Raw genomic sequence first — 230,686 nt, 5'->3', positions numbered from 1 at the left:
TTAAGATTTACTGACCCTAGAGGAAAACTTCAACATTTAACTATGGACCATACAATTGTTGACGAAGAAATGCTTAATGAAGGTGTATTTTTTGACGGTTCATCCATAGCTGGGTGGAAGGCTATCAACGAGTCAGATATGATTTTAAAACCAGATACTTCAAGACTTGTTATGGACCCCTTTACTTCACACAACACATTAATTCTTTTTTGTGATATTCTAGATGCAGTTAAAAGATCTCCTTATGAAAGAGACCCCAGAGGAACGGCTAAAAAAGCTGAAGAATACTTAAAGAAATCTGGTGTTGGTGATAAAGCTTTTTTTGGTCCTGAGCCAGAATTTTTTGTATTTGATGACGTTAGAATTAATAACGATCCTAACAACACAGGTTTTAAGATAGATAGTAAAGAAGGTCCTTATAATTCTGGAACCATATATGCTAATGGAAATATGGGTCATAGACCTCCAGTTAAAGGTGGATATTTTCCAGTACCTCCAGTTGATAGTGAACAAGATATGAGAGGTGAATATTTAAAAAGTTTAAAAGAAGTGGGTGTTAAAGTTGAAAAACATCACCATGAAGTTGCTCCAAGTCAACATGAGCTAGGTATGGTTTTTGGAACTTTAGTTGAAACAGCAGATAATGTTCAACTTTATAAATATGTAGTTCAAATGGTTTCTCATTCATTTGGGAAAACAGCAACATTTATGCCGAAGCCCGTTGCTGGTGATAATGGTTCTGGAATGCATATTCATCAATCAATTTGGAAAAATGATAAACCTGTTTTCTCTGGTGAAGCTTATGCTGGATTATCAGAAACAGCATTACATTATATTGGTGGTATTTTAAAACATGCAAAAGCTATTAATGCTTTTTCAAACTCTACAACAAATAGCTACAAAAGATTAATTCCAGGATTTGAAGCACCTGTACTGTTAGCTTACTCTGCAAGAAATAGATCTGCATCTTGTAGAATACCGATTAGTTTAAATAAAAATGGTGCTAGATGTGAGATAAGATTTCCTGATGCATCAGGAAACCCTTACTTAACTTTTGCTGCTATGCTTATGGCTGGCTTAGATGGTATTAAAAATAAAATTCATCCAGGTGAATCTTTTGATAAAGATCTTTATGACTTACCTCCTGAAGAGGTTAGAAATATCCCAACTGTTTGTGGCTCCCTAAGAGAAGCTATGGAAAGTTTAGATAAGGATAGAGATTTTTTAACTGAAGGTGGTGTATTTACAGATGATCAAATTGATGCTTACATTGCATTAAAATTTGAAGAGATACATAGATTTGAACATGCACCTCATCCTGTTGAGTTTGAGATGTATTACAGTAGCTAAGATAATTACTGTCTAGTGGTTGCTATTTTATCTTTGTTAATTCCTTTTTTAACAACATAGTCCTGTGTACCGTTAGCACCGGTGTTTACTTCTGTTCGAAGAGTCTTAAAAAATGTTCTCTCTTTTAATGACTTTTCTAATGATTTAACAAGATTTTTAAATTCAAATTTGTTCATATCAGTTTATTACCTTAGATATGCGTAAATTGCAATACTGATATGCGTATTTGTTATATTAGACTTTAAAGGATTCACCACAGCCACAACGCTCGGATTCATTGGGGTTATTGAATACAAATGAGGATGAAAATTCTTCTTTTTTATAGTCCATTTCAGTGCCCAGTAAATACATAACAGCTGCAGCATCCACAAATACTTTTACACCCTTATCTTCGATAATCTCATCTGTAGGATTAACTTCTTTAGCATATTCCATTACATAAGACATGCCAGCACAACCACCAGACTTAACAGCAACTCTAACACCAATTGAATTTGATTCAACACCAGACATAATTTCTTTAATACGACTTGCAGCATTGTCACTTAATTTAATTATAGAGTTCATTATAAATTTAACTCCAATTTAGCAGATTCTGACATCATTGATTTTTCCCAAGGTGGTTCAAAAACTAAATCTAGATCAACTTCTTCAATGCCTTCTACTTGCATTGCGCTATCTTTAACCTCCTGAGGTAAACTTTCTGCGACAGGACAATTGGGTGAAGTTAAAGTCATTATAATTTTAGCTTTATCCTCTTTTACCTTAACATCATAAATTAAACCTAATTCATAAATATTAACCGGTATCTCAGGATCATAAATTTTTCTAATTTCAGCTATAACTTGTTCTCTTAAATCCATAATTTTATCTAGTTTTCAGTATTGATTTCTTCTTGAGTTTTGTCAATTGCAGAAATTAAAGTGTGCCATGATAATGTTGCACATTTTACTCTCATTGGATATTGTTTTACTCCAGATAAGCACATTAACTTAGTTTTTTCATCTTCCTGTAAATTTTTTGATTTTAATTCAGGGTTTTCTTTAATCATACCCAAAAAATCATTTACAATTTCTTTGACTTGAGCTTCTTCTTTTCCCTTCATTAAATCAGTCATGATTGATGCTGATGCCATTGAAATTGCACAGCCACTTCCCTCAAATGAAACATCTTGTACTTTTTTGTCTTCATCCAATTTTAGAAATATATGAACATTATCACCACATAAAGGGTTATTACCTTTTGCATCTTTGTTAAAATTTTCTGTCTTTCTTAGATTGCGTGGATTTTTTCCATGTTCTAAAATAATTTCTTGATAAAGTTCTTTAATATTCATTATAAATTAAAAATTTTTTTACAGTTATTTATTGAGCTATTAAGTTGGTCTAGATCTTCTTTTGTATTATAAACACCTAAAGAAGCACGTGCACTTGCTGAAATTCCTAATTTATCATGTAAAATTTGACAGCAATGGTGTCCAGCTCTTATAGCAACACCATCTTCATCTAATATGGTGGCTATGTCGTGTGGATGTACGCCTTCAATTGTAAAAGATAAAACTGCAGCTCTATTTTTAGGATTACCTATTAATTTAACAGAATTGTTTCTTTTTAAGATTTCTTGTCCATATTCAATTAATTCTTGTTCATGTTTGATCATACTTTCTATTCCAACTTTTTCTAGAAACTTTATAGATTGATCAAAGGCAATAACTTGTGCTGTTGCCATTGTTCCTGCTTCATACTTGTTTGGTAAATCACCATAAGTAATACTGTCTTTTTTAACGTCATTAATCATACCACCACCACCTTGATAAGGAGGTAATTGTTCTAACCATTTTTTTTTTGCATAAAGTACTCCAAGACCAGTTGGTCCATACATTTTATGACATGAAATAGCATAAAAATCACAGTCAATATCTTGCATATCTAACTTTAAATGTGGTGCACCCTGACAACCATCAACTAAAACTGCGATACCTTTTGAGTGAGCTAATTCTGTTATTTCTTTAACTGGCAAAACAGCTCCTGTCACATTAGATAAATGAGTAATAGCAATTAATTTTGTTTTTGAATTTATTTTTTTCTCAATACTTTCGAGGGTAATTTCACCATCATCATTAATTTCTGCAAATTCAATCTTAATCCCTTTTGATTGTCTTAAAAAGTGCCATGGCACATAATTGGAATGATGTTCAAGTTCAGTTATAAGAATTTCGTCTCCATGTTCTAAATACTTTTGGCCAAAAGTATTAGCCACAAGGTTAATTGCTTCAGTGGCACCTTTAGTAAATACAATTTCATTTTTATCTTTAGCATTAATATATTTTTGAACAGAAGATCGTGTATTTTCATAAAGATTAGTTGCTGCCACAGCTAAGTAATGAACACTTCTGCCTATATTTGAAAATTCATTAGTATAAAATTCGTTTACTCTATCAATTACTGATTGTGGTTTTTGAGATGAGTTAGCACTATCAAGATAAACAAGATCATTATTATGAATCTTGTTGCTAAATATTGGAAATTCTTTTTTTATGTCTGATATACTCATTCTGTGATTCCTATCATATTTTTAATTAGATCTTTAATTTCTATATCTGTAATTTTTTCTACTGCATCAAGTAAAAATCCTTTAATTAATAATTCTTTTGATTGCTGGTTACTCAAACCACGAGACATCAAGTAAAATATTGCATCTTCATCTAAATTTCCAGATGTTGCTCCATGAGAACATTTTACATCATCAGCATAGATCTCAAGTTCTGGTTTTCCATCAAATTCAGTATTCTCACTTAATAATAGAGCTTTACTAAGTTGATACCCATTTGTTTTTTGGGCTTTTGAGTCTACATAAATTTTACCTTGATAAATACCTTTTGCATTTTCATTTAAAACACTTTTAATTAATTGATAGCTTTTTGTATTTTCAGCTAGATGATTAATATTAGTTTTGATTTCATGATGTTGTGAGTTTGTTAAATTTATTATTCCATTAATAAATGCTGAGCTGTACTCATCATTTAAATTACAATTAATTTCATTTTTTATAAATTTAGACCCAGTCGAAAAAATAAAGTTTTCTGAAATACTATTTTTTTCTAAATTAATATTATTATAAGAGTATTTAATATTAGAATTTTTTTTATGATCAATCTTATAATTTTTAAGAATAGCATCTTGTGCAATATCAAAATTTTGAGCTATATTTATAAAATTATTTTCAGAACTATCATCAAACAAATCTATTATTTTCAAACTACTATTTTTTTCGAGAACAATGTCTGTTTTCAAATTGAGCGCTGTTGATTTAAGTTCTTTGGTTGTAATATTGTATATAATTAATGGCTCATTCATTGAATAGTTCTCTTTAACCGTTACTCTGATATAACTTGCAATGAAAGCATTGTTCAATGAAACCAATGAATTAACTTCTTTAGAATTTTCATTTTGGTTTAAATCTCTTGTTATCAAAACTTTAGTGTCATCTTCAGAGCTAAAATCAACTTTTGAAATTACTCCATTAAGAAAAATTATCTTATTGTGTGCAAATTTATCAATAAAGATAGCTTCATCAATCTCACTTGTTTCAAAGTCAGTATGGAAGCGTAAATTTTCAATATTAGAAGAAATTATCTGATTCAAATCTGAAAATTTCCAATCTTCCACTCTTTTATTTGGAAAACCATTCTCTACAAATTGATTAAGGTTTTCTTTTCTAGAATTTATACTTTTCTCTGAAAGTTTTAAACTTTCTATGACTTTATTAAAATCTACTTTTAGTTGTTCCATAATCTAACTTAAACTTTCGTATCCTTTGTTTTCAAGTTCTAATGCAAGTTCTGACCCACCCGATTTAACTATTTGTCCATTAATTAAAACATGTACAAAATCTGGTTTTATATATTCTAATAATCTTTGATAATGAGTAATAATTAAAAAAGAACTTTCTTTACTTCTTAATGCATTAACACCTTCAGATACTATTTTTAAAGCATCGATATCAAGTCCAGAATCTGTTTCGTCTAGAATAGAGAGCTTAGGATTTAATATAGACATTTGAAGTATTTCATTTTTTTTCTTTTCTCCACCAGAAAAACCTACATTTAATTGTCTACTTAATATTTTTTCATCAAATTTTAATTCGCCTGCTTTTTGCTTAACTAATTTTAAGAATTCAATAGCATCTAATTCTTTTTCACCTTTAGCTTTTTTGATTGCATTTAGAGATGTTTTTAAGAATATATTGGTATTAACTCCTGGTATTTCCAATGGATATTGGAATGCTAAAAATATTCCTTTATGAGCTCTTTCTTCAACCTCTAAACCTAAAAGATTTTCATTAAAATATTTTACTTCGCCAGTTACAGTGTAGCCTTTTTTTCCTGAAAGAACATTTGATAGAGTGCTTTTTCCAGATCCATTAGGACCCATAATTGCGTGTACTTCTCCTGGTTTAATTTCTAAATTTAACCCTTTTAAAATTTCTTTATTATCAATATTTGCTTTAAGATCTTTAATTGTTAACATTAACCAACACTCCCTTCTAAACTAATTCCTACTAATTTTTGAGCTTCAACAGCAAATTCCATTGGTAATTGTTGTAGAACCTCTTTGCAAAAACCATTAACAATTAAACTAACAGCCTCTTCTTGATTTAAACCTCTTTGGTTACAATAAAACAATTGTTCATCACTAATCTTTGATGTAGTTGCTTCATGTTCAATATTTGAGCTAGAATTTTTATTCTTTATGTATGGAACTGTATGTGCTCCACACTTGTTACCCATCAAAAGAGAATCGCATTGAGTAAAATTCCTGGCATTGTCAGCATTTTTTGCAATATCTACTAACCCTCTATAGGTATTATCTGCAAAACCAGCTGAAATACCTTTTGATATTATTTTGCTTTTTGTATTTTTACCCAAATGAATCATTTTAGTACCTGTATCTGCTTTTTGATGATTATTTGTTATTGCTATTGAATAAAACTCTCCAACAGAATTATCGCCCATCAATATGCAGCTTGGATACTTCCATGTAATTGCTGACCCTGTTTCAACTTGTGTCCAAGATATTTTTGAATTTTTTCCCTTACACAAACCTCTTTTAGTTACAAAATTATAAATCCCACCTTTCCCATCTTTGTCACCAGGATACCAATTTTGTACAGTTGAGTATTTTATTTCAGCATCATCAAGCGCAACTAACTCTACATTCGCTGCATGTAATTGATTTTCATCTCTCATTGGTGCAGTACATCCTTCTAAATAACTCACATAACTTCCTTTATCAGCAATGATCAAAGTTCTTTCAAATTGACCTGTTTCTGTAGCATTAATTCTAAAATAAGTAGAGAGTTCCATCGGACATCTTACACCTTCTGGAATATAAACAAATGATCCATCAGTAAAGACTGCTGAGTTAAGTGTTGCAAAATAATGATCTGATATTGGAATTACAGAACCTAAGTATTTTTTTATTAATTCAGGATGTTCTCGTATTGCTTCTGACATAGAACAAAAAATAATTCCTTTTTTATTTAACTCACCCTTGAATGTTGTTGCAACAGAAACAGAATCAAATACAGCATCAACTGCAATTCCATTAAGTCTTGCTTGTTCTTGCAGGGGTATTCCAAGTTTGCTGTAAGTCTCTAGTAATTTTGGATCTAATTCGTCTAAACTTTTTGGCTTATCGTCCATACTTTTTGGTGCTGAATAATAATAAAGATCTTGATAATCTATTTTAGGATATTTAGGTTTTTGCCAATTTGGTTCTTTTAATTGTTTTAGTCTTTCAAATGCTTTTAGTCTCCAATCAAGCATCCATTGTGGTTCTTTTTTAATATTCGAGATAAACTTAATTACCTCTTCATTTAAACCTTTAGGAGCTCGAGTGTTTTCAATATCTGTTGAAAAACCATATTTATAGTCTTTTAATTTTTCTATTTCCTTTTCTCTTGCGTCCATTTTAATTTCTACTTTCTGAAGAATTGTTAATAAGATCTTTTAAGTTTTTTTGTTCAAAAAAATTATTGATATGTATCTCAAGTTCATCCCACAAATTATGAGTAATGCACTTTGTTGTCTTGCTGTTACATCCTTTTTTAGATTCTTTTTTACATTGAACAGTTTTAACTTCTTCATCTACAGCACTAAGTATATTTGCTAATTTAATTTCTTCTGGTTCTTTGTTTAAGATATAACCACCATTAGTTCCTCTAATGCTTTTCACAATATTGTATTTTTTTAATTTAGAAAAAATTTGTTCTAAAAAATCTAAGGAAATTCCTTGTCTTAACGATATATCTCTTAAAGATACTGGATTAACGCTATTAAACTTAGCGAGATCAGCTAATGCCATTACTGCATATCTACCTTTTGATGTTAATTTCATTTTACCCTTATTTAAGAAGGCTTTTTATACAATCTTGACTAAATTAGTCAAGTATACAATATGTAAAAAAGATAACATATTGTCGCTTAGTTATGATATGTGTATTTTTTTTTGAGAATAATAATCAATATCATTTATGGATAATAAAATAGTAGAAGTTTTTATACCTGGACCTGCCGGAAGAATGGAAGCCAAGTATTATAAAAGTGAAAAAATTACATCACCAATAGCACTAGTATTGCAACCTCATCCTCAATATGGAGGAACAATGAATAATAAAGTTGTAGTTGATACATTTCATACTTTTATGGAAAATGGATTTTCTGTATGCAGGGTAAACTTTAGAGGTGTCGGAAAAAGTGATGGTGAATTTGATAATGGTCAAGGAGAACTTGCTGATGCAGCTGCAGCCCTAGATTGGTTAGAACGTGAAAATTTTGATAACTCACAATGTTGGGTTTCAGGATTTTCTTTTGGATCACTAATAGCAATGCAATTATTAATGAGAAGACCAGAAATAAATAGATTTATCGCAATATCACCACAGCCAAACGTATATGACTTTTCATTTTTATCTCCATGCCCTACTTCAGGTTTAATGATTTATGGTAAAAAAGATGAGTTGGTTCCCTTGGAACATATTACAGATTTAGATAAAAGATTAAGCGCACAAAAAGGTATTAAAGTTGACTTTGAAGCTATAAATGATGCTAATCATTTTTTTACTAAAACAGAAGATGTATTGGTAAAAAGCTTAGATAAATATATCAAAAAAGAATCTGCTTTATTTTAGTCTTAATAGTTTTTAACTAAAACTCCACCTATTGAAGGTTTTTGTACGTCAGTAGTTCTGGGGAATGATATTTCTTTTTTAAGTGCAGATCTAATAGCAAGATAGGCAAAAGCCTGAGACTCGATAAAATCTCCATCAATTTTATAATCATCAATTATTTTTAAAGAGATATTTTTTGGCAGTCTTTTTTTTATATTTTTCATTAAAGAAAGGTTTTTTCTTCCACCACCACAAACTATTATTAATAATTTTTCATTTTCTTTAATTTTTATTAATTTTAAAATTGATTGATAAATTATTATTGCAGTAAAATCTACTAATGTAGATAAGCCATCCTCATATGAGAGACCTTTCACAAAACTTAAATCAAAATCCTTTATATCAAATGAAAGTTTTTTTTGATTACTTATATTATCAAAATTATCAATTGCTTGATTTAGAATAACTTCACTTGTTTTTCCAGTTTTTGAAGCTTTTCCATTTTCATCATATTTCATTTGTGTGTGTCTTCTAACCCACTCGTCTAAGAGACAATTACCTGGACCAACATCAAAGCTTATTAAGTCTTCATTATTTTTTGAGACAACAAGAGTAATATTTGCAATACCTCCTACGTTTAAAACACAAGCAGGTTTCTCAATTTGATTCTGGTTTACAAGTAAGTTATGAAAGATTGGGGCTAATGGTGCGCCTTGACCCCCATTAAGAATGTCATTTTCTCTAAAGTTGTAAACTACGTCTTTTTTTAAAAGACTTGATAGTAAATTACCGTCTCCAATTTGTTTTGATATTTTTTCCTGAGCATTATGAAAAATTGTTTGACCATGGAAACCAACTAAATCTACATCTATTCCAGAGCTCTTTATAGTTTCTTTACTAATTTTGCCGTGAAATAATGTAATTTTTCTCTCAAGCTCTTTAATTTGATAAGAATTAGCTGTCAGATCTTTTATTGAATTTATTTTATCCCTTAGATTTAGTAAGTCTGAATAAATTACCTCATCATATTCAAAATATTTATCAAATATAGGTTCATAGTTATTTTCACCATCAGACTTAATAACTGATGCATCAACACCGTCCATAGATGTGCCACTCATTAACCCTAAAGAAGTATAAAATTTTTCCATTCTTATTTTTTAAGTAAATATTGTATATTCTAGATAGCATATTTATGAATAAATTTTTAAAAGAATTTAAAGATCGAGGTTTCTTTTACCAGTGTACTGGAGAAGAAAACTTGTCTCAATTATTAGATAAAGAAAAAATCAGAGCTTATATAGGTTTTGATTGTACAGCTGAAAGTCTTCATGTTGGTAGTTTGCTTCAAATTATGTGTCTTAGACTATTACAAAAACATGGTCACCAACCAATAGTTTTATTGGGAGGTGGTACCACTAGAATAGGTGACCCATCTGGTAAAGATAAAACTAGAACAATTTTATCTGAAGAAGAAATTGAAAAGAATATAAATAATATTGAAAAAATTCTAAAAAACTTTTTAGATGATAAAGACCCAAAAACAAAACCTATATTTGTTAATAATTATACTTGGCTTAAAAATTTAAATTATATTTCTTTTCTAAGAGATGTGGGAAAACATTTTACAATTAATAAAATGTTAAGTTTTGATAGTGTTAAAATTAGATTAGAAAGAGAACAGTCATTAAGCTATATGGAATTTAACTATATGATTTTGCAAGCATATGATTTTTTAGAATTAAATAAAAAAGAAAACTGTATGCTTCAAATTGGTGGCTCAGATCAATGGGGTAATATCGTTAATGGAGTTGATCTTATAAAAAGATATTCAAACAATCATGTTTATGGTTTAACGACACCTCTTATCACATTGGCATCAGGTGCAAAAATGGGCAAAACTGAATCTGGAGCTGTCTGGCTAGATAAAAAATTTCTTTCAGCATATGATTACTGGCAATTTTGGAGAAATATTGATGATCGAGATGTATTGAAGTTTTTAAAAATTTTTACAGATATTAATGTTGATGAAATTGAAAATATTAAAAATGATAATATTAATGAACTAAAAATTTTACTTGCAAATAAAACTACATCTATGCTGCATGGTGAAGATAAAGCAAGTAAATGCCAAGAAACAGCAAAACAAACATTTTCTGAAAATTCATTGGGTGATAACCTGCCAACTATTCAAATTAACAAACAAATGTTAGACGATAAAATGAGTATTCTGGATTTAGTAATTTTATCTAAGTTAGAAAGCTCGAAAAGCGAAATTCGGAGATTAATTAAAGGAAATGGAATTAAAATAAATAGTCAGGCTATTTCTGATGAAAAGCTTTTAATTACTGAAGATTTATTTAAAGACAGTTTAATTAAACTTTCTCTTGGTAAAAAAAAACATATTAAAGTTGAATTAGTTTAGTTCTTTTTAATTTTTTCTAGTGTTCTTGTTATAAATCTAGGTGTTAAAGTTTTAATTGGATTAACCGTTGTAGATAAGTTCTTTGGAGGTCCTTTTATTTTAAAACTTACCCCAAAAACACCTTCACCTGTTTTATCACCTATCAATAATTTACCTAGTAATGGAATTGAAGCTATAGATCTATTTATAGTTGTTGCAGGAACCAATGTTCCTCTCAAGCTAACCAATTTCTTTGATTCAATATATCCATCCATTAATATAGAGATAGCAGGTCCGATTGCATACATTTCCTCAATTGTAGTAAGACCTTTTTGACTAGAATATATCATTTCAAAATCAGTGAACCTTATTCCCTCACCAGTTAAAAGATCTGCGATTCCTTGAAGTGATGCTAGGCTTAAAAGCTTAGCAAAAACAGGTACTTCTTTAACTTTAAAATTATCAATAATTAATACAGAATTAGAAACACCATCTTTTTTTATAGAATTAAAATTTAAATAACCTTCCTCGAATCCTTTTATGAAATCATATCTTTTAATCAAAGGTTTTGGGTAGTTTGAAAAGAATTTTGTAATAGTTTCTTTTTGCTTATTAGTTTCAATGGATAAATTCATTTTTTTATTATTAGAAAAAGTGGACTCTAGGTTCAATTTATCTAATTTATTTTCTTTAAAAGAAATATTTCCAAATAAATTTTTTGTATAATCATTTTTATTTATAAAGGTTGTATCTATTTTAATATCAAATTTAGAATTAAAATTTTCAAAAATTGTAGAACTTTCATCGTCGTTCATACTGTTGTTAATGAGCTGAGTTGCGTCAAAACTTTTGCCCTTTATGGAAAAATTAGATTTATTTCTCTTTAATTCTATTTTATTAATAAGGTTATTTTTATTTCTATAATCAAGCTTGACGTAATCAAAATCTTTAATTTTAAGGTTTTTGCTAAATAATAAATCTTTAATTAAAATTTGATTATTTTTTTCTGTTATAGAAATAGTTTGAAGTATTAATTCTTCATTTTTTTTGTAAATACCTTTTAATAAAATATCTGAACTATCTCCTTTTTTCTTTTTATAATCTAAAAAATTTATTATTAATGGGTTGTTTTTAATATTAAGCTTTGTATCAAATGCTATTTTTCCATCATTATTAATAATATTGTAGGATAATTTTTCTAACTCATCTCCAATATAAATATCCCCCTCTCCTTTAATATCCAATATATCTTTTGTTAATTTAATTTTAATCTTATGATCTTCAAGTTTAACTTGCTTGGTATAATTGGGTAAAAAAGGTTTTAAATTAAGAGGATTTTTAACTATTTCTAAATTTTCTAAGTTTAAGTTTGTTTCAATTTTTAAATCATTTAATTTAAAATTTTTATTTAAGTTAAAAGAAAGGGTATTTATAGATTTGAAATCAATTTTTTCTATCTCAATAGTATTCAGTAGATTACCAAGTATAGGCTTTAATTTATTAATATCAAAATTCTGCTGATCACTTATTACTTTTCCATCAACAAAAAATATATTTTTCTTTTCCTCAATTTGAATTAAGGGTGATCTTAATTTTATATTATTAAGGTCTGTTTCTACTTTTCTTAATGTTAGTTGATTTTTGCTTATATCAAATAAAAGATTTAAGTTTTCAATTTCCACTTGGTTAAAAATATTAAATTTTGCTTCTTTAACAGCCCCATTTATTTGATAATCATTTTTAATTTCTCCATCTAATTCAAATGTAAGATCTATATTTGCAGAAATTAATCCTTCTTTAGTTATGCTCTCTAAAACAAAAAGTTGTGGCGATCCTTTAATTGTTCTTATTAATGAGATTAGATCTTTAATTTGAATTTCTTTTGTGGAAATTTTTAAATCATCAATAGAAAATCGATTATTTATAAAGGATCTTAATGATATATTGGTAGTAATATCACTTAAATTCAAACTTTTATCCCCCAAAATTATTTTAGGATTTTTTGATGATATATTGATACTGAAATCTAGTGGATCTAATAAATAATTAACCTCATTTAATGAAAGGTCTATTCTTTTATTAATCTTTGAAACATTTTTTTTGATTTCATTATTAAACTTTTCAGTTTTTATTCCATATATACTTAAGTAAATAACAATAATAGCTAAGGTTATTATTAATATTGTAAGAATTTTAATTATTCTTTTCATTATTTTACTTTATATAATGAACTTTCTAAAAAATCATCAATCTCACCATCTAAGATTTTATCAGGGTTTGAGCTTTCAAAGTTAGTTCGATTATCTTTTACCATTCTGTATGGGTGAAGTACATAGGATCTAATTTGATGACCCCAACCAATTTCTGACTTAGAAGACTCTATCGTTTGACTTTCTTTTTCTTTCTTTTTTAACTCAAAATCATAAAGTCTTGCTTTAAGCATATTCATACAGGTGTCTTTATTTTTATGTTGTGATCTTTCATTTTGACATTGGACAACAATTTTAGAAGGTAAGTGAGTAATTCTTACCGCACTGTCAGTGGTATTTACATGCTGTCCTCCTGCACCACTTGATCTATATGTGTCAATACGTAAATCTTTCTCATTTATCTCAATTTCAATATTTTCGTCTACTACTGGGTAAATCCAAATACTAGCAAAACTAGTATGGCGTCTAGCACCAGAATCAAAGGGTGATATTCTAACCAACCTATGAATTCCAGACTCAGCTTTTAACCATCCATAAACATAATCACCCTCAATTTTAATTGTTGATGATTTTATTCCAGCTTCATCTCCCTTGTGTTCGCTAATTAATTTTGATTTAAAACTCTTAATATCTGACCATTTTAGATACATTCTTCGTAGCATTTCTGCCCAATCCTGACTCTCTGTTCCACCAGCACCAGCATGAATTTCTATATAGCAATCTAAACTGTCAGTTTCATTTGATAAAAAACATTTAGTTTCATTTTTTTTAGCTAATTTTTTGAGATTTTTGATGCTCTCTAGAACTTCATTTACTACAGATTGATTTTTTTCTTCTAAAGCAAGTTCATTTAATTCATCTAGGTCAATTATTGATTTAGATGAATTTTCATATGAATTTATTAATTCTTCATATAATTTTTTTTCTTTAATAACTTTTTGTGAATTTGATTTGTCTTGCCAGAAATTAGATTCTAGTATTTTTTGATTATTCTTTTTTAATTTTTTACGAATACTATGTGTTTCAAAGGTACTCCTTAACTCTTTGATTGATTTTCTCTATTTCAGATTTGTAATTTAAATATTCATTATCCATTAATAGAACCTTAATATATTATTATTTTTTAATCTATTATTAATATCTTGATTCAATAAACTTTCTACTTTTACATCTTTATAGGCTTCAATAATTGTTCTTCTTGTTCCAATTTCAGCTTTTTTTCCTGTAACAGGATCAATAACTTTCATTAAAATATTTTTTGCAACTTTAAATGGTCTTGCATCTTCTTTCTTCACAGCTTTTTTAACAAAGCTTTTAAAAATTGGTAATGCTGTTTTTGCACCTGTTTCATATCTTCCAAGTGATTTTGGATTATCTGAACCCACATAAACTCCTATTATCAATTTTGAGGTAAAGCCAACAAACCAAGTATCTGTATTTCCATTCGTTGTTCCAGTTTTACCAGCTAAGTCTAAATTTAAATCTTTTAAATTTTTTCCTGTTCCATTTTGAACAGTTCCCTCTAATATCGAGGTCATTTGATATGCCGTTTCTGGAGAAAATATTTGCTCAAACTTGTCTTCTATATTTGGATAATTGTCACTTAAGTGAGATATTTGATCACAATTTATACACTCTCTCATTTCATTATTAAATATTGTATTACCTTCACTATCTTGAATTCTATCGATCATTATTGGTTTAACTAGTTTTCCTCCATTAACAAATGAAGAGTATGCTGATGTTAATTTTAACAACGTTGTCTCAGCAGAACCCAATGAAATTGATAAAAGCTCACTAGGATTTTCATATATTCCAAGTTTTTTTGAAAAATTAACAATTTTTTTAACTCCAAGATCTTGTGCAATTCTAACTGTCATCAAGTTTCTAGATTTTTCTAATCCCATTCTCAGTGTTGATGGTCCATAAAATTTTTTTCCATAGTTTTCTGGTTTCCACATTTTTAAATCAGTTCCTTGTTCTAAAACTAATGGTGCATCTAAAATTAAAGTTGATGGTGTGTATCCATTCTCAAGAGCTAAAGCATAAATAAAAGGTTTGAAAGCAGAACCTGGCTGTCTTTGTGCCTGCGTTGCTCTGTTAAATTCACTTTTTTTAAAACTAAATCCACCACTTAAAGCTAACACCCTTCCAGTAAACGGATCCATAACAACAATTCCTCCATTAACCACTGGCAACTGTCTTAAGGCAAATATGTTTTTGTTAATATTTTCAACATAAATAACATCTCCAATTTTTAATATTTTTTTAAAATCTTTTTTGATCCAGGAGATATTTTCATATTTAATAGTTCCTTTTTTTTCATATTCTGTTTCAATTTCTATTGAAAATTTATCTATCTTGTTAACTATTGCTAAGTCCCAGTTAATTGATTTTTCTAACTTAAATTTATCTACTTTTTTATTCCATTTTTCTAATTTTTTAATATTAGTCAATGCTCCACGCCAACCTTTTCTTTTATCATATTCAATGAGACCCTGCCTCAATGACTCTGTTGCAATTTTTTGTAAATGAAGATTAATAGGTGTGCTTATATTTAATCCTTGTTTATAAACTTTATCAAATCCTAACTTTTCAACAACATCTTTTCTAATATCTTCAACATAATAACTTGTATCTTTTGTAAAAACTTTTTTTCTTTTTTTTAGTATAATTTTTTTTGACAAAAGTTCTTCTTGATTTTTTTTATTTATATAATTATTTTCAAATAAATTATTTATAACTAAATCTCTTCTAAATTTTGCAAGTTCAATATTTTTATAAGGATTATATCTACTTGGGGCCTTTGGTAGAGCCGCTAATAAAGCTGCTTCTTCATAATTTAATTCACTAATTGATTTGTCAAAATATTCTAAGCTGGCTGATGCAACACCATAAGTACCTTCACCAAGATAAATTTGATTTAAGTATAGTTCTAATATTCTTTCTTTTGAAAGAGCCCTTTCTATTCTAAAAGCAAGAATTGCCTCTTTAATTTTTCTATTTAAACTTACTTCATTTGTTAATAAAAAATTTTTTGCCACTTGTTGGGTTATAGTTGATGCACCCTCTAGTCTTCTTGATGCAATTACATTAGAAATATTATTAATTATTGCTCTTAATACTCCTTTGGCATCTACACCAGGGTGTGAATAGAAATTTTTATCTTCTGCAGATAAGAAAGAGTTAATCACTTTTTCTGATATTGATTTATAGGGTACAAATATTCGTTTTTCTGATGAAAAATCATTCACTAACTCGCCTTCACCTGAATAAACTTTACTAGAAACTGATGGTTTATAATTTTTAAGAAATTTATAATCTGGTAAATTGTTAGAAAAAGCCCACAAAACAGCTAATATTGAAAATGCAGACAATAGACCAATACTTAAAACTAATATAAATATATTTTTAATTATTCGGTGCATTTTAGTTTAATATATATAAGAATTTGGTAATGTTAAGGCACCAGAATTCAAACAAAATTTAAAATTATTTAAATATAAAATGAAACAATTAATCAAAAATATATGGAAAAAAATTTATACATTGATGCTTCGCATCCAAATGAAACAAGAGTTGTACTTAAGTCAGGTGAAAGTATTGAAGACTACGAGTACGAAGGCTTAAAAAATAATTTAATCAAAAATAACATATACCTTGGTAAGGTAAGCCGTGTAGAGCCATCTTTGCAAGCTGCATTTATTGATTTTGGTAGAGATAGACATGGCTTCTTATCTTTTAATGATATTCAATCAGACTATTATCAAATACCTCAGAGTGATTTAGCAAAAATAAAGGAAGAAGAAGAAAGAGCCAGAGAAGAACTTCTAAGAGAAGGTGAACTGGAAGAGCAAAAGAATATTAATGAGGGTAATCTTGATGTTAATGACCCAGTTGAAGTAAAGCCTGAATCAGAATTAGAGAGTGATGACCAGATAACAGAAGAGAGTGACGCTCCAGTTACAGATGGTGCTCAAGTTGATGAAAATAAAGAACAGTCTTCACCTGTATCATTTGGTAAAAGACCTGAGGTAAGATTTAGATCTAAAAGATACAAGATCCAAGAGGTTATAAAACCTAACCAGGTAATTTTAATACAAGTATTAAAAGATGAAAGAGGGCAAAAAGGTGCTGCACTAAGTACTTTTATTTCTATAGCAGGTAAATACATTGTCCTAATGCCCAATACTCCAAAAGGTGGTGGCATATCTCGTAAAATTTTCAACCCAGGAGAAAGAAAGAAAATTAGAACCATCTTAAACGATATAGTTATTCCAAAAGAAATGGGTCTTATTGTAAGAACTGCAGGTTCAAATAAAACAAAAAATGATATAGATCATGATCTTAAAACTTTGATTAAAACTTGGAATGAAATTAAAGAAAATGCATTAAATTCTATAGCTCCATCATTAATCCATCAAGAAAGTGATATTATAAAAAGAACCTTAAGAGATATGTATGATGAAGATACAAACAATATCATCATTGAGGGTAATGAAGGTTATAAAAAAGCACAAAACTTTATGAAGTTAATGATGCCATCTCATGTAAAAAAAATAAAAAAATATAGAGAAAAAGTTCCTTTATTTTTCAAAGAGAACATTGAAGAAAAATTAAATCAAATTTATGATTCAGAAATAAAACTAAAATCAGGTGGTTACCTAGTTATAAACCCAACTGAAGCTCTAGTTTCAATTGATATAAACTCAGGAAGCTCTATTAAACAAAAAAATGTTGAAAGTACCGCTTTAGACACTAATCTTGAGGCAGCAGAGGAAATATCTCGACAAATAAAAATAAGAGACTTATCTGGATTAATTATTATTGATTTTATTGATATGTTAAGTTTTGGAAACAGAAGATTGGTTGAGAGAAAGCTTAAAGAGCAATGCAGAACTGATAGGGCAAGAATTCAAATAGGAAGGATTAGCACATTCGGACTATTAGAGATGTCCAGACAAAGATTAAGAGAAAGTGCTGTAAAATGGAAAGTTACTCTTACCGATGAGTCTTTTGCCATGAAAATTCTTAAATTAGTTGAAGTTAAAGCTGTTTTAACAAAAGCAAAATTTGTGGAACTTAAGATTTGTGAAAAAATATCTGACTTTATGAAAGAAAATTTTATTGAAGATTTAAAGTATTTTGAAGAAAAAAACTTAATTAAGATAGATATAATTGCAGATAATACTCTTATTATTCCCGAATATATAATTGATCTTCAAAACAAAACTAAAAAAACAATAGAAACAGTTCAACATATAGAAAAGTTAAAAAATCTAGAAGAGCAAAAAAAAGAGTTTAAATCTCTTGAAAGTCTAATTAAAAAGAAGCCTTATAAAAAAAAACCTTTTTTTAAAAAGAAATTTTTTAAAAAGCCAGCAGCTTAAATAATTCCAGTTTTTGGAGAAGATGCACTTCCGTATATAGATTTTTCTATACGACCAGCTAAATAAGATTGTCTTCCCGCAATTACTCCATTTTTAAATGCTAAAGCCATTTGAAATGGTTTTTTAGCTTTAGCAATCGCAGTATTAGCCAATACTCCATCACAGCCTAACTCCATAGCAATAGCTGCATCAGAGGCTTGTCCTAACCCAGCATCGATTATCAAAGGGAGCTTTGTTTGGCTTCTTATAATTTTTATATTTGTTGTATTTTGAATTCCAAGTCCAGAACCTATAGGTGCTGCTAGAGGCATAATTGCACAAGCTCCTACATTCTCTAATCTTTTAGCCATCAAAGGATCATCATTGCAATAAACCATTACCCTAAACCCTTCTTTGGTTAAAACTTCTGTAGATTTTAATGTTTCAATCATATCTGGAAATAGATTTTTTTTATCTCCTAGCACCTCAAGCTTTACCAGTTTCCATCCACCAATTTCTCTTGCTAAACGTAAAGTTCTTAGAGCTTCTTCAGAATTAAAACAACCAGCAGTATTTGGTAAATAAGTAATTTTTTTTGGATCTATATAGTCCATCAACAAAGGTTTTTTTTTATCAGAGATATTTACTCTTCTCACTGCAACAGTGACTATTTCTGCACCAGATAATTTAATAGCTTTTGCACATTCTACCATGCTTTTATATTTTCCGGTCCCAACTATTAATCTGGAATTAAATTTTTTTTTATCAACTATTAATTTATCGTTAACCAATTTTATCCACCTCCAATAAAATGAACAATTTCTATTTTGTCATTATTTTTTAGTTTTATCGTTTTTAAATTATTTTTATCTATTATTTCTTGATTTAATTCAATTGCTACTTTTTTAAGAGGAATCTTTAGTTCTTTTAAAAAAATTGAGAGGCTTAAATTTTCATTTATTGTTGAAAATTTACCATTTAACTTAATTTTTATTTTTTTTACTTTTTTCATAATGTATAAGAATCTGATGAATAATAATATTATAATTATTAATGGCCCTAATCTTAATCTATTAGGTGAAAGAGAACAATCACAATATGGATCAATAACTTTCGATAAATTAAAAGAAAATTGTTTAAGTAAAGCTAAAGATTTAAATATTAATTTAGAGTTTTCTCAGTCAAACATTGAAGGTGAAATAGTTACAACCATACAAGAGGCTAAAAGTAAGTTTGATGGTATAATTATTAATGCTGCAGGATTTACACATACATCTGTAGCTATCAGGGATGCTTTGGATATTTATAAAGAACCAATTATTGAACTTCACATATCAAATATATACAAAAGAGAAGAATTTAGACACAAATCTTTAATCAGCGATATTGCTACTGGTGGAATTTTTGGTTTAGGTGATAATGGTTATATTTTAGCCATAATTGCAATGCAAAACATGTTACAGAAATGAAAATAGATAAAAATATTATTAAAGAATTAACTAATTACTTAAATGAGTTTAATTTAACTGAAATTGAATACACAGATAAAGATACTAAAATCAAAGTATCAAAATCAAACCCAATTAGTTCAAATCAAGCTGTAAATGTTGCTGCCTTAACACCAGTCCTTGGTGCAGCCAATTCTACAGTTATATCTGGGACTGAAGTCAAATCCCCTATTATTGGTACGGCTTATCTTGCAGCAGAACCTGGAGCTAAAAAATTTGCAGAAGTTGGTAAAAAAATTAAAAAAGGTGAAACAGTTATGATAGTTGAAGCTATGAAAACTATGAATCATGTTCCATCAACAGCAGATGGAATTATAAAAGAAATCTGTGTAGAAGATGGCCAACCTGTTGAATATGGCCAAACTATTATCATCGTAGAGTAATGTTTAAAAAAATTCTAATTGCAAACCGTGGGGAAATTGCAGTTCGAGTTATAAGAGCGTGCAAAGAATGGGGTATAGCAACTGTTGCTGTTCATTCAGATGTAGATAGAGATAGTATGCACGTTAGGCTAGCTGATGAAAGTGTTTGCATTGGCTCACACCAACCAGCAAACAGTTACTTAAATATTCCAGCCTTGATGTCTGCAATAGAACTGACAAAAGCAGAGGCTGTTCATCCTGGTTATGGTTTTTTATCTGAGAATGCAACTTTTGCTAAAGTCTTAGAAGAAAACAATATTAAATTCATTGGCGCTTCTTCAAAACTCATAGAAATGATGGGAGATAAAATTCAAGCAAAAAAAATTGCAAAACAACATGGGCTTCCTGTAATTGAAGGTTCTGAGGGTGGTGTAACTGATATAAAGCAAGCAAAAGAGTTATGTAAAAAGATTGGTTTTCCTGTTTTAATTAAAGCTTCTGGAGGTGGAGGTGGAAAAGGAATGAAGATTGTTAACAAAGAAGAAGAATTTGAAACATTATTTTCAACAGCAAAATCTGAAGCACAAAAATACTTTGGAAATGATGAGGTTTATATTGAAAAATTTTTTCAAAACCCAAGACATATAGAAGTTCAAGTTTTGTCTGGCAAAAATAGAACCATTCACCTTCATGAAAGAGATTGCTCTGTACAGAGAAGACATCAAAAATTAATAGAAGAAACTCCTAGTCCAGTCTTAACTGACGAAATCCGAAAAGATCTTTTTGAAAGAACAGTAAACATGGTTAGTAAAATTGGTTATGAAGGTGCTGGAACAGTAGAATTTATATATGAGGATGGTAAATTTTATTTTCTTGAAATGAATACTCGTGTTCAAGTAGAGCACCCAGTAACTGAAATGGTAACAGGGATTGATATAATTAAAGAACAAATTTGGATAGCTTATACTGGCGAAACAGCTTTAAAACAAAGCGATATTAATCCTAGAGGACATGCAATAGAATGTAGAATTAATGCCGAAGATGCTAGTAAAAATTTTCAACCATCGCCTGGAACCATAGGTATGTGTCACCAGCCATCAGGTTTTAGAACTAGAGTAGATGGTGCAATTTTCCAAGGTTATAAAGTTACCCCATATTACGATAGCATGATCTGTAAAGTAATAACTCAGGGAAGAAATAGAACTGAAGCAATACAAAGAATGAATCGATCTTTAGATGAATTTGTCATTGAAGGGATAACAACAACAATACCTCTTCATAAAATTCTACTAAACCATAAAAAATTCATTGAGTCAGACTTTAATGTTGGCTGGCTAGATAACGAAAAAGTAATCTAATAACATCTTGTTAGCCAAATGTCATATACTGCGTGATCAAAAGGGTTTACAGCAGGACTGGATGAAAAAGTCCATCCATTAAAAATAAAAACTTCATTGTTATCTTTATTCGTCGTATCTTTAACTTGAATATAAGCAGTTATTTCTGGGTTGTCGTCAAATTCTGAGTTTTTACATTTGAGACTTTTTATTAATAAACCTTTAAATTTAAGTTCTTTACCTATCTCTAATTTTAAAAGGTCGGTCTTTGAACTTACTTTATCTAAAATCTTAATTTCAACAAATCTTCCCTCATTAGCTATTAAGGGTAGTGGCTGGCTTATTAAAAAAAAATAAACTAAAAAAAATAAAAAATTAACTTTTCCAGATTGTATATTTTTTTTTGATTGGATCATTGTTTTTATTTGGATGATAGGCATTCTCAGTACCTGTTTGATTGGATTGATGTGGTTTTTGCCAATCATACTTATTCAATTTGTGATTTTTTTCAATTCTATTATTAGTGAAGTGCATCCAAGAATACCATTCGGTGGGTATTTTTGAGGCATCAATTTCATCATTATAAATTACCCATCGTTTGCCAGATTTACTTTCGTAATATTTATTACCACTAGAATCTTTTCCAGCAAGTTTTCCATAAAAAATAGTTTTTAATTTTGTGCCTAATGTTTCTTGGTTCCACCAAATAAAAATTTTTTTAAAAAATGTCAACATATTATTTAATTAATTCTTCAATCCTAAATTGTATTATTTAAATTAGACTAAAGTAAGGATTTGTATATAAATTAATTATCTTACGATTCAAAATAAAAAATTAATTAAAGGAAAAATGGCAAAATATTTAGTAGAAACTTATTATACTTGTAGCTTTAAAGTTAATCATTATTTAGATGATATTAATGAAACAGAATTAGCAAACCTTGAAAAGCGCGATGATGGAAAATTTGAAGTTTTAGACGTGAAACTTGATACAAGAAAAACAAAAAGTTTAGATCCAAATAATAGAGTAATTGAGCCTAAAAAATTAGATATTATATCTGAACAAAGCCAACCAAAAATTGTTTCGAAAGAAAATAATACCGCTTTTGTTAAACAAATTAATGAAGGTGTGGGTAAAAGATTTAGTATGCCTGATAGAAGAAAAGGTTATATCCAAAAAGCGACAATTGGTGATCATAAAGTTTATCTCCACACCGGAGAATATGAAGATGGTAAAATTGGTGAAATTTTCATAGACACAAGTAAAGAAGGTGAACTGGTAAAAGCTTTGATGAATAATTTTGCAATAGCAATATCACTTGGGCTTCAATATGGTGTTCCTTTAGATGAGTTTATTAGCGCTTATGTTGATACTAAATTTGAACCATCTGGAAAAGTTCATGGCAATGACAGAATAATGAGTGCCTCTTCAATACTTGATTATATATTTAGAGAACTTGCTATTTCATATCAAAATAGAGAAGATCTAGCACACACTCCATCTATTGGTGGATCAGATAGATCCTTACCTGAAGAAGAAAATACTGAGGATCAAAATCAATTACTTAAAATTATAAAAGATGTTACTAGCAAAGGCTTTGTTAGAAATAATTACAAAAAAAACCTTGTTGATTTATCTGACGTTAAGATAAGCTTAAAAGGTAAAAAGTAATATTATTTTTTAAGTTTTAAAGCTAAACCGAGCTCTTTAAGCTGCTCTTCATTAACGTCTGACGGAGCGTTCATCATTAAGTCTTGAGCATTTTGATTCATTGGGAACATTGTAACTTCCCTAATATTTTTTTCATTTGCTAATAGCATTACAATTCTATCGATACCAGGTGCTATACCACCATGAGGTGGAGCTCCATAACTTAAAGCATTGATCATTCCACTAAATTTTTCATCAACTTGTTCTTTTTGATATCCAGCTATCGAGAATAACTTATACATCAATTCAGGTACATGATTTCTAATTGCGCCAGAAGATAGTTCTATCCCATTACAAACAATATCGTATTGGTAGGCTTTAATATTAAGTGGATTATCAAGATCAATATCTTTTAAGTCACCTTGAGGCATTGAAAATGGATTGTGACTAAATTCAATTTTATTAGTTACTTCATTTTTTTCAAACATTGGATAATCAACAATCCAACAAAACGCAAAAATATTATCATCAATTAATTCTAAATCCTTAGCAATTTTATCTCTTGCTAAAGAGGTTATTTTTTCAACTTCATTTATTTTTCCACAAGCAAAGAATATACTGTCCCCTATTTCGGCTCCAGTGATTTTCATAATTTCTTCTAAGGCTTCTTTAGAGAAAAATTTTCCTACTGGTCCTTTTGCAGAAAGATTTTCTTCTTTTTCAATTGTAAAATAAGCAAGACCTGATGCACCTTGTTCTTTGGCCCACCTGTCAATATTATCAAAAAAACTTCTAGGTTTATCTTTTGTATTTTTTGTAACTATACATCTTACTTTAGAGCCAGATTTTACAAGCTTTTTAAATATCTCAAACGCAACATCATCACGGGTAAAAATATTTGATAAATCAAAAATTATTAATGGGTTTCTTAAATCTGGTTTATCCGATCCATACTTAAGCATAGATTCTTCATACGGTATTCTTGGAAATTTTTCATACATTAATTTTTTTGAAGAAAAATTCTTAAAAACATTGACTATTAATTTTTCAACAACTTGAAAAACGTCTTCTTGTTCAACAAAAGACATTTCTAAGTCGAGCTGATAAAATTCACCTGGACTTCTATCTGCCCTTGCATCCTCATCTCTAAAGCATGGAGCTATTTGAAAATATTTATCAAAACCAGAAACCATTATAAGCTGTTTAAATTGTTGCGGTGCTTGTGGCAGTGCATAAAACTTTCCAGGATTTAGTCTGCTTGGTACTAAAAAATCTCTTGCACCCTCAGGGCTAGAAGATGTTAATATTGGTGTTTGAAACTCCAAGAAACCAAGTTTAGACATCTCACTTCTAATAAAAGAAATAACTTTTGACCTTAAGATAATGTTATCATGAATCTTTTTTCTTCTTAAATCTAAGAATCTATATTTGAGTCTAATTTCTTCAGCATATTCTTGATCACTAAAAACTGGCATTGGTAACTCTTTACAAGTACCCAGCACTTCAAATGAATTTATATTGACCTCTATCTCTCCAGTTTGGAGATCACTGTTAATGGTCTCTTTTGTTCTCTCAACAACCTTACCATTTATTTTAATTACGCTTTCTAATTGAATTTTTTCTAATGATTTAAAATTTTTGTTACTCTTTTCTATGATGCACTGAGTCATCCCATAATTGTCTCTTAAATCTATGAACAGTAAATTTCCATGATCTCTTTTTTTATTGATCCAACCTGACAAAACAACATCTTTACCACTGCTATCTATTGTTAACTCACTACATGTATGTGTTCTGTATTTATTCATTTATTTCTCAAGAGCTTCATTAATAATTTTAAAGTCGATTGATTTCTTTTTTTTTAAACTAATCTTGTCAATTTTATATATGAATTCAAATATTTTGCCATACGATCTCTCAATTCTTTTAATAATAAAATCAATCAGCTTTTTATCTAAAGTAATTTGTCTATCTGATAAATTTTTTAATATCAGTGCAAACATTAGCTCATCATCAGGGTTTTGAATGTTTGCAAAAAGACAGTTCTTAGTTCTAGATCGAAGATCATCCAGTTGAAAATTGATCTCAGATATTGGTTTCATTGATGTGACTATCAAAAACTTATTATCTTGATCTATTATATTGAAGAGTGAATAAATCAGCTTCTCATTTATATTTAAATTTAAATCCTCTAAAACTACGTTTTGATAAGGTTTAATAGATTTAAGGTTTTCATCATTTAATGAATTAACATCAATTCTAATGCCATTAAACTTTTTCAAAAAAATATTTACTAAATGGGTTTTTCCTGAAAATTTTTGACCATTAATGTTTAAAAAGTTTTTTTCCCATTTTGGCCATTTGTTAATCATTTCAAAAGCATAAAAATTACTCTTTCCAACATAAAAATCATCATCTTTAAAGTTTTGCTCATAATCAAAATCTAACAATAATTGATTTAAACTTTTCATTTTAATGTCCACATATTATTTTTCATTTCTAATTCAAGGTTCTTTTCTCTCATGTCATTTAAAAATATATTAGGTGTACCATTATAGGTAATTTTATACTGAATACTCTCACTATTAAAATTCAAGACACTAAAGTCAGAAACTAGATCTATACTATAAAGCACCTGTTCCAACTCTATAATTTTTTTTGTTTTTTTGGAATTAATAGATATTGTTATTGGAAGTTTTATTGAAGTATTAATTTCATTATTTTTTTTCCATTGATCTTCATAAAGTTGTTTTAAACTTTTAACAATATTAGAAAAGTCATCCACATTTACAATATCTATTTTGGGGTAGTTCTTATTTTGAACTTTCAAAGTATTGTTTAAATTAATTTTTGAGAGTGTTCTTACACTGTTACTTTCTTTGTATATTATTAAAATTATACTATCTTTAATATCATATTTATTAATTAGATTTGAAAAATCATAGGTTTCGATATCTTTGGATGTTTTTTGTAATTCTACCAAGTCTTCAATATCTTCACTTGGTAATAAATAATCTAACAAATCATAAGAGTTTTTTTGTTCATTCCATTTATCGTAAAAAATATTATTATTAAAAAGATAAATATTGTTATTTTTAGTTTCTATAAGAATAGGAAATAATAAGACTTTATTTCTTTGAGGTATTGATGGAAAAATATTCTTATTTTCTAAAAATTTAAGAATTTTTTTTTTATTAAAAGTTGTTTCTAAATTTGCAAAATACTCATTATTTATAAATTTTTCATCGCTAATAGTAAAAGAATCAATCATGCCCTTAAGTTCTCTTATTGGAACATTTTTTATCTTTTTTCTATCACCAGAGGTTGTAATCATTGAAATCAAATCATAAAAGGAAGTTTGAAATCCTTTATCAATTACATTATTTTTTTCAAAATTTAGTTCAAATGGAGAAGATATTTCAATGTTAGATACCTTAAATGCATTTGCATTCGAATAAGTTGTGGAAAAAAATACTATTAATAGAGAGAATAAAATAAAATAAATATATACATTCAGTAATTTATAAAATTTATTAATTATTTGCATATATTATACTAATGAAAAAAAAAAAATTTACCTATGAAAAAAGTGGTGTAAACATAAATGCTGCTGATAATTTTGTTAAATTTATATCATCAATATCATCAAACAATAAAGGCAAAAAAAAGTTTAATAATATTGGTGGCTTTGGCTCAATAACAAATATCCCAAGAAATCTTAAAAATCCTAAAATTGTAGCTTGTACAGATGGCGTTGGTACAAAAGTAGAGATAGCAAATTTACTTAATAAATATGACACAATTGGCATTGATTTAGTTGCTATGAGCGTAAACGATCTCATTGTTCAAGGAGCAAAACCGCTTTTATTCTTAGATTATATTTCTATTAATAAAATTGATTTAAATAAATTAAAATCAATCCTAAAAGGAATAGTAAAAGGCTGTAAAATTTCAAATTGTGAATTAGTTGGTGGTGAAACAGCAGAAATGCCAGGTACCTATGAAAAAGGTAAATTTGACATAGCAGGTTTTGCAGTAGGTTTAGTTGATGAAAAAAAAATATTAGCAAAGAAAAATATAAAAAAAAATGACTTAGTGTTGGCTATACCATCTAGTGGTGTTCACTCAAATGGTTACTCTTTGGTCAGGCATGTTCTTAAAAACAAAAAGATTAATTTAAAAAATAATTCATTTTTAAAAAAAGAATTACTAAGACCTACAAAAATTTATGTGCAAGAAGTTTTAAATTTAATTGATAAAAATCTTTTAAATGGGTGCGCAAATATTACAGGTGGTGGATTAGCAGATAATATTAAGAGAGTTATCCCAGATAGATTAGTTGCAGATATAGATTTAAATAAAGTTAAAACAAAAAAAATTTTTAAATGGTTGAAACAAAATAACATTGATGACAAAGAAATGTTAAAAACATTCAATTGTGGAGTTGGTTTTTGTTTAATAATTAACCCTAAAAACTTAAATAAAATTACTAAATTTTTTACAAAAAAATTTACACCCTATGTTATTGGAAAAATAACTACTGGAAAAAATAAAGTTAAACTTAATGGTAAAATTGACTGGTCTTAAAAAGATTAAAACAGCAGTTTTTATATCTGGAACTGGAAGTAATTTAAAAAATTTAATAAAATTTTCTAAAATAAAAAATTCACCTATATCCATAGATTTAATTTTTTCGAATACTTCGAAAGCCAAAGGCTTAAAATTTTCAAATCAATTTAATATCAAAAAATACGTATCAAGCTTTAAAAACTATAAAACAGCTGAAGCAAAAATATTAGATTTATTAAACAAAGAAAATATAAAATTTATTTGCCTTGCTGGTTTTATGAAGATTTTATCTAAAAATTTTATTAAAAAGTTTAGCGGAAAAATAGTTAATATACATCCCTCTTTACTACCAAAGTACAAGGGGCTTAACACTCACATTAAAGCTATACAAAATAAAGATAAGGTAGCAGGTTGTACCATTCATTTTGTAACAGCAAAACTCGATTCTGGAAAAATAATTATACAAAAGAAAGTTAAAATTTCAAAAAAAGATACTCCTACTTCTTTAGCTAAAAAAGTTCTAAGACAAGAGCATAAGCTCTATCCAGCAGCTATAAAAAAAATATTTAATTAATCTTTAAAGAAAAAATCAATCTCAATTTCAGCGTTTTCAACACTATCAGAACCATGTACAGAATTTTTATCAATAGAAATTCCATATTTTTTTCTTATAGTTCCTTCTGCAGCATCTTCTGGTTTGGTCGCACCCATTAATTCTCTGTTTCCTAAAACTGCATTTTCTTTCTCAAGCACCATCACGACTATTGGTCCTGATGACAAATAAGCACATAAATCATTATAAAAAGGTTTAGTTTCATGAACTTTATAAAATTGTTCCGCTTCTGCTTTTGCTATCTGAATTTTTTTATCTTTAATAATTTTGAAACCTTTATTTGTAAACATTTCTTTGATTTCATTATCTAAATTTCTTTCAACTGCATCAGGTTTAATAATTGATAGTGTTTGTTCAGTATTACTCATAATTATCCTCTATTAGTTGGTTTAATAATCTTACTCCATAACTAGTTGCCCCACCTGAGTTTAAAGCACCACCATATTTTGAAAATGCCATACCAGCTATGTCTAAGTGGGCCCAAGGTGTTTTATTTAAAATAAATCTTTGTAAAAACTGTGCTGCGGTTGTAGATCCTGCACCACCAACATAATTTATGTTTTGCATGTCAGCATTTTTTGAATCTATAAGTTTGTCAAAGTTTTTGTGCAAAGGCATTCTCCATAATTTTTCTTCAACTTTGTCACCTGCTTCTAATAATTGTTTTGACAATTTATCATCGTTTGAAAATAGGCCTGCATATTCAGAGCCTAATGAAACTATAATAGCACCTGTTAAAGTTGCTAAATCAACCATAAACTTAGGTTTAAATTTTTTTTCAGTAAAGGTTAAAGCATCAGCCAAAACCAATCTACCTTCAGCATCAGTATTTAATATTTCTATTGTCTTGCCACTATAAGATTTAACAATATCACCAGGTCTTTGTGCATTTCCACTAACCATATTTTCAACAAGTCCCACAACACCAACAGCATTTATTTTTGCTTTTCTTAATGCTAAATTTTTCATTAAGCCTACTACAGTAGCTGAGCCTGCCATATCATAAGTCATATCTTCCATAAACTTTGCAGGTTTTAATGAATAACCACCAGTGTCAAAACAAACTCCTTTTCCAACAAAAGCTAACGGGTTAGAATTATTCTTTGCCCCATTCCACTCCATTGTTACAAGGTATGACCCTCGAATACTTCCTTGTCCCACACCAAGTAAAGCATTCATACCAAGCTTTTTTAATTTTTTTTCATCATATATATTTATTTTTAATCCAAATTTTTTAAGTGTATTTATTCTTTTTGCATATTCATCAGGGTGTAAGATATTTCCTGGTTCCGACACAAGGTCTCTTGCAAAAAAACTTCCCTCTTCTAGGGCTTTAAATCTTAAATGATCTTGAGTAGATATTTTATTCTTATTTCCTATAACATTAATAGAAACAATATTTTTATTTTTTTTTGATTTATAAATATTAAATTCATATGATTTTAATTTCAGTCCATGCAGAAAATAACCAACAAAATTTTTAATTTTATTATTAATTGTATCTGAATTTACAAAGTATTCTTTTTTCTTATCATAATTAATATAACTATGAAATTTAGCACCCAAATTTTCTATATCTGATATTTTTACATCTTTCTTAATAGACACTAAAAATACTGTTTTTTTTGAATTAACATCAAAAAAAAGTAAATCTTTTTTTAAATCACTATTTTTTAATAAGTCAGATATGTAAGAAAATTCAGAATTTGAAATGATTTTTTTCAAACCATTTATATCAAATTTTTCATCAACGAATAAAATAAGATTAGCTGAAGATTTACTTGTAAATTTATTTGAATAATTAATTTTAATAGACATAAATTTTAAATACACACTCAACGAGTTGAATGCTATATAAGAGCTAAATGATCATATTTCAATGAAAAAAATCGTTTACAGGAAATTAGCTAAAGACTGCACAAAGTTTTTTTTCTTAACTATATTTACTATAAGTGTAATTATTTGGGTTTTACAAGCAGTTAATTATTTAGATTTTGTTATTGAAGATGGGCATGGTTTTTTTGTTTATTTCAAATACACCTTACTTAGTTTTCCTAAAATATTTTCTAGAATTTATCCATTTGCAATTTTTTTAGCTTTTTCATACATATTAATAAAATATGAAGAAAAAAATGAATTAGTTATATTTTGGAATTTTGGAATAAAAAAGATTGATTTCATTAATTTTTTTATAAAATTCTCTTTTTGGTTTGTACTTTTAAGTCTACTATTGAATGCTGTAATTACTCCAGTAGCACAAGATAAAGCAAGATCATTTATTCGATCTTCTGATCTAGATTTTTTTGAAAGCATGCTTAAACCAAAAAAATTTATAGACATTATTAAAGATTTAACAATTTATTATGATGAAAAAAGTAAGAATGGAGAGTTAAAAAATATATTTTTAAACGATAGATCTAATAAAAATGATTCACAAACAACCTTTGCAAGCAAAGGTATATTTGAAATGCGAGGAAATAAAAAAATACTTGTCTTATATGATGGCAAAACAATTAACAACATTAATGGAAAATTTTCAGAATTTAAATTTTCTAAAACAGACTTTAATATTTCCAAGTTTAGCTCTACAAGCATTACACATCAAAAAACACAGGAAAACTCTACTAAAGAATTATTACAATGTTTGATAATTTCAAAAAATTTAAAAAAAAATCTGAATAGCATAAAAATTAAAAAAATTAATAATTGTGAATTTAAAAACTTAAAAAATATTCATCAAGAACTGTATTCAAGATTAATAAAACCTCTGTATATACCCTTTCTCATCGCTATTTCTCTTTTACTTATATTAAAATCAAAAAGTGATCCTGCTTTTAATTCTAATAAATTTAGAATTTATTTTTTAGGATTTTTATTTATTGTTTTTTTAGAGTCATCTTCAAAATTTATTTCTATAAATTTGTTACAAAACTTATTTATCTCAACCTTGCCTTTTTTCTTGCTGTTTATGATTTATTTTTATTTTTTAAGAATTTTAAGGGTTAAATTAAAATGAAAACTTATATAAAATTCTTAATTAATTTATTTAATTTTTCTTTTTTAAAAGTTTTTTTTACATTTTTTATTATAATTTTGATAATTAATGTTTTGGAACAAATAGAATTTTTTAAAAATATTAACCTTAATTTTTTTTATCTTATTTTTTTATCTTTTTTAAACACACCATCTATTATGCTGGAAATACTCCCTTTTATTTTTTTACTGTCAACACAAGTTTTTTTTATTTCACTAATAGATAAAAAGGAGCTGGAAATCTTTAAATATGCTGGCCTAAATAATTTAAAGATAACAAAAATTATTAGTATGTATGCTTTTTTTATTGGTATGCTTTTAATCATATTTTTTTATAACTTTTCTGCTGTTTTAAAAAATTCATATTTACTAATTAAAAATAAATATTCAGATGATAATAAATATTTAGCTGTAATTACTGAAAATGGACTTTGGATTAAGGATGAAATAGCAAACAATATTAATATAATAAATGCTAATAGAGTTGATGATGAATTCTTGTTAAATGTTATGATAACGCAGTTTAATAAAAATTTTGAAATTATAAATATTATTAAGAGTGAAAAAGTTGATATATCTTCTAATGAGTGGAAGATATTTAAACCTTTAATCATAAAAGATAATCAAAAAAAGATTTTGGATGAGATGATATTTCAATCAAATTTTGATCTTAAAAAGATTAATAGCTTATTCTCAAACCTTTCATCCCTTACAATGACTGAGTTGTTTAGATTGAGAAAAAGCTACAAAACTCTAAATTATTCCGTGATTGATATCGATCATCATCTATATAAAATTTTCTCCTATCCTATTTATCTCACGTTAATAACTATTTTTGCAGCAATAATTATGTTTAATATTGGTTACCAAAAAAATTCATTTTTTCGAATAATATTGGGAATCTTCTTTTCTGTGATTATTTATTATGTTAATTATTTTTTAAATGTTTTGGGGCTTAATGAAAAAATTCCACTTATTCTATCTATTTTTATACCTTTAATTATATTATCAATAATTAATTTCATCTCTATAATAAAACTTAATGAAAAATAAATTCTTAATTATATTTTTAATATTTATACTCAGCTTAAACTCACATTATTCTGCTATAGCAGAGGAGTTTAACTTTAACATAACTGAATTACAAATTTCTGAAAATGGAAATATTATAAAAGGTATTAACGGTGGTGAGGTTACTACCAAAGATAATAATATAATAATTACAGCTAATAATTTTAATTATAATAAGCAAACAACACTTTTGGAAGCTAAAGGTAATGTAAAAATAATTGATAAGATTGCAGACGTCACAATTGAATCAAACGAAGTTTTTTATTTAAAAGATCGAGAAGAAATTTACACAAAGGGAGTGAGTAAAGCCTTTAATGGTAAACACATTCAAATAGATGCTGATCAATATTTTAAATATAATAAATTAACTTCGCTTATAGAAGCTAAAGGAAACGTTATACTCGATGATAAAAATAAAAATATCACAATTAATACAAATGAAATTATTTATCTAATCAATATAGAAAAAATTTCCACACTAGGCAAAACAAATATAAATATTGAGAACAAATATAATATTGATGGTAATGATTTTACTCTGCTTAGAAATGAGATGCTTTTATCTTCTAACAAAAAAGCTACATTATACGATAATCATTCAAATATTTATGAAGCTGATAAATTTCAATACTCTATAAATGAAGAAATTATTAAAGCAGAAAAAATTGAGATTAAAAAATATGAAAAAAATAATAAATCTGATACTTTTTTTTTTCAAAAAGGGTTTTTTGATCTAAAAGCAAATAAATTCTTAGGAAAAGATGTTAATGTTATTTTTCATAAAACATTATTTGACAATGTAGAAAATGATCCTAGGATAAAGGGTGTTTCTGGATATGGAAATGAATTTAATACTTATTTGGATAAAGCAGTTTTTACATCTTGTAAAAAAACTGACAAATGCCCACCTTGGAAACTTCGTGCCACTAATGTTAAGCATGATAAAGTAAAAAAACAAATTATCTATAAAAACGCCTGGTTAGATTTATATGATTTTCCAATCGTATATTTTCCTAAATTTTTTCATCCAGATCCAAGTGTTAAAAGACAATCGGGCCTTCTAAGGCCAGAAATTGGAGATCATGGAACTCTGGGGGACTCGATTTACTTACCTTATTTTTTTGTGCTCTCAGAAAATAAAGATATTACAATAAAACCAAGGTTATTTAATGATAATAAATTGGTATTACAAAATGAATATAGGCAAATAACTAAAAACTCTTTAACTTTAATAGATTCTAGTATTACAACTGGGCATGACTCTAATGTTCTTGATAAAGGAGATACAAGGTCACATTTTTTTGCCAACTCTAAAATTGATCTAGGCTTAAAAAAATTCATAAGTAGTCATTTGGAAATTAATTATGAAAAAGTTTCAAATGATAATTACCTAAAATTATTTAATTTTATTAAATCGCCTCTTTTGCTTAAAAATAACGACGCATTGGAATCAACGATTAAATTAGACCTCTCACATGAGAACTATGATTTTACATCCTCATTTGAAATGTATGAAACTTTAAGCGGCAATAATTCAGACAGGTATCAATATGTTTTACCTTCATATAATTTTTCAAAAAGTTTTAACTTGAAGGATATGAATGGAAGTTTTAGTTTTAGCTCTTATGGTGATAATACGTTAAGAGAAACTAATATTAGCACATCAACCCTTGCAAATGATTTGAACTATACATCGTATAATTATTTCTTTGAAAATGGAATTAAAACAAATTTTGAAGTTTTCTTAAAAAATATTAACTCAATTGGAAAAAATAACATTAAATATAAAAATAGCCCTCAATCAGAACTGATCAGTGCTTATAATTATAACGCTTCCTTGCCACTTAAAAGGGTTAATAAAAATAGTATCAATACATTAATACCAAGATTATCTTTTAGGTTAAGCCCACATGAAATGAAAAATAATAGCAGTGTAGATAGAAGGATTAACGTTGATAACGTTTTTTCCTCCAATAGATTAAGTTTTGGAGATTCGTTTGAAACTGGAGAGTCTTTAACTCTAGGCTTAAATTTTGTAAAAGAAAAAATTAATATTAAGGAACAAGTTGCTGAAATAGAGCAGTTTCTAGATTTCAAGCTTGCTACAGTTTTTAGACTAAAAGAAGAAAAAGATATTCCAACTAATAGTACTTTAAATAAAAAAACCTCAAATATATTTGGGCAAGTAAACTTAAAACCTAATAAAATTGTTTTACTTAATTATAATTTTTCTTTAAAAAATGATTTAAATTCGCTTGAATATAACTCTATAAATACAAAGTTAGATTTTGGCAATTTAACCACTCAATTTAACTTTTTGGAGGAAAGAGGTGTTGTTGGAAAATCTAATGTAATTGATAATATTACAGAGTATAAGTTTGATGAATATAGTTCGTTGTCATTTGGTACAAGAAAAAATCGAGAACTTGATTTAACAGAATATTATGATTTAGTATATGAGTATAATAATGATTGTTTAATTGCAGAAATAAAATATAGAAAAGACTACTACAACGATGAAGACATCAAACCTAAAGAAGAATTATTTTTTTCTATAACAATTGTACCATTCTACACTTACTCTCCAGATAAAATAACCTTGAACAAAGATAGAATAGACTGATGAAAAATTATTTACTTATATTATCTTTTTTTTTAATTTTCAGTGAAGCTAGGACAATTGAAACAAAAATAATTCATAAGATAGAAAATGAAATTATAACTAATATTGATATAAAAAATCAATTCAAATACTTAGTTGCCCTAAATAACAGCTTAAAGGAATTAGAAAAAGAAAAAATATTAAACATTTCTAATGAATCAATAATTAGAGAAAAAATTAAAAAAATTGAAATCTCAAAAAATTTCAAAAAAATTGAGATTGAAGAAAAATATTTAAATCTTTTATTAGGTAATATATATTCAAGTTTAAATTTAAAATCATTAGATGAATTTGAAATATATTTAAAGAGCTATAATCTAACATTAGATGATGTTAAAAAAAAAATAACTATTGATGCTTTGTGGAACGAATTGATTATTCAAAAGTATACACCTCAGCTAAAAATTAATGAAAAAAAGATAAGAGAAAAAATTTTAAGAAATGACAAAATTAAAACCAAGGAATATAAATTATCAGAAATTATTTTTGAAATTAAGAATAAAGAAGAAATTGAAGATAAATATAGTGAAATAATTAAAAGTATATCTCAAATAGGTTTTAAAAACAGTGCATCCATATATAGTTTTTCTGAATCGGCTAAAATTGGTGGAGATATCGGATGGATCAATGAAAATTCACTTAGCAATAAAATTAAAAAAAATATTGATTATTTAGAAATTGGTGAAATTTCAAAACCTATAATTCTATCAAGTGGCGTATTACTGTTAAAAATAATTAATACTAGAGGCTCACTAATTGCAGTAAATATAGAGACCGAGTTTAACAAAGCTATAAACTACGAAAGAAATAGACAACTTAGCCAATATTCTAAAATTTATTACAACAAAATTAAAAAAAATTTGGATTTTGATGGATAAAAAACCAATAATAATCGTTGGTGGAGAGCCGAATAGTATTTTTTTAGAAATTTTTTTTAAGAGTATAAAGTTTCACAACTATAAAAGTCCGTTGATACTTATCGCCTCCAAGAAATTATTACAAGATCAAATGAAAGAATTAGGATTTAATTTTGAAGTTAATACTATTAATAAAAATTTTTCCCAATTTAAAAAATTAGATAATAAAAAGATTAATTTAATTAATATGGAATATAAATTTACTAATTGTTTTGATGAAATTTCCGGTAAATCTAACGACTATATAAAAAAATCTTTTGATGTTGCTTTAAAGATCATGAATCGAAACAAACTTTATAAGTTTATTAATGGTCCAATTTCTAAAAAATATTTTTTAAAGGGAAAAACTTTAGGTATTACTGAATATTTAGCAAAAAAAAATAAGAAAACCAATGAAGTGGTAATGCTAATATTTAACAATAAACTATCTGTTAGCCCTCTTACGACACATATTGCTCTAAAGGATGTCCATAAATATATATCGAAAAAAAAAATATACACACATGTAAAGCTTATTACTGAATTTTATAAAAATAATTTTAATAAAGAACCTAAAATTGCTATTACTGGTTTAAATCCTCATTGTGAAAGCAATTTCAAAAATTCTGAAGAAGAAAAAATACTAATACCTGCTATTAAAAATTTAAAATTAAAAAATATTAGTGTAAATGGTCCATTTCCTGCGGACACAGTTTTTACAAAATCAATGTTAAAAAAATATGATGTAATTATTGGTATGTATCATGATCAAGTACTTACTCCTATGAAGGCTTTATATAATTTTGATGCAATTAATATAACTTTAGGTTTGCCATTTACTAGGGTGTCCCCTGATCATGGTCCAAACCATTCTATGTTAGGTAGAAATTTATCTGATCCAAAAAGCTTAATTCAAGCCTTAAATTTTTTGGATAAGTAGGTGTATATAAAACCAAAAAAAAGTCTTGGACAAAACTTCTTGATAGATAGGGAGGTACTTGAAAAAATTGTATCCATAACTGACATTACTAACAAAGATGTTTTAGAAATTGGACCAGGGAGTGGGAATCTAACCACATATATTTTAAAACAAAAACCAAAGAAACTCTATGTTGTGGAAAAAGATGATGATTTAGCCATACTACTAAAAGAAAAGTTTGATACTGAAATAGAAATTATCAATGATGATATTTTAAAGGTTTCTGAAGATAAGATCTCAAACCAAAAATTATCTGTCTTTGGTAATTTACCATATAACATATCGACTGAAATCTTATCAAAGTGGATTCTTAATATTGGTTCATATTTTTGGTTTGAAAGTCTGGTTTTGATGTTTCAAAAAGAAGTTGCTGATAGAATTATATCTGAATTTAATAACTCAAAATATGGCCGACTGTCAATTTTATCTAGTTGGAAACTTAATGTAAAAAAAATAATAGATATTAAGCCACAAAGCTTTTCTCCAAGACCTAAAATAGACAGTTCTTTGCTTTTATTTACTCCAAGAGAAAATTTTTTTGAATTAAAGAATCCTAAAAACCTTGAAAAGATTACTAGAATATTCTTCAGTCAAAGAAGGAAGATGTTAAAAAAACCCTTCAATCAAGTTTTTGCTAACGGAAAACAGGTTGCAGAAAAATTTGGTATTGATCTTAATCTTAGACCTCAAAACCTTGAGCCTGAAACATATTTCAAACTTGTAAAAGAATATGAAGATTTAAGAGGTTAGCTTTTCGACATGCTTTCTGATAAAATCTTTATCATAGTCTTTTGAACCATTGTTAATTTCTGCATCAATTAAACTATTAATTTTCGAATAACATTCTTCTAGATTATCGTTGATAATTACATAATCGTAATTAATCCAATGCAAAACATCTCTACTAAATTCTTTCATGCGCTCTTCTACTATAAGTTTATCTTTCATATCTCTATTTGACAGTCTTTCAAATAGTATTTCTTTGCTAGGAGGTAAAATAAAAAAAGTAATTAATTTATAATTTAATTTTTTATTCTTAATTTGATCAGCTCCCTGCCAGTCAATATCAAATATTACATTTTCACTTTTTTCTAATTTTTCAATAACAGGTGTTCTAGTTGTCCCATAAAGATGGTTAAATACTTTTGCGTATTCTAAGAACTCTTCATTTTTTATTAAATTTTCAAATTTATCATGATCAACAAAGTAGTAATCTTTGTCTGCAATTTCGTTAAGTCTAGGTTTTCTTGTGGTGTGTGAAATTGATATATGAAAATTTTTGTTTTTAGAAAGAAGTTTTACTAATGTTGTTTTACCTGCCCCGGATGGGGATGATAAAATTACCATTATCCCATCTTTTTTTATGGACATTTAATTTCTAGTTTGCTTTGCCTGCTATAAAGTTAACAGCGTCACCTACTGTAAGAATTTTTTCAGCTTCACTATCTGAAATTTCTGAACCAAATTCTTCTTCAAAAGCCATTACTAATTCAACTGTATCTAAACTATCTGCTCCAAGATCATCTATAAAGCTTGAATCGTCTAATACTTTAGCCTCATCAATACCTAAGTGATCTGCTACAATTTTTTTAACCTTGTTTGAAATATCTTCTGACATAATGTTCCTTTTTGTTATATTTCGTTAATAGTTTAAAAAGCAGTTTTGTCAACCCAAATACATGCCACCATTAACATGTAGTGTTTCTCCATTAATATAGTCTGACTGATCTGAGCTTAAGAAATTAACTGCATTGGCTATATCTTGGGGTTTACCTAGTCTATTAGATGGAATTTTAGCAATTATTGTTTCTTTAAATTTTTCATCTATTTGGTCTGTCATAGCAGTACTTATAAAGCCTGGAGATATGCAATTAACATTGATATTTTTTTTTGCATATTCAATTGCTAAACTTTTTGACATTGCAACTATACCTGCTTTAGATGCTGTATAATTTGCTTGTCCAACATTACCTGTATGCCCAACAACAGAGGTTATATTGATAATTTTTCCAGATTTATTTTTTAACATTTTTTTTATTGAATATTTACACATTAAGAATGTGGAAGTTAAATTAATATTTATCACTTTTGACCACTCTTCTAAGCTCATTCTAATAGTTAGGTTGTCTTTGGTAATGCCTGCATTATTAACAATGCAATCTAATGACCCGCCCAGTTCTTTTGTAGCGTTTTCTATAAATTCTTCAATTTTATCATGTTGAGAAATATCAAATTTAAGAATTTTTATATTATTAAATTTTTTTTTTAACCCCTCTAATTTTTCAATTCTTGTGCCAGTTGCTAAAATATTTGCTCCACTTTGGTTTAACCTCTCGACTATAGAATTACCAATTCCACCTGAGGCCCCTGTAACTATAATATTTTTATCTTTTAAACTACTCATTGATATTAATTAACTTTATATCCTCTTCTGAATTTATTGCACTAACTTTAACATTTCTATCAATTCTTTTTATTAATCCTGATAAAACTTTACCAGGTCCTATTTCTATAAACTCTGTAACACCCTTCTCAATCATTAATAGAACGCTCTCACGCCAACGAACAGTGCTTTCAATTTGTTTAACTAGCAATTCTTTTAGTTCATTTGAATTAGATATTTCTTTTCCTGTTACATTTGAAATAAGAATATTTTTAGGTTCATTAAAATTTAATTTTGCTATTTCTTCATTCATTACAAGTGTTGCATTATTCATTAATTTACAATGAAACGGAGCGCTCACAGGTAATTTAATATTTTTAATATTAGAAGCCTTTAAATCAACCATGATTTTCTCTAGGTCTTCTATTTTTCCACTTAATACAATCTGACCTACAGAATTATCATTTGCAATAAAGCATTCATATTTATCTTTATTCTCATCAATAATTTTTTTTATCACTTCGATTTCAGAGCCCAAAACTGCAACCATTCCACCCACTCCTTTTGGAACAGAGTTTTGCATCGCATTACCTCTAATTTTTAATATTTTTAAAGTATCTGAAAATGATAATGAGCCAGCTGCAGTTAAAGCGGAGTATTCTCCTAAAGAATGCCCTGCATAAAATTTTGCTTTATCTAAATCAATTATGAACTCTTCTTTGATTAACTTGAATATTGAATAACTGAGTAAAAATATTGCTGGCTGTGTATTTTCAGTTAAGTCTAATTCTTCTTTAGGGCCATTTAAGATAAGTTTTGATAGTGAGAAACCAAGTGTATCATCTGCTTCCATGAATAAATCTTGAACTAAGCTATATTTGGTATGAAGGTCTTTACCCATTCCTACTAATTGTGAGCCTTGGCCTGGAAAAATAACAGAAAACATTTAAATATCTAAAGTTTATTATGGTTTTAAGTGTTGTAATTCAATAATTATAATAGTATATCCTCACTTTTTATTAAAGAACAATTATGAATTTATACGAACATACAATAGTTGCTAGACAAGATACTAGCCCAGCTCAAGTTAAGCAGTTAACTGAGAAATATTCTAAAATAGTAGAAAAAAATGAAGGAGAAATAGTACAAACTGAAGATTGGGGTTTGTTAAACTTAGCCTACATTATTAAAAAGAATAAAAAAGGTATCTACATGCACTTTAAAATTAAAGGATCTGGAAAAATTATTGACGAACTAGAAAAAAATGAAGCAATTGATAAAAATCTTCTAAGATACATGACAGTTAAGGTTAAGAAGTTTAATTTAGAAGCTAAATATTTTTCAAAAAAAGATGAGTACGAAAAAAAAGAATATAAAAAAGAATATAATAGAGACTAATTATGCCATCAAAAAAAAGAGCAGGAAATAAAAAAAAAAGTAGTCAAAGTAACTTTGCAAAATTAAGTATTTTTCAACCTAATAAATACAAATTTAAAAAAACTTGTCCTTTATCTGCTAAAGGTGCTCCAGAGGTTGATTATAAAAATATCAGATTGTTAAAAAAATATATGTCTGAAAATGGTAAAATTTTACCATCAAGAATTACAAATGTTTCGCAAAAAAAACAAAGAGAGCTATCCCTATCTATTAAGAGAGCTAGAAATTTAGCGCTAATTTAAATGAAAGTTATACTTTTAGAAAACCTAAGAAGAATTGGATCTATTGGAGAAATCATAGATGTAAAAAGAGGTTTTGCTAGAAACTTCTTAATATCAAATAAAAAAGCTCTTTATGCTTCAAAAGAAAATATTGCAGAAGTTGAAAAGATTAAATCAGAGCTAAGTAAAAAAGATACTGAAAAGAAAAAAGAAGCTCAAAAAATTTCTGAACAAATTAATAATAAAGAATACGAAATTAAAAAATTAAGTACTGAAAATAAAGAACTTTATGGATCAGTTAAACCAACTGAAATTTCAAAACTAATATTAGAAAATGACAAGCTAGATATTAAACCTTCAATGATACAGCCAATAACTGAAATTAAATCAATTGGTAAATTTAAGGTAAAAATTATTCTACACTCTGAAGTAGATTCTGAAATTACTATTAATGTAGTTACAGCTGATACTATTCAATAATTATACAATTTTTTCCCCAGCATATATTTGTTATTTTTTTAAATCCTAATTGAGATAAGGTATATTAATGGAAAATAACCTCAGCATAGTTAAAGATACATTTAAGGAGCTTCCAAACAATATTGAAGCTGAGCAAGCAGTAATTGGATCAATCTTAGTTCAAAACGAAACATTTGATGAGATAAATACCATCGTTTCTAGCATTAACTTTTATGACCCCATGCATCAAAGTATTTTTTCGGCAATTGAAAGTCTAATTTACAAGGGGATGCTTGCAAACCCAATAACCTTAAAAAATTATTTTGAAAATGAAAAAGACGAATTAAATGTTCCTGAGTATTTAGTAAAAGTTACAAAATTTTCTACCCCTCCAAGACAAGCAATAGAATATTCGAGAATTATTTATGATATGTTTGTTAGAAGAGAGTTGATTAAGATATCTGAAAATACCATTGATGCTGCAAAATTAAATGCACTTGATGTTAATGGTCAGAATATAATTGAAAATTCAGAAAGATTATTATTTGATCTTGCTGAAAAAGGATCTTTCAATTCATCTCTTGTTAAATTTGATGAAGCGATGAAACAAACTATTGAGATGGCTTCAGCTGCTTATCAAAATGATGAGGGCATTGTGGGTGTTCCTACTGGTCTAAGAGATTTAGATGATAGATTAGGCGGACTTCATAATTCAGATTTAATTATTATTGCAGGACGTCCTTCAATGGGTAAAACTGCTTTAGCAACAAATATAGCTTTTAATGCTGCTCAAAAATTGCAGGAAAAAGGAAAAAAATCTGCAGTTGCTTTCTTTTCACTTGAAATGTCTTCTGAACAATTATCGACTAGAATTTTAGCAGAACAATCTAGAATTAAATCAAATGACATTAGGAGAGGAAGAATTTCTGATGAACAGTTTGATAAATTTATAGAAACATCTAAAAATATTTCTGAACTTCCTTTATATATAGATGAAACTCCAGCTATTAGTATTGCTGCTATGAGTAACAGGGCAAGACGTATTAAAAGGTTATTTGGTTTAGACTTAATTGTTGTAGATTACATTCAATTGATGAGAGGATCAGGAAATAATAGAGACGGTAGAGTTCAAGAAATTTCTGAAATCACACAAGGCCTTAAAGCAATGGCAAAAGAACTTAAGCTTCCAGTTATTGCTCTGTCACAGCTATCAAGAGCAGTAGAGCAAAGAGATGACCACAAACCTCAGTTATCTGATTTAAGAGAATCTGGATCGATTGAGCAAGATGCAGACGTTGTAATGTTTGTATACAGAGAGGCGTATTACTTAGAGAGAAAAGAACCTAGACCTGCAACCGTCGAGCACGCCGAATGGCAAGCAAAAATGAATGAAGTTTCAAATCTAGCAGAACTTATTATTGGAAAACAAAGACACGGCCCAACTGGTAATGTTATGGTGGAATTTGAAGCAATGTTTACTAAATTTAAAGATACTCAAATTAACTAATATCAAATATATTAGCTGTGAATGCTATCTCAATTGTATCAAAATATTGTATTAAAAAATCCTAAATCAATTTTTGTACTACTATTAATTACCCTTTTAAGTTTTGGATATTTTTCTAAAGATTTTAGGCTAGATGCCTCATCTGATACTCTACTAATTGAAGGTGATCCTGATCTTGAATATTTAAAAGAAGTCACAAAAAGATATGGATCTAAAGAGTTTTTGATCTTAACCTATTCTCCTAATGAAGGGATGGTGACTGATTCTTCTATTAATAATCTTTTAAGTTTAAAATATAAAATCCAAAGTCTAGATTGGGTTCATAGCGTTGTCACATTGCTTGATATCCCTTTATTAAATAATTCAGAAGCACCTCTTCAAGAAAGATTAGAAAGCTTTAAAACTTTAAAAGATGAGGGTGTCGATACTGAAAGAGGATTTAAAGAAATATTAAATAGTCCAGTTTTTAGAAATTTTGTAATAAGTGAAGATGGTAAAACAAGTGGCATAATTATTTATATAAAAAAAGACGAACTAAAAGATATTCAAAATAAATCAGTTCAAGAGATTGAAGATTATAAAGACACTTTAAAAAAGAAAAATCATGAAAATATCACTCAGATAAGAGAGATCATTAAAAGCTACGGAGATGTTGGAAAAATATACCTTGGAGGTATTCCAATGATCACAGATGATATGATGTCATTTATTAAAAGTGATATTGTTGTTTTTGGTCTAGGAGTTCTTTTATTTATTATCGCCACTCTATGGTTTATATTTAGAAAACTAATTTGGATTATTGTTCCAATTAGTAGTTGCTTTTTTTCAGTTTTAATTATGACAGGTATACTTGGTCTTTTAGGTTGGAAGGTTACCGTTATATCCTCAAACTTTATTGCTCTAATGTTAATTCTAACTATGGCAATGAATATTCATATGAGTACCCGGTTTCTACAATTAAGAGAAGATTTTCCAAATTTAGATAATTTGAAAATTATTACAATGACAACTAGTAAGATGTTTTGGCCGATCATTTACACAGTTCTTACAACTATATGTGCTTTTCTATCTTTAGTATTTAGTGGCATTAAACCTATTATTGATTTTGGATGGATGATGACTTTAGGATTAATAACTTCTTTTATAATTACATTTACTTTACTCCCTACTTTACTGAGCTTTATGTCCAACAACAAAGTTGAAGTTAAAGAAGATAAAGATTCAAAAATTACTTATTTTTTTGGTAAAATTTCCATTAACAACAAAAATATAATTTTTTTAGTAACAGGTTTAGTTATTGGCTTAAGTGTTCTTGGTATAAGCAAGCTTGAGGTTGAAAATAGTTTTATAAATTATTTTAATAAAAATACTGAAATCTATAAAGGCATGAAGCTTATTGATGAAAAACTAGGAGGCACTACACCCTTGGAGGTTATATTAAAATTTCCAGAGAAAGTTGCCGCAGGGTCTAACGAGGACGATGAGTTTGAAAGCTGGGATGATGAAGACAGTAAAGATGATGAAAAATACTGGTTTACAAAAGATAAAGTTAAAAAAATTCAAATTGTTCATAATTATCTAGATAACCTTCCTGCTGTTGGAAAAGTTTTATCATTTAGTTCAATTATTGAGGTTGCTACGCAATTAAACAATAATAAGCCTCTTGGAACTTTAGAGATGGGTGTTCTTTATTCAAAAATTCCAGAAAGTATAAAAAAAGATATTATAGATCCTTATATATCTATAGAGGATAATGAAGCTAGAATAAGTCTTAGAATTATTGACTCACAGGATGGTTTAAAAAGAAATGATTTAATAAACCAAATAAATTATGACCTTGAAAATAAATTAAAACTTAACAAAGAAGAATTTAAATTAGCTGGTGTTTTAATCTTATTTAATAATTTACTCCAAAGTCTTTTTAAATCTCAAATACTCACATTAGGTTTAGTTATGATAGGAATCTTTGCCATGTTTATGATTTTATTTAGAAATTTTAAACTATCTCTTATCGGTATTGTTCCTAATTTTATTGCAGCTTTCTTTATATTGGGAATTATCGGTCTACTTGGAATACCCCTTGATATGATGACTATTACTATTGCTGCAATTACTATCGGGATAGCAGTAGATAATAGTATTCACTACATTTATAGATTTAAAGAAGAGTTTTTAAAAAATAAAGACTATAACAAAACACTAAAAGTTTGCCACTCAACAGTGGGTGTTGCAATACTAAATACTTCAATAACTATTGTCTTTGGTTTTTCAATTCTTGTTTTTTCTAAATTTATACCAACAATTTACTTTGGTATGTTTACTGGTTTAGCCATGCTGCTAGCAATGATTTCTGTATTAACTTTACTGCCCTCTCTTATTTTAATAAGTAAACCATTCGGAAAATAAAGCCATTATGCTTGAAGCTTTAAAAGATTTTTATGAAGCGGTGTCTTTAATAGATCTAATATATCTAATCATTACAATTTTTTCAGTTATCAAGTGTTACAGTAAAGGTTTTATTTTAAGTTTATTGTCAGCTTCAAAATGGTTGTTGGCTTATGTTGTAACTTTAATTCTGTTTCCAAAAGCTAAGCCTTATTTTAAAAACATAATTGATAGTGAGTATGTCTTAGATATTACACTCGGCATAACTATTTTTGTTTTAGTGGTCTTTATTATTCTAATTGCAAACAAAGCTATTAGCAAAACTGTAAAATTTGTTGGACTAGGAAGACTCGATTCCTTATTTGGGTTATTTTTTGGATTTATTCGAAGTTATGTAATCTGTATTTGTTTATTTTTAGCTATAGATATTGTGTATAATTATAGTAAATGGCCAATTAATACTGATAAATCATACACCTTTCCATACATAGAAAAAGGTAGTAATTATTTGTTGAAAGAGTTCCCAAATGAAAAAAACTATCAACATTCTAAAGAAAAAATTGAAGAACTATAATCCAAAACTTAAGGAAGAATGTGGTGTATTTGGTATAAGCAATAGTGATGATGCTGCTGCTCTAACTGCTTTGGGTCTTCATGCGCTTCAACACAGAGGTCAAGAAGGTTGTGGGATTGTATCATTTGATGGAGAAAAATATCATTCAGAAAAAAGATTTGGTTTGGTTGGAGATAACTTTAACAAAGAAAAAGTATTAAAAAATTTACTTGGGAAATATGCTATTGGTCATAACAGGTATAGTACTACTGGTGAAAATACCTTAAGAAATATCCAGCCTTTCTTTGCAGATACTAATGCGGGTGGTATTGGTGTTGCACATAATGGAAATTTAACTAATTCTGTTACACTTAGAAATAAGTTAGTTGAAGATGGTGCAATTTTTTATACAACATCAGATACTGAAACAATTGTTCAATTAATTGCAAAATCAAAAAGAAACAACACAGTTGATAAGGTTATTGATGCAGTATTTCAAATTCAAGGTGGCTACGCACTGGTTATGCTTACACAAAGTACTTTAATAGGTGTTAGGGATCCATATGGAATACGGCCTTTAATTATTGGTAAAATAAAAGACAGTTATGTATTGGCATCTGAAACATGCGCACTAGATATTATAGGAGCTAAGTACGTAAGAGATGTAGAGAATGGTGAAATTGTTTTGATTGAAAATAATGAATTAAAAAGTTTTAAACCCTTCCCTCCAAGAAAAGTTAGGCCTTGTGTTTTTGAATATATTTACTTTGCAAGACCAGATAGTTTATTAGATGGAAAATCAGCTTACGAGCATAGAAAAAACTTAGGAATAGAACTTGCTAAAGAAAATAAAATTGATGCAGATATAGTAGTTCCTGTACCGGACTCAGGAAATGCTGCAGCGCTTGGATTTGCTCAACACTTAAAAATTAATTTTGAATTAGGTTTAATTAGAAATCATTATGTTGGAAGAACTTTTATAGAACCCAGTCAAAAGATTAGAAGTTTGGGGGTTAAGTTAAAATTAAATGCTAATCAAACTACAATTAAAGATAAAAGAATTATTTTGATAGATGACTCACTTGTAAGAGGAACAACTTCACATAAAATTGTTAAAATGCTTTATGACGCTGGTGCAAAAGAGGTTCATGTTAAAATTGCCTGTCCAGAAATTAGATATCCAGACTTTTATGGAGTGGATACACCAACTAAAAAAGAGCTTCTTGCGGCAAACAAAACTAACGATGAAATTTGTGAATATATTGGTGCTAAATCTTTGGATTTTTTATCACTTGAGGGTTTGTATAGAGCAATAGGATTTGAAAAACGCAATGACACGTACCCTCAATTAACTGATCATTATTTTACGGGTGAATACCCTGTTAAACCTATAGACGAACTGGGTGATGATAAAATTACTCAATTATCATTGCTAAGTACTGCTTCGAATAACTAAAGTAACTATTAAATAATTTTCATAAAGTAGAGTTGGATATAAAGACTTTAAAATGAACATTAAACCCTTATATATAAAACAATGATCACTCGCAAAGAGCACATAATCAAATATTTTGAATCCGGAATTAAAGATACTAAAAATTTTAAGATTGGTATTGAGCACGAAAAGTTTTTATTTGATGAAAAAACAAACAAAAGAGTAGATTACCCTACTGTTCTTAAAATGTTTTCACTACTTAGTGAATTTGGATGGAAGCCAATAATGGAAAAAGAAAATATTATTGGATTACAGAAAAATGGGAAAAGTATTACCCTTGAGCCAGGAAATCAGATTGAATTATCAGGCGATAAGTTAAATAATATTCATGAAGCTTGTACTGAATCTCATGATTATTTATTTGAGTTGCAACAAGTAACAAAAAAATTAAATTTAAAAATTGTTAGTGCAGGTTTTGATCCTATCTCAAGTCTTAAAGAAGTTCCAAATAATCCAAAGCAAAGATATCAAGTAATGACCAAAGATATGCCTAATGGTGGCTCCTTGAGCTTAGACATGATGTATAGAACTTGCGGTACACAACTTAATTTAGATTATGACTCAGAAAAAGATTTTATTAAAAAATTTAAAATAATAAATTCTATTGTACCTATATCTGTTGCACTATTTGCAAATTCTTCGATAGTTGAAAAACAAAACAGTGGCTACAGTTCTTATCGATCTAAAGTTTGGCAAGAGACATCTAGAGGTGGCTTACCAGAGGTATTTTTTGATAACATGGATTTTGAAAAATATGCAGATTTTTCAATAAACTTTCCTTTATTATTTATTCAAAACGAAAAAGAATATTTATCAGGAAGTGATTATTCATTTTCAGATTTCATGAATGGAAAAATTAACGAAGTTAACAACAGACTTCCAACCGAAGACGACTTAACCACTCACCTAAGTACAATTTTTACAGAAAATAGACTTAAGAAATATATAGAATTAAGATCAATGGACACTTGTGGTTGGGACTGTTTGTGCTCTGGACCTGCTTTTAATACTGGAATTTTATATGGCAACTTAGATGAGGCTTACGAATTAATTTCTAAGTGGGATAAAAATAAAATAATTAATGCCTACTTAGATGCACCAAAAAAAGGTTTTAATACTGAATTGATGGGAAAAGATCTATTACATTGGTCATCATTGTTACTGGGTATTTCAAGAAAAGGATTAATAAATAGAGATATTTTGAATAAATCTAATGATAATGAAGCTAAATTTTTAAATCATCTAGATAAACTAATTGATAAGAAGACAACAAACGCAGATCATATGATAGATAAATTTTCTAAGAATGAAAATTTAAACGATTTATATGACAAGTAAGATAGTTGCAATTCAAGGTGATCACCCTTCAAAACTAAAACCTCTAACTGATACTAGTATATTTCTAGCTGTTGAAGCTCAAAGGTTAAAATATAAGATTTTTTATTATGAGCCTAAAAACCTTTCAATAATCAACGATAAGGTCATAGCTAACGGATATTACATAGAGTTTAATTATTCAGATAAACGTTTTTTTAAAATATTACATCACCAGAAACTAGAACTTACTAAATGTAAGTATATTTTGATACGCCAAGATCCTCCTTTTAATTTAGAATACATTTCAACAACTTACATATTGGATAAGATAAAAAATAAAGTTAAAATTATTAACAATCCAACATCTATTAGAAATATTTCTGAAAAACTATACTCAACATCTTTTCAAAAATATATGCCAGATACAATTTTTACAAAAGATATGAATGAAATTAATAAATTTTTTTCAAAAAACAAACAAATGATTATAAAACCTATTCACAGCTTTAGCGGAAATGATATTCACTTATTTCAAAATGAAATAAATACCAAATTAATTACAAGCTTTATAAAAAAACATGGACATATTATGTGCCAAAAGTTTTTACCTAAGATTAAGTTTGGAGATAAAAGAGTTTTTATAATTAATGGTAAAGTATGTGGTGCTATCTCTAGAGTTCCAAAGAAAGGATCTTTTTTAAGTAACATGAGTAAAGGAGCCATACCTATTTCTGTAAAATTAACAAAGACAGAAAATAAAATTTCAAATTTAATTGGCAAAAATCTTAAAAAAAACGATATCTACTTTTCTGGGATTGATTTTATTGATCAAAAATTAAATGGAGATATTAATGTAACTTCTCCTACTGGATTAAAATCTTTGTACGATCTTACAAATATTAATCTTGCAAAAGTATTTTGGAAAGGATTAAGGGCTTGAACAATTTATCTGAACAACAAAAAGGATCTTTACTCGCATTTGTTGCAGTAATGTTTATTACCCCTGATAGTTTATTTATAAGACTTTCTAATGTTGATACCTGGGGGCTTGTTTTTTATCGAGGTCTTATTCCTTTCGTCACTGTATTTTTAGGAATGTTATTAATTTATAAATTAAATTTCTTTAAAATGCTTTTTTCAAGCGGCTATCATGGACTACTTTATATTGGCACTTTTTCTGTAACTAATATTACTTTTGTTGTTTCAATACAAAATACTAATGTTGCAAATACATTAGTTATGATTGCAATGGCTCCTATGCTGTCTGCAATACTTGGTGCAATATTTTTAAAAGAATTACCTGATAGAAAAACATGGATTACAATATTTGTAACTTTTACAGCTGCTATTTATATATTCTACGATTCAATACAGTTAGGTAACTTTTTTGGTGATATATTAGGCTTAATAACTGCTTTAGGTTTAGCTGTTGGTGCAGTTACCATTAGATCTGCAAAGGATAAAAACTTAATCCCAGCAGCTGTTGTTGGAAAGTTAATTGTGGCTTTATTTGCACTTCTATTTATTGAAAGTTTTGCACTAGTGGATAGTGACCTAATTATTGTTCCCTTAATGTGTGTTATGTGTGTTGCTATACCTTTTGTGCTAGTCACCATAGCTCCAAGGTTTATACCTGCAGCTGAAGTGAACTTATTTTTCTTACTAGAGACTATAATTGGCCCTATTTGGGTATGGTTGATTATTAAAGAGCAACCTAGCCTTGAAACTATACAAGGTGGTGCTGTTATTATTACAGCCATTGCAATCCACTCATTTATCAAATTAAAGAATTCTTAATTTAATCACAATTAAGACTTGATTTACATTTAGATCGCAAATAAGTACGGTCAATTTTATGAATAAAGTTTTAAAGAATTCTTGGGCATTGTTTTTGGGTATGGGCTTTTTAATGATGGCTTATGGATTTCAAAGTTCACTCCTAGGTGTAAGAGCTGTTCAAGAAGAATTCAGTCTTGCGGCAACTGGCTTTATGATGTCTGGGTATTTTGTTGGATACTTTATTGGCGCCTCAACAATTCCCAATCTTATATCAAGAGTTGGTCATATCAGAGTGTTTGCAGCTTTTGCATCTTTAGCATCTTTGATTATTTTGATTCATTCTATTTTTATTAATCCTTATGTTTGGTTTTTTTTAAGAGTTTTAACCGGAATAAGTATGGTTTGTATTTATACTGTTGCTGAAAGTTGGTTAAATGACAGATCAAGCAATAAAAATAGAGGAAGTGTTTTATCAATTTATATGGTTATTTTATATGGATCAATGGGTGTAGGAATGTTTTTATTGAACTTTAGTAGACCTGAAAATTATCAACCATTTATATTAGTTTCAATTATTACGTCTGTTGCCCTTATACCTATTCTCTTAACTAAAAAAAAACCACCTACATTTAAAAAGATAAAAAGTATGCCTTTAAAAGAACTTTATGAAACTTCACCATTTGGAATGGTAAGTGCTCTTTTTTATGGAACAATCCAGTCAGCACTATTTACATTGTTAGCAGTATATGCGGCATCAATGAATTTTACTATTTTTCAAATATCACTTGTAACTTTTCTTTTAGCAATTTCTGGCGCTATCTCTCAATATCCTATTGGAAAACTTTCTGATAAATATGATAGGAGAAAAGTAATAGTCATCTCAACTTTTGGTGCTTCTTTTTTTGCTTTACTATCTATTATATCATCTGATCAAATGTACTTACCTGGTGAACTTGCCACAACCAAAGTATGGTTTTTTATTTTTTTAATTTTATTTTCAATTTGTAGCTTACCGATGTTCTCTTTGATTTGTGCACACACTAATGATTATATACCAAAAGAAAAATTTGTAGCAGCTGGAGCTGGTATACAGTTTACATTTGGCTTGGGTGCTATGAGTGGTCCATTCCTTTGTTCAATATTTATGAATATTGTTGGATCTAATGGTTTTTTTGTATTTTTACTTTTCTTTCATGCTTTAATAGGTGTGTTTGGTATCTATAGAATGAGAGTTAGAGAATCAGTTGAAAACCCAGACTCTCAGTTCGTTGCAATGCCTTCATCTATTACACCTGCTGGAATTGAATTAAACCCAACAACAGAACCGATTGAAGAACCAAAAAAACCTGAAGAGGTTCAGCCAGCTACAAATCTTTAAGCATATTGGCCTGCCACATACCCAGAAGACCAAGCCCATTGAAAATTATAACCACCTAAATGGCCAGTAACATCTACAACTTCTCCAATAAAAAATAATCCAGGGTGTTTATTGGACATCATTGTTTTAGAAGAAATTTCTTCAGTATCAATGCCGCCCAAAGTAACTTCTGCAGTTCTATAACCTTCAGTTCCAGTTGGATTTATCGCCCAAGCATTTATAGAATTACTCAAACTGTTTAATACTTTGTTAGATAATTCACATATATTTCCATCAACATTGTTTGAGTTGCAGATTATATGAGCTAATCGTTTAGGAAGGATTTCAGAAATTATAATGCCTATATCTTGTTTAGGATTAGAAATTTTTCTATCATTTAGAAATTTATCTACATCTAGTTTTGGTGATAAGTTAACTTTGATATTATCTCCCAATTTCCAATAAGAAGAGATTTGTAATATAGAGGGTCCACTCAAACCTCTATGAGTAAACAACATTCCCTCCTCAAAAAAAGTCTTTTTAAATGAAACAACTGCTTCAACGGATAACCCTGTAAGTTCTTTGCATACTGCTAATATTTTTTCACTAAAAGTTAATGGAACTAATGCGGGTAAAGTTTCAATAATTTTTAAATTAAATTTTTGAGCAATATCATAACCAAATTTACTTGCTCCAATTTTAGGAATAGACAAACCACCTGTTGCAATAATTAAAGATTCACAGAAATATTTATCATCACCAACAACTATAAAATATTTATCATCTTGTTTATCAATATCATCAATTATTGTATCTTTTTTTAAAACTACATTTGCCATCTTGCACTCTAAAAGTAACATATCTATAATTTGTTGAGCGCTTTCATCACAAAAAAGTTGTCCTAATTTTTTTTCATGAAATTTTATATTATGTTTCTTTATTAAATCTATGAAGTTATTTTGGGTGTATTGTTTTAAGGCTGATATTGCAAATTTTGGATTATTTGAAATAAACTTACTAGGATGAGTGTGTATATTTGTAAAATTACATCTTCCACCACCAGATATACGAATTTTTTCACCTATTTTTTTTGCATGATCTATTAAGAGTACTTTTCGACCACGTTTACCAGCTTGTATAGCACTCATCATACCTGCTGCACCCGCACCTACTACAATAACATCATATTTTTCTGTCATGAATTAATTATAAAATTTAATAATGTGGTGGTTTCGTATCTTCTTTATTAATACTAGATTCAATTCCGCTATCTAATTCTTCAATTCTTTTATTAAGGTTTGAAATTTCTTTTTTAAAGCTCATAATTTCTTTTTGCTGGGAATAAAGCTCACTACTCATTTGAGACATTTCTTGCTGTAGAAAAGTAATCTGTTCTTCTAACTTTTTAACTAAGTTTTCCATAAATCATAACTTATTGCTTCTTTAAAAGTAAATCAATTAGTCAATCCTAGTATTTTTTGTTAATGTAATAATGTAGCTAATAAGATTGTTCTAATTAAAAAATACATTATTATATAAATATTAAAAATTATGCCTTCATTCGATGTAATAAGTAAAATTAATTATCCAGAATTTGATAATGCTCTTGCTAATTGTTTAAGAGAAATTGGTAATCGATATGATTTTAAGGGACTTAAAATTTCAATTGAAAGAAAAGATAAGATAATCACCACACTAGCACCAGACGAATTAAAATTAAAACAAGTAAATGAATTACTACAAATTCATCTTATAAGAAGAAAAGTAGATCCGAGGGTAATAGTTATTAAAAATTCAGAAAGTGCTGCAGGTACAACTGTCAGGCAAGTCAGTGAATTAGAAGAAGGTATTAGCCAAGAAAATGCTAAAAAAATTATTGCTGATATAAAAAAACTTAAACTTAAAATCCAGATTAAAATTCAAGGTGAAGAATTAAGAGCTGAAGGAAAAAAAAGAGATGATCTTCAAGAAGCAATGGCTGCAATAGAAGCTATTGATATTGGTCTGCCAATTGAATTTGTAAATTTTAGAGATTAATTTCATTTTTTTATGAATAAAGAAAACGCAAGTAAACTGTGGAAAATGATACAGGATGCTGGCGATTATTTACTAAGTCAACTTCCCAGCCACCCTAATCACCCCAAAGGAAGAAACCCTTATGCTCATGTTGCTCTATGTGTCAAAGAGAAGTTTGGCAACTCATATAAAGATATTCCTGATGAAAAGTTTCAAGAAGTTGTTGATTACATTAACTTTTTGAAAGAGAACCCAAGTTAAGCAAGAGAACATTTTGTTCTCACTCGAAAAGTTGATGGTCTGTGGGATTTAATATTTATTATTCAACTCTAGACTCTATATATTTTAAAATTTCCAGATTGTAATACTGAAAACAGGTGACTTGACTCACTAATGACTATTTTAAAGTTGTATAAAAATAGATAACCAATCAACAGGTTAATTAATAGCTAATTAAAGGATATAAGTGCTACAGAAGCTATAATGGCTAGAATATTGATTAAAATTTTGAAAAATTTATCATTTAGATATTTAACAAAAAAATTACCTATTAAAGAAGCAACTATAATTATAAATAAGATTTTAATATTATAATAATCTTTGTTGATAGAATTATTAAAAATAATTAGAAAAATTATATACTGAAATAAAGCTAAAAAAAGATAAAAAAAAGTAATATTATATCTTGAATAATTTTTTTTATTTTGTGACGAAAGTAAAAGAGATAAAAGTGATCCTCCTGAATTAGTTAAACCATGAACAAACCCAACAGATATTAAAAATATTACCTTAGAATAATTAGTAATCGTTTTTTTTTTAAAAACTATTGAAAGAATTACAGATCCAATAATAACACCCGCCACAATAAATTTAAAATTCATCATTTCCCCAAAATTTTTCAAAACTAACAAACCCAAAAAAATAGATGGTACACATATAAATACAAATAATTTTTTCAAATTAATATCTATTTTAATTTTATTTTTTTTTATTTTAAAAAATAGGTAATTCAATAAACTGGTAGTTATAGATATTGGCAATAAAATAGACAAAACTTCAATAATGTTGAATTGCAGTGTTAATAAAATTGGGGTTCCAATCACTAAAATACCCACGCCAGCAATAGACTGAACCATAACAAGAAAAAAAATAATTAAGTAAAAAAAATAATTTTCAAACATGAATATATATATATATATATATTGCTGCTTACTTAAATAAAAAAATTATTTTATGAAAAAAAACAATGTAGTATGGTTGACTGGTTTATCTGGTTCTGGAAAAACTACTTTATCCAATCTAATTGCAAAAAAGTTAAAAAATAAAAAATTTAAAGTTATTATTATAGATGGAGATAGTTTCAGGGTAAAAAAAGATTATAAAAAAAACTTCTCTAAAGTAAAAATTTATGAAAATAACATTTTAATAATAAGATATATTTATAAATTATATAAAAATTATGACTATGTAATAGTTTCAGTGATATCGCCATTAAAAAAAACTAGATTAATTGCAAAGAAAAAATTTAAAGAAAAATATTATGAAGTGTTTGTTAATTGTTCAATTAAAGAACTTGTTAAAAGAGACACAAAAGATTTATACGCAAGAGCAAAAAGTGGAAAGCTCAAAAATTTAATTGGGTTTAATTCTAAAATAGTTTATGAAAAATCAGATTATAAAAAAATAATTGTAAACACGCATAAAGAGAAATTAAATGAATCTTTAAAAAAAATTTTAAAAAAAATTATATAATTACTAACAAATATGAAATCAATTTAGATTAAATTTTTGCTATCGAAGCTAAAGAAAAATCTGCCTTAGTTTTACTGAAATGATTGAGCCACTTATAATGTTCTCTTGCTGCAGATACCTGTTCACTATTAGAAAAATGAAATTTATAATTAAATTTCTCAAATACATCTTTAAAATGAAATTCTATCAGTGCCGCCTCTTCTGCATCTATCCTGTTTTTCCATGATCCAGCCTGACTACTGCTAATATTTGAAAATTTTTTATTATTGAAACTATTTCCAGACCACGGTAATCCACAAAAAGTTGGTGTTAAATCAAATTTAGCAAATTTTATATCTAAAAAATTAGATATTTTTAAAAGCTCTTTTTTGGGATCAATTACCATCTCGTCGTATTTTGTAATAAAATAATTATCTTTTCCAATAATTTTTTCATTCAAAATTGCCATATCAATTCCTAATCTTCCTCGCATAATACAAGTTTGTCTTAAAGCTTCTACACTTCCAGAATCAGATAAATTTTTTAACTTTTTAGACCACCTTGATTTAATTGAAGCATAGTTGTCTCTTGGATCTCTTATATTATGTATAAACTTAGTTTCTGGCAGCTTATCTCTTATCTCTAATGCATATATTTCTGAACTAGAAGTTCTTTCAACATAATATTTTATCTCATCTAATTTTTGTGGTGTAGCTGATGCAAATGCCTTAAACATAGACTTGAAATAATGCTCCCAACTATCATTTATTTTAGCTTCTAATTTAAAAGTTTCTATAAATTTTTTAAAATTGAAATAATTTTCATCAGCATTACAAACGTCAAAGAAACCCCCTTTTAAAAATTCAAAGTTATTATCTATTAAATAATTTATTTTTTTTTCTTGGTCAAATTTCATAAGCTCCACAAATGGATGAAATATTTGAAAAAATTTTGATTCATTTGGAAAAACAAGTAATTCTGGATGAAAATCTAATATGCTAGAATACATACCTCCACCACTAGCGCTATGACCACAGAATATAACAGGATTAATTTTATTGATATCAAGCATTAAAAAAATATAATACAGATAATTATGCTTTTAAATTAAAATTTACAAGTATTAAAAAAAACTATTCATAAAATTTTAATAAACAATGAATTTTAAATCATAAAAATGAAAATTTTACCCACTATAGGACCTGTTTCAGAAAAAATTATAGATATAGAAAAAATATTAAAAACGACTGACATAGTCAGAATTAATGGATCACATAATGTACTAAGTTGGCATGAAAATATTTCTACTAGAATCAAAAAAATTAATAAAAATTCTAGAATACTTTTGGACATACCAGGAGTGAAACCAAGAACTCAAAATTTAAAAAATATAGAAATTAAAAAAAATCAAAATATAACATTTATTTTTAGAAATAATAATAATACAAATTCTGAAAATTTGATTATTACCTGTTCTAACAAAATTCCTAAAATTACAAAAAATCCTAATTTGATTAGTTTAGATGATGGAAAATACTCATTAAAAGTAATTACAATTGGTAAAGATTATATTTTAGCAAAATCATTGGAAAGTTTTATACTTAAGCCAAAAAAAGGAATTAATATTCCACTTGCTATATATGATGATGATTTTCAAAACAAACAATATAGTAAATTTTTAAAAAAATCAAAAAAAATTAAGTACGATGCGATTGGCTTAAGTTATGTTCAGAGTGGAAAAATTATTCAAAAAATTAAAAAAAAATTTCCTGAAAAATTAATAATTTCTAAAATAGAAAATTTAGAAGGATTAAAAAATTACAAAAAAATAATTGAGTATTCTGATGGTATAATGATTGATAGAGGGGATTTATCAGCAGAAATTGGAGATGAAAATTTATATCTTTCAATTATAAAAATTGCAGATGAAACTAAAAGAAGTGGCAAACCATTAATAATGGCCACAGAAAATTTAATATCGATGAATTCAAGGTTAAAACCAACCAAAAGTGAGATTATGTCGTTAGGACTAGCTCAACAAATAGATGTGGACATTATTATGCTAAGTGACGAAACTGCAATTTTAAAGAATTGGCCTGCTATTCTAGTATGGCTAAAAAATTATTTAAAAAAAACAATAATACTGTCCAAGATTGACAAAAAATCTCAACATAAAAATGATATTTTCTGGAACATGGTTGAAAAATTACCCGATATACCAATAATTATTTTTTCAAAAAAAGGTTTTGCACTTAATAAAATTAAACAATTCAAGCAAAATTCAAAATTAATTATTTTTTCAGATAGCAATAAAACGATAGCTCTTGGAGCATTTAGAAAAAATACTGTTTGCTATAAAGTCAAAAAATTTAATAAAAATAATTTTTCTATATTTATTAAAAGAACAATTAAAGATTATAATAGAATTATATTTAAAAACTCAAATCTTGCATCGTTAATATATATTGCATATCCTGAAAAAAATTCTCGAGCGAACACTATTAGTATATTAACTAAAAAAGAATTTATTTAATTCGATTCATGAAATGGAAAAAATTAATCTTCATAGATGAATTATTTAATAAAAAAGATAATTCTGAAGACAGGAAAATATATAAAATTAAACTTTTAGAACAAATTCAACGTCTAAATATTAAAACAGAAGTTATTTCACCAGAAAAACTTTCAATACAAAAAAATAATCATAGCAATCATTATTGTAAAAAAATTTACAAAAAATACCATGCTTTAGGCATTAAACTTAACTTATCGCAAATCTACCAAGCAGATAAATTTTTAAGAACATTAAAACGTAAAAAAAACACCCTCCTACTTTCAGGTTATATTTATGGAACATTACAAGATTTAGAAATAATTTTTTATGAACTTGCTAGAAAATTTAAAATTATCTATTTAAGACCAGAGCAATCTGCATTTAAGAATAGATACGTTTTATCAAAAAATATTTATAAACACCCAGTAACAATTAATGAAAATAAACTATCGTTTCAAAAGATTAAGATATTTATAGAGAAATATAAACAAATTCTTAAACCTCATAGAAAGAATTTATTAATAGCTAATATTCAAAAAAAAAATACCCTAAATAAAAAATTTTTATATTATAAAAAAGTCTTTAAGGAATATTTTTTTTATCTTTATGCTATCCAAAAGTTTAAAATTCGTATCAATGAAAATTTGGATAAGGAATATTTAACATTAATTCTTCCTAACAGTATGAAGTTATTTCAGATTTCTGAAATCGATCTTACCTCATTTATTTTGAAAACTTTAAAAGGCACAGATTTAGATATAGCTATATTGTTGCATCCTAATTCAGATTTAAATAATTTAATTTATGAAGCAGGAAAATATAATTTACTAAAGAAATTAAAAAATTTTTCTAAGAGAATAATACTAATTAATAAGAATAACATAACTAACAAAGTGATGGAAAATACAAAATTCTATGTACACACAACATCAAGCTTGAGTGCGCAATGTGCAATATATGAAAAAAAAATAATTAACCTTTCTAATAAAAAATTTTATATTGGATCAAAAAAATTTAATGTAATTACATTTAATAAAAAAAATAAAAGTTTAAACTTAAACAAAATTTCTCAAAGTATCGAACCAGATTATAGATATATTAATTACATATTGTCAAATAGCCTAAATAACGTAGGAAAATTTGATTTAGAGTTTAATAAAATGAATAAAAATTTTAAAAGAGGAAAAAAATATAAGACGAAAATTATATCTGAACTTCTAAGAAAATTTTTAAAACAAAATCCTAATTAGATTTTTTTAAAATTTCTAATAATTCATTTACATCATTATCTTGAGTGTTCCATGCAGCAACTAATCTTACAGCTTTACCATCTAGCTCATCTTCGTTCATCTTGTATCCTTTAGAATTTAAGTGCTCAATCATATTTCTTGGAAATTTTGCAAATACTTCGTTGGCTTCTGTTGGATATGCTAATTCGATATCAGTGTGGAGATTTAATCCTTCGCTTAATTTTTTACCCATTTTATTTGCATGTCTTGCATTTCGTAGCCAGACATCGTTAGATATGTAAGCATCTAATTGAGCTGAAACAAAACGCATTTTAGATAATAAATGTCCTGCTCTTTTCATTAAAAAAGCAATATTACCAACTAGATCTTTATTAAAAAAAATAATTGCTTCAGCAGCAAGACAACCATTTTTAGTTGCCCCAAATGATAAAACATCGATACCTGATTTCCAGGTCATTTCAGCTGGACTCACATCTAGTGAAACTAAAGCGTTTGCAAATCTTGCTCCATCCATATGCATATTTAAATTATGTTTATGTGTAATTTTAGAAATCCTTTTAATCTCGTCTAATTGGTATATCTCTCCTGTTTCACTAACTTGAGTGATACTTACAGATGCAGGTTGAGTATGATGAACAATACCTTTGCCACTAATAGCCCGATCTAATTCATCAGCAGTTATTTTTCCATTAATACCATTTAATGTAACTAATTTTCCACCTCCTGTATAAAACTCTGGTGCCCCACATTCATCTGTATTAATATGAGAAAGTTTATGACAATAAATATTGCCAAATGATGGTGTCATTGTTGCTAATGCTAAAGCATTAGCGGCTGTACCTGATGCAGTTGGAAAAACAATTACATCTTTTTCAAATAGTTCTGAAAACTTTTTCTGTAAATCAGCTGATATTTGGTCGTTACCGTATGGAGTGCTATCACCATCATTAGCTTTCAATACTGCGTCTAATACCTCGGAGCATGCACCTGCTACATTATCAGAAGCAAATTTTATTCGCTCTCTTTTTGTTTTAACCGTTGCCATATTTATCGTTTTGGAAAATAATCTTTTAGCTCACCTTCACGGTAAACATCTGCAGTACAGCAATGAAGGCCTCCACCAAATGCATAGGCATCTCTCATGTCTACAGGTATTACTTCCATTCCTAATTTATCTAATTGTTCTGCTTGGTATACTTCACTTTTTTCAACACAAACTGTTTTTGGATCCAATACTAGAACATTCATTGAAAGCCAAGTTGAAGAATAACATAATGGTGGGGGTGTATTATGTGCTGGTTGTGCGCTATCAATAATTTCCCATCCATTGTTTTCAAATAATTTTCTTTGTTCTTTTGGCAGTCTTCGTTGCGGATTATTAATAATTAAACCTTCTTTAATCGGTGTAAATGTTGCATCAATATGAATTGGATAAGGGTCACCTGGAAAATTAACAGCATGAACTCTATGATCTTTATAGTGTCTTTTGAGCCAATCTATTCCTTTTAAGTTTGTTGTAAAACCATGTTGAACTACTAAATCTTTACCAAATCTTAAAACATCTGCTGCATCAAAAAGTGGTTCTTCTTCAGTTGTTACAAAGAACTTATCTTCGGTCCATTTTAATCTTTTTTGAATTCCGATTTTATCAGATAAATAATCTTTTCTATAATTCTCATCTGTCAATCTTGGTTTAGGAGCTGCTTCATGTCTCATATTAGGATCTTCATCATAATATTTTTTTAATAAGGGCCTGTAACACAAATACTCAAACCATCTACATCTATAGCTCATAGTAGCTTCTAATATTTCACTACCAACAGTTAACAAAACATCTCTTGGTGGCATGCAGCCAAACATTGTCTCACTTTCCCAATCTGGTGTAGATGTTTTTTGACTAAAATCTATTGGGTCTGGTCTATCTACTTTAATACCTCTTTTTTCAAGCATATTTGAAAAATTGTCTAACAGTTCATTTGCTTTATCAACTGTGTCTTTTGTTCTTGGTCCAAACTGACCACGCATATCAGAATCTTCTGGAACCTTAGCATCTAAAGCAGGTTCTGGTGCCGGTATACAAGTGCCATCTGCCTTACCAACAATTACATGTTTTAAAGGATCCCATTCATTCCAACTACTAACTACAGTTTTTTCACTCATAATTTATGATTTGATAATATTATGTTCTGGGCCAAAAGGAAACTTAGTAATGTTTTCAGCATTATCTTTTCCTATAATCAAGATATCATGCTCTCTATATCCTCCAGCTCCTGGTTTTCCATCAGGTATCATGATCATTGGTTCCATAGAAACAACCATGTTTTCCTCTAATACAGTATCTATATCTTCTCGTAATTCTAATCCTACTTCTCTTCCATAAAAATGTGACAACACTCCAAAAGAATGGCCATAACCAAATGTTCTGTATTGAAGGTAGCCAAGTTCTGCAAAGAGCTCATTCAGCTCATGACAAATATCAGAACATTTTACACCTGGTTTAATTAACTCTAGTCCTCTTTTATGAACTTTAACATTTGCTTCCCACGCTTTTAAAGAAGCATCATCAATTTTATCTACAAAAAGAGTTCTTTCTAAAGCTGTGTAGTATCCTGAAATCATAGGAAAAGTATTTAAAGAAAGAATATCTCCTGATTTTAATTTTCTATTAGTTTTTGGGTTATGCGCACCATCTGTATTTAGTCCTGATTGAAACCAAACCCAAGTATCCATATATTCTGCATCAGGATAGGTTTTTGCAATTTCGCGTTCCATTTTATCCCTACCTGCTATTGCAATTTCAAGCTCACTTTCTCCAACTTTAATGTTCTTTACGATCTCTTCACCACCAAGATCAGCAATTCTTGCACCATTTTTAATAATGTCTATTTCTTCAACAGATTTAATCATTCTAAGTTGCATTAAATCTTTTGATACATCACTAAAAACTGAAAAAGTAAAAATGGATGTAAGTTTTTCTTTAACATCCAAGGTTACATGATCATTTTCAATGCCAATATTCTTAGGAGGTTCATCTCTTCCAATAATTGCAACAATTGCTTTTAAAAAATTATCTCTTTTCCAATCAGTATAAATTACATTATCACTATGAGATCTCCGCCAAGGTTGGCTTGCATCTATATTTGCTGAAATTGTTGAAACTTTATTAGCTGTTACAACACAGCCATAAGGTCTACCAAAAGAACAGTAAATAAACCCTGTATAGTAAGCAATGTTGTGCATTGAAGTTAGAATAATCATATCAAGATTATTTTTACTCATTGTGGTTCTTAAATTAGTTAATCGTCTCTGATATTCTTGATCTGTGAAAGGTAGTTTAGCCTTCTCACCGTTTTTTAAATTAAAAAAATCTGGTCTTTCCATTTTGGTTAATTTAGAGCAATAAATCTTCTATTAGTTTTAATCGTAAGACTATAATAAATGATAGACATAAAAAGAAAGAAGCCACCTATTATTGTATTTGTTGAGGGTATCTCATTAATTCCTAAAATTGGAATCCATACCCAAAATATTCCACCTATAACTTCAGTTAGTGACAATAAAGTAAGTTCTGCTGCAGGTATAGCTTTTGATCCAATAGAATATAAAATTAAACCCATACAAACTAAAGTACCATGTAAAGAGAATAGTGCTCCATTATAACTTGTGGATAAAAAAACCATGTCATTAGTTAAAATAACTATTGATGCAACCACAAAGCAAAAAAGACCAGCAAAGGCTACAGTTGTAAATTTTGGAGTTTCTTTTTTCCATCTTAAGGTAACTGAAAAGACAGAAAACCCTATAGAGGAAGTCATACCAAAAATAAGCCCTAATAAAGAATTTTTTTCAATGTTACCAATAGCTATTATTATTATTCCAATTGTAGCAATTATAATTGCTACCCAAACATTGAGTGAAATTTTTTCTTTTAAAAATAAAAAACCTAATAAAGCAGTAAAAAATGGCATTGCAGCTAGACAAAGTAAAGTAACAGCTGCACTAGTATTTGTTATTGAGTAAATAAACGTAATCATTGCAATACCTAGTCCAGTTCCGCCAATAACACCTGACATTCCAATCTTTAAATAATTTTTATAAAAATCCTTTCCTTCTTCAAAAAAAAGATAAAGGTTTAAAACTAAAAAGATTGTTAGGCCTCTTGCAAAAATATATTGCCAAGGAACTAAATTGGGTTGATCCATGTATCTTACAACTAAAGGTCCAAAGGACCATATAAGACCGGCTAATAAAACTACTGGAATTGCAATTTTTTCATTTTTTTGCTCGATCATAATTTGATATTTAATGGTAATTATTTAGCACTACAATAAAAATGAAGTCTATTTAAAAATATTAATATTTGAGCCAATGGGAGAATAACAATCAATTAACTCCCCTTTTTTGAATATAGATTGTCCATCTTTGAATAGACCCCATACATTTGACACTACAAATGATTTAATTCTGAAAGATTCTTGACCTTTTAAAACCTGTAATTCTATTTTTCCATCATTAGTTGAAGTTAATTTTGCTTTTAAAAATCTAATAATCTTTTTACTCTTAGAATAACCATTTTTTAATTTAGCTTTAAATGGTTTTTCAGCCTTAACCCCTAGAATATTAAGCAGATAAGGGTAAACAAAAAATCTAAAACAAGCAGATGAAGAAATAGGATTACCGGGTAGCCCAAAAATGGCTTTTTCAGTTTTCTTAAATTTTGCAAACAAAACTGGTTTACCAGGCCTAATCAAAACACCTTTAAAAAAATTAGATAAATTAAATTGTTTAATTATATATGGAACAAAATCATGTTTACCAGCAGATACAGCGCCAGATGTAATTATAATATCTACTTTAGATTTAAAACTTTTTTCTATTTTTTTTTGAAAAAGTTTAGCATCCTTATCTCTTAAAATTCCACCATCTATAAAGTTAAATAAAAAATTATTAGATAAGGATTTTATATAATGACTATTAGAGTTTCTAACTTTCCAATTAGCAACATCCCTATTATTAGAAATTTCATTTCCTGTTGAAAAAAATAAAATATTAGGCTTCTTTTTAACTTTAATATTTACTATGCCTAATGTTTTAAAGGCTAATATATGAGAAGGTTGAATTATGGTTCCTTTTTTAATTATCAAATCTTTTTTTTTATAATCTGATCCAGCATATCTGATGTGCTGGTTATTTTTTATTTTTTCATTAATTAAAATAAATTTTCTATTTTTATCAAAAACAATTTTTTCTATTGGAATTATAGTATCAAAATCTTTTGGTATAAGTGCACCTGTCATTACCTCGACAGCTTCAAACTTATTTATTTTTTTTAATGACGGATTATCTCCCGCAGATATAATTTTTAAAATTTTAAAATTTTGTGAATTATCTTTATTTAACTTGTTTGTATCTTTTGAATTAATAGCAAAACCATCAAATGCAGCATTAGTTCCTGCTGGATAATTTACAGTTGAGTAGATATCTAATACATTAATCCTATTTAATGACTTCAATGAATTAATAATTTCATTTTTAATTTTTATCTTAGATTTGATTAAGATTTTCTTAGCTTCTTTATAAGTAATCATTTTAATTCTTTTTTAGTATTTTTTTTGCTTCTTCTAAATCTTCTTTGGTATTTATATTAAAAAAAGGATCAAATTTTTTAGTCTCAATATCAATCGTTTTTACCCCTATTTTATTTGCCCAATCCTCTACTTTTCTAAAATTATTATTAATCAAGTCATTTTCAAGTAGTTTTAATAATTCAACTGACCATAAACCAAAAATGTTATGTCTTTTGTTGTTTGATTTAACAAAATACAACAAGCTATCTTTTAGTTTAATTCTTTTTTGATATTCATCAATAATTGATGTTTCAAAAAAAGGTGTGTCAGATGGAAAAGTTGCAATCCACTGATATGATTTTTGATTTTCTTTAACCCATTTCATTGCACTCAGAACTCCTGCTAATGGTCCAAAGTCATCAAAACAATCCGAAATTATTGTTACATTTTTTATTTTTTTTGTATCTAAGCTGTGACTTGAGACAATAAGTATCTCTTCATATCTATTATTAATTTTTAATAAAACGTGTTCTAACAATGTTTTATCACCAAGTTTTGTCTGGTTTTTATCCTCACCAAATCTCTTTGATTTTCCTCCTGCTAGCACAACAGCTAAAATATTGTTATCTTGCATAAATCAAAATATAAAACATTAATCTCTTAATTAAAGAATTATAATGGACTTAGAAATTTTAGAAATCGCATCTAACACAGAAAACCACAAAGTGGTTAAGAATCATACACATCAATCAACGAACAAAAACCCGTTATGTGGTGATGAAATGGAAATTAGCTTGATAGTCAAAGACAATATAGTTCAAGACATAGGGTATCAATGTAGATCATGTGTGTACTGTCAAGCCTCAGTAAGTTTACTTTCGAGGTGGGTTATGCAAGTTCCGATAGAAAAAATTTCAGATTTTGTCTTAAATGCAGAACTTTTCTTTGATAAAAATTTTGATCAATTAAAAAGAATTAATATAAAAGATTTAAAAGATTTTAAAAAAATAATGAATCCAGAAAATATTTCTAGAAAAGAATGTTTATTGCTTCCTTTTAAAACTCTTTCAAAAGCCCTAAAGCTATAAAATAACACTAACAATATGAATAAAAGAATATGATACATGCAATAAAAAAAAACTTTAACAGAGCTCTATATGCTTTAATATTTTCAATAATCACAATTGGTACCCTTTCATTCTTAAGTTTTGAAACTCCCTATGGGTTATTTTTAGCTGGATCATTTGGATCTTCTATGGTTTTACTTTTTGGATATCCAGAAAGTCCTTTTGCTCAACCCAAAAATGTTTTTTTTGGACACTTGGTAACATCTATAGTTGGTGTATTAATTTTAAAATTTTTACCGATTGATCAATTTTTACAAGTAGCTATTGCTGTAGGTCTTGGTATTTTTGTAATGATACTACTTGGTGTAACTCACCCACCAGCAGGAGGAAATCCTATTGTTATAATACTTGGTGTAGTTTCATATGATTTTTTACTAAATCCTATTATTTTTGGTTCTATAGTAATAATTGTTTATGCAGTTATTCTAAATCGTTTCATATTAAAGAAAAACTACCCAAGTAGTTGGAAAAGCTAATCTTTTCCTTGTTTCAAATTTAGCTAGTTTAAATATACTAGTTAAATGAATTCTAATTATAAAGTCACAAAATTTAGATCTAATAACTCGAAAGAGGTTAATGATCAAATATCCATTGAAGAACCGCTTCAAATAATACTCAAATATAAAGATAAAGAAAATTGGATAGAAAATACTATATCCATTACGATGAGAACACCTGGAGATGATGAGAATTTAGTTACTGGCTTTCTTTTTAATGAAAGAGTAATTGAAAAAATCAGCCATATAGAAAATATTGAAGCTAGTGGTGAAGCTGTTGGGCAATATAAATTACAAAATAAAGTTATTATTTCAATAAATAATTCCGAGAATATAGATATTGATAAAATTAAAAGAAATTTTTTGACTAATTCCTCATGTGGGGTGTGCGGGAAAACATCTCTTGAATCTTTAGAAATTATTAAGAAAGATAAAATATTAAAATCTATCCCTAAAATATCTCATGAAATTATAATGAAATCTCCAGATATATTAAAACAAAACCAATCTGAGTTTTCAAAGACGGGTGGCATTCATGCTAGTGGGTTATTTAATACGAATGGACAAATTATTGCCTTAAAAGAAGATGTAGGACGACATAATGCTTTAGACAAACTAATTGGATTTGTCTTAAAAGAAAATTTACTTGATAATAGCTCTCAATTTCTAACCTGCTCTGGAAGACTAAACTTTGATCTTGTGCAAAAGGCTCTCATGGCGAATATAGGTGTCTTAATTGGTGTAGGTGCGCCAACCAGTCTCGCTATAGATTTAGCTAATAAGTTTGACATGACATTAGTTGGTTTTGTAAAAGGGGATAGTTTTAATATTTATAGTAATAATGAGAGAATTATAATAAAAAATTAAAAATTTTAACAGGGTAAATAGTGTCAAAAAATATAAGTAACTTATCAGGCAGAATTGGTTTAAAGAAAAATCTATTCGAAAAAATATCTGAAAGATCCCTAAACTCTAAAGACGCAAGTGGAATTAAAGAAATAGCTAATGAATATAATATGGGTGTATCCACTATTCATGGTGCTGAGAGTTTTTATGAATTTTTAAGACCAGCTCACAGAGCCAAAAAAGCCTTTGTTTGTAACGGAAGTGCTTGCATGTGTTCTGGAACACAAGAACCCTTAAAGAAAAAGTTAAAAGAAAAATTAGGTGATGACAAAGTTGGTGAAATGTTTTGTCTTGGTCACTGTTATGAAAATAAAGCCTTTCATTATAATGGTGAAAACTATGCTGGCAATGATATCAATAAAATTGATGAGATAATCAAAGGAGAAAAAATTATACAGGAAAAATTTTTCTCAAAAAGTTTTGCTTCAACAAGTTTTTTAATGGATGATAAACTTTCAAATTTAGATCAATTTAAAGATACTTTAAGTAAGTTTATTAATACTGATAAGCAAAAAATTATAAAATCATTACTAGATTCAAATTTAACAGGTAGAGGTGGTGCCGGTTTTCCAGCAGGAATGAAATGGGATTTTTGTAGAAAAGCTCCCTCTGAAAAAAAATATGTTATATGCAATGCGGATGAAGGTGACTCGGGTGCCTTCTCTGATAGATATTTATTAGAAGATCAGCCATTAAAAGTTTTATTTGGAATGATTATTTGTGGATATGTTATTGGAAGTGATGAAGGTGTTTTATATATAAGAGGTGAATATCCAAAATCTATTGAAGCAATAAATGGTGCTATCAATTCTTTAAAAAAAGCAGGGTTGCTTGGTGAAAATATTTTAGGAACTAAATTTTCTTTTGATTTAAATATTTGTATTGGGCAAGGTGCTTATATTTGTGGAGAAGAAACAGCATTGATTGCATCAATTGAAGGTAGAAGAGCTGAAGTAGATGTTAGACCTCCCTTCCCTGTTACTGAAGGTCTTTACAAGAAACCAACTGTTGTAAATAACGTTGAAACATTAGCCGCTGCTACAGGAATATTGATTAATGGAGCTGATAAGTTTTCTGCAATTGGAAATAAAAAATCTGCTGGAACCAAATTAGTCTGCTTTGATAGTTTTTTCAACAATCCAGGTGTTTATGAAGTTGAAATGGGAACGCCAATGAAAAAAGTTTTAAATGATATTGGTGGTGGTTTTAAAGAACCTATTAAAGCATTACAAATTGGGGGTCCATTAGGAGGTGTAATTCCTATTACCGAGGTTGAAAAATTAAATTTAGATTTTCAAGAATTTACTGCTGCTGGTTTTATGTTGGGACACGCAAGTATAGTAAGTATTCCAAAAGATTTTCCTATGGTTGAATATATTCATCATTTATTTGAGTTTTCTGCTGAAGAATCGTGTGGAAAATGCTTTCCCGGTAGACTTGGTTCTTACAGAGGCAAAGAAATGTTTGATCAAGCAAAGAATAAAACTGCTAAAATTCCATTAAAATTACTGAATGAGCTACTTGTGACTATGCAAAAAGGCTGTTTATGTGCTTTGTGTGGAGCAATTCCTACTCCTATCATGAATATATTAAAATATTTTGGTGATGAAATGAAGGATGATATGGTGAAAGATAATTAATGAGCTCAGAAAAAAGAAAAATTGCATACATAGATGGTAAGCCATATGAAATTGGTCCAAACCATACCTCTGTTTTAAATTTCGTAAAAAGTTATTTAGGTGAAAAAAAAGTTCCTACACTTTGTGACGATCCAAACTTAGCCCCTTATGGTGCTTGTAGAGTTTGTTCTGTAGAAGTGGCGCTAGTAAAAGATGGTCCAACTAAAGTTGTAGCATCATGCCATACACCAGTTGCTGAAAACCAATATATTTTTACTAACAACGAAAGTTTAACGGAGTTAAGAAAAAATATTGTCGAACTAGTTTTAACAGACCACCCAATGGAATGTGATACTTGTGAAGTAAATAATAATTGTGAACTTCAAGATGTTGCAAATGATTTGGGTATATCAGATCATAGATATAACAGTCCAAAACAACATAAGGGTATTAAGAAAGATACTTCTCATGATTATATGAGAATGAATTTGGATAACTGTATTAACTGTGGAAGATGTGTTCGTGCTTGTGACGAAATTCAAGGATCTTTTGTTTTAACAATGAGTGGTAGAGGATTTGAATCTAAAATCACAACAGATAATGATGCATTATTTGGAGACTCGTCTTGTGTATCTTGTGGTGCTTGTGCACACACATGTCCAACAGATGCTATCTCTGATGTTTTTCAATCAAAATCTGTTGCTGTAGATGAAAAAGTTAGAACTACTTGTTCTTATTGTGGAGTGGGATGTAATTTGGAAGCATCAATCAAAGATAATAAAGTTGTTGCAATTTCTACCCCTAAAGAATCTGAGGTTAATGCAGGTCACACTTGTATTAAAGGAAGATATGCTTTTGGATTTTATGATCACCCTGACAGATTAAAAACTCCTTTAATTAAAAGAAATGGTAAATTTGAAGAAGCATCATGGGACGAAGCATATGACTTTATTAAAAAAGAATTAAATAGAATTACAAAAGAAAGTGGACCAGACGCAGTTGCAGGTATTTCTTCTGCAAGATGTACTAATGAAGAAAATTATGTTTTCCAAAAAATGATTAGAGCAGTAATAGGAACTAACAATATTGATTGCTGTGCAAGAATTTGTCACTCACCAACTGCTTGGGGAATGCAACAAACTTTTGGAACTGGTGCCGCAACGAATTCTACAGAAGATATTTATTATGCTGATTTATTTATGGTTATTGGAGCAAATCCAACAAATGCTCACCCAGTTACTGGAGCAAAAATAAAACAACAAGTAATGAAGGGTAAAAAATTAATAGTACTAGATCCCATTACTACGGAGCTAGCTAAACTAGCTGATTATCACATTAAACTTAGACCAGGAACTAATGTGGCTGTTTTGAACATGATTTTGCATTTTATAATGAAAGCAAATCTTTATGATAAAGACTTTGTTAGAGATAGAACCGAAGGTTTTGCAAATTTCATTAAAGAAATTGAGAGACAAGATATGGATCAACTAGCCAAAGTTGCAGGTGTTGATAAACAATTAGTTAAAGAAGCTGCAATTGCTTATGCAACAGCTAAAAACTCTATGGAATTCCATGGTTTAGGTGTTACAGAACAAGAACAAGGCTCTAAAACAGTAATGTTAATTGCTGACCTTGCAATGATTACAGGAAATATTGGTAGAAGAGGTGTTGGTGTTAACCCATTAAGAGGACAAAATAACGTTCAAGGAGCTGCTGATATGGGCTGTCAACCTCACCAAGGAGCTGGATACTTTGAGGTTGCGGACAAAAAAAATCAAGATTTTTATACTGAAAAGTATGGAGTAATTCACCCAACAAAAGCAGGATTAAAAATTCCTGAGATGTTTGATGGGGCAATTAATAAAGATGTTAAAGCTGTCTGGATTATTGGAGAAGATATTGTTCAAACAGATCCAAATAGTGCACATGTTGTTGATGCAATGAACTCATTAGAGTTATTAGTAGTTCAAGAAATTTTTATGAGTGAAACAGCAAAACTTGCAACGGTAGTATTGCCTGGAACAACTTTCTTAGAAAAAAATGGAACTTTTACTAATACAGAAAGAAGAATTCAAAGAGTCAATCGAGCTGTACCTCCTTTGCCTGGTACTAAAACTGATGGAACAATTGTGACAGACATGATGCAAAAATTAGGCTTTGATCAACCTGAATATGACGCTGATCAAGTTCTAGCAGAAATAGCTGATGTTGTTCCTTTCTTTAAAGGGGTAACAAGAGAGAGACTTGGTAAAATGGGATTACAATGGCCAGTTCAAGAAGATGGAACAGATACACAAATTTTGCATAAAGAAACTTTTAAACTTGGAAAAGGACGTCTTAAAAATTTTGACTGGAAAGAATCTACAGAAATAGAAAAAAATAAAAAAGAATACCCATTAATTTTAACAACTAGTAGAGTTCTACAACACTACAATGCTGCTACGATGACAAGACGTACAAGTAATATCAATATAGTTTCTGAAGATTTATTATTAGTTCACCCGAATGATGCCAACAAAAGAGAGTTAAATACAGGTGACATAGGAAGACTTTATTCTGGACGAGGGGAAGTTGCCCTAAAAGTAGAGGTTACAGATAAAGTTAAAGAAGGCATAGTATTCACAACATTCCATTTTCCGGAACATATGGTCAATATGGTAACGGGTCATGGTAAAGATGAAGAAACAATGTGTGCTGAATACAAAGTTTCAGCAGTAGAAGTTCAAAAAATCTCAAATCAATTTAAAACTGAAATTAAACCAAAAGAAAATCAAGCAGAAGTTAACTAATCGATAAAATGACAATTGGTTGGCATTTCGACAATAGTTATTCAAGATTACCAAAAACATTCAAAGAAGATATCAACCCTGTTGCTGTAAACTCACCAGAAATATTAATATTAAATAAAGATCTAGCAAATAAATTAAATCTAGATTTTTCAAATATTAATGATGACGATTTATCAAAAATTTTTTCAGGAAATATGTTACCTGAAGGATCTAACTCTATAGCGCAAGCCTATGCTGGTCATCAATTTGGTCATTTTACAATGCTTGGTGATGGAAGAGCTGTTTTAATCGGTGAACACTTGACCAAAAGTAATGAGCGATTTGATATACAATTTAAAGGTTCAGGTAGAACTCCATTCTCACGAGGTGGTGATGGTAGGGCTGTTTTAGGCCCAATGTTGAGAGAATATATAATAAGTGAAGCAATGCATTTTTTAAAAATACCTACCACTAGAAGTTTAGCAGTGGTTAAAACTGGTGAAGATGTGATTAGAGAGCAAATTTCGAAAGGTGCAATTCTTACAAGGGTAGCCTTAGGGCATATAAGAGTTGGAACATTTCAATACATTGCTGCAAAACAAAATATTAGTGATTTAGAAATCTTAATTAATTACACAATTGAAAAATACTACCCCAATATAAAATCATCAAAGAATAAAGCATTAGACTTACTGAATGTTTTAATCGAAAAACAAACCCAACTTGTAATTGACTGGATGCGTGTCGGTTTTATTCATGGAGTTATGAATACTGATAATATGTCTATATCCGCTGAAACAATAGATTATGGTCCGTGTGCGTTTATGGATGCTTATGATCCTAAAACAGTTTTTAGTTCAATAGATCAATTAGGTAGATACGCCTATGATAATCAACCAAAAATTACCAAATGGAATTTAACAAGGTTTGCTGAATGTCTCATTCCTCTTATTAGTAAAAATGAAGATGAAGCGATTAAATTAGCCACAGAAGCTTTAGATAAATTCGAACAAAATTATGAAACAAAATGGTTAAATATGATGAGAGATAAACTTGGATTATATGGTGAAGATAAAGAAGATAAAAATTTAATTATGGAATTATTAAATTGGATGCAGAAAAATAAAGTAGACTATACAAATACCTTTATTTTTTTGATGAATAAGACAATTAAAAATTCTGAAGTTTATGATAATGCAAACTTTGATTTATGGAAAATTAAATGGGTAAAAAGATTAGCAATGTTTGCTAATACCCATGATAAATCTATGGAGTTAATGAATTCTTCTAACCCAATGGTAATACCTCGTAACCATAAAGTTGAAGAAGCTTTAACATTAGCAAGTAATGGTGATTTAACATTGTTTAATAGGTTAATAAAAATATTAAAAAATCCTTATTTAGTTAATAGCGATGATTTAGAATTTATGTCACCTGCTCCACACAGCGATAAGAAATATCAAACTTTTTGTGGAACATAATACGTTATAATACGTAAGGTTCTGGTCTAGCTTCTTTACTAAATATTCTTTCAACATTAAAAGCGCTTACATCTATAGTTTGATAAGAACCTGTTGTTATAAGTTCTGTCAAAGCTCTGCCAATGCCAGGTGCTTGTTGTAATCCTCTTCCTGTGAAACCCGAAGCCATATATACATTTTCGTATTTAGGATGCTTACCAACAATAGCATTACTGTCTAGTTGGTTATGATCATAAAATCCTGCCCAAGCACCAGTTAATTTAAGCTCTTCAAACATTGGAATTCTTTTTGCTAAAGCTGGCCATACCAACTCTTCAAAGTCATCCCAAGCAGGTTCAAGATTTGTTGCATCAAAAGTAGATTTTGGAGAACCAGCTAAATATTCTTTGCCCTCTGGCCTCCAATAAACACCAGTTGTTAAATCAGCAGATAAAGGCATTTCAGATATATATGTTGGGCACTTAACTCTGAAAACAGTGTGTTTTTGTGGAATAACAGGAATATCGTTTAATATTTTTTTAGTCCAACAACCTGCAGCAGAAATAATTATCTTAGCATTAATTTCTGATATTTCTTTTACTTCTCCCTTAATAAATTCAGCCCCAAGTTCTGTGGCCTTGCTTTTTAAAGCACCGTGAAACATAAAAGGATCAATCCAACCCTCACTTTTATCATCTGTATAAGTGGCAGTTTCTATACCTTCATCGTTAATGTAAGAAAAAACCTTGGATAATTCTGAACCTTTTATATTTTTTGTTCCAGCTCCACACTCTTTATGGTTTTCTAACGCTCTATACTGTTCCTCTGCATGCTCAGGTCCAAACATTAATAAGTAACCATTTGGTACCATACTAGCTGTAGGGTTAGGATTTTTTTTAGTTTTGAGTAATTCTGGTATTTGAAAAATAAAATCTCTTGCAAATTTACCTAACAAAATATTTTCTTTTTGAAAAAATTGTCTTCTAAAGCCACCCAAGGATAAAGGGAATGAGGCTTCTTTGTACGATGGATCTTTTTCTATAACTTTAACTTTTCGACCTTCTTTAGATAAAAAATAAGCTGTTGCAACTCCAATGATACCACCACCAATTATTACAACATCATCCATAATTAATTTAAAATAAATAAACTTAAGTTAAGAATTAATGCGTAAAAACACCAAAGTAAATAAGGAATCATTAAATAATAACTTACTAAAGTTATTTTCTTAAATCTTTGCATTAATAAAACTATTAAAGCTATTAAAATAATTAAAACTAGTAATGCTAATAAAATTTTATGAAAAACAAAAAATACTATACTCCAAGTTGTATTAAAAATTAAATGAACGATATAAATATAAATCGTATCTATGTCTCTTTTTTTACTATGCCAAAAAGACCATATGGCAATAGTCATCATTAAATATAGTGTTGTCCAAACAGGTGCAAAGATCCAGCTTGGTGGATTGTATGATGGCTTTATCAATAATGAATACCAAGGCTCTTTAAATCCAATAGTTGCAATACCTCCAATAACAGATGCCGAGTAAGTTATTATTGCAAATAATAAAAAAGATAAAAATTTGTTTTTTAACATAATCATATTATACATTACTTAATGAATGATAAAAAAGTAATTTGGATCACCGGCGCTAGTAGTGGAATTGGTAGGTCTTTAGCTCTAAAATTTGCTAAAGAAGGATGGACAGTTGCTGCCTCAGCTAGACGAGAAAACTTATTACAAGAGTTGCATACTGAGAATGAAAATATCCATTCATTTCCTTTAGATGTTACAAATACAGAGCAATGTAAAGCTATCTTCAATGATATTGTAAAAAAATTTGAAAATATTGAAATTTGTGTGTTTGGTACCGGGATACATGATCCAAAATCTGAAAAAAAATTTAACTTAGATAAAATAAGAAAAATTATGGAAGTAAATTACTTTGGTACAATGAATTCTATCAACGCAATTTATGAATATTATAATAATAAAAAAGGTGGTCAAATATCTATAATTTCTTCAGTTGCTGGTTATAGAGGGTTACCTGCAGCTGGAGGTTATTGTGCATCAAAGTCTGCACTTACAAGTTTTGCAGAAAGTTTATATTTTGAAATGAAAAGAGTAAACGTGCGTGTTTCCCTGATAAGCCCTGGGTTCATTAAAACACCAATGACTGACCAGAATGATTTTCCTATGCCCATGATAAAGTCACCAGAATTTGCTGCAGAACAAATCTATATTGGTTTAATCAAAAATAAGGGATTTGAAATCCATTTTCCAAAAGCTTTTACCTTTATAATGAAAACTCTAAGAATACTTCCAAGTAGCTGGTATTTTAAGATAGTTGAAAAAGGTATGAAAAAAATTGACTACTAATTTTTCTTAAAGAATACCGTCAACTCACCCACTTTAAATCCAAATTTTGTTAATGTGGCTCTATTGATAGCAACCTCTTCGTCTTGTTTAAAAATCCAATCATCAAATGAAACTTTAATATTCTTTCCTTTAAAAGGGACCATTAAATCATATTCAAATTTAAAGGCAGATCCATATTGAAACCCTTTAGCAGTTCCTACAACATCAGGTGCAGATCCTTCATAGTAATTTTGATCAATTTTTTTGATTTTCCATATTCGGTTTTGTTTTTCACCGTCTGTCCAATAGAAATCTTCTTTAAGAGTTAAGATATCACCCTCAAAACTACCAAACATATCAGCTTTAAATTGTCTAGTAACTTTGCCACTTCGATCTTGTAATAGACCCCATGCTTTAACAGGACCATCAAAGTATTTCTCTATAGTCATTGACGGTTCTGTATTTTTAAAATCTGTTGGTTTCATAGAGTTATTGTTTATACAACTTGCCGTAAAGAATAAAGCAATTATTAATACCGTTAATTTAAATTTCTTAAAGTTTATCATGTCTCTCCTATTGTTATTTATTTTGTAATGAAAATTGAATTAGATCTATATTTTTTGATTTAAAGCCAGCCTCACAATAAGACAGGTAAAATTCCCACATTCTTTTAAATGTTAAATCAAAACCTTGCTCTTTAATCAAATCCCACTTTTTATTAAATATCTCTCTCCAAATAATCAAAGTATCAGAGTAATGATTGGCATATGAATTGTATTCATCAAACTTTAAACCATTAGTATCAACATAATTTTGTAATTCATTTCTAGAAGGTAAAAAACCTCCAGGAAAAATATATTTTTGGATAAAGTCCTGTTTATTTTTATATCTATCAAACAAGCTATCATCGATAGTTATAGCTTGAATACCCACTGTGCCTGATGAAGTTAGATTATTCTTGATTGTGTTAAAATAGCTATCTAAATAGTTTTGTCCTACTGCCTCTATCATTTCTATAGATGCTATATGATCATATTTACTCTTTAAATCTCTATAATCTTTTATTTCAATATTTACTTTTTCATTAAGTCCACATTTATGGATTCTTTCTTTTGCAAATTCAAATTGCTTTTTTGAAATGGTGATACAATCTAATTTAACATCATAATTAGTGCCCAGGTATTCTGCAAATCCACCCCAACCACAACCAATTTCTAGAATTTTACTTCCATTTGTTGGTTTTAAAAGATCAATCAATTTTTGGTATTTATTATTCTGAGCATTGAAAAGATCTTGCTTAGGGCTCTCAAATATAGCGCTGGAATAAGTTAAGGTTTTATCAAGCCATAAAGAAAAGAAATCATTTCCCAAATCATAGTGTTTTGCAATGTTTTCTTTGCTTCGGTTTTTGGTATTTTTTATAATTTTATTTTTTAAAAAATTAATGAATGGTAAATCAAAAATACCTGAAAATTTATAAATAACATTTATATTTTTTGCAGTTAACTCAATTAAATCAGATAGGTTATTTGTTATAAAAAAATCTTTCATATAAGATTCACCTAATCCAACACTGCCACTTTTAATCAGATTATAATTAAGGCTTTCATCTTTAATTTCTAAGAAAACTTTTAAATTATCATCTGGATTACCAAATTTTAAAACTTCTCCATTAACCTTTTTAATTTCAAGAAAACCATGCTTAATATTTTTTAATGCACTAAATACGATTGAATCTGAAATTTTATAAATTAACATTAATTCTTAATATATTTTTTAATTTTTACTTAAATGGAAACTTAATTCTTTTTATTTAAAAGTTAAATGACGCAAAATTGCAGACAAAGTAAGAGGTTTAAGATAATTTATTAGTAAAGTTTAGTCATCAACTTCAGCTAATAAGGATGCATTACCACCCATAGCTGCTGTGTTATTTGATATACTTTGTTCATAACATAGTCTTTTCAGGTATTCAGGGCCCCCTGCCTTAGGTCCTGTTCCAGATTTTTCAAAGCCCCCAAATGGCTGTACACCAACAACGGCTCCAATCATATTTCGATTAATATAAATGTTTCCAACTTCTGCTTTGGAAATGATTTTATCAATAGTTTTATCTAATCTACTGTGGATACCTAATGTTAAACCAAAACCTAAATCATTAATGTCATCAATTAATTCATTTAATTCTGAAGCTTTATATTTAAAAATATGTACTACAGGACCAAAAACTTCATTTTTTAAATCACTTAATTTTTTTATTTCTATTAAAGTTGGTGGAATGAAATATCCTAAATCATTTTGAAAATTTGTTTGATAAACATTATCAAAATTATCAATATGTTTTTTTATACTGTTGTAAGCCTCCTCATCAATTACTGGTCCAATATCTGTTGAAAGTTTTTCTGGGTTTCCGATATTTTGAGTATTCATTGCACCAATTAATGTATCTTTAATTTTTTTGTACACATTTTCTTCTACGCATAAAATTCTACAAGCTGAACATCTTTGTCCGGCACTATCAAATCCTGAATTCACAACATCTTTAACAACATGTTCTGGTAAAGCTGAGCTATCAACAATCATACAATTTAAACCACCTGTTTCTGCAATAAAATTAGTAATACTCTCTTGTTTTTGTAAGTTTGATTGGATAATTTTTGCTGTATTTAGAGAGCCAGTAAATAAAACATTTCTAAGTTTTTTATCATTAATAACTTTGTTGGAAATTAATGCACCGTCACCCAAGATCAAGGCAATTGAATTGTTAGGTAGTCCTGCTTTTAATAAAAGTTTAATTATAAAATATGCTGCATAAGAGGATTGTTCTGCAGGTTTAGTTAAAACAACATTACCAGTAATTAGTGCAGCTATTGTTTGACCTACAAAAATTGCTATAGGAAAATTCCATGGGCTAATTACTAAAGTTAATCCCTTTCCTATTAATCTATATCTATTAAGTTCACCTGTTGGCCCTTTAAGAATTTGTTCTTTAAATATTAAGTTTGCTTCCTTAGAATAGTACCTGCAAAAATCAACAGCCTCTCTAATTTCAGCTATAGAATTTTTAATACTTTTGCCAGATTCTTGTGCACAAATTTCAATTATTTCCTTAAAATTTTCTTCAATTAAATTAGCAAAATTTAAAATAATTTCTGATTTTTTTTTAATTGGAAAATTTTTCCACGATATAGAGTAATCTTTGAGGTTATTAATTGCTTCATCTACAATTTGATCTGTAGCAAAATATTTTGAACCTAATAAGGTAAAATCACTTGGTGAGATAATATCTAATTTTTTATCAGATTTTATGTCTTCACCATTTATAATCGAAAATGCATTTATATTATTTAGTTTTTTTATAACTTTATAATTATTAATCACAGATTCTTCACTTATATCCAGACCTTTTGAATTATCTCTATTGCCCAAAATATTCATTGGTAAAGGAATTTTGTCAGTTTTTAACTTATCTAGCTTCAAAAATGGTGATTGAATCAATTTATCAATATCAAAATTTTTGGATTTTAGTTGATGAATAAAAGACGTATTTGCACCATTTTCTAATAATCTTCTAACTAAATATGGCAACAAATCCTTATAGCCTCCTACTGGAGCATATACTCTACATTTAAAATCAGGTTTATTTTCTAAAAATGAATATATCTCATCACCCATCCCATGCAATTTTTGGAATTCAAAATTAGTGTTTTTAAATAGAGTATGAATATAAGAAATACTATGTGCATTATGAGTGGCAAATTGTGAAAAGATATTTTTATTTACTAATAGTTTATGTGCACAAGCTAGATAAGATATGTCTGTAGCAAATTTCTTAGTAAAAACAGGGTAGTTTTCAAAACCTTCTTCTTGAGCGATTTTGATTTCTGTATCCCAATAAGCACCTTTGACTAATCTAATATTAATTTTTTTATCAACACTTTGTAAATAATCATTGAGCCAATCTAATAAGAAAAATGTTCTTTTTTGATATGCTTGAATAGCAAATCCAAAACCGTGATAAACATTGTCAATTAATTTGCTTTCAATAATATCTTTAAACATGAAAAGTGATAAATTTAATCTATCAGCTTCCTCAGCATCAATACAAATATCTACTTTATTTTCTCTACCTAATTCCACAAGTTTAAAAATTTTTGGTAATAGTTCTTTTTTTAGTAAATCAAATTTGTTTCTTTCGTATCTTGGATGTAATGAAGATAGCTTAATTGAAATACTTTTTTTATGTGGATTTAAACTTTTTCCTGTTTGTAAAATAGCTTCTTCATATTGACTGTAATATCTTTCTGAATCTTCATAAGTTACTGCTGCTTCACCAAGCATATCAAATGAAAAAGTGTATTTATTATTTTTTTTATTATCACTTTGTTTAATTGCTTTTTTTATATCTCGCTCAAATACAAATTGTTTAGCTAAAATATTTATTGCTTGTTTAATGGCATTTCTTAATAATGGTCCAGATAGATTTTTAACCATCTTGACTAAAATATTTTTATTTTCTTGAGGTTTTTCTTCTACTATTTTTCCTGTTAACAAAAACGCTATAGAAGAAATGTTTACGAAAACATCATTTTCATTCTTTATGTGTTTATTCCAATCTCCAATAGGAATTTTATCTTCAATTAAATCATTTATAGTTGCGGCATCTGGTATTCTAAGTAATGCTTCTGCTAAACACATTAAAACAACACCTTCGTTACTAGTCAATGAAAACTCATGTATTAATTTAGCAAATGAGCTTATTTCTTTATAATTTATTGCGCTGTCTATGATTTCACGTGAAAGGTTATCAATTTTACTGTGATTAATTTCTGAAAAGTTTCCAATGGTTTTTATTAAATGGTTATTAACCAATGAAGCTTGGTCAGTATATTTGTGTTTGAATATATTATTCATAATAAATAACTTTGTTGATAAATTACTAGAAAATTAGACTAAAATGACTAAAAATAATTACTGTATTAATGTAAATAAAAGAATTAATTACTAATTGCTATATTTTCAATAGCAAATATTATGGTATATTAACGATTATAGGTAAATTTTACTATGTTAGATAAAATAGATAAACAGTTAATCTCACTACTAGCGAAGAATGCACAAACTACACTTAGTGAGCTAGCAAAAGCTGTTAACTTATCGATTTCACCATGCCAAAGTAGAATCAAAAAACTAGAACAACAAGAATATATTCTTGGCTATCATGCTCATATAAATTTTAAAAAGTTAGAAAAAGCACACATAGCCTTTGTTCAAATTTCTTTATCGGATACACGAGCTAAAGCACTAGATCAATTTAATTCTGAGGTAAAAAAATTAGAAGCTGTTGAACAATGCCATATGATTGCAGGAAACTTTGACTATTTATTAAAAGTTAGAACTAACAATATAAACACTTATCGTTTGCTGTTATCTGAAAAAATATCCTCATTACCAAATGTTGCATCTACTTCTACATTTGTTTCCATGGAGAGTGTAAAAGAATAGTCCATGAGATAACCTTAATTTAATAATTAATATTAATTTTCTATAGAAATATTGTTTTTAACTATAATTTTTTTTTTATAAATTTAATTCCTTTCGTCCATAGTTTAAATGCCTCAAAATGTATTGCGATAATAATTTTAAATGTCATCAATGGATGTTTTAAATAAGATTTCATAAGATTGTAATTATTTAATTCACTTTTAATACCATCTTGTGAGGCGTATAATATTTTGCCAACTGGATCATTTAGGTCAATTATTACAGATATTTTATTACCAGGTTTCAACAGTCTAAAAAAATAAATACAATTCATTTCAATAAATGGAGATACATGAAATTTTTTCTTACACACATGTTGAATAAGATTTTGGTCTTTTTCAGTTTTAAAAACATAAACATGTTGCTCGCCAAATGTGTTCTTAACTTCATATAATATTGATATTAAATCAGAATTTTTGTCAAATACATAAAAAACACTTAAAGGGTTAAATACATACCCAAATATTCTTGGGTAGCATAAAAGTTTTATTTGAATATTGTTAGTGTCAATATTATTTTTTTTAAGATTTTCTAAAACCCAGTCCTTAAGAGAGCTTCCATCTCTTGCTCCATGGTCTTTATCAAAAAAACTAATAATATTAAATTTATTATATGAAAATATCTTTAGGGTTTTGTGTAATAGGCTTATTTCTGATAAATCTATAAGTAACGAAAATACACTATAATTGAAGCTATGAATTTTGGGCTTAAATCTTTTATGAATTACGTTTCCTGTATAAATATAAGAATTTTTAATCATTCAGCGTTTTTAACATATCAATAGACGACTTTATTCCATCCTCATGAAAACCATAACCAAAATAACTGCCACAAAATAAAATATTTTTTTTATTTTGAATTTTGTGTAGATTACTTTGATTAGTTAATGCTTCTGTATCGTAATAAGGGTGAGTAAATGCTACTTTTTTAAATATTTTATCATTTGGAATTTCTTTAAATGGATTTATTGTTAAAAAAATATCTCTATCTATCTTCAAATTTTGTAACTGGTTTATCCAATATGTTACAGCTGTCTTTTCATTATTAGCTGAATCCATTGAAGAATTCCAAGCACACCATGCTTTTTTATTTTTAGGCATAATACTTTCATCAAAATGTATTACTGCAGTGTTAGCTCTATATTTAAACTTTTTTAATATTGACTCCTCATCTAGAGTTGGATTGTCAATTATCTTTAATGCTTCATCTGCATGGGTTGCTATTACAACTTTATCATAATCAAAGAACTCATTTTCCTCTCCATAAAAAATTTTAACACCTAAATCATTTCTGGTAATTTTATTTATATTGTAATTCTTAAAATGTTCACCACTAACTTGGCCTATTATTTTATCAACATAAGTTTTGCTCCGATTTGCAACCGTAAACCATTGAGGTCTATCTTTGATTTTAAACAGCCCGTGATTCTTAAAAAAACTTAAAAAAAAAGATAATGGCATTTGTTTTGCTTCATATGGTGGCATCGACCATATTGCAGATACCATTGGTATAATATGATAATTAATAAAATAACCTGAAATTTTTATTTCTTTTAAATATTCTCCTAATGTTATTGAACTAATTTTTTTAATTTCTATTTTTTCACAGTTTTTATAAAAGCTTAAAATTTCAAAAAACATTTTTAAGAATTTTGGATTAAATAAATTTTTTTTATTGGAAAAAATTCCACCTAATCCTTTTCCACAATATTCTAAGTCACTATTTTCTACAGTAACAGAAAATGACATATCGCTTTTTTCAATCTCTATTTTATTTTCTGAAAAAAAATTAATTAAATTTGGATATGTTTGCTTATTAAAAACCATAAATCCAATATCTATTAGAATTTCTTTATTAGGTTTGTAAGCGACCTTTATTGTATTTGCATGACCACCGAAATGATTTTCTTTTTCAAATAAATCTACTTTATGTTTTTTGGATAGGTAATAAGCAGCACTCAGTCCTGATATACCCGCACCTACTACAGCAATTTTCATCTTGGTAAATATCTAAGCTGCCGTATCTTCGTACTCTTCCATAGATGGACATGTGCAAAACAAGTTTTTATCTCCATAAACATTATCTACTCTACCAACTGGAGGCCAATATTTATTTGTTCTTAAAAAATCTGAAGGATAAGCGGCCTCTTCTCTTTCATACTTATGATCCCACTTATTGGATGTTAATTCAACGTGAGTATGTGGCGCATTCTTCAATGGGTTGTCAGTCTTATCATATTTGCCAGACTGAATTTTATTTATCTCTTGTTTTATCTTTATAAGAGTAGAGCAAAACTTATCAATTTCACTCAAACTTTCACTTTCAGTAGGCTCAATCATCATTGTACCAGCAACAGGCCAGGACATTGTTGGAGCATGATAGCCAAAATCAATCAATCGCTTTGCAATATCTTCTTCTGTAATCCCTGTTTCACTTTTTATTGTTCTAATATCAATGATACATTCATGAGCTACATTGCCACTTTTACCCTTATACAAAATTGGAAAAGAGTCTTTTAATTTATGTGCAATGTAATTTGCATTTAGTATTGCAACTTGTGATGCTTTTCTTAAACCTTCAGAGCCCATCATCTTTATATACATCCATGAAATTGATAAAATACTTGAGCTGCCCCAAGGTGCTGCAGATACTGCTCCCATTCCTGTGACCGGGCCACAATCTTTAATTACAGAATGCTTTGGTAAAAATATTTCTAAATGCTTTTTACATGCTATTGGTCCCATGCCAGGTCCTCCACCGCCGTGTGGTATACAAAACGTTTTATGTAAATTTATATGACAAACATCTGGTCCAAAATTACCTGGTTTTGCAATTCCAACTAACGCATTTAAGTTTGCTCCATCCATATAAACTTGTCCACCATGATTATGAATTAATTCACAAATATCAGTTATTTTTTCCTCAAAAACACCATGTGTTGATGGGTAAGTAACCATAAGAGCAGCTAAATTTTCCGAATGTTCTTCAGCTTTATTTTTTAAATCTTCATAGTCCACGTTTCCATATTGATCACATTTCACAACAACTACTTTCATACCAACCATTTGAGCACTTGCTGGATTAGTTCCATGTGCAGAGCTTGGTATTAAACAAACATTACGATTTGTTTCACCATTTTTTTCATGAAATTTACGTATTACCATTAAGCCAGCAAACTCACCTTGAGCTCCAGCATTTGGTTGTAATGAAACTCCAGAAAATCCAGTAATTGACCTTAGCCAGTTTTTTAAATCTGTAAATAATTCCCTATAACCATCCATTTGTTCAACTGGAGAAAAAGGATGTGGCTGTGAAAATTCTTTCCAGGTAACTGGTATCATTTCTGAAACTGCATTAAGTTTCATAGTGCACGATCCTAAAGCAATCATGGATTTATTTAGGGCAATGTCAGAGTCTTCTAATTTTTTTAGATAACGTAGCATTTCTGTTTCTGAATGGTATCTATTAAAAACTGGATGATCTAAATAAGTTGAAGTTCTTAATAAATTTTTAGGAATATTAGACAAACTTTCATTCATAGATTCTTTAATTGTTTCTGAACAATTAAAAATTTTTAATAATTGATTTGCTCTATAAAGATTTTTTCTTTCATCAAAAGACACGGCTAACATTTCAGAATTTACTTTTCTGATATTTACTCCTTGATCTAAAGCATTTTTGTATATCTTTTCTGTTTTATCTAGAGTTTTTATTGTTACCGTATCAAAAAAATCATCTGAATAAAGTTCATAACCAGATTGTTTTAGTTTATCTGCAAAATTTTTAGTCAGTTGAGAGACACTTTCTGCGATTTTTTTAATACCTTGTGGACCGTGATACACAGCATAAGCTGCAGAGACTATTGCTAATAATGCTTGTGCAGTACAAATATTACTCGTGGCTTTATCTCTTCTTATATGCTGCTCTCTTGTTTGAAGTGCGAGTCTGTATGCTTTTTTTCCATGCTTATCTACCGAGACACCTACTATTCTACCTGGCATTGATCTTTTATACTCATCTTTTGTAGCAAAAAATGCTGCGTGTGGACCACCATAACCCATTGGAATTCCAAAACGTTGTGAACTACCGACTGCAATATCAGCACCTAACTCAGCAGGTGTTTTTAGTTTAGCAAGTGCTAACAAATCACATGCAAGAACTGCTTTTCCATTATGTTTATGTATTTTACTAATAGCCTCACTTGGGTCTTTTATATCTCCAAGGGTGCCAGGGTATTGAATAATACCGCATATAATATCTTCTTTAATATCTTTATCTTCGTCACCAACTATTATTTCTAAACCTAAAGGTTCAGCTCTTGTTTTAATAACATCGATAGTTTGAGGGTGACAATTTTTTGAAACAAAAACTTTTTTAGATTCAGACTTAGATATTCTATAACTCAATCCCATAGCTTCTGCTGCTGCTGTTCCTTCATCTAAAAGAGAGGCATTAGCAATATCCATTCCAGTAAAGTCAATTATCATTTGTTGAAAATTTAATAACATTTCCAATCTACCTTGTGCTACTTCTGGCTGGTAAGGAGTATAAGAAGTGTACCATCCTGGATTTTCTAAAATATTTCTAAGTATTACATATGGTGTATAAGTTCCGTAATAACCCATTCCTATAAAGCTAGAGTAAACTTTATTTTTTTTAGCTATATCTTTTAGTTTTCTAAGGGCTTTATATTCAGAGTTTGGATCTCCAATATCTAAGTCATCTTTAAGAAGGATTTTTTCTGGTACAGTGTCTTTTATTAAATCATCAAGACTTTTATAGCCTAATTCTTTAAGCATAACATTTTGTTCATCAACTGATGGACCTATATGTCTTTGTATAAAATCTTTTTGAGCATTTTTTAACATTTAACTACCACTTTCTTTTGAAAATTTTTCGTATTCTTCTTTATTCATTAATGAATCCATTTCAGACTTATCAGTAATTTTTAATTTAAAAAACCATGCATCATTTTCTGGATCGTTATTAACCTTTGCAGGATCATCAACAATTGCCTGATTGTTTTCGATAATTTCTCCAGATACAGGAGTATAAATATCACTTGCAGCTTTTGTTGATTCTACAACTCCTGCATTACCATCTTTAACAACAGAGGACCCTATCTCTGGTAGCTCTACAAAAACAATATCACCTAGCATTTCGGTTGCATGTTGTGTGATTCCTATAACAGCAGTATCTCCATCTAATTTTATCCACTCATGTTCTTTTGAATATTTTACTTCGCTCATTTGCTAACTCCTTTCACATAACTTTTTTTATAAAATGGCAAATTACTTATAAATGCCGGATATTTTTTTCCTCTCACTTCTAAAAAAACCTTAGTATCAATTTTAGAAAATGAATTTTCTACATAACCCATGGCGACTGGGGCTTGGACACTCGGTCCGAAAGTTCCACTTGTAATTTCCCCAATATTTTTATTATCTTCACTAAATATTGATGTTTTTTCTCTAGCTATAATTCTTCCTTCTGGCTTAATACCTACACGGATCTTACTTACCCCTTTCTCAATTTGAGATTTAATCTTTTCACATCCAATAAATCCACCCTCAAGAATTCTATTCTTTGATATTGCCCATTTTAAATTAGCTTCTACTGGGCTTTTATTAATATCCATGTCATGACCATACAAACAAAATCCCGCCTCTAATCTCAAGGTATCTCTGGCACCTAGTCCAATTAAACTGGCCCCTTCATCTAAGAGGTTTTGCACAAACATTTCTGCATCTTCATTTTTTATAGATATTTCAAATCCATCTTCACCTGTATAGCCTGATCTTGTGATATAAATATTTTCTTTAAGATAGTTAAATGTATCACCATTCATAAATTTTAAATCTGATACTCCATTGATTATTTTTTCTAATATTTGGACTGCTTTTGGCCCCTGTATTGCTATAAGAGATAATTCTTCACTTAAAATCATTTCATACTTATTTTCTAATAATTTAGATAAAAGTTTAAAATCTGTATTCTTACAAGCAGCATTCAATACAATGTTAAAACCGCCTTCAACTTTAGTGATAATCAAATCATCGTAAATTCCTGCTTCTTCATTCATTAAAAAACTATATTTTGACTGATTTAATTTAGCGTTACTCAATTCAGCTGGAAAAATTCTTTCAAGACTTTTTGCTAATGTGTCATCTCCTTTAATGAATAATTGACCCATATGTGATACATCAAAAATACCCGCATTTTCTCTTGTACTTTTATGTTCCTCAATAATTCCTTTAGAATATTGAATTGGCATTTGATAACCAGCAAATGGAACAAACTTAGCCCCATGCTTTTGGTGTAAATTGTAAAGTGCTGTTTTTATATTTTCCATATTAACTCACTGTACCCATCTGTATGTGTGCCTGAGAGTTTTATTCCGTCGGCGAGAACTTAATCTCTTTCCAGAGTTAATATGTTACGGTCCTTTTGCCTGAGAGATTCCTGGGTGGTTGCTCCTTCGGCGCTACGATAGTCTGTAGTCTCTCCCGTATACAACAATAATCTACCAGATGTATGTCAGAGTCAATTAATAATTTTTTCTTTTTTATTAGATAAAAGCAACGATGAAAACTGAAGTAAAACAGCAAATAGAATAATTGCACCTCCAATTAATGTAAATAATGATGCCCGTTCACCTGCAAATAAAAAAGCCCAAAAGGGCCCTAAAACAGATTCGGATAACATAATTACTCCAACCATTGCTGAAGGTGTGCTACGTGCACCAATGGTAATGAATATAAAACCAAAACCAACTTGGAAAAAGCCTGCTAAGAAACCTAAAAATATATCATTAGGTGAAACCATTAAACTATGTGAATAGTAAATACATACACTTAACCCTATTAAACATGAGCTTACACCAGCAACAAATTGAGCAGGTATCATGTCTACTGTAGGAAATTTTCTTACTATCATGATTAAGACTGCAAATGTGATAGGCATTGTAAATGCAGCTAAGTTTCCTGAAAGATTACCTGGTCTAAGATCATTGCCAACCATTAAAGTAACTCCTGTTATTGCTAATATTATTGAAACTAGAGTTATTGTTGAAATTTTTTCTTTTAAAAATAAGTAACCAAAAATTGCAAGAAATAAAATCTGTAATGAGATTATAAAATTAGTATTAGCAACTGATGTATTTGACATTGCATATACATAACCACAAAATCCGAATGATAATACAATGCCCCCAAAAAAACCTGGTAATCCAGATTTATAGAAAGAGCTTAAGGTTTTCTTTTTATAGGTAATTATTAGAAACGCTAAAACTGTAAGTGTAAAAAATAAAGATCTCCAAAAAAGAATTTGCCACTCTGTAGAGCCTTCAAATTTTTTTACAATAAGCCCACCAAAACTTAAACTTAAAGCTCCCATAAAAATCAGTAATGGACCTGGAATTTTATTAATTACATTCATTTAAATATCTTTTTGTATCTTCTGTGTATGCTTTAAATATATTCTGAGCTTCTTCAAGACTTACTTCCTTAAAGTTTATTTTTGTTCCAGGGGTTAATTGCCCAACTAAATCAAGATCGGCAGTAATAACTACACCAATCTTTGGATATCCTCCAACTGTTCCATGATCAGACAACATTATTATTGGATTACCATCAGCAGGTACCTGAATAACTCCTCTAACTAGACCTTCTGATTTGATGTTGGTGTTTTTTATGTTTTCTAATTTAGGACCTTTTAATCTTATTCCCATCCTATCAACAAGGTTCGTGATTAAAAAATCTTCATTAAAAAATTTGTCTATTGCGTCCTTAGAAAAATAGTCAAAATTTGTACCTTTAATAATTCTAATGATGTTATCAGTAGAATAATCAAAATTTATTTTTTTGTTTATTGAGTTTTTGATATCGATTTTTTTAATAAAAATTTTATCATTTAACGAATATTTTTTTCCATCATTTGGTCCAATATTTGCTTTGGTATTTATAGAATAGCTACCCCAGGTTTTTTCTAGATCAAAGCCACCATTAACAGCTAAATATCCATACGTAGAATTTTTAGTTGATATTATATCTACTTGATCCTCTTCATCTAAAAAATAACTTTTGTAACACTCGCCTTCTTCAACCTCTAAATTCTTTCTAATAATCTTAAAAAAAATATCTCCAGATATTGCAAAATTAATTTTTCCATTCTTTAACTTTAAAAGAGGGCCTTGGTATGCAAACTCTACTACAGGCTCATTTAATTGATTATCAACCAATCTATTTGATAATGTGTAATTTCTCTGGTCAATTGCACCACTTACTGCAATTCCAACGTGATATAAGTGATTTCTACCTTTATCTTGAATGGTAGTGTTAACCCCCGCTCTTAAAATTTCAAAATATGTTTTATTCATTCCAATTTAAATATTCTTCTTTTGTTATTTGATAAAAACTTACTTTATCGCCAGGATTAACTAGAGCTGGTTGAGCTAAATTTTTATCATCAAAAATTTTCTTTGGTGTGTTACCAATAATATTCCAACCACCAGGACTTTCAAAAGTATAAATATTTGCAAATTGTTCTGTTATTCCTACCGATCCTTTAGGCATCTTTAATCTTGGTGTTTCCAATCTATCGCATCTAATATTTTCATTAAGATCTCCTAAAAAAGGCATTCCAGCGATAAAACCTGTCATATAACAAAAATATTCTTTGCCAAAATACAGTTCTAATATTTTATCTTTATCTATATTCAATTTTTCAATTAGCCTTAAAAAATCTAATCCATACTCATCATCACAACAAACTGGGATCTTAATTTTTTGATTATTATTTTTAATATCTCTATTAATAGTTAAACCTTCTATAAAATTTTTGATTTTTTTATAGTTGGTTATAGTTAAATCAAAACTAATGATTAATTTATTATAAGAAGGTGTTAAATTAGTTATTCCTTCAATCTTTTTATCTTTTATTAATTTTGATATATGGTGAAAATAATCTATGACACTTGCATTTATTGCTTCATTAACTTCTGAGCCAAAATCACAATATACAGCTGCATCACCAAGATTTGATATATTTTTAACCATGCCATGTTATACTCCAGACTAAAGAGTATGGAAATTAATATCAATTGTGATTTAGGAGAAAAATCTAAGTTTCATTCTATTAAGAATGATCCAGAATTACTTAATATTGTAAATTCTGCCAACATTGCGTGTGGCTACCATGCGGGAGATGAACAAACAATGGATATGGTTATTCAAATTTCAAAAAAAAATGGTGTTAGTATGGGTGCCCACCCTTCTTTTAATGATCCTGAAAACTTTGGAAGAAAAAGAATGAATTTAAATTCTTTAGAAATAAAAAAACTAATTTTTGGGCAATATGAAATATTACAAAAAATTGCTCAAAAATATAATGAAAACATAACCCATATTAAACCACATGGAGCACTTAATAATATGGCTTGTGAAGACTTAGAATTAGCCACTACGTTAGCAGTAGCTATTAAAGAAATTGATAAAGATATTATTTACCTTGTCCCAACTGGTTCACAAATGGAAGTTGCCGCGAAGAAAAATAGTATGAGAATAGCTTGTGAAATATTTGCAGATAGAAATTATGAAGATGACGGTAATTTAATCTCTAGAAAAAAGCCAAATGCTTTAATCACTGATCCAGATATTGCAAAGAAACATGTATTAAATATGGTTAAAAATCAGGCAATAAATTGTCTCAGTGGTAAACAAATACCTTGTGAAATTGACTCAGTTTGCATACATGGTGATAATGAAAGTTCATTAGCAACTGCAAAATCTATTAAAGATAATTTAGTTAATAATGGGTTAATATTAAAACCTTTAAATAAAATGAATAAATTTAATTAAAAAATGAAAAAATATATATATACTTTACTAATAATTATAGCACTTACTAATAATTCATTTTCTGCAGGGAGTAGTGATAGCAGTTCTTCTGGAAATAGCGGTGGCGATGAAAGAGATTCTGCTCCTAAATTATCAGACTACACAAAAGCAAAAAATTTGATTAAAGCTGCAAAAAAATATGAAAAAAAAGGCAAAACTGAAAAGGCTCAAAAAAGATATGCGAAAGCACAAAAACTTCTTTTAAAATCTAATGAGCAAAAACCGCTACAGGCAGATACTTTAAATTATTTAGGTTTTACTACCAGAAAACTTGGAGATTATGAAGGGGGTGAAGAATTTTACTTACAAGGCCTACAAATTGAGCCCGATCATAATGGAATAAATGAGTACCTTGGTGAGCTTTACGTGGCTACTAATAGAATGGATATGGCTAAAGAAAGATTAGAAGTTTTAAAAACCTGCAACTGTGAAGAATTTGATGAACTAAAAGAAATAATTGAAGGAACTAAAAAATCTAAATATTAAATTTATGCTCAATATTTAAAATCCAATTGAAGCTAGCTGCATGTAAATTGCAATACCCGTTGCCAACTTGGTCTCAAAAATAATTTAGACTAATACTATCGAAGGCGATCATTAATGTGGTCGCTTTTTTTTATTCATTAAATACTTTTTCTTGAATTATAATATTTATTTAATATTATAAAAAAATCTTGATTGAAGAATTCATAATTTTAACCCAAATCATCTTTATAGATATCATCTTAGCTGCTGATAACGCTATTATTATCGGTTTAATTGCCGCTAACTTTGTACCAAAAAATAGAAAGCAAATAATTCTCTGGGGTGTTGCTGGAGCTTTAATTTTTAAAATTATTTTTGCTCTTTTTGCTACTTATCTATTTGAATTTTATTATATTAAAATTTTAGGTGGGCTACTTCTAATTTGGATTGTTAATGATTTAAGGAAAGATTTAGTTGAAATGAAGAATAAGATTAAATCACCAGTAAAAAAATCAACAGAACCTTCATTTGTAAAAAGTATTTATAAAGTTTTATTTGCAGATATTACGATAAGCTTTGATAATGTTATTGGAGTGGTTGGTGCTGCAAAAGGTTATTTTGGCTTCATGATATTTGGTCTTATTTTGTCTGTAGTATTAACTGGGGCATTAGCTACTTATTTAGCAAATTATATTCAAAAACACTTATGGATAGCCTACATAGGCTTAGGATTTATTTTAATTGTGGCATTACAATTAATAATTGGTGGATTAAATGATTATGGTGTTTTATCAATTAACGAAACATTTAAACAATACTTTTAATTTAGTATGAATGTTTCTTGGTAGGAAACTTACTTGTAACTACATCTTTCTTAAACTTTAGTGCAGCATCATTTATTTGTTTTTCAATATTTGAATATCGTTTAACAAATCTAGCTTTCATTTTATTTAGTCCTATAAGATCATCTGTAACTAAAACTTGTCCATCACAGTGTACTGATGCTCCAATACCAATTGTAGGAACTTTAATAGTTTTTGTAATTTCTTTTGCCAATGAGCTTTCAACACATTCTAAAACAATTGAAAATACACCAGCTTCTTCTAAAAGCTTAGAGTCTCTTAAAATAATTTTTCTTTCTGCTATTTCTTTTCCTTTAAATTTAAAATTTGTTGCAGATTGTGGAAGAACACCAAGATGTCCCATTACTGGAATTTTATTCTTAATTAAAGATTTAATTATTTGAACGACTTTTTTACCACCTTCAAGCTTGATAGCATCACACTTTGTTTTAGAAATTATTTTTTTTGCATTACTTAAGGCTTCTTTTGGGTTTCGGTAAGTATTATGAGGCATATCTACTACCATTAAGCTTTTTTTAACACCCATTCTAACACTTTTAGAATGTTCAATCATCATATCTAATGTCACTTTTTTTGTAGAAGAAAAATTATAAAGTACAGAACCAAGGGAGTCGCCTACCAAGACAAGATCACAGTGCTTATCTATAATCGCTGCAATATTTTTAGAGTAAGCAGTAAGACTTATAATTTTAGATTTATTTTTTTTTTTAATAAAATCAATAATTTTATTATTCATTTTTACCAAATACCGTCATTTTTCATTGATGCCCACGGTTCTTTAATTTCTAAATTTCCTTCTTGTAAGATTTCTATAGAAATATTGTCAGGAGATCTTACAAACGCCATATGGCCATCTCTAGGAGGCCTATTAATTGTATAACCCATATCTTTAAGCCTCTCACACGTTTCATAAATATTTTCAACACGGTATGCCAAATGACCAAAATTACGAGATCCATCACCTAACTTGTCACCATCCCAATTATAGGTAAGTTCTAATTCAGCTTTTTCATCACCAGGTGCTGCTAAAAAAATTAAAGTAAACCTACCTTGCTCACTCTCCATTCTTCTAGTTTCAATTAAACCTAGTCCATTACAGTAAAAATTTAATGATTTCTCTACGTCAGAAATTCTAATCATGGTGTGTAAATATTTCATAATATCTTGTACTCTATAGTAAAGTATTACTCTAATTCAATGGTACTAGGTGGTTTAGAAGTAACGTCGTAGACTACTCTATTAATTCCACTAATATTGTTAATAATTTGATTAGAGATTGATTGCATGAAACCTTTAGGAAAATCAAAAAAATCAGCAGTCATTCCATCTTCAGATGTAATTGCTCTTAATAAACAAATATGTTCATAAGTACGATTATCTCCCATAACACCCACAGTTTTTACTGGTAGCAAAGCAGCGTAAGCTTGCCAAATTTTATCATATAATCCATGATCTCTTAGAGCTTTAATAAAATAATAATCTGCTTCTTTCAAAATTTTAATTTTTTCATTTGTTATAATGCCAGGCAATCTTATTGCTAAGCCTGGACCAGGAAACGGATGTCTGGAAATTATATCATTTGATAAATTAAGTTCTAACCCTAATTTTCTAACTTCATCTTTAAATAAAAATTTAAGAGGTTCTACTAATTTTAATTTCATTTTTTTGGGAAGGCCACCCACATTATGATGTGATTTTATTTTTGAGGTTTGACTACCTGTAACAGATTTACTTTCAATTAAGTCCGGATAAAGAGTGCCTTGAGCAAGAAATTGAACATTTTTAATTTTATTAGCATATCTTTCAAATATTTTAATAAATAGATTTCCTATAATTTTTCGTTTTTTTTCTGGATCAGAAACATTTGTTAATTTTGTAATAAATTCTTTTTCTGCATTAACATAAATTAAATTCATCTTTAATTTTTTCTTAAATGTATTAACTACTTGCGTTTCTTCATTTTTTCTTAAAAGACCATTGTTAACAAAAATACAAGTTAAATTTTTTCCAATTGCTTTACTTAACAATTGTGCAACGACACTACTATCGACACCACCTGACAATCCACAAATTACCTTGTTGTTACCTACCTGTTCTTTAATTTCATTAATTAATTTTAATTTTTGATCTTTCGAGGACCAATTTTTTTTAATTTTGCATACAAGAAAAACAAAATTGCGTAATAAAATTTTACCTTTATCTGTGTGTGTTACTTCTGGATGAAATTGCACACCATAAAAATTATCTTTAGTATTTTCAATTATTGTTAATTTAGAATTTTTTGTGGATGCTATAACTTTAAAATTTCTTGGCATTTTGGATACTTGATCAGCATGGCTCATCCAAACATTACTTGTCTTATCTTTATTAAAAAAATTTTTGGTTAAAATACTATTTGACACTTTATTTATAGTAGCAAGACCAAACTCTCCGTGTTTTGATTTTTTAACTTTACCTCCTAATAGTTTTGACAAAATCTGGTGTCCAAAACATATACCTAAGATTGGAACTCCTAATTTCAAAATTTTTTTATCAAATTTAAATTTATCATTTTCATAAACGTTAAGCGGGCCACCAGATAGAATTATCCCAGCAATATTTTCTTTTGTAATTTGGGTTATCTTTATTTTTTTGTGACTAACAATTTCTGAAAAAACCCCTAATTCCCTTACTCTTCTTGCAATTAATTGTGTAAATTGAGAACCAAAATCAATGATTAAAATTTTACTTAAATTATTATTAAGACTCATTTTTAGGTTCCGAATTCTTTAAGGATTCTAAAATAGAATTTTTTTTATTACATAATTTATTACAAATTTTAGAAAAATTATCTGCTAATTCTTTTACTTTGGAATAATTGGATCTTTTTAACTCTATTTCCATAAGCATATAATTTGCTTCTTCATTTTTAGGATTTAGTAAGAGCACTGTATCTATATTTTTTTGTTCTTCTTTTTTATTCTCTTCAAAATTATAAATTTTTGCTAAATATAAATATGAGTTTTGATCCTTCGGGTTAAAAACAATGCTTCTTTGAAATAAAAATTTAGATTCTTCATATTTCTGTTCGTCATATTTATTTTTTCCTTTTTCAAAAAAATTGTTTTCTGCTAAAGAATAGCTGCCAAAATTTAAAAACATAAATAGCACAATTGTTAATTTATTTATTTTTTTCATTAATACTTGCTCTCATTTTTTACTTCATCAATATTATGAACCATACTTTCATAAAAACCTGCTTTTGTTATTTTTACAAAATTAGGTTTATTTTTAAGATTTGGAACTTTTTTTGCACCTAGATAGCCCATAGATGATTTTAAGCCTCCAATTAATTTATAAATTATACTTTTAACATCACCTTTGTATTTTACAAAACCTTCTACTCCTTCAGGAACATATTTAGATATATCTTTTTGTTTGGTTTGAAAATATCTATCAGCTGAACCTTTATTCATTGCTCCAACAGACCCCATTCCTCTAAAACTTTTAAATAACTTACCATTTTTCTTAATTAGTTTTCCAGGCGTTTCTAGGCTTCCTGCAAACAAAGAACCTATCATTATTGCATCAGCACCTGCTGACAGTGCCTTAGCTAAATCACCAGAATATTTAATTCCACCATCTGAAATGATTTTTATTTTATTATTTTTAACACCTTTTTTAACAGCAAGTATTGCACTTAACTGAGGCACACCAATACCAGCAACTAGTCTAGTTGTACAGATTGATCCTGGTCCAATTCCAACCTTAACAATATCTACTCCTAATTTTATTAAAAATTTTGCAGCTTCTGCAGTTGCAATATTTCCAGCACATAGAGTTGTTTTATTTGTTTTTAATTTTTTTATAGCTTTAATAATTTCTGCAACTTTTTTGCTATGTCCATGGGCTGTATCAACAACAATTAGATCCACTTTTTCTTTTAAAATAGCTTCTGCCCTTTTAAGCTCTAATGGACCAGCTCCAACAGCCGCACCAACTAATAAGTTTAATTTTTTTACCTTTTTAATTTCGTCAATTTGTTTTTTAATATCAAGGTTTCTATGAATTACACCAATACCTCCAGCTTTAGCTATTGCTATAGCCATTTTACTCTCTGTAACCGTATCCATTGCAGAGGATAATAAAGGTACTTTTAATGTTAAATTAGATGATAATTTTGTGCTGGTATCAACTTCGGAAGGTAGAACTTCTGAGTATTTTGGTGCCAGTGTGACGTCATCAAAGGTGAGAGCTTCTTTTATAGGATCCATAATCATTTATATATGATTCCCTTCAAAAAAAAAGTCCCTATCTTAAGATTTTACAAATAATAAAACTTTCCTTAGATTCTTTTCTGCTAGACTTAGGTTTAAATACCTTTACTTCTTTGAATAATTTTTTGCCTAAGGCAACTATTTCGTTAAATGATGAGCCTAAAAAAACCTTAGAGACAAATCGTCCTTCTTTAACCAGCATTTCTTTAGAAAAATTCATGGCTTCCATCGCAAGTTCACCTGTATAAATTGCATCTATATCTTTTATACCCGTTGTATTAACGGCCATATCAGACACAACAACATCGACTTTTGATTTGAATAAGCCTTTTATTTTTTCTTGAGAATCTATATCAGTAAAATCACCTTTGATTTGAATTGTATTCTCAATTTCTTCCATACCTTTTATGTCGATTGAAACTAATCTTCCACTTTTTACTGTTCTTGAAATATATTGAGACCAGCTACCAGGCGATGCACCTAAATCTATTACTGATATTCCATTTTTTAATATCTTAAATTTTTCATCTATTTCTATTAATTTATATGCTGATCTTGCTCGATAACCATCTACCTGAGATTGTCTAACATAAATATCTCTTTTTTGTTTATTAATCCAATTTTTTGAAATTCTATTCTTTTTCAATTAATGACCAAACCTTAAACTTTTTGATAAAATTTTATTTTCTAAAGTTTTTATGTTTATCTTTACCTCTTTATGTAATCTCATATCTTTGTCACCATCCCAAATTCCAGAAGCAAGGTGTATTATACCTAATTTATGATTAGGCAGATAAGGCTCAACAAAGCTTTTTTCTTGTTCGTTAAATTTTGGTAAAAGATTACTAACTAACCAGTTGCAATTATGAGGCAAGAACTCAGTTTCTAAATCATCGATGTAAACAGACATATTAATAGCTAATTGTTCTGATCCAAAAATATTTCCAGCTTTTAATGTTTGTTCTAAATTTTTTTGCCATGTAACCCATCCAACTGAATTTTTTTCTAAAGAAAAAACACCAATATTAATGTGTGGAGCAAAGGCAAGTTTTCGCGCTTTATCTATTCCAATTTTTGATTTTATTGCATGTTTAAAGTTTTGAGATTTAATTATTGCGAGTTGTCCAAATATCCAATTAACTTTAGACATTATTTTATATCCAGGTGTAAAAGTTTGAGTAATTCCCAATTTTCCATTTTCACAAGCTTTAAAATAAAGTTCTATTGAATTCCAATCCCCTACCCAAGCGTCACAATCAATCCATAAGAATTTTTCATAACTAGGAAAATATTTTGGTAAAAAAGCTCTAGATACTTGACTCTTTAGCCACTCTCTTCCTTTTACTTTAAATTCCGGAACATCAATGTCCCATTCAGCTGATTTAATTTCGTCAACTTTTTTAGATAATATGTTTCTTTGTTGCTCGGACAAACCAGCATCTAAAATGCAGATTGCTGTATCTTTGCTTTTTTCAAAACTCTTAACAGAATCGACTAATTCATTAAGTAATTCAAAGTAATTTGAGTCAGCCAGAGATACAATTACATTTTTTTTCATCTACAATATGTCTTCAAGATCCTCATTATCATGATTTTCACCACTTAAAATTTTTTGTTTATAAATTTTTTGATAACTAAAGTATCCAAATGGAATTAAGCAAATATAGATTAATCCACAAATGACCAAAACTTTAAATGTATATATTAACAAAAGTCCAAAAAATAACACAACACCAAACAATGCAAAAATTGTCATACTACGTGGTATAGAAATCTTTTTAAAAGCAAATGTTGGAACTTTACTGATCAATAAAAATGAAATCAAAATAAAGAATGTTGGTACTACTATATCGTAGTTAATCTTTATTAAATTTATCTCACTTAGACTCAATATTAACGGCATCAATACCAAAATTCCACCTGCTGGTGACGGTACACCTTCAAAGTAATTATCTCTCCATGATGGCTCTAAATTTGAGCTCACGTTAAATCTTGCAAGTCGAAGAGCAACACAAACCACAAAAATCATTGTAAGTAACCAGCCAAATTTACCTAAATTATTTAAAGACCAGAAATACATTATAAAAGCTGGTGCTACACCAAAACTAATTAAATCTGCTAATGAGTCTAATTCTTTTCCAACCAAGGAAGTTCCTTTTAACATCCTTGCAACCCTGCCATCTAATGTATCAAAAATTGCTGCAAAAATAATAGCTATAATAGATAGTTCAAATTTTTCATCTAATGCAAATTTAATAGAACTTAACCCAATACATACATTTATTAATGTCAGCGCATTAGGCAAAAGCATTCTAGCTTTTTTATCTGATACAATTTTAAAATTATTTTTAGGTTGTTCCATAAGCTATCTTTTAGCTAATAGCGTTTCACCAGCAATTGTCTTTTGTCCTACTTTAACTAACGTTTCATAATTTTCAAAATAAACATCAGCCCTACTTCCAAATCTTATCATTCCAATTCTTTCACCTTGTTGCAAATTTTGATCCTTTGAAGATTCACATACAATTCTTCTGGCAATTAAACCTGCAATCTGAACAACAATAACGTCTTCTCCATGGCTATTCGTTATCTTGTAATAATTTCTTTCATTATCTTCACTTGCTTTATCAAGTGATGCATTTAAAAATTTTCCAGGCTTATAAAGTATTTCTGAAATTTTACCTTCACAAGGCGTTCTATTAACGTGACAATCAAATACGTTCATAAAAATACTAATCTTAGTGAATTTTCTATCTTCTAAACCTAGTTCTTTTGGTCCATCAGCCTCATGAACCATTAAAACCTCACCATCTGCTGGACTTGTTAGATAATTTTCATCATTTATTGAAATCCGTTCAGGATCTCTAAAAAAATAATAAACCCATATAGATAATACCAAACCAATTAACCCTAGCAAGGTACTGAGAAAGTATAAAAAAATTGTTGCGATAATAGCTATAGCTAAAAATTTGTATCCTTCAGAATGAATTTTTGGGAAAATTTTCTCTAACATAAGCTTCTATTTGATAATTTTTTATTAATATGTATATAAAGCACTAAATTACAATTACTATTATATATTATTCATTTATGGCTAAAATAAAGGTTAAAAATCCAGTTGTTGAACTAGATGGTGATGAAATGACTAGAGTCATTTGGGAATTCATTAAAAGCAAACTGATTTTACCATATTTAGATTTAGATATTAAATACTATGATCTTGGCATGAAAAGTCGGGATTATACAGATGATGTAATAACTATAGATTCTGCTAAGGCAATTAAAGAGCATAACGTTGGCATAAAATGTGCAACAATTACTCCAGATGAAGCACGTGTTGAAGAGTTTAAGTTAAAAAAAATGTGGAGATCTCCAAACGGAACTATCCGAAATATTCTTGGAGGTACGGTTTTCAGAGAGCCCATAATTTGTAAAAATATTCCAAAACTTGTTCCAACATGGACAGATCCCTTAATTATTGGAAGACATGCTTTTGGTGATCAATATAGGGCAACAGATTTTAAAGTACCCGGTAAAGGTAAAATGGAAGTCAAATGGACTGCAGAAGATGGTAGTGATGAAATTAAATATGAGGTCTTTAATTTTCCTGGACCAGGAATTGCTTTATCTATGTACAATTTGGATAAATCCATAGAAGACTTTGCAAGATCTTGCTTTAACTATGGAATAATAAAAAAATGGCCCGTATATCTTTCTACAAAGAACACCATTCTAAAAATTTATGATGGTAGGTTCAAAGATATCTTTCAAGATATTTTTGATAAAGAATTTAAATCTGATTTTGATAAGCTTAACATTGCTTATGAGCATAGACTAATTGATGACATGGTTGCTTGCGCAATGAAATGGAGTGGTAAATATATTTGGGCTTGTAAGAATTATGATGGCGATGTTCAATCAGATACTGTGGCTCAAGGTTATGGATCATTAGGGTTAATGACAAGTGTTCTTCTTGCACCTGATGGAAAGACTATGGAAGCTGAAGCCGCTCACGGAACTGTAACTAGACACTATAGAATGCATCAAGAAGGTAAGGAGACTTCTACAAATCCAATTGCATCAATTTTTGCTTGGACCAGAGGTTTGGCTCATAGAGGGAAATTAGATGGCAATGAAGATTTGATTAAATTTTCAACTATATTGGAAAAAGTTTGTATTGATTGTGTTGAAAATGGATCGATGACAAAAGACTTAGCAATTTTAATTGGGCCCTCAAGCAATTACTTAACTACTAATCAATTTTTAGATGAATTAGATGGTCAGCTCAAGAAAAAGCTTAATTAATTAATTTTTTAATATTTTCAAAAGACTCTTCAATTTTATCAGGCAACGTTCCACCAGCTTGCGCAAAGTCAGCTCTTCCACCACCACCTTTACCACCAATAACTTCTGAACCAACTCTGACAATTTTTACGGCATCAAACTTGCCCTCTAATGTTTTGGTAACACCTACAGCTAATCCAACTTTATTGTCATTGATTGCATAAATTATTACTAATCCTTCACCAATTTCTTTTTTTCCTTCATCAATTAGCTTACGTAGATCTTTAAATGGTAAATCTACAATATTTTGAAATCTAACTTTAAATCCATTAATAATTTGATCATTGATTTTATTTTTTTCTTTATCTTTTAATATTGAGCTAACTGAGAGTTGCTCAAATTGTTTATTAAGGTCTTTTATCAGGGCTACTTGATCACTATTTAGAAGATTAGGTTTTCCTCCTAATTTAGTAATCTTTGTCTCTAATTCTTTTATAACTGTCTCATTTTTTTGATCTGACAGATTAGACAAATTTTCTTTCTCTTTTAAAAAATCAACTAATTGCGTGTCTCTTAAGGCTTCAATTCTCCTTACGCCTGCTGCAATAGATGATTGGCTTATAATCTTAAATTTTCCAATGTCAGCTGTGTTTACAACGTGAGTTCCTCCACATAATTCTGTTGAGAAAAATTTACCTTCCTCATCCCCCATTGACAAAACCCTCACTTCATCACCATATTTTTCGCCAAATAAAGCTAAAGCACCATTATCGACAGCTTCTTTAGGTGTCATTATTCTTGTTTTCACTTCTGACTTTTTGTGAATTATTGAGTTAACATAATGTTCAATTTTTCCCATCTCTTCTTCTGAGATAGGCTTCATATGACTAAAATCAAATCTTAATCGATCAGATTGAACTAAAGATCCTTTTTGAGTTACATGCTCACCTAAAACTCTTCTTAACGCTTCGTGCAATAAATGAGTAGCAGAATGATAGGCTCTAATATTATTTCTTCTCTGTGTATCTATTTGTAATTCAACACTGTCTTTTAATTTAACCGAACCTTTTATAACTTTTCCGTAATGAACAAATAAATCCCCTAGTTTTTTTTGAACATCAGACACTTCAAATTCAAAAACCTCATTTGAAATTATTCCCGTATCAGCAACTTGCCCCCCTGACTCGCCATAAAAAGGTGTTTGATTTGTAATTATAATTCCTTCATCATTTTCTTGTAGGTCTTGAACCTCTTTATTATTTTTAAGAATTAAAGTAATTACACCTTCTGCTTTGTCTGTGGAATATCCTAAAAAATCAGTTGCTCCTAAACGATTTTTTATATCAAACCATATTTGATCTATGGAACTATCCCCTGATCCTTTCCAATTTTTTTTTGCTAATTCTTTGCTTTCTTTCATTAATAAATCAAACTTCTTCCCATCTACAGTCAATGATTTATTTTTCAAAATATCTTCAGTTAAATCTAATGGAAAACCAAATGTATCATAAAGTTTAAATGCCACTTCACCAGGTAATATTTTTTCTACTTTCTCTAACTCTTCATTTAATATTTTTATTCCTCTATCCAATAAAACTAAAAACTTTTCTTCTTCTGTTTTTAAAGTTTCCTTTATTAAGGATTGTGCTCTTTCTAACTCAGGATAATTGTTAGACATTTCTTCTAGGAGTGTTTTAAAGATATTATAGAAGACTGGTTTTTTGGAACCTAGCAAATGTGAATGTCTCATTCCACGTCTCATAATTCTTCTAAGCACATATCCTCTACCTTCATTAGATGGTAAAACTCCTTCTGCTAATAAAAATGAACTTGCTCGTAAATGATCTGCTATTACTCTAAAGCTAGATTGGTTAACTTCATCTACTTTAACGTTTAATGTGTCAGATGCAGATAGTATTAGTTTTTTAAAATGATCTGTTTCATAGTTATCGTGTGTTCCCTGCAATAGTGCCGCTATTCTCTCAAGACCCATACCAGTATCCACAGATGGTTTAGGCAAATCTATTCTTTTATCTTTTGAAATTTGCTCATATTGCATAAATACTAAATTCCATATTTCTATAAAACGGTTACCATCTTCATTTTTAGTACCAGGCAAGCCACCTTCTAAATGGTCACCATGATCATAAAATATTTCTGAGCATGGTCCACAAGGTCCTGTGTCGCCCATTGACCAAAAGTTATCTGTTGTTGCTATCTTGATTATTCTATCATCACTGAAACCAGCTATTTTCTTCCAAAAGTTGAATGCCTCTTCATCATCGTGGTAAACTGTTACATAAAGACGATTTTTATCAATCCCAAACTCTTTAGTTATTAAATTCCATGCGTAACTAATTGCCTCTTCTTTAAAATAATCTCCAAATGAGAAATTTCCAAGCATTTCAAAAAATGTATGGTGCCTTGGTGTATAACCTACATTTTCAAGATCGTTATGCTTACCCCCTGCCCTTACGCATTTTTGTGAGGTTGTAGCTCTAACATAATCTCTTTTTTCTAATCCAGTGAATACATTTTTAAATTGTACCATTCCTGAATTTGCAAACATTAATGTCGGATCATTATTTGGAACTAAATTGCTAGACTCAACTATCCTGTGATCATTCTTTTCAAAATAATCTAAAAAAGTTGTTCTAATTTGATTTAGTGTTTTGTCAGCCATACATTTAAAATACAGCTTTTTTATTTGATGTCTAGATAACTGTAGGGAAAAAGGCGCTTAAATTATGCACTTGAGGAACACACTACCTCACACTAGCTGACACTAGCTCACACTAGTTATGCGGACGATTTAAGATTTATAAAAAATTAGTCACATAAAGATTCACTAAAAACATCTCTTAAACTCGATACCAAACTCGAACCAAAAGAGATAAATCAAATAGCCAATTCTATCACCTTGATGCTTAGATTTTGTTTTGTTAAGCTTAATCCATGAAACGAAATGGTTTTACCCTAATAGAACTTTTAGTCGTTGTAGCTATCATAGGAATATTAGCTGCTGTAGGCGTGGTTGCTTATAATGGATACACAAGTGCAGCAAAAAAATCGGTTGCTAAAACAAATCAAAAAAATGTTGTTAGATGGTTGGCTGCAGAAGCACAAAAATGCCAACTCGGTGTTGAAAAAGTTTTAAACGATCAAGTTACATGCAGTTCAATTTCATCTTCAATAAATTCAGGAGGAAATCCTGCTGGGAGCACTGTCCTTGCAATAGAAAGAGCTTTAAAGGGAAAATATAAAAATCCATATGGGGCAAATTATGCAGGCTTTGGTGACGAAGGAGTTAAAGAAGGTGGCTGGGGAAATGAAAGAGACTTAGGATATGTTTTATTAAATGCTGGTGGAGATACAGGTTTTTTTAGAGTGAGTGTCAGCGTGTGTTATCAACTACCCTGCAGTGGAGATAAATGGAGCAACCCAGGAACAAATGTAGTGGTTGATATTTACAAATGGTATCCATAAAAAAAACTAAAGCCTTCACTCTAATCGAACTCCTAGTCGTTGTAGCTATCATCGGTATCCTAGCTGCTGTAGGGGTGGTTGCTTATAATGGGTATACGAGTGCTGCAAAAAAAAATGCTGCACTAGCTCAACATTCGACAATAGCAAAATATGCTGCTGCTGAATTTATGAAGTGTCAATTAGGAGAAGAGTATATTTTTGGTGTAAAAAAAAGCCAATCAAATTCAAGCACAGCAAAGTGTACTGTATTATCTGTTGGTTACGGAGCAGATCCTGGTCTTCACATTGGAACAGCTCTACAAAATAAACTTAATAATATTTTTGATCCAAAGGGTAGTGCGGGTAATCGAAGACTTGCATTTTCTAGGGCAACTGGAAATGTACCAAATTGTTATGCAAATGATCGGGTTGGTGATAATGGATGTCATTTTATTGGATGGGATAGCGCTTTAAAGAAACTAACCATTTATACTTATTATACTGGGACAAGTAATCCTAAAAAAACTGATATATATTTTGACTAAGTAAAAAATTACGATCAGGGTACGATCAAATTAATCTAAGCATTAATCAGCATTATAAATAAAGATTAAAGTATTAAGATTCTATCACCTAGACACTTAAATAGCGTTTTGTTAAGCTTAATCTATGAAAAGAGATGGTTTCACCTTAATAGAACTTTTAGTCGTAGTAGCTATCATTGGTATTCTTGCTGCTGTAGGAGTAGTTGCTTATAATGGGTATACATACTCTGCTAAAGTTAATTCTTCAAAAGCACGACACGCAATTATTATTAAATACATATCTTCAGAAATAGTGAAATGTAATTTCCAAGAAAAAATATTTGATAACACATTTAATTGTAGTGATAGATTTAATGCAAGTACTGGTTATCCGTCTGTCGCAATTTCCTTAAGTACATTATGGGGTTCAGGAACATCAAATCCAAAATTTCCACATCCTAAAGGAACTTGGTCAGCTGTTACTGGAACTATTCCTAATTATTTTAATAGATATGCACGTGCTTCTTGTGGTGGTTCAACGGGGGATCAATTTGAATTTTCAACTCGAATGGAAAATACTACTACTGAAATTGAAGTATGGACTTGTATAAACAAAGAAACATCCGACAGATTAGTAACTAAAATTCCAATAGAATGATTATACGACTACTTGATTGGTCTACAAAAGTGGTAGCACTATGGTAACAGTGGTAGAGTTTTAAATGCCTATAACACCTTTCCATATTATTGCTGGATTTGCAGTTAAGTCTATTTTTCACAAACACTTTAGTTGGTCAATATTTGCATTAACAAATATTATTATAGATGTAGAGGTAATATATTATATTTTTACAGTAGGCGAAGCTTCTCATAAATTCTTTCATACATTAATTGGATCATCTATTATCGCCTTGTCCTGTGCAATTATTGGTATACCTATTTGTGAGAGAGCACTTAAATTTTGGAACAATAATTTGCAAAATGAAAAAAGTTTAGCAAAATTAAAATGGCTTAGTACCGATTCTGATATAAGTGTTGTTTCATCTTTTACAGGTGCATTTGTTGGAGCATATAGCCATATTTTGTTAGATAGCTTTATGCACTTTGATGTGAAACCATTTGAACCTTTTTTCAGCAAAACTTTTGTTGGAATAATTTCAATAGACTCACTCCACCTATCTTTAGTAGGATTATTTATATTTGGTTTAATTGTTTATTTGTTTAGAAAATTTAGATGAACCGTAAAGCATTTACCTTAATAGAACTCTTAGTCGTAGTAGCCATCATTGGTATTCTAGCTGCAGTAGGAGTAGTTGCTTATAATGGGTATACCAAAAGTGCAAAAATAAACGCAACAAAAGCAAATCATAAAACTGTGGCAAATTTTATTAAAGTTAATTTTGCTAAATGTGAAATTGGAGAGGAATTAATTTTAAAACAAAACCCTACAACTAATACAAGTGATCTTTGCCCTTATGTTTTAGCCGGCAATGCAAATAAGATGGCTACTCAATTATCATATCACTTTAATAGTTTAAAATGGTGTAATCCAATGGGATGGAAACATAATTCTGGTACATGCATAGAAGCAGTAGAAACAGGTGGAACTGTTGGAGAAGGATCAACTGGTGCAACAAAATTGATTACTAAATCTGGCTCACCATCAGTATTATTTATTGATACAAAATATACATGCGAACCTGATTCCTTAAGTGAATTATGCAATGGCAAAGGTAAATCACTAACCGACAGTGTTTCATTAAATTAATTTATGAAAACTAAAGCCTTCACTCTAATAGAACTTTTAGTCGTAGTAGCTATCATCGGTATCCTCGCTGCTGTAGGGGTGGTTGCTTATAATGGGTATACGGCTAGTGCACGAAAAGCAGTTGCTCAAACTAATTTTGATATGATTGTAAAAACAATAACTTATGAATTAAATTTTTGCTTATGGGGAACTGAAACTCATATCTTGAATAGAGCAGCAGCAACCAAAATTAATCCAAGAGGCACACCTATTATCGAATGTGTGGAAGCTCTAAGTGATTTAGAAGATGGTGTAAGATCATTTCATCCAATTTTTAGATCAATGAATATAAGAAATCCTCATAATAATCCTGTCTCAGGAAAAGTTGGAGAATTTGATGTAAATGTTGGAGCTTATACTGAAAGTATGATTAAGAGTAATCACAGTCAATTCAAAGGTTCTTCTTGGCCAGGGTTAATACATATAACTTCTATATCACCAAACAAGTCTCAAAAATCAATTGCAGTTTATACTAAGACTGGTCCAGATGAACCTTTAATTCATAAGGTAATAATTTTAGAATGAACCGTAAAGCCTTCACCCTATAGGATTATGTGGCTAAACTCGGATCAAACTCGAACCAAAAGAGATAAAGCAAGATTTGAGGACGATTGTTATTGAATAAGCGTTGGTATTCCTAAAGATGGTAAGGGAAAAAAGGCGCTTAAATTAAGCGCCTTTTAATAATTAAAGATGACTTTAACTAATTCTTTTTAGATGGAGGTGTTACTTCTTCTTTTATTTCCACTTTAGGATCCTCTATTTGATCTTTTGCTGCTTTTTCTGGATCAAGAGGGTTACCTTCAATTTTTTTTGCTATCACTCCAGCTTTTTCCCTGATTGCCATTTCAATTTCTGCTGCAATTTTAGGATTTTGCTCTAAATAAGTTTTAGCATTTTCTCTTCCTTGTCCAATTTTTTCACCTTTATAAGCATACCAAGCTCCAGCTTTTTCAACAATGTCAGCTTTTGCACCAAGGTCAACTAATTCACCTACTTTACTAATACCTTTGCCGTACATTAGGTCAAATTCAACAACTTTAAATGGTGGTGCTACTTTATTTTTAACCACTTTAACTCTTGTTGAGTTACCAATAATTTCATCTCCATTTTTAATGGCACCAATTCTTCTGATATCTAATCTAACAGATGAATAGAATTTAAGTGCATTTCCACCAGATGTAGTTTCTGGACTTCCAAACATAACTCCAATTTTCATTCTAATTTGGTTAATAAAAATCATCATTGTATTTGTACTTGAGATTGAGCCTGTTAACTTTCTTAAAGCTTGACTCATTAATCTTGATTGAAGTCCTACGTGGTGATCTCCCATTTCTCCTTCAATTTCAGCTCTAGGTGTTAATGCTGCAACAGAGTCAATTACGATAACAGAAATTGATCCTGATTTAACTAGAGTATCAGCTATTTCTAGAGCTTGCTCACCAGTATCAGGTTGTGAAATTAACAATTCTTCAGTATCTACACCAAGCTTTTTTGCATAAATTGGATCTAAAGCATGTTCTGCATCTATAAACGCACAAGTTCCTCCAGCTTTTTGAGCCTCTGCTAGCACCTGTAATGCTAAGGTTGTTTTACCAGATGATTCTGGTCCATAGACTTCAATAACTCTTCCTTTTGGTAAGCCACCTATTCCAAGCGCTACATCTAAGCTTAATGATCCAGTCGAAACTGACTCGATGTCCATTGCTCTTCTTTGGCCAAGTTTCATTACTGATCCTTTTCCAAAATTATCGATAATTTGGGCCATTGCCGCTTCTAAAGCTTTACTTTTTTCGTTGCCTTCTGCTTGTTGTGCTTTTGTAGATTTAACTACTTTCAGGTTGTTTTTAGTCATTTTATGCCTTTTTATTAAATAATTAGTGTTCGAATCGTGGGTTAAATGTACACATTTTGTTCTTTTTTTCAATAGTTATTTTTTTTATAATAAAATGGCTTAATTACTGTATTTTTAAGTAATTACTATTCAACAAACCAATAGCTTGAAGAAGTTTAAATTTTGAAAGTAGGTAGTTTCTTTCAGTCTCTGCTAGGCTTATTTTTGAGCTTAATAAAATTGAGTTTGATTGAATAACATCAAGTGTAGATCTTCCAAGACCAGTTTCATATTCAACTGTTATTCCTTCATTTGCAATCTCAGCTGCTTTAACTTGAGAGTTAACTGAATTTAATAAACTTTTTGAAGACTGAAGTGTGGACCATGACATTGCTACATTGCTGTTATTAGCTTTTGTAGCACTGTTTAATAATAATTTTTTTCTGTTTTGTAGATTTCGACTTTTGTTCAATGAAGCTCTATTTTTCCCACCTGAATATATTGGCCAAGTAACAGTTGCTTTTAAAATATTTTTATCACGCTCATCATATGATGAGCTCAAATCTTGTGACTTAGAATTCTCATAAGAAAGTTTTGCAGAAGGTGACAAATCAGATCGTGAAATAAGCACATCTTTTTCTGATTGTTCATATTCTAATTTTGCAATAATTAATTCTGGGTTGTATTTTTTTGATTTATCTATTGCATCACTCAAATTATTTGGAAGCATAAGTTTAATATCAAAATTATTATTTAAGCTATTTATATCTGCAATTGGTCCAATGACATTTTCATAGTTTAGTTTACTAGATATGATTTCATTTTTAGATTGAATAAAATTTGCTTGGGCTCCAGCTAGTGAAGACTCAGATTGAGCTAAATCAGATATAGTAATTTGACCTCTTTCAAGTCTTGCTTTATTAGTTTCAACTTGTCGCTCTAACAAACTAAGATTACTTTGATTAATCTTTAATTTTTTATTAGCTAATATCAATCCTGAATACGCTTCAATCGCCTTTAATAAAACTTCTTGTTCTTTTTTTAATAATTTTGCTACTGCAAGCCTAATTCCAATTTGATTTTTTTGAACATCAGCATTTCTACCAAAGTCTACCAATGTTTGTTCAATTTTTATAGATTGAGTAGAAGGATCAACATCATTAATTGACTGCTCAACACCTGATCTATTGGTCAATTTACTTGTATCTTCTTGACTTTTGCTTCCAGAAATTGTGACAGTAGGTAAGTAGTTACCTTTTGAAATTCTTAAATCTTCTTCAGAAATATTGATATTTTCTCTCTCAGCATTTAAGTCAGTATTATTTTTATAAGCTTCTGTAAGTGCTTCAAATAAAGTTACCGCTAATACCTGTTGATTTAATAACAAAACTGAGAATAGTATTAAAATTATTTTTTTCATTATTTTTTAAATTTTATCTTTTCGATCTGATGATTGCTATTTAAATTCATTATAACTGATGAGCTTTTTATCGCATCTTTAAACATTTGTTGAGTAATTCTTTGATAAGTCTGCATAAAGTTTATCACATCTCCACTACTCATAATCTTTAGGTTTTTCTTGTTTTTCGTTTGAACCCAAAGCTTTCTCTCTTGTTTTAATCTCCATTCTCTTAATAAGCTAAAGTTTTTAGCCTTTAAGTATAATAATCCATCTAATTGCTTGAATAAGGTTTTATATTTAGTTTTTAATTGATTATTAACATGAGCTCTCCACTTGCCTCCCTGATCATAAACTTTTTCAAGAGAATTAATTGGTTTTTTAAGCTGACTGTTTAACTGGGGTCTTGCTCCAACACACCAACCTTCAAAAATTACTACATCAGGCTTTGTTTTAATTTTATACCATAAGTTCTTTTGGCATCTATCATCTATTGCTTTATTGAATGTTGGAATTTGTAAACTTTTAAAGTTTTTATCTTTAATTTTTTTAAAAAAATTTAACATTAAATCTACATCGTGGGTTCCGGGCACTCCTCTTGTCATTAATAAAGGGTGTTTATTTTTAGATAATGATTTTCTATCTTTTCTTGTCTTATAAAAATCATCAATAGAAACTTTAAAAACATTTAACTTGAAATATTTTTTTAAAATCAAAGTTAAAATTGATGAGATAGTTGTTTTGCCTGAACCTTGTCCTCCAGCTAAACCAATTATTAATAGTTTTTTCTTATTAACTCTTTTTGATATCCAAAAACTAACAGGAATTAGAAAAGATTTAATCATCTTATCTTTGTTTTTAAATTTATCCTTCTTGGTTTCTTGAGATGAAATAAATTTAAAACAATCTTTTTTTATCTTGTTAAAACAATCATTAACTTCTTGCATAAAAAATTATTTATTATCAAGAGGATGATTTTGACCATCGTTGACTGCAACATTTTCTAATTCAAAAGTATTTATTTCATCTATACATCCAAGATTAAATCCTATCATAGCTGGATTGGCTCTTGGATTGTGATGTGTATAAATTCCACAATTAGAACAAAAGTAATGTTTTGCGATTTTTGAATGAAATTGATAAAGCGTTAGCTTGTCTTCACCTTTAATAATCTTAAAATCTTCATTCTTAACCATAGACATAATTGCTCCTTTTCTCTTACAAATAGAACAATTACATTTTAAAACTTTTTCCAAATTACCAGGCACGTTTATTTCTGCTTCTACTTCTCCACAATGACATTTTAGTTTTTTCATTTATATTTCTCCTTTATCCTTTATATTAATTTCAAACATTACTTCATTTCTTCTGCGCATAGGTAGTGTGAAAGGTCCATCATAGGTTGCTTTAATAGGTTGACTCAAAGTTAATATATCATCCTTTTTTAATTCATTTTCTAAAATACTTTTATGTTTAATGAAATTTTTATCAGATGTTCTTCCTGAATATATAATAACTGCGTAATAACCACTTTTAATATTTAATATTTTAACATCTGGATTGGATGGGCTCGGTATGTTTTCTTTGTTAAATCTTGAAGGTAAATAAAATTGCATGGTCATATTTCCTTTTTTTTCCATTTGGGTAACTGGTGTTGTCATCTTAATCTCTTCATTATCCTCGTTATTACCAGAGATATAATTAAATAATTTTCTAAAACTACTACCTTGATTTGATATATCTGTTTCAATAGCTAAACGATCAGAATATTTTCTGATTTCGTAAATTTCATTTTTTTTCACTACTTCGTAATTTGCTTCTTCATAAGCCATACCTTTAGAGGTTATAATTAAACCAAGAATTATAATCGATAGAATTTTTTTCATTTTGATATGCTGATTAAGCTATCTCTGGTTGAAGTTATCTACAATAGCACAAAATATAGTTTCAATGTTCACGTTTTGATTCACCTTTGATTCAGTTACAGACTCAAAATACAACTTCTTGCGTGTATTGTATAACTGTTCTATAAAATAGAACAAAACAAGAACATGAAATTAACTATCCCTTTTTATCTAAATAAAGCAGGCGCAGGTTTTCCCTCTCCTGCAACAGATTATATCGAAGAAGATGTAGATCTCAACATTCATCTGATCAAAAATGTTCCAGCAACTTTCATTATCAGGGTTCAAGGAAAATCGATGACCGATGTTGGTATTTATGATGGTGACCTATTAGTTGTTGATAGAAGTTTAAAACCTAAAAACTTCTCAACAGTTGTTGCAAATGTTCATGATGAATTAGTTGTTAAAAGTTTTGTTAAATCGAAGGATGGTCAATTTTTGACATCAGGTTCAAAAAATATTGAAGATAAAATAATTATTGGTGATGAAATGGAAGTATTTATTTGGGGGGTTGTGACTTATGTCATTCATTCAACGTACTAAAAAAATAGCACTTGTTGATTGCAATTCTTTTTATGTTTCTTGTGAAAGATTATTTAATCCTAAAATTAGAAATAAACCTGTCGTTGTTTTGTCTAATAATGATGGCTGTATTATTGCAAGATCAAATGAAGCAAAGTTTCTTGGTATCAAAATGGGAGAACCTTACTTCAAAGCTAAAGATATAATACTTAGAAATAATGTTTATGTTTTTTCTTCAAATTACTCTTTGTATGGAGATTTATCTAGAAGAGTGATGAGAACTTTAAAAAGATTTAATCCTGAGCTAGAAATATATTCGGTAGATGAGGCTTTTTTAGATTTAAGTGATCATCCAGATGATGAAGTAGAAGATATAGGAAAAGAAATTAGAAGTATTGTTTTACAGTGGACAGGAATTCCAACTAGCATTGGCATTGCTAAAACAAAAACCTTAAGCAAGATTGCAAATCATATAGCAAAGAAAAAACAATCTGGTGTAACAAACTTAATAGGAATTGAAAATATTGATCCATTACTAGAAAAAATAGATATAAATGATGTTTGGGGAGTTGGTAAACAACTTACAAAATTTTATCATCAAAATGGAATTTACAATGCCAAACAATTAAAAAATATGTCAAACACTTGGATTAAAAAAAGTTCTAATGTTTTAAGTTCTAGGACAGCGTTAGAACTTAGAGGGGTTTCTTGTATTCCACTAGAAACTAAAACTTCAAAAAGAAAAAGTTGTGTAGTGTCAAAATCATTTGGTACAAGAGTTGAAAAATTTCAAGAACTCCAAGAAGCAGTAGCAAGTTATTGTTTAAATGCTTCGGAAAAAATTAGATCAGAATCTTTAATAGCAAAATCGATAACCGTTTCTGTTAGAACAAGCCCCTTTCAAAATAGAGGCGTATATTATTCAAATGCTAAAACTATAGATTTTCCAATAGCTACCAACAATAGTATTGAAATAGTTAAAACTGCTTTAGTTGCATTAAATAAGATCTTTATAAATGGATATAGGTATCAAAAAGCAGGCATAACATTGACTGGTTTGGTTAGTTCAAGTGGCAGTAAAAATCTATTTTCTACTGAAAAAGATGAAAAAATTAAAGGTTTAATGAGAGCTATTGATAGTACAAATTATAGATATGGCCGATCAACACTAAGCTTGGCTAGTGCAGGAGTTAACAAAAAGTGGAATATGAGGAGAGACCACTCTTCAAAGATAGATACGGCTAACTTTCATTCGCTACCAATAATAAAAGCTATTTAAGTAGACCTACGCTGTCAATATCTTCTAAAGAGTTTTCAAATTCTATTATACTTTCTCTCTGAGAAAGTATAATTACTGAAATCATCATAATAATAACTCCTATAACGGGCAATAATGTAATCAATGATAGATTGCCAGCAACTAGAAATAAATAAGCAGTTAAAAAAAATATAGATCTAATCAATAGTGTCATTTTAAAAACAGCTATGATTGATAGTGAATGTTTTAATAAGTTAAAAAAACTCATTTTTGATGGCCCAAAAAATCTCTTACCTCTTATTGATGGGACAGATTTTCTATCTTTAAATAATTTAGCAACAGCACCTGAAAAACTACTCCATGTTGCTTTTTCTTTTATCATTTTATTAACTGCAAATTTAGGCAAGCAAATAAAATTACCAAACTTAATAGATTGTCCAGTGAAAACAAAAGTTAAATATTTGTGTAAAAGGTAACAAAGTTTAAATAAAAACCCTTCAGATCTTTTTACCCTATTGGCTGTAATAACTTTATCAGGATAATCATTTGCCCTATCAATAAGCAGAGCTATTTCTTCCACTCTATCCTCACCATCTCCATCCATTGGAATTATATAATCATAATCCTCATGTTCAGTAATATATCTTAAGCCAGATGCATTACATCTAGCATGTCCCTTATTTTTTTTCATGTTGATTATTTTGATAGACTTAAGATTGTTGAAATTAAAATCATTAACGGGTCTTTCTTCAGTAGAACAATCGTTTACAATTATAACTGAAAATTCATGGTTTAAATCATTAACATGCAAGTCTATATCTTCTAAAAGTTTAAAAGCGGACTTCCAATCGTTATATATGGGAATTAAAATCTTTATTTTATTCATCTATTTCCTACACAAATATTATCAATGCAAATAAATTTTGATAATGAATTAAGTTTATTCTTTGTAATCAACCCTTCCCAAACTGGCCTAGAATTGAGGTGATATGATAAATTTCCAGCGTACCATTCGTCGCCAAGGACAACGTTTATTGGTAATGTGTGATTTTGCTTCCATAAGTATTCAGTTTTAATTGCTATTTCTTTTCCCAAATAATCTGTTCTTTTATCTGTTTCTGTAATTGAAATATAAGCATAAGCAAAAGGTGAAAAAATAAACAAAATTAAAAACGCTGATATGAACCCATTTAATTTTTTAAGATTTATTTGTGCTTGAAAAATATAGACAATTAATACACCAAAAAATAAATAAAATGGGGTCATCCACATTGTTCTTATTTTAGACCCTGTTAACATTGAGGTTAAGAACATTAGTCCAATTGGAATTAGATTAATAAATATCAAGAACAATAATTTTTTATCTTTTAAAGACACTTTAAACTTAACTTTTTTTATTAAAAAAAATGACATTATAAAAAACGGAATTAATATTCCTATTTGTTTTCCTAAAAATATTAAAGGGTAAGTTATATGATCTAATAAACTTGAATTCTCTAGACCTGTTCTAGCTAATCCATATGTAATTGTTATATAATCGTTATTAGTCAACCAAATTAAATGAGGGACTAACAAAACAATAAAGACCTCTAAAGATATTAGATATTTGAAATCAAATTTTTTATATTTCTTTATAAAAATTATATAAAAAAATAATAAGTCTATTGATATTAAAAGATAAATAAAAAGATATTTTGATAAAAAACCTAACGCTGCAAAAACTCCAAGCCAAAAACAATCCTTAAAAGTTATTGTCTGTTTGTCAAATAATTTCCAAGAATAATAAACACACAATGACCAAAAAGGTAATTGGCAAACATTCACATTAAACTCAGGTGTTGTAAAATTATAGAAATAAATACCCTCTAAAAGAAGTACCGATATTAAACTTAAAGTTTTATTTTTAAATACTTCTTCAGCAAATTTAAAAACAATAATAAATGCAGTTACTACAAACAATTGACTTAATAAATAATAAGCCCAATCCTGTGATCCAAAAAGTTGGTAAATAACTTCAGGAAAAAATGCACTTGCTGGTGGATGTTTATTAAATCCCCAATCTAAATTACTTCCCCAAGCCAAGGCTTCAATTGTATCAAGTGGTAAATTGTTATTTGTTAATGTGGGAACCAATGTCCATAAAATTAAATGAATTATAAGAAAACTATAAAACAATTTATTTATATTGTTTTTATTGATCAACATTTCATTGATTTTATATGAATTAAGCTTGCTTGACACGTATTAATTGCTGAATATACTCCGGCCACTAAATTTATACATATGCCTAAAATCTCAAAATCATCTACTAAAAAACCAACAGCTAAAGCAAAAAAAGTTGCTGTTGTAATCAAAAAACCTACTAAAGTAATAAAAAAGATTAGTGCCACTGAAAACAAAGTTAAGGCACCAATTAAAATTTCAAAAACATATATCCCAAAGGATACTGAAAAATATATGTGTGATAAGCACTTATCTTTTTTTAAGATAAAACTTACTGAGTGGAAAAAAGAATTGGTAAAAGCAAATAATGAAGCTCTTTACCATGGATCAATGGATGACAATAGTGTTTCAGCAGATATTGTAGATCAAGCAAGCTCTTACACAGATAAAACTGTAGAAATGAAAGCAATCAATAGACAAATTAAATTGATTTCTAAAATTGACCAAGCTTTAATAAGAATAAAAGATAAAACTTTTGGATTTTGTGCTGAAACTGCCGAACCAATTGGAATAAAAAGATTAATGGCAAGACCAGTTGCACATCTTTGTATTGCAGCTCAAGAAAAGCATGAAAAAGATGAAAAAGTTTACGCTGACGATTAAAGTCTAAATTTATTTTCTAACTAGCATCAAGAACAGTCAAATAAATTCCCATTTCTTCAAGAACTGTTAAAGCTAATTTCAGATAAATATTTTTTTAGATATTTTATTTTTTAAAGCATGCAGTTATTGCGCGGCCAATTCCCAGCCTTGCTTGCGCCTCACCTAGCTTAATATAATTTTCCATATCCTTTTTCAATATTCTTTCTACTTCAATACTAACTGAAGCAGCTTCACTGCCAAATTTTTTATTAATATAATAATTTGTTTTATCATTTAATAGAAATGCATCTATCGGATAATTTGTGAACATTGTTAAACATTTATAAGATTTAAACAAGTTTTTCAAAGACTTTGGATTAAAGTAATTAGCATGTTCTTGACTTATAAAATTTGCTTTTTCAAATTGAATATTGTGAGACTTTAAATAGTGAATTTGAAATGGATTAAAATCATTAGGAACGTTTATTAATAATAGACCATTTTTTTTTAATTTATTTTCAACAAACTTTAATAAAGAACTAAGTTCACTTAAATGCTCTACAACTCCATTGAATAACAAAACATTATATTTTTTATTTTTATTAGTTTTCAACTTTAAAAAGTCTCCTTTTATAAAATTAATATGCTTTAAAATTTTAGCATTGTGGTACTTAAAAGCCTCATCTGTTAAATCTGTTCCGGTATAATCATATTTTTTATAAAAAAACTTGGCACCAAAACCTTCCCCCACACCAACCTCAAGCATCTTTACTGGACGTTTTAAGAATTTTTTAATTAAATAATCATAAGGTTTATATAAATCTAATTTATCATTAATCATCTCTTTCGTATATTTACTCAGATAAAAAGAATGATTTTTGAAATATGCATTTAAATAATGTGCCCTACTATAACTTTTTCTTGTAATTAATTTTTTTGTATTTATTAATTTTTTCAATTATATATCTATGTATGGATTTAATCTGTTATTTTAAAATTCGATTTTAGTAGTAAATTTTACTACTGCATTTCAATTTTTTTTAATACTTTATCATAAAAAATGAAAAAGCTCCAGCAACTTTGGCTGAGGCTTTATAAAACAAAATATTAACAATATTTAAAATCACTTAAAAATTTTTTCAGTGCATAAATCAAGCCAATTGAGCTATTAGTACTGGTCAGCTATCATATTAACAAATCCTAAAGCTTGACCGTTATCTCCCGCATAAGCCCATGGCACTGCAGTTCCAAACCCAAGTCTTAACTTGTCACCACCTTTTAATTTACTAGTCAACGTTTCAGCGCTAACTGCAGTAATACTAAAAAGAATTACAAGAAAGACTCCAATTGATTTTAAAAATCTATTTATTTTTTTTCTTCTATTTAAGTTTATTTTAATAATTAAAACAAAATTGAAGTTGTTTGTACATCAAAAAAAATAGATACAACTTAAAGTTGCTTAATAAAATATTTATATTAATTAATTATCTGAACTTTATCACTTAATTTAATTTCACCATCATCAAGTGCAGTCAAATAAATTCCCATTTCAAAATGATTATAAGTTTTTTTTAATGACTGAAGTAAATTTAAAGAATTGTCATCTGTGTTTGGTTTTAGATTAATTGCAGTACAACGTGGAATATTTTTCTCTACCTTAAAAGAGATATTGTTAATTTTTATAATCTTTCCGATCCATTTACGCTCTTCCCAAGCTTCGAGCCCTTCAATGTAAAAATTTCCCCTAAATCGCTGTAATTCAATTTTTTGATTAATTTTTTTTTCGAAATCATTAATGCTATTTAGATTTATAAGGGATATGGAATTAAAGACCTTATTTGAATGGGAAGTATCAAAGAAAGGAGCCGTATCACTTTGCAATAAGAAAATTGGTTTCGTTAATGAATTTTCTAGTTCTAGTATTTTATTTACAAGTATAGATTTTTGTTCTGGATCATCAGCTATTATTGACAATAGCTCCTTATCACCAAGTTTTAAAATTAATCTAAGATTTTTGTATTCAAAATTATATCTATTTAAAACTGGAGAATTTTTTAATGTTAAAAAATTATTAAGCTTTCTTTCACTTGGGTTTTTTTGAGATATAAGAGCTTTTTTTAAGTCAATAATTCTAGAAAACGCAAAACTTCTATCATTTACAATTCCCAAATCTTTTTTAATGATACATGATTTGATATTTGTAAAAGATAAAGATTTTACAGGACTAAAGTATATTGATGAAATCAAAACACTCATAAAACCTATTAGGGTTGAGGAATCTCAGATTTGTTTTTTAATAAATCATACCCTCTAATAACAGCTTCTCTTTTTGCAATATCTAAATACCATCTAGTTAAGTTACTGTAATTCTTAAGACCAATGTCATGCCATTCATGTCTTGCAATCCAGGGCCAAGTTGCAATATCTGCAATCGTATATTCATTTCCAGCTAAGTATTTTGATGAAGATAATCTCTCATCTAGTTCGCTATAAATTCTTTTTGTAATTTTAAAATATCTTTCTTCTCCAAATTCACTTTTTCCAGGATTGTAATGATGAAACTGATGATGCTGTCCAATCATTGGTCCTATAATTCCCATCTGCGCCATCAACCATTGGTTTATGGTATGCCTATCTTTTGCTTCATAAAATTTGTTATGTTTTTCAGCTAAATATATAAGTATTGCACCAGACTCGAATAATGACTGTCCATTTTCATGATCTGTAATTACTGGTATCTTTCCGAATGGGCTTATTTTTTTAAAATCTTTTTTAAATTGCTCATCTTTTGAAAAATCAATTTTGGTAACTTTAAAATCACAACCTATTTCTTCTAACATTATTGTAATTTTTTTTCCATTTGGAGTATCTGCTGTAAATAGCTCTATCACTCTTTAACACCCAGTCTGCTTTTTACTGTCTTAGAGGAAGTGGTAAACTCAAATCTGTATTTTTCATCTGGTTTAGCGTATTTAAAACAACCTCTAGCAGCTAATGCTCCCTCATGAAAACCTGAAAGAATTAATTTAAGTTTTCCAGGATAGGTGCAAATATCACCAATTGCAAAAATACCTTCTTTATTGGTTTCAAAATTTTCTGTATTAACCGGTATTGTTTTCTTATCTAAATTTAATCCCCATTCAGCAATTGGTCCTAGTTGCATTATTAATCCAAAAAAGCCCAAAACATAATCAGTTTTAATTTCTTTTATACTCTCATCATCATGCTTGATGTTAATACTTTCAACTTTTTCATTACCGCTAACTGAACCTAATTGGTATTTATTATGAACTTCTATCTTACCTTCATCTTTTAATTGGTTAACTTTATCAATACTTGCTTGCATTCCTCTAAATTCATCTCTTCTGTGTACTAATATAACTTTAGATGTATTTGAGAGTTCTATTGCCCAATCTAATGCTGAGTCTCCTCCACCAAAAATGGTAACTGTTTTATCTTTAAAAATTTTTTTGTCTTTAATTGAATAAAGTATTTGTTTTCCTTCATACTTTTCAATTTCTTTTGTTGGGAATTTTCTTGGCTCAAAAGATCCTACACCAGCTGCAATAATTATACTTGATGCTTCAAATTCAGTTCCTTTATTGGTCTTTATTAACCATTTTTTTTCAACTTTTTTAATTTCTTGTACTCGCTCATTTAAATGAAAATTTGTTTTGAATGCTTTAATCTGTTCAATTAAATTATTGGTTAACTCTTCTCCAGTGCATTCTGGAACAGCAGGAATATCATAAATAGGTTTATCAGGATATAGTTCAATGCACTGTCCACCTATTTTATCTAAGTTATCAACTACTTCACATTTTAATCCGATTATTCCTAATTGATGAACACAAAATAATCCAACTGGCCCTGCACCTATTATTAAAGTATCTGTTTTAATCATTTAACCTTGTTTTGATGGAATGCTAACCGTTAGTCCATCTAGTTCATCAGAAACTAATAGCTGACAACTTAATCTACTAAATTTATTAGGTTCAAATGCCATATCTAGCATGTCTTCTTCTCCATCTTCTTTTTTTGGTAGCTTATCAAACCATTCTTCTTTGACATAAACATGGCAAGTAGCGCAAGCCATTCCACCACCACAATCGGCATCAATTCCAGGAATATCATTTTGAACTGCACCCTCCATTACGCTTAACCCATTAGAAACTTCTATAGTATGAGACTTTCCATTATTTTCAATGTAGGTAATTTTAGGCATTGAACTATATATAATTATATAAAAAAAAAGGGCAAGTACACAAAATGTACTCGCCCTTTTTAAATTATTTAGGTTTACTAATTACTTAGCTTTTCTACCACCTGATTGCATTGCTGCAGCCCAAATGATCAGACCAAATGCAGTTTTATTTAGCAAGTCAGCTATGTTGTAAATCACGTTTAGTGAGTCAGCATCTACACCACCTGTTAGGTAACCAAATACGTAACCTAATGGGTAAATTGCCCAACCAACTGTAACGATCATTCTCATTGCACCAAATGCAGTAACAAGAGCTTTGTTTCCACTTTTTGCTGCAGCTTTTCCTGCTTCACCAGAGAATACTTCATAAAGAATGTAGAACCATCCAGCCATACCGATTACAAAACCAAGTGTAGCATTAATGTATCCTGCTTCTCCTAAGTATCCACCTACAAGCATCACAACTGTTCCAATTAACAATCTCCAGAATATTCCAGAATTTGCTTTTCCTACAGCTGCTAGAATTAGGTAAAATTCTATCATCAGTAATGGTACAGTGATTAACCAGTCAATATATCTGTAAACAGTTGGTGATTCACCAGTTGTTACCCACACATCTCTCATATACATGTAATGGATGAATGCGATACCAGTTACTAGACCAGCTACAATTATTGATGTTCTCCAACCTGCTGCAACATTTCCTGCTTCTAAGAAAAAGAAAGCAGTAGACGCTAACATCACCATTGTTACTAGCCAGAATGAAATCCCAACGAAGTCGTCAGAAGCCAACATGGCTGTTTCTGCGTTTGCTACACCTGAAGCACCCATTAGGGCTACAGCTGTAAGGGCAAACAATTTTAGTTTTTTCATAAAAAACTCCCTCATTTGTTAGTTTTTAACTTTTAGTTTATATAAACTAGACTTAAACAAACGCTTAAGTCATGTTGAAGTTTAACTATCAAAGTTATCTAGTTTTTAGAAGGCTTAATTACATCTAATTTGTATTGATTTTACTTACTTTTTAAATTTTAATACAATTTTTAATTTAATAAGCTTAAAAAACTAACAAAATAGAATCAAATCATATGTCAAAAAAATTTAACGATATTTACCAAAATTCTTTAAAAAACCCTGAAGATTTTTGGCAAGAAGTCTCTAATGATATTTTTTGGTTTAAAAAACCTACTAAAATTTTAAATAAATCCAATCCACCTTTTTATAAATGGTTTGAGGATGGTGTTACCAACACTTGTTATAATGCTTTAGACATTCATATCGATCAAGGCAGAGGTGACAAGCTAGCTTTAATCTATGATAGCCCAATAACTGGCAACAAAAAGCAGTTTACCTATAAAGAATTAAGGGAAAAAGTTTCAAAATTTGCAGGAGCGCTAAAAAATCAAGGAGTCGACAAAGGTGATAGAGTTATAATCTACATGCCTATGATTCCAGAGGCAGTTATAGCAATGTTAGCATGTGGAAGAATTGGAGCAATCCACTCTGTGGTGTTTGGAGGTTTTGCCTCTAATGAACTTGCTAGCAGAATTGATGACAGTAAAGCAAAAGTAATAGTTACAGCTTCATGTGGCTTTGAGCCTGGAAAAACTGTTGAGTACAAACCATTGGTTGATGCAGCAATTAAGATGGCTTCTCATAAAATAGATAAAATGATCTTATTTCAAAGAATAGATCATACAGTTGAACTTAATGCTCCAAATGAAATCAGTTGGGGTGAAGCACTTTCAAATGCAAAAGAAGTAGATTGTGTCGAAATGAATTCAAATGATTTAGCTTATATTTTATACACCTCAGGAACTACAGGTGTTCCTAAAGGAATCGTTAGGGATATTGGAGGTCATATAGTTGCCCTTAAATGGACTATGAAAAATATCTATAATATTGATGCTGATGATGTCTGGTGGTCAGCAAGTGATATTGGGTGGATTGTTGGGCACTCTTATATTGTTTATGCCCCTTTATTTAAAGGTTGCACTACAGTATTATTTGAAGGTAAGCCCGTTGGCACTCCTGATGCTGGTGCTTTTTGGAAAATAATTTCAGACTATAAAGTAAAATCACTTTTTACAGCTCCAACTGCTTTTAGAGCTATTAAAAAAGAAGACCCTGAGGGTAAGTTTTTTTCTAAATATGATTTAAGTAAATTTGAATCATTATTTCTAGCCGGTGAGAGAGCTGACCCAGATACGATTAAATGGGCAGAAAATTTATTAAAAGTTCCAGTAATTGACCATTGGTGGCAAACTGAAACAAGTTGGGCAATTAGTTCTAATTGTACAGGAATTGAAATGATGAAAACAAAATATGGTTCAGCCTGTAAGGCAGTGCCTGGATATGATGTTCAAATCATGAAGCCAGATCAAACTTTGGCAAAACCTAATGAAATGGGAGATATAGTCGTAAAATTACCTTTACCTCCTGGAACTTTTCCAACGTTATGGAATGCGGATAAAAGATACAAAGATAATTATATGACGAACTATGAAGGTTACTATGAAACTTATGATGCAGGACATATTGATGAAGATGGATATATTTGGATTATGTCTAGAACAGATGATATTATTAATGTTGCAGGTCACAGATTGTCAACAGGTGCTATAGAGGAAGTTTTATCAGAACATCAATCGGTTGCTGAGTGTGCGGTATTAGGAATTGCTGATAAATTAAAAGGGCAATTACCAATTGGTCTAGTCGTTCTTAAGACAGGTGTTAAAAAAGATAACGAAACTATTTCAAAAGAATGCATAAAAATGGTTAGAGATACTATTGGACCAGTAGCAGCATTTAAAACTGTAATTGTTATTAAAAGATTACCAAAAACAAGATCTGGCAAAATATTAAGAGGAACTATTAGAAAAATTGCTGATAATGAAGAGTATAAGGTACCAGCAACTATTGATGATCCAGCCATCTTAACTGAGATAAAAGAAGACTTAATTAAAAATAATATTCTTAAGTAGTGATTAAAACATATCTAATTTTAATAGTTGCAATTTTTTTTGAAGTAGGTGGAACGATGTTGTTACCTGTTTCACAAAATTTTACAAAAATTATCCCAACTACTACTCTCGCAGTTTTTTATTTGCTGTCTTTTTATCTTATAACTTTTGTTGTTGATAAAATTCCAATTGCAATTGTTTATGCAACATGGAGTGGTCTTGGAGTATTTACTGTTGCAATATTAGGATATATCTTCTTTAAACAATCATTGTCTTGGCAGGCTGTATTAGGATTATTCTTTATTGTTTTTGGGGTTGTGCTTGTAAATAGCTTTTCTGTAAAAACTATTTAAAATTTTAAAGGCTTACCCTCAGGATCACCTAAAATTTTGCCCTCCCTCATTTTAATTTGACCATTAATGATTGTTGATACTGGTGTGCCTTTAAATTCATATCCATCAAAAGGTGACCAACCACATTTACTTTCAATATTTTCATTTTTAATTGTAATTTTTTTATTCATATCTACGATTGTGAAATCAGCATCAAATCCTTCTTTAATAAAACCTTTATCTTGTATCCCAAAAATTTTTACTGGATTTTCACATATAGAATTCATTAATTGCTCTAAACTTAATTTTCCATCATTAACATGATTTAACATAACTGGTAAAAGTGTTTGAACACCTGGCATGCCAGATGGTGAGTTTGGATATCTTTTTTCTTTATTCTCTTTTAAGTGTGGAGCGTGATCAGAACCAATTGTATCATTAAGATTATTTTTTACTCCATACCACAATCTATCATAATGAGACTTATCTCTTAACGGTGGATTCATTTGAGCATAAGTTCCAAGTTTATCATAACAATCTGGAGCGTAGATTGTTAAATGTTGTGGCGTAATCTCAAATGTTATGTTGCCTTTGTGTTGTGATAAAAAATCAATCTCTTCTTTTGTGGTAATATGAAGAATATGGGCTTTTTTCTTATATCTCTCGGCAATTCTAACTATTCTTCTAGTAGATGAGATTGCACATTCGGCACTTCTCCAAATTGGGTGTGAATGAACGTCTCCTTCTTTAATCAATTTTTTATTAATATTTAAAATTGCTTCATCCTCCGAATGTACTGCAACAACTTTTGAGCTGCTTTTAAATACTTTTTCAATATCCTCCTCCTCAGCAACTAAAAGGTTTCCAGTTGACGATCCAGCAAACAGTTTAATTCCACAACAACCCTCTAAATTTACCAAATCTGCTAACTCACTTGCGTTATCAGCTGTTGCTCCAAAATAAAATGCATAATTGCAATACATTCTATTTTTAGCTAAATCTAATTTTTTTTGAAATTCTACCTTGGTGGATGTTGGTGGATTAGTGTTTGGCATCTCAAACACACTTGTTATGCCACCTACTATTGCAGCCCTACTTCCTGAGTGTAAATCTTCTGTATCTGTTGACCCAGGCTCTCTAAAATGAGTTTGTGTATCAATGCACCCTGGTAAAACTGTTAACCCTTTAGCATCAAAAGTCTCTTTCGCTTCACTTTCAATTTTGCCAATTTTTATAATTTTACCGTCTTTAATTCCTATATCTTGACCTTTAAGATCTTTATCTATGTAGCATGAGCCATTTTTAATTATTAGATCTAACATTTATGAAAAAAGTAATTATATCATATTCAAGTATCAATCAATTATGAATATGCAAAAAGTATATATTTTAGAAGATAGAGGAATTCTCTACATAAATGGAGCAGATGCTAATGAATTTTTACAAAATATGATTAGCAATGACATTAATAAGGTCAATGAAGACAATAGTTGTTTTGCATCACTACTAACTCCACAAGGAAAATTTCTATTTGCTTTTATTGTTGTAAAACATAAATCTGGTTATTTCATAGATTGTGAAAAATCTCAAACAGAGGCTCTCTTTAAGCAACTGAGCATCTACAAGCTTAGAGCTAAAGTTGAAATTATGAATTTAAGCAATGAATTTGTAATTGCAGCATTTAGTCATGAAAAGTTTTTAAAATTTGAAGGTGTCAAGGATCAACCTGGAAACACAATAAAATATAGAGAGGACCCTATTTTATTAGACCCAAGAAATAAAGATCTGGGTGCAAGGCTTATTATTAATTTAGAAAAGCTTTACCTATCTTTAAAAAAATTAGAGCTAAAAGACTCCCCAATTACTGAATATTACGAATTAAGTCATGAACTAGGAATTGCTCAAAAAGAAATGAATAAATTACAAAATAAATTATTTGGAATTGAATGTAATTTTGAGGAGCTAAATGGAATAGATTTTAAAAAGGGTTGCTATGTTGGTCAAGAAAATACAGCAAGAATAAAACTAAAGAATAAACTTTCTAAAAGATTGTTAGCCATTCAATTAATTAGTGGAAAATTAACTGAGGGTGCTTCAATTTATGCTAATGATATTGAAATAGGTAAAGTATTGATTAATGATGAATATCCTTTTGCATTAATAAAATATCTAGATGAAAACTTTAAAAAAGACAGTGAATTAAAAAGTGAAAATTCAATTTTGAGAATAAAAATGCCAAATTGGATACGGTAGTGTGGCATAATAAGGAATGACAAGTATTAACCTAATTGATAAGTTTTGACATGGAATTTACACCAGAAGTAAGAAAAGCAACTGATCCTATTTATCAAAAAATCTCAAAGGTTATGCCTGAGATTGAGTGGTCAGTTCATGCTCCTTATATTCATAGAATTAATCAATTAAAAAAAGAAAAAAATGCAATTATACTTGCTCACAATTATCAAACTCCAGAAATTTATCACGGTATTGCAGATGTTGCAGCTGACTCGTTAGCTCTTGCAATTGAGGCTTCAAAAACTGAAGCTGATATTATTGTAATGGCAGGAGTTCACTTCATGGCCGAAACATCTAAGTTAATGAGTCCTGAAAAAAAAGTTTTACTTCCTGATATGACCGCTGGTTGTTCTTTATCATCTTCAATCACAGGTAAAGATGTAAGATTATTAAAGGAAAAATATCCAGGTGTGCCTGTTGTCTCTTATGTAAATACTTCTGCAGATGTAAAAGCTGAAACAGATATTTGCTGCACATCTGCAAATGCAGTTAAAATTGTAGAATCTCTTGGTGTTAAAAAGGTTATTTTTTTACCTGATGAATACTTAGCAAAATATGTTGCTTCTCAAACTGAAGTTGAAATTATCGCTTGGAAAGGTATTTGTATGGTTCATGACCAGTTCACTGAAAAAGAAATACATGATATTAGAGCAAAAAATCCTGGTATTAAAATAATAGCTCATCCAGAATGTCCACCTGACGTAATTAAGGCAAGTGACTTTGCTGGATCAACTGGTGGGATGATTAAATATGTTAAGGACAATCAACCAAAAAAAGTTATGATGGTTACTGAATGTTCAATGAGTGATAACATTCAAGTAGAAAACCCAAATGTAGAATTTATTAGACCGTGTAATCTTTGTCCTCATATGAAAAAAATTACATTACCAAAAATTTTAGATTGCCTAGAAAATGAAACTGGTGAAATCATAATGGATAAAGAGACAATAGAAAAAGCAAGAATTCCTGTTGAAAGAATGGTTGCGATCGGCAGATAATAAAGGTGTCTCAAATTAAATTAAGTAATTATTATATCAAGAATATTGTAAAGCTTGCTTTAAATGAAGATCTATATCCCTCTGGTGATATTACCTCAAACTTAGTTAAAAATAGCAAAATAATAAAAGTTAAATTAATTTCTAATCAACAAGCAGTAGTTGCTGGATTAGAATTTGCAAAACAAACATTTAAATTAATAGATAGTAAGATTAGATTTATTATTAAAAAAAAAGAAGGCTCCTTAATTAATAAGAATGATATAATAGCTACAATTGAGGGTAAAGTTGAAAATATTCTAATTGGTGAAAGAGTTGCTTTGAATTTTATGAGTCATATCTCTGGAATTGCCACTAAAACTAATCAATTTGTTAAATTGATTAATAAAAAATGTAAAATTTGCTGTACTAGAAAAACAATTCCAACCTTAAGGGTAATACAAAAATATGCCGTTAAGTTAGGTGGTGGTACAAACCATAGATTTAACTTAAGTGATGAATTTCTTATTAAAGACAATCATATTGCAAGCTCTGATATTAAAACCTTAGTGTCTCTTGCAATCAAAAATAAAAAAGGAAGAAAAATCACAGTAGAAGTTGATAATTTAAATCAACTCAAACAAATAATGGGTTTAAAATTTAATACTGTTTTGTTTGATAATATGAACAATAAAACACTTAAGGCAGGTGTTAAAATAGCCAAAAATTATTACGAAACTGAAGCTTCTGGAAATGTAACCCTAAAATCAGTTAAAAAAATTGCAGCAACTGGTGTTGATAGAATTTCTATTGGTAGCATCACTCATAGTGTGCCTGCTATAGATTTTAAATTAGAAATTTAATTTTTTTTAGACAACTCTGCTTGTGCAGCAGCTAATCTTGCTATTGGAACTCTATATGGTGAGCAAGAAACGTAATCTAAACCTGCATTTGCACAAAAGTGAATACTTTTAGGGTCTCCACCGTGTTCTCCACAAATTCCAAGTTTAATTTTTTTATTTGTTTTTCTTCCTTTTTCAACTGCAATTTCTATTAAATCGCCTACCCCATCATCTATAGAGATAAATGGGTCTATAGAAAAAATCTTATTATCAAGATAATCATTTAAAAATTTACCACTATCGTCTCTACTTAAACCAAATGTTGTTTGAGTTAAATCATTAGTTCCAAAACTAAAGAACTCCGCATGTTTAGCTATATCATCAGCTTTAATTGCTGCTCTTGGTAGTTCAATCATTGTACCAACTAAATAATCTACTTTAATTTTTTTATCTTTTTGAACTTCTTTTGCAACTCTCACTACTAAATCTTTCATTATTCTAATCTCAGCTTCAGTTGATACAAGAGGAATCATGATCTCTGGAAATGCCGACTTAATTTTTTTTATCTTAAGTTCAGATAAAGCTTCAAAGATTGCTCTACATTGCATTTCATAAATTTCTGGAAATGAAATTCCCAATCTACAACCTCTATGACCTAACATCGGGTTTTGCTCATGCAACTCATTAATTCGAGACTCAATTTCTTTTAATGGTAAACCCACAACTTTTGCCACATCATTAATTTCTTTTTCTGTTTTTGGAAGAAACTCATGTAATGGTGGATCTAACAATCTCACTGTTACAGGAAGGCCATTCATAATTTTAAATATTTGAATAAAATCTTTTTTTTGATGTGGTAAAAGCTTTTCTAGTGCTTTGTTTCTGTCTTCTACTGTTTTTGATAAAATCATTTCTCTGACAGATAAAATTCTTTCTTCATCAAAAAACATATGCTCTGTTCTACAAAGCCCTATACCTTCAGCACCAAAGTCTCTTGCAGTTTTTGTGTCTAATGGTGTTTCCGCGTTAGTTCTTACTTTTAATTTTCTAAAATTGTCCGCCCAGCTCATCAATTTAGAAAAGTCTCCTGAAATTTCTGGTTTAACTGTTGGCACTTCTCCTAGAATAATTCTTCCCGTTGATCCATCAATTGTAATAATATCTCCTTCTTTAATTTCAACAGAAGATGTTTTAAAAGTTTTTGCATCATAGTTAATATCAATCTCACTAGAGCCAGAAACACATGGTCTTCCCATGCCTCTTGCAACCACTGCAGCATGACTAGTCATCCCACCTCTTGCTGTCAAAATTCCTTTTGCAGCGTGCATTCCATGAATATCTTCAGGTGACGTTTCAACACGTACTAAAATAGTATCCTGCATAACATTATTTAATCTTTCTGCTTCCTCTGATGTGAAAACAACCTTACCACTTGCAGCACCTGGAGAAGCTGGCAAGCCTTTTGCAATAACATTTGGTGTACTTTTTTCATCCAGTGTAGGATGTAACAATGTATCTAAAGAAGAAGGATCTATTCTCATTACTGCTTCTTTTTGAGAAATCAGTTTTTCCTTAACCATATCAACTGCAATTCTAACAGCTGACTTTGAGGTTCTTTTTCCAGACCTTGTTTGTAGCATCCACAATTTATTATTTTCAACTGTAAATTCTACGTCTTGCATGTCTTTGTAGTGTTTTTCTAAAATCTTTAAAATCTTATCCAATTGTTTAAATACTTTAGGCATAGCCTCTTCCATCGAAGCTTCTTTTACTTTTGCATCTTTTCTTGCTTTTTTTGTAATGTACTGAGGAGTTCTTGTTCCTGCGACCACATCTTCTCCTTGAGCATTAATTAAATATTCACCATATACTTCATTAACACCATCTGATGGATTTCTTGTAAAGACAACCCCAGTTGCACAATCATTACCCATATTACCAAATACCATTGATTGAACATTAACTGCCGTTCCCCATTCAGCAGGAATTTGATTTAATTTTCTATAAACTTTTGCTCTGTTACTTTCCCAGGATAAAAATACAGCACTAATAGCACCTAATAATTGATCGTACACATTCTGAGGAAATTCTTTTTTTGTTTGATCTTTAATAACTTTCTTAAAATCATTAATTAATCCCTCCCAATCATTCGCATCAAGATCTGTGTCTAAAAGAACACCTTTAGTTAGTTTGTAATTTTCAATTAACTCTTCAAAGTGATAGCCTTCAATATTCATTACAACATTACCATACATCTGAATAAATCTTCGGTAACTATCATTTGCAAATCTGCTATTAGAAGTTTTTTTTGAAAGTGCAATAACAGTTTTATCGTTTAAACCTAAATTTAAAATTGTATCCATCATTCCTGGCATTGAAACTCTTGCACCAGATCTCACAGATAATAATAAAGGATTTTTTAAATCACCAAATTTTTTTCCAACTTCTTTTTCGATAATTTTTAGTTCTTTTTTTATAGTACTAACTAATTTTGAATTTAGTTTTTTCTTATCTTTATAAAATAATTCACAAACTTTTGTTGAAATTGTAAAACCAGGAGGAACTGGGAGTCCCATTCTGCCCATTTCAGAAAGATTTGCACCTTTTCCGCCTAAAAAATTTTTTGGATTTTTAATTTTTTTAGAATCTTTTGATTTAAAATTTAAAATTAAGTTATTCACTATTTGATTTCTATATTTGAAAAATTTATGTAATTGTCAAATGTTCTACATAACATTTGTAAAAGTTCCAATCTGTTTTTTTTAATATTTTTATCATCATCGTTGACCTTAACATTATCAAAAAACTCTGAGGTTACTTTTTTAGCACTAGCTAGAATTTCAAGCGTTTCCTTATAGTTTTCATCTTTACCAATATTAGCAAAATATTTTCTTATTTCATTGATCTTTTTAAATAGATTTTTTTCATAGTCATTTTTAAAAATACCAGAGTCAGTTGTATTTGATAGTTCAAGATTTGTATTTTTCAACTCACTATCTAGTATACTAGAGGCTCTCTTGTAGCTTGTAATAATATCCCCTCCTATTTCTTTGTTAATTAGTCCATTAAGTGTTGAAGCTTTTTTATATATTTTATTCAAGTGGTCTATTCCATGCGCTTTTATACTGGCATCTATTACCTCTGCTCTAATTTTTTTCTCTTTCATGTAATATTTTAATCTGTCCATTAAAAAATCAGACAGTTCTTTTTGAGATGAATCGTTTGAAAAATTAAAACCTTGGTTTTTATGAAGTGAAGTAGAATAACTAATAAGATCTTTAATTTTAAATTCTTTATTATTATCGATTAATAGCCTTATTACACCAAGTGCAGCTCTTCTAAGTGCATAAGGATCTTTTGAGCTTGTTGGTTTTTGATTGATCCCAAAAAACCCAACTAAAGTGTCAATTTTATCAGTTAAAGCTAGAGCAATACTAAATGGTTTTTTTGGTGTCTTACTATTAAGTCCAGTTGGTAGATAATGTTCACTTACAGCTAAAGCTATTTCTTTATCAAAACCTTGTACTTCAGCAAAATGTCCACCCATAATTCCTTGGAGCTCAGGAAATTCACCAACTATATCAGAAACTAAATCAACTTTACAAATTGATGCTGATAGTTCAACTTGATCTTTACTAATCAATAGTTCATCAGAGATCATTCCTCCAAGTTTTCTCATTCTTTGAATCTTGTCAAAATAAGATCCAAGACCTTTAAAATAATTCATACTTTTTAATCTTGAAACTTGTTTAACTAAATTTTGAGATTTATTTTTCTCCCAAAAAAATTGTGCATCACTCAATCTTGCTTCTACAACTCTTTCGTTACCCAGTTTGATATAACCTTTTTCATCATTGTTATTTGCCACAACTAAAAATTCGTTGGTAATTTTTCCTTTTTTGTTAAATGTTGGAAAATATTTTTGGTGATATTGCATTGTAATTATCAAAATTTCTTTTGGAATATTCAAAAATTTCTGATCAAATTTACATATAATAATATTCGGTTGCTCAACTATATCTGTGACTTCATCTAAAAGTTTATTATTTGACTCAACAATAAAATTGTTTTTATTAGATATTTTTTCAATTTCTTTAATAATAAATTCTTTTCTTAGTACGTGATCTATAATTATTCCTGATTGATTGAAGAAATCTTTATAACTTTTAAAATTTTTAAATATTTTCTTTTTATCTTCAAACTCTTTATCGGTAAATGTTGTGTTAGAAGATATTAAATGATGAAATTTAAAATCTAGACTTTTATCATCAAAAACTGCTAAAATAGATTTTAGCGGTCTTGCCCAGCTAAGATTATAGTTTCCCCAAACCATGGATTTTTTCCATTGTAATTTATCAAGGATTAGAGGTGTATATTTTTGAAGTAAATCTATGGTATTAATTTTATTTGATGATTTATTGAAAAAATAGAATTCTCCTTTTTCTATCTTTTTTTTAAGGAGATCTTTTTTATCTATTTGATTTGATCTTAAAAAACCCTCTATAGCTTTTTCTGGTGCATTAACATTTGGTCCTTTTATTTCTTCAGCTTTTTGTGTTATTTCCTTAGATAGACCCTCAAATAAAATTATAAGACGATTTGGCGTTGAAAATGAAGAGCTTTTTTTAAATAAAATTTTTTTTTCTTCAAATAAATTTTGAAAATTTTCTAATAAAGTATTACGTGAGTTACGCTGTAAACCAGCTGGTATTTCCTCACTGAACAGCTCTAAAAAAAATTCTGACATTAATCTGTTTGACTGCTCAACCAACTTTCGGCAGCAGCTTTTGTAATGTCTCTAATACGGCCTATATAACCTGCTCTTTGAGCAACACTTATAACTCCTCTTGCATCCAAAATATTAAATACATGGCTTGCTTTTAAACATTGATCATATGCAGGTAGTGAAATTTTTTTTTCTACTAATGCTTTTGCTTCAAGCTCAAACATATCAAACATTTTGAATAGATTATCTGTATTAGCGTGTTCAAAATTATATGCAGAGAACTCTTTTTCTGCTTGAAGAAACACATCCCCATATTTTACACCTTCATCATTCCATAATAGATCATAAACATTTTTCATTTGTTGAGTAAACATACAAATTCTTTCAAGACCATATGTAATTTCAACTGAAACAGGCTTGCATTCAAATCCAGCCATTTGTTGAAAATATGTGAATTGAGTAATTTCCATTCCATCACACCAAACTTCCCATCCTAAACCTGCCGCACCTAAAGTTGGACTTTCCCAATCATCTTCAACAAACCTAATGTCATGTTCTTTGTGATTAATACCAATAACAGCCAAACTATTTAAATAAAGTTTTTTGATATTATCTGGTGATGGCTTTATTAAAACTTGAAATTGATAATAATGCTGCAATCTATTTGGATTCTCTCCATACCTTCCATCAGTAGGTCTTCTAGATGGCTGAACATAGGCTGCCTTCCACGGCTTAGGTCCTAGAGATCTTAAAGTTGTAGCAGGATGAAAGGTTCCAGCCCCTACCTCAATATCGTATGGTTGAAGAATAACACAACCATGTTTACCCCAATATTTTTGAAGATTCAAAATAGTATCTTGAAATGATTGAAATTTAGGTTTTATAATTTTTTCTTTAGAAGCCATATCTTTGCCAGATAGATCTTTCCTCTAAAATATTTGCTAGTTGATCCATTTGATTGCTTGATGAGGAAAGTTTTTTGCTTAACCAGCCTTTAGATTTTTCAAATTTTTTAATAACAACATCTTCACCAAATTTTTCTTTTAAGATTTCATTAGCATTACCTAATCCATCAATCAAACCTAGCTCTTTTGATTTACTACCTGCCCAAAACTCTCCTGAGAATAATTCAATACCATCTTTTTTAAGTTTAGATCCTCTGCTTTCTTCTACAACTTTAATAAAGTCTTTATGTAGATCTAATTGAATATTCTTAAGTCTCTCAATATCCTCTGACTTCTCTTCTTGAAATGGATCTAGTGAACTTTTATTTTTTCCTGCCGTATGAACTCTTCTTTCTACACCAATTTTTTTAATCAATTCTGTAAACCCAAAAGATGAATAAATTACTCCTATAGATCCAATAATTGAGCTTGAATTTGCATATATCTCATCACCTGCACAAGCTATTAAGTATCCACCAGAAGCTGCAACATCTTCTGCAAATACTATTACTTTTATTTTGTTTTTCTTGGCTTGAGCTCGAATAAATTTATAGATTAAATGTGATTGTACGGGTGATCCACCTGGTGAATTGATTGTAATTGCCACTGCTTTAGCTTTTTTTAGTGAAAAAGCTTTTTCTATAATCTCTTCTTGTCCTGCAAAATCTATGCCTTGTTTAAACTTTCCAGCATTACCAATCACACCATTTAGCTTGATATGAGCTATTATTTTTTTCTTTTTAAAAAAAGAGAACATTGTTAATCCTTATAGAATTTTTGATTTAATATAAAGCCTACTTATAGTTGAAGATTAAGGTGCGTCAATTGATAAGTAATAAATATAACTTAATTATACTAACTTATTTTTTATGGGAACTGTAGTTCAGCTAAGAAACCAAATAAATAATTCATATTATCAACTAAAAGATTCAGTAGATGAAAAATTAGTTTTAGTTGAAGAAAAAATTAAATCAAAACTCCTGAGTGAAGTTGATCTGGTTCAAAAAATGACTGAATACCATATTGACTCTGGTGGAAAAAGATTAAGAGCTTTATTAACTCTTGGTTCTGCTAAGTTGTGTGGCTATACTAAAGGAGGCCGAGACATTAATTTAGCCGCATGTGTAGAGATGATACATGGGGCAACTTTAATGCATGATGATGTCATTGATCTTGGAAATATTAGAAGAGGTAAAAAAACATTAAATTCAATTTGGGGAAATCACTCTTCTGTATTAATTGGAGACTATCTTTTAAGTAGATGTTTTGAGATGATGGTTGATGATGGGAATATAGAAGTTTTAAAACTTTTATCCTCAACTTCTTCAAAGATTGCTCAGGGAGAAGTATTACAACTACAACACAAGAGTGAAGTTGATATGTTAGAGGAAACCTATTTTAAGATTATTACAGCAAAAACAGCTGAACTTTTTTCTGCAGCAACTAAAGTTGGTGCAATTCTATCTAACAAAGAAACAAAAGAAAAAGAAGCACTAGAGTTTTATGGAAAAAACTTAGGCTTAACATTTCAAATTGCTGATGACACACTAGATTACAATTCTGATCTAAAATTTTTTGGCAAAAAAATTGGTAAAGATTTTCTTGAAGGTAAAATTACACTACCTGTGATTTTATTATTTCAAAATGTATCACCAGTAGAAAAAGATAAATTGAAAAATATTTTTAAACAAGAAACAAGATCAAATGAAGATTTAAATTTTACTTTAAAGCTTATTAAAAAATACAACATAATCAATGAGTGTCACAAAAAAGCTGAACATTTTATTAATCTTGCATCAAATTCTTTAACTGTATTTAAAGATAGTGATGAAAAAAAGATTTTAGAAAGTCTCACTTCGTTTAGTCTACAAAGAACCTTTTAAGGACTTAATAAAGATTTAACCCAGTTACCCTCATTATCTTTGGTATATTTAAGTCTTTCATGAATTCTGCTATCTCCATCTAACCAAAATTCTATACTCGTAGGTATTAAGTTCCAACCCGACCAATGCTCTGGTCTTGGAACGTCATTTTTATTGCTATATTTTTTTTTATATTCTTCTATTGAGCTTAAAAGCTCATCTCTATTATTTAATATAGTGCTTTGTTTTGAGGCCCATGCTCCAATTCTGCTCTCATAACCTCTGCTGTTATAATATTTATCTGCTACTTCATTAGAAACTTTTTGTACTATTCCATTAATTCTTACTTGTCTTAGAAGGCTTTTCCAATGAAAGCACATTGATGCTTTTGGGTTATTTTTTAATTCATTTCCTTTTTGACTATTTAGATTGGTATAAAAAACAAATCCATTTTTGTTAAAGTCTTTTAATAAGACCATTCTAATTGATGGAGAATTATTTTCATCTGATGTGGCTAAAGCTAGTGCATTTGGATCATTTAATTCTGTTTTTTTTGCCTCATTCATCCAAACTTCAAATAAATCTATTGGATCTATTTTATCTAAAAAGCATTTATTAAGGCCTAATGAGTTTTTTTGATTCATAATTTTAACAAAATAATCTATATACTATAGATAATGTCATTTAATACTTTTGGAAAGCAATTTCGTTTCACTACATGGGGAGAATCTCATGGCCCAGCATTAGGCTGTGTCGTTGATGGTTGCCCACCTAATATAAACTTAAAAGAGCAAGATATTCAAGTTGAGCTAGATAAAAGAAAACCAGGACAATCAAAATTTACAACACAGAGAAAAGAAGATGATAAAGTTCAAATTTTATCGGGTGTATTTGAAGGCAAAACGACTGGGACGCCTATTTCTTTAATTATTTACAATCAAGATATGAGATCAAAAGATTATGGAAATATCAAAGATAAATTTAGACCTGGGCATGCTGATTTTACGTACTTTAAGAAATATGGAATAAGAGATTACCGTGGTGGTGGAAGATCCTCTGCAAGAGAAACGGCTGCAAGAGTTGCTGCAGGTGCAATTGCTAAAAAAGTTTTAGAGAATAAATTAGGTAAAAAATTTAAAGTTGTAGGTGCTGTTACTCAACTGGGAATATTGGGATGTGATACTAGCAAATGGAACGATCTAACAATTAATAAAAATCCCTTTTTTTGCCCTGATAAAAATATGCTAAAACTTTGGGAAAAATATTTGCTAGATATAAGAAAATCTGGATCATCTTGTGGTGCAATTATTGAGGTAAGAGCTAGAGGAATTCCTGTTGGCTTAGGTGCTCCAATTTATTCTAAATTAGATATGGATATTGCTTCTGCAATGATGAGTATTAATGCTGTTAAAGGTGTTGACATTGGTTCGGGAATGAACTCTGCGCAATTAAGTGGAGAACAAAATTCAGATGAAATTTCACAAAAAGGTAAAAAATTAAAATTTGATTCCAATAATGCAGGTGGAATTCTTGGTGGTATTTCAACGGGACAAGAGATTGTTGTTTCATTTGCTGTCAAACCAACTTCGTCTATTTTAACAACTAGAAAAACTATAGATAAGTTTGGAAAAAATACTACAATTTCCGTTAAAGGTCGGCATGACCCTTGTGTTGGCATTCGTGCAGTACCAGTTGGAGAAGCAATGATGAATTGCGTTTTATTAGACCATTATCTAATGAATAAAGCTCAGTGTAGCTAATTTCTTTAAATTTAATTTTTAACTACTTTTATCGACTCTTTTGTAAATAAAATATCTAGTATTTTTTTTGATATTTGAGATGCATTAAGACCAGCAACGTCATACATTTTTTTTGGACTGTCTTGTTCGATAAAAATATCAGGCAATATCATGGCTCTAAATTTTAAACCTTTATCGAATATACCTTTTTCTGATAATAAATTTTCTACATGAGAGCCAAAACCTCCAATAGAGCCTTCTTCTACAGTAATCATTACCTCATGTTCTCTTGCACACTTTAAAATAAGCTCTTGATCTAAAGGTTTAGCAAAACGTGCATCAACTATCGTTGATTCAATTCCTTTATTTTTTAATTCTGCAGCTGCGATTTTGCATTCTTCCAATCTAGTTCCTATACTTAAAATACAAACCTGTTTTCCTTCTTGAATAATCCTTCCTTTTCCTATTTCTATTTTTTCATCTATAGATGGTAATTCCGTTCCAATGCCATTTCCTCTTGGGTATCTAATAGCGCAAGGTTTGTCGTTAATAATCATAGATGTATTTATCATTTTAACTAATTCTGACTCATCGCTTGGTGCCATTACTATAAAATTAGGAAGAGTAGAGAGATAAGTAATATCAAATGAACCAGCGTGAGTTGATCCATCAGCACCTACCAAGCCTGCTCTATCTATTATAAATCTCACAGGTAAACTTTGGATAGCGACATCATGAACTACTTGATCATAAGCTCTTTGTAAAAAGGTCGAATAAATTGCAACATATGGTTTATAACCTTCCGTTGCTAGTCCTGCAGCAAAAGTCACTCCATGCTGTTCAGCAATTCCAACATCAAACATTCTTTTTGGAAAATCTTTAGCAAAAATATCCATACCTGTTCCTCCTGGCATAGCAGCAGTAACGCCTACGACTTTACTGTCTCTTTCTGCATGTTTAACTAAGGTATTTGCAAAAACTTTTGTATAAGCTGGAAGGTTTGTTCCACTTTTCACCTGTTCACCAGTTACAACATTAAATTTTGAAACACCATGATAATGATCACTAGCTTTTTCAGCATAAGAATAGCCTTTACCTTTTTGAGTTTTTACATGAATCATTATTGGGCCTTGATGTTTTGAGTCTCTTGCATTTTTTAAAATTGGTATAAGTGTAGATAAATCATGTCCATCTATTGGACCAACATAATAAAAACCTAAAGAATTAAAAAAAGTACCACCAGTTACAGCTGATCTTAAAAAATCCTCAGCTTTTCCAGCTTTTGCACTAAATCTTTTAGAAAAAGCAGAAGCTATTAATTTAAAAGTTTCTCTTAAACTAAAATAAATTTTTCCTGTTAAAAGTTTAGCTAAATAGGTTCTCATAGCACCTACTGGTTTTGCAATCGACATATCGTTATCATTTAAGATAACAATCATCTTAGTTTTTGAAGCACCTGCGTTATTCATCGCCTCATATGCCATACCTGCACTAATTGCACCATCTCCTATGACTGCAATTATATTGTTTAATTTATTAGATAATTTGCTTGCTTCTGCCATACCTAGAGCAGATGATATTGATGTTGAGCTATGTGCTGCACCAAATGGATCATACTCACTCTCAGATCTTTTTGTAAAACCAGACAATCCATTACCTTGTCTCAAAGTTTTAATTTTTGACTTTCTTCCAGTCAAAATTTTATGTGGATAAGTTTGATGACCCACATCCCAAATCAGCCTGTCATTTGGAGTGTCAAATACATAATGCAAGGCAACAGTTAGCTCAACAACCCCAAGACCTGCACCTAAATGTCCTCCCGTTTCAGATACTGCTTCAATCATCTCTTTTCTAACCTCATTAGAAACTTCTTGAAGATCACTCTCTGATAATTTTCTTAAATCAGAAGGAAAATTAATATCTTTTAAAAATTTGTAGTCTTGCATTATTTATTTCTTTCTAAAATATAATCTAAGGTTTCTTTTAAACTATTAGTGTTTGAACTATATTTATTTAAATCTTTAATTATTTTAGACTTAATTTTGTCAGCATATTTAATAGCATTTTGATATCCTAGTAAACTGATTAAAGTAGCTTTACCTTTTTTCTTGTCTTTGCCTGTTATTTTACCAGCAATGACTGTAGAGCCTTTAAAGTCTATTAAATCGTCAGCAATTTGAAATAAAAGTCCAATATTTGACCCTATATTTTCAAAAAACTTTATTTGCTTATTATTTTTTCTTTTAATTATAATTGGAACAGCACAACAAAAGCTAAAAAGTTTACCAGTTTTTTTTATTTCCATCTCTATAATTTTATTTTTAAAAACTTTTTTTTTTTCAAAACTAAGATCTAAATACTGACCACCAGCTATTCCTAAATGTCCAGAAGACTCAGATAGTTTTTTTACTAAATCAACTTTTATTTTTTCATTTATCTTTAAGTTCGAACTAACCAAGATTTCAAAAGCCATTGTTAAAAGTGAGTTTCCCGCAAGTACCGCTGTTGATTCTCCAAATTTAATATGTGTAGAAATTTTTCCTCTTCGTATTTTATCATCATCCATACAGGGTAAATCATCATGTATTAATGAATAAGCATGAATGCATTCAACTGCAGCACCAATAGAAATTAATGTTTTATAATTAATTTTAAATATAGCTCCTATATCAATTAAAATTTTTGACCGAATTTTTTTCCCACCTGGAAATAAGCCATATTCCATAGCTGAAACTAATTCAGTTCTTTTTTGTTCTTTAATAAATCGCTTTAAAAATAAATTTGTATCTTTTGCTATTCTAGCAAGTTTATTTTGCATTTTTTTTTGAACTTATATTGTTAATTTTTTTTTTTGTTTCTTCATTGATCATTTTTGAAGTTTTATGGAATTTTTTTTCAATAGTATTATTTAATTTTAATAACCGCTGATATGAGTCAATTGAATTCTGTAAGTCTTTTTCTGACTCTAAAGACTCAATAATATTATTTGCTTCTTTTGTTAGCTCCTCAAGAGACTGTGTGTTATTATCAAGTGGTAAATTTTTATCTTTCATATAATAATAATTATTAATACATGAAATCCAATCAATCAAATATCAAAAAAGCAAAAAAATACCTTAATAAAAATTACTGTATTGGCGTACCTACTGAAACTGTTTATGGTCTAGCAGCCAATGCATACAAGAATTCAGCAGTAAAAAAGATTTTTAATTTAAAAAAAAGACCAAAAAACAACCCTCTAATTGTACATTATCACGATATCGATTCTCTTAAAAAAGATTGTTTGATAAATGATAATTTTACTAAACTTTATAAAAAATTTTCACCTGGCCCAATAACATACGTATTACAATTAAGGAAAGATTCTAAGATTTCTAAATATGTTACTAATAATAAGAAAAGTTTAGCAGTAAGATTTCCAAAACACGTATTATTTAAAAATTTACTAAAACAGTTAGATTATCCATTAGCTGCACCTAGTGCTAATATCACAACAAAATTAAGTGCCGTTAAAGCAAAAGATGTTAAGGAAGAATTTGGAAATAAAATTAAATATATTTTAGATGGAGGTTTATGTGCTATTGGAATAGAATCTACAATAATTGACCTTACAGGCAAACCATCCATACTAAGATTGGGTGGTCTTGATATCCTAAAAATTAAAAAAACTTTAGGTTTTAAGATAAATATATCTATTAATCCTAAGAAAAAAATAGCACCTGGTCAATCTTGTTTACATTATTCTCCTGGTATTCCTTTACGTATGAATGTGACAAAACCAAATAATGATGAAGCCTTTATAATGATTAAAAAAAAAAAAACTAAATCAAAAAACTATTTTTATCTAACTTCTAAAAATAATTTAGATGAGGCTGCAAAAAATCTTTATTCTTGTTTAAGGAAAATAAAAAATAAAGGTTATAAATCAATTGCTGTAGAAAAAATTATAAATAAAGGATTAGGAAAAGCTATAAACGATCGTCTATACAGGGCATCAAAATTTTAATAACTATTTCTTTCTTTTGCAAATTATCATAAAATACATATTAAAAAATTACTAGATGAAAAATTTAATAAAAAAAATTGTATTAGTTAAAAAACGTATTGAATTTTGTAGATTTGGTAGAGCATATTCTACTGGATCATATAATTTTAATAATTTTTTTTTTAAATTTATGAAAACTATTCATAATAAAGAATTTGTTGAACGGCAGGCTTATTTATCAAATATCAATGTAGATAATTTTAATCAAAATGGGTTCTTTAAATTTGGTATTAATAAATTATTAAGCGATAAATCTAAAAAATCATTAGAAAATTTGAGAAATAATTTTCATACATTGAATTTTGATAGTAAGTATCAACAAAAAAGTATTTTACAAACTTTAGATATTAAAACTGATGAAGATATAATTAATATTATTGACGATTTATCTGACATTATTACAAAATATATGGGTTGTTTGCCTGTAGTAATCAAAATGGAATACTGGTTTTCGCCCAATGAAGAGAACCAGCCAAATAGAAGTCAAGAATTTCATACAGACGGTGAAGATATCAAGCAAGTAAGGGTTTATATACCTGTTGAAGAGATTACCGTAGACCATGGGCCACTATCTTTTATAGATGCTAAAAAAAGCTATGAGATATACAAAAAATTAAAAAAAGAAAAATTTATAAAAAATAAAACTGAAAAAGTCCCTGATGAAGTGATCTATAAATTTTTATCAACAAGCGAAAAAGAAGAAGCTACGCTTAAACTTAATGAGGCTTATATGTTAGATACATGTAGATGTTATCATTATGGGAGCAGAAAGTCTAAATATAAAAGAAAGTTGATAGTTTTAACTTTTCAGACACCCTTCTCAATTGATGTTCCCATATTTTCAAGGAAAATTAATTCAAAGAAATTCATAAGTAGAAAGCATCAATTAATATATTCATTTTTAGAAGACAACTATTACATTAAAAGAGATAATTACAAATCCACAAGATTTAAAATTAAAATACAATGAATTCAATTTATTGTGATAATAATCATTTGTAATTAAATTTTATATAAAGTGAATAGCCTCAAAATATTATAATGATAAATTCAACAAACAATAGATTACAAAGAATTTTTAATTTTTAAAATAAATATAACCAACTTAATTCCACCATTTTAGTTCATTTTTGAGGTAACTAAAGGAGATATCTATAATTTATATTGGATAAAATGGTGCGCCTGCTAGGAGTTGAACCCAGAACCTCCTGATCCGAAGTCAGACGCTCTATCCAGTTGAGCTACAAGCGCATATAGTATTAGTATTAGTATTACATTTTATGGAAAAAAACATTAATTTAATAGTTGGAGAAGATGAAAGTAATCTTAGGCTTGATGTATTCATTAATAAAAGAGAGAGTTTAATTAGCAGAACTAGAATTAAGAATTTAATTCTTAAAAAAAAATTAAAAATAAATAATCATATTGTTAATAACCCATCAAAAAAAGTGCTGATTGGAGATGAAATAAATCTTCAAATTCCAGAACCTAAAGAAGCATCCTTAAAACCATATAACTTTAAATTACAAATTGTTTATGAAGATGATGATTTATTAATAATCAACAAACCAGCAGGTATAATTATGCACCCAGGTGCAGGAAATTATGATGAAACAATTGTTAACGCCTTAATGCATTATAACAAGGACTCTTTATCAACAATAGGTGACGAACTAAGACCAGGCATAGTTCATAGAATTGACAAAGACACGTCAGGATTAATAGTCATTGCTAAAAATAATGAGACACACGAAAATTTATCACATCAATTTAGCGAGCACACGATTATAAGAGTTTATCAGCTCTTAATTTGGGGAAAACTTAGACCTTCTTCCGGGAAAATCGATACCTTCATAACTAGAAGTTCAAAAAATAGACAAATGATGGAGGTTAGTAGTTCTAAAGGTAAAAGAGCAATCACCAATTACAAAACTATAGAGATTTTTGAAAATGATAAAACACCCACACTAAGTTTGGTTGAATGTAGATTGGAGACAGGAAGAACACATCAGATAAGAGTTCACATGACACATATGGGCAACAGCATTATGGGCGATGGTAAATATAAAAAGAAATATAAAAAACTTAAAAATATCGATACTAGCTTAGAAAACCTAATTTATAAATTGGATAGACAATTTCTGCACGCACAAACACTGGGCTTCATTCACCCTAAAACTAAAGATGAAATGACTTTTACCTCAATTTTACCACAAGAACTTGAAAATATTTTAATATTGCTTAGAAATACTGACAAATAAAACCTTGAAATAATACTATAGTTAACTAAATAAATAAAACTATGAGCGCTACAATAAAAAGTAATCTTCCAGCACTATCTAATGAAGGTGGTTTATCTGTTTATCTTGAGCAGATTAAAAAATTTCCTATGCTGGCAGCTGAAGAAGAATATATGCTAGCAAAAAATTGGAAGGCAACAGGCAATGTTAAAGCTGCAGAAAAACTTGTTACTAGCCACCTTAGACTCGTGGCAAAAATTGCGATGGGTTATAGAGGATATGGTCTTCCAGTAAATGAAATGATTTCAGAAGGAAATGTTGGGTTAATGCAAGCTGTTAAAAAATTTGAACCGGAGAAAGGATTCAGATTAGCAACTTATGCAATGTGGTGGATTAGAGCTTCTATCCAAGAATACATTCTAAGATCTTGGAGTTTAGTAAAAATAGGAACAACAACTGCACAAAAAAAATTATTTTTTAATTTAAAGAAAATTAAAAATCAAATTGCGCCTCAGTCTGAAGGTGACTTAAGACCTGAACATGTAGATGAAATTGCTAACAAACTAGATGTTAAAAAAGATGAAGTGATTTCAATGAATAGAAGACTTTCAGGTAAAGAGTTTTCTTTAAATGCTCAGGTTGGAGAAGATGGTGACGAATGGCAAGACTGGTTGGTAGATAAAGAGCTAGACCATGATCTTAAATTTGCACATCAAGAAGAAATGGGTCAAAGACAAAGCTTACTTAAAGATTCTATAAAAATTCTTAATGAAAGAGAAAAAGAGATTTTGTATTCCAGAAGATTAAATGATGAGCCTACAACGCTTGAAGATTTAAGCAAAAAATATGAAATTAGTAGAGAGAGAGTTAGACAAATTGAAAACAAAGCATTTGAAAAGCTTCAAAAACACATGTTGCTATCTGCTAAATCTAAAAACTTACTTCCAGTAAACTAAACTTCAAAAGGATTCTCTAAAAGAATTGTATCTTCTCGCTCAGGGCTTGTTGAGATACTTGAAACTTTTGTCCCAACAAAATCTTCTAATGCATATATATAATTTTTGGCATTTTCCGGTAAAGCTTCAATATTTTTTATTCCTTGGGTAGAACTTTTCCAGCCAGGAAAAGTTTTATAAATTGGTTTGATTTTTAACTGATCCTCAACAGCAGCTGGTAAGTACTCCATTTTCTTTCCATTAAGTTCATATTCAACACACATTTTAATTTCATCTAATTCATCTAAAACATCTAATTTAGTTAACGCTATTCCATCTATACCTGAAATTTTAATTGTTTGTCTAACCAAAACACCATCAAACCAACCACATCTTCTTTTTCTACTAGTGACAGTACCAAATTCTTTTCCTCTAGAACCAAGTAATTCTCCAATATCATCTGTTAACTCAGTAGGAAAAGGTCCTTCACCAACTCTGGTTGTGTAGGCCTTTGTTATTCCAAGAACATAATGAATAGAATTAGGACCACAGCCAGTTCCTGTAGCTGCAGCAGATGCAACAGTATTAGATGATGTTACAAAAGGGTAGGTTCCATGATCTACATCAAGCAGTATTCCTTGTGCACCTTCAAATAATATTCTTTTTTTTTGTTTTTTAAACTCATCAATTCTAAGCCACACGGGTTGAGAAAACTTTAATATTTCTGGAGCAATCTTTAAAAGTTCTTCTTTAAGTTTGTTTTTTTCAAAATTTTTTTTACCCAATCCTTTTCTAATTGCATTATGATGAAGTAGTACTGTTTCTAATCTGTGGTCTAGATTAGTCTCAGATCTTAAATCCATAACACGGATTGATCTTCTTCCTACTTTATCTTCGTAGGCTGGCCCAATTCCTCTTCTTGTTGTTCCAATTTTTCCTTTTCCAGCAGCATCTTCTCTTATTTCATCCATCTCTCTATGAAATGGCAAAATAAGATTGGCAGATTCTGAAATTATAAAATTATCTACATTAACCTCAACACCCTTAGATTTAATTTCCTCTATTTCTTCTAATAGTGCCCAAGGGTCAACAACGACTCCATTTCCTATAATAGAAATTTTATTTTTTCTTACAATCCCAGAAGGAAGTAGTCTTAACTTATAAGTTATTCCATCAATTACTAATGTGTGTCCAGCATTGTGTCCTCCTTGAAAACGGATAACAATATCTGCTTGGTCAGATAGCCAGTCAACTATTTTACCCTTTCCTTCATCACCCCACTGAGACCCAACAACTACAACATTTTTCATTATCTAAATTTTTTTTCTACTGTTACTGAACTTAAATGGTTGATAGGTCCATGACCTTTACCAAATTTAAGATTTGAATTTATTGAATTGTGTACATACTTAGTTGCGAGCTCACAAGATTTCTTTAAGGTTTTTCCACATGAAAAGAATGTAGAAATAGCAGAAGAAAGGGTACAACCAGTGCCATGCGTATTCCTGGTTGTAATTCTTTTATTTTTTATAATGAAAATTTCATTTTTATTTACAAAAATATCTTGGACAATTTTAGACTCTAAATGACCACCTTTTATAAAAACATTTTTTGCACCTAATTTGATTAATATGCTGGCAGCAAAAATCATATCTTCCTTTGTTCTTATCTTAGTTTTAGTTAATATTTCAGCTTCTGGAATATTGGGAGTTATTAAACTAACTTTTTTAATTAATTCATTTTTTAATAATTGAATTGCCTTATCATCAATAAGTTTTGCGCCACCTTTAGCAACCATAACAGGATCTAAAATTATTTTTTTAACTTTAATAAGATTTAGTGAGTGAATTACTGATTTTATTACTTTTGTAGAATGTAACATCCCAATTTTTACAGCATCTGGTTTAATGTCTTTTGAAGTAAATTCTATTTGGTTGGAAATTTCCTTTGGATCAATTGGCACTATTGATTTTACACCTGTTGTATTTTGAATTGTGACTGCTGTTATTGCTGTCATTGCATACGAACCTAAAGCAGTGATAGTTTTAATATCAGCTTGAATACCAGCACCACCAGATGAATCTGATCCAGCAATAATTAATATTTTAGATTTTGGTTTCAATTTATTTAATTTTTTTTAATACAATTTTCAAACATTTTTGAAGTAATTTACTATTGTTGCTCTCTCCCATTACTCTGATTTTAGATTCAGTTCCTGAACTTCTAACTAATATTCTACCCTGTCCTTTAATTAATTTTTCTGCTAATTTTATAGAATTCTTAACATTGATATTTTTAATTATACTTTTGTCTTTAACGTTAACATTTTCCAATATTTGTGGAGTTTTCTTAAAGGTATTAAAAAAACTACTAGCTTTTTTTCCTTTTCTTAATGAAAATAAAACTTCTAAAGCAACTAACAGGCCATCTCCAGTAGTTGCAAATTTACCTAGAATAATATGTCCAGATTGCTCGCCACCTAAATTAAAATTATTTTTTTGCATTTTTTCTTTTACAAAACGATCTCCCACATCTGATCTTAAAAATTTTATATTATTTAGTTTAAAAAATTTTTCTAATCCATAGTTAGACATTAAGGTGCCAACCACTCCTCCTCTTAACATTTTTTTTCTTTTCCATCTAATTGCTATTGCAGCAATTATTTGATCTCCATCAATTATAATGCCTTTTTCATCACACATAATAATTCTATCAGCATCTCCATCAAGAGAGATTCCTATGTGTGCTTTATATTTTTTTACTGCAAATTTAATCTTATTTGGAAACGTAGAGCCACAATTTTTATTAATATTAAGCCCATTAGGATTTATCCCAATTGAAAATACTTTGGCACCTAAAGATTTTAGCAATTCAGGTCCAGCTTTGTATCCAGCGCCATTGGCACAATCAATAACTATTCTTAAACCCCTAAGATTAAAATCTTTTGGAAAATTTTTTTTTAAAATTTTTATATAATCTTTATTTCCAGTTTCTAACCTTTTTACCCGACCTAATTTCTTTGGTTGTGATAAAGATTTTTCAATTTTGTGATCAATTAAAGTCTCAATTTTTTTTTCAATTTTATTTGACAGTTTTAACCCGTTAGGTCCAAATAACTTTAACCCATTGTCATGATATGGATTATGGGATGCTGTAATCATAATTCCCATGTTTGCTTTCATTAGTTTTGTTAACATCGCTAAACCATTGGTTGGGAGTGGGCCTAATGTATAAACGTGCATGCCAGCCGATGTAAGTCCAGATACTAGCGCAGGTTCTAAGCTATACCCTGATAGTCTCGTATCTTTAGCAATTATTGCTATTTGTTTCTTTTTTTTTTGAGTTTTAAAATAAGTCCCTGTTGCAAGACCAAATTTGAAAAACATGTCTCCATTAATATATTTACTATTAACAGCACCTCTTATTCCATCTGTTCCAAAATATTTTTTTACCATCAGTTTTTTATTAACTCTTTAAATACCTTTATACTTTGTGTTAATTCATTCACATCATGAATTCTTAGAACCTGGACTCCTTGCATTATTGCGTACAAAGAAGAGGCCACTGTTCCACCTAATCTATCTTTGCTATCATTTTTTCCAGATAAATCTTTAATAAATTTTTTTCTAGAAAGTCCAAGTAGTATAGGAAAACCAAGAGTATGAAAAATAGAAACACTCCTAATTAAATTCATATTATGTTTCAAATTTTTTCCAAAACCAATCCCTGGATCAATCATGATATTATTGTGTTTTATGCCCATGGATATTAAAAATTTAATCTTTTGTTCAAAGAAATCGTAAATATCCAATAATTCATTATCATATTTAGGATTTTTTTGCATTTTTTCTGGTGTTCCTTGTGAATGTTGAATTACAAATGGAGTTCTGCTTTTTTTCAGTACCTCGACTGTCTTAGAGTCATAACTAAGCCCCGATACATCATTTATAAGTTTAACTCCTACCCGTATCCCTTTATTCATAATTTCTGATTTTCTTGTATCTAATGATAATGGAATTTTTTTATTAATATTTTTTAATATTTTTTTTAATCTATTCCATTCTTCTTTTTTACTTATAGGTTTAGATCCAGGTCTCGTTGACTCTCCACCAACATCAACAATGTCCGCCCCAGATTCAAATAAATTTTTTGCATGAGATATTCCTGTTTTCTTTTTATTAAACTTACCACCATCAGAAAAGCTATCTGGTGTTAAATTTAATATACCCATTATATTGGGAGTTTTATTAAAGTTTAAATTTGAAAAATTTTTATTTTTTTTAACAATAATCTTGAGATCTTTATTAATTTTTTCTTTCAGTGACTTAGATAATTTTTTTATATCCTTAAGATCAATTATTTTGACTGAAGTTCGTGTAAGGATTTCAATTTTTCCAAATGAAATTTTCTTATTACCGTTTAGTGGGAGATTTTTTTTTTTCTAACTAATTCAACCGAAGATTTACCATAAGCAAAATTACACACTCTTGTGTAATATTTTTTCATTTAGTTTTAATGAACTATTTTTGGCTTAAGACCCATTGAGCTTAAAGCTGAGCCTTTATCTTCATCTTGAACCTTTAAATCTTCTTTATTGCTTGGATATATGTTTTTATTTATCAGGTTTTCTATTTCTTCACCTGAAAGTGTTTCATAAGTCAAAAGAGCTTTAGCTAATTTGTGTAGATCGTCAATTTTTTCAGTTAAAACTGTTCTTGCTCTTTCATAACCCTTATCTACAATTTTTCTAATTTCTGAGTCTACTTTTTTTGAAGTTTCTTCAGACATATTTTGAGTTCTGGCAACAGATCTACCCAAAAATACTTCTTCTTCATTCGAGCCGTAAGCAACTGGTCCCAACTCTTTACTAAGGCCTGCTTGCATCACCATGGCTCTTGCTCTTTGTGTTGCTTGCTCAATATCACTAGATGCACCAGTTGTAACTTTATCTTCACCAAATATGATTTCTTCTGCTACTCTTCCACCCATAGCTATAGCTAATTGAGCATGAAGCTGTTCTCTTGTTTGGGATAGCTGATCTCTCTCAGGTAGCTGCATAACCATTCCTAAGGCTCGACCTCTTGGAATGATTGTTGCTTTATGAATTGGATGAGCTGCATCCTCATTAATAGTTACTATTGCATGTCCTGCTTCGTGGTAGGCTGTTAATGTTTTTTCTTCTTCAGTCATGACCATGGATCTTCTTTCTGACCCCATCATCACTTTATCTCTAGCTTCTTCAAACTCGGTTAGAGTAACTAGTCTTTTATTTTTTCTTGCAGCGAGTAATGCTGCTTCATTAACTATATTTGCTAAATCTGCACCTGAAAAACCAGGAGTTCCTCTAGCTACTGTTCTTAAATTAACATCAGGAGCCATTTTAATTTTTTTAACATGAACTTTTAATATTTTTTCTCTTCCTATTATATCTGGAAGTCCCACAACTACCTGTCTATCAAATCTACCTGGTCGTAATAATGCAGGATCTAATACATCAGGTCTATTTGTAGCCGCAATAATTATTACACCTTCATTCGTTTCAAAACCGTCCATTTCAACTAATAGTTGGTTTAAAGTTTGTTCTCTTTCATCATTACCTCCACCAAGCCCAGCCCCCCTACTTCTTCCAACAGCATCTATCTCATCTATGAAAATAATGCAGGGTGAATTTTTTTTACCTTGCTCAAACATGTCTCTAACTCTTGAGGCTCCAACACCTACAAACATTTCAACAAAATCTGATCCTGATATAGTAAAGAATGGAACTTCTGCTTCTCCAGCAATAGCTCTAGCAAGTAAAGTCTTACCCGTTCCAGGTTGACCAACTAATAAACATCCCCTTGGTATTTTTCCACCAAGTCTACTAAACTTTTTAGGATCTTTTAAAAATTGAACAACTTCTTCAACTTCTTCTTTAGCTTCTTCTACTCCAGCAACATCATCAAAAGTAACTTTACCTTTTAATTCATTCATCAATTTAGCCTTAGATTTACCAAAGCCCATGGCCCCACCTTTGCCACCTTGCATTTGTCTCATAAAGAAAATCCAAACAGCTATTAATAGTAACATTGGAAACCACGACAATAAAACTCCAAACAAAGAAGGCATCTTAGCTTCTATAGGAGCAGCTGATATACTTACACCTTTTTCAGATAGCTTCTCAATTAAATTTGGATAATTTGGTGAATAAGTAGAAAAAGTATTTCCATTAGCTAGCACCCCTCTAATATTGTTTCCTTGAATGTCTACTTTTACAACTCCACCATTATCAACTTCTGATAAAAATTCTGAAAATATAATAGAGTTTCCTTTGCCCACATTAGCTTGAGGGTTTTTAAACATATTATAAAGGCCTATTGTTAAAAAAACAATTACTGCCCACATGGCTAAATTCTTCATATTCATATTAATAAGATAATAATTATTATTAATTAAACAAGTGTCAAATTGTTACAAAACTTTAACTTTATTAGTGTTTTCTCTTGATATTAATATGGTCTCATTAATACTTTCAACAAAACAGCCTCCTAAAGTTATTTTTGAAAATGTCTTGAGGGTTATTCGATTGATCAACTCATTAATACTTTTTCCTCTAACAGGATAATATTTTTTTCCTATTTTTTGAATAATAAATGTCAAAGATCTAAAAACAACTTCATGAGATTGGTCAAAAAAATTATGATTTAAAATACAGGTACTTTTTGTTTTAATATGTACAGAATTATCCTTTAAATTTTTTTTAACATAAAACTTTATTGATCTGTCTGAGTCTCTTAAATTATCAATAGTTAATTTTAGTTTTTTTAAATCTAATCCCTCTTTTTCAAGAGATTCTAATAAGGTTCTAATTCTTGTTCTTTTATACACCTCATTAATATTGGATGGATCTTTGATAAAAAATTTAAATACTATTTTAGAAATATTAATTAAATCATTTTTTTCCAAGTTGAGTAATGGTCTTAAAATATTTAGATCTTCATCTTTGTATTTCACACTTTTGTTAAAAGATACCAGTCCATTTAACCCACTTCCTCTAACAACTCTAATTAGAAAATTTTCAAATAAATCATTTGAATGATGCCCTAACAGTAAGTGCTTAATATTATTTTTCTTACATTCTTTTGCCAGTAAAGAATATCTTGCCTCTCTTGCTAAAGATTGAATATTTGTAGAAGGTTTTTTACCTTTCCAACTTAATACTTTACATGTAATTCCAATTTTTTGTAAAATTTTTTTTACTGAGGCAGCTTCTTTTGTCGACTCAGGTCTGAGTTTATGATCAACTAAAAAAAATTTAACTATTATTTTATTTTTTATTGAATAGCATTTAGCCAAGTAAGATAGTGCCAAACTATCAGGTCCACCTGAAACTGCTACCGCTAAATTTTCTTTAGCATCTAAAGAGGAAGAGAATTCACTATAAACTTTAGAAATTTTTTGATTTTTTAAAAAACTAAGAATTTTTTTATGAGTTTTGTTTTGAGCACTCAAACTTTTTTGATTCATATTTTGCTTTTTGAAGCACAGATTGATTTGCTTTAGGATATTGCTCTTGAACTCCTACAATCATTTTACAACCTTGCTCTTTTTCTCCTATTTGAACCATTGATACACCAAGTTTTAATAAATTTATAGGAGCCTTGTCACCTTTTGGATATTTCTGATATCCCTCAAGGTAAGCAGTGGCGGCATCTGTATAGAGCTGCCTTATTCTAAAGGTTTCAGCGTACCAATATTGAGCATTACCTGCCAATTTATGCTCTGAATTTTTTATTACAAATTCTCTAAAGGCTCTTTCTGCAGTGCTATAGTCACCTACCTTTAAAAAACTGGTTGCAAATTCATATTGTTTTTCTGGAGAGGTATCTGGAAGTATATTTTTTTCTGATTCAAAGTTTTCTGTCACAATTGATGAAGTAGTTTCTACTGATTGTATTTGCTGACTAGTTTCTCCACTTTCTGTGTCTTTATATGAAATTGATCCCAAGTCTTGAGGTTGTGAAGAGCCTGGTAAAGTTTTGTTTGCTTGCTCCTTTGGTATTGAGGTTAATTTTGTTCCAACCTCTCCAGATGACAAAGCATTTTCCACATCTTGAAATCTAATTTGATTATCTGCTTGAACCTTAGAAAGCCTATTTGATAATTTATCTAACTTAAAGTTAATTTCTTCAAACTTATTAGTAAGCTCTTGAAATTGTTTTTCAACATCAGATAATTTTAAAAGATGCCTTGTTAAAACATCTTCAGAGTTTTCATTTGTGCTTTTTTGACTATTTGAATTAGTTGATCCTGAGTAAACAGCTCTTTCTAGAGTTTTTAAATCCTTTTGAATTAAATCTAAGATTTCATTTATATTATGGTTATCTGCAAAAATAATATTTGGAAAAAATATAAATACTAATATTAACTTTAATTGAATTATCTTTTTATAATTAAGCATAATAAACTGAGTAGTAATTATAATGATGGCAAAAAAAAGACCCTATTCACAAATGTGATAGGGTCTTTTAAGAATTATCTAGATTATTTAGTTAGCTTTAACAGTAACTGATCTTCTATTTTTAGACCAAGCTAAAGGGTTAGATCCAGAATCTACTGGTCTTTCTTTACCATAACTTAATACAGAAATTCTGTCTGAAGAAATTCCATAAGTCATTAAATAGTCTTTTGCTGAATTAGCTCTTCTTTCACCTAATGCCAAGTTGTACTCTCTTGTACCTCTTTCATCAGCGTGACCTTCTAATACAACATTAATATCTGAATTCTTTCTTAACCATCCGGCTTGTTTTCTTAAAGTTTCTCTTGAAGCTGTTGTTAGTACAATTTCATTAGTTGCAAAGAAAACTCTATCTGGAACACCTTTGGCTAACTCTTTTACGGTATCTGTGCCCGTATAAGTGTCACCCTGCATTTGTCCTGTTGTTGTAGATGTTTTTTTTGTTGCACAAGCTGTTAAAACTAAACTTGCCAATATTATTAGAAATGCATTCTTTAAAATTTTACTTAAGTTCATTATTGCTCCTTAAATCTTATTTGATTTACATACTTTTTCACAACTAATTAGATGTTTCAAGATAAAAAATCAAGCTTTTTAAAGACTAATTGCTTAATAATGATGACCATGATGGGTCAGATGCATCTGTTTCAGTTTCAACCATTTTTTCATTATACCCTGTTAAATCAATAGACCACAATTTAGCTGAAAATCCTTCTCCTTTTGAATTCGTCTTAGTCTCTCTGTAAAAGATAAGCACTCTCCCATTTGGAGACCATGATGGAGCTTCTTGGTAAAAGTTCTCTGTTAACAGTCTTTCACCTTTTCCGTCTGTTCTCATTACTCCAATGTAAAATTTTCCTTTATGAAGCTTGGTAAATGCAATTAAATCACCTCTTGGAGACCACACTGGAGTTCCATACAATCCATTTCCAAATGAAATTCTCTTAACGTTTTTTCCATTACTGTCCATTACATAGATTTGTTGGTAGCCACTTCTGTCTGAGTTAAAAGTAATTCGTTTTCCATCTGGTGAATAAGACGGTGATGTATCAATTGATGGATGATTGGTAACTCTTTCAACAATTCTATTTTCAAGATCCATTGTATAAATATCAGAATTACCATCTTTAGCAAAACTCATTATTATTTTTTTTCCATCAGGTGAAAACCTTGGAGCAAATGTCATTCCAGGAAAATCTCCAACTACTTCTTGCATTCCAGTTTCTATATCAAGCAAATAAACTCTCGGTAAATTTCTAAAATAAGAAAGATATGTAACCATTTGATTGGTTGGACTAAATCTTGGTGTTAAAACTAATTCATTTCCAAGTGTTAAATATTTATTATTAAAACCATCTTGATCCATTATTGCTAATTTTTTTATTCTGTTAGTCTTTGGGCCTTCTTCAGCAATATAAATTATTCTGGTATCAAAATAACCTTTTTCACCAGTCAAACGCTCATAAACTTTATCGGTTATTATATGACCTACTCTTCTCCAGTTACTAGGAACGGTAGTAAATGCTAAAGCCATCATTTCTTTTCCAGCTAAAACATCCCATAATCTAAATTCTACTCTTAGCTTTTCATCTACAAACGTAACCTTGCCTGTTACTAAAGCTTGTGCTTTAATTAAATTCCAATCCTCAAACCTTGGTTTTAAATTGGCTACGTCTGGCTCTTGAAGAAATGCATTTTTGTCTAGTGGATTAAATAGACCAGATTGTCTTAAATTATTTTCAACAATTATTGAAATTTCTGATCCAAGATCTTCTTTTTTTAAAATTTTTTTAAAATTTTCTTTTGATTCATTGTCTATTGATAAAGGGGATACAGCAACTGGTAGAGGATTTAAATTTCCTCTAGTAATATCAACTTCAATTAAAGCAAAAGCTTTAATGGGAATAATAATAAATAATATAAATAAATATCTTAATAACATTTTTATCCTTCTAACATTTCTCTAGCATCAAAGTTTAGCTGCATATCTTTCCATCTTTCATAACCTGTACTAGGCACTCTAAGAGGTTGGCAAAGTTTTATAGCTCTTAATGCACTTTCAGCTAATACTTTATAAAATCCCTGTCCAGGCCTATTCATTCTAGCATGATCAAGAATCTCAGTTTTTATAATAGAGCCATCTGGCTTTAATTGTAACTTAATTCTAACTAATAAATCTTCGTTAAAAGGTAACCCTAGAGGAATACTCCAGCAACCAAAAATTTGAGCTTTTAGAGCATCTTCTTCACTTAAAGTTAATCCAGCAAAATCCATTTCTTTATCTTGATCTTGGGTAACTTTATCAGATTTTTTATTTGTTTCTGCACTCTCAGTCTTAGATTTATCAATTAATGCTGCGATACTATTGGTGTCAAATAGTTCTTTTTTTTCAAATTCTGAAATTTGTTTAATTTCTGTCTCTTCTTTTTCTGGGTTTTGTTTTTCATCTTTAATTTTTTTTATTTTTTCTATTTTTTCATCTGGCAATGGAACAGCATCCGGCTTTTGTTTTTTTATTTTTTTTGGTGGTGCCTGTTCAGAAACTAATTTTTTTTCTTTTTCTTTAACTTTTTCTATTATTTTTTTTGCTTTAGGTGCAAAAGGAATATTCGTTTTGTCTGTGATTTGAATCAGCTCAACTGATATAATTGGAGGAAGATCAATCGGTTTTTTAGCAAGGAATGGTAAGCTCATAGCTGTAATCATCACAAGAAATACATGAAGCCCAAAAGAAATAACAACATTTCTATTCACTTTAGTTACCTTTCTTTATATGGCTCAGAAATTAATGCTACTTTAGTAAAGCCTGAACCAGATAGCATCCCCATTATTTCTAAAACTCTACCATAGTTTATTGATTTGTCTCCTCGGACATAAATTCTAGTGTCTGTTCTATTTTTAGATACAGCTAAAATTTTTGCTATTATTTTATCATACTCAACTTTAGACTCTTGAATAAATATTTCACCTTTAGAATTTATAGATAATGTTAATGGTTCTAATTCTTCAGGTAATGAGTCTGCAGAGCTTTCGGGTAAATCAACTTGTATTCCAACTGTTAATAATGGTGCTGTTACCATAAATATAATTAATAACACCAACATTACATCAACAAATGGAGTAACATTTATTTCACTCATAGGCTCTTTTGATGAACGATTGAGTTTAAAAGTCATTTTATATTATTGATAAAAATCTTTTAGAAAAATTCTCTAATCTTTGTGAATATTTTTTTGAGTCATTATTAAATTTATTGTAAGCAACAACCGCAGGTATTGCAGCCAATAATCCAAGAGCAGTTGCAAATAAGGCTTCTGCTATTCCTGGTGCTACAATTGCTAAACTTGTATTTCTTGAGATTGCTATAGATTGAAATGAGTTCATTATTCCCCATACAGTTCCGAACAAACCTATAAAAGGTGCTGTTGAACCAACAGTTGCTAAAAAAGTAAAACCTTTGTCTATTTTTGAAATTTGTTTTTCAATGTTAACTTCAAGTATACTTGCCATTCTTTCATTTAGGTTAGTTTTACTTTTGACTTTTAATAAGCTTTGCATTGTATCTTTAAACAATAAAGCTGTTGGGTTTTCTACATCAGCTGGCAAACTATTATAAAAAGTTTCTGCCGATTTTGATTTCCAAAATTTTTCTTCGAATTCTTCAGATTCTAGATTGATTTTTTTAAATAGTCTAAATTTTTCAATAATAACAGCCCATGAGTATATAGAACAACCAATCAACATAAGTATTACTGACTTTACAATAAAGTCTGCTCTTAAAAATAAATTCCACAAAGAAAAATCAGTATTTGAGGCAAGGCCTACTGCTTGAGATGTAATATCTGCTTCCATATTTAAGGTTTCACACTAAAATGTGTCATGAATTTGACTTTTAAAATCTTAATTTATTCTTCTAGTTTGTAGGTTTCGTAATAAAAGCTAGCAATTAATATTGCATCAGCTTTATTTGAGTCTTTTTTTCTTGATAACTCTGATGAAAAATAAGGAAATACCTCTATTGCTTTTGTTCTACTGGCATCTTTTTCTGAATTAATAAGGTTAAAATACTTTTTCCATTTAGTTGGCCTTACAAAATACATTGGTAATTGCATTGCAGAACAGATTCCTTTTAAGATACCAAATGATTGTCCAAAATTAAACATACTAGTAACACCCTGACCTGGCATTGCTGATACTTGCTCAATTATAACTTTAATATGTTCTTTTTTTATATCTTTAATCCTTGAGGAAATTTCATAATAAATTTGTGCACCATTAACTTGTTTCTTATTTTTTTTCCCTTCTGGCATATTGGGCATTTCAATAACATCAATTATTTTGCCATCTTGAAAAAAGCAAATAGAACCTGTTATTCCTGGATCTATTCCAATAATAAGCATTAACTATTATTAAAGTTTATGTTTGAATAAACACTTTGAACATCATCATCATCTTCTAATGTTTCTAAAAACTCTATTGCAGCTTCCACTTTATCTTTTTCAACATCTACACTATTTAAGGGAACCCATTCAATCTCTGTTGAAATAAAATTTGCAATTGTTTTTTCTAAGTTTTTTTTTACATTATAAATTTCGCTCATAGGACATTGAATTTCATGAAATTCATTATTTGAAATACATTCATCTGCACCAGATTCAATTGCTAGTTCAAAAATTTGTTCATCTGAGATTTCTTTTTTATCAATTTTGATAATCCCTAACTGATTAAAGTTATGTGACGCAGAACCCTGAGTCCCTAAATTACCTCCACTTTTTACAAATATGGATCTAACATTGGAAGCTGTTCTGTTTTTATTGTCGGTTAACGCTTCTACGATCACAGCTATTTTATCTGGACCAAATCCTTCATATCTTAAATTTTCATAATTTGTTTCAGAGTTAGCAGAAGATTTGGCAATAGCTCTTTCAATATTATCTTTTGGCATGTTAGCTGACTTTGCTGCTTGAATTGCCGACCTAAGTCTTGGGTTCATTGCAGGGTCTTTATCACCTAGTTTTGCTGCTACACTTATCTCTTTAGATAATTTCGAAAATACTTTAGATCTTTGTTTATCTGCTTTTCCCTTAGAGTGTTTTATACTTGCCCATTTTGAATGACCCGACATAATAATTATTGAGAATTTTTTAATTCTCCTCCATATATAAAATTTTCTACATTTTTAGCTAACCCAGTTTCTATATCACATTCAACAATCACACCACACAAACTAGCTTCACCAATTGATGGAAAGTGCTTTGTAGACTTTTTTTTTAAAAACCTATTAATTGAATTCTCTTTATTCATTCCAATAACTGAATCGTAGTCACCACACATTCCTGCATCTGTTTGATAAGCAGTACCACCTTTTAATATTCTAGTATCATTTGTTGGAATATGTGTGTGAGTTCCAACAACCAATGTTGCTTTTCCATCAAAAAAATGACCCATAGCTGTCTTTTCACTTGTTATTTCTCCATGAAAATCGACTAATAGAAAATCATAATCTTCTTTAAGCTTATATTTTTTCATAAATTTTTCAGCTGCTTCAAATACATCTTCACACTTCTTCATAAAAACATTTCCCATCAAATTAAGCACTCCCACTCTCATCTCATTTTTAGTAGTAAATATTCCAAAGCCTTTTCCTGGAGATGGTTCAAATAAATTTTTAGGTCTAAGAAGTCGATTTTCTTTTTCAATATGAGACATGGTTTCTTTCTGATCCCACACATGATTGCCCGTTGTAATAACATCTACCCCACAATTAAAAAAATCTTTACATATTTCCTCTGTAAGACCAGCACCTGAGTCAGCTGCATTCTCACCATTAACAACTACAAAATCAATTTTTTCATTTTTAATTTTTGAGAGTAAATTATTCAGAAGCATCGATCGCCCTGAAATGCCAACTACATCACCTAAGAAAAGTATTTTCATTTTATAATATGTTTATTTGTTACAATATAATCTAATTTTTCATCATACATGTTAATTGGCACTTTATCAATTTCTTGAACAGAAAAAGCTAAACCTATCTTTATAATATTTTTTTTTTTTGATAATTTTTCAATTAATCGATCGTAATATCCACCACCATATCCAAGTCTGTTCAAATTTTTATCAAATGCTACCAAGGGAATTAATAAAACATCTGGGTAAACTATATTTTTGTTTTCTGGTTCAGGTATCCCGTATTTACTTATTTTTAAAGGCTCAGAGAATGACCATGAATAAAAATCCATTTGAAAGTTTTTCTTAATTACAGGCAAAGAAATATTAAATTTATTCTTTTTAAATTTTCTTAACAGTTCCAAGTCATCTATCTCAAAGTTTACTGGATAGTATCCACCTATAATCTTATTGGTTATCTTTTCTTTTTTGAGAATTTTTATGATTTGGTTAAAGTTGAGCTGAATATTTTTTGTATTAAATTTTTGCCTAACTTTAAGAATTTTCTTTCTTAATTTAGACTTTAACACAAATCTACTGAACTGGATTTTCTAAATTTGCTTTTTCGACAAAGCTTTCAATTTCATCTGTGGCTGCTTCGATTATTTTTTCATAATCTTCTTTATTTTTTTCTATTTCTTTTTTAAAACTCTCATGATCTTGCTGTAATTCTTTCATCTCATTTTCTTTTTTATCTCTGTAATCATAAACTAATGATTTCAATTCTCTAAATTTATTTGATAAATTTTCAATTTCAGTTTTTTTTTGTGCTACTTTTTTTTTAGTTTCAAAATATTCGTCCATTATTTGAACTGAGGTGATTAATAGAAGTTTATTTTCACCTATGTTTCCTAGATCATTCTTTAAATTGCTAAATTTTTCATTAATATGAGTTAACAACTCTTCTAAATGCTCTTCTTGTCCATCATCACAAGATAGAAGGAATTCCTTACCATTAAATTTAATATTTACATTTGCCATTTGTCTATTTCTTCTAACAAAGTATCTGTTTCTTGATTTAATTCATCTATTTTTTCTGAAAATTCTGTCTCTTTTTTTTGTTCTTCTATTTTTTGCTGGTTAATATCTTCTAATTTTTGATTAAGAGCTTTGTATTCACTTTCTAAATTTTGATATTTTTTTTCGATTTGATTTTTTTCAATTTCTAATTGATTTTTTTGAATGTTTAAGTTTTCTAAATTAGACTTTAATGTCGGGTTTTGTAAATTTAAACTCTTCAATCTATTAAGTGCAAAACTAAGCTTTTTTTCTTTTTCACTGTCTGTTTTCATATATATATATTTATATTATTAAATTGAGTCTTCTAAGTCTAGATAGGATATTTTTGAACAAATTACATAAAGATTTATCGAACGCAATAAGGTTTTTATCAATAGATGCTGTACAAAAAGCAAATTCGGGCCACCCTGGGATGCCAATGGGTATGGCAGATGTAGCAACAGTTTTATTTAAAGATTTTCTTAGATTTAATCCAAAAAATCCTAACTGGCTAAATAGAGATAGATTTGTTTTATCTGCCGGTCATGGGTCTATGCTTCTTTACTCTTTATTACATTTAACTGGGTACAAAAGTATTTCCTTGAATGATATTAAAAATTTTAGACAATTAAAATCTATTTGTGCGGGTCACCCCGAATATCACCCTGGTACTGGTATTGAAACGACGACAGGTCCCCTTGGGCAAGGAATTGCTAATTCAGTTGGGTTTGCTATTGCAGAAGAAATTTTAAGGAAAAAATTAGGTAAAGAAATGATAAACCATAAAACTTATGTTTTAGCTGGAGACGGATGTTTGATGGAAGGTATTAGCCATGAAGCAATGAGTTTAGCAGGACACTTGAAGTTAAAGAATCTAGTTATGCTTTTTGATAATAACTCAATATCAATTGATGGACCAACTAATTTGGCAGTTTCAGATAATTTCAAAAAGAGATTTGAAAGTTATGGTTGGGATTACATACTGATTAATGGTCATAATGAAAAAGAAATTTTTGCTGCATTAAAAAAAGTTCAAAATGCAAAAAGACCAACTGTTATTTCATGTAAAACAAAAATTGGGTATGGCTCACCTAATAAATCTGGCAAAGCCTCTTCGCATGGTAGTCCAATTGGCTTAGATGAAATCGAATTAGTTAGAAAGAGTTTAGATTGGAAATATAAACCTTTTGAAATTCCTAAAAGTATTTTAAATGAATGGAGAAAGATTGGTAACAAGGGTGCAAAACTAGATTCTACATGGAATAAAATTTATAAAAGAGAAAAAAATTTAGTAGATAAAGTCTTTAAAAATAATTTCTCTAAAGCTTTAGAAAATGAAAAGCAAAATTCTCTTAAAGAAAACAAAAGTCTAGCCTCAAGAAAAGCTTCCGAGTTAACCCTCAATGCTCTTACGAAAGAAAATAATACATTAATTGGTGGTTCAGCTGACTTAGCGGGATCTAATAACACCAAGACAAAACATCATATTGCTATTAATTCTGGTAATTTTAATGGTGATTATATTCACTATGGCGTTAGAGAGCACGCCATGTCTGGAATAATGAATGGATTAGCGCTTCATAGTAAATTTATTCCATATGGGGGAACTTTTTTAATATTTTCTGATTATTGCAAACCTTCCATTCGTTTATCCGCTTTAATGCAACAACGTGTTATTTATGTAATGACCCATGACTCAATTGGCTTAGGTGAGGACGGACCAACACACCAACCTATAGAACAACTATCTGGATTAAGATCTATTCCTAATTTAAATGTTTTTAGACCAGCAGACAGAATGGAAACTATCGAGTGTTGGGAATTAGCATTAAAAAACTTGAAGACACCAAGTGTCTTATCTTTAACTAGACAAAATCTTGAACCTATTAGAAAAAAATATTTAAATATAAACAAATGTTCTTTAGGTGCTTATGAGGTTTTAAGAACTAATAAAAAAATTATTTTAACAATATTTGCTAGTGGTTCTGAGGTTAATTTAGCAATTAAAACTAGCCATAAATTAGCCAAAGATAAGATATACTCTAAGGTAGTGTCAGTACCATGCCAAGATATTTTTGATTTACAGTCAAAATCATATAAGAAAAAAATTCTTGATGAAGCCAAATTTAAAATATCTATTGAAGCTGCCTCAACAGATTGTTGGAAAAAATATATTGGAACTGAGGGTTTAGCTTTTGGAATAGATACATTTGGTAAAAGCGCGCCATACAAAGAAATTTACAAATATTTTGGATTAACAGTTCAAAATATTTCACAAAAAACTAAGAAACTAATAAAGAGTTAAATATGACAATAAAAGTTGGTATCAATGGAATGGGAAGAATTGGCAGAATGGTAATTAGGGCTATCATTGAAAGCCAAAACAAAAACATAGAAATCAAACACATCAATAACCGATCAAACTCTGAAGCAAGTTGTTCTTTAATTAAATACGATTCTATTCATGGTAAATTTAATGCAGATTTAAATTATGATGAAAAACATTTAATTATTAATAATAATAAAATAACATTTTCACAAGAATCTAATATTGAAGATATCAACTGGAAAAAATTTGATGTTGATTATGTTTTTGAATGTACTGGAAAATTCAACTCAAAAGAAAAATTATTAGCTCATATAAAAAATGGGGCTAAAAAAGTTATAGTTTCTGCTCCATGCAAAAATGCAGATAAGACAATTGTCTATGGAGTAAATGAAAATATTTTGACAAAAGACGATCAAATTATTTCTGCAGCCTCTTGTACAACTAATTGTCTTGCACCTGTTGCTAATATTTTAAATGAAACCTTTGAAATTGAAAAAGGGTTTATGACAACTATTCATGCTTTCACTAGTGATCAAAGAATTTTAGACAATTCCCATAAAGACCCTAGAAGAGCAAGATCTGCCAGTCAATCTATTGTACCGACTTCTACAGGTGCTTCAAAAGCAATTGGTGAAATTATACCATCATTAAAAGGGAAACTTGAAGGTATTGCAATGAGAGTGCCAACCCCAAATGTATCGCTTATAGAGCTAGTTTTTTGTACAAAAAAAGAGATGAGCAAAGAAACAATTAATGAGGCGTTTACTATCGCCTCTAAAGAACAATCAAAAAAAGTTTTAGAAGTTACACTCGAAAAATTAGTTTCAATTGATTTTAATCATAATTCAGCTTCGGCAATTGTTGATTTATCTTTAACTAATGTGGTTGGTAGAAATATGGGAAAAATTTCAGCGTGGTATGATAATGAATGGGGTTTTTCAAATAGAATGTGTGACATAGCAGAACATCTTCATCAAATCTCTCAATGAGAAGTATTAAAGATGAGACCAATCTTAATCAAAAAAAAGTGTTACTTAGGTTAGATTTAAATGTTCCATTAGATAATGGAAAAATTACTGACACTACTCGAATAGATAAAATTTTACCTACTATTAATTTTTTATTAAAAAGTGAAGCAAAAATCATAATACTATCTCATGTGGGTAGACCAAAAGGCAAGATTGTAAAAGAACTCTCCCTTAAACCAATATGTGAAGATCTAAAAAATAAACTAAATGAAAATATAAGATTAGTTTCAAAAAGTATAAAAGAAATTAAATCTACTGATTTATTTAATGAACATGATGAAAAAATTGTAATACTTGAAAATCTTAGGTTTTATGAAGAAGAAGAAAAAAATGATAATGGTTTTGCGAAGCATTTAGCAAGTCTATCTGATATCTATGTTAATGATGCTTTCTCATGCTCTCATAGGGCTCATGCCTCAATTGTTGAAATCACTAAATTTATTCCTTCATATGCTGGTCTTCAATTAAATTTAGAAATTAATGCACTAACTAAAATTACATCTGAAATTCAAAGACCTATAACATGCATCATAGGTGGTTCTAAAATATCCTCTAAGATTAATATTATTAAGAATTTAATTGCTAAATTTGATAATATTATAATAGTTGGTGGGATGGCTAATAATATACTCAAATATAAAGAGTATGAAATTGGAAAATCTATTCAAGAAGATAACTGTGATAAAATTATTGAAGAAATATTTTCTTTATCAAAAAAAGAAAACTGTAAGATAATTTATCCTGAAGATGTTACCGTAGGAAAAAGCTTAGAAGGATCAGCTGAAATAAAAGAACTTAATAATATTTCTAAAGATGAATTAATTTTAGATATTGGCCCTAAAACAATTAAGGCTATTAATTTATTAATTGAAGAAAGTAGTACTATCTTATGGAATGGGCCTGCTGGTTATTTTGAAAATCCTAATTTTGCTAAAGGAAGTATTGAAATAGCAAAAAAAATTGTTGAAAAAAATAAGAATAATACAATTTACTCAGTTGTAGGCGGTGGTGATACCATTTCTCTTTTGAATAACATTGGAGCAACTGGCAATTTTAACTTTGTTTCAACTGCGGGTGGTGCTTTTTTAGAATACCTTGAAGGAAAAGAACTAGCTGGTATAAAAGCTCTTAATTAACATGTCAGAACTTAACAAAATTGCATTAAAAATACTATCTAATGGTAAAGGAATCCTTGCGGCAGACGAAAGCAATGGAACCATGACTAAAAGATTAGAGTCAGTTAATGTACCGTCTAGCCCAGAAAATAGACTTCTATTTAGAGAAACTCTTTTTTCTGCAAGTGGAATGAAAGATTTTATTGGTGGTGTTATTTTGTATGATGAAACCATCAACCAAACATCTAGCTTAAAACAGACTATTCCAGAACTAATTTCAAAGTCTGGAGCAGTTCCAGGAATTAAAGTTGATACAGGTGCAAAAATTCTAGCAGGCTCTCATCAGGAAAAAATTACAGAAGGTTTAGATGGTTTAAGAGAAAGACTAAAGAACTATTATAAACTTGGAGCAAGATTTACAAAGTGGAGAGGCGTTTATAATATTTCAGATAAATATCCAAGCAAACTATCTATGCACTCTAATGCTCATGTACTGGCAAGATATTCAGCTTTAGTTCAAGAATGTGGAATGGTTCCAATTGTAGAACCTGAAGTTTTAATGGATGGAGATCATTCTGCTGAAACTTGTTTTAATAAAACCTCTGAAGTTATTAAAAAATGCTTTGAAGAATTAATGATTCACAAAATTGACTTAAGTGGAATAATTTTAAAACCTAACATGATTTTACCAGGAACTACTTCTGATAAAAAGATATCAAGTGAAGAAGTTGCAAAACTTACTTTAAAATGCCTAAAAGAAAATGTACCAACTGATGTGCCTGGAATTGCTTTTTTATCTGGTGGGCAAACAGAAATCGAAGCTACAGAGAATTTAAACCTAATTAATAAGTATAATGACACAAATTTTATTATGACCTATTCATATGGTAGAGCTTTACAACAAAGTGCGCTTAAATTTTGGTCAAAAGATATTAACAATACTAGTGGCACTCAAAAAGTCTTTAATCACAGAGCAAATATGTGTACACTTGCAGCTCAAGGCAAATGGTCAAAAGAACTTGAAGCAAAATAAAATAAATAAGAAATTTGTTTATCTAATTTCTCCAAATAAAATACCTGATATAAATTTTTACGATGATTTAGCTCTTATATTAAGTTCAAAAAAAATAAATTTTTTTCAACTGAGACTTAAAAAAGAAACAAATTCAAATAGATTAATTATCGGAAGGAAAGTTAAGAAAATTTGTAATAAATACAAAGTTAAATTTTTAATCAACGACGACCCCTTACTTGCTAAAAAATTGAATGCGGACGGTTGTCATCTAGGTCAAAAGGATATGGATTTGATAAAAGCTAGAAAAATACTGAAGAACAAAATTATTGGCGTGACCTGTCATAATTCTATTAATCTAGCAAAGAGAGCTATTAATGATGGCGCTGATTATTTAGCTTTTGGTGCATTTTATGCAACCAAAACCAAGATTGTTAAATATAGAGCTAGTTTAAATGTATTAAAATCTATTAAAAAAATAACGTCCTTACCAATTGTGGCTATTGGCGGCATAAAACTAAATAATTATAAAAAACTTTTATTGAATAAAGCTAACTTTTTAGCTATTTCAGGCTACATTTGGAATAATAAAAAATACAAACCATTAGAAGCTATTAAAAAATTAAAATGAAATTATACGCAAGTGAAATTAGAGTTGGAATGTTAATTGAATATAAAAATGACCTTTGGCAAGTCTTAAAAACACAACATGTGAAACCTGGTAAAGGTGGTGCTTTTGCTCAAGTTGAGATGAAAAGTGTGAATAAAAATACAAAATTAAATGAAAGATTTAGATCAAGCGAGTCTGTTGAAAAAGCTTCATTAGATGAAACAAAGTTTAATTATCTTTATGGTGATGAAACTGATTATTATTTCATGGACCCAAAATCTTACGAACAAATTAATATTAAAAAAGAAACTATTGGAGAGAAAGGTAAAATGTTAACAGAAAACTTAGAAGTCAGTATAAGTTTTTATAATGAAAAACCTTTAACAGTTGAGCTACCCAATCAAGTAACGTGCACGATTGATACAACCGATGTTGCTTTGAAAGGGCAAACAGTTTCCTCTTCTTACAAACCTGCAACTTTAGATAATGGAGTAAATATTCAAGTTCCTCCATTTATTGAAAGCGGAGATAAAATCATAGTTGATACTAGAACTATGGAATATGTCAAAAAAATATAAATCATATGCAATCGATATCAGCCAATCTAAATGTTATGATAAAGGCTGCAGAAAAAGCATCTAGAGCTTTAATTAGAGATTTTGGAGAAATAGAAAAGCTACAAGTTTCAATCAAAGGACCTACTGATTTTGTATCAAATGCCGATTTAAAAGCTGAGAAAATAATTATAGAGGAATTAAAAAAAGCAAGACCCTACTATTCTATTATTAGTGAAGAAGATGGTTCTGAAACTAATAAAGATAAAGAACACACATGGATAATAGATCCTATAGATGGCACTACAAATTTTTTGCATGGCGTTCCTCACTTTGCAATATCAATTGCTTTAAAATCTGGTGATGAAATAGTTTCGGGATTAATTTATGATCCAATAAAAGATGAAATGTTTTATGCTGAAAAAGAAAATGGTGCATTCTTTAACAATCAAAGAATTAGAGTATCAAAAAAAAAGGACCTTAATAGCTGTTTGTTTGCTACAGGCGGTGTAGCTAAAAATGAAGTCGATTTACCTTTAAGAAAATCTGGAAGTGCAGCACTTGACATTGCCTACGTTGCAGCCGGGAGATATGATGGTTATTTTCAAAATGATCTAAAGTTATGGGATATAGCTGCTGGTATAATATTAGTAAAAGAGGCAGGTGGCTTAATTAATGAAATTGACCTCTCACAAAATAAAGACATCAAAATAAGAGCTTCTAGCATGGCAATTAACGATAAAATGCTTGAAAAATTAAAGAACTTTTAATTGTTTTATAAAATTCTTTTGCTATAAGTCTCGATATGAAAAAAGACATACACCCAAACTACCATACAATTAAAGTAGAAATGACTGATGGAACTCAATTTGAAACAAGATCAACTTGGGGAAAAGAAGGAGAAGTTTTAAAATTAGAAATAGATCCAAAATCTCATGCTGCTTGGACAGGTGGAAAGCAAAAACTAATGGACAAGGGTCGTGTAAGCAAATTCAATAAAAAATTCCAAAACTTCAGATCAGAAAAGAAAGATTAAATGTCAAACGTACCATTAATGCCAATGGCAACAGCTGTTTGGTTAGTAGAAAATACAACACTTACTTTCAAACAAATTTCAAAGTTTTGTAATTTACATGAAGTTGAAGTTCAAGGTATCGCGGATGGTGAAGTTGCAAAAGGAATAATGGCTTATAATCCGATTATATCAGGTCAGCTTACTAGAGAAGAAATTGAACTAGCATCTAAAGATGAAAATAAAGAATTACAGATGAAAAATACTGATATTGAAATTTCAACTGAAGATAAAAAAATTAAAAAATATATTCCTTTATCTAAAAGACAAGATAAACCAGATTCAGCTTTGTGGTTAATCAAACATCATTCATTACTAAAAGATTCACAAATAGCAAAACTAGTTGGAATAACCAAGGCTTCTGTTACTGCAATTAAAAATAAAAGTTATTGGAATTATAATAATTTAAACCCTAAGGACCCTGTAGCATTAGGGCTGTTTTCTCAAAAAGATCTAATTGATGCTATTGAAAAAGCTGAAAGAAGAATAAAAAAAGAAAAAAAGGAAAAAGAGAAAGCAAAACTAACAAGAGAAGTTTCGAACATTGAATAATTTTAATAGACACCAAAATTATATGATGGTACTTAAACATTCTTAAAAAATATTTATGAAAATAGAAGTTAAAGATAACAATATTGAACAAGCACTTAGAGTTCTTAAAAGAAAATTACAAAGAGATGGTTTTTTTAAAGTAGTAAAATTAAAAAGTGTTTACGAAAAACCTTCTGAAAAGAAAAAAAGAATTTTACAAGAAAATATTAAAAGAGTTAAAAAGCTTAATAAACTTAAAAACAGAATTTAAATATACCGCGGGGTGGAGCAGTCTGGTAGCTCGTCAGGCTCATAACCTGAAGGTCGGCGGTTCAAATCCGTCCCCCGCAACCAATTTCACTAACAAATTAATTAAATTTTAAACCTAGATTTTTTACTATCAACTAAAAATGCTTTAACAGTTTCTTTGGTAAGTTGATCAAATGTTTTCCCAAAATTTTCAATTTTTTCAATAGTTGTTGGTGGGATAGTTATAATATGACAACCCAATTGTTTTGCTTGTAAAAAATTATAGGGCTCTCTAACACTCGCCCAAAGTATCTCTACATTTTTAAATTTCTTTGCTAAAGCTATACTTTTTTTAATTTCTGGAACTGGGTCTTTACCAGTATCTCCTGCTCTACCAGCAAATATTGAAATTATAACTTTAGTCTTCTTATTAATTAATTTTAGAATTTTTTCTGTTTGTTTTGCACTATAAATTGCTGTGATATTAAGTTTAATATTTAAATTATTAAGCTCTTTAATAATATTTCCCATAAAAACACCTTTGGAGTTCGCAACTGGAACTTTTACATAAACATTTTTCCCCCAAGTATTAATCTGAAGAGCTTGTTTTTTCATTTCCTTATATTCATCAGCAAACACCTCTAGTGAAACAGGTTTATTGTTGCAAATTTTTAATATTTTCTTTGAATATGATTTATAATCTTTAGCTCCAGCTTTTCTCATTAAGCTAGGATTGGTCGTAAAACCTTTAACTATTTTTTTTTTATTGAACTTCTTTATTAAATCTAGTTCTGCAATGTCACAAAATATTTTTGTAGTCATTAATTTTAAAGGTTTTTAGTTATATCCTCAGTCATTTTTTTTGCATCTGCAAATAACATTAATGTATTATCCTTGTAAAACAATTCATTATCAATTCCAGCGTATCCAGGAGATAAACTTCTCTTTACAAATAATACTGATTTACATTTTTCAACATCTAACACTGGCATCCCATAAATTGGACTTTGTGGATCTGTTTTCGCAACTGGATTGGTTACATCATTTGCCCCAATTACAAATGCAACATCTGCATTAGCAAAATCATTATTAATTTCCTCAAGTTCAAAAACTTCATCGTAGGGAACATTGGCTTCAGCTAACAATACATTCATGTGACCTGGCATTCTCCCTGCAACAGGATGAATTGCATAAGTAACTTTAATATCATTTTTCTTTAAAGTATCCACCATCTCTCTTAGTGCGTGTTGTGCTTGAGCAACAGCCATACCATATCCCGGAACAATTATAACTGATGATGCATTTTTCATTAAAAAGGCTGCATCTTCTGCATTACCACTCTTAACTGGTCTTTGTTCTTTATTTCCTGTTGATGCAGATTGTTCTGTTGCACCAAATCCTCCTAGAATTACATTAAAGAAAGAGCGATTCATGCCTTTACACATTATGTAAGATAAGATTGCGCCAGAAGACCCAACAAGCGCACCTGTTATAATTAATGCACTATTTTCTAAAGTAAAACCAATTCCTGCAGCTGCCCAACCAGAGTATGAATTTAGCATTGAAATTACCACTGGCATATCTGCTCCACCAATTGGAATGATTAATAAAAATCCTATTAAAAATGAAACTGCCAATAATATCCAAAAAAAGTTAGATGATTGAGATGAGCATAGTAGATAGGTCAAAGCTATAATTGAAATTAATAACAAAGCGTTGAGGAAATGTTGACCCCTGAATGTAATTGGCGACCCTGACATTATTCCTTGAAGTTTTAAAAAAGCAATTATTGAGCCTGAGAATGTTATCGCACCAACTGTAGCTCCAATTGACATTTCAATTAAACTTGCAAGTTTAATATCTCCAGGAGATCCTAGATTAAATGCTTCTGGATTTAAAAAAGCTGAGATTGCAACAAATACTGCTGATAGCCCAACTAAGCTATGGAAGCCTGCTACTAATTCTGGCATGGCTGTCATTGGTATTTTGTAAGCTATAAACGCTCCTATAAGTCCTCCAACCAGTAAAAAAATTAGTACATAAATTAGTCCACTTGAGAAACTTCCAACTGATAAAAAAGTAACAGTAATGGCTATCACCATACCCAAAATTCCAAAGAAATTACCTTGTCTTGAAGTTTCTGGTGATGAAAGACCTCTTAATGCCAATATAAATAAAACTCCAGAAATTAAATAAAATATTGCTGATAAATTTGCTGACATAATTATTTATCTTTCTTTTTTTTTTATACATTTGAAGCATTCTTTGAGTGACTAAAAACCCACCAAATATGTTAACAGCTGCAAGTGATATTGATAAAAATCCTAAAATATTAGAAACTGTAAAAACATTATCTGAGCTTCCTGCTAAACCTGCAATTATAGCACCAACAATAATTACTGATGATATAGCATTAGTAACTGACATTAATGGTGTGTGCAAAGATGGAGTTACACTCCACACAACATAATAACCAATAAAAATTGATAAAATAAATATGCTTAATCTAAATATAAAAGGGTCTATTTCCATAAATCTATTTAATCAATGTTTTTTCAATTATCTCATCTTCTAAATTAATATCAATTTTTTTATTTTCTTTATCATACAAATTTGACACAAAATTGAATACATTTTTTGAATAAAGATTTGAAGCTGAAACAGGAAGTTTATTAAGGATGTTTGTTTCACCCATAATTTTTACTCCATTTTTAATTACAATTTTATCAACTTCAGTAAACTCTGAATTACCACCTTGAATTGCTGCCAAATCATAAATCACAGAGCCTGATTGCATATTGTCAATCATAGAGCCTTTAATAATTAATGGAGCTTTTTTACCTGGAATTAAAGCAGTGCATATTACAATATCAATTTTCTTTAGAGTTTCAGCTAAAAGATCTTCTTGTTTTTTCTTAAATTCTTCAGATGCTTCTTTTGCGTAACCACCCTCTGTTTCTAGATTTTCAGATCCTTCAACAGTTAAAAATTTTCCACCTAAGCTTTCAACTTGTTCTTTTGAGGCCATTCTTACATCTGTTGCAAATACGATAGCACCCATTCTTTTTGCTGTTGCAATTGCCTGAAGACCAGCCACACCCGCACCTACAACCAATACTTTTGCTGCTGGAATTGTACCTGCTGCTGTCATCATCATTGGTATTGCTTTTTCAAAATTTGCGAATGACTCTATTACCGCTTTGTAACCAGCAAGATTTGCTTGTGAAGAAAGAATATCCATTGATTGGGCTCTGGTTATTCTTGGTAACATTTCTAAAGAAAAAAAATTAATATTTTTTTTAGATAAATTTTCTATTTTTTCTCTATTTGCATAGGGATTTAATACACCAACAAGTGTTTGGTTTTTTTTCAAATTTAAAAGGTTTTCATCAGATAGCAATCCTAACTGAATAATAATATTAGCTTTACTTAATATTTCTGTTTTGTTAGCAGAGATTTCAACACCCAGCTCTTTGTAGTCACTATCTTTAAAGCCTAAATGTTCACCGTATTTTTCAGCTAAAGAGATTTCAAAACCAAGAGCTATATACTTTTTTGCAATCTCAGGAGTAATTGCAATTCTTTTTTCTACTAATTGATTTTCTAAAATTGAAGCGATTCTCATAAGAGAACTCTACAGCAAGAATATTGTCATTAAAACCAAAACACTTATAACAGCGACAGTTCCCCACAATACAAATTTTGTAAAATTATTCCAAGTATTTTTATGGTTTTCATTATCCATAAAAATTACTTCTGTCTTGCTTTAAACTTCGGGTTTGTTTTATTAATTATATAAACTCTACCTCTTCTTCTAACTAATTTAGAATTAAGGTCTCTTTTTTTTAATGATTTTAATGAGCTTTTAATTTTCATAATTTTTTTTTAGCCGGCAATGTCCTACTCTTCCGTGTCTTAAGACAAAGTACCATTGGCGCTGAAGGGCTTGACTTCCGAGTTCGGAATGGGATCGGGTATTACCCCTTCGCAATAATCACCGGCGGTAGTCTTATACCTAAATTATTTTAATTGTAAACAAGCTTTTAACAAATAAATTCAACCTATTTATTATATTTTTCCAATAAATCTTTGACATAACTCTCTAGTTGTAGTTTTCCAAAATACTTATGGACCTTATTGGATTGGCTAATATTTGTTAAAGCAGACGCATACCTCTCTCCTTTTCTTGGAGGCAAAAATTTGATTTTTGATTTAAACAACTTGGCTACTTGAACAATTGTATAGCTTTTCTTATTGGAAATACTGTAATGTTTATAATCATTATTCTTCCAGGCTAAATAACAAATTTTTACAGTATCCTCAATATGGGTAAACCTTCTTGACTGAGTACCAGGCATTACAATGGGCAAAGGTTTTTTTTTTTTATAACAATCTTCAAATATACCAATTACCGTAGCCATTGGTCCTTTTTCTATTTGACCCTTGCCATACACATTATAAAAATAAATTACCTCATATTTCATCTTAAACCATCTCTTTAAATTTTCTAACATTTCTAAATTTTTTGATTTAGTAAATGCATATGGAGATAAATCTTTATCCTTGCCCTTGTTGCCTAAACTAGCTGATGTAGCTGAGTAGATTAATTTAATTTTATTTTCTAGACAGAAATTAAAAACAGCATTTGATCCAACAGAATTGGAGTCAATACATTCATTCATTTTTAAAAAACTTTGATATATTCTTGAAAATTCACCAAAATGAAAAATTGCTTTAATTCTATCTTTTTTATGTTTTAATACTGTGGCAATATTTTTTGTATTTTCATTTATGTAGCTTGTTCTTTTATTTTTTTGATGATTTTTTTTTGCTCCGGTGGAATAATTATCGATACTAATAATCTTAAATTTAGTTTTTCTTAATAATAAAGTAATTAAGTTAGATCCAACAAAACCAGCACCACCTGTTACAATAATAATATCTTTCATGATTCTATTTAATTTCTTTTAGATATGATTGATATGTATTTAGAATAGCTGTCTCTAAATTTATTTTATAATGCCAGTCATATTTTTTGGCTATAGATACGTCCATTACTTTTTTTGCCACTCCGTTTGGTTTAGTTGTATCATATTGAATAAAAATCTTTTGATTTGGTAAGATAATCTTAGCAATTAATTCTGCATAATATTTAATTGAATAATCTTTGCCTGTTCCTATGTTTATTAAGTCATGACTAGTTTTTTTATTCATAAAATAAACACATGCATTTGCTAAATCATCAACATAAATAAGCTCTCTTTTAGCTTTACCATTACCCCACAATAAAAGTTTATCATTTTTAGAATTTTTTAATCTATGAATCTTTTTAATAAGAGCTGGTAAAAAATGCGAATTCAAATCATTGTAATTATCATTTGGTCCAAAAGTATTCGTTGGCATTAAAGATCTGTAATTCGTCTTGTATTGACTATTATAACTTTGACACATCTTAATACCTGCTATTTTAGCTATAGCATAAGCATCATTCGTTGGCTCTAACTCACCTGTTAATAAATACTTTTCTTTTATTGGTTGTTTGCAATTCTTTGGATAAACACAACTGGAGCCTAAAAATATTAAATTTTTAATACCGCAGAGGTAGGCACCATGTATCAAGTTAGATTGAATAATCAAATTTTGATAAATATAATCACCTTTGTATCTATTATTTGAATATATTCCGCCAACTTTTGCAGCAGCTATAAATATAAATTCTGGTTTATTTTTTCTTAAAAACTCTAGTGTTTTTAATTGATTTGTGAGATCTAACTCTTTTTTACTAGAGACAATAATTTTTTTATAACCATTTCTTTTTAACTCTCTTACTATAGCGCTGCCAACTAATCCTTTATGACCTGCAACATAAATTTTTGAGTTAGATCCAATCATGCCAGATTAAATTTTTAATTCAGAATTAACCATTTCTTTAACCAAATCTTTAATATTATATTTTGGTTTCCAGTTTAATTCTTTTCTAGCCTTACTTGAATTGCCCAATAATGTATCAACTTCTAAAGGTCTATAATAAGCTTTATCACATTCAATAATGCATTGGTTTTTATCATTAAAGCATTTTGTTTTTATCCCTTTACCCTTCCAATAATACTTTAAATTAAGCTCTTTTAATACGAGGTTAACAAAATCTTTAACGGAATATTGTTTTCCTGTAGAAATAACATAATCTTGAGGTATTTTTTGTTGTAACATCTTCCACATTGCTTCCACATAATCTTTGGCATGTCCCCAATCTCTTTTTGCATTCAAATTTCCTAAAAATAACTTATTTTTTTGGCCTAATTTAATTTTACATAGACCAGATACAATTTTCTTAGTAACAAATGTTTCTCCTCTAACTGGGCTTTCATGATTAAATAAAATCCCATTACATGCAAAAATTTTGTACGCTTCTCTATAATTGATAGTTATCCAGTGTGCATAAACTTTTGCAACACCATATGGACTTCTTGGATAAAAAGGTGTTTTTTCAGTTTGAGGTATTTCAACAACTTTACCGAACATCTCTGAAGTGCCTGCTTGATAAAACTTAGTTTTTTTTTCTAGACCATGAAATTTTATTGCTTCCAATATTCTTAATGCTCCAACGGCGTCAGCATTTGCAGTATATTCTGGAACTTCAAAAGAAACTGCTACATGTGATTGGGCTGCTAAATTGTAAATTTCATTTGGTTGAATATTTTTAATAAGTGATGAAATAGAAATTGCATCAGTAACATCACCATAATGTAAAATAAATTTTTTATTTTTTTGATGTCGATCTTGATAAAGGTGATCCACTCTTTGAGTGTTAAGTGAAGAAGATCTTCTTTTCACACCATGAACAATATAATTTTTTTTTAAAAGGAGCTCAGCAAGATAAGAACCATCTTGCCCTGTGATACCAAAAATTAATGCTTTCTTTTTCATTTAAAATTTAATTTTATATATTTATTATCTAAAAAATTTATACTTAAAAATACAATAAACAGCGATAAATGCATCTTTTAATGTAATTTTTTTTCCCTCTTTATAAGATCTACCTTTGTATGAAATTGGAACCTCGTAAAACACAAAGTTTTTTTTAGCAAGTTTTATAGTAATTTCAGGCTCTACTCCAAAAGTTTTTTCTTCTATATCAATTTGGGATATTACATTTTTTTTAAACACCTTATATCCAGTCTCCATATCGGTCATATTTAAGTTTGTCATTATATTAGTTAATAAGGTTAAAATTTTATTTGCTAAGAAATGCCAAAAAAAATGAAGCCTGACATAATCACCTCCCAAAAACCTTGACCCATAAACTACATCTGCATCAGTTTCTAGAAATGGCAAGATTAGTTTATTGTAATCTTTTGGGTCATATTCGAGATCTGCATCTTGAATAATTATAATATCTCCAGAACAATGCTTCAAACCTGTCTTTAGTGAGGCGCCTTTGCCCTGATTATGATTATGATAGTAGCCTTTTACTTGTGGATTTTCTTTACACAATCTTTCAATTATTTTTCTAGATTCATCAAGAGAAGAATCGTCAACAATAATGACTTCATTATTATCCTTAAAATGTTCTGAAATCAAAATTTTATTGACTACCAGTTCAATTGTTTTCTCTTCATTAAAACAAGGTATTAATGCTGAAACTTTCATTTAAATTTTTATCCTTATTAGATAATTCAATGGTATTAATAAAAAAATAATTATCGATAATTTTTATCATAAATTTCACCTAAAAAAATTTATTTTTCCTTTTTAGGAGCTTATACTTTAGTATAGTTGTTAAAGCCCTGAAACCATCTCTAGCACTAATTTTTTTACCTTGATTATAAGATCTACCATTATAATCAATGCCAATTTCTTTAATTTCAATACCAAGATTTGAAATTTTTGTTGTAATTTCAGGACAAAAAGCAAAATCATCTTCTATTAAGGTTACTTTATTAACAACTTCAATTGAAAAAAGTTTATAACAAGTGTGCGCATCAGTTAGTTTTTGATTATTAATTATATTTGAAAATATTGTGAGCATATGATTAAAAAAAACTCTATATAAAGAAGTAAACTTTTTATTACCCTGATATCTATTTTGCCCTAAAACTCTAGATCCATAAAGAATAGGTAAATTATTTTTTTTTGCATAATCGTACATTCTTATAATATCATCTGGATTATACTCTAAGTCAGCATCCTGTATTATTACATAATCCCCTTTAGAATATTTTATACCTCTTTTAATTGCAGAACCTTTACCTGTATTTTTTTTTTTAGAAATTACTAAATTAACTAATTTTTTTAATTTTTTCTCAATAATCCAAGAAGTGCCATCTGTAGAGCCATCATCTACTAATATAACTTGTTTTTCTATTTTAAGTTTAAAAACATCCTTAACCAGTTTCTCAATTGTATATTTTTCATTAAATGCAGGTATAATAATAGTTAACATCAGGTACTTTTAATTATGCATATAATTTTTATTTTTACATTTATTAATTTTTTATTTTATTTTTGTTTTGGCTCTATCTTCATGAATCAAAAATTAAATAAAAAAAATGATTATATCGATATAATCATAATAACAATATTTGGTATAATTATTATTTCATTCTTAGCCATTCTAATAAATTTTTTTTTTCCATTAAGTAGAAATATCAATAGTTTTTTATACTTAATTCTTGTTATTGTTTCCTTAAAATATGTTTTTAAATCTAACGGTAGGAAAATTATAAAAACTGGGATAATACTTAGTTTATTTTCGACTCTTTTTTTAATATATAGCAATGTTTATAGGCCAGATGCTGGTTTGTATCACCTTCCATTTACTGGCATTCTCAATAATGAAAAAATAATTTTTGGGTTATCAAACATACATTTTCGCTTTGCCCATACATCTATTTTACAATATCTCTCAGCTGTAAATTATAACTATTTATTTGATTTACATGGAGTTGAATTATCTAAGTCATTATTTGCTTTAACTCTAATATCTTTTTTTATTTTTAATATAATTAAAAACGAAAAAGAAACCTTATCATCAAAGTTAAATCTTTTATTTTCATACATAGTCACAATTTATATCTTTTATAAGTGCATAAGATTTTCAGAATATGGGAATGATATTATTCCACACTTAATGTACTTTTTTATTACCTCGTATATCTTAAAAAATATTGAAAATATTACTTTTAAAAATATTTCAAAAATATTTTTACTTTGTTCTTTTTTATTTTTAAGCAAGGTAACTTTTATTTTATCCTACTTATTTTTGTTTCCATTTATAAAAAAGTTTTTTAAAGAATTTGAAATTAATAGGTTTATGATTATTGGCATAATCTTAATTACGATGGGGCTTACCAAGTCTTATATAATGTCTGGATGTTTAATTTATCCTATTGAAATAAGTTGTCAAAAAAACAACCCAATTTATAATTCTGAACTCACCAAAAAAATTGCACTTGAAAGTGAAGTGTGGTCCAAAGCTTGGCCTGACAGGATTAATAAAGATATAAAAATGTACACTTATTCAAAAAATTTTAACTGGATAAAGGCTTATAAAAATACACACCTAAAAAAAATTATAAAGATAATTATGCCATATTTAATTTTTTTAATATTATTCATAATTTTTCTAAAATTTAAAACTAAAGAAAAATTCATGAAAAGGAATGTTTTCAATGGTTATTTTGATTTTATATTAGTGTTAAATTTTATTTTCATTTTAGTGTGGTTTATTAAGTTTCCGATTTACAGATATGGAACTTCTTTTATTATTACGTTTATATGTTTGTTAATTTTAAAATTTATAAATATAAAAATATTAGAAAAAATCCCTGATTATAAATCGTTTTTTTGCATCTTACTTATAGTTGTTTTTTCAGCTAAACAATTTCAGCGCCTAATAAAAAATAATACATATGAAAAAAATACTTTGTGGCCGAATATTTACAGTGAAAATAGAATATATAATAAAGTGGATAAACCAATAATTATTAACAAGAAAATTGTCTATTATGAAACAAGCAATAGAATGTGTTTTTATAGAAGATATATATGCACAAATTTTAAGGTAGAAAAAAATATTACCTATAAAAGTAAAGCAGGGTATAAATTTTTTATATCAAAATAACTTGTAATATAAAATATATAACAAATACTTAATATATTTATATTTAAGAATATTATTTAAATTATTCTTTTTACACACCTCAATTAAAAAACTTTCAAAAGAATTTTTTTTATCCAGTTTATCCCCAATGGCTGAATATTTTTCATTAACAGGATAACCACCAACTGATGGAAACAATATATTATCCTCAAATTCTATTGATAAGAATTTACAAATATCATTCTGTGATTTTTTTATATTGGCTAAAAATTCATTTAAATCTACAATTAAGAATTGTTTTGGATATTTACTTTGCAAAAAATTAATCTTATCTAAATTTTGATAATATTTTTTTTTAAAATTTGACTTAAACAAGGCTGAAATGCAAGATCTTTCACAATTAGTATAACCTGAAAAATATTCTGTTCTCTTATATTTAGAATAAACAAGGGATGGAAGGTCTCTATAGACAAAAATACATTTAAAATTTACATTTTCTTTTAGATAATAATCAATCATTTCAAAAGCTAGGTTTGCTTCATGATATAAAAAAATATCATTTTTTAAATCAGGTTTTTTATGATGATTCCATGATAAAAAATATGACTCTAAATAATAATCTAAAAAATTCTCTAATGTGAGTGTGTTTTTTGCAAAAATTTTTTCAAACCATATCTTATCAAATTTAAAAAAATCAAAATCAAATTTTTCTCTTTCAAAACTGTTTGTAGACGTATTATCAAACAAACTCCCTAGAAACGAATGCATTTCTAAAATTTCATAGTGTGAAAATTTTGCTAGCAATAACCTTAAAATTTCTGGTGATAATTTGATATTTTTCATATCTGAATTTGATTGTATTATTGGAAAATTATTTATAGATTTTTCAGCATATCCCTCTATCCATTTTGTCTTTTTATCTATTATGCTTTTTTTAATTTTTTTTATTCCATAAAAAGCTGATGATACTTTTTCATGACTATGAACTGTATTAATATTTGAATGATAATCTAAATATTTTGCAACTGTACTTTTGCCACTACCACTAAATCCTGTAATGAAAACTTTTTTTAAACTCACAATATTGCCTATTTTAGCTTTCAATTAATTTGCCAAAAAATATAATACTAATTCTAAATTGATTATATTTATAAAATATGAAGACCTCATTTATATTATTTTTTTGTAAATTATACTCTCCTTTATTAGAAAAAAACCTATATATTTTCCTAACTTTTGAATGGCCATTAATTTTGTCTAGAAGTATATTTTTTAAAAATAATTCATTCATAAGATTTTATAATATAGTATAAAATTGTTATAATTAAATGAATATTTTATTAATAATTGGTAGCCACCTTAGACACAAAAAATTTTTAGAAACTGTTTCAAATAAAATAAAGATTTCGGCTGTTATAATAGAAAATAGAGAAGACTCGATCCCCGATCCAAGTTTCATAAAAAATAAATTAGATAAAAAAAACTTTATAAAACATTTTAAAAATAGAGAATTGTGTGAAAAAAAATATTTTACAATAAAAAATAAAACAATCGATACAAATATTTTTTTAATAAATAATATTAAAAAAGATCAGAATAAATGTAAAACAATTTTAGGCAAGATCAAACCTAATATTGTTTTTACTTTTGGTGTAAGCTTAATTCCATCTGCACTTGTTAAGATTATGCCTAAGTATTCTATTAATCTACATAGTGGTTTAGCTCCTTATTACAAAGGTACAGCATGTAATTTTTGGCCTTTTTACTTTCTTGAACCTAATTGGGTGGGTATGACTTTTCATTTAATATCTAACAAACTAGATTCTGGTAACATAATTCATCATACAGTCCCTAGACTTAATATGAAAGATAGAGTCCATGATGTAAGCTGCAAAGTACAACTCAAATCTTTCAAGGAAAGTTTGAAAATTATAAAGATGATTAAAAATAAAAAAATTAAGGACTACAAAATAAACTCAAATGGAAAACTTTTTTTAAAAAAAGACTTTAGGCCAGAGCATTTAAGGATTATTTACAATTTAAATAATGATGATATAGTAAAAAAATACTTACTTAAAAAAACAATAAAAACAAAACCAAAAATTATTTCTATTTATGATTAATATTGGAATTATAGGATGTGGTAGGATAGCTACACACCATTGCGAGGCTATTATGAAAACACCTGGGCTCAAAATATTGGGTGTTTGTGATTTAGATTTGAAAAAAGCTGAAGATTTAGCCAGCAAATTTAAAGCTCAAGCATATAAAAATTATTACCAAATGCTTAATGAAAAACAAGAAATTGATCTTGTTGTAATCATTACTCCATCGGGAATGCACTATGAGCATACAATTGATATAATTAAAAAATATAAAAAAAATATCATTATTGAAAAGCCTACATTTCTAAAAAGTCAGCAAGTTCAAGAAGTTTATAAATTAGCAAAAAAGAATAAGCTGAAAATATTCCCTATTTTTCAAAATAGGTATAACAAGGCTGTTAAAAAAGTAAAAAAATCCTTGGAGCTTGGTCAGCTAGGCGAGATAAGAACAATAAATGCCACTGTAAGATGGTGCAGACCTCAAAGATATTATGACATGTCTATATGGAGAGGTACCTACTCTCATGATGGAGGTGCACTTACAAATCAGGGAATTCACTATATCGATATGTTGATATTTTTTGCAAAAAATATTACCGAAGTAAGCTGTATTGCAAAAACTCTTGGCTCTAAAATTGAGGTTGAAGATACCGCTACTGCAATTTTTAAATTAAAAAATGGTGGTATTGGTAGTTTAGAAATAACTACTGCTGCTAGACCTGATGATTTTGAAGGATCGCTAACTCTTGTTTGCTCAAAAGGTATGGCTAAGATTTCTGGCATGGCCTCCAATGAGTTGATTATTTTTTCACCTAAAAAAAGTGACTGCAAAAAATATTCAGATAATTTTAAAGATTTGCCAGGTAGAGGTAAAGTTTATGGAAGAGGTCATCATGATTCTTATAAAGATATTTACAAATCATTAAAATATAATGTACCATATCCAATCTCACCCTCTGAATGTTTAAAATCTGTAAACTTATTAAATGCTCTTTATAAATCATATGAAAATAATGGTGCCTGGGTTAAACTAAATAAAATAGTTAAACCAAGTAAGCTTGGAAGAAAAAATGAAAAAATTTCTAATCTTTATAGAGTAAGATGAATTCAAATAAAAGACTTGCTTTATTTGGTGGTAAAGCTGTTAGGCAAAAGCCATTCCCTGAAAGATTTTTATTCGATAACAGAGAAAAAAAGATAGTTAATGAGATTCTTGATTATTCAATTAAATCAGGAAAGCAAATTAGGTATTCGGATAAGTATGAAAAAAAATATCAAAAAAAGTTTAATGAATTTATGGGATCTGGTGGTAACAGTCATTGTGTGAACTCAGGTACTAATGCTTTATTGTGCTGCTTGGCTGCACTCAAATTAAAAAAAAAATCTGAAGTAATTGTTCCATCATTGACAGATGTAGGGTGTGTAACCCCTATAATACTAATGGGGTTGAAACCAATTCCATCTGACATAGATGCTCATAACTTTAATATAAATATTGAACAGATAAGAAAAAAAATTACAACAAAAACAAAAGCAGTTATAGTTGCGCATATAGGTGGTGAAGTTGCAAATATTATAAAAATCAAAAAATTTTTAAAAAAAAAAAAGATTTATCTTATTGAAGATTGTTCACAATCTCATGGATCTAAAATTAACGATATAAGAGTGGGTAACTTTGGTGATATATCCTTTTTTTCTACAATGGCTTCTAAACTACATTGTACCGGTGGAACTGGTGGTGTAGTTTTTTCCAAAAATAAAAAATTAATAAAGTTATCAAAAATGTTTGCTGACAGGGGTAAATTGCTAGATAAAAATGGTAATTTCACAGGGAGATACACAAACTTTGGAATTAATTGCACTCTTGACGAGATTTCAGCTGCAATAGGCTGTGTTCAAATAGATAAATTAAAAAAAAATATTAAAAAAACAAACTCTATGGGTGAGTATATAAAAAAAAAATTAAAAGATGTTAACTCTCCATCAAGAATAAAAAATCAGATTAAAAATACTTTTAATGTTTATTGGTTTTTAAGAATTGAGCTTGATATAAAAAAGATAACAACATCTAAAAAAAAATATTGTCAAGCATTAGCAAAAGAAGGTGTCAATTTAAAAGAACAATATCTTTACAATCCATTTGAACACGAGTGGTATAAAAAATATTTAAAGGAAAACAAAATAAAAAATAAAAAACTATCGCTCCCAAATTATGAGAATTCTCTAAAAAAACAATATATTATTTTTATTAGAGAAAACTATACTAAAAAAGATATAAATGATATTTTCAATAGTATTAAAAAAGTTGACTTTTTTTTAAAAATTAAATCATGATTAGTAAAAAAAAAATTTCTGTATGCTCTAGAACGTTTTATAATAATTTAAATTTACGAAACAAATTAGAAAAAGTATTTAAGAATATTAAATTTAACAAATCAAAAAAAAGTCTTGAAGGTAAAAATTTAGTCAACTTTTTAAAAGATTCGGAACAAGCTATAGTTGGTCTTGAAAAAATGAATTACAAAATACTTTGTCAGCTACCAAATCTAAAAGTTATTGTAAAGTATGGTGTTGGTTTAGATAAAATTGACTTAAAGTATTTAAAAAAAAAAAAGATAAGTTTTTTTCACTTTCCTGGGTTTAATAAAAGATCAGTTTCTGAGTTAGCTTTATCCTTTATGCTTTCTATATCTAGAAATTTAATTGAACTTGATTTACTAACTAAAAAAAATAATTGGGGTCAATTAACCGGAAACAACCTTTCAGACAAAACAATTGGAATTATTGGATGTGGATTTATAGGTAAGGATCTTATTAGCCTATTAAAACCATTTAAATGTAAAATCTATGTTAATGATATTGTAAACATAGATGATTGTTTAATTAAAAATAAAATAATATTTAAAAAAAAGAGGGATATATTCTCTGAATGTGACTTTATATCTATACATATTCCTTTTAATCAAAAAAATAAAAAAGTGATAAACAAAAAATATTTAAAATTGATGAAACCAACAGCGTCTCTAATTAATACTTCGAGAGGTGGAATAGTTGATGAAGAAGATTTATATGAAGTTCTAAAAAATAAATCAATAAGATCAGCATACTTTGATGTTCTTGCTACCGAGCCTCCTAAAAAAAATTCTAAGATGCTTAAACTTAAAAATTTCTTTATATCGCCACATATAGGTGGATCTACAGTGGAAAGCATACTAAAAGGTGGTTCTCTATGTATAAAAAAGCTAATTCAAATAAAATAAAAGACAAAATATTTGGATTCATTCCTGCAAGAATGGCCGCTACAAGATTTCCCAATAAACCACTAAAAAAAATTATGGGAATACCGATGATTGAGCATGTATATGAAAGGTCAAAATTATTTAAAAATTGGGAGAATTTATTTCTCACTACTTGTGATAAAGAAATAAAAAAGTTTTGTTCTACAAAAAATATACCTGTCATCATGACATCTAAAAAACATAAAAGATGCCTTGATCGAGTTTATGAAGCAGCCTCAAAAGTTAAGGGTATAAAAGATAGGGACATTATTGTTTGCGTTCAGGGTGACGAGCCAATGATGCAGACAGAAATGATAGAAAATACCTTAAAACCTATATATAAAAATAAAAAAATTAATGCCACAGTTCTTGCAATGGATATTATTGAAAAAAGCCAATTTAATGATAAGAATGCTGTTAAAATAATTCATAAAATTTCAGGAGAAGTCTTATATACCTCAAGATCTCCCATTCCTTATACTAAAAATTTTTCAAAAAAAACTAAAGCAAAAAGAATTTATGGAATATTTGCTTTTAGATGGCATTCTTTAAAAAAATTTTATTTTACTAAACCAAGCTTCCTAGAAGTTAGTGAGGCTTGTGACTCCAATAGAATTTGTGATAATTATGGAGGTCAATTTATTGCAAAACAAAAATATGTAGACTCATTTTCTGTGGATACGGAAAAAGATCTTAAAAAAGTGGAGAAATATTTAAAGAATAATAAACAAAATTTTAAATATCTAAGAAAGTAATTGTGAAAAAAATAAAAGTTGCAATTATTGGAATGGGAGTTGTTGGAACTAAGAGAAAGTTTTTTTTATCTAAAAATAAGAAATATACAATAAAGTATATAAGTGATAACAAGTTTAAAAAAGACTTTACTGAAAATGATATTAATCACTATAAGAACTATAAAAAAATTCCATTTAAAAATATAGATGCAGTATTTGTAACGTTACCAAATTTTTTAGCACCAAAGGTTACTATTTATTTTTTAGAAAAAAATATTCATGTTTTTTGCGAAAAACCTCCAGGGAGGAACGTTCAAGATGTAAAAGATGTATTAAAAGTTTATAAAAAAAATAAAAAACTAAAATTAAAATATGGATTTAACCATCGCTATCATAAGTCAGTAATGATGACTAAAGATATTATTGATAGTAAAAAACTTGGTAATTTAGTTAATATAAGAGCAGTCTATGGAAAAAGTAAAATTCTAAATTTTTCAAGCAATAACTGGAGGTCTGAAAAAAAATTTGCTGGAGGTGGTATCTTATTGGATCAGGGTATTCATATGTTAGATTTATTAAAATACTTTAATAATGACTCAAGTTTTCAAGAATACAAAAGTTTTATTTCTAATAAGTTTTGGGGTTATGATGTTGAAGATAATGCCTTTGCAATTATGAGAAGTAAAAATGGTGTTATAAGCTCAATACACTCAACAGCAACTCAGTGGCAACATAAATTCAATATGGAGATTACCTTCTCTAAAGGAGCAATCATATTAGAAGGTATTTTATCAGGAACTAAAACTTACGGAAAGGAAACATTAAAGATTTTTCCAGGTGCCAAACCATACCTTTATAAAGGTGAGTCTTTAAAAACTAAAAATTTTTACTTCGACAAAGATACATCTTGGGCAGATGAAATTGCTGAATTTGCTGAAGTTATTAATAAAAATAAACAAGTAATGTATGGTAGCATTTATGACTCACTTGCAGTGATGATAATGATAGATAAAATTTATAAAAATGATAAAAAAATTAAGAATGTCAGAAATTAATAAATTAGCAGTTAAAGATAAAAATATAGCAGATTTTGCAGAATCATATTTTCAAAATTTAAGTAATACATTTAGAAAAATAGATAAAAAATCTATTTTAAAACTTGAGAGAGAATTTTTAGATATAAGAAAAAAAAATGCTACTCTTTATGTTTTTGGTAATGGAGGTGGTGCTGCAACAGCCATGACCATGGCTAATGATTTAGGATTTGATGTTTTAAAAAAAACTAATAAAAAAACATTTAAAATTGTTTCACTTAATGACAATAGTTCTGTGATAACAGCTATAGCCAATGACACGGGTTATGATAATATTTTTGTAAACCAACTCAAAATACATTTTAAAAAAAATGATAAAATTTTAATTTTTTCAGCCTCAGGGAATTCAAAAAATTTAATAGATGCAGCCAACTGGGTTAAGAAAAAAGGTGGAAAAGTAATGAGTATTTTAGGATTTGATGGAGGAAAATTAAAAAAAATTAGTAATTTAACGATTCATATTAGATCTGAAAAAGGTGATTATGGTCCCGTAGAAGACTCTCAACTGATTATTAATCACATAATGGCTCATTGGTTTCAAAAAAATTTGAAATAAACTAGTGAATATAAATTTTAAAAATAAAACTATATTAATTACTGGAGCTTCAAGTGGTATAGGTCTCACCCTCTTTAAAAGGTTTAAAAAATTAGGTGGTCAAGTTATAGGAACGCAAAAAAGTAAAAAAATAAAAAATTTAATTTATGTGGATTTATCAAATGAAGAATCTTTGAAAGATTTTTTTTTAAAAATAAAAAAAATTAAAAAAATTGACATTTTAATAAATAACGCAGGATCAAATATCATTAATGATGTAACTTCAAATCGTGACAAAGATATAGAAAAAATTGTATCTACAAATCTTATAGCCCCTCTTAAAATTATCAGAGAAGTAGCAAAAAAAATGAAAAAAAATAAATATGGAAGAATAGTTAATATTTCTTCTATATTTGGTCATATTAGCAAAAAAAAAAGGTCTTTATATTCCTCTACAAAATTTGGGATAAATGGAATAACCAAAGCTTCTGCTCTTGACCTGGCAGGATATAATATATTGGTTAATTCGGTATCACCAGGATTTGTCTTAACAGCTCTCACTAAAAAAATTTTAGGTAAAGAAATTAAAGAAACAGAATCAAAAATACCAGTGAAACGGTTTGCCAGTACTAATGAAATTGCAAACTTAATTTTATTTTTATCAAGTAATCATAATTCATATATTACTGGTGAAAATATTATTATCGATGGTGGATTTACCTCTCAATAAATATCTATAATTTTTTAGTAAAAAAATGAATAAGGGAAAATACAATTATTTCATGGCTTGGTTGTCCTTCTAAATTACAGCTTTATAAAACTCTATTAATTTTTCTTATTTTTTATTTAACAAATTTTCCAATAAAGTTATTTTTTCCATATTAAGCTTAATTTTTTTAACTAAGTATTTTTTATATAATTGTTTAGAAAATATCGTATTATTGGATATTCTATTAGAGTTTCTATCAAATTTTTTTTATTAACATAAAATACATTAATAAATAATTTATCTGGTTTTCTTAAAAGATTTTTTTATTATTATTATTCTGATTATTAAAACTTAGAGTAGTTTTTTTCTTCATATAATTTACATTATTAAAGTCATAAATATTAAATTTATAATATTAAAGAATCTAGTATATTACTATATAAATGTATAAAAAAATTACAATTAACTCAATTTTTAAAAATTACGCTATTGAATTTAAAAATAATATTCAATTTAAACAAAAAAAAAATTGTGTGTATATAATTGATAAAAGGTTTTATACAAAAAATTTTAATAAATTAGCTTTTTTAAAATCTAAAATATTGTTATCTGCGAATGAAAAGCAAAAAAGCTTTGAAAATCTAACAATCATCATAAAAAAAATACTAAAATTTAGTATAAATAGAAAAACAGAACTTATTTGTATAGGAGGAGGTATTACTCAAGATATTGTTTCTTTTTTATCTTCAATTTTATTAAGGGGGATTAATTGGAATTTTTACCCAACTACACTTCTTTCTCAAGCTGATAGCTGCATAGGGGGCAAGACTTCAATAAATTTTTTAGGCACAAAAAACCAAATAGGAAACTTTTATCCTCCTAGAAAAATCATTATCAATGTAAATTTTTTAGATACATTGAATCAAAACCAAATAATATCTGGAATTGGAGAAATGGCACATTACTTTCTTTTTGCAAGCAATGAAGAATATCTCTTTTTTAAAAAAAAAATTAACACCCTTTTACTGAGAAACAATAAAGATATAAAACTGTGTATCCAAAAGTGTTTGATAATTAAAAAAAAAGTTATTGAAAAAGATGAACTTGATACCGGTTATAGACTGTTATTAAATTATGGACACACTTTTGGACACGCTATTGAAAAATATTCTAATTATAATATTCCTCATGGCATAGCAGTGGCAATTGGCATGAATATAAGTAACTATATTTCATATAAACTCGGATTTCTTGAGCAAAAAACATTTGAAGACATACATAAAAATATTTTATTTAAGGTTTACAAAAAAATAAAGTTTAAAAATTTTGATACAAAGAAATTCATAACTTTTTTAAAAAGTGATAAAAAGAATACAGAAAAAGAAATAGTATGTATTTTAACAAGGGGACCTGGTAAAATGTTCATATACAAATTTAAAAAAAATGATCCACATATTAAAAACCTATTAATAGAATATTTTAAAAAATAAATGAACTATCTTTATACTCTTTTAAAAGAGTCTATCTTTTACTTTAAAAAAAATACTTTTATAATTTTATTTTTATTTTTAATATCTTCATTATTAGATTTATTTGCAATAGTAAGTATAATTCCCCTTATTCATATAATTTTTGATAACTCTATTAATTCGGATAGTCTAATTGTTTCATTATATATTGATTTAATTACCAAATATGAAATCCCAATTAATTTTATAACAACTACGGTGATAGTAATAATTGTGTTTTCGACTGTTAAATTAATAGAATACTTTACAAATCTTAAATCAACTATTATTTCTCAAAATATTAAAGTCCAAATACAAAAAGATGCTTTAAATAAGTTTAATGAAACATCAATTTTTTATTTTATCAATCAGCCTGCTGGTTTAATAACTAATTTTTATAATAGAGAAATACCTTTTGTATGTGAATCTTATCGACTAATTTTGCTCTTAACATCAAGATTGTTTATTTTTATTTTTATAGGATTTTTAATGTTCTATAACGATTTTTATCTTACATTAATAACTTTATTTTCAATAATAGTTTTCATCGTTCTGATGAAAAAATTTTACAATAAAATAGAACAAGTTTCTAGCAACTCTGTTAAAAAATATCAAGAGTTAGCAAATTTTGTTAATTATTACATTAACAATATCGTAACTATAAAAAATTCAAAAATAAATAAAATAAAATTAGATGAAATAGAAAAAAATAATCACGAAAATATTAAGCTTGTAATTAAAAGTTCTAAATATAAATTATTATTATTAAATTTTATAGAGCCTATTTTTTTATTGTCTGCTGCTGGTATCTTTTATTTTGCTTCAAAAATAAATATCACACTAACAGATAGTTTGATATTAAATTTTGGAATCATATTAAGATTTTCAAGACAATTTTTAGGATTACAAGGTTTTTATTTAAAGATACTTGGTTGGAAAAGAAATGTTATATCAAAAAAATTTCAATTTCGATTGTTGCAAGACCATAGTGTAATAAGTAATATTAATAAAATACCAGTCGATAAAATATTCAACATAGTAACTAATAATTTAACTATTCAATTTGATAAAAAAACTATTATTAAAGACTTTAGTGTAAACATGAATACACCCTTCTTTGTAAAAATTAATGGAAACAATGGGAGTGGGAAATCCTCATTAGCCAAAGCCATTTCTGGTTACTTCCCAGTAAATAATAATCAAATTTTAATTAATAAAAATTGTATCAATACAGCAAACAAAGAAACCATACATGAAAAAATACTATATCTTGACAAAAACCCATATATTCTAGATGGATCTTTAATAAAAAATATTTTGATTAATGTTGAAGAAAGTCCTGAATTAATAAATCAAATACTTAATTACATAAAAAAATTTAATTTGGATAAGATATTTAATAAAGATAATATTCATAATAATTTATTAAGTGAGAATGGACACAATTTATCTCATGGCCAAATACAGAAAATCTCAATTATCAGAGCTTTAATTACAAAGCCAGACATAATGATATTAGATGAAGCCACCTCTAATGTAGATAGTGAAAATGAAAAAGAAATTTATGAATTATTATTTGAAGAAATTAATTTGTATAAAGGTAGCTTAATTTCAATATCACATAATAAAATATTTGATAATATTTTTGAAAAAATAATAGACCTTGATAATAGGCAGAATGCCACTTGATGAAAAAAGAAATATTAAATTATAACAAGCACTTCATTGATAATAAAGATTTTCAAATAATTAAAAAATCTTTATTTTCCAAACAAATTACGCAAGGTAAATTTGTTAAAAAGTTTGAAAAAAACTTATCGACATACACAAAATCAAAATACTGTCTAACAACAAATAGTGCTTCTACGGCACTATTTCTCTGTGTTAAATCAATACTTATTAATAATATAGCGACGTCTAAGAAATGTTATATTTCCCCAAACACTTACGTTGCAACTGCTAATGCTGCAATTCTGAATGGTCTAGATATTGAATTTATTGATATAGACAGATTAACCTTAAACATGTGTCCTACAGAATTAGAAAAAAAACTAATTAAAAACAAAGATAAAAATAAAGAAAAAACCATTGTAATAATAACACACTTTGGTGGAAACCCTTGCGATTTAAAGAAATTTAAATATTTGTCAAAAAAATATAATCTAGAAATAATTGAGGATGCCTCACATGCATTGGGTAGTACTTATGAGAACATCAAAATTGGGAACCCAAAATTTTCAAGTTATGTTGTAACAAGCTTTCACCCAGTGAAAACAATTACAACCGCAGAAGGAGGTGCAATATTTATGAATTCAAAAAAAAATATGGTCCTCATTGACCAATTAAGGTCAAATGGAGTAATTAAAAGTAAGTTTTTTCAAAAAAAATATTATAATCAACTTTATCCAAGCTTAAATTTTAGAATGAGTGATTTAAATGCGTCGCTCGGTATATCTCAACTTAAAAAAATTAATACCTTTATAAAAAAAAGAAATTCTATTGCAAAATTTTATAAAAAAAACATTAAAAATAAGAACGTTTCCTTTCAAAATATTCAAAAAAAATGCTTAAGTAGCTTTCATTTATTTTCAATACAAATTAATAACCTTAGCTTTAAATCAAAAATTACTTTTATGAAAAAAATAAAAAAACAAAACATTATGCTACACAATATGTATATACCCATATATTTTTTTGATCTTTATAAAGAGATAGCTAAAAAAAATATATGTAGAAATGCTGAACACTATTATGAAAAATCACTATGTCTCCCCATTTATTATGATTTAGAAAATAAACAAATTAAAAATCTTATAAATGAATTAAATGAAGTTTAATTCAAAAATAAGTGCTCTTTATTTAACAGATAATTTATACAAATATAAATCTTCTGACTATCAGATAGATATAATAAAATCACTCTCACAGAAATTTGATATTACTGAATATGGACCAAATTACTCATTCTTTAAAGAAAACTATAAATTTAATGATATTGAGTCTTTATTTCAAAAAAAATTTAATTTATTAATTTTAGGACATTCTTGGCTTCCTGACTTTCCCACAAATAATAATTTCTACTTTAAAGATCAAATAATCAAAGATATAAAAATTCCTAAGATTATGTTTCTTAATAAAGAGTATGTAAACCTTAAAGATAAAATAAAATTTGGTTTAGAAAACAAATTTGATATAATTTTTTCGCATCATCATATTGCAAAATATTTAAACAAAATTTACCAGACCAAATTTGAATTTTTGCCATTTGCAACTAATTTTAATAATATTACACAATTATCAAAAAAAAATTACGACTTAAGCTTTGTTGGGATTTTAAAAAATCTAAATAAATCTTATAATCATACTAATGCAAGAGAATCTGTAAGAAATTTAATTTATTATAATTATAGAAATATAAATATATCAAAAAAAAAAGAATTCAAAAGTTATAAAATTTTTTGGCAATCACATCCAAGGAATACTTTTGAAAATATTCTTTCTAAAATATTTATTGCAAAAAGATTGAGTAAGAATGACTATAGAAAAGTTATAGAATCTAGCCGCTTAGTTTTAAACACACCTTCACCTTATGATATTATTGGTCCTAGGTATTACGACTCTTTAGCGGTTGGAAGTCCAATCATATGCCCAAAAAAAAATACATTATATAAACACTATTTTGATGATGGAGATCTTATACAATTTGAAAATATGACAGACTTTAAAAAAAAGATAAGTTTCTATATTGAAAATAAAGACTTACTTTTGGAAAAATCGCTAAATATACTTAAAAAATACAAAGAAGTTAATTATAATACTAGAATGGAAAAAGTGCTGGATTTAATCGTAAGAATTTAAGTAATAATGTGTTTCCCAGTATATTACTTTCTTTTGTTTGTTAATAGGATTTCTAGTGCCCTTATGATTCATCTCTATAGGTATAGTGTGTCCTCTTGGATACATATCTAAGGCCTCTAAAGTTTTTGATTTTGCCCAAGGTTTTCTCCAAAAAGTCTCTTTTACGAGCACAGTTAAGACATCAAATCTTTTTCTAATATTTGGTAAATCATTTGCAAAGAAATAGTCATCTAATTTATGGTTTAACATATCAGCATTAATATAATTATATTTTTTAAAAAGATTCCCATCTATACTTGTAATAACAAGAGTATTGTTATGATTATAACGTTTATTTAAAAATAATTCATTGTCGTATTGATAAGCTAACTTACCATCAGTAAAGAATAAATTAGTTCCAATATAAAATAGCATCCCAATTGTAGTAATAAAAAGTTGAAAATATAAAACTACAGAAAAAAGTTTATTTAATATAAATTTATTTTCAAAAATATCTCTCACTATTAAAATTAAAAGCAAATAAATAATTAGATAATCTCGACCATGAATAAGTTTCAGGGTTAACCTATTGGTGTAATAATTATAAATCAAAAACATTAACATAATAATAAAATAACTATTAAATTTTAAAAAATTAGCTCTTAGTATCAAAACAATAAAACCAAGACCTAGTGACACAGTAAAATATTTTAAATAATCCATTGGCAATATAAGATCTACTAGAAAGAGTACATAATTAAAAACACCTGTTTGGCTGTCATTATATTTTCCCAATAAAAAATTAATAAATTCTATAACTTCAGGTTTTAAATTTTCAGGGTTGAAATAATAACTTACAAAAAAAATTAAAGGGTCATTATAAGTATATAAATTTATCAAACAAAATAACAAAAAGAAAGACGAACAAAAAATAATAGATTTAAAATATTTGATTAATCTAATTTTTTTAAAAAATAATAAAACAAAAATAATAATTGAATAATAAATAAAATTAATTTTCATCATTCCCAAAAAAATGACGGCTGATACTATGTGATATATCATTTTATTTAGCTCATCTTTGAAAGATTTTTCAATAATAAAAAATAAATAACAATAAGAGTATGCTACGAATAAATAAGATTTTTGGGTTAATAATAAAGACAGCAGAATTGGACAGCCAAATAGCAACATAAATATAGCCAATCTATTATTATTGATTCTAATGTTACTGCTTAAAATCTTATATAATCTAAATAGACTGTAAAAATTAAGAACTGAAATCAAATTATATACCTTAAATTGATAAGATATAAGATTTAGACTATCTCCAATAAAACTAATCTTATGATGTAAATCATAAATTTCTTTATTAAAAGATTTATTATTAAATTGACCCAAATGATATCTTATTGAGTCTGCGTCAGTTGCTGGGATTAACGAGGCAGTAAGAAAAATACCTATAAATAAAAAAAATATATAATGATTTTTTTTTTTTATTAAACTTAAGTTTGGAAATTTTACATAAAAACTTAAAATACCAAATGTTATAAATAAAGTAGAAAGTAAATAAATAAGGATTTCAACATTTATTCCTAACTTTTCTAAACTATATAAACATAAACTTATTATCAATATTACATTAATAAAAAGAAGATAAATAAATTTTTTATCAATTTTACTTTTTTTTGAATATAATTTACATGAAAAAAAAATGCCTTCTATAAAAAGCAAAGAATAAAAAAGATTAAGGGTAATTTGTGTGATGTTCATATAATTTATATAGTATATATACTTTTTAATTGAAAATTAATGATTATGCATAATCTTTACAAAAATATTGAAATTAATAAATATTTAATAATCTTTTTGTATCTATCATTTATTATAAATAATACCTTATTAATTTTTTTTCATGTTTATAAGGTGACTATAATTATCTGTAGTTTAGTAAGTTTATACTTATTCATAACTAACATAACACTAAATAACTCTCGAAAAATTTTTCTTACATCATTATTAATACTTCCATACTTATTTTTTTTTTATTTTATAAAGACTTTACATACTTAAAGTTTGCTACTAGCACTTTTGTCTGTATCATAATCTTCATTGTAGTTAGTGATATTGTTCAAGACAAAATTTTTCAGTATAAATTTAATAAGAGCAAGTATGTAATTGCAAATTTTTTAAGTATAATAACTTTAATTTATCTTTGTTTTTTTTTCTTTTATTCAGCACATTATAATATTGTCATTCATAATAATGATATAACAACGATATTTTACCAATCTCTTCAAACGCGAGATTTTCCATTTTTTGAGCATGACCCAGCAATTGCTTTTTATATTTTAGTTATATTTAAATTATTTCTATTTTTTTCGTTAAAGGATAAAAAAAAATTAAATTTTGTTTTTTATATAGCTTTATTTTTAGATTTCTGGATGCTTTTATCTACTAGCTACTATATCTTATATGCATTTACTACAATCTTTACTTTATTGTTCGTAATACTGAAAACTATAAAAATAAAATTTGAAATTATAAAAAAAATATTTTTAATTATTTTTATTTTTTCATTATTTTTAAAATATTTGATAACATACTACGCATACGATTTATTATTTTATTTTGATAAAGAGGCCTATTATTTGTTTAGAGAAGTTTATATAGGTCATTCAGGAAATTATCCTTTCCTAAGTAGCTATATAAATAAACTTACTGGATTAGATATTAATTTTGCAAGCATCTTTCATAGAGTTTTTTATTATTGGACTTTATCAAATGATGACTTAAAAATATTTGGTGTACTTGGATCCCAATATAATTTAGCTTTAACACATGACATATATTTACAATATTTCGTAAATTTTGGAGTGTTTATAATTTTTTTTATTTTATCACTTTTTTATATCTTGAAATTTATACAATCAAGTTATTCTTTAGTTATTTTTTTTGTACTGTTAGCAACCGGCATGTTTGATCACAACATGTTTGCTCAACACTTAACAATAGCTTATCCATTTTGGATACTAATTTCTATTCTTAATCATAATGAAAAAATTAATATTAAATGAAACTTTTATTAATTTTTACACGTGGAGTAGGTTTAACAACATGGAATAAAGTTGGTAACTTAAAAAGAGAATTAATCATCTATAATAGAATGATTGAAGAAAATTTTTATAAAAAAATTTATTTTTTCACATATGAAGCAGCTGATGCAGAATTGTCAAAAACTTTAAAAAATAGTAAGATAATGAATGAAAATATAATTGTTATAAACAAGCCTGAAGTCTTGGAAAAAAAATTTTTGAGCAATACAATAACTTCTTTATATTTTTTATTATTTTTTAATAAAATAAAAAAAAACTGTCATATAATTAAAACAAATCAGATAGATGGCTCTTTACTAGGAGTTTTAATAAAAAAGATTTATAAGAAAAAATTTTATCTTAGATCTGGTTATAGTATTTTAAAGAGAGATAAAGTTTTAAAAGTAGGTTTATTTAGAAAAATATTGAATAATATTCAATCTAACATAGCAATAAAAAATGCAGATATAATTTCTGTAAGTAATTTATTTGAAAAAAAATTTTATAATTACAAATATAATAAAAAAGTAAATTTAATTTACAATTTTATTGATACATCGCTATTTTATAACTTTAACGAAACAAGAAATGGAAAATTTTTATATATTGGTAGAATATCACATGAAAAAAATATTGCTGGATTGATTAAATTGTTTCAAAGAAATAAAAATTGTCAAATTGATCTATATGGGCAAAGAAATATTGCAGTCAAAAAAATTATCATAGAAAATACTAAGAATATTAATTTTTTTGATCCAGTTAATAATGACCAGCTTCCCAAAATACTTAATCAATATTCATACATAATTTTACCTTCTAAATTTGAAGGTTTATCAAAAGTTTTGTTAGAATCGATGGCTTGTGGAATCTTTTGCATTACTTCAAACCTGATAGAAAATAAATTTCTTATAAAAGATAAAAAAAGTGGATTAAATTTTAAAGATATATCAAAATTAGATCTGAATTATATAAAAGGTGTAGATTCTGTAAAAAAAAAAATATTTCAGAATAAGAATATTTCTTTAATTAATAAATATTTCACTTTAGACAAATATTACTCTAATGAAAAAAAAATTCACTTAGGATTAATTAAAAAAACTTTTTGAAATGAACATTCATTTTTTAATTACTCATAGTTATGGAGAACTAGATATTATTGCTCCAATAATCAATGAACTTAGAGAGAAAAATAAAGTTAAAAAAATAACTATAATTATAACTATTAAAGAAATTTTTCTAAATTATAAAAAAGATTTTTTTTATAAAAAATTATTTTTAAAAAAAAACGTTACAGTAAAATTTAGCCCTTTATCAAGTAAGTTTAATAAAAAACCAAGCAATAAGTACCTAAATTTTATTTATAAATTTTTTTGTTCATTTTTTTTTATTATAAAAAATATTTCAATATTATTTACTGATGCAATATTTTATGAAATCACGAATCAGATTTCTAAAGATTTAATCTTTATACTTTTAAATAATTTTTTAAAAAAAAAATTTTTTATCTATCATCATGCTCATAGTTTTAATACCTCAGTAGTAAAAAATAATCATAAGCCTGCAATTCCAAAAAATTATACTTTTTTAGTTTATTCTTCAAAAAATATGGCTTGGTGCAAATCTTTTGGTTATAAAAATTTAAAATTAATTGGATTCCCTAAATTTTTATTATCATGGAAAGCCTATATTAATAATTATGAATTTAGATCATTCCCTAATGAATATGCAACAATCTTGTCAAGACCACCTCACTCTTTTTACATGACGAAAAAAAATTATAAATTTTTGTTAAACTCATCCATTAAACAAATCATTAATTTGTTTCCAAATTTAAAAATTCTAATTAAACCACATCCAAGAGAAAGATCTGAATTAATACTTAAAAATCTTCTTAAAAAATTTCGTAAAAACAAAAATATTGAAATCACTAATTATAATAGTACCCTCCTTGCTAGAGATGCAAAATTTGTTATATCTTTTTTTACTTCCGCAATACTTGAAACTCTTATCTTTAAAACTCCTTCTATAGAATATTTTAGGTTACATAAAAAATTTTTTCTTGTAGAACCTGATGGATCTCCTTATAAAAATATAGGTTTTATAAGCACTACTAAAGAAAAAAAATTAAAAAGATTTCTTATTAATATAAAAAATAAAAAATTTAATACAGTCTATAAAAATATTAATATGAAAAAACCAAACTTAAAAGACCTACTATGATTTCAGTCTTAGTTTCCATATATAATAATGAAAAATATTTAAACCAATTTGTTAATTGTTTACTAAAACAAACTTACACAAATTTTGAAGTTCTAATTGTTGATGATAAATCTACTGATAATACTTTAAAGTTTTTAAAAAAAAAAATATCAACAGATACAAGATTTAAAATATTTGAAAACTCAAGAAGAGTTGGATTAACCTATAATTTAAATTTTTTAATTTCAAAAGCAAAAGGTGAATACATAGCTAGATTAGACCCTGATGACTATTGGTATCCAGAAAAATTACTACATCAAATTAATTTTTTGAAATTAAATAGACAAATACAAATGGTTGGCTGTCAAGGCTATCTATATAAAGATAATAAGAAATATAAAAAAACTAATTACCCAACAACTAGCAAAGAAATAAAGATTAAACTTAAGTATCAAAATCTAATATTACACTCTGCAATTTTAATTAGATCTAAAATTATAAAAAAAAATTTATATAATTGCAATTTTTTCTATATTCAGGACTATGAATTGTGGTGTCGTTTATCTAATAAATATAGATTATATAATCTAAATAAAATATTGGTTAAAATTAATTATAAAGACACTTTAAATATCCAGAAATTATGCTATATACTAAGAATAAAGTTTAGATTCTTAATTACCTTAAATTTAATAGAAAAAATTTTTTACTCATGTCATATAATGTTTTATACGTTAAAAATAATTTTTAAATTGAGAATATGAAATCAATATTAATAGCAGGCGCTGGAGGATTTGTGGGTGGTCATCTGGCTAAGAAACTGTCTAACTCTAAAACTAAGGTTATTTGCGTAGACAAAAAACCTCTCAAAAAATGGTATCAGATAGACAAAAATAATACGAATATATCAATCGATTTATCTAGTGAAAAAGCTTGTCAAAGTTTAACAAAAAACATCGATCAAGTTTATAATCTAGCTTGCGACATGGGTGGAGTTGGTTTTATTGAAGTTTTTAAAGCTCAATGCATGCTATCAGTTTTAATTAATACAAACCTAGTTAAATACTCGCAAATTAATGGTGTAAAAAAATATTTTTTTGCATCGTCTGCATGTATCTATCCAAAATACAAACAATTTAAAAATAGTAATTTTTTACTTAAAGAAACTGATGCTTATCCAGCAGAACCAATGGATGGATATGGTTGGGAAAAACTATTTGGCGAAAGACTTTGTGAAAATTATAGAATTGATCACGGATTAAATGTAAGAGTTGCTAGATTTCATAACACTTTTGGTCCTAACTGCTCGTGGAATGATGGTAGAGAAAAAGCCCCCGCTGCTTTAGCCAGGAAATTTATTGAAGCCAAATTTTCAAAAAAACATAAAATTAAAATATGGGGAGATGGTAATCAAAAAAGAAGCTACACTTATATTGATGATTGTATAACAGGAGTACAAAAGCTTTTAAAAAGCAGTTACTGTTTGCCCATAAACTTGGGAAGCTCTCATTGTGTATCTGTGAATGAACTTGTTGATATTTTAGAAAAAATTTCAGGTATAAAAGTAAAAAGAGAATATATAAAAACTGCACCAACCGGTGTTGAGTCAAGAAATAGTGACAACAAATTAATTAAAAAAGTTTTAAAATGGGAGCCAAAATATAAACTAGAAAAAGGTATGCTTAAAACTTATAATTGGATATATGATCAGTTTAAATCACAACATAATCTTTGATTATATTTATCTTGTAGTTTTTTTTTTAATAATAACACCTTTAGTAGTTATTATTAATAAAAAAAATATTTTAACATTTTACGTTTCCAACAAAGTTCAAAACACTAACTCTCATAAGGCATCTTTATTAGGTGGAATTTTATTATTTATTTATTTATCTTTTTTTTTTAAATTAAATATTATTTTTATTTTTTTTTTGTTATCTATAACCATTATAGGTTTTTTGTCTGATAGTAAATTTTTTGAAAATTCAACATATAGATTAATACTATTATACTTAACTACTCTTATATATGTGTATACTCAAAATACTCTAATAAAGACTACTGGGTTTAATAAATTAGATTTAATTTTAAACTATAAAATAATTAATATTTTATTTACAGCTTTTTGCATTACTTTAGTGATTAATGGCTGCAACTTTATTGATGGAATAAACAACAATCTAAATTTTTATTTCATTCAAGCTATAATCGTATTATCTTTTACCCTGAATTCTAACCTTTTAGACTTAGAAAGTATTTTATTACTTCATAATTTAACTCAATTAATGGTATTTATAATTTTTTTAGCTGCCATGAATTATTTTAGCATTATTTTTAATGGTGATAGTGGTGCTTATTTAATGGGAGCTTTTATTTCTGTATTGACAATTAATATTGTGAATAATAGTGCAGGAATTCAGCCAATGTTAGCATCTTGCATATTTGTCTATCCATCTATGGAAGTTTTGTTCTCAATATTACGAAAAAAAATTGTAAAAACTAACCATAAACAAATTGGCCCATTACATCCAGATAATAAGCACATACATATGATTTTATTGAAGTATATAAAAAAAAAATTTACATCCAACGTTAATAATAGTCATTTAATAACATCGCTAATAATTTTTATATATAATGGAATATATCTTCTTTTAGTGCTTGTTAATAAAAATAATTTTTTAAATTTAAATATATGCTTTTATGCATATTTAACGTTGTATTGTTTTTTTTATTTTACACTGTTAAGAAAAGTTAAGCTTTAATTAATTTTTTTAACAAGTTGCAACCACCAATAATATTAGAGTTTTCTATGTGGTAAAATTTATTATTAGTAGAACCTAATCTATAAATGTCAGAATCCTTTGGGCCAATAAAAATTATTTTATTTTTTGATTTAACAGAACAAAAATACTTAGACGGTAAGACAATTTTAGAAAAATCTTTTTTTAATAAAATTAGATGAATATCACATATTGCCAACAACTTCCCTGCTAACTTTTTGTTAAGTAAATGAGTTTGTTTAAATTTAATATTTAATTTCTTTAAACCATCAATTAATTTTTCCTTTTGGCTACCTGTGCAATTGATCCATATTTTATAATTTTGCTTATAACTAATATTATACTGATGAAAGACTTTGATAAGTGTATCTATATCATGTGCGAAACCAACTGTGCCAGAGTATAAAAAAATTTTTGATTTAATTTTTTTTTTTATATTAGGTATCTCTAAAAAACATTTTTCATACCTTAATTGTTTTTTTATATTGAAAAATTTATTATCTAAATATAATTTTTGATCTTTTCCAAGGATAGAAAATTTATATATTTGTTTTCTTAATAAGTTGGTTATGATTAATAAAATTTTAATAATATAATTATTATTTAATGCAAATAATGTTTCTGGAAAAAAATCTGTAGTCCTAAAAATTAATTTTTTTTTGAGAAAAAAATTTATTATCACAACAAAATAAAACAAAAGTTGTGGAGTTCCACAAAAGTACAAATATTGAAATTGTTTTCTACTACTAATTGTTTCTAAAGAAATTTTACAACAAACTAATAAGTTCCAAAGAACCCTAAGAAAAAAATTATTTTTATTTTCAGGTCTGATTTTAATGGTTGTAACTAATAAATTGTTAATTTTATAAGTTTCATTTTTAGATTTTGATAGACCCAAAAATTTAGTATTGGGTACCTTATTTGAAATCTTTTTAGCATGTTCAAAAAGACTTTCGCCTGTTGCTGAAAAATGGTCTATGTAGTCCCCAATGAATAATATTGACATAATCTTTTTTTATTTAAAACAAGTAATTCATTTGATATATACAATTATTTAATACTACCAATAAATAGAATCAATAATTAAATGACATATTATCTAGGAATCAGCGCATATCATGCAGGATCTTCAGCTTGTATATTTAAAGACGGAGAAATAATTTGTGCGATTGAAGAAGAGAGACTCAATAGAGTTAAAAATTGGGCAGGGTTCCCTATGCTTTCAATAAAAGAATGTATTAAGGAGGCAAAAATTGATGTTTCTGACATTAATTATATTACTATTAATTCAAACCCTGCATCAAACATTGGTATGAAGTTTAAAAAATTTTTACTTTCAAATAATAAAGAAAAATTAATAAAAAATTATCTTAATAGATTTTATAAAAAAAATTATATTAAGAATACCTTAGAAAAAGAATTTAAGAAAAAAATAAAAGCACAAATTATAAAAGTAGACCATCACTTATCCCATATATTTTCTTCATATTATTTATCAGGTTTTAAAAATGCTGTTGGACTTTCTATTGATGGGTTGGGTGATTTTGTAAGTTTATGCATAGTTGAATTTCAAAGTGGTAAAAACGTAAAAGTTTTACACAAGGAATATTATCCAAATTCATTAGGTTTCTTTTATGAAGGTATTACACAATTTTTAGGATTTCATGCTTATGGTGATGAATATAAAGTAATGGGGTTATCAGCTTATGGAAAACCAATTTATAAAGGCCTGCTTGAAAAACTATTTTTAAACAAAAATAATATCATGTTAAATCAATATTATCTCAATGATCTTTTAAGTAAACAATCTAAATTAATGGGAAAGCCAAAGAGTCCTACAATCTTAAATGAAAAATTTAAAAGAATTTTTAAAGACGTAAGACATAACAATAAATTTAAAGAGGATATTGCTTGCTCTGCGCAAGCTTTATACGAAGAAAAATTTAAATTAATTTTAAAAAAATGTTCAGAACTCAGTTCGTATAGAAATATAGTAATATCAGGGGGATGTGCTTTAAATTCATTGGCAAATGGTACAATTTTGAAAAATACTACATATAAAAAACATTTTATACCTTATATGCCAGGTGATAATGGAGGATCTATTGGTTCGTGCTTATATCAAATTAATAAAGATGGAAAAAATATCAATAAAAATAAATTGAGCTCACCCTACCAAGGGCCAAAAATAAAAGAAATCGAAGAAAAAAAAATAATCAAAATTTTTGAGAAATCAAATAAAATAATAAAATTTAAGAGCAATAAAAATTTAGCTAAATTTATAGCTAAAGAAATTCTAAAAAAAAAAATTATTGCATTGTGCCAAGACCGTATGGAATTTGGGCCTAGGGCACTTGGAAATAGATCGATTATATGTAGTCCGTCACTTAAAAATGCAAAAGATATTTTAAATAAAAAAATTAAATTAAGAGAAAATTTCAGGCCCTTTGCACCAAGTATACTTGAAGGTCATGTTTCAAAGTGGTTTGTATCTAACAAAAAAATTCAATCACCATACATGTCCTATGTTTATGAAATTATAGAAAACAAAAGAAAATTAATTCCTGCAGTATGTCACATAGATGGTTCTGGACGATTACAAACAGTTACAAAATTAATGAATGAAATGTATTATAATATTATAAAAGAATTCTATAAAATTTCAAAAATTCCAATAATTTTAAATACGTCCTTTAATATAAATGAACCAATAGTAAATAGCCCAATACAAGCACTTAAAACTTTCAAAAGGTCTAATATGGACTATTTAATAATAAACAAAATTGTAATTAAAAAATGAAAAAAAAAATCTTAATTACAGGAGGATCTGGATATATTGGAACAGCACTAACAGCTAACCTGTTAAAAAAAAATACAATATTTATTGTTGATAAAGAAAATATTGAACAACATTATCAGAAAAAAGTAATTTTTTTAAAGTCGGATTTTTCATCATTAAAGACTATTAGACTCATTCAAAAAGAAAGAATAGAAATAGTAATACATCTTGCAGCTTATATAGATAGCCTTGAAAGTGAAAAAAAAAAGGATAAATATAAGTTAAACAACCTAACTAAGTCAAAAAAGTTTTTTTTAAATTTAAAAAAACATACCGAGGTAAAAAAATTTATTTTTAGCTCCTCTGCAGCTGTTTACGGAAATGCAAAATTACCAACTAAAGAAACTGCTAGAACAAAACCTATTAACTATTATGGGTTCACTAAATTATATTTTGAAAATTTTCTAAAAAAAAATCATGATAACAGAATCAAGTGTTTATGTTTAAGATTCTTTAATATAGGTGGAACTAGTAGGAATATTTTAAAAAAAAACTCTGCCTACAATGCACTATTTTATAATATAGCAAAATGTATTGTCGAAAAAAAACCATTTAATGTTTATGGAGACAGGCATGAAACTAAAGATGGAACTTGTTACAGAGATTTTATTCATCTTGAAACTTTAGTGGTTTCAATTAATAAATTAATACCAAAATTAAACAAAAGTTTTGAAATAATCAACATTGGAAATGGAAAGGCCATTAGCATTAAAGATATTATCGAAATTATTCAAAAAAAAATAAGACTACCATTTTTATATTATATTAAAAAAAATAGAGAAAATGAGATTTCATATTCGTCTTCTAATATACACTTGTTAAAAAAAAAAATTAACTATACATCTAGAGATGAGGTAAAAAAAATAATTTTGGATGAAATAAAAAACTTTAGAGCACTTCAAAATTATGATTAATGTTGCTTTTGTTTTTGAAGACTCAAGGTTTGGTGGACCACATGCACAGGCAATTACTGCTATAAATAAGATAAAAGGGATTAATTTTAAAGTCCTTATCTCAAATAAAAGCTCACATATCTTTAAAAGTAAACTAAGACTTAAAAAAATTATTTATGAAGAGAAAGATATTTACAGTATATCTCTCAATTTTAATTCACTATTAAAATATATATTTTTTTTTATTAGAGATTTTTTTACTATATTTTTTTTTTTAAGAAAAAATAACATTGACATTGTCCATATTCCTGGCGGACTTTATTTCTTTAAAACAGTTTTGGCAGCGAAATTAGCAAGAAAAAAAATTATATGGCATATCCATGATGAACAATCTAATCTTATCTTAAAATTTATTTTTTATTTCATTAGAAATAATATAAATTATTTTCTATTTGCATCATATTCATCTTTGAAATATTACAAGAAATATCTACCACTTAAGGTTAAAAAAGGTATTGTGCAATCTACGATTGATGATAAATTTTTCAAATTAAAAAGAAAAGCGTCTAATAAATTTTCAATTTTAACTGTTGCTAATATTAATCCTGTCAAAGATATTGAGACTATAATCCTTGCGGCAATAGAACTTAAAAAATATGAAAATGACATTTCCTTTATTATTGTGGGACAAGTTTGGGATAGTCAAAAAAAGTATTTTCACAAAATTTTAAAAATGATTCATGAAAATAAAGTTTCAAATATAAAAATTATAAATAAATTTACTGATCCAGTAAAGTTTTACTCTAACTCAAGCATATACATCTGCTCATCATTGAATGAATCATCTCCTATGGCTGTTTGGGAGGCAATGAGTAGTGGGTTGCCTATTATAACTACTCCCTGTGGTGATATTAAATATCTTTTAAAAAATAATTTTAGTACCTTAATTTTTAATAGAAAAAATTATAATTCTTTGGCAAAAAAAATTATTTATTTAATTAAAAATAAAAAAGTTAGAAATAAAATTTCAAAAAATGCAAAAATTATTGCAAATAATGAATTTTTAGCTCAAAAAAATATTCCAAAAATTAGAAGTATTTATAATGAAATTTACTAGTAACATCACATCCCCTTCAAAAATAATTAATTTTTTTATCTCTTTCTTACCAATTAGTTTTGTAATAGGAAATGCTGCAATAAATATTAATGTTGTACTAATACAAATTTTATTTTTATTATTTTTTTCTAAACTCTATTTTATTTATTTCAAAATAAAAAAAAATTTAATTATCACTTTATTATTGTTATTTTTATTTTCGTTAAATATTTTATATTCGATTAATACAAGTGCTTCTCTTATTTCCTTTCTGGGTATTTTAAGGTATGGATTATTATTATTGAATTTTCACCTACTTTTAAAATATGAAATAATCAACTTTAAGAATTTTGAAAAAATCCTTATTCTAACTTTTATTTTTGTTCTATACGACACTATTCATCAATATATCAATGGTTATGATCTATTTTCTTATCCAACTTATGGAACACAACCGGTTAGGCTTACCGGCCCTTTTGGGAATGAGCCTGTGCCAGGAAGTTTTTTGGTAAAATTATCATTTTTATTTATTTACTCAGTATCGTCAATCTTTCAAAATACTAAATATAAGAATATTTTCTTTTTCTTATTAATCATATTATTATTAATTTTTATTACAGTGCTTCTAACAAAAGAAAGAGCTGCCACAATAATGATTTTACTTGGTATATTTACTTTTGTTTTACTAAATCAATCTATTACCCTTAAGCTTAAACTATTAATTTTTCTCTCTTTTTTTTTTATTTCTATTATTTTAATAACAAATGTAAAATCACTTAATGACCACTATATAAACAGAACTATCGATCAGCTTGGACTTTCTAGTGGTGATTCTAGTGGTGATTCTAGTGATTATTCAAACTCGTTCAAGGACCATAATAAAATTTTAGATTCTCAGTGGGGCGCACACTACCTTACTGCTTTTGAAATCTTTAAAGACTATCCATTACTTGGATCTGGCATGAAAACTTTTTCAATTATTTGTTCAGACAAAAAATATGATAATATAAACTCTGCATCTAAAGACTCCAGATGTTCTACACATCCCCATAATACTTATTATGAAATATTATATAGTGGGGGTTTATTATTTTTTATAATTTTTTTTGGAACTTTGATATTCTTATTTTACAAGATTCTTTATATTAACAGTCATAAAAAAATATTTCTCTTTACCAATTGGTTAATACTTTTTTTCCCTTTTCAAACTACAGGGTCATTATACCAAACATGGAATGGATTGTTTTTTGTTTTTTTTGGAATTTATCTAATAAGTGTGTGTACAGAAATTAAAAAAAATTAATATTTTTTTTCAAGAATTTTTTTATTCTTTCTGAATTTAAAAAATTTTTATTAGTATCAGATCTATATTCAAAATTTGTTTTAACAAATTTTCCTACTTCATTTTCATATTTTAAATATTTTTTAGAAATATTTGCTGAAGTTGTTGAGGGTAAAATTATATAGTAATATTTAAATTCTAATGTTTGTAAAGCACTATCCACGGGACACATTAATTCATGTATTTTTTCACCTGGTCTGATACCAATTATTTTATAATTAACTCCTGGAGATATAGCTTGCATTAAATCAGTAATTTTAATGGATGGGATTTTAGGTATAAAGATTTCACCACCTCTCATCCTTAAAAAGCTTTCAATAACAAAATCAATTGCTTCATCTAATGTAATCCAAAATCTAGTCATCTTATCGCTTGTTAATGGAAATATTTTTTCTTTTTTATTTTTTAAGTCAATCAAATGTGGAACAAGAGAACCTCTTGAATTTAAAACATTTCCATATCTGACAACTGCAAAAGATGTATCTTGTGATCCGACTATATTATTTGCAGCTGTAAATAATTTATCAGAAACTAACTTTGTGGCACCATATAAGTTAACTGGTAGGGCTGCCTTATCAGTTGATAGAGCAACTATTTTTTGAACTTTATTTTCAATTGCAGCATCAACAACGTTTTGAGATCCTAGTACATTAGTCTTTATACACTCAAAAGGGTTATATTCTGCAGCAGGTACTTGTTTTAATGCTGCTGCATGAACTATAAAATCAACACCCTTCGTTGCAAAAAACAATCTGTCTCTATCCCTAATATCTCCTATTAAAAATCTAACATAATTTTTTTGTATTTTAGTGAGTTTACTTGCAAACTCATATTGTTTGAGCTCATCTCTAGAATAAATTATAATTTTTTTGCATACACCTAATTTTATAAGTTTTTCTGTAAATGCCCTTCCAAAAGATCCTGTCCCACCTGTGATGAGTATTGATTTGTTCTTAAATAAATTTTTTGCTTTTGATATATTCATATTAAGTTATTTATCTCGTTAATTTTTAATTTATAAATAAATTTTGGAAATAACTTTGAACCAAATTTTTTTTTAAAATCTGAAATTGAATACTGTTTATCAGATATATTTTTTTGATGCCATGCATAAGATTCTCCGATATCATAATATTTAATTCCCTTATTTTTCAAGTATTTGATTGTTTCCCACTCTAAAAAATGTCGAGGCATATATTTTTTTTCGTATATTTTATCATTAACTTGCGACCAGCCAAATGCAAAATATTCATTGAATCCGACATAAAGAAAGGAAATATTTTTTTCCCCAAGTTTTGCTACAGTTAAGCATGAATTTTTATTTATTAAGCTTTCAAGCATTAAATCCCAAGTTTTTTTAGGTCTTGTAATTTTTTTTGCTGTTAAAAAATGTTGCTTTTTAAAATTATCAAATAATTGTTGAATTTTAAATTCGTTAATATCTAGTGAATTTTCAAAATTTAAATTTTTTGCTCCTACTTTTTTTATATTTTTTTTATGGTACTTGCTCATATTATCAAAAATGTTTGTTTCATTTTCTTGTAAATTTAAAATAAGTGTATTGCCAATATTATGAATTTTTGAAAATTGATAATGTTCAAAAAAATTATCTATTGAAAAATAACTATTTTTTAAAAATTTAGCTTGAAAAGCATGCTTGCAAAATAAATACGATATTATTTTATTTTTTAACATAATTTTTTTGATTTCTAAAAAAATATATGAATATATCTTTTTTCTAATTGAGTTGCTCAGATTTAAATCAATTGTGATAGATGGGCAAGGCTGATCCGCAAAACTTAATCTATTTTTATAAGTGGCCAAAGGAACTGTTGCGACCACATCATCTTCTTCATTGAAAACTGCGAATGATATATTTTTAACACCTTTAAAAGCAGAATAGTATTCTATTAATTCATAAGATGTGAATGGAGAAAGGTCTCCAACTAACCTACAAAATTTATTCCATTTTTTTTTTCCAATTTCATTTATATATTTATTTGTAAATAACATTTAATTTTTATTTTTTTTATTATGTATATATATTTAATATATAAATACATATAGTAGAAATTTAAGTATCCACAACAGACCCACTCTTTTCATCAAAAATTATTTTTTAATGTATTATTTAAAAAAAGATTCTTAACTTACTATTTTAAATTAAAAGTTATTTTTTTATATAATATATTAACTATATTTTTTTTTTCGAGCTATGATCAATTTTTATTGATCTAATCAATATATCAAAAGACCCTTTTAAGTCATAATTAAAGAAAAATATTGTTTCTAATTTAAGCTTATGATAGTTAAGTGATGTAAACTTTATTTATTGCATAAATTATTCTTTTGAATTTTAATGTAATCAGTAAATTGTAACAATCTTATATGACTAAACTTATAGACATGCTGCCTTTAGAACATCCTCTGGCTTTAGCTATTGATCCTGTAAATTTATGTAATTTTAGATGTAAATTCTGTCCTACTGGAACAGAACTTGGGAGAAACCATCGGCCAAATGGAATTATGAAGCTTGAAGTCTTTAAAAAAATTATAGATGATTTGGCTCAAGCAAAAGTAAAAATTAAAGCACTTAAATTATGGAAAGATGGTGAACCATTATTGCATAAACAATTACCCGAAATGATTGCATATGCAAAAAAAATGAATGTATGTGAACAAACTCGTATAACAACAAATGGAACTTTGTTAGATCGCTTTGGTGAGAAAATTATTAAAGCTGGATTAGATTGGATAATGATCTCTTACTTGTCCCCTAGAAAAGAAGAATATATAAAACATTCTGGCACCCTAAAAGACCCTCAAAATAAAATTTTAGAAAATGTAATTCAATTAAGTAAAGCTAAAAGAAAATTAAATAGTAAAACTCCACACATAGCAGTTAAAATGTGTAATTTTCCACATGTTACTAAAGAAGATATAAAAAAACTACATGATGATTTTGGCCCATTTGTTGATGAGATTCAAATTCACGAGGAGCCTATGAATTGGGATGGTAATCATGACTCTGACTTTACAATGGGTAATGATCTTCAAAAAATACAAAAAAACAAGGTATGCGCATACGCCTGGTATCAACTAAATATCAATTGGAATGGTCAAGTTTCAATTTGTGCTGTTGATTGGTCGTTTAAAACAATTGTGGGTGACGCTTCAAAAGAGTCTATAGTTGACATTTGGAATGGAGAAGAGTTAAGAAAATTCAGAGAAATGTTTTCAAGTCAAAAACATCATGCTCACCCAGCTTGCGGTACATGTAGTTATTATTTTGACCACAAAGATAATATTGATAGTTTTGCACTTAAAGTTTAAGTAATTTTTAAATGAACAAAAAACCTATCTGGCCAATTTTTGACTCATCTGAATCAAGACTTTTAAGCCAATCTTTAAAAAAATCTATTGGGTCAGCATCTGGAGGTAAAAATGTTGGGTATACCACTCTTTTAGAAAAAGAATTTTCCAAGTTTCATAAAAAAAAATATGCAGTGGCATGTGCTAATTGCACAGTTGGATTGGAAGCTATTTTACTATGTGCCAATATTGGGCCTGGTGATGAAGTTTTGGTACCTGCTTATACATATACATCCTCCGTAACATCAATAATAAGAGTTGGTGCAATTCCTAAATTTGTTGATGTAGAACAAAGAACACTTTGTACCAATTTAGATTTAATTAAAAAAGCAGTAACAAAAAAAACAAAAGCCATAATGCTTGTCCATTTTGGTGGCTATTTATCAGATTTAAAATCAATCAAACATTACATCAAAAATAAAAAAATAAGAGTAATAGAGGATGCTGCTCAATGCCATGGATCTAAAAGAGATGGATATTATGCTGGAGAAATAGATGCGGGAGCAATATTTAGCTTTCAAAGAAATAAAAATATGTGCTCAGGGGAAGGTGGTATGCTACTAACAAATAACCAAAGAATAGCTAAAAAATTTAGGGAAATAATATGGCATGGTACAAAACCTGGAAACTCATCTGTTCACAATTTTGTAGGTTCAAATTTTAGAATAACGGAGTTCCAATCTGCCATATTGCTTGCTCAGTTAAAAAAACTGAAAAAATTTAACAAAGAAAGAATGAAAGTTTGCTCTAAATTAGATGAAGGTTTAAAACAAATAAAAAAAATAGATGTTAATCACCAAAATGAAATGCAAGTTCATGCTAGACATTTATATACACTAAGAGTCAAATCAAACATTTCACAACAAACTAGAATGGCTATTATAAAAAAACTAAATAGCAATAATATCATTTGTGGTCCAGGCTATAAATATCCAGTTTATAAAAGCCCGATTTTTATAAATAGGAAATTTCCAAAATATTTTATAGAAGGTAATAAAAAAGAATATAAAAAATGGCTTAATTACATTGATAAATTGAATTTAGAAAATTCAGAAAAAGTGTGTAAAAAAAATATTAATTTTGTTCATTTCAATTTTATAAATAACAAAAATATTGATAAGAAAATAATTAAAATAATTAAAAATGAGATCCAATAAAATAAAAAGATTTATTTTAGCCACATCATCTCTTCAATTGATTTTTTTCAATATTGCAAGAGAGAGAAATTCAAAAAAATATGAAGATATTTTAGTCATATTTCATCCTCTTTTAAAAGCTAATACAATAAAATCTATTATTTACAACGCAAAAAAAATAGGAATTAACAAAACTATAAATTTACAGAAGGAATTCAAAAAATATTTTGATTATCATTTATATAATTTCAATAAAAAAAAAATCACTGAAAAATATAAGGTAAAAGAATTATTGAAGATTAGTAAAAATAGATTATCCCTAGTAAACAAAGTTAAAAAAAAGGTCTATGGAAATAATATAGAATTTTACCACAGAAATACACATGGTACAAATGAACAGGTTTTCGTTGATACCTATTATAACAATGCTAAATTTTTTGGCTTTATGGATGGATCTGGGGATTATATTCCTCTTAAATCATATATTTTAGAGCACTATCTGCGTAAAATAATAACACATGTGTATAGAAAAAAATTAACAGACTTTATAAAATGTATATTGTTAAAAGACTTTTCTTTAATGTTTGAGAAAAGCCATAAAAATATTAAGAAACAAAAAGTATTCGATTTAAAATCAAAAAAAGATTGTAAGATTTTATTAAATAACTTTAAGCTAATTCAATCCAAAAAAAATAATAGAAATGTTAAATGTATAATTCTTGGACTGCCTACGTTAGAATATCCAGAAAGATTTTATCTTACCCCTGAAAAAGAGATAAATATATATAATGATATAATTTCACAAATTAAAAAAAAACATAAGCTTAAGAACAGCGAAATTTGGTTTAAGTGTCATCCAAGATTAAGTACTAATAACTATAAAAAAATAAAAAAAAAAATAAAATGTAAATTTTTCAATCCAAATGATCTAGAGATAGCAGAAACTTATATATTAAATGAAAATACCAAAATAATTGCCTCACCTGGCTCAACATCATTAATTTTCGCAAAATATATATTTGGGAAAAATTGTTATTATATTGATCTACAGAGTCAAAATATGCTTAAGGAAGGCAAAGGTTACAGTAGAGATTATGAAAGAATGTATCAAAATTTCAAGATATTTGATATGAAAATTATTAAACCACTCAAGAAGTATTAAATTGAAAATAATTGCAATCATACCTGCTAAAAAATTCTCTAGAAGGTTGGATTTTAAAAATTACAAAAAAATGAACGATCAACCGTTAATAGAATATACAATAAAAAATATAATCAGATCTAAAATCTTTAAAGAAATACATGTTTCAACTGACTACAAAGGAATAAATAGAATATTAAAAAAATACCATTTAAAACAAAAATTTTTTAGGAAGAAAAGCTTATGCAAAAATTCAACTGGCCTAAATGAAGTAATAGAGTGGACATTACAGCAGTATAAAGATTTTAAAATAGAATTTGATGCTGTTTGTCTTGCATATCCAACCGCACCGTTGATTGATTTTAAAGATTTTAAAAATGCTTATAAAAAATTTAGAGACAACAAGGATGATTGTCCGCTGATATCTGTAGCGGAGTTTAAGCCATCCCTTGATGAGGCAATGAAGCTTCAGAACGAAAAATTAATACCTCTTAATCGTAAAAAATTCTTTCAAGATTCCTCAGTTCATAAAAAATACTACCATGAAACAGGTGGCTTTATTTTTTTTACCCAAAATTATTTTTTAAAAAAGAAATATATGAAAAAAGATAATATTTATACTCCATTTATTCTGCCAGCTCAAAAAGCACATGATATTCACACCTTAGAAGATTTTAAATTTGTGGAAAGGTTATTAAAATAAATTATGCGATTTGCTTTGGGCACCGCAAATTTTGGAATAAAATATGGAGTTTTAAATAACAAAATATCATTAAGTAATATCAGAAAATTGCTTAACGACACAAAAAATATCGATTTGATTGATACAGCACAGTCATATCCTGGTGCTGAAGAAATAATAGGTCAACTTAGCAAGTATGAAAAAAAAATTATAACTAAGATAGCTCCTTTTTCAGAAAAAAATATTGAAAAAAATATTAACAACTTTAAACATCAATTTCAAAATAGTCTTAAAAACCTCAAAAAAAAATCAGTGTATGGTTTATTATTTCATAACGAAAAAGATATCTTAAGAAGTGATATTTCAACATTTTTAGAATATTTAAAAAATTTAAAAAACAAAAAAAAAATATTTAAGGTTGGTATATCACTTTATAACATTTATGACCTAGAAAAATATTTAAAAGTTTATGAATTTGATATTGTACAGTTTCCTCTAAATGTATTTACTGTAAACACTAGATTAATCAATTATCTCAAATCAATTAAAAAAAGAGGTATTGAAATCCATGTAAGATCAGTTTTTTTACAAGGTATGTTATTTGAAAAAAAATTTCATAAAAAATTTAATGAACTCAAACTAAAAAAGAATAAACTTGAAATATATCTAGCCAAAAAAAAAATAATTAAATATAATTTTTTAATATCAGTTTTATATGATATTAAATTTATTGATTATTGCATAATTGGATTTAATAATAAAAAAAACATAAATGATTTTTCAAAGTTTAAAAAAGTCGTAACTGACTTGAATTATGTTAAGAAACTTGAAATAAAAAATAAAAATATAATTGATCCAAGAAAATGGTAATTTAGAAATTATGAAAAAACAAAGTAAATTTCTCCAAAAAGTATTGAAGATTATTCCTCTAGGAACTCAAACATTTAGTCGCAGTAAAATTTTTTTTGACAAAAAATTTTCTCCTTTATTCAATATTAAGGGCAAAAATCAACATCTATACGACCTAGATAATATTAAATATCTAGATTTAATTAGTTCCTTGGGAGCTGTTTCCATAGGGTATTCTAACAACTTAATAAATAAAGAAATTATTAAAACACTAAAAGATGGTGTTACCTATTCACTTGCGCATCCTTTGGAGTTTGAAGTTTCAAAACTTCTAGTAAAATATATTCCTTGTGCAGAGATGGTGAGATTTGGGAAAAATGGAACTGATGCAACTTCAGCAGCCATTAGGCTTTCAAGATTTATCACATCTAGAAATAAAATAGCTGTTTGTGGATATCATGGATGGCAAGATTGGTATATTTCTTCAACGACAATGAATCAGGGAATTCCTCACTATATATCTAAAGATATTCATACTTTTGAATATAATAATTTAGAAAGCCTTAAGAAGATATTAAATAAAGGGAAGTTTGCAGCAATTATAATGGAACCACTTTCTTATACATTGCCAACAAATAATTTTTTAAAAAAAGTAAAAAATCTTGCCAAAAAACATGGTGCTTTATTAATTTTTGACGAAATATGCACAGGATTTAGAGTTTCATTGGGTGGTGCTCAAGAATTATATAACGTGACTCCTGATCTTGCTACTTTTGGAAAAGGTATGGCAAATGGCTTTCCTCTCTCAGCCATAGTTGGGAAAAAAAAATACATGAATCAAATATCTAAAGTTTTCTTTTCTGGAACATTTGGTGGAGAGACTTTATCGTTAAGTGCTTGCAAACAAACAATTAAATTTTTAATCTTGAATAATACTATAAATAAAAACATCCTCAAAGGAGAAAAAATTCAATCTATACTCAATGCTCATCTAAAAAAAAATAATCTAAATGATGTTCTTGAGTTTGATGGACATCCAACTTGGTTATTTTTAAAAATTAAGTCATCATCAAAAATGAAATCTTCTTTGATTAAAGCATATATTATGCAGGAAATGTCAAAAAATAAAATTTTATTTTTAGGTTCAATCAATTTACAACATTCACATACCATGAAAGATATAAACTATATTATAAAAATATTTAAGAAAATATTTGATAGTATCCTAATGAACAAAGAAAATTTAAAAAAGATAACCTATTATAAAATAGCAAAACCTTTATTTAAAATAAGAAACTGATATTTAAAATAAAAATATATCAAATATATTCCATAAAACCATTTTCTAAATAACTCTAAGAAAAAAAATTTATTTTTATAATTAATTTAAAATTAATTCTTCGATAATTGAAGAAAAAGTTCTAGATTTAGAACTTTCCACACAAAAAATGAGTTTCCTAAGTTATTATCTATCGAATAACTTCGATAATTTCTTTTGAAGAGATCGAAATCAATAATATCATTTTTAACTAGTTCACCACTATCTATAATGTCTAATATTGTTTTAAAATTTTTCTTAATGAACTCTCTTTGTGGCGTAACAACAAATTTTTTTTTATTAACATCAAGTTTAACGTCTCTAAGATGATATTTTGTTATTCCGTTTCTTATTTTATAATGATCTGGGTTACTAAAGCAGTATGTTGCAAGTTCATGATTTAAAAATGGGAATCTAGTTTCTATTCCAAATGCACCACCACATCTGTCTTGCCAATGAAGTAGCTTGGGCAACTTAAGTGAGCTTATATATAATTTACTTATAGAATTATTATCTAAGAAATTATTAGATTTTAAACTTTTACCCAATGCTGTTCCATCTGGTGCAGAGATTGCATGTTTTAAAAATATATTTTTTGCTTCTTCCAAACTACATTTCAAATTATTAGCTTTTTTAAACTTTTTATATTCAATAGAATTATTTTTAAAATTTTCAGACAAAAAAGCAATATGTTGGTTAAAATATCCCAAATTCAACTCGTCAGATCCTTCACCCGAGAATGCAACTTTAATTTTATTTTGATTAACAAACTTCATGAGCCTGAAAACACCCAACGTACCAAAACCACCTATTGGGCCTTCATTCATTTTTATAGCTAATGAAAGATCTTTATAAATATCACTTAAATTGATCTTTAAAATTTTATGAAGACTATTAGATAAGTTTAAGTTTTTTTTTGTTATAATTGATTCATCGTACTTTTTTTCTTTCCATCCAAAAGAAAAGCTTTTTAAGTTGTTATAATTAATTTTATTTAATTCATTGTAGATGTAACTAGAGTCTGCCCCTGAACTTAAAAGTAAAGCTATAGGAACATCACTTACCAAATTTAATTTCAAAGAATCTTGAAAAATTGATTGATAATTTTCTTTAAAATTTTCATAACTATTTTGAATTAACTTGCTATTTTTTTTTAACTCCCAATATTTTTTTTTTAAAGTAAATTTTTTAATCTTCAGGTCGTATTTGCAGAAAGATGCCTCTTTAATTTTTTTTATTCCTTCAAAAAAAGTAAATTCATCATGATGGATTAAACCATAATTTAAATATTCATTTATTTTTATATAATCTAAATCAATCTTTTTTTTAATTATATTTATTGGATTAACTTCAGTGCTACAAATAAAAAATTTTCTGTCTTCATAATAATTTAATGGTTTTACTCCAAAATGATCTCTTGCAAGAAATAACTCTTTTTTATTATTATCATATATGACCATAGAAAACATACCATTTAAATACTTCAAAAATTTATGTTGAAACTTTCTATACAGCTCCAGAAGAACCTCAGTATCAGAATTAGTATTAAATTTATGATTTGAAAAAAATCTTATTTTTAATTCTTTGTAGTTATATATTTCACCATTAAAAACTATTATGTTGCCAGTATTTTTGCATATCATAGGCTGATTTGCTTTTGATGATAAATCTATGATTGATAACCTATTATGAAAGAACGTTATATTGTTTCTCTCTATTTTTTTTGCAAAATCTGGACCTCTATGATGTTGAGAATTTAGGATTTCTCTCTTTATATTGTTGCTAATTACTGGTTTTTGTTTATTAACTACAATAGTAAATCCACACATAATATTATAAGATATTTATTAATAATTTTATATCAACAAAAATGACTAAATCACATTCTTTTCAAGGTAAAAAAAATTTTGAAGAAGAGAAACTAAATTTTTTTACTAAGAATATTGAGGATAATAGTTCATATAAAAATCTTGCTAAATCCAAAAGTTTAGAAGAGAAAAACAAACTTATTCATAGATTCGAGCTTTATAGAAAAAAATGGAATTCAATACAAAAAGAATTGGAGAATAAAGATAAACTTCATGAAATATTACCCAGTTTTCCACTTTGTGTGGACATAGAAGTTGCAGCAATTTGTGATTTAGCCTGTCCATTTTGTTACAGACAATCCATTATTACCCCTGATAAATTAATATCTGACAGTCTATACGAAAATTTAATAAAACAGTGTGAGGCTTTAGGAGTTCCATCTTTAAAATTGAATTGGCGAGGTGAGCCGTTACTTCACCCTAAAATAGATAAGTATATAAAGTTGGCAAAAAAATCTGGCATTTTAGAAGTTATAATTAATACAAATGCAACAAAATTAACTGAAGATTTGTCAAAAAAAATTATTTTGTCAGGATTAGATACAATTATTTTTTCTTTTGATGGTGGTACCAAAGAAACTTACAATGAAATGCGTCCTGGAAGATTTGAAGAAAATTCTTTTGATAGCGTTTATCAAAATATTAAAAAATTTGATGAAATCAAAAAATCAATGAATGCAAAGTTTCCTAGAAGTAAAATTCAAATGATTCTAACAAAAAAAACTGGTGAAGAAACTAAAAATTTTTTTAAGTTATTTGAACACATAGTCGATGATGTTTCAATCAAAACATACACAGAGAGAGGTGGTTATGTAGAAGAAATAGATAATGTCAGTAAGTCAAAAATTAGTCAGTCAAAAAATAAATTACTAAATCCTAAAACAATCTATAGCAAAGATTATAAGGATAATGTTTATTATTCAAATAGTAGAAAACCATGTGCTCAACCGTTTCAAAGATTGATGGTTACCTATGATGGAAAAGTTTCAATGTGTTGTTATGATTGGGGGTCCATGCATCCAATTGGATATGTAGATGAACAAGGTTTTTTAGATAGTGATAAAGATTTGGCTAAAGTTGAAGATAATATCAAAAAAAACAAAAAAGGATTTAAGAAAATTTTTGATAAAGCAACAAGAGCTCCACTATTTAATAACCCAGAAAAAAAAATTTCCACTCTTAAAGAATTGTGGGATGGAAATGAAATCAATAAAGTACGAAAATTACATCTTGATGATAAAATTGATGAAGTAACAATATGCAAAAAATGTCCATTCAAAGATACGTACGATTGGCAGCCATTATAATTCTTTAATGTCATTTAAGTTAATATCAGAAATAGCAAATGCTCATCAAGGTAGTCCTGCAGAAGCAATCTATCTTGCAAAAGAAAGTATACTTAATAAAGCAGATTACGTAAAATTTCAGGTTTACAAAGCACACGAACTATATCCAAAAAATGAGGGAAGATACTCTCATTTTAAAAAACAATCATTTAGTGAAAAACAATGGAATTTTATTTTTAAGCAATTTCCTAAAAATAAAATTATTTGTGATGTTTTTGGAAAAGATTCCTTGAAAATATGTAAAAATAATAAAATAAAAAATTTTAAGATGCATCTATCTGATATTAATAATACAGCGCTAATTAAAGATATTTTAAAAGCAGGAAATAAAATATTTTTTTCAGTGAGTGGATGTAGAATTGATGAAATTGTTGAGTTAAAAAAAATTATTAATAAAGAAAAAAATAATAAAGAAATTATATTAGTGTACGGATTTCAAAATTATCCTACAAATATAAAAGATATTAATTTTAATAATTTACATTTTTATAAAAAAATATTTGGAAAAAATATAAAAATTTCCTACGCTGACCATACTGCTGGAAACAGCACTTTAAGTTACATGCTCCCATTACTATCTTTAACAAAAGGAGTTTCCTATATAGAAAAACATATTACTCGTAATCGTGAACTTAAAAAAGTAGATTATTTTTCTTCTATAAATGTAAACGAGCTGGCAGACTATAAAGATAGTATCTCATTGAGTATAAAAACAATTCAATCTAAACAATTCACACTTTCTCAAAATGAAATTAGATATGCAAATAATGTAAAAAAATTCCCATTGGCAAATAAAGATTTGATCAAGGGAACAAAAATAAATCAAAAAGATTTTATATTTGCAAGATCTGCACAAAAAATATTTCCATTAAATTTTTCTGAATTTGAAAATAAAATATTATCAAAAAACATAAAAAGTGGACAATTTTTAAATAACTCGTTTTTAAAAAAAAAAATTGGCATTTTAATTATTGCAAGAAATAATTCTAAAAGATTAAAAAATAAATTATTTTTAAAAATTAACAACACCGTTGTTATAGAATATCTAATTAAGAGATTAAGAAACAATAACTTAAATCACAAAGTAATCTTATGCACTACTAATAAAAATCAAGATGCAGGATTAAGATCTATTGCAACAAAAAATAAGATAGATGTTTGTACGGGTCCAGAGCTCAATGTTTTACAAAGAATGATCAATGCAATAAAAAAATTTAAGCTTGATACAGTTGTGAGAATAACTGGTGATGACATATTAACCGACATAAATCTTATGAATAAAGCACTGTCTTTGCATTTTAGAACTAATGCAGATTATACAGAAAATAAAGAACTACCCTCAGGAACAGAGGTTGAAATATTTGATAAAAGCACCATATCTAAAATAAATAAATATGGTCAAAATAAAGATTTGTCAGAATATTTAACATACTACATAACACAAAATAAAGATAAGTTTAATACATCTACTTTATCCATTCCAAAAAAGTTAAAAAGTAATGTATCTTTTAGCATCGATAGTAAAAAAGATTTTAATTTAGTTAAAAAATTTTTAAATAAAATGAAAAAAAACAATAAGGAGTACTCTTTTACTACTTTAGAATTAGTAAAATTCTCTAAGAAATTTGAACAAAAATACAAAAAAAAAATTGAAAATATAAATCTTGAAAAATTTAAAGAAAATTTTAGACTAAAATACTTTAAGTAAAAAAATTAAATTAATAAAAAAATTCATAGGAAGTGCAAAAATTATACAATTAATAAAGTTATGAATGAAAAAGATTTAATAACAATTTATACGATTAATCACAATTATGGAAAATTTTTATCAAGGTCTATTGATTCTGTATTATCACAGACATATAAAAATTATGAATTAATTATTATCGATGATGGGTCAAAGGATAACTCTAGAAAAATTATTAAGAAGTACCAAAATAATACTAAATGTAAAATCTTTTTTCAAAAAAATATTGGCTTAGTTAATTCAATAAATAAAATACTCAGAATTGCAAAAGGGAAATTTATTATAAGATTAGATGCAGATGATTATTTTAGTAAAGATGCTATTAAAATTCTTCATTCGACAATGATAAAAAATAAAGCTTCAATTGTATTTCCTGATTACTATCTAATTGATGAGAATGAAAATATAATAAACAGAGTTAAAAGACATAATTTTAAAAGAAAAGTAAACCTCTACAATCAACCTGCGCATGGTGCATGTACTATGTATAAAAAAAATATTTTACTAGAAGTCGGCGGATATTCTAAAGAGTTTGATTGCCAAGATGGTGTGGATATGTGGTTAAAAGTAATTAATAAATATAAGATTGTTAATATAAATAAACCACTTTTCTATTATAGGCAACACACACAGAGTTTAACAAAAAATACAAAGAAAATTTGGAAAACAAAACAAAAAATTTTCGAAAAAGCAAATATCAATAAAAGCTTAGATAATATTTGCATATTTCCTCTCAGGAAATTAAACGAACTAAATTACAACAACCTTAAGGCAATTAAAATTTTACAATTAAAAATTAAACAAATTTTAAAAATCAAAAGTATAAAAAAAATTATTTTAAGTACTGGAGATAAATTAATAATAAATTTCTTTAAAAATAATAAAAACACTAGACTAAAAGTAATTTATCGTGATGAAAAATTTTTATATCATGGTGTACGGATTGGCGCTCTAACTGAAGATATTATTAAAAATAACAAAAAAATATTCATAAACACCAAACATTTAGTTTTATATACAGTAAACGATTTAAAAATAGAGAATATTAATTTTGGACTAAACAATATTGAAATTTTTAATCTAAATTGTGTTTTTCCAGTTAAGATAGTTAAAAATTTTTTATATACACATAATGGAAAAAGTTTAAAGCCAATAATAAATTACAAATCTGGTTTAATAATCGAGAGGGATATTGTTTATGCTCAAGAAGCAGGTATAATAATAGTTAAATTAGACAGTTTTTTAAAAAAAAAGAAAATGATACATGGAAAAATTGGACATATAGTAATTTAATGAAAAATTTCAAATTTGATAAAATATTTATTGTAGCAGAGGCTGGTGTTAATCATGAGGGAAAATATCAAGATGCTATAAAATTAGTGAAAGCTGCAAAAAAATCAGGTGCAGATGCTATTAAATTTCAAAGTTATAACCTTAATGATTATATTTGGAATCAAGATACTGAAAGATTTCAAAGAATGACAAAATTTAATCTTAGCAGTTTACAATTTAAAAAGATATTTAATTATGCGAAAAAGATAGGGATCATATGCTTTACTACACCTTTAGATAATCAAAGTGTAAAATTTTTTTCTAAAATTTCTCCCTTTTTCAAAGTTGCATCTGGTGATATTAATAATTTTAATTTAATTGATGAAATGTTAAAATATAATCTGCCAATAATTTTTTCTACTGGCTTATCTACTGAAAAAGAGATTCTTAGAACTTATAAATATATTCTAAAAAAAAAACCTAAAATTATTTTAGAAAGTAAGTTGGCTGTAATGCATTGTAAAAGTGCTTATCCTTGTCCTGTCCAAGAAGCTGATTTAAAAAATATAACATTATTAAAAGAAAAATTAAATTGTATTGTTGGTTATTCTGATCATACTTTAGGTACTACTGCGTGTGAAACTTCTGCGTCTTTTGGTGTAAAAATCATAGAGAAACATTTCACTTTATCAAAAAAGAATAGAGTTTTTAGAGATCATAATTTATCTGCAACTCCAACAGAATTAGAAAAAATGATAAAAAAAATTAGGATAATAGAAAAATTAATCGGAAATAAAGAAAGAAAAATTACTAGTAATGAGCTTGCTAATTTAAAGTATTTAAGAAGATCGTTATTTGTAAAGAAAAATATTAAAAAAGGTACAAGATTAAAACTTGGTGATTTCAAAATGATGAGACCAATGATTGGTGAAAAAATTGAAGATTTAAATTTATTTATAAATAAAAAAACTAAAGTTGATTTAATTAAAGATCAACCGTTTTTTAAAAAAGTTATAATTTAAAAAATCTATTATTTTGATTTAAATTTATTGAATAATAATTAGCTAAATCTATTACTATATTATTTTTAGATATACTCAAAAATTCATAGATTTGTTTTTTATTCAATTTAACAAACTGATTAATTGAAGAAATTATAACAACATTAAAATTTCCTAAATTTGATAAATCTTCAAATTTGATATTTTTAATCAATGGTTTGGGATATTTTTTATATTCATCGTATACAGAAATTTTATATTTTTTTTTTAAAATTCTAAATAATTCCAAATTTTTAGAATTTCTTATATCAACGACATTATTTTTAAATGCTAAACCACAAAATAATACTTTTTTTTTAGTTTTAATAGAATTTATAATTTTCAAAATTTGATCTTTGATAAAATAAACATATTGTTCATTTGTTGCTCTTGACTCACTTATTATTTTAGATCCTACTCCTAAACTCCTACATTTATCTATTAAATAATATGGATCTACTGGCACACAGTGCCCTCCAACTAAACCTGGATAAAAATTCAGAGAGTTCCATTTTGTATTACATGCATCTAAAACTGCTCCAGTTTCGATATCTAATTTTCTGCAAATTTTAGAAAATTCATTCATAAGTGCTATATTTACGTCTCTTTGTGTGTTCTCAATAATTTTAGCCATCTCTGCCGTTTTAATATTATCTGCTACAAAAATATTTTTTGTCGTCTTTGAATATATTAGTTTACAAATTTTTTTTCCATAATTTGTATTTGAAGAAATTACTTTTGTGATTTTATTTATTGTATGTATTTTGTCACCTGGATTAATTCTTTCTGGACAAAAACATAAATTTATACTCTTGTGTTTTTCTCTAAAAAATTTTATTGAAAGTTCCTCTATAGTTCCTGGCGCTACTGTGCTTTCAACAATCAAAATATCATTTTTTTTTATAACTTTTGCAACTTTTAAAAAAGCCTGCCTTAAATATTTAAGGTCAGGTTTGAATTTCTTATTCACTGGAGTGGGAACTGTAATAATATATATGTTACAATTACTTGGAACTTCTTTTTCGAAATTATCTGTATAAGAAAGTTTTTTTCTTAAAAGATCTTTTTTTGAAAACTCATAATTTTTATCAAATCCTACATTCAGAGAACTAATTCTCTCATTATCTATGTCAAAACCTGTTACTGAATAATATTTTGAAAGCTGAATAGCTAAGGGCAATCCAACGTAACCCAATCCTATTATGCATATATTAATGTTTTTCACTTAAAAACCATTTTATAAATTTTTGAACACCGGAATCCATGTTTGTTTTAAATGTGAATTTAAATAGCTTTTTTTCTTTATTTATATGGGCTTTTGTACTCTTAACGTCACCTAACTGCATTGGGAGGAATTTTTTTTTAGCTTTTTTCCCAGTATATTTTTCTATGCAATGAATAAGTTTTAAAAGACCGACTGATTTTGGGTTTCCAATGCTAACAATCTTACTAATTGGATCTTGAGACATGGATAGTTTGTCCACAATTTTTAATATATTATCAACTATGTCATCAATATAGGTGAAGCTTCTGCTGTGATTCCCATTGTTAAAAACTTCTATTTTTTTATTACTTAAAATATTTTTAGTAAATTTATATAAAGACATATCTGGCCTTCCCCATGGACCATAGACTGTAAAGAACCTCATGCCAATTAACTTCATCTTGTAAAAATTAGCATAAACATTAGAAATATATTCCATTGATAATTTTGATGCAGCATAAACAGAAACTGGTGTATTTTTATTTAAGGAATGAGGGTCTCCAAAAACAGATGAGCTACTGGCATATAAAATTATCCTCAAATTCTTACATCCTCTCAAAAATTCCAGTAAATTTATATATGCATATGTATTATGTTTTATATATGTTTGGGGATTCTCAATTGAATACCTAACACCAGCCTGCCCAGCTAAGTGGATTACAACTTTAATGTTGGATATATATTTTTCTAAACTTTTATAATTATTTTTTTTTGATAAATCTAATTTTATAAACTTAAAATTTTTAAATTTTTTTAGCTTATTGAGTCTTTTCTTTTTTAATTTTACACTATAATAGCTATTTAAATTATCAACGCCCACTACACTTTGTTTTTTTTTTAAAAGGTTTAAAGCTGTATGGAAACCAATAAAACCAGCAACACCTGTAATTAAATTCATACTTATATCTATGTTTGTGTTTGTGTTAATGTTTATGTTTATCTTTATGTTTATATAATTAAATTAAACAATTAAAAGTTAATAATAATCTTGAACATTTTTTTTTATAAAATTATATCCACTCTTAGTATTAATTCTATCATGTTCGTCTTTTGGAGGTATTGAGCAAAAACCTAGTATTTGTTTTTGAATATTAGTACATTTTTTGTATATTGAGTTTGGAAGTGACATTGTAATGTTCATGCTGGGCTTAATCCACCACGCCCCGAATGTTGCTACTATAGCCCATCTAGATGATTTAGAATTATTTTCAAAAGTACCATGCCACAATCTACTGTCCCATATTAACAGATCTCCAGCTTTACCTTCGAGTGGTATAATTTTTTTTGTTTTTCTATTAGTAAATTTACCTGACTTGTGTGATTTTTTGACTACAATTGTGCATCCATTATTAACCGTACTATCTTCAAGTAAAAAAACAAATTGCATCATTGTTGTTAAATTTCCTTTAAAAGGAATGTACGAGTCTATATGTAGGTCTAATTTGTTTCCACTGGATCTAGCATTAAAATATAATAAGTTATAATTTGGATATCTATTGTCAATAAATCGATAATAAGGGTCGTTTAGAAAATATTTAGCTATTTGAACAACTTTAGAACTGGTAATTAATTTTATGAATTCATAACTTTTGTTCTGTAGATTATAAAGCATCTTATCATCTACATCACGGTCCGGTGTTCCAGGAAATTTTTTACCAATATACTTTTTATAATTCAGGTTAACTAAGCTTTTAGACTCTCTTGTTATTTTTTTGTTTAAAAACCTATCAAGCTTTACAAATCCATTTTTTTTTATTTGATTTATGTATTGATTTAATTTGCTGTTCATTTGCAATATTTAATATAATTTTAGATATTCTATTTACGCCAAATTGATCTATTAATCTATTCTTTTGTTTTTTAGTTTTTGATTGATCTATGATTTTATCATTAATAATAAATTTATTAATGAATATTTTATACCCCTGCTTTCTTAAATAATTTGAAAATTTTAGTTCTAAAATATTTTGAGGATATACAAAAACAATTTTTTTTAAGAATAAAAGCTCCATAAGTGTGGTGCCACCATTAGTAGCTGCCAATTTACAGGTGGCCATGTTCATTAGGTATTTTTCTTGTTCTGTATTTTCTTGATTTATTTTAATCACTGGAGATACAAATATATTTGAAAAATAAAAACTAAATGAGTTTGAAATTTCTTTTCTCAAGTTTTTGATATCAGAGGATCCTATAGAAACAAAAAATGAATTTTTATTTGTTTTATATTTTTTATATTTAAATATTTCTTTTCGTATTATGCAATATTTAATACTAATATAATTTTTTATAACATTTTTACTTTTTAAAAAAATTCCAATATTATAATCAATTCGTGTTTTAAAATTATAGTCTAGACCAATAATTATGGCTTTGGGATTTGAAAACTTTTTAATAATAGAAGAAATACCATAATTTTTTTGTGGTAGATCCAGTACAATTAAATCATATTTAGAGTTAGTTTTATTTAAATTAGATAATATGCAAAAATCTACTTTATATTTTTTATTTTTTTTAACAAAATTAAATATATATTTAGATCTTAAATAATTTCCTAATCCTGATTTTTTAAAGTAATCAGTGATAAATAGAATTTTCACTTGATGTGGTGAGATTTTAATACCTCATTTTCTTTAATATTTTTTTTTAGTTTATGATCTAAAAAAGAGAAATAATATTCAGAGCTTAACGAATTTTTTACATAAGGCCTTAATGCTACAAACATTCCAGGTTTGATCTTTTTACCTTTTGAATAATTTGACAAAGCGTAATATGATCGAGTTGCACTTTTCATTTTTTTTATACTTTTGGTTACTATTTTTTTTTCTTTTCCAAGCGACGACTCGAGTTCTCTTATATTTCTAACCATTTCTGAGAGTTCGTCTTCTTCTGCTGAAAAAAAACTATCTGGCGCTCCATCACTTTTAGAAATAGTAAAATGTTTTTCAACAATTTGAGCACCAAGCGCTACCGCAGCTATACATGAGGATATTCCTAAAGTATGGTCTGAATAACCAATAATTTGATTTGGAAATGTTTTTTTTAATTTTTTTAAATAATTTAAATTAGCATCTTCAAATTTTAATGGATAACTTGATCCACAATGCATTATAGAAAAATTTTTATAATTTTTTTTCTGAAAAAATTTTTTTAAATTAAGTATATCTTTATCGCTACAACAACCTGTTGAAATTAATATTGGTTTTTTATTTATAATTATCTCATTTAAAAGCTCTACATAATTAAACTCAAAACTAGCAATTTTTATTATAGGTGAGTGCAATTTGATGAAATTGAATGAATCAAAGCCAAAAACAGAGGTTAAAAAAATAATTTTTTTTTTTTTACAATACTTTAGTATTTTTTTATAAAATGATTTTGGCATTTCAAATTTTTTATAAAAATCGTATAAATTTGAAGAATATTTCTTAAATTTATTTTTAATAATATTATATTTTTTATTTTTTGTTGCTATTTCACTTGCTTGGAAAGTTTGAAATTTTATTGCGTCAGCTCCTGAGCGTGATGCAATATCAATTAATCTATAAGCTCTATTTATATCTTGAAGATGATTAGATCCTGCCTCTGCAATAATGAATGTTTTATTGTTATTTTTGAGATTTGAAAAAATATTTTTAGTCATTACTTAAATTATTATACACACTTATAAATACTGTAGTACATAATAATTTATATGATTGATAGTTGTTTGCATGTAAAAAAAAATTCTTTAAATCAAATAATATTCATAAAGCTTTATGTTTGATGATGAAAAAAATTTAACTCAAAGAAAAATATTTATGAATAATTTTCTTAAAACTAAAAACCTTATACTTTTTGCCTCTATACGTAGTCTTATAAATTTGACGAATGAAATAAATTACTTAATTAAAATTCTCATTATAAAAATTAAAAAAATTTGATATTTTAGATAAGTCTTTTTTTTTAAAAATTTTTTCACAAAAAATAACTAATTCTTTTTTTGATTTAAAACTTTTTATAGCAAGTCCTTTTCTATTGATATCCAACTCATTATCTAATTTATTTGTCTTTATTTGTGAGACTAAACTATAATAAACTACATTTTTTGATAAACACGAAATTTTTTCTTTAAAATTATTTAAAAAAGAATGGTCAAAAAGTATTATTCCATTCTTTGAATTATTAGCAGAAGTTAATTTTTTAGAACCCTGAAATAAAATTTTAAAATCAATTTCAAATAAATTTTTGTTTGTTAATAAAAAATAAAAATAATCTGTTAATCCTGCTCCTGGACATCTAAGATTAGTATCTATTATTTTTACTTCTAGTTTATTATTTAAGATCAACTCTATATGACTTACTCCATTTACAACTTTATGCTTTTTGAGATGATTTTCTATTACATCTTGTATAAAAGTCTTGAATTTTTTTGAGTGGTCAAAAGATAGAAGAGCTATTGCAGACTTAATTTTTTTTACAATTCTAAGAGATACTGCAAATATTTTATGTTTATTTGCGTTACTAATAACCTCTACTGATAATTCAAATCCTTTAAAATACTCTTCTAAATAAAATTTTTTTTTATTAAATATCTTTCCATTCCAGAACTTTATATCTTTACTGCCTGAGCCAAATCTTGGCTTCAAAAGATATTTTTTATATTTAAACCTAATACTTTTATTAGATAGTTTGGAAAAATTTTTTTTATCAAAGTTTTTAGAATTTAATTTAATAGATCTCAATTTGGTTTTAGTCTGATTTACTTTATTATAATAATCGCTTAAAACAGAACCAAAATCATTACATGGCGACCAAAAAGAGATATTTTTAAAATTTTTAATATTTTTTAGTTTATAATTTTTATGATTATATTTTTCTTTAATGAAGCAATTGTCAGAGTCGTCAAATAAAATAACCTCTATACCCTTTTTTTTTAGGTATAGATAAGGTTCATTGTGCCATCGGCCACCCGTGATAAGTCCTACTTTCATTTTTTTATTATTATAAGAAACGTCTCGAATTTTGAGAAAGATCTATCTACTATTATTGTACACTTGCAGCTTTTTTTTATGAAATTTATTATTTCTTTTTCATTATGATAAAATAAGTATTTTTCTCTGTAATCTACATCTGAATTTATAAAAGAGATACCGAAACCATATTTAGAAATCATAATCATTTTTTTTAAATCAGATAAGATTACTTTTCTATTATACTTATAATTGAAATTATGCACACCATTGCTAATTATAATATCAAATTTATTTAAACTAGATAATTTACTAATAATCTTAATCTTTTTATATTTTTCATTAATTATACTTATGATTCTTGTATTTATTTCAAACCCAACATAATCTTTTAAATCTACTTTTTTTTTTAAAAAAAAATATAAATCACAAAATCCACAACCAAAGTCCAATACACTTTTATTTTTAAAATTAAGATTTTTATAGAAAATTTCATATCTTGCATTTAATCCATCATTCTTCCAACCAAGGCCAGATTTATTTTTACCATATTTATTAATTAAATAATTGTAGTGATTATTAATTTTATTTTTTATATGCATTGTTAATTAGATCATTTAAATTCTTAAAAATTATATTTTCTAGTTTTTTTTTAGTAATTTTTTTTTCTAACAATTTAATGACATTGTAGTATTCAGAAATCTTTTTTGACGGATAATCACTGCCCAATATAATTCTACTATCTAAGTTTTTGATACAAAATAATATATCTTTTATTAAAGTAGTATGTCTAAAATGTTGAATAGTATAAGATAGATCGATTATAACATTTTCTTTAAATCTAAATTTTTCATAATAATTTAATATCTTACTACCTCCTCCATGCATTAAAATAAGCTTGTTTTCTCTTAAAAGATTGGACAATTTTGCAATTACGTTTAAATCATTTGTTTCTAAAACTTTATTTTCCCAACTTGAAAAAGTACAAAAGAAAATATTTATTTTATTTTTTCCACAAAAAGAGAATATTTTTTTATAATAACTAAAATGTTCACTTATTTTTTTATTAAGAAATCTTGGATGAATCTTAATATTTTTAATTTTGCTATTTTTAATTTTTTTTAATTGATCACTTAATAGTTGTTTTTTACTAATATGAATTAATGGATAAAGATTATCAAAATTTTTTATAATATAAAAATATTTTTGTAACTTTGCATCTTCAGTTAATTGAATTAATCCTTTTTGATTTTTTTTTTATATATTTTTGATAATTTTTTTATCTCATCTAAATTATTACGTACTGGGTAAACACAACTATCAAAATATTTATTTTGCATTAAGTGTCTTTATCCAATATTTTTTGATTCTTGGATCTATTACTTGATTTATCCCTCTTGATTTTAGGGATTTTTTAAGCTCTTTAAATCTATATTGGATTGAAATTCTTTGATTATTTAAATCAGATTCATGAATTTTGTTATGATCAAAAATAACAGCTTCTCCAAAATTAATTTTTTGACTTTCGGTTTCTATCCCTTTTTTATCTATTTCTAGCCCCCAGTAATTACTTTTTTTAATCTTTAAATTTTTAATTTTTTTTGACAAAAACTTTAAAGCACCTCCCTTTTTATTAATTGGAATCCATGCTACGTAACCCTTAACATTTTTGTCTAATATCCATTGATCCTTGTGGAGTGGAGCACTAAATGTATTGCTCTTTTTTAAATCTATCCTAACCTGCGGAT

At 27.9% G+C, this 230,686-nt stretch carries 232 protein-coding genes, 2 tRNA genes, 1 rRNA gene, 1 pseudogene and 1 riboswitch (2 of these 237 running past the window's edge); of the genes and pseudogenes, 108 read left to right on the top strand and 128 right to left on the bottom strand.

Annotated features, from left to right (window positions below):
* On the top strand, positions 1-1,350 hold the 3' portion of the coding sequence (gene glnA, locus AC5YGC_RS01825) for a type I glutamate--ammonia ligase (RefSeq protein ID WP_496139964.1). 57 nt of this gene lie to the left of the window's left edge; the window shows 1,350 of its 1,407 coding nt (coding positions 58-1,407); its start codon lies beyond the left edge, outside the window; the stop codon is at positions 1,348-1,350.
* A gap of 5 nt (positions 1,351-1,355) precedes the next feature.
* Here glnA and AC5YGC_RS01820 read toward each other — a convergent pair whose 3' ends face one another.
* Genes AC5YGC_RS01820 through AC5YGC_RS01780 form a run of 9 tightly spaced genes read right to left on the bottom strand, consistent with a single transcriptional unit; the run spans position 1,356 to position 7,748 of the window.
* A complete protein-coding gene (locus AC5YGC_RS01820; protein WP_169036262.1) occupies positions 1,356-1,526 on the bottom strand; it encodes a hypothetical protein in 171 nt (56 codons plus the stop codon).
* Between the two features lie 58 nt (positions 1,527-1,584).
* Entirely contained in the window at positions 1,585-1,917 is a 333-nt protein-coding gene (locus AC5YGC_RS01815) for an iron-sulfur cluster assembly accessory protein (RefSeq protein WP_496139963.1), read from the bottom strand.
* Positions 1,917-2,213: an iron-sulfur cluster assembly protein gene (locus AC5YGC_RS01810; protein ID WP_496139961.1), complete on the bottom strand. Its 297-nt coding sequence runs from the start codon at positions 2,211-2,213 to the stop codon at positions 1,917-1,919. Before AC5YGC_RS01810 ends, AC5YGC_RS01815 begins: the two co-directional genes overlap by 1 nt.
* An 8-nt stretch (positions 2,214-2,221) precedes the next feature.
* Positions 2,222-2,686 carry a Fe-S cluster assembly sulfur transfer protein SufU gene (gene sufU / locus AC5YGC_RS01805; RefSeq protein WP_271492521.1) on the bottom strand — a complete coding sequence of 155 codons (465 nt, stop codon included), beginning with the start codon at positions 2,684-2,686 and terminating at the stop codon, positions 2,222-2,224.
* A complete protein-coding gene (locus AC5YGC_RS01800) occupies positions 2,686-3,903 on the bottom strand; it encodes a SufS family cysteine desulfurase (RefSeq protein ID WP_496139960.1) in 1,218 nt (405 codons plus the stop codon). Before AC5YGC_RS01800 ends, sufU begins: the two co-directional genes overlap by 1 nt.
* Positions 3,900-5,144, bottom strand: coding sequence for a Fe-S cluster assembly protein SufD (gene sufD, locus AC5YGC_RS01795; RefSeq protein ID WP_496140302.1), 1,245 nt, complete (start codon positions 5,142-5,144; stop codon positions 3,900-3,902). Before sufD ends, AC5YGC_RS01800 begins: the two co-directional genes overlap by 4 nt.
* Positions 5,145-5,879: a Fe-S cluster assembly ATPase SufC gene (gene sufC / locus AC5YGC_RS01790; protein WP_415290950.1), complete on the bottom strand. Its 735-nt coding sequence runs from the start codon at positions 5,877-5,879 to the stop codon at positions 5,145-5,147.
* The gene (gene sufB, locus AC5YGC_RS01785; RefSeq protein WP_496139958.1) at positions 5,879-7,321 is read right to left on the bottom strand and encodes a Fe-S cluster assembly protein SufB; all 1,443 of its coding nucleotides are present in this window, start codon (positions 7,319-7,321) and stop codon (positions 5,879-5,881) included. The genes sufC and sufB overlap by 1 nt, the downstream gene beginning before the upstream one ends.
* 1 nt (position 7,322) lies before the next feature.
* Entirely contained in the window at positions 7,323-7,748 is a 426-nt protein-coding gene (locus AC5YGC_RS01780) for an RrF2 family transcriptional regulator (RefSeq protein WP_415278659.1), read from the bottom strand.
* A 136-nt stretch (positions 7,749-7,884) separates the two neighbouring features.
* On the opposite strand from AC5YGC_RS01780, the gene AC5YGC_RS01775 reads away from it, so the two are divergent.
* Complete coding sequence (locus AC5YGC_RS01775) at positions 7,885-8,541, top strand: alpha/beta fold hydrolase (protein WP_496139957.1); 657 nt, start codon at positions 7,885-7,887, stop codon at positions 8,539-8,541.
* A 2-nt stretch (positions 8,542-8,543) separates the two neighbouring features.
* Here AC5YGC_RS01775 and AC5YGC_RS01770 read toward each other — a convergent pair whose 3' ends face one another.
* On the bottom strand, positions 8,544-9,671 hold the full coding sequence (locus AC5YGC_RS01770; protein ID WP_496139956.1) for an anhydro-N-acetylmuramic acid kinase: 1,128 nt from the start codon (positions 9,669-9,671) through the stop codon (positions 8,544-8,546).
* Positions 9,672-9,715: 44 nt separating this feature from the next.
* Between AC5YGC_RS01770 and tyrS the strand changes: the two genes are divergently transcribed.
* Positions 9,716-10,945 carry a tyrosine--tRNA ligase gene (gene tyrS, locus AC5YGC_RS01765; RefSeq protein ID WP_496139955.1) on the top strand — a complete coding sequence of 410 codons (1,230 nt, stop codon included), beginning with the start codon at positions 9,716-9,718 and terminating at the stop codon, positions 10,943-10,945.
* Here the strand turns inward: tyrS and AC5YGC_RS01760 are convergent.
* The 3 genes from AC5YGC_RS01760 to AC5YGC_RS01750 are packed head-to-tail and all read right to left on the bottom strand — an operon-like array spanning position 10,942 to position 16,562.
* Positions 10,942-13,134, bottom strand: a complete 2,193-nt coding sequence (locus AC5YGC_RS01760; RefSeq protein ID WP_496139954.1) for a hypothetical protein — start codon at positions 13,132-13,134, stop codon at positions 10,942-10,944. The genes tyrS and AC5YGC_RS01760 overlap by 4 nt on opposite strands.
* Positions 13,134-14,183, bottom strand: coding sequence for a peptide chain release factor 2 (gene prfB, locus AC5YGC_RS01755; protein ID WP_496140301.1), 1,050 nt, complete (start codon positions 14,181-14,183; stop codon positions 13,134-13,136). Before prfB ends, AC5YGC_RS01760 begins: the two co-directional genes overlap by 1 nt.
* Positions 14,184-14,228: 45 nt before the next feature.
* The gene (locus AC5YGC_RS01750) at positions 14,229-16,562 is read right to left on the bottom strand and encodes a PBP1A family penicillin-binding protein (protein ID WP_496139953.1); all 2,334 of its coding nucleotides are present in this window, start codon (positions 16,560-16,562) and stop codon (positions 14,229-14,231) included.
* A gap of 102 nt (positions 16,563-16,664) precedes the next feature.
* Between AC5YGC_RS01750 and AC5YGC_RS01745 the strand changes: the two genes are divergently transcribed.
* A complete protein-coding gene (locus AC5YGC_RS01745) occupies positions 16,665-18,524 on the top strand; it encodes an Rne/Rng family ribonuclease (RefSeq protein WP_496139952.1) in 1,860 nt (619 codons plus the stop codon).
* Here the strand turns inward: AC5YGC_RS01745 and AC5YGC_RS01740 are convergent.
* Positions 18,521-19,294 carry a thiazole synthase gene (locus tag AC5YGC_RS01740; RefSeq protein ID WP_496139951.1) on the bottom strand — a complete coding sequence of 258 codons (774 nt, stop codon included), beginning with the start codon at positions 19,292-19,294 and terminating at the stop codon, positions 18,521-18,523. The two genes, AC5YGC_RS01745 and AC5YGC_RS01740, sit on opposite strands and share 4 nt — an antisense overlap.
* 2 nt (positions 19,295-19,296) lie before the next feature.
* Positions 19,297-19,515 carry a sulfur carrier protein ThiS gene (thiS, locus tag AC5YGC_RS01735; RefSeq protein ID WP_496139950.1) on the bottom strand — a complete coding sequence of 73 codons (219 nt, stop codon included), beginning with the start codon at positions 19,513-19,515 and terminating at the stop codon, positions 19,297-19,299.
* A gap of 16 nt (positions 19,516-19,531) precedes the next feature.
* On the opposite strand from thiS, the gene aroQ reads away from it, so the two are divergent.
* From aroQ to accC, 3 genes are read left to right on the top strand one after another with little or no spacing between them, the layout of a single operon-like run.
* A complete protein-coding gene (gene aroQ, locus AC5YGC_RS01730) occupies positions 19,532-19,972 on the top strand; it encodes a type II 3-dehydroquinate dehydratase (RefSeq protein ID WP_496139949.1) in 441 nt (146 codons plus the stop codon).
* Entirely contained in the window at positions 19,969-20,394 is a 426-nt protein-coding gene (locus AC5YGC_RS01725; protein ID WP_496139948.1) for a biotin/lipoyl-containing protein, read from the top strand. Before aroQ ends, AC5YGC_RS01725 begins: the two co-directional genes overlap by 4 nt.
* A complete protein-coding gene (gene accC / locus AC5YGC_RS01720) occupies positions 20,394-21,731 on the top strand; it encodes an acetyl-CoA carboxylase biotin carboxylase subunit (protein ID WP_496139947.1) in 1,338 nt (445 codons plus the stop codon). Before AC5YGC_RS01725 ends, accC begins: the two co-directional genes overlap by 1 nt.
* On the opposite strand, the gene AC5YGC_RS01715 is transcribed toward accC, so the two are convergent.
* Both AC5YGC_RS01715 and AC5YGC_RS01710 read right to left on the bottom strand, forming a co-directional pair.
* Complete coding sequence (locus AC5YGC_RS01715) at positions 21,728-22,126, bottom strand: DUF2155 domain-containing protein (RefSeq protein ID WP_496139946.1); 399 nt, start codon at positions 22,124-22,126, stop codon at positions 21,728-21,730. The genes accC and AC5YGC_RS01715 overlap by 4 nt on opposite strands.
* Positions 22,086-22,445, bottom strand: a complete 360-nt coding sequence (locus AC5YGC_RS01710; protein ID WP_496139945.1) for an NADH-ubiquinone oxidoreductase subunit NDUFA12 family protein — start codon at positions 22,443-22,445, stop codon at positions 22,086-22,088. The genes AC5YGC_RS01715 and AC5YGC_RS01710 overlap by 41 nt, the downstream gene beginning before the upstream one ends.
* 115 nt (positions 22,446-22,560) lie before the next feature.
* Here AC5YGC_RS01710 and AC5YGC_RS01705 point away from each other — a divergent pair, with 115 nt between their 5' ends.
* A complete protein-coding gene (locus AC5YGC_RS01705) occupies positions 22,561-23,382 on the top strand; it encodes a TSCPD domain-containing protein (protein ID WP_496139944.1) in 822 nt (273 codons plus the stop codon).
* Between the two features lie 2 nt (positions 23,383-23,384).
* On the opposite strand, the gene aspS is transcribed toward AC5YGC_RS01705, so the two are convergent.
* The 3 genes from aspS to AC5YGC_RS01690 are packed head-to-tail and all read right to left on the bottom strand — an operon-like array spanning position 23,385 to position 26,908.
* Complete coding sequence (gene aspS / locus AC5YGC_RS01700; protein ID WP_496139943.1) at positions 23,385-25,169, bottom strand: aspartate--tRNA ligase; 1,785 nt, start codon at positions 25,167-25,169, stop codon at positions 23,385-23,387.
* Positions 25,170-25,832 (bottom strand): P-loop NTPase family protein, encoded by a 663-nt coding sequence (locus AC5YGC_RS01695; protein WP_496139942.1) that lies wholly within the window; start codon positions 25,830-25,832, stop codon positions 25,170-25,172.
* Positions 25,829-26,908, bottom strand: a complete 1,080-nt coding sequence (locus AC5YGC_RS01690) for a hypothetical protein (protein ID WP_496139941.1) — start codon at positions 26,906-26,908, stop codon at positions 25,829-25,831. Before AC5YGC_RS01690 ends, AC5YGC_RS01695 begins: the two co-directional genes overlap by 4 nt.
* An 11-nt stretch (positions 26,909-26,919) precedes the next feature.
* On the opposite strand from AC5YGC_RS01690, the gene purM reads away from it, so the two are divergent.
* Positions 26,920-27,948 (top strand): phosphoribosylformylglycinamidine cyclo-ligase, encoded by a 1,029-nt coding sequence (gene purM / locus AC5YGC_RS01685; RefSeq protein ID WP_502314033.1) that lies wholly within the window; start codon positions 26,920-26,922, stop codon positions 27,946-27,948.
* Positions 27,926-28,504, top strand: a complete 579-nt coding sequence (gene purN, locus AC5YGC_RS01680) for a phosphoribosylglycinamide formyltransferase (protein WP_496139940.1) — start codon at positions 27,926-27,928, stop codon at positions 28,502-28,504. Before purM ends, purN begins: the two co-directional genes overlap by 23 nt.
* On the opposite strand, the gene ndk is transcribed toward purN, so the two are convergent.
* Together ndk and AC5YGC_RS01670 are read right to left on the bottom strand one after the other, a co-directional pair.
* On the bottom strand, positions 28,501-28,911 hold the full coding sequence (ndk, locus tag AC5YGC_RS01675) for a nucleoside-diphosphate kinase (protein WP_496139939.1): 411 nt from the start codon (positions 28,909-28,911) through the stop codon (positions 28,501-28,503). The genes purN and ndk overlap by 4 nt on opposite strands.
* Entirely contained in the window at positions 28,904-30,361 is a 1,458-nt protein-coding gene (locus AC5YGC_RS01670; protein ID WP_496139937.1) for a leucyl aminopeptidase, read from the bottom strand. The genes ndk and AC5YGC_RS01670 overlap by 8 nt, the downstream gene beginning before the upstream one ends.
* A 61-nt stretch (positions 30,362-30,422) precedes the next feature.
* On the opposite strand from AC5YGC_RS01670, the gene AC5YGC_RS01665 reads away from it, so the two are divergent.
* Genes AC5YGC_RS01665 through rsmA form a run of 6 tightly spaced genes read left to right on the top strand, consistent with a single transcriptional unit; the run spans position 30,423 to position 37,934 of the window.
* A complete protein-coding gene (locus tag AC5YGC_RS01665; RefSeq protein WP_496139936.1) occupies positions 30,423-31,559 on the top strand; it encodes an LptF/LptG family permease in 1,137 nt (378 codons plus the stop codon).
* On the top strand, positions 31,556-32,629 hold the full coding sequence (locus AC5YGC_RS01660; RefSeq protein ID WP_496139935.1) for an LptF/LptG family permease: 1,074 nt from the start codon (positions 31,556-31,558) through the stop codon (positions 32,627-32,629). The genes AC5YGC_RS01665 and AC5YGC_RS01660 overlap by 4 nt, the downstream gene beginning before the upstream one ends.
* Positions 32,619-35,270 (top strand): LPS-assembly protein LptD, encoded by a 2,652-nt coding sequence (locus tag AC5YGC_RS01655; protein WP_496139934.1) that lies wholly within the window; start codon positions 32,619-32,621, stop codon positions 35,268-35,270. Before AC5YGC_RS01660 ends, AC5YGC_RS01655 begins: the two co-directional genes overlap by 11 nt.
* Positions 35,270-36,187, top strand: a complete 918-nt coding sequence (locus AC5YGC_RS01650) for a peptidylprolyl isomerase (protein ID WP_496139933.1) — start codon at positions 35,270-35,272, stop codon at positions 36,185-36,187. The genes AC5YGC_RS01655 and AC5YGC_RS01650 overlap by 1 nt, the downstream gene beginning before the upstream one ends.
* On the top strand, positions 36,180-37,145 hold the full coding sequence (locus tag AC5YGC_RS01645) for a 4-hydroxythreonine-4-phosphate dehydrogenase PdxA (RefSeq protein ID WP_496139932.1): 966 nt from the start codon (positions 36,180-36,182) through the stop codon (positions 37,143-37,145). Before AC5YGC_RS01650 ends, AC5YGC_RS01645 begins: the two co-directional genes overlap by 8 nt.
* A complete protein-coding gene (gene rsmA / locus AC5YGC_RS01640) occupies positions 37,146-37,934 on the top strand; it encodes a 16S rRNA (adenine(1518)-N(6)/adenine(1519)-N(6))-dimethyltransferase RsmA (protein ID WP_496139931.1) in 789 nt (262 codons plus the stop codon).
* Here rsmA and gmk read toward each other — a convergent pair.
* From gmk to fabD, 4 genes are read right to left on the bottom strand one after another with little or no spacing between them, the layout of a single operon-like run.
* Positions 37,923-38,555 (bottom strand): guanylate kinase, encoded by a 633-nt coding sequence (gene gmk, locus AC5YGC_RS01635; RefSeq protein ID WP_496139929.1) that lies wholly within the window; start codon positions 38,553-38,555, stop codon positions 37,923-37,925. The two genes, rsmA and gmk, sit on opposite strands and share 12 nt — an antisense overlap.
* Positions 38,556-38,562: 7 nt before the next feature.
* A complete protein-coding gene (locus AC5YGC_RS01630) occupies positions 38,563-38,802 on the bottom strand; it encodes an acyl carrier protein (RefSeq protein WP_415290920.1) in 240 nt (79 codons plus the stop codon).
* 48 nt (positions 38,803-38,850) lie between these two features.
* Positions 38,851-39,588: a 3-oxoacyl-[acyl-carrier-protein] reductase gene (gene fabG / locus AC5YGC_RS01625; protein ID WP_496139928.1), complete on the bottom strand. Its 738-nt coding sequence runs from the start codon at positions 39,586-39,588 to the stop codon at positions 38,851-38,853.
* Positions 39,581-40,513: an ACP S-malonyltransferase gene (fabD, locus tag AC5YGC_RS01620; RefSeq protein ID WP_496139926.1), complete on the bottom strand. Its 933-nt coding sequence runs from the start codon at positions 40,511-40,513 to the stop codon at positions 39,581-39,583. The genes fabG and fabD overlap by 8 nt, the downstream gene beginning before the upstream one ends.
* A gap of 86 nt (positions 40,514-40,599) precedes the next feature.
* On the opposite strand from fabD, the gene rpsF reads away from it, so the two are divergent.
* The 11 genes from rpsF to AC5YGC_RS01565 all read left to right on the top strand — a co-directional run bounded on the left by rpsF (position 40,600) and on the right by AC5YGC_RS01565 (position 52,098).
* Complete coding sequence (rpsF, locus tag AC5YGC_RS01615) at positions 40,600-40,965, top strand: 30S ribosomal protein S6 (RefSeq protein ID WP_496139925.1); 366 nt, start codon at positions 40,600-40,602, stop codon at positions 40,963-40,965.
* Between the two features lie 2 nt (positions 40,966-40,967).
* The gene (gene rpsR / locus AC5YGC_RS01610; RefSeq protein ID WP_496139923.1) at positions 40,968-41,246 is read left to right on the top strand and encodes a 30S ribosomal protein S18; all 279 of its coding nucleotides are present in this window, start codon (positions 40,968-40,970) and stop codon (positions 41,244-41,246) included.
* A complete protein-coding gene (rplI, locus tag AC5YGC_RS01605; protein WP_006997210.1) occupies positions 41,247-41,705 on the top strand; it encodes a 50S ribosomal protein L9 in 459 nt (152 codons plus the stop codon). It begins immediately after the preceding gene.
* Between the two features lie 67 nt (positions 41,706-41,772).
* A complete protein-coding gene (locus tag AC5YGC_RS01600) occupies positions 41,773-43,191 on the top strand; it encodes a replicative DNA helicase (RefSeq protein ID WP_415286732.1) in 1,419 nt (472 codons plus the stop codon).
* Between the two features lie 21 nt (positions 43,192-43,212).
* Positions 43,213-45,597, top strand: coding sequence for an MMPL family transporter (locus tag AC5YGC_RS01595; RefSeq protein ID WP_496139922.1), 2,385 nt, complete (start codon positions 43,213-43,215; stop codon positions 45,595-45,597).
* A gap of 7 nt (positions 45,598-45,604) precedes the next feature.
* Complete coding sequence (locus AC5YGC_RS01590; RefSeq protein ID WP_496139920.1) at positions 45,605-46,150, top strand: CvpA family protein; 546 nt, start codon at positions 45,605-45,607, stop codon at positions 46,148-46,150.
* Complete coding sequence (gene purF / locus AC5YGC_RS01585; protein WP_496139919.1) at positions 46,104-47,585, top strand: amidophosphoribosyltransferase; 1,482 nt, start codon at positions 46,104-46,106, stop codon at positions 47,583-47,585. The genes AC5YGC_RS01590 and purF overlap by 47 nt, the downstream gene beginning before the upstream one ends.
* Before the next feature lie 81 nt (positions 47,586-47,666).
* Positions 47,667-48,962 (top strand): glutamate-cysteine ligase family protein, encoded by a 1,296-nt coding sequence (locus AC5YGC_RS01580; RefSeq protein ID WP_496139918.1) that lies wholly within the window; start codon positions 47,667-47,669, stop codon positions 48,960-48,962.
* Positions 48,952-49,881, top strand: a complete 930-nt coding sequence (gshB, locus tag AC5YGC_RS01575) for a glutathione synthase (RefSeq protein WP_496139917.1) — start codon at positions 48,952-48,954, stop codon at positions 49,879-49,881. Before AC5YGC_RS01580 ends, gshB begins: the two co-directional genes overlap by 11 nt.
* Positions 49,878-50,738 carry an EamA family transporter gene (locus AC5YGC_RS01570; protein ID WP_496139916.1) on the top strand — a complete coding sequence of 287 codons (861 nt, stop codon included), beginning with the start codon at positions 49,878-49,880 and terminating at the stop codon, positions 50,736-50,738. The genes gshB and AC5YGC_RS01570 overlap by 4 nt, the downstream gene beginning before the upstream one ends.
* Positions 50,739-50,796: 58 nt before the next feature.
* The gene (locus AC5YGC_RS01565; RefSeq protein WP_496139915.1) at positions 50,797-52,098 is read left to right on the top strand and encodes an MFS transporter; all 1,302 of its coding nucleotides are present in this window, start codon (positions 50,797-50,799) and stop codon (positions 52,096-52,098) included.
* Here AC5YGC_RS01565 and AC5YGC_RS01560 read toward each other — a convergent pair.
* A complete protein-coding gene (locus tag AC5YGC_RS01560; RefSeq protein ID WP_496139914.1) occupies positions 52,095-53,276 on the bottom strand; it encodes an aminoacetone oxidase family FAD-binding enzyme in 1,182 nt (393 codons plus the stop codon). The genes AC5YGC_RS01565 and AC5YGC_RS01560 overlap by 4 nt on opposite strands.
* Positions 53,277-53,292: 16 nt before the next feature.
* The gene (locus tag AC5YGC_RS01555) at positions 53,293-53,499 is read right to left on the bottom strand and encodes a SlyX family protein (protein WP_415290906.1); all 207 of its coding nucleotides are present in this window, start codon (positions 53,497-53,499) and stop codon (positions 53,293-53,295) included.
* 129 nt (positions 53,500-53,628) lie between these two features.
* Between AC5YGC_RS01555 and AC5YGC_RS01550 the strand changes: the two genes are divergently transcribed.
* The gene (locus AC5YGC_RS01550; RefSeq protein ID WP_415290905.1) at positions 53,629-54,114 is read left to right on the top strand and encodes a YajQ family cyclic di-GMP-binding protein; all 486 of its coding nucleotides are present in this window, start codon (positions 53,629-53,631) and stop codon (positions 54,112-54,114) included.
* A gap of 12 nt (positions 54,115-54,126) precedes the next feature.
* A complete protein-coding gene (locus AC5YGC_RS01545) occupies positions 54,127-54,354 on the top strand; it encodes a hypothetical protein (protein ID WP_496139913.1) in 228 nt (75 codons plus the stop codon).
* A 188-nt stretch (positions 54,355-54,542) separates the two neighbouring features.
* Here AC5YGC_RS01545 and AC5YGC_RS01540 read toward each other — a convergent pair whose 3' ends face one another.
* Positions 54,543-55,274 carry a TSUP family transporter gene (locus tag AC5YGC_RS01540; protein ID WP_496139912.1) on the bottom strand — a complete coding sequence of 244 codons (732 nt, stop codon included), beginning with the start codon at positions 55,272-55,274 and terminating at the stop codon, positions 54,543-54,545.
* A 52-nt stretch (positions 55,275-55,326) separates the two neighbouring features.
* Here AC5YGC_RS01540 and AC5YGC_RS01535 point away from each other — a divergent pair, with 52 nt between their 5' ends.
* The gene (locus AC5YGC_RS01535) at positions 55,327-55,845 is read left to right on the top strand and encodes an adenylyl-sulfate kinase (RefSeq protein WP_496139911.1); all 519 of its coding nucleotides are present in this window, start codon (positions 55,327-55,329) and stop codon (positions 55,843-55,845) included.
* Positions 55,846-55,873: 28 nt separating this feature from the next.
* On the opposite strand, the gene AC5YGC_RS01530 is transcribed toward AC5YGC_RS01535, so the two are convergent.
* Complete coding sequence (locus AC5YGC_RS01530; RefSeq protein WP_496139910.1) at positions 55,874-56,896, bottom strand: sulfotransferase; 1,023 nt, start codon at positions 56,894-56,896, stop codon at positions 55,874-55,876.
* Between the two features lie 105 nt (positions 56,897-57,001).
* Between AC5YGC_RS01530 and AC5YGC_RS01525 the strand changes: the two genes are divergently transcribed.
* Positions 57,002-58,357 carry a pyruvate kinase gene (locus AC5YGC_RS01525; protein WP_496139909.1) on the top strand — a complete coding sequence of 452 codons (1,356 nt, stop codon included), beginning with the start codon at positions 57,002-57,004 and terminating at the stop codon, positions 58,355-58,357.
* Between the two features lie 8 nt (positions 58,358-58,365).
* A complete protein-coding gene (locus tag AC5YGC_RS01520; RefSeq protein ID WP_496139908.1) occupies positions 58,366-59,628 on the top strand; it encodes a hypothetical protein in 1,263 nt (420 codons plus the stop codon).
* On the opposite strand, the gene AC5YGC_RS01515 is transcribed toward AC5YGC_RS01520, so the two are convergent.
* Genes AC5YGC_RS01515 through AC5YGC_RS01490 form a run of 6 tightly spaced genes read right to left on the bottom strand, consistent with a single transcriptional unit; the run spans position 59,621 to position 65,829 of the window.
* Complete coding sequence (locus tag AC5YGC_RS01515; protein WP_496139907.1) at positions 59,621-60,673, bottom strand: beta-eliminating lyase-related protein; 1,053 nt, start codon at positions 60,671-60,673, stop codon at positions 59,621-59,623. The genes AC5YGC_RS01520 and AC5YGC_RS01515 overlap by 8 nt on opposite strands.
* Positions 60,674-60,675: 2 nt before the next feature.
* Entirely contained in the window at positions 60,676-61,788 is a 1,113-nt protein-coding gene (locus AC5YGC_RS01510) for a serine/threonine protein kinase (protein WP_496139906.1), read from the bottom strand.
* A 3-nt stretch (positions 61,789-61,791) separates the two neighbouring features.
* Entirely contained in the window at positions 61,792-63,009 is a 1,218-nt protein-coding gene (locus tag AC5YGC_RS01505; RefSeq protein ID WP_496139905.1) for a M24 family metallopeptidase, read from the bottom strand.
* Positions 63,010-63,014: 5 nt separating this feature from the next.
* Complete coding sequence (locus tag AC5YGC_RS01500; protein WP_496139904.1) at positions 63,015-63,920, bottom strand: EamA family transporter; 906 nt, start codon at positions 63,918-63,920, stop codon at positions 63,015-63,017.
* Between the two features lie 48 nt (positions 63,921-63,968).
* The gene (locus tag AC5YGC_RS01495) at positions 63,969-65,216 is read right to left on the bottom strand and encodes a molybdopterin-binding protein (RefSeq protein ID WP_496139903.1); all 1,248 of its coding nucleotides are present in this window, start codon (positions 65,214-65,216) and stop codon (positions 63,969-63,971) included.
* A 1-nt stretch (position 65,217) separates the two neighbouring features.
* The gene (locus AC5YGC_RS01490) at positions 65,218-65,829 is read right to left on the bottom strand and encodes an NTP transferase domain-containing protein (RefSeq protein WP_496139902.1); all 612 of its coding nucleotides are present in this window, start codon (positions 65,827-65,829) and stop codon (positions 65,218-65,220) included.
* A gap of 43 nt (positions 65,830-65,872) precedes the next feature.
* Between AC5YGC_RS01490 and AC5YGC_RS01485 the strand changes: the two genes are divergently transcribed.
* The 6 genes from AC5YGC_RS01485 to AC5YGC_RS01460 are packed head-to-tail and all read left to right on the top strand — an operon-like array spanning position 65,873 to position 73,593.
* Positions 65,873-66,283: an iron-sulfur cluster assembly scaffold protein gene (locus AC5YGC_RS01485; protein WP_496139901.1), complete on the top strand. Its 411-nt coding sequence runs from the start codon at positions 65,873-65,875 to the stop codon at positions 66,281-66,283.
* Between the two features lie 29 nt (positions 66,284-66,312).
* On the top strand, positions 66,313-66,798 hold the full coding sequence (locus tag AC5YGC_RS01480) for an HPP family protein (protein ID WP_496139900.1): 486 nt from the start codon (positions 66,313-66,315) through the stop codon (positions 66,796-66,798).
* A gap of 45 nt (positions 66,799-66,843) precedes the next feature.
* Positions 66,844-67,686 carry a formate dehydrogenase accessory sulfurtransferase FdhD gene (gene fdhD, locus AC5YGC_RS01475; protein ID WP_496139899.1) on the top strand — a complete coding sequence of 281 codons (843 nt, stop codon included), beginning with the start codon at positions 66,844-66,846 and terminating at the stop codon, positions 67,684-67,686.
* A 20-nt stretch (positions 67,687-67,706) separates the two neighbouring features.
* Positions 67,707-69,365 carry an NADH-ubiquinone oxidoreductase-F iron-sulfur binding region domain-containing protein gene (locus tag AC5YGC_RS01470; RefSeq protein WP_496139898.1) on the top strand — a complete coding sequence of 553 codons (1,659 nt, stop codon included), beginning with the start codon at positions 67,707-67,709 and terminating at the stop codon, positions 69,363-69,365.
* The gene (gene fdhF, locus AC5YGC_RS01465; protein WP_496139896.1) at positions 69,365-72,133 is read left to right on the top strand and encodes a formate dehydrogenase subunit alpha; all 2,769 of its coding nucleotides are present in this window, start codon (positions 69,365-69,367) and stop codon (positions 72,131-72,133) included. Before AC5YGC_RS01470 ends, fdhF begins: the two co-directional genes overlap by 1 nt.
* Before the next feature lie 8 nt (positions 72,134-72,141).
* The gene (locus tag AC5YGC_RS01460; protein WP_496139895.1) at positions 72,142-73,593 is read left to right on the top strand and encodes a protein adenylyltransferase SelO family protein; all 1,452 of its coding nucleotides are present in this window, start codon (positions 72,142-72,144) and stop codon (positions 73,591-73,593) included.
* A 4-nt stretch (positions 73,594-73,597) separates the two neighbouring features.
* Here the strand turns inward: AC5YGC_RS01460 and AC5YGC_RS01455 are convergent, their stop codons facing one another.
* A complete protein-coding gene (locus tag AC5YGC_RS01455; protein WP_415278585.1) occupies positions 73,598-74,701 on the bottom strand; it encodes an NAD(P)/FAD-dependent oxidoreductase in 1,104 nt (367 codons plus the stop codon).
* A gap of 2 nt (positions 74,702-74,703) precedes the next feature.
* Positions 74,704-75,171, bottom strand: coding sequence for a TspO/MBR family protein (locus tag AC5YGC_RS01450; RefSeq protein ID WP_415278584.1), 468 nt, complete (start codon positions 75,169-75,171; stop codon positions 74,704-74,706).
* Positions 75,172-75,192: 21 nt separating this feature from the next.
* Between AC5YGC_RS01450 and AC5YGC_RS01445 the strand changes: the two genes are divergently transcribed.
* Complete coding sequence (locus tag AC5YGC_RS01445; RefSeq protein WP_496139894.1) at positions 75,193-75,954, top strand: SDR family NAD(P)-dependent oxidoreductase; 762 nt, start codon at positions 75,193-75,195, stop codon at positions 75,952-75,954.
* Here the strand turns inward: AC5YGC_RS01445 and AC5YGC_RS01440 are convergent.
* The 3 genes from AC5YGC_RS01440 to putA form a co-directional block, all read right to left on the bottom strand.
* Positions 75,951-76,499: a DUF3833 family protein gene (locus AC5YGC_RS01440; protein ID WP_496139893.1), complete on the bottom strand. Its 549-nt coding sequence runs from the start codon at positions 76,497-76,499 to the stop codon at positions 75,951-75,953. The genes AC5YGC_RS01445 and AC5YGC_RS01440 overlap by 4 nt on opposite strands.
* Positions 76,500-76,512: 13 nt before the next feature.
* Positions 76,513-77,691 (bottom strand): class I SAM-dependent methyltransferase, encoded by a 1,179-nt coding sequence (locus tag AC5YGC_RS01435; RefSeq protein ID WP_496139892.1) that lies wholly within the window; start codon positions 77,689-77,691, stop codon positions 76,513-76,515.
* 120 nt (positions 77,692-77,811) lie between these two features.
* Positions 77,812-80,847, bottom strand: coding sequence for a bifunctional proline dehydrogenase/L-glutamate gamma-semialdehyde dehydrogenase PutA (gene putA, locus AC5YGC_RS01430; protein ID WP_496139891.1), 3,036 nt, complete (start codon positions 80,845-80,847; stop codon positions 77,812-77,814).
* A 153-nt stretch (positions 80,848-81,000) separates the two neighbouring features.
* On the opposite strand from putA, the gene AC5YGC_RS01425 reads away from it, so the two are divergent.
* Complete coding sequence (locus AC5YGC_RS01425) at positions 81,001-81,438, top strand: Lrp/AsnC ligand binding domain-containing protein (protein ID WP_496139890.1); 438 nt, start codon at positions 81,001-81,003, stop codon at positions 81,436-81,438.
* Positions 81,439-81,499: 61 nt separating this feature from the next.
* On the opposite strand, the gene AC5YGC_RS01420 is transcribed toward AC5YGC_RS01425, so the two are convergent.
* From AC5YGC_RS01420 to AC5YGC_RS01385, 8 genes are all read right to left on the bottom strand, one after another.
* Positions 81,500-82,237: a DUF1365 domain-containing protein gene (locus AC5YGC_RS01420; protein WP_502314032.1), complete on the bottom strand. Its 738-nt coding sequence runs from the start codon at positions 82,235-82,237 to the stop codon at positions 81,500-81,502.
* Complete coding sequence (locus tag AC5YGC_RS01415) at positions 82,230-83,474, bottom strand: FAD-dependent oxidoreductase (RefSeq protein ID WP_496139888.1); 1,245 nt, start codon at positions 83,472-83,474, stop codon at positions 82,230-82,232. The genes AC5YGC_RS01420 and AC5YGC_RS01415 overlap by 8 nt, the downstream gene beginning before the upstream one ends.
* Positions 83,475-83,486: 12 nt before the next feature.
* A complete protein-coding gene (gene gcvP / locus AC5YGC_RS01410; RefSeq protein ID WP_496139887.1) occupies positions 83,487-86,345 on the bottom strand; it encodes an aminomethyl-transferring glycine dehydrogenase in 2,859 nt (952 codons plus the stop codon).
* Positions 86,346-86,726, bottom strand: a complete 381-nt coding sequence (gene gcvH, locus AC5YGC_RS01405; protein WP_271505016.1) for a glycine cleavage system protein GcvH — start codon at positions 86,724-86,726, stop codon at positions 86,346-86,348.
* A complete protein-coding gene (gene gcvT, locus AC5YGC_RS01400; RefSeq protein WP_496139885.1) occupies positions 86,723-87,829 on the bottom strand; it encodes a glycine cleavage system aminomethyltransferase GcvT in 1,107 nt (368 codons plus the stop codon). Before gcvT ends, gcvH begins: the two co-directional genes overlap by 4 nt.
* A gap of 77 nt (positions 87,830-87,906) precedes the next feature.
* Positions 87,907-87,996, bottom strand: a riboswitch (glycine riboswitch).
* 24 nt (positions 87,997-88,020) lie between these two features.
* Entirely contained in the window at positions 88,021-88,914 is an 894-nt protein-coding gene (locus tag AC5YGC_RS01395) for an EamA family transporter (protein ID WP_496139884.1), read from the bottom strand.
* Complete coding sequence (locus tag AC5YGC_RS01390; protein WP_496139883.1) at positions 88,901-89,854, bottom strand: 5-oxoprolinase/urea amidolyase family protein; 954 nt, start codon at positions 89,852-89,854, stop codon at positions 88,901-88,903. The genes AC5YGC_RS01395 and AC5YGC_RS01390 overlap by 14 nt, the downstream gene beginning before the upstream one ends.
* A complete protein-coding gene (locus AC5YGC_RS01385) occupies positions 89,847-90,533 on the bottom strand; it encodes a carboxyltransferase domain-containing protein (RefSeq protein WP_496139882.1) in 687 nt (228 codons plus the stop codon). The genes AC5YGC_RS01390 and AC5YGC_RS01385 overlap by 8 nt, the downstream gene beginning before the upstream one ends.
* A 27-nt stretch (positions 90,534-90,560) precedes the next feature.
* On the opposite strand from AC5YGC_RS01385, the gene AC5YGC_RS01380 reads away from it, so the two are divergent.
* The 3 genes from AC5YGC_RS01380 (at position 90,561) to AC5YGC_RS01370 (ending at position 92,662) form a co-directional block, all read left to right on the top strand.
* Positions 90,561-91,334 carry a 5-oxoprolinase subunit PxpA gene (locus AC5YGC_RS01380; RefSeq protein ID WP_496139880.1) on the top strand — a complete coding sequence of 258 codons (774 nt, stop codon included), beginning with the start codon at positions 90,561-90,563 and terminating at the stop codon, positions 91,332-91,334.
* A 3-nt stretch (positions 91,335-91,337) separates the two neighbouring features.
* Positions 91,338-91,859 (top strand): tetratricopeptide repeat protein, encoded by a 522-nt coding sequence (locus AC5YGC_RS01375; RefSeq protein ID WP_496139879.1) that lies wholly within the window; start codon positions 91,338-91,340, stop codon positions 91,857-91,859.
* Positions 91,860-92,047: 188 nt separating this feature from the next.
* A complete protein-coding gene (locus AC5YGC_RS01370) occupies positions 92,048-92,662 on the top strand; it encodes a YjbE family putative metal transport protein (RefSeq protein WP_496139878.1) in 615 nt (204 codons plus the stop codon).
* Position 92,663: 1 nt separating this feature from the next.
* Here AC5YGC_RS01370 and panB read toward each other — a convergent pair whose 3' ends face one another.
* From panB to AC5YGC_RS01325, 9 genes are read right to left on the bottom strand one after another with little or no spacing between them, the layout of a single operon-like run.
* Positions 92,664-93,437: a 3-methyl-2-oxobutanoate hydroxymethyltransferase gene (panB, locus tag AC5YGC_RS01365; RefSeq protein ID WP_496139877.1), complete on the bottom strand. Its 774-nt coding sequence runs from the start codon at positions 93,435-93,437 to the stop codon at positions 92,664-92,666.
* A 2-nt stretch (positions 93,438-93,439) separates the two neighbouring features.
* A complete protein-coding gene (locus tag AC5YGC_RS01360; RefSeq protein ID WP_496139876.1) occupies positions 93,440-93,859 on the bottom strand; it encodes a VOC family protein in 420 nt (139 codons plus the stop codon).
* Between the two features lie 26 nt (positions 93,860-93,885).
* A complete protein-coding gene (gene guaA / locus AC5YGC_RS01355; RefSeq protein ID WP_496139875.1) occupies positions 93,886-95,451 on the bottom strand; it encodes a glutamine-hydrolyzing GMP synthase in 1,566 nt (521 codons plus the stop codon).
* Positions 95,441-95,878: a tetratricopeptide repeat protein gene (locus AC5YGC_RS01350; protein ID WP_496139874.1), complete on the bottom strand. Its 438-nt coding sequence runs from the start codon at positions 95,876-95,878 to the stop codon at positions 95,441-95,443. The genes guaA and AC5YGC_RS01350 overlap by 11 nt, the downstream gene beginning before the upstream one ends.
* A complete protein-coding gene (guaB, locus tag AC5YGC_RS01345) occupies positions 95,878-96,954 on the bottom strand; it encodes an IMP dehydrogenase (protein ID WP_496139872.1) in 1,077 nt (358 codons plus the stop codon). Before guaB ends, AC5YGC_RS01350 begins: the two co-directional genes overlap by 1 nt.
* Before the next feature lie 37 nt (positions 96,955-96,991).
* A complete protein-coding gene (locus tag AC5YGC_RS01340; RefSeq protein ID WP_496139871.1) occupies positions 96,992-97,603 on the bottom strand; it encodes an SAM-dependent methyltransferase in 612 nt (203 codons plus the stop codon).
* Positions 97,604-98,515, bottom strand: coding sequence for a glycosyltransferase (locus AC5YGC_RS01335; RefSeq protein ID WP_496139870.1), 912 nt, complete (start codon positions 98,513-98,515; stop codon positions 97,604-97,606).
* Complete coding sequence (gene pssA / locus AC5YGC_RS01330) at positions 98,516-99,319, bottom strand: CDP-diacylglycerol--serine O-phosphatidyltransferase (protein WP_496139869.1); 804 nt, start codon at positions 99,317-99,319, stop codon at positions 98,516-98,518.
* Between the two features lie 3 nt (positions 99,320-99,322).
* Entirely contained in the window at positions 99,323-99,970 is a 648-nt protein-coding gene (locus AC5YGC_RS01325) for a phosphatidylserine decarboxylase (RefSeq protein WP_496139868.1), read from the bottom strand.
* A gap of 77 nt (positions 99,971-100,047) precedes the next feature.
* Here AC5YGC_RS01325 and AC5YGC_RS01320 point away from each other — a divergent pair, with 77 nt between their 5' ends.
* Positions 100,048-101,262, top strand: a complete 1,215-nt coding sequence (locus tag AC5YGC_RS01320) for an NADP-dependent isocitrate dehydrogenase (protein ID WP_496139867.1) — start codon at positions 100,048-100,050, stop codon at positions 101,260-101,262.
* Here AC5YGC_RS01320 and alaS read toward each other — a convergent pair.
* Positions 101,255-103,924: an alanine--tRNA ligase gene (alaS, locus tag AC5YGC_RS01315; protein ID WP_496139866.1), complete on the bottom strand. Its 2,670-nt coding sequence runs from the start codon at positions 103,922-103,924 to the stop codon at positions 101,255-101,257. The two genes, AC5YGC_RS01320 and alaS, sit on opposite strands and share 8 nt — an antisense overlap.
* A gap of 272 nt (positions 103,925-104,196) precedes the next feature.
* On the opposite strand from alaS, the gene AC5YGC_RS01310 reads away from it, so the two are divergent.
* The 6 genes from AC5YGC_RS01310 to AC5YGC_RS01285 all read left to right on the top strand — a co-directional run bounded on the left by AC5YGC_RS01310 (position 104,197) and on the right by AC5YGC_RS01285 (position 107,562).
* Positions 104,197-104,727, top strand: coding sequence for a type IV pilin protein (locus AC5YGC_RS01310; protein ID WP_415304220.1), 531 nt, complete (start codon positions 104,197-104,199; stop codon positions 104,725-104,727).
* A complete protein-coding gene (locus AC5YGC_RS01305; RefSeq protein ID WP_496139865.1) occupies positions 104,715-105,251 on the top strand; it encodes a prepilin-type N-terminal cleavage/methylation domain-containing protein in 537 nt (178 codons plus the stop codon). The genes AC5YGC_RS01310 and AC5YGC_RS01305 overlap by 13 nt, the downstream gene beginning before the upstream one ends.
* A 124-nt stretch (positions 105,252-105,375) precedes the next feature.
* Complete coding sequence (locus AC5YGC_RS01300; protein ID WP_496139864.1) at positions 105,376-105,888, top strand: prepilin-type N-terminal cleavage/methylation domain-containing protein; 513 nt, start codon at positions 105,376-105,378, stop codon at positions 105,886-105,888.
* Positions 105,889-105,952: 64 nt separating this feature from the next.
* Positions 105,953-106,468 (top strand): DUF4184 family protein, encoded by a 516-nt coding sequence (locus AC5YGC_RS01295; RefSeq protein WP_496139863.1) that lies wholly within the window; start codon positions 105,953-105,955, stop codon positions 106,466-106,468.
* Positions 106,465-106,998 (top strand): prepilin-type N-terminal cleavage/methylation domain-containing protein, encoded by a 534-nt coding sequence (locus AC5YGC_RS01290; RefSeq protein ID WP_496139862.1) that lies wholly within the window; start codon positions 106,465-106,467, stop codon positions 106,996-106,998. Before AC5YGC_RS01295 ends, AC5YGC_RS01290 begins: the two co-directional genes overlap by 4 nt.
* 3 nt (positions 106,999-107,001) lie before the next feature.
* Positions 107,002-107,562 carry a prepilin-type N-terminal cleavage/methylation domain-containing protein gene (locus AC5YGC_RS01285; RefSeq protein WP_496139861.1) on the top strand — a complete coding sequence of 187 codons (561 nt, stop codon included), beginning with the start codon at positions 107,002-107,004 and terminating at the stop codon, positions 107,560-107,562.
* A gap of 178 nt (positions 107,563-107,740) precedes the next feature.
* Here the strand turns inward: AC5YGC_RS01285 and recA are convergent, their stop codons facing one another.
* From recA to AC5YGC_RS01260, 5 genes are all read right to left on the bottom strand, one after another.
* Entirely contained in the window at positions 107,741-108,892 is a 1,152-nt protein-coding gene (gene recA, locus AC5YGC_RS01280; RefSeq protein WP_496139859.1) for a recombinase RecA, read from the bottom strand.
* Between the two features lie 103 nt (positions 108,893-108,995).
* A complete protein-coding gene (locus AC5YGC_RS01275) occupies positions 108,996-110,291 on the bottom strand; it encodes a TolC family protein (protein ID WP_496139858.1) in 1,296 nt (431 codons plus the stop codon).
* On the bottom strand, positions 110,291-111,217 hold the full coding sequence (locus tag AC5YGC_RS01270; RefSeq protein ID WP_496139856.1) for a uridine kinase: 927 nt from the start codon (positions 111,215-111,217) through the stop codon (positions 110,291-110,293). Before AC5YGC_RS01270 ends, AC5YGC_RS01275 begins: the two co-directional genes overlap by 1 nt.
* A gap of 6 nt (positions 111,218-111,223) precedes the next feature.
* Positions 111,224-111,586 (bottom strand): GFA family protein, encoded by a 363-nt coding sequence (locus tag AC5YGC_RS01265; protein ID WP_496139855.1) that lies wholly within the window; start codon positions 111,584-111,586, stop codon positions 111,224-111,226.
* The gene (locus AC5YGC_RS01260; protein ID WP_496139854.1) at positions 111,587-112,156 is read right to left on the bottom strand and encodes a heme-binding protein; all 570 of its coding nucleotides are present in this window, start codon (positions 112,154-112,156) and stop codon (positions 111,587-111,589) included.
* Positions 112,157-112,321: 165 nt separating this feature from the next.
* Here AC5YGC_RS01260 and AC5YGC_RS01255 point away from each other — a divergent pair, with 165 nt between their 5' ends.
* Complete coding sequence (locus tag AC5YGC_RS01255; RefSeq protein WP_496139853.1) at positions 112,322-112,717, top strand: translesion error-prone DNA polymerase V autoproteolytic subunit; 396 nt, start codon at positions 112,322-112,324, stop codon at positions 112,715-112,717.
* On the top strand, positions 112,695-113,975 hold the full coding sequence (locus tag AC5YGC_RS01250) for a Y-family DNA polymerase (protein ID WP_496139852.1): 1,281 nt from the start codon (positions 112,695-112,697) through the stop codon (positions 113,973-113,975). The genes AC5YGC_RS01255 and AC5YGC_RS01250 overlap by 23 nt, the downstream gene beginning before the upstream one ends.
* Here the strand turns inward: AC5YGC_RS01250 and AC5YGC_RS01245 are convergent.
* On the bottom strand, positions 113,968-114,840 hold the full coding sequence (locus tag AC5YGC_RS01245) for a glycosyltransferase (RefSeq protein WP_496139851.1): 873 nt from the start codon (positions 114,838-114,840) through the stop codon (positions 113,968-113,970). The genes AC5YGC_RS01250 and AC5YGC_RS01245 overlap by 8 nt on opposite strands.
* Positions 114,837-116,159 carry a glycosyltransferase family 39 protein gene (locus tag AC5YGC_RS01240; protein ID WP_496139850.1) on the bottom strand — a complete coding sequence of 441 codons (1,323 nt, stop codon included), beginning with the start codon at positions 116,157-116,159 and terminating at the stop codon, positions 114,837-114,839. Before AC5YGC_RS01240 ends, AC5YGC_RS01245 begins: the two co-directional genes overlap by 4 nt.
* A gap of 78 nt (positions 116,160-116,237) precedes the next feature.
* Here AC5YGC_RS01240 and AC5YGC_RS01235 point away from each other — a divergent pair, with 78 nt between their 5' ends.
* On the top strand, positions 116,238-116,780 hold the full coding sequence (locus AC5YGC_RS01235) for a TraR/DksA C4-type zinc finger protein (protein WP_496139849.1): 543 nt from the start codon (positions 116,238-116,240) through the stop codon (positions 116,778-116,780).
* Between the two features lie 103 nt (positions 116,781-116,883).
* Here AC5YGC_RS01235 and AC5YGC_RS01230 read toward each other — a convergent pair whose 3' ends face one another.
* From AC5YGC_RS01230 to AC5YGC_RS01200, 7 genes are all read right to left on the bottom strand, one after another.
* Positions 116,884-117,600 (bottom strand): methyltransferase domain-containing protein, encoded by a 717-nt coding sequence (locus tag AC5YGC_RS01230; RefSeq protein ID WP_496139848.1) that lies wholly within the window; start codon positions 117,598-117,600, stop codon positions 116,884-116,886.
* A gap of 327 nt (positions 117,601-117,927) precedes the next feature.
* On the bottom strand, positions 117,928-118,053 hold the full coding sequence (locus AC5YGC_RS01225) for a hypothetical protein (protein ID WP_496139847.1): 126 nt from the start codon (positions 118,051-118,053) through the stop codon (positions 117,928-117,930).
* Between the two features lie 182 nt (positions 118,054-118,235).
* Positions 118,236-119,015 (bottom strand): MOSC domain-containing protein, encoded by a 780-nt coding sequence (locus tag AC5YGC_RS01220; protein WP_496139845.1) that lies wholly within the window; start codon positions 119,013-119,015, stop codon positions 118,236-118,238.
* An 8-nt stretch (positions 119,016-119,023) separates the two neighbouring features.
* Entirely contained in the window at positions 119,024-119,650 is a 627-nt protein-coding gene (locus tag AC5YGC_RS01215; RefSeq protein ID WP_496139844.1) for a glutathione binding-like protein, read from the bottom strand.
* On the bottom strand, positions 119,647-120,663 hold the full coding sequence (locus AC5YGC_RS01210) for an FAD-dependent oxidoreductase (protein WP_496139842.1): 1,017 nt from the start codon (positions 120,661-120,663) through the stop codon (positions 119,647-119,649). The genes AC5YGC_RS01215 and AC5YGC_RS01210 overlap by 4 nt, the downstream gene beginning before the upstream one ends.
* The gene (locus AC5YGC_RS01205; protein WP_496139841.1) at positions 120,664-120,984 is read right to left on the bottom strand and encodes a 2Fe-2S iron-sulfur cluster-binding protein; all 321 of its coding nucleotides are present in this window, start codon (positions 120,982-120,984) and stop codon (positions 120,664-120,666) included. It abuts the gene before it with no gap.
* Positions 120,985-121,065: 81 nt separating this feature from the next.
* Positions 121,066-121,836, bottom strand: a complete 771-nt coding sequence (locus AC5YGC_RS01200; RefSeq protein ID WP_271492687.1) for a bacteriorhodopsin-like — start codon at positions 121,834-121,836, stop codon at positions 121,066-121,068.
* A gap of 215 nt (positions 121,837-122,051) precedes the next feature.
* Here AC5YGC_RS01200 and AC5YGC_RS01195 point away from each other — a divergent pair, with 215 nt between their 5' ends.
* Entirely contained in the window at positions 122,052-123,947 is a 1,896-nt protein-coding gene (locus AC5YGC_RS01195; protein WP_496139840.1) for an AMP-binding protein, read from the top strand.
* Positions 123,947-124,279: a DMT family transporter gene (locus AC5YGC_RS01190; protein WP_415323670.1), complete on the top strand. Its 333-nt coding sequence runs from the start codon at positions 123,947-123,949 to the stop codon at positions 124,277-124,279. The genes AC5YGC_RS01195 and AC5YGC_RS01190 overlap by 1 nt, the downstream gene beginning before the upstream one ends.
* Here AC5YGC_RS01190 and AC5YGC_RS01185 read toward each other — a convergent pair.
* Positions 124,276-125,580, bottom strand: coding sequence for a dihydroorotase (locus AC5YGC_RS01185; protein ID WP_496139839.1), 1,305 nt, complete (start codon positions 125,578-125,580; stop codon positions 124,276-124,278). The genes AC5YGC_RS01190 and AC5YGC_RS01185 overlap by 4 nt on opposite strands.
* A gap of 49 nt (positions 125,581-125,629) precedes the next feature.
* Between AC5YGC_RS01185 and ygfZ the strand changes: the two genes are divergently transcribed.
* From ygfZ to nadC, 3 genes are read left to right on the top strand one after another with little or no spacing between them, the layout of a single operon-like run.
* Positions 125,630-126,511: a CAF17-like 4Fe-4S cluster assembly/insertion protein YgfZ gene (ygfZ, locus tag AC5YGC_RS01180; RefSeq protein WP_496139838.1), complete on the top strand. Its 882-nt coding sequence runs from the start codon at positions 125,630-125,632 to the stop codon at positions 126,509-126,511.
* A 50-nt stretch (positions 126,512-126,561) separates the two neighbouring features.
* Positions 126,562-127,551: a quinolinate synthase NadA gene (gene nadA / locus AC5YGC_RS01175; protein WP_496139837.1), complete on the top strand. Its 990-nt coding sequence runs from the start codon at positions 126,562-126,564 to the stop codon at positions 127,549-127,551.
* Between the two features lie 5 nt (positions 127,552-127,556).
* Positions 127,557-128,390 (top strand): carboxylating nicotinate-nucleotide diphosphorylase, encoded by an 834-nt coding sequence (gene nadC, locus AC5YGC_RS01170; RefSeq protein ID WP_496139836.1) that lies wholly within the window; start codon positions 127,557-127,559, stop codon positions 128,388-128,390.
* Here the strand turns inward: nadC and ppdK are convergent.
* Genes ppdK through AC5YGC_RS01150 form a run of 4 tightly spaced genes read right to left on the bottom strand, consistent with a single transcriptional unit; the run spans position 128,387 to position 134,796 of the window.
* Positions 128,387-131,050, bottom strand: coding sequence for a pyruvate, phosphate dikinase (ppdK, locus tag AC5YGC_RS01165; RefSeq protein WP_496139835.1), 2,664 nt, complete (start codon positions 131,048-131,050; stop codon positions 128,387-128,389). The two genes, nadC and ppdK, sit on opposite strands and share 4 nt — an antisense overlap.
* Positions 131,050-133,116, bottom strand: a complete 2,067-nt coding sequence (gene glyS, locus AC5YGC_RS01160; RefSeq protein ID WP_496139834.1) for a glycine--tRNA ligase subunit beta — start codon at positions 133,114-133,116, stop codon at positions 131,050-131,052. Before glyS ends, ppdK begins: the two co-directional genes overlap by 1 nt.
* Entirely contained in the window at positions 133,116-134,000 is an 885-nt protein-coding gene (locus AC5YGC_RS01155) for a glycine--tRNA ligase subunit alpha (RefSeq protein WP_496139833.1), read from the bottom strand. The genes glyS and AC5YGC_RS01155 overlap by 1 nt, the downstream gene beginning before the upstream one ends.
* Positions 133,990-134,796 carry a S49 family peptidase gene (locus AC5YGC_RS01150; protein WP_271482881.1) on the bottom strand — a complete coding sequence of 269 codons (807 nt, stop codon included), beginning with the start codon at positions 134,794-134,796 and terminating at the stop codon, positions 133,990-133,992. Before AC5YGC_RS01150 ends, AC5YGC_RS01155 begins: the two co-directional genes overlap by 11 nt.
* A 112-nt stretch (positions 134,797-134,908) precedes the next feature.
* On the opposite strand from AC5YGC_RS01150, the gene AC5YGC_RS01145 reads away from it, so the two are divergent.
* Positions 134,909-135,922 carry a polyprenyl synthetase family protein gene (locus AC5YGC_RS01145; protein ID WP_496139831.1) on the top strand — a complete coding sequence of 338 codons (1,014 nt, stop codon included), beginning with the start codon at positions 134,909-134,911 and terminating at the stop codon, positions 135,920-135,922.
* Here AC5YGC_RS01145 and pdxH read toward each other — a convergent pair.
* Positions 135,919-136,545, bottom strand: a complete 627-nt coding sequence (gene pdxH / locus AC5YGC_RS01140; protein WP_496139830.1) for a pyridoxamine 5'-phosphate oxidase — start codon at positions 136,543-136,545, stop codon at positions 135,919-135,921. The two genes, AC5YGC_RS01145 and pdxH, sit on opposite strands and share 4 nt — an antisense overlap.
* Positions 136,546-136,578: 33 nt before the next feature.
* Here pdxH and aroC point away from each other — a divergent pair, with 33 nt between their 5' ends.
* Positions 136,579-137,661 (top strand): chorismate synthase, encoded by a 1,083-nt coding sequence (aroC, locus tag AC5YGC_RS01135; RefSeq protein ID WP_496139829.1) that lies wholly within the window; start codon positions 136,579-136,581, stop codon positions 137,659-137,661.
* Between the two features lie 11 nt (positions 137,662-137,672).
* Here aroC and dxs read toward each other — a convergent pair whose 3' ends face one another.
* From dxs to AC5YGC_RS01120, 3 genes are read right to left on the bottom strand one after another with little or no spacing between them, the layout of a single operon-like run.
* Positions 137,673-139,586 carry a 1-deoxy-D-xylulose-5-phosphate synthase gene (gene dxs / locus AC5YGC_RS01130; protein WP_496139828.1) on the bottom strand — a complete coding sequence of 638 codons (1,914 nt, stop codon included), beginning with the start codon at positions 139,584-139,586 and terminating at the stop codon, positions 137,673-137,675.
* Positions 139,586-140,458, bottom strand: a complete 873-nt coding sequence (locus AC5YGC_RS01125) for a polyprenyl synthetase family protein (RefSeq protein WP_496139827.1) — start codon at positions 140,456-140,458, stop codon at positions 139,586-139,588. Before AC5YGC_RS01125 ends, dxs begins: the two co-directional genes overlap by 1 nt.
* Entirely contained in the window at positions 140,448-140,693 is a 246-nt protein-coding gene (locus tag AC5YGC_RS01120) for an exonuclease VII small subunit (protein ID WP_496139826.1), read from the bottom strand. Before AC5YGC_RS01120 ends, AC5YGC_RS01125 begins: the two co-directional genes overlap by 11 nt.
* Positions 140,694-140,713: 20 nt before the next feature.
* On the opposite strand from AC5YGC_RS01120, the gene AC5YGC_RS01115 reads away from it, so the two are divergent.
* Positions 140,714-141,646, top strand: a complete 933-nt coding sequence (locus tag AC5YGC_RS01115) for an L-threonylcarbamoyladenylate synthase (RefSeq protein ID WP_502314031.1) — start codon at positions 140,714-140,716, stop codon at positions 141,644-141,646.
* Between the two features lie 55 nt (positions 141,647-141,701).
* Positions 141,702-142,655, top strand: coding sequence for a hypothetical protein (locus tag AC5YGC_RS01110; protein WP_496139825.1), 954 nt, complete (start codon positions 141,702-141,704; stop codon positions 142,653-142,655).
* Positions 142,656-142,859: 204 nt separating this feature from the next.
* Here AC5YGC_RS01110 and AC5YGC_RS01105 read toward each other — a convergent pair.
* A tRNA-Arg gene (locus AC5YGC_RS01105) sits at positions 142,860-142,936 on the bottom strand.
* Between the two features lie 29 nt (positions 142,937-142,965).
* On the opposite strand from AC5YGC_RS01105, the gene AC5YGC_RS01100 reads away from it, so the two are divergent.
* Entirely contained in the window at positions 142,966-143,946 is a 981-nt protein-coding gene (locus tag AC5YGC_RS01100) for an RluA family pseudouridine synthase (RefSeq protein WP_496139824.1), read from the top strand.
* 41 nt (positions 143,947-143,987) lie between these two features.
* Positions 143,988-144,881, top strand: a complete 894-nt coding sequence (gene rpoH, locus AC5YGC_RS01095) for an RNA polymerase sigma factor RpoH (protein WP_496139823.1) — start codon at positions 143,988-143,990, stop codon at positions 144,879-144,881.
* On the opposite strand, the gene AC5YGC_RS01090 is transcribed toward rpoH, so the two are convergent.
* The 18 genes from AC5YGC_RS01090 to AC5YGC_RS01005 form a co-directional block, all read right to left on the bottom strand.
* Entirely contained in the window at positions 144,878-146,170 is a 1,293-nt protein-coding gene (locus tag AC5YGC_RS01090) for an adenylosuccinate synthase (protein WP_496139821.1), read from the bottom strand. The genes rpoH and AC5YGC_RS01090 overlap by 4 nt on opposite strands.
* A complete protein-coding gene (gene thiD / locus AC5YGC_RS01085; protein ID WP_496139820.1) occupies positions 146,170-146,982 on the bottom strand; it encodes a bifunctional hydroxymethylpyrimidine kinase/phosphomethylpyrimidine kinase in 813 nt (270 codons plus the stop codon). Before thiD ends, AC5YGC_RS01090 begins: the two co-directional genes overlap by 1 nt.
* A gap of 1 nt (position 146,983) precedes the next feature.
* A complete protein-coding gene (glmM, locus tag AC5YGC_RS01080) occupies positions 146,984-148,315 on the bottom strand; it encodes a phosphoglucosamine mutase (RefSeq protein ID WP_496139819.1) in 1,332 nt (443 codons plus the stop codon).
* Positions 148,315-149,091 (bottom strand): dihydropteroate synthase, encoded by a 777-nt coding sequence (folP, locus tag AC5YGC_RS01075; protein WP_496139818.1) that lies wholly within the window; start codon positions 149,089-149,091, stop codon positions 148,315-148,317. Before folP ends, glmM begins: the two co-directional genes overlap by 1 nt.
* A 281-nt stretch (positions 149,092-149,372) precedes the next feature.
* The gene (gene ftsH / locus AC5YGC_RS01070; protein ID WP_496140299.1) at positions 149,373-151,259 is read right to left on the bottom strand and encodes an ATP-dependent zinc metalloprotease FtsH; all 1,887 of its coding nucleotides are present in this window, start codon (positions 151,257-151,259) and stop codon (positions 149,373-149,375) included.
* 51 nt (positions 151,260-151,310) lie between these two features.
* A complete protein-coding gene (tilS, locus tag AC5YGC_RS01065) occupies positions 151,311-152,366 on the bottom strand; it encodes a tRNA lysidine(34) synthetase TilS (RefSeq protein ID WP_496139817.1) in 1,056 nt (351 codons plus the stop codon).
* The gene (ybgF, locus tag AC5YGC_RS01060; protein ID WP_496139816.1) at positions 152,326-153,300 is read right to left on the bottom strand and encodes a tol-pal system protein YbgF; all 975 of its coding nucleotides are present in this window, start codon (positions 153,298-153,300) and stop codon (positions 152,326-152,328) included. Before ybgF ends, tilS begins: the two co-directional genes overlap by 41 nt.
* Positions 153,301-153,387: 87 nt before the next feature.
* On the bottom strand, positions 153,388-153,873 hold the full coding sequence (gene pal, locus AC5YGC_RS01055; protein WP_496139815.1) for a peptidoglycan-associated lipoprotein Pal: 486 nt from the start codon (positions 153,871-153,873) through the stop codon (positions 153,388-153,390).
* Positions 153,874-153,958: 85 nt separating this feature from the next.
* Complete coding sequence (gene tolB / locus AC5YGC_RS01050) at positions 153,959-155,299, bottom strand: Tol-Pal system beta propeller repeat protein TolB (RefSeq protein WP_496139814.1); 1,341 nt, start codon at positions 155,297-155,299, stop codon at positions 153,959-153,961.
* 2 nt (positions 155,300-155,301) lie between these two features.
* Positions 155,302-156,111, bottom strand: a complete 810-nt coding sequence (gene tolA / locus AC5YGC_RS01045) for a cell envelope integrity protein TolA (protein ID WP_496139813.1) — start codon at positions 156,109-156,111, stop codon at positions 155,302-155,304.
* 5 nt (positions 156,112-156,116) lie between these two features.
* Complete coding sequence (tolR, locus tag AC5YGC_RS01040) at positions 156,117-156,533, bottom strand: protein TolR (RefSeq protein WP_415315467.1); 417 nt, start codon at positions 156,531-156,533, stop codon at positions 156,117-156,119.
* 1 nt (position 156,534) lies between these two features.
* Positions 156,535-157,209 carry a protein TolQ gene (gene tolQ / locus AC5YGC_RS01035; RefSeq protein ID WP_496139812.1) on the bottom strand — a complete coding sequence of 225 codons (675 nt, stop codon included), beginning with the start codon at positions 157,207-157,209 and terminating at the stop codon, positions 156,535-156,537.
* 53 nt (positions 157,210-157,262) lie between these two features.
* Complete coding sequence (locus AC5YGC_RS01030) at positions 157,263-157,757, bottom strand: crossover junction endodeoxyribonuclease (protein WP_496139810.1); 495 nt, start codon at positions 157,755-157,757, stop codon at positions 157,263-157,265.
* Complete coding sequence (locus AC5YGC_RS01025) at positions 157,757-158,482, bottom strand: YebC/PmpR family DNA-binding transcriptional regulator (RefSeq protein WP_496139809.1); 726 nt, start codon at positions 158,480-158,482, stop codon at positions 157,757-157,759. Before AC5YGC_RS01025 ends, AC5YGC_RS01030 begins: the two co-directional genes overlap by 1 nt.
* Positions 158,483-158,487: 5 nt before the next feature.
* A complete protein-coding gene (locus tag AC5YGC_RS01020; RefSeq protein ID WP_496139808.1) occupies positions 158,488-159,294 on the bottom strand; it encodes a TIGR00282 family metallophosphoesterase in 807 nt (268 codons plus the stop codon).
* Positions 159,291-159,836, bottom strand: coding sequence for a 5-formyltetrahydrofolate cyclo-ligase (locus AC5YGC_RS01015; protein ID WP_502314030.1), 546 nt, complete (start codon positions 159,834-159,836; stop codon positions 159,291-159,293). The genes AC5YGC_RS01020 and AC5YGC_RS01015 overlap by 4 nt, the downstream gene beginning before the upstream one ends.
* A gap of 4 nt (positions 159,837-159,840) precedes the next feature.
* The gene (locus tag AC5YGC_RS01010) at positions 159,841-160,287 is read right to left on the bottom strand and encodes a cell division protein ZapA (protein ID WP_496139807.1); all 447 of its coding nucleotides are present in this window, start codon (positions 160,285-160,287) and stop codon (positions 159,841-159,843) included.
* Positions 160,275-160,598 carry a 5-formyltetrahydrofolate cyclo-ligase gene (locus AC5YGC_RS01005; RefSeq protein WP_496139806.1) on the bottom strand — a complete coding sequence of 108 codons (324 nt, stop codon included), beginning with the start codon at positions 160,596-160,598 and terminating at the stop codon, positions 160,275-160,277. Before AC5YGC_RS01005 ends, AC5YGC_RS01010 begins: the two co-directional genes overlap by 13 nt.
* A 53-nt stretch (positions 160,599-160,651) precedes the next feature.
* Between AC5YGC_RS01005 and tkt the strand changes: the two genes are divergently transcribed.
* From tkt to AC5YGC_RS00950, 11 genes are all read left to right on the top strand, one after another.
* Entirely contained in the window at positions 160,652-162,610 is a 1,959-nt protein-coding gene (tkt, locus tag AC5YGC_RS01000; protein ID WP_496139805.1) for a transketolase, read from the top strand.
* Between the two features lie 2 nt (positions 162,611-162,612).
* Positions 162,613-163,623 (top strand): type I glyceraldehyde-3-phosphate dehydrogenase, encoded by a 1,011-nt coding sequence (gap, locus tag AC5YGC_RS00995; RefSeq protein ID WP_496139804.1) that lies wholly within the window; start codon positions 162,613-162,615, stop codon positions 163,621-163,623.
* Complete coding sequence (locus AC5YGC_RS00990) at positions 163,620-164,798, top strand: phosphoglycerate kinase (protein WP_496139803.1); 1,179 nt, start codon at positions 163,620-163,622, stop codon at positions 164,796-164,798. Before gap ends, AC5YGC_RS00990 begins: the two co-directional genes overlap by 4 nt.
* 1 nt (position 164,799) lies before the next feature.
* Positions 164,800-165,810, top strand: a complete 1,011-nt coding sequence (locus tag AC5YGC_RS00985) for a class I fructose-bisphosphate aldolase (RefSeq protein WP_496139802.1) — start codon at positions 164,800-164,802, stop codon at positions 165,808-165,810.
* On the top strand, positions 165,797-166,420 hold the full coding sequence (gene thiE / locus AC5YGC_RS00980; protein ID WP_496139801.1) for a thiamine phosphate synthase: 624 nt from the start codon (positions 165,797-165,799) through the stop codon (positions 166,418-166,420). The genes AC5YGC_RS00985 and thiE overlap by 14 nt, the downstream gene beginning before the upstream one ends.
* On the top strand, positions 166,417-166,977 hold the full coding sequence (gene efp / locus AC5YGC_RS00975; protein ID WP_415290798.1) for an elongation factor P: 561 nt from the start codon (positions 166,417-166,419) through the stop codon (positions 166,975-166,977). The genes thiE and efp overlap by 4 nt, the downstream gene beginning before the upstream one ends.
* A 5-nt stretch (positions 166,978-166,982) precedes the next feature.
* Positions 166,983-167,723 carry an inositol monophosphatase family protein gene (locus AC5YGC_RS00970; RefSeq protein WP_496139800.1) on the top strand — a complete coding sequence of 247 codons (741 nt, stop codon included), beginning with the start codon at positions 166,983-166,985 and terminating at the stop codon, positions 167,721-167,723.
* 35 nt (positions 167,724-167,758) lie between these two features.
* Entirely contained in the window at positions 167,759-167,989 is a 231-nt protein-coding gene (rpmE, locus tag AC5YGC_RS00965) for a 50S ribosomal protein L31 (protein ID WP_271512504.1), read from the top strand.
* Positions 167,990-168,577 carry a cell cycle transcriptional regulator TrcR gene (locus tag AC5YGC_RS00960; RefSeq protein ID WP_496139799.1) on the top strand — a complete coding sequence of 196 codons (588 nt, stop codon included), beginning with the start codon at positions 167,990-167,992 and terminating at the stop codon, positions 168,575-168,577.
* 55 nt (positions 168,578-168,632) lie between these two features.
* On the top strand, positions 168,633-168,827 hold the full coding sequence (rpsU, locus tag AC5YGC_RS00955; RefSeq protein WP_006997326.1) for a 30S ribosomal protein S21: 195 nt from the start codon (positions 168,633-168,635) through the stop codon (positions 168,825-168,827).
* A 6-nt stretch (positions 168,828-168,833) separates the two neighbouring features.
* Positions 168,834-168,910, top strand: a tRNA-Met gene (locus AC5YGC_RS00950).
* An 18-nt stretch (positions 168,911-168,928) separates the two neighbouring features.
* Here the strand turns inward: AC5YGC_RS00950 and AC5YGC_RS00945 are convergent.
* From AC5YGC_RS00945 to AC5YGC_RS00890, 12 genes and pseudogenes are all read right to left on the bottom strand, one after another.
* A complete protein-coding gene (locus AC5YGC_RS00945) occupies positions 168,929-169,627 on the bottom strand; it encodes a transaldolase family protein (RefSeq protein ID WP_496139798.1) in 699 nt (232 codons plus the stop codon).
* Between the two features lie 5 nt (positions 169,628-169,632).
* Positions 169,633-171,027: an NAD(P)(+) transhydrogenase (Re/Si-specific) subunit beta gene (locus AC5YGC_RS00940; protein WP_496139797.1), complete on the bottom strand. Its 1,395-nt coding sequence runs from the start codon at positions 171,025-171,027 to the stop codon at positions 169,633-169,635.
* 10 nt (positions 171,028-171,037) lie between these two features.
* Positions 171,038-171,337 (bottom strand): annotated as a pseudogene (locus AC5YGC_RS00935) (proton-translocating transhydrogenase family protein); the annotation flags it as partial.
* A gap of 4 nt (positions 171,338-171,341) precedes the next feature.
* On the bottom strand, positions 171,342-172,430 hold the full coding sequence (locus tag AC5YGC_RS00930) for a Re/Si-specific NAD(P)(+) transhydrogenase subunit alpha (protein WP_496139795.1): 1,089 nt from the start codon (positions 172,428-172,430) through the stop codon (positions 171,342-171,344).
* A gap of 9 nt (positions 172,431-172,439) precedes the next feature.
* Complete coding sequence (locus AC5YGC_RS00925; protein ID WP_496139794.1) at positions 172,440-172,550, bottom strand: aa3-type cytochrome c oxidase subunit IV; 111 nt, start codon at positions 172,548-172,550, stop codon at positions 172,440-172,442.
* 5 nt (positions 172,551-172,555) lie between these two features.
* Entirely contained in the window at positions 172,556-172,681 is a 126-nt protein-coding gene (ykgO, locus tag AC5YGC_RS00920) for a type B 50S ribosomal protein L36 (protein WP_006997331.1), read from the bottom strand.
* Between the two features lie 11 nt (positions 172,682-172,692).
* Positions 172,693-172,807: ribosomal RNA gene (gene rrf, locus AC5YGC_RS00915) — 5S ribosomal RNA — on the bottom strand.
* 59 nt (positions 172,808-172,866) lie between these two features.
* The gene (locus AC5YGC_RS00910; RefSeq protein WP_502314029.1) at positions 172,867-173,754 is read right to left on the bottom strand and encodes an NAD-dependent epimerase/dehydratase family protein; all 888 of its coding nucleotides are present in this window, start codon (positions 173,752-173,754) and stop codon (positions 172,867-172,869) included.
* A 4-nt stretch (positions 173,755-173,758) separates the two neighbouring features.
* On the bottom strand, positions 173,759-174,697 hold the full coding sequence (locus AC5YGC_RS00905) for an NAD-dependent epimerase/dehydratase family protein (RefSeq protein ID WP_496139793.1): 939 nt from the start codon (positions 174,695-174,697) through the stop codon (positions 173,759-173,761).
* A 6-nt stretch (positions 174,698-174,703) separates the two neighbouring features.
* On the bottom strand, positions 174,704-175,732 hold the full coding sequence (gmd, locus tag AC5YGC_RS00900; protein ID WP_496139792.1) for a GDP-mannose 4,6-dehydratase: 1,029 nt from the start codon (positions 175,730-175,732) through the stop codon (positions 174,704-174,706).
* Between the two features lie 24 nt (positions 175,733-175,756).
* A complete protein-coding gene (locus AC5YGC_RS00895; protein WP_496139791.1) occupies positions 175,757-176,455 on the bottom strand; it encodes a glycosyltransferase in 699 nt (232 codons plus the stop codon).
* 79 nt (positions 176,456-176,534) lie between these two features.
* A complete protein-coding gene (locus AC5YGC_RS00890; RefSeq protein ID WP_496139790.1) occupies positions 176,535-177,248 on the bottom strand; it encodes a glycosyltransferase in 714 nt (237 codons plus the stop codon).
* A 15-nt stretch (positions 177,249-177,263) separates the two neighbouring features.
* Here AC5YGC_RS00890 and AC5YGC_RS00885 point away from each other — a divergent pair, with 15 nt between their 5' ends.
* Positions 177,264-178,928, top strand: a complete 1,665-nt coding sequence (locus AC5YGC_RS00885) for a DUF8201 family protein (protein WP_496139789.1) — start codon at positions 177,264-177,266, stop codon at positions 178,926-178,928.
* Here AC5YGC_RS00885 and AC5YGC_RS00880 read toward each other — a convergent pair.
* Positions 178,920-179,987, bottom strand: a complete 1,068-nt coding sequence (locus tag AC5YGC_RS00880; RefSeq protein WP_496139788.1) for a hypothetical protein — start codon at positions 179,985-179,987, stop codon at positions 178,920-178,922. The genes AC5YGC_RS00885 and AC5YGC_RS00880 overlap by 9 nt on opposite strands.
* 248 nt (positions 179,988-180,235) lie before the next feature.
* Here AC5YGC_RS00880 and AC5YGC_RS00875 point away from each other — a divergent pair, with 248 nt between their 5' ends.
* The 12 genes from AC5YGC_RS00875 (at position 180,236) to AC5YGC_RS00820 (ending at position 192,728) form a co-directional block, all read left to right on the top strand.
* The gene (locus tag AC5YGC_RS00875) at positions 180,236-181,030 is read left to right on the top strand and encodes a formyltransferase family protein (protein ID WP_496139787.1); all 795 of its coding nucleotides are present in this window, start codon (positions 180,236-180,238) and stop codon (positions 181,028-181,030) included.
* Entirely contained in the window at positions 181,023-182,117 is a 1,095-nt protein-coding gene (locus AC5YGC_RS00870; protein WP_496139786.1) for a Gfo/Idh/MocA family oxidoreductase, read from the top strand. Before AC5YGC_RS00875 ends, AC5YGC_RS00870 begins: the two co-directional genes overlap by 8 nt.
* On the top strand, positions 182,114-183,346 hold the full coding sequence (locus tag AC5YGC_RS00865) for an aminotransferase class V-fold PLP-dependent enzyme (RefSeq protein WP_502314028.1): 1,233 nt from the start codon (positions 182,114-182,116) through the stop codon (positions 183,344-183,346). Before AC5YGC_RS00870 ends, AC5YGC_RS00865 begins: the two co-directional genes overlap by 4 nt.
* On the top strand, positions 183,343-184,272 hold the full coding sequence (locus AC5YGC_RS00860; RefSeq protein WP_502314027.1) for an NAD(P)-dependent oxidoreductase: 930 nt from the start codon (positions 183,343-183,345) through the stop codon (positions 184,270-184,272). The genes AC5YGC_RS00865 and AC5YGC_RS00860 overlap by 4 nt, the downstream gene beginning before the upstream one ends.
* On the top strand, positions 184,242-185,045 hold the full coding sequence (gene kdsB, locus AC5YGC_RS00855; protein ID WP_496139781.1) for a 3-deoxy-manno-octulosonate cytidylyltransferase: 804 nt from the start codon (positions 184,242-184,244) through the stop codon (positions 185,043-185,045). Before AC5YGC_RS00860 ends, kdsB begins: the two co-directional genes overlap by 31 nt.
* A gap of 2 nt (positions 185,046-185,047) precedes the next feature.
* The gene (locus tag AC5YGC_RS00850; protein WP_496139780.1) at positions 185,048-186,079 is read left to right on the top strand and encodes a Gfo/Idh/MocA family protein; all 1,032 of its coding nucleotides are present in this window, start codon (positions 185,048-185,050) and stop codon (positions 186,077-186,079) included.
* A complete protein-coding gene (locus tag AC5YGC_RS00845) occupies positions 186,066-186,674 on the top strand; it encodes a D-sedoheptulose-7-phosphate isomerase (RefSeq protein ID WP_502314026.1) in 609 nt (202 codons plus the stop codon). The genes AC5YGC_RS00850 and AC5YGC_RS00845 overlap by 14 nt, the downstream gene beginning before the upstream one ends.
* Positions 186,675-186,678: 4 nt before the next feature.
* Positions 186,679-187,383 carry an SDR family oxidoreductase gene (locus AC5YGC_RS00840; RefSeq protein ID WP_496139778.1) on the top strand — a complete coding sequence of 235 codons (705 nt, stop codon included), beginning with the start codon at positions 186,679-186,681 and terminating at the stop codon, positions 187,381-187,383.
* A gap of 422 nt (positions 187,384-187,805) precedes the next feature.
* A complete protein-coding gene (locus tag AC5YGC_RS00835) occupies positions 187,806-188,852 on the top strand; it encodes a 3-dehydroquinate synthase family protein (RefSeq protein ID WP_496139777.1) in 1,047 nt (348 codons plus the stop codon).
* A complete protein-coding gene (locus AC5YGC_RS00830; RefSeq protein ID WP_496139776.1) occupies positions 188,853-190,559 on the top strand; it encodes an ATP-binding cassette domain-containing protein in 1,707 nt (568 codons plus the stop codon).
* Positions 190,559-191,707: a DegT/DnrJ/EryC1/StrS family aminotransferase gene (locus AC5YGC_RS00825; RefSeq protein ID WP_496139775.1), complete on the top strand. Its 1,149-nt coding sequence runs from the start codon at positions 190,559-190,561 to the stop codon at positions 191,705-191,707. The genes AC5YGC_RS00830 and AC5YGC_RS00825 overlap by 1 nt, the downstream gene beginning before the upstream one ends.
* Complete coding sequence (locus tag AC5YGC_RS00820) at positions 191,697-192,728, top strand: glycosyltransferase family protein (protein WP_496139774.1); 1,032 nt, start codon at positions 191,697-191,699, stop codon at positions 192,726-192,728. Before AC5YGC_RS00825 ends, AC5YGC_RS00820 begins: the two co-directional genes overlap by 11 nt.
* Here the strand turns inward: AC5YGC_RS00820 and AC5YGC_RS00815 are convergent.
* Positions 192,711-194,480 carry a hypothetical protein gene (locus tag AC5YGC_RS00815; protein WP_502314025.1) on the bottom strand — a complete coding sequence of 590 codons (1,770 nt, stop codon included), beginning with the start codon at positions 194,478-194,480 and terminating at the stop codon, positions 192,711-192,713. The genes AC5YGC_RS00820 and AC5YGC_RS00815 overlap by 18 nt on opposite strands.
* A 671-nt stretch (positions 194,481-195,151) precedes the next feature.
* On the opposite strand from AC5YGC_RS00815, the gene AC5YGC_RS00810 reads away from it, so the two are divergent.
* The 6 genes from AC5YGC_RS00810 to AC5YGC_RS00785 are packed head-to-tail and all read left to right on the top strand — an operon-like array spanning position 195,152 to position 200,766.
* Positions 195,152-195,784 (top strand): hypothetical protein, encoded by a 633-nt coding sequence (locus tag AC5YGC_RS00810; protein ID WP_496139772.1) that lies wholly within the window; start codon positions 195,152-195,154, stop codon positions 195,782-195,784.
* Positions 195,781-196,908, top strand: a complete 1,128-nt coding sequence (locus AC5YGC_RS00805) for a glycosyltransferase (protein ID WP_496139771.1) — start codon at positions 195,781-195,783, stop codon at positions 196,906-196,908. Before AC5YGC_RS00810 ends, AC5YGC_RS00805 begins: the two co-directional genes overlap by 4 nt.
* A 1-nt stretch (position 196,909) precedes the next feature.
* Positions 196,910-198,022, top strand: coding sequence for a hypothetical protein (locus AC5YGC_RS00800; protein WP_496139770.1), 1,113 nt, complete (start codon positions 196,910-196,912; stop codon positions 198,020-198,022).
* Complete coding sequence (locus tag AC5YGC_RS00795) at positions 198,019-198,765, top strand: glycosyltransferase (protein ID WP_496139769.1); 747 nt, start codon at positions 198,019-198,021, stop codon at positions 198,763-198,765. The genes AC5YGC_RS00800 and AC5YGC_RS00795 overlap by 4 nt, the downstream gene beginning before the upstream one ends.
* On the top strand, positions 198,762-199,736 hold the full coding sequence (locus AC5YGC_RS00790; RefSeq protein ID WP_496139768.1) for an NAD-dependent epimerase/dehydratase family protein: 975 nt from the start codon (positions 198,762-198,764) through the stop codon (positions 199,734-199,736). Before AC5YGC_RS00795 ends, AC5YGC_RS00790 begins: the two co-directional genes overlap by 4 nt.
* Positions 199,705-200,766: an MraY family glycosyltransferase gene (locus AC5YGC_RS00785; protein ID WP_496139767.1), complete on the top strand. Its 1,062-nt coding sequence runs from the start codon at positions 199,705-199,707 to the stop codon at positions 200,764-200,766. The genes AC5YGC_RS00790 and AC5YGC_RS00785 overlap by 32 nt, the downstream gene beginning before the upstream one ends.
* On the opposite strand, the gene AC5YGC_RS00780 is transcribed toward AC5YGC_RS00785, so the two are convergent.
* A complete protein-coding gene (locus tag AC5YGC_RS00780) occupies positions 200,756-201,790 on the bottom strand; it encodes a glycosyltransferase family protein (protein ID WP_502314024.1) in 1,035 nt (344 codons plus the stop codon). The two genes, AC5YGC_RS00785 and AC5YGC_RS00780, sit on opposite strands and share 11 nt — an antisense overlap.
* Positions 201,791-201,871: 81 nt before the next feature.
* Here AC5YGC_RS00780 and AC5YGC_RS00775 point away from each other — a divergent pair, with 81 nt between their 5' ends.
* The 4 genes from AC5YGC_RS00775 to AC5YGC_RS00760 are packed head-to-tail and all read left to right on the top strand — an operon-like array spanning position 201,872 to position 206,915.
* Complete coding sequence (locus AC5YGC_RS00775; RefSeq protein WP_502314023.1) at positions 201,872-203,584, top strand: carbamoyltransferase family protein; 1,713 nt, start codon at positions 201,872-201,874, stop codon at positions 203,582-203,584.
* Positions 203,581-204,537: an NAD-dependent epimerase/dehydratase family protein gene (locus tag AC5YGC_RS00770; RefSeq protein WP_496139763.1), complete on the top strand. Its 957-nt coding sequence runs from the start codon at positions 203,581-203,583 to the stop codon at positions 204,535-204,537. The genes AC5YGC_RS00775 and AC5YGC_RS00770 overlap by 4 nt, the downstream gene beginning before the upstream one ends.
* Entirely contained in the window at positions 204,530-205,633 is a 1,104-nt protein-coding gene (locus AC5YGC_RS00765; RefSeq protein ID WP_496139762.1) for a glycosyltransferase, read from the top strand. Before AC5YGC_RS00770 ends, AC5YGC_RS00765 begins: the two co-directional genes overlap by 8 nt.
* Positions 205,620-206,915, top strand: a complete 1,296-nt coding sequence (locus AC5YGC_RS00760) for an O-antigen ligase family protein (RefSeq protein ID WP_502314022.1) — start codon at positions 205,620-205,622, stop codon at positions 206,913-206,915. The genes AC5YGC_RS00765 and AC5YGC_RS00760 overlap by 14 nt, the downstream gene beginning before the upstream one ends.
* Here the strand turns inward: AC5YGC_RS00760 and pseB are convergent.
* Both pseB and AC5YGC_RS00750 read right to left on the bottom strand, forming a co-directional pair.
* Entirely contained in the window at positions 206,902-207,939 is a 1,038-nt protein-coding gene (gene pseB / locus AC5YGC_RS00755) for a UDP-N-acetylglucosamine 4,6-dehydratase (inverting) (protein ID WP_496139760.1), read from the bottom strand. The two genes, AC5YGC_RS00760 and pseB, sit on opposite strands and share 14 nt — an antisense overlap.
* On the bottom strand, positions 207,936-208,967 hold the full coding sequence (locus tag AC5YGC_RS00750; RefSeq protein WP_496139759.1) for a GNAT family N-acetyltransferase: 1,032 nt from the start codon (positions 208,965-208,967) through the stop codon (positions 207,936-207,938). The genes pseB and AC5YGC_RS00750 overlap by 4 nt, the downstream gene beginning before the upstream one ends.
* Before the next feature lie 375 nt (positions 208,968-209,342).
* Between AC5YGC_RS00750 and AC5YGC_RS00745 the strand changes: the two genes are divergently transcribed.
* Genes AC5YGC_RS00745 through AC5YGC_RS00720 form a run of 6 tightly spaced genes read left to right on the top strand, consistent with a single transcriptional unit; the run spans position 209,343 to position 215,434 of the window.
* Positions 209,343-210,287, top strand: coding sequence for a radical SAM protein (locus AC5YGC_RS00745; RefSeq protein ID WP_496139757.1), 945 nt, complete (start codon positions 209,343-209,345; stop codon positions 210,285-210,287).
* An 11-nt stretch (positions 210,288-210,298) separates the two neighbouring features.
* Positions 210,299-211,483 carry a DegT/DnrJ/EryC1/StrS family aminotransferase gene (locus AC5YGC_RS00740; RefSeq protein ID WP_496139756.1) on the top strand — a complete coding sequence of 395 codons (1,185 nt, stop codon included), beginning with the start codon at positions 210,299-210,301 and terminating at the stop codon, positions 211,481-211,483.
* Positions 211,470-212,624 carry a polysialyltransferase family glycosyltransferase gene (locus tag AC5YGC_RS00735; protein ID WP_496139755.1) on the top strand — a complete coding sequence of 385 codons (1,155 nt, stop codon included), beginning with the start codon at positions 211,470-211,472 and terminating at the stop codon, positions 212,622-212,624. The genes AC5YGC_RS00740 and AC5YGC_RS00735 overlap by 14 nt, the downstream gene beginning before the upstream one ends.
* A gap of 1 nt (position 212,625) precedes the next feature.
* Positions 212,626-213,306, top strand: coding sequence for a cytidylyltransferase domain-containing protein (locus AC5YGC_RS00730; RefSeq protein WP_496139754.1), 681 nt, complete (start codon positions 212,626-212,628; stop codon positions 213,304-213,306).
* Between the two features lie 3 nt (positions 213,307-213,309).
* A complete protein-coding gene (locus tag AC5YGC_RS00725; protein WP_496139753.1) occupies positions 213,310-214,155 on the top strand; it encodes an aldo/keto reductase in 846 nt (281 codons plus the stop codon).
* Between the two features lie 10 nt (positions 214,156-214,165).
* Positions 214,166-215,434 carry an aminotransferase class III-fold pyridoxal phosphate-dependent enzyme gene (locus AC5YGC_RS00720; RefSeq protein ID WP_496139752.1) on the top strand — a complete coding sequence of 423 codons (1,269 nt, stop codon included), beginning with the start codon at positions 214,166-214,168 and terminating at the stop codon, positions 215,432-215,434.
* A gap of 92 nt (positions 215,435-215,526) precedes the next feature.
* Here the strand turns inward: AC5YGC_RS00720 and asnB are convergent, their stop codons facing one another.
* Positions 215,527-217,281 carry an asparagine synthase (glutamine-hydrolyzing) gene (gene asnB / locus AC5YGC_RS00715; RefSeq protein ID WP_496139751.1) on the bottom strand — a complete coding sequence of 585 codons (1,755 nt, stop codon included), beginning with the start codon at positions 217,279-217,281 and terminating at the stop codon, positions 215,527-215,529.
* Positions 217,282-217,322: 41 nt separating this feature from the next.
* Between asnB and AC5YGC_RS00710 the strand changes: the two genes are divergently transcribed.
* From AC5YGC_RS00710 to AC5YGC_RS00695, 4 genes are read left to right on the top strand one after another with little or no spacing between them, the layout of a single operon-like run.
* Positions 217,323-218,627: a radical SAM protein gene (locus tag AC5YGC_RS00710; protein ID WP_496139750.1), complete on the top strand. Its 1,305-nt coding sequence runs from the start codon at positions 217,323-217,325 to the stop codon at positions 218,625-218,627.
* 7 nt (positions 218,628-218,634) lie between these two features.
* Entirely contained in the window at positions 218,635-220,374 is a 1,740-nt protein-coding gene (locus AC5YGC_RS00705; RefSeq protein WP_496139749.1) for an N-acetylneuraminate synthase family protein, read from the top strand.
* Between the two features lie 60 nt (positions 220,375-220,434).
* On the top strand, positions 220,435-221,706 hold the full coding sequence (locus AC5YGC_RS00700) for a glycosyltransferase (RefSeq protein ID WP_496139748.1): 1,272 nt from the start codon (positions 220,435-220,437) through the stop codon (positions 221,704-221,706).
* Positions 221,706-222,707 (top strand): N-acetylneuraminate synthase family protein, encoded by a 1,002-nt coding sequence (locus tag AC5YGC_RS00695; protein ID WP_496139747.1) that lies wholly within the window; start codon positions 221,706-221,708, stop codon positions 222,705-222,707. The genes AC5YGC_RS00700 and AC5YGC_RS00695 overlap by 1 nt, the downstream gene beginning before the upstream one ends.
* Here AC5YGC_RS00695 and AC5YGC_RS00690 read toward each other — a convergent pair.
* From AC5YGC_RS00690 to AC5YGC_RS00650, 9 genes are all read right to left on the bottom strand, one after another.
* Positions 222,697-223,950 (bottom strand): nucleotide sugar dehydrogenase, encoded by a 1,254-nt coding sequence (locus AC5YGC_RS00690; RefSeq protein ID WP_496139746.1) that lies wholly within the window; start codon positions 223,948-223,950, stop codon positions 222,697-222,699. The two genes, AC5YGC_RS00695 and AC5YGC_RS00690, sit on opposite strands and share 11 nt — an antisense overlap.
* Positions 223,937-224,887 (bottom strand): NAD-dependent epimerase/dehydratase family protein, encoded by a 951-nt coding sequence (locus tag AC5YGC_RS00685; protein ID WP_496139745.1) that lies wholly within the window; start codon positions 224,885-224,887, stop codon positions 223,937-223,939. Before AC5YGC_RS00685 ends, AC5YGC_RS00690 begins: the two co-directional genes overlap by 14 nt.
* 78 nt (positions 224,888-224,965) lie before the next feature.
* Complete coding sequence (locus tag AC5YGC_RS00680; protein WP_496139744.1) at positions 224,966-225,778, bottom strand: phytanoyl-CoA dioxygenase family protein; 813 nt, start codon at positions 225,776-225,778, stop codon at positions 224,966-224,968.
* Positions 225,717-226,586: a hypothetical protein gene (locus AC5YGC_RS00675; RefSeq protein ID WP_496139743.1), complete on the bottom strand. Its 870-nt coding sequence runs from the start codon at positions 226,584-226,586 to the stop codon at positions 225,717-225,719. Before AC5YGC_RS00675 ends, AC5YGC_RS00680 begins: the two co-directional genes overlap by 62 nt.
* A complete protein-coding gene (locus tag AC5YGC_RS00670) occupies positions 226,583-227,629 on the bottom strand; it encodes an N-acetylneuraminate synthase family protein (protein ID WP_496139742.1) in 1,047 nt (348 codons plus the stop codon). The genes AC5YGC_RS00675 and AC5YGC_RS00670 overlap by 4 nt, the downstream gene beginning before the upstream one ends.
* Positions 227,630-227,870: 241 nt before the next feature.
* Positions 227,871-228,959 carry an ATP-grasp domain-containing protein gene (locus AC5YGC_RS00665; RefSeq protein WP_502314021.1) on the bottom strand — a complete coding sequence of 363 codons (1,089 nt, stop codon included), beginning with the start codon at positions 228,957-228,959 and terminating at the stop codon, positions 227,871-227,873.
* Positions 228,956-229,540 (bottom strand): class I SAM-dependent methyltransferase, encoded by a 585-nt coding sequence (locus tag AC5YGC_RS00660; RefSeq protein WP_496139740.1) that lies wholly within the window; start codon positions 229,538-229,540, stop codon positions 228,956-228,958. The genes AC5YGC_RS00665 and AC5YGC_RS00660 overlap by 4 nt, the downstream gene beginning before the upstream one ends.
* On the bottom strand, positions 229,524-229,862 hold the full coding sequence (locus AC5YGC_RS00655; RefSeq protein WP_502314020.1) for a hypothetical protein: 339 nt from the start codon (positions 229,860-229,862) through the stop codon (positions 229,524-229,526). Before AC5YGC_RS00655 ends, AC5YGC_RS00660 begins: the two co-directional genes overlap by 17 nt.
* Before the next feature lie 405 nt (positions 229,863-230,267).
* Positions 230,268-230,686 carry the 3' portion of a hypothetical protein gene (locus tag AC5YGC_RS00650; RefSeq protein ID WP_496139738.1) on the bottom strand. 247 nt of this gene lie beyond the right edge of the window, so the window shows 419 of its 666 coding nt (coding positions 248-666); the start codon falls outside the window, past its right edge; the stop codon is at positions 230,268-230,270.

This window comes from Candidatus Pelagibacter sp. uisw_138 (assembly GCF_059512485.2).
The sequence above is the reverse complement of the archived record's forward strand: the minus strand, read 5'-3'. Positions and strand labels throughout refer to the sequence as shown.

Bases quoted from the DNA above. Each gene is read 5' to 3' on its own strand.
- AC5YGC_RS01820 (WP_169036262.1), bottom strand. From the start codon at position 1,526: ATGAACAAATTTGAATTTAAAAATCTTGTTAAATCATTAGAAAAGTCA.
- AC5YGC_RS01815 (WP_496139963.1), bottom strand. From the start codon at position 1,917: ATGAACTCTATAATTAAATTAAGTGACAATGCTGCAAGTCGTATTAAA.
- AC5YGC_RS01810 (WP_496139961.1), bottom strand. From the start codon at position 2,213: ATGGATTTAAGAGAACAAGTTATAGCTGAAATTAGAAAAATTTATGAT.
- sufU (WP_271492521.1), bottom strand. From the start codon at position 2,686: ATGAATATTAAAGAACTTTATCAAGAAATTATTTTAGAACATGGAAAA.
- AC5YGC_RS01800 (WP_496139960.1), bottom strand. From the start codon at position 3,903: ATGAGTATATCAGACATAAAAAAAGAATTTCCAATATTTAGCAACAAG.
- sufC (WP_415290950.1), bottom strand. From the start codon at position 5,879: ATGTTAACAATTAAAGATCTTAAAGCAAATATTGATAATAAAGAAATT.
- sufB (WP_496139958.1), bottom strand. From the start codon at position 7,321: ATGGACGCAAGAGAAAAGGAAATAGAAAAATTAAAAGACTATAAATAT.
- AC5YGC_RS01780 (WP_415278659.1), bottom strand. From the start codon at position 7,748: ATGAAATTAACATCAAAAGGTAGATATGCAGTAATGGCATTAGCTGAT.
- AC5YGC_RS01775 (WP_496139957.1), top strand. From the start codon at position 7,885: ATGGATAATAAAATAGTAGAAGTTTTTATACCTGGACCTGCCGGAAGA.
- AC5YGC_RS01770 (WP_496139956.1), bottom strand. From the start codon at position 9,671: ATGGAAAAATTTTATACTTCTTTAGGGTTAATGAGTGGCACATCTATG.
- tyrS (WP_496139955.1), top strand. From the start codon at position 9,716: ATGAATAAATTTTTAAAAGAATTTAAAGATCGAGGTTTCTTTTACCAG.
- AC5YGC_RS01760 (WP_496139954.1), bottom strand. From the start codon at position 13,134: ATGAAAAGAATAATTAAAATTCTTACAATATTAATAATAACCTTAGCT.
- AC5YGC_RS01750 (WP_496139953.1), bottom strand. From the start codon at position 16,562: ATGCACCGAATAATTAAAAATATATTTATATTAGTTTTAAGTATTGGT.
- AC5YGC_RS01745 (WP_496139952.1), top strand. From the start codon at position 16,665: ATGGAAAAAAATTTATACATTGATGCTTCGCATCCAAATGAAACAAGA.
- thiS (WP_496139950.1), bottom strand. From the start codon at position 19,515: ATGAAAAAAGTAAAAAAAATAAAAATTAAGTTAAATGGTAAATTTTCA.
- aroQ (WP_496139949.1), top strand. From the start codon at position 19,532: ATGAATAATAATATTATAATTATTAATGGCCCTAATCTTAATCTATTA.
- AC5YGC_RS01725 (WP_496139948.1), top strand. From the start codon at position 19,969: ATGAAAATAGATAAAAATATTATTAAAGAATTAACTAATTACTTAAAT.
- accC (WP_496139947.1), top strand. From the start codon at position 20,394: ATGTTTAAAAAAATTCTAATTGCAAACCGTGGGGAAATTGCAGTTCGA.
- AC5YGC_RS01715 (WP_496139946.1), bottom strand. From the start codon at position 22,126: ATGATCCAATCAAAAAAAAATATACAATCTGGAAAAGTTAATTTTTTA.
- AC5YGC_RS01710 (WP_496139945.1), bottom strand. From the start codon at position 22,445: ATGTTGACATTTTTTAAAAAAATTTTTATTTGGTGGAACCAAGAAACA.
- AC5YGC_RS01705 (WP_496139944.1), top strand. From the start codon at position 22,561: ATGGCAAAATATTTAGTAGAAACTTATTATACTTGTAGCTTTAAAGTT.
- aspS (WP_496139943.1), bottom strand. From the start codon at position 25,169: ATGAATAAATACAGAACACATACATGTAGTGAGTTAACAATAGATAGC.
- AC5YGC_RS01695 (WP_496139942.1), bottom strand. From the start codon at position 25,832: ATGAAAAGTTTAAATCAATTATTGTTAGATTTTGATTATGAGCAAAAC.
- AC5YGC_RS01690 (WP_496139941.1), bottom strand. From the start codon at position 26,908: ATGCAAATAATTAATAAATTTTATAAATTACTGAATGTATATATTTAT.
- purM (WP_502314033.1), top strand. From the start codon at position 26,920: ATGAAAAAAAAAAAATTTACCTATGAAAAAAGTGGTGTAAACATAAAT.
- purN (WP_496139940.1), top strand. From the start codon at position 27,926: ATGGTAAAATTGACTGGTCTTAAAAAGATTAAAACAGCAGTTTTTATA.
- ndk (WP_496139939.1), bottom strand. From the start codon at position 28,911: ATGAGTAATACTGAACAAACACTATCAATTATTAAACCTGATGCAGTT.
- AC5YGC_RS01670 (WP_496139937.1), bottom strand. From the start codon at position 30,361: ATGTCTATTAAAATTAATTATTCAAATAAATTTACAAGTAAATCTTCA.
- AC5YGC_RS01665 (WP_496139936.1), top strand. From the start codon at position 30,423: ATGAAAAAAATCGTTTACAGGAAATTAGCTAAAGACTGCACAAAGTTT.
- AC5YGC_RS01660 (WP_496139935.1), top strand. From the start codon at position 31,556: ATGAAAACTTATATAAAATTCTTAATTAATTTATTTAATTTTTCTTTT.
- AC5YGC_RS01655 (WP_496139934.1), top strand. From the start codon at position 32,619: ATGAAAAATAAATTCTTAATTATATTTTTAATATTTATACTCAGCTTA.
- AC5YGC_RS01650 (WP_496139933.1), top strand. From the start codon at position 35,270: ATGAAAAATTATTTACTTATATTATCTTTTTTTTTAATTTTCAGTGAA.
- AC5YGC_RS01645 (WP_496139932.1), top strand. From the start codon at position 36,180: ATGGATAAAAAACCAATAATAATCGTTGGTGGAGAGCCGAATAGTATT.
- gmk (WP_496139929.1), bottom strand. From the start codon at position 38,555: ATGTCCATAAAAAAAGATGGGATAATGGTAATTTTATCATCCCCATCC.
- AC5YGC_RS01630 (WP_415290920.1), bottom strand. From the start codon at position 38,802: ATGTCAGAAGATATTTCAAACAAGGTTAAAAAAATTGTAGCAGATCAC.
- fabG (WP_496139928.1), bottom strand. From the start codon at position 39,588: ATGAGTAGTTTAAAAGATAAAAATATTATAGTTACAGGGGCCTCAGGT.
- fabD (WP_496139926.1), bottom strand. From the start codon at position 40,513: ATGTTTTCTGTTATTTTTCCAGGCCAAGGCTCACAATTAGTAGGAATG.
- rpsF (WP_496139925.1), top strand. From the start codon at position 40,600: ATGAATTTATACGAACATACAATAGTTGCTAGACAAGATACTAGCCCA.
- rpsR (WP_496139923.1), top strand. From the start codon at position 40,968: ATGCCATCAAAAAAAAGAGCAGGAAATAAAAAAAAAAGTAGTCAAAGT.
- rplI (WP_006997210.1), top strand. From the start codon at position 41,247: ATGAAAGTTATACTTTTAGAAAACCTAAGAAGAATTGGATCTATTGGA.
- AC5YGC_RS01600 (WP_415286732.1), top strand. From the start codon at position 41,773: ATGGAAAATAACCTCAGCATAGTTAAAGATACATTTAAGGAGCTTCCA.
- AC5YGC_RS01595 (WP_496139922.1), top strand. From the start codon at position 43,213: ATGCTATCTCAATTGTATCAAAATATTGTATTAAAAAATCCTAAATCA.
- AC5YGC_RS01590 (WP_496139920.1), top strand. From the start codon at position 45,605: ATGCTTGAAGCTTTAAAAGATTTTTATGAAGCGGTGTCTTTAATAGAT.
- purF (WP_496139919.1), top strand. From the start codon at position 46,104: ATGAAAAAAACTATCAACATTCTAAAGAAAAAATTGAAGAACTATAAT.
- AC5YGC_RS01580 (WP_496139918.1), top strand. From the start codon at position 47,667: ATGATCACTCGCAAAGAGCACATAATCAAATATTTTGAATCCGGAATT.
- gshB (WP_496139917.1), top strand. From the start codon at position 48,952: ATGACAAGTAAGATAGTTGCAATTCAAGGTGATCACCCTTCAAAACTA.
- AC5YGC_RS01565 (WP_496139915.1), top strand. From the start codon at position 50,797: ATGAATAAAGTTTTAAAGAATTCTTGGGCATTGTTTTTGGGTATGGGC.
- AC5YGC_RS01560 (WP_496139914.1), bottom strand. From the start codon at position 53,276: ATGACAGAAAAATATGATGTTATTGTAGTAGGTGCGGGTGCAGCAGGT.
- AC5YGC_RS01555 (WP_415290906.1), bottom strand. From the start codon at position 53,499: ATGGAAAACTTAGTTAAAAAGTTAGAAGAACAGATTACTTTTCTACAG.
- AC5YGC_RS01550 (WP_415290905.1), top strand. From the start codon at position 53,629: ATGCCTTCATTCGATGTAATAAGTAAAATTAATTATCCAGAATTTGAT.
- AC5YGC_RS01545 (WP_496139913.1), top strand. From the start codon at position 54,127: ATGAATAAAGAAAACGCAAGTAAACTGTGGAAAATGATACAGGATGCT.
- AC5YGC_RS01540 (WP_496139912.1), bottom strand. From the start codon at position 55,274: ATGTTTGAAAATTATTTTTTTTACTTAATTATTTTTTTTCTTGTTATG.
- AC5YGC_RS01535 (WP_496139911.1), top strand. From the start codon at position 55,327: ATGAAAAAAAACAATGTAGTATGGTTGACTGGTTTATCTGGTTCTGGA.
- AC5YGC_RS01530 (WP_496139910.1), bottom strand. From the start codon at position 56,896: ATGCTTGATATCAATAAAATTAATCCTGTTATATTCTGTGGTCATAGC.
- AC5YGC_RS01525 (WP_496139909.1), top strand. From the start codon at position 57,002: ATGAAAATTTTACCCACTATAGGACCTGTTTCAGAAAAAATTATAGAT.
- AC5YGC_RS01520 (WP_496139908.1), top strand. From the start codon at position 58,366: ATGAAATGGAAAAAATTAATCTTCATAGATGAATTATTTAATAAAAAA.
- AC5YGC_RS01515 (WP_496139907.1), bottom strand. From the start codon at position 60,673: ATGGCAACGGTTAAAACAAAAAGAGAGCGAATAAAATTTGCTTCTGAT.
- AC5YGC_RS01510 (WP_496139906.1), bottom strand. From the start codon at position 61,788: ATGAGTGAAAAAACTGTAGTTAGTAGTTGGAATGAATGGGATCCTTTA.
- AC5YGC_RS01505 (WP_496139905.1), bottom strand. From the start codon at position 63,009: ATGGAAAGACCAGATTTTTTTAATTTAAAAAACGGTGAGAAGGCTAAA.
- AC5YGC_RS01500 (WP_496139904.1), bottom strand. From the start codon at position 63,920: ATGATCGAGCAAAAAAATGAAAAAATTGCAATTCCAGTAGTTTTATTA.
- AC5YGC_RS01495 (WP_496139903.1), bottom strand. From the start codon at position 65,216: ATGATTACTTATAAAGAAGCTAAGAAAATCTTAATCAAATCTAAGATA.
- AC5YGC_RS01490 (WP_496139902.1), bottom strand. From the start codon at position 65,829: ATGCAAGATAACAATATTTTAGCTGTTGTGCTAGCAGGAGGAAAATCA.
- AC5YGC_RS01485 (WP_496139901.1), top strand. From the start codon at position 65,873: ATGGACTTAGAAATTTTAGAAATCGCATCTAACACAGAAAACCACAAA.
- AC5YGC_RS01480 (WP_496139900.1), top strand. From the start codon at position 66,313: ATGATACATGCAATAAAAAAAAACTTTAACAGAGCTCTATATGCTTTA.
- fdhD (WP_496139899.1), top strand. From the start codon at position 66,844: ATGAATTCTAATTATAAAGTCACAAAATTTAGATCTAATAACTCGAAA.
- fdhF (WP_496139896.1), top strand. From the start codon at position 69,365: ATGAGCTCAGAAAAAAGAAAAATTGCATACATAGATGGTAAGCCATAT.
- AC5YGC_RS01460 (WP_496139895.1), top strand. From the start codon at position 72,142: ATGACAATTGGTTGGCATTTCGACAATAGTTATTCAAGATTACCAAAA.
- AC5YGC_RS01455 (WP_415278585.1), bottom strand. From the start codon at position 74,701: ATGGATGATGTTGTAATAATTGGTGGTGGTATCATTGGAGTTGCAACA.
- AC5YGC_RS01450 (WP_415278584.1), bottom strand. From the start codon at position 75,171: ATGTTAAAAAACAAATTTTTATCTTTTTTATTATTTGCAATAATAACT.
- AC5YGC_RS01445 (WP_496139894.1), top strand. From the start codon at position 75,193: ATGAATGATAAAAAAGTAATTTGGATCACCGGCGCTAGTAGTGGAATT.
- AC5YGC_RS01440 (WP_496139893.1), bottom strand. From the start codon at position 76,499: ATGATAAACTTTAAGAAATTTAAATTAACGGTATTAATAATTGCTTTA.
- AC5YGC_RS01435 (WP_496139892.1), bottom strand. From the start codon at position 77,691: ATGTTAATTTATAAAATTTCAGATTCAATCGTATTTAGTGCATTAAAA.
- putA (WP_496139891.1), bottom strand. From the start codon at position 80,847: ATGAATAATATATTCAAACACAAATATACTGACCAAGCTTCATTGGTT.
- AC5YGC_RS01425 (WP_496139890.1), top strand. From the start codon at position 81,001: ATGTTAGATAAAATAGATAAACAGTTAATCTCACTACTAGCGAAGAAT.
- AC5YGC_RS01420 (WP_502314032.1), bottom strand. From the start codon at position 82,237: ATGATTAAAAATTCTTATATTTATACAGGAAACGTAATTCATAAAAGA.
- AC5YGC_RS01415 (WP_496139888.1), bottom strand. From the start codon at position 83,474: ATGAAAATTGCTGTAGTAGGTGCGGGTATATCAGGACTGAGTGCTGCT.
- gcvP (WP_496139887.1), bottom strand. From the start codon at position 86,345: ATGTTAAAAAATGCTCAAAAAGATTTTATACAAAGACATATAGGTCCA.
- gcvH (WP_271505016.1), bottom strand. From the start codon at position 86,726: ATGAGCGAAGTAAAATATTCAAAAGAACATGAGTGGATAAAATTAGAT.
- gcvT (WP_496139885.1), bottom strand. From the start codon at position 87,829: ATGGAAAATATAAAAACAGCACTTTACAATTTACACCAAAAGCATGGG.
- AC5YGC_RS01395 (WP_496139884.1), bottom strand. From the start codon at position 88,914: ATGAATGTAATTAATAAAATTCCAGGTCCATTACTGATTTTTATGGGA.
- AC5YGC_RS01390 (WP_496139883.1), bottom strand. From the start codon at position 89,854: ATGAATAAAACATATTTTGAAATTTTAAGAGCGGGGGTTAACACTACC.
- AC5YGC_RS01385 (WP_496139882.1), bottom strand. From the start codon at position 90,533: ATGGTTAAAAATATATCAAATCTTGGTGATGCAGCTGTATATTGTGAT.
- AC5YGC_RS01380 (WP_496139880.1), top strand. From the start codon at position 90,561: ATGGAAATTAATATCAATTGTGATTTAGGAGAAAAATCTAAGTTTCAT.
- AC5YGC_RS01375 (WP_496139879.1), top strand. From the start codon at position 91,338: ATGAAAAAATATATATATACTTTACTAATAATTATAGCACTTACTAAT.
- panB (WP_496139877.1), bottom strand. From the start codon at position 93,437: ATGAATAATAAAATTATTGATTTTATTAAAAAAAAAAATAAATCTAAA.
- AC5YGC_RS01360 (WP_496139876.1), bottom strand. From the start codon at position 93,859: ATGAAATATTTACACACCATGATTAGAATTTCTGACGTAGAGAAATCA.
- guaA (WP_496139875.1), bottom strand. From the start codon at position 95,451: ATGAGTCTTAATAATAATTTAAGTAAAATTTTAATCATTGATTTTGGT.
- AC5YGC_RS01350 (WP_496139874.1), bottom strand. From the start codon at position 95,878: ATGAAAAAAATAAATAAATTAACAATTGTGCTATTTATGTTTTTAAAT.
- guaB (WP_496139872.1), bottom strand. From the start codon at position 96,954: ATGGATCCTATAAAAGAAGCTCTCACCTTTGATGACGTCACACTGGCA.
- AC5YGC_RS01335 (WP_496139870.1), bottom strand. From the start codon at position 98,515: ATGAAAAAAAATGTAATTGTATCTCTGGCTGACTCAAATTACTTTGAA.
- pssA (WP_496139869.1), bottom strand. From the start codon at position 99,319: ATGGAACAACCTAAAAATAATTTTAAAATTGTATCAGATAAAAAAGCT.
- AC5YGC_RS01325 (WP_496139868.1), bottom strand. From the start codon at position 99,970: ATGTTAGAGAAAATTTTCCCAAAAATTCATTCTGAAGGATACAAATTT.
- AC5YGC_RS01320 (WP_496139867.1), top strand. From the start codon at position 100,048: ATGGCTAAAATAAAGGTTAAAAATCCAGTTGTTGAACTAGATGGTGAT.
- alaS (WP_496139866.1), bottom strand. From the start codon at position 103,924: ATGGCTGACAAAACACTAAATCAAATTAGAACAACTTTTTTAGATTAT.
- AC5YGC_RS01310 (WP_415304220.1), top strand. From the start codon at position 104,197: ATGAAACGAAATGGTTTTACCCTAATAGAACTTTTAGTCGTTGTAGCT.
- AC5YGC_RS01305 (WP_496139865.1), top strand. From the start codon at position 104,715: ATGGTATCCATAAAAAAAACTAAAGCCTTCACTCTAATCGAACTCCTA.
- AC5YGC_RS01300 (WP_496139864.1), top strand. From the start codon at position 105,376: ATGAAAAGAGATGGTTTCACCTTAATAGAACTTTTAGTCGTAGTAGCT.
- AC5YGC_RS01295 (WP_496139863.1), top strand. From the start codon at position 105,953: ATGCCTATAACACCTTTCCATATTATTGCTGGATTTGCAGTTAAGTCT.
- AC5YGC_RS01290 (WP_496139862.1), top strand. From the start codon at position 106,465: ATGAACCGTAAAGCATTTACCTTAATAGAACTCTTAGTCGTAGTAGCC.
- AC5YGC_RS01285 (WP_496139861.1), top strand. From the start codon at position 107,002: ATGAAAACTAAAGCCTTCACTCTAATAGAACTTTTAGTCGTAGTAGCT.
- recA (WP_496139859.1), bottom strand. From the start codon at position 108,892: ATGACTAAAAACAACCTGAAAGTAGTTAAATCTACAAAAGCACAACAA.
- AC5YGC_RS01275 (WP_496139858.1), bottom strand. From the start codon at position 110,291: ATGAAAAAAATAATTTTAATACTATTCTCAGTTTTGTTATTAAATCAA.
- AC5YGC_RS01270 (WP_496139856.1), bottom strand. From the start codon at position 111,217: ATGCAAGAAGTTAATGATTGTTTTAACAAGATAAAAAAAGATTGTTTT.
- AC5YGC_RS01265 (WP_496139855.1), bottom strand. From the start codon at position 111,586: ATGAAAAAACTAAAATGTCATTGTGGAGAAGTAGAAGCAGAAATAAAC.
- AC5YGC_RS01260 (WP_496139854.1), bottom strand. From the start codon at position 112,156: ATGAAAAAAATTCTATCGATTATAATTCTTGGTTTAATTATAACCTCT.
- AC5YGC_RS01255 (WP_496139853.1), top strand. From the start codon at position 112,322: ATGAAATTAACTATCCCTTTTTATCTAAATAAAGCAGGCGCAGGTTTT.
- AC5YGC_RS01250 (WP_496139852.1), top strand. From the start codon at position 112,695: ATGTCATTCATTCAACGTACTAAAAAAATAGCACTTGTTGATTGCAAT.
- AC5YGC_RS01245 (WP_496139851.1), bottom strand. From the start codon at position 114,840: ATGAATAAAATAAAGATTTTAATTCCCATATATAACGATTGGAAGTCC.
- AC5YGC_RS01240 (WP_496139850.1), bottom strand. From the start codon at position 116,159: ATGTTGATCAATAAAAACAATATAAATAAATTGTTTTATAGTTTTCTT.
- AC5YGC_RS01235 (WP_496139849.1), top strand. From the start codon at position 116,238: ATGCCTAAAATCTCAAAATCATCTACTAAAAAACCAACAGCTAAAGCA.
- AC5YGC_RS01230 (WP_496139848.1), bottom strand. From the start codon at position 117,600: ATGATTAATGATAAATTAGATTTATATAAACCTTATGATTATTTAATT.
- AC5YGC_RS01220 (WP_496139845.1), bottom strand. From the start codon at position 119,015: ATGAGTGTTTTGATTTCATCAATATACTTTAGTCCTGTAAAATCTTTA.
- AC5YGC_RS01210 (WP_496139842.1), bottom strand. From the start codon at position 120,663: ATGATTAAAACAGATACTTTAATAATAGGTGCAGGGCCAGTTGGATTA.
- AC5YGC_RS01205 (WP_496139841.1), bottom strand. From the start codon at position 120,984: ATGCCTAAAATTACCTACATTGAAAATAATGGAAAGTCTCATACTATA.
- AC5YGC_RS01200 (WP_271492687.1), bottom strand. From the start codon at position 121,836: ATGAAAAAACTAAAATTGTTTGCCCTTACAGCTGTAGCCCTAATGGGT.
- AC5YGC_RS01195 (WP_496139840.1), top strand. From the start codon at position 122,052: ATGTCAAAAAAATTTAACGATATTTACCAAAATTCTTTAAAAAACCCT.
- AC5YGC_RS01185 (WP_496139839.1), bottom strand. From the start codon at position 125,580: ATGTTAGATCTAATAATTAAAAATGGCTCATGCTACATAGATAAAGAT.
- ygfZ (WP_496139838.1), top strand. From the start codon at position 125,630: ATGCAAAAAGTATATATTTTAGAAGATAGAGGAATTCTCTACATAAAT.
- nadA (WP_496139837.1), top strand. From the start codon at position 126,562: ATGGAATTTACACCAGAAGTAAGAAAAGCAACTGATCCTATTTATCAA.
- glyS (WP_496139834.1), bottom strand. From the start codon at position 133,116: ATGTCAGAATTTTTTTTAGAGCTGTTCAGTGAGGAAATACCAGCTGGT.
- AC5YGC_RS01155 (WP_496139833.1), bottom strand. From the start codon at position 134,000: ATGGCTTCTAAAGAAAAAATTATAAAACCTAAATTTCAATCATTTCAA.
- AC5YGC_RS01150 (WP_271482881.1), bottom strand. From the start codon at position 134,796: ATGTTCTCTTTTTTTAAAAAGAAAAAAATAATAGCTCATATCAAGCTA.
- AC5YGC_RS01145 (WP_496139831.1), top strand. From the start codon at position 134,909: ATGGGAACTGTAGTTCAGCTAAGAAACCAAATAAATAATTCATATTAT.
- pdxH (WP_496139830.1), bottom strand. From the start codon at position 136,545: ATGAATCAAAAAAACTCATTAGGCCTTAATAAATGCTTTTTAGATAAA.
- aroC (WP_496139829.1), top strand. From the start codon at position 136,579: ATGTCATTTAATACTTTTGGAAAGCAATTTCGTTTCACTACATGGGGA.
- dxs (WP_496139828.1), bottom strand. From the start codon at position 139,586: ATGCAAGACTACAAATTTTTAAAAGATATTAATTTTCCTTCTGATTTA.
- AC5YGC_RS01125 (WP_496139827.1), bottom strand. From the start codon at position 140,458: ATGCAAAATAAACTTGCTAGAATAGCAAAAGATACAAATTTATTTTTA.
- AC5YGC_RS01120 (WP_496139826.1), bottom strand. From the start codon at position 140,693: ATGAAAGATAAAAATTTACCACTTGATAATAACACACAGTCTCTTGAG.
- AC5YGC_RS01115 (WP_502314031.1), top strand. From the start codon at position 140,714: ATGAAATCCAATCAATCAAATATCAAAAAAGCAAAAAAATACCTTAAT.
- AC5YGC_RS01110 (WP_496139825.1), top strand. From the start codon at position 141,702: ATGAAAAATTTAATAAAAAAAATTGTATTAGTTAAAAAACGTATTGAA.
- AC5YGC_RS01100 (WP_496139824.1), top strand. From the start codon at position 142,966: ATGGAAAAAAACATTAATTTAATAGTTGGAGAAGATGAAAGTAATCTT.
- rpoH (WP_496139823.1), top strand. From the start codon at position 143,988: ATGAGCGCTACAATAAAAAGTAATCTTCCAGCACTATCTAATGAAGGT.
- AC5YGC_RS01090 (WP_496139821.1), bottom strand. From the start codon at position 146,170: ATGAAAAATGTTGTAGTTGTTGGGTCTCAGTGGGGTGATGAAGGAAAG.
- glmM (WP_496139819.1), bottom strand. From the start codon at position 148,315: ATGGTAAAAAAATATTTTGGAACAGATGGAATAAGAGGTGCTGTTAAT.
- folP (WP_496139818.1), bottom strand. From the start codon at position 149,091: ATGGGTATATTAAATTTAACACCAGATAGCTTTTCTGATGGTGGTAAG.
- ftsH (WP_496140299.1), bottom strand. From the start codon at position 151,259: ATGAAGAATTTAGCCATGTGGGCAGTAATTGTTTTTTTAACAATAGGC.
- tilS (WP_496139817.1), bottom strand. From the start codon at position 152,366: ATGAATCAAAAAAGTTTGAGTGCTCAAAACAAAACTCATAAAAAAATT.
- ybgF (WP_496139816.1), bottom strand. From the start codon at position 153,300: ATGCTTAATTATAAAAAGATAATTCAATTAAAGTTAATATTAGTATTT.
- pal (WP_496139815.1), bottom strand. From the start codon at position 153,873: ATGAACTTAAGTAAAATTTTAAAGAATGCATTTCTAATAATATTGGCA.
- tolB (WP_496139814.1), bottom strand. From the start codon at position 155,299: ATGTTATTAAGATATTTATTTATATTATTTATTATTATTCCCATTAAA.
- tolR (WP_415315467.1), bottom strand. From the start codon at position 156,533: ATGACTTTTAAACTCAATCGTTCATCAAAAGAGCCTATGAGTGAAATA.
- tolQ (WP_496139812.1), bottom strand. From the start codon at position 157,209: ATGGAAGCAGATATTACATCTCAAGCAGTAGGCCTTGCCTCAAATACT.
- AC5YGC_RS01030 (WP_496139810.1), bottom strand. From the start codon at position 157,757: ATGCTTATTATTGGAATAGATCCAGGAATAACAGGTTCTATTTGCTTT.
- AC5YGC_RS01025 (WP_496139809.1), bottom strand. From the start codon at position 158,482: ATGTCGGGTCATTCAAAATGGGCAAGTATAAAACACTCTAAGGGAAAA.
- AC5YGC_RS01020 (WP_496139808.1), bottom strand. From the start codon at position 159,294: ATGAAAATACTTTTCTTAGGTGATGTAGTTGGCATTTCAGGGCGATCG.
- AC5YGC_RS01010 (WP_496139807.1), bottom strand. From the start codon at position 160,287: ATGGCAAATGTAAATATTAAATTTAATGGTAAGGAATTCCTTCTATCT.
- AC5YGC_RS01005 (WP_496139806.1), bottom strand. From the start codon at position 160,598: ATGAAAACAGACAGTGAAAAAGAAAAAAAGCTTAGTTTTGCACTTAAT.
- gap (WP_496139804.1), top strand. From the start codon at position 162,613: ATGACAATAAAAGTTGGTATCAATGGAATGGGAAGAATTGGCAGAATG.
- AC5YGC_RS00990 (WP_496139803.1), top strand. From the start codon at position 163,620: ATGAGAAGTATTAAAGATGAGACCAATCTTAATCAAAAAAAAGTGTTA.
- AC5YGC_RS00985 (WP_496139802.1), top strand. From the start codon at position 164,800: ATGTCAGAACTTAACAAAATTGCATTAAAAATACTATCTAATGGTAAA.
- efp (WP_415290798.1), top strand. From the start codon at position 166,417: ATGAAATTATACGCAAGTGAAATTAGAGTTGGAATGTTAATTGAATAT.
- AC5YGC_RS00970 (WP_496139800.1), top strand. From the start codon at position 166,983: ATGCAATCGATATCAGCCAATCTAAATGTTATGATAAAGGCTGCAGAA.
- rpmE (WP_271512504.1), top strand. From the start codon at position 167,759: ATGAAAAAAGACATACACCCAAACTACCATACAATTAAAGTAGAAATG.
- AC5YGC_RS00960 (WP_496139799.1), top strand. From the start codon at position 167,990: ATGTCAAACGTACCATTAATGCCAATGGCAACAGCTGTTTGGTTAGTA.
- rpsU (WP_006997326.1), top strand. From the start codon at position 168,633: ATGAAAATAGAAGTTAAAGATAACAATATTGAACAAGCACTTAGAGTT.
- AC5YGC_RS00945 (WP_496139798.1), bottom strand. From the start codon at position 169,627: ATGACTACAAAAATATTTTGTGACATTGCAGAACTAGATTTAATAAAG.
- AC5YGC_RS00940 (WP_496139797.1), bottom strand. From the start codon at position 171,027: ATGTCAGCAAATTTATCAGCAATATTTTATTTAATTTCTGGAGTTTTA.
- AC5YGC_RS00930 (WP_496139795.1), bottom strand. From the start codon at position 172,430: ATGAGAATCGCTTCAATTTTAGAAAATCAATTAGTAGAAAAAAGAATT.
- AC5YGC_RS00925 (WP_496139794.1), bottom strand. From the start codon at position 172,550: ATGGATAATGAAAACCATAAAAATACTTGGAATAATTTTACAAAATTT.
- ykgO (WP_006997331.1), bottom strand. From the start codon at position 172,681: ATGAAAATTAAAAGCTCATTAAAATCATTAAAAAAAAGAGACCTTAAT.
- AC5YGC_RS00910 (WP_502314029.1), bottom strand. From the start codon at position 173,754: ATGAAAGATATTATTATTGTAACAGGTGGTGCTGGTTTTGTTGGATCT.
- AC5YGC_RS00905 (WP_496139793.1), bottom strand. From the start codon at position 174,697: ATGATTGGATCTAACTCAAAAATTTATGTTGCAGGTCATAAAGGATTA.
- gmd (WP_496139792.1), bottom strand. From the start codon at position 175,732: ATGAAAAAGAAAGCATTAATTTTTGGTATCACAGGGCAAGATGGTTCT.
- AC5YGC_RS00895 (WP_496139791.1), bottom strand. From the start codon at position 176,455: ATGAAAGTTTCAGCATTAATACCTTGTTTTAATGAAGAGAAAACAATT.
- AC5YGC_RS00890 (WP_496139790.1), bottom strand. From the start codon at position 177,248: ATGTTAACTATTATTATACCTGCATTTAATGAAAAATATACAATTGAG.
- AC5YGC_RS00885 (WP_496139789.1), top strand. From the start codon at position 177,264: ATGCATATAATTTTTATTTTTACATTTATTAATTTTTTATTTTATTTT.
- AC5YGC_RS00875 (WP_496139787.1), top strand. From the start codon at position 180,236: ATGAATATTTTATTAATAATTGGTAGCCACCTTAGACACAAAAAATTT.
- AC5YGC_RS00870 (WP_496139786.1), top strand. From the start codon at position 181,023: ATGATTAATATTGGAATTATAGGATGTGGTAGGATAGCTACACACCAT.
- AC5YGC_RS00865 (WP_502314028.1), top strand. From the start codon at position 182,114: ATGAATTCAAATAAAAGACTTGCTTTATTTGGTGGTAAAGCTGTTAGG.
- AC5YGC_RS00860 (WP_502314027.1), top strand. From the start codon at position 183,343: ATGATTAGTAAAAAAAAAATTTCTGTATGCTCTAGAACGTTTTATAAT.
- kdsB (WP_496139781.1), top strand. From the start codon at position 184,242: ATGTATAAAAAAGCTAATTCAAATAAAATAAAAGACAAAATATTTGGA.
- AC5YGC_RS00845 (WP_502314026.1), top strand. From the start codon at position 186,066: ATGTCAGAAATTAATAAATTAGCAGTTAAAGATAAAAATATAGCAGAT.
- AC5YGC_RS00835 (WP_496139777.1), top strand. From the start codon at position 187,806: ATGTATAAAAAAATTACAATTAACTCAATTTTTAAAAATTACGCTATT.
- AC5YGC_RS00830 (WP_496139776.1), top strand. From the start codon at position 188,853: ATGAACTATCTTTATACTCTTTTAAAAGAGTCTATCTTTTACTTTAAA.
- AC5YGC_RS00825 (WP_496139775.1), top strand. From the start codon at position 190,559: ATGAAAAAAGAAATATTAAATTATAACAAGCACTTCATTGATAATAAA.
- AC5YGC_RS00820 (WP_496139774.1), top strand. From the start codon at position 191,697: ATGAAGTTTAATTCAAAAATAAGTGCTCTTTATTTAACAGATAATTTA.
- AC5YGC_RS00815 (WP_502314025.1), bottom strand. From the start codon at position 194,480: ATGAACATCACACAAATTACCCTTAATCTTTTTTATTCTTTGCTTTTT.
- AC5YGC_RS00810 (WP_496139772.1), top strand. From the start codon at position 195,152: ATGCTTTTATCTACTAGCTACTATATCTTATATGCATTTACTACAATC.
- AC5YGC_RS00805 (WP_496139771.1), top strand. From the start codon at position 195,781: ATGAAACTTTTATTAATTTTTACACGTGGAGTAGGTTTAACAACATGG.
- AC5YGC_RS00800 (WP_496139770.1), top strand. From the start codon at position 196,910: ATGAACATTCATTTTTTAATTACTCATAGTTATGGAGAACTAGATATT.
- AC5YGC_RS00795 (WP_496139769.1), top strand. From the start codon at position 198,019: ATGATTTCAGTCTTAGTTTCCATATATAATAATGAAAAATATTTAAAC.
- AC5YGC_RS00790 (WP_496139768.1), top strand. From the start codon at position 198,762: ATGAAATCAATATTAATAGCAGGCGCTGGAGGATTTGTGGGTGGTCAT.
- AC5YGC_RS00785 (WP_496139767.1), top strand. From the start codon at position 199,705: ATGATCAGTTTAAATCACAACATAATCTTTGATTATATTTATCTTGTA.
- AC5YGC_RS00780 (WP_502314024.1), bottom strand. From the start codon at position 201,790: ATGTCAATATTATTCATTGGGGACTACATAGACCATTTTTCAGCAACA.
- AC5YGC_RS00775 (WP_502314023.1), top strand. From the start codon at position 201,872: ATGACATATTATCTAGGAATCAGCGCATATCATGCAGGATCTTCAGCT.
- AC5YGC_RS00770 (WP_496139763.1), top strand. From the start codon at position 203,581: ATGAAAAAAAAAATCTTAATTACAGGAGGATCTGGATATATTGGAACA.
- AC5YGC_RS00765 (WP_496139762.1), top strand. From the start codon at position 204,530: ATGATTAATGTTGCTTTTGTTTTTGAAGACTCAAGGTTTGGTGGACCA.
- AC5YGC_RS00760 (WP_502314022.1), top strand. From the start codon at position 205,620: ATGAAATTTACTAGTAACATCACATCCCCTTCAAAAATAATTAATTTT.
- pseB (WP_496139760.1), bottom strand. From the start codon at position 207,939: ATGAATATATCAAAAGCAAAAAATTTATTTAAGAACAAATCAATACTC.
- AC5YGC_RS00750 (WP_496139759.1), bottom strand. From the start codon at position 208,967: ATGTTATTTACAAATAAATATATAAATGAAATTGGAAAAAAAAAATGG.
- AC5YGC_RS00745 (WP_496139757.1), top strand. From the start codon at position 209,343: ATGACTAAACTTATAGACATGCTGCCTTTAGAACATCCTCTGGCTTTA.
- AC5YGC_RS00740 (WP_496139756.1), top strand. From the start codon at position 210,299: ATGAACAAAAAACCTATCTGGCCAATTTTTGACTCATCTGAATCAAGA.
- AC5YGC_RS00735 (WP_496139755.1), top strand. From the start codon at position 211,470: ATGAGATCCAATAAAATAAAAAGATTTATTTTAGCCACATCATCTCTT.
- AC5YGC_RS00725 (WP_496139753.1), top strand. From the start codon at position 213,310: ATGCGATTTGCTTTGGGCACCGCAAATTTTGGAATAAAATATGGAGTT.
- AC5YGC_RS00720 (WP_496139752.1), top strand. From the start codon at position 214,166: ATGAAAAAACAAAGTAAATTTCTCCAAAAAGTATTGAAGATTATTCCT.
- asnB (WP_496139751.1), bottom strand. From the start codon at position 217,281: ATGTGTGGATTTACTATTGTAGTTAATAAACAAAAACCAGTAATTAGC.
- AC5YGC_RS00710 (WP_496139750.1), top strand. From the start codon at position 217,323: ATGACTAAATCACATTCTTTTCAAGGTAAAAAAAATTTTGAAGAAGAG.
- AC5YGC_RS00705 (WP_496139749.1), top strand. From the start codon at position 218,635: ATGTCATTTAAGTTAATATCAGAAATAGCAAATGCTCATCAAGGTAGT.
- AC5YGC_RS00700 (WP_496139748.1), top strand. From the start codon at position 220,435: ATGAATGAAAAAGATTTAATAACAATTTATACGATTAATCACAATTAT.
- AC5YGC_RS00695 (WP_496139747.1), top strand. From the start codon at position 221,706: ATGAAAAATTTCAAATTTGATAAAATATTTATTGTAGCAGAGGCTGGT.
- AC5YGC_RS00685 (WP_496139745.1), bottom strand. From the start codon at position 224,887: ATGAATTTAATTACAGGTGTTGCTGGTTTTATTGGTTTCCATACAGCT.
- AC5YGC_RS00680 (WP_496139744.1), bottom strand. From the start codon at position 225,778: ATGAACAGCAAATTAAATCAATACATAAATCAAATAAAAAAAAATGGA.
- AC5YGC_RS00670 (WP_496139742.1), bottom strand. From the start codon at position 227,629: ATGACTAAAAATATTTTTTCAAATCTCAAAAATAACAATAAAACATTC.
- AC5YGC_RS00665 (WP_502314021.1), bottom strand. From the start codon at position 228,959: ATGAAAGTAGGACTTATCACGGGTGGCCGATGGCACAATGAACCTTAT.
- AC5YGC_RS00660 (WP_496139740.1), bottom strand. From the start codon at position 229,540: ATGCATATAAAAAATAAAATTAATAATCACTACAATTATTTAATTAAT.